We start from the raw sequence: 230,686 nt of genomic DNA on the forward strand, positions 1-230,686 counted from the left end.
AGCTGCTGGCCCTTCTCCTCGAGCAGGGTGTCGAGCTCCTGGGCCCGCTTGAGCTCGGGCTGCAAGGCGCCCCATTCGCGCTCGGCGGCTATCTTGTCCGCCAGCCGCTGCTGCTCGGTCAGCTCGGCCCGCTGCCGGGCCTGCTCCCCTTGCTCGAGCTCGGGGCCCAGCTGGCTTATCAGCAATTCCTGCTGCTGCCCCTCCAGGGTGAGGCGGGCCAGCTCGTCGTGATCGGCGCGGGCCACCTGGGCCTGTTCGGTACGGGCAAACTCCTCCCGCCCGGACGCCGCCTCGCCATGGGCCGCCTCGGCCGCGGCCAGCGCCGCCTGCCCCTCCCGGCAGGCCTGCTGCTGGGCGGCAATCCGTTCGTTGAGATCCCGCAGTGCCTGCAACAGCTGGCGCTGCTGTTGCTCCTGCTTGAGGCTGGTCGCGAGACTGACCTGCTGGGCGGCCCACTGCTCGCGGGTCTCTTCGTCCATCAAGGCCACGTCGCCGAGGCGCTGCTGGAGGGCCGACAGCGCCTGCTGCTCGGCCCGCGCCCGTTCATGGGTCTGGATCGAGATGGCGGAATAGAGCTCTGTGCCCGTCATCCGCTCGAGCAGGGCGGAGCGCTCGTCGGCGCTCGACTTGAGGAAGGCGGCGAACTCCCCCTGGGGCAGGATGACGGCGCGGCGAAACTGCTCCCAGGAGAGTCCCACCAGCTCGTCGATGCGCTCTTGCAGCTCCCGCTTGCTGCCACTGAACACCTGACCCGACGCCAGGTCGGTCAGGCTGCGCTCCTGGGCCTGAAAACGCCCCTCGGCGCGGTTACGGGCCCGGCGTACCGCCCAGCGGGCCAGCCAGATGCGGCCGTCGCAGCCGCGAAACTGCACCTCGGCACAGCCGCTGGCGTGGCCGCGGCTGAGGATGCCGCGCACATCGTTGGCCTTGAGTTTCTCCTCGTCATCCGTGCGGCCCACTTCGGCGACGTGCTTGCGATTGGCGATGAAACGGGGCATCTCGTCGTAGAGCGCCAGGCAGATGGCGTCGAGCAAGGTACTCTTGCCCGCGCCTGTGTTGCCGGTGATGGCAAACAGGCCCGCCGCTCCCAGGGCGCCACCAGCAAAATCGATGGTGAAGGGGCCGGTCAGACTGGCCAGATTTTCCCCTGACAGAGACAAGATCTTCATACGCCGGACTCCTTCACCTGCTCCAAGATCTCTTCAAACGAGGCAACCAATGCGGCCTCCGGCTCCCCCTCGAACTGGCGCTGATAGCAGAGCCGGAACACCTCGGTGGGGGAGAGTTCATCGAGCCTGCGCCGCGCGCGGCCATCGGCCAGCCCCTGGCCCGAGCCCTGATAGCTGGTGGTAATGCGGGCCAGGCGCACCGGCTTGCCCCCGATGGCGGCCAGGATCCGCTCGCGTATGCGCGCCTCGGGTTTGGGCAGCAGCAGCCGCACCTCGAGAAACGGCTGCGCCTCCTGGGGACGGTCTGGCAGTTCGAGCGCGGCGATGGCGTTGAGCGCCTCGTCGAGATCGCTTTGGGGCAGCCGGATCATATCGACGCGCCTGGGCACAGGGATCCGCGCCAGCCCCGCCAATTTGCCCCCCTCAAACGTCACCTCCAGCACCTGATGGTTGTAGTTCGCCTCGGCCAGCGAGAGCGGCAGCGGCGAACCGCTGTAGTGCACGCCCTCGGCCGGGCTCTGGGCCAGGTGCAGATGGCCCAGCGCCGTGTAATCGGCTGCCGCGAAGATGTCGGCGGGCAGGGCGTGCTGATTGCCGCCGAGTACCCGCCGCTCGGAGAGCTCGGAGAGCTGGCCCGCCGCCAGGTAGGCGTGGCCCATGGCGATAAGGGCCTGATCGGGCTGACAACGTGCTCGCCCCTCGGCCAGCACCGCCTGGTACACCTGGCGAACCCCTTCGATCAGCCTGTCCTGCCCCTCGCTGAGCCCCTCTGGCCGCAGATCGCTGCTGCGCAGAAACGGCACGGCGGCGCACCAGGCGGCCACCTCGCCATCCTTGCCCCTCAGCGGCACCAGCAGGCGATCGGTCTCGAGGCGCCCCTCGTCGTCCCGGCTGATGCTGCCCACCAGATGCAGGTCGAAGGCCCGCAGCAGCTCGTGGGGGGCATCGAGCTTGGAGGGGGAGTCGTGGTTGCCACCGAGCAGCACCATGTCGAGGGCAGGATGTTCCGCCCGCAGCCGCGCCAGGAAGCGATAGAGCTGCTGCCAGGCGCTGGCGGGAGGATTGGCGGTATCGAACAGATCCCCTGCCACCAGCAAGGCGTCTATCTGGCGCGCCTTGATGGTGTCGGTCAACCAGTCGAGGAAGGCATCGTGTTCGAAGCGGCGATCGTGGCCATGGAGTTGATGGCCCAGATGCCAGTCGGCGGTATGGAGGATTTTCATTGGATCGGGACTCGGTCGCGGGGTGCCATGGGCATATGTCGTCAACATGGTGCCTGACCCCGCGCCTTTCAAGCAAGGACGGGGGTATTCAGGCGCCGAACCAGTGCATGCGGTACTGGCCGTGACCGGTCAGGGGATCCTGCGTCTCGCCATCTATGATGAAGCCGTGCCGGCGATAGAAGCGTACCGCAGGTTCATTCTCGGTGAAGACCCTGGCATGGAGGCTGCGGGCCTCCCCTTTTGCCACCTGGAGCAGGGCATGGCCCACCCCCTGGCCCTGACGCTCGGGACGCACGAACAGGGCAGCCAGGTAATCGTCGACCAGGGCGATGAAGCCTTGCAGCTCGCCGCCCTCCTCATGGACCCAGATCCTGGCCTGCTCGAGGTAGCGGGTGCGCAGCTCCTCCTGAGCCTTCCACCAGACCGAGGCATCGACGAAATCATGGGACTGCAATGAAGCCAGCAACCAGATCTCGACGATACCATCCCTATCCTCTGCCCGACTCGCTCTGAGCATACCCTCATCCTTATCCCTGACTCGCCTGCTGGCAGTCTAGGAGACTTTTCCCCCGCTTCTGCGTCGAGCCCTCATGGCCTGTGAGCCGCATCCGATTTTTTTCCCGGGAGTGATTGGTCGATCACAAAGCGTCGCTTTGCAGTACAATGCCCGCCGGACAATTGTTACGACCGAGGACGCCATGTGGTTTAAGAACCTGCAGATTTATCGCTTTACCCGCCCCTTTGACCTGACCGTCGACCAGCTGGAACCCCAGCTCGAGGCCTGCGCCTTCACCCCGTGCGGCAGTCAGGACATCTCCCGATTCGGGTGGGTCAAGCCCCTGGGCAAATTCGGTTCGACCCTGACCCACAGCGCCGCGGGTCACATCCTCATCTGCGCCCGCAAGGAAGAGAAGATGCTGCCGGGCACAGTGGTCAAGGAGATGCTGGCGGAGAAGGTGGAAGCGATCGAATTCGAGCAGGGCCGCGCCCTCAAGAAGAAGGAGAAGGAGGCGCTGAAAGAGGAGATCATGCACACCCTGCTGCCCCGCGCCTTCAGCCGCACCAGCCAGACCTTCGCCTGGATAAACCCGGCCGACAACCTGATGGTGGTGGATGCAGGCTCCGCCAAGAAGGCGGACGATCTGCTGGCGCTCTTGCGCAAATCCATCGGCTCCCTGCCGGTGGTGCCGGTGGCCCTGAAGAACCCGCCCGAAATCACCATGACCGAGTGGCTCAACGAGGGCAACCTGCCCGCCGCCTTCACCCTGGAGGACGAGGCCGAGCTGCGCAGCGCTATGGAACACGGCGGCATCATCCGCTGCAAGCAGCAGGATCTGATGAGCGAGGAGATCAAGAATCACCTGGCCAACGACAAGCTGGTGACCAAGCTGGCCCTGAACTGGGGCGAGACCCTGAGCTTCGTGCTGGGGGATGACCTCTCCATCAAGCGCCTCAAGTTCAGCGAAGAGCTGCGCGAGCAGAACGACGACGTCACCAGCGAGGATCCCGCCGCCCGTCTGGACGCCGACTTCGCCCTGGTAACCGCCGAGCTGGCCCAGTTCATCCCGGCGCTGTTTGCCGCCCTGGGCGGGGAAGAGCAGTCCATCTGAGTTGTCCCCTGCCGGTAAAAAAACCGCCTGATGGCGGTTTTTTTATTCCAGGCGGCCCCGCAGACGCGCAGGAGCACCGGCGCTCATAGCGCACCGCGGGCCTGCAACAGCCGGTGAAGCCGCTCGGCCAGGGCGCGGTACCCCTCGCCATTGAGGTGCACCGCATCGGACTTGAGCGCCGGGCTGCGCAGCAGCTCCCCCATGGTGTCGTTGTCCAGCACCAGTCCGTACTCTTGTGCCAGCTCTCCATAGAGGGGGGCGCCATCGGCAAACAGGGACTTGCGGGGCACAGCCACCAGCAACAGCTGGGCACCGCTGCCCTGCACCGCCGCTATCATGGCGGCGAGATTGGCCTTGAGAGCCGCCTCCCCCGTGCCGCGCAAGATATCGTTCCCCCCTTCCAGCAGGATGACCAGTCCGGGCCTGTGCTCGGCCAGCAGCCCGGGCAGGCGTGCCCTGCCCGCCTGACTCAACTCCCCCGATACCCCGCCATTGATGACGGGGTGGCCGCTCAAGCTCGCCAGCACGTTGGGGTAGCTCTGGGCCGGAGGGGCGCCGCGCCCCTCCGTCAGGCTGTCACCGAACGCCAGTATGGTCTCCCCCGCCGCCAGAGGCCTGAACCCTGGCTCGCCACAGGCGACCAGCAGCAGGCAGAGTGCTCCTATCACGCCTCTTCTCATCCGTCTTCCTCCCCGCACGCGTCATGTCGTCATTGATAGTTTTGTAAGCACTTGAGTATAAAGGCAATCTTTCAATCAGGTTTCAACTGTGCCACATTCGTTATCCCCGTAGAGAAAACAGACAAGGAGAGTGTCATGTCCCTCAAACCCCTCAGCCTGCTGATCGCCTTCGGCCTGCTCGCCGGCTGCGCCCCTCAGGATGCCTTCCATTATGCTCCGCCCCCCCAGACCCTGATCGCCCCCGAGGCCGCCAGTGGCTGGACCGACAAGCAGGGCTGGCAAGGCAGTGCCTTCATGGTGGCCGCCGCCAACCCGCTGGCGGTGGATGCCGGCTATCAGGTGATCAAGGCGGGCGGCTCTGCGGTGGATGCCGCCATCGCGGTGCAGCTGGTGCTGACCCTGGTGGAGCCGCAATCCTCCGGCATCGGCGGCGGCTCCCTCATGCTGGTATGGGATGGCAAACGGGTTGCCGCCGTGGATGGTCGGGAAACGGCCCCCGCCGCCGCCACGGATCAGCTGTTCATGCGAGATGGCAAGCCGATGGCCTTCTACGACGGCGTGGTGGGCGGGCGCTCCGTGGGGGTCCCCGGCACGGTACGTGCCCTGGCCCTGGCGCACGAGCGCTATGGCAAACTGCCCTGGGCCAGCCTGTTCGCGCCCGCCATCACCCTGGCTGAGCAAGGGTTTGTGATAAGCCCACGCCTGGCCACCCTGCTGGCCAAGGATCCCTATCTCGCCAGGGACCCGGATGCCCGCGCCTATTTCTACCAGGCCGATGGCACCCCCAAGGCGGCGGGAACCCGACTCACCAACCCGGCCCTGGCCAGAGTGCTGCGTACCCTGGCAGACGAGGGCGCCGACGCCTTCTACCGCGGCCCCCTGGCCGAGGCCATGGTCACCAAGGTTCGATCCCACCCGGTCAATCCCGGGGTGCTGGCGGCGACCGACCTGGCCGGTTACAGCGCCAAGCTGCGCGATGGCCTCTGCTTTGACTATCGCCAGAGCGAGGTGTGCGGCTTCCCGACCCCCTCCTCCGGCACCCTGGCCCTCGGCCAGATCTTCGGCATGCTGGAGGGCCGCGACATGGCGGCCCTCAAACCGGTGCGGGGCGCCGATGGCAGGCTCAGCGCCAGCCCGGAAGCCATCCACCTCTACAGCGAGGCGGCACGGCTCGCCTTCGCCGATCGCAACCAGTATGTGGCGGACATGGACTTTGTCAGCGTGCCGGTGGCCGGCATGCTGGATAAAGGCTACCTGGCGCAGCGGGCACGCCTCATCGGGCAGACCTCCATGGGCACCGCCAAACCCGGCACGCCCCCCATGGCCATCGCCCGTGGCAAGGACGCCACCCCCGAGCTGCCCTCCACCAGCCATGTCTCCATCGTCGACCGCGAGGGCATGGCAGTCTCCATGACCAGCTCCATCGAGGATGGCTTCGGTTCACGGCTGATGGTCAACGGCTACCTGCTCAACAACGAGTTGACCGACTTCTCCTTCACCTCGGTGGATGCCGCCGGCTTGCCGGTGGCGAACCGGGTGGAGCCGGGCAAGCGGCCACGCTCCTCCATGTCTCCCCTGCTGGTGTTTGACAAAGAGAGCGGCGCCCTCGAGATGAGCCTGGGCTCACCGGGGGGCTCGGCCATCATCAACTATGTGGGCAAGACCCTGCTCGGCACCCAGGATTGGGGCCTGAACCTGCAAGAGGCCATCAACCTGCCCAACTTCGGCAGCCGCAATGGCCCCACCGAACTGGAGCAGGGGCGCACCCCTGCCTTGGTGGTCGATGCCTTGAAAGCCAGGGGGCACGAGGTGGTATTGAACGAACAGACCTCGGGGTTGCAGGGGGTGGAGCGCAATGCCCAGGGCTGGTTTGGCGCCGCCGATCCGCGCCGGGAAGGCATCGCTAAGGGGGAGTGATCCCGACGTCCCGCCATGGATCTCCTCGTGGCGGGGGAAGAGATGAAACAGAAGAGGATGATCAGGAACGGGGCAGGCTCACGGTCAGTTGAGCCTGCCCCGTTGCGCTGGCCTGCTGCCACTGCTGGCGCTCTATCCGCTCCAGTCGTGCGGCCTGGGTCTGGGATGTCTGGGCGGGGGCAACGGGCCAACTGGGCAGCGGCCACTCGGGCAGGGTCAGCAGCAGGGCGAACAGGGTTGCAAGATACCAGGCCATGGGGCGCTCCAGTACTGTGGGTTGTCTCACTCTCGGCGACCTATTCTCCTCCTCACCTATGACGACTGCGTGACAGCGCTCACCCTCCCCTTGCCCATCCAGTGCCGCTAATGCAGATCATGCTTGTCCAGCAGGCGATAGAGGGTCGCCCTGGAGATGGCGAGCTGACGGGCCACCTCTTCGAGCCGATCGGGAAAACGGGCCAGGGTCTGCAGCAAGGCCTGGCGCTCCGCGGCCTCGCGCACCGCCTTGAGCGAGCCGTCAAACAACAGGGATTCCGAGTGGGACAACTCCAGATCCTGCGCCTCGATGCAGGGCCCAGCACACATGACAGCGGCCCGCTGCACCCGGTTGCGCAACTCGCGCACATTGCCGGGCCAGCCATAGGCCTGCATGGCCTGACGCGCCTGGTGGGAAAAGGTCAGTGGCCTGCTGCCCCGCACCTCGGCCAGGATCTCGTTGGCGAGCAGTTGCACATCATCTCGCCTGTCCCGCAGAGCCGGGGTCCGCAGCCGCACCACATTGAGCCGGTAATAGAGATCCTCGCGAAAACGCCCCTGTGCGACCGCCTGCTCCACATCGATATTGGTCGCGGCGACCACCCTGACATCCACGCTGCGCGACGTATGACTGCCGACCATCTCGATGCACTGCTCCTGCAAGAAACGCAGCAGGGTGACCTGGTCTTCCAGCGGCAACTCGCCAATTTCATCGAGAAACAGGGTGCCGCCATCGGCCGCTTCAATCTTGCCGATCTTGTGGGTCTGGGCCCCGGTAAAGGCGCCTTTCACATGGCCAAACAGCTCTGACTGGATCAGCTGGTGCGGCATGGCCCCACAGTTGACGGCCACGAAGGGCGCTTCTTCCCCGAAAGTGCCGTAGTGCAGCTCCCGGGCAACCAGCTCCTTGCCGGTGCCGCTGGGCCCCGTCACCAGCACGGGGAGACGGCAATGTTGCAGCCGCATCATCTGCGCCCTGAGCTGGACGATGGGTTCGCTCTGCCCTTGAATGAGCCGTACCTTGCCAGACGAGGCAGAGCGGTGATCCCCTATCAGGCGCGCCATCCCCAGGGCGTGCCCCAGGCTATGGCAGAGACGCTCGGCATCGAGAGGAAAGGTGTGGAAATCATGGAAGCAGGCGGCAAGCAGATTGCGCAGCGCCTCATTGGCAAGTTGATCTCGCTCGACCAACCCTATCCAGAGCCGATTGGGGTGCTGGGCGATGAGGGCGCGCAGGGCTTCATTTTCCACTGGGTTTATCACCACCAGCACCAGAGGGTAATCCCCATGGCGCAGTTTCTCTTCTGCCACCGCCAACGTGCGCGCCTGAGATAAACGCCACTCTCCCCGGGCAAGCAGAGGTGGCAGATCTGCACAGGGATTGATGACCAGCAATGCTTCTTCCGGCATGTTGAGCTCTCCTGTCGTCCGTGCCGATTGCGCCGCAGACCAACGACTCCTTGTCATCGGCAAGCGACAGAGAATGAAACAAAATCGATATCAAACGGCACCGTATTCATGATCTGATGACGGGATAACTATAACCCATCCCAGATATAGACTAATGACACAACACCAATGAGACGCCAGATCTAATCCTGAGAAAATATAAATACATTAATAAACATGACGTTATAAAAATAAAAATAATCGCCATCTCACCCATGAGACTAATTAACAAATGGGTCATTTAAATTTACAATAAAAAACAATTGGTTAGCTATTGGCACAGCCCTTGCTCTATCTCTTTCGCCCCCCCCTTGGCATGGAGAGAGAGCGTGAAAATATATATTGCATTGGCTGCTTATACTTTGTTGCTATTCACGACACAGCCCCACGCGGAAAATCAGGTCAATTTAGGCCAGCAGGCCCTGAGTAATATTCGGGGCAGCATGGGGGTAAACATGGTGTCTGGCAGCAACAACCAGCAGGGCAACCTCGCGGCGATCGCCATCTCCGGGCCTGCTGTCATCCAGTTTAGTCAACAAACTCAAGCCATCTCGGCCCTCAATGGCAGCCAGCGCGTTGCCATCTTCGACTCGGCATTGACCAACAGCAAAGGCCTCATCGGCATCAACCAAGGCGCTGGTGAAGCCAACCAGCAGGTCAATGCCTTCGCGCTGTCTCTGGGCGACGACACCGGCATAGGTACGGTCACCGACATCAACCTCAGCACCAGTGTCGCCAAGTTGCCCAGTGGCAAGGTACCGGCAAATACCACAACCAGCATCTATCTGGATGACAACGCCCTCGCAGGGAGCAAAGGAGTCATTCAGGTTAACCAGGTCACGGGACAGGGAAATCAAGCAGTCAACATGGTTTCCCTGCCCTTGGCAGGCGCAGTAACGGCATCGCCTTGATGCCGCAGGGATAGGAGGCCCACCCTGACGCTCCAGGGATAAAAGGAGCCGAAGGTAAAGCCCCCATGGCAAGCTCAATGGAGAGACTCATTATGCGTGGACTTATTTACAGCTCATTAGCCGCCGCGGTCGTCATGGCCATGTCAGGCTCAGCACTCGCCTATGACAGAGGCGACAGAGATGAAACCGGTGCCACCCTGACCAAGAAGGTCAAAGCCGAGGTGGATGTGGAATATGAAGGCCGGGTCAACGTGGGTGGCTATATCAATGTCAACAAGCTGGGGATGGCTGTGGTGGACAACCAGCAATCCAGCTCCATGATTGGCACCTCCAATTTCCGGACCGATAACACCAGCCAGATCGACGGCTCCTTCAAGGATGTATCCGGTAACGTCGGCGCCAACGTCGCGGCGGGGGATTCCAACGTGCAAGGCAACAGCGCCTCGCTGGCTGCCTATGACGAGGTCGATGCCGAGTTCATGATGGGTCGTGGCTATCCCGGTCAAAACGGGTCTGCCGGCGGCTCTTCAGATGCGGAAATCTTCTCCGATCAGAGCGCCAGCCACAACTGGACCTCTAACAAAGGTCACCAGAACAAGGCCGGTATCGGTGATGGCGCCTTCAAGGATGCGGCAGGCAACATAGGGGTCAACGTGGCATCCGGCTCGGGTAACGTGCAGGCCAACAACATGGCAGCCTCCGTTTCGACCGGCAACATGGCGGTGGCCACCGTTGCCAACAGCCAGAACGTCTCCAATAACCTCACCACCAACGAAAGCCTGAGCTCGACCAAAACCGTGGGCTACAACAAAGTTGCCATGGGCTTCGTGGCAGGTGGTACCTACAGCGGAACCAGCAAGCAGTCCAATAACGTCTATCCGGAAATCTGGAAAGATGGCGATCACCCCGATGGCGGCAGCCTCTGGGGTCACATCGACTATGACAATCAGGATGACGATGGCAGCCATGATTCGAAATTCGAATTCAAGGAAGCAGGTAACGTGGCGCTCGCAGGGGCAGCTGTTGGCTACATCCCCGTAGTCAATACCTACACCAGTCGTGAAACCTTCAACCACGCCAAAATCAATGGCGGAGCCTTCAACGGCGCCGTGGGCAACATTGGGGTGAACGTGGCCTCTGGCACCAACAACCTGCAAGCGAACAACCTGTCGCTGGCAGCAGGTTTTGCCAAGTAATCTGTCTATACAGGGGGCTCAGGCCCCCTCTTTTATCTGCTCAAGGAGGAGAAGATGCGCTGGCTAGTTCTCTTGCTGTTCTGCCAAGGAGTCTGGGCTGCCAACCTGCCTATTGGTGAGCACCTTCCGGCTGTTGGCGGTCTTAACAAGCCAGTTCAGAGCATCATGGAGCGGCGCTTTGCCAATATTGAGCGCCAAGATACCGATTTCAGCTGCGGGGCCGCCGCCGTGGCGACCATACTGCGCTACGCCTATGGTCAAGTGACCAATGAGCGCTGGGTCATGGATGGCATGATGGCCATGGCCGATCCAGCCCTGGTACAACGTTATGGTTTTTCCATGCTCGACATGAAGCAGTATCTGCAAATGCTGGGCATGCGGGTCAGAGGCTATCGACTTGACGATGAGAAACTGCGCCAAGTGAGAGTCCCGACCATAGTCCTCCTCAATATTCGTGGCTATCAGCACTTCGCCGTGCTGCGTGCCATCGATAAACAAGACCGCGTCTATCTGGCCGATCCAGCCCTTGGTAATCGCATCATCTCGTTCAACGAATTCAAAGAGAGTTGGAACGGGATCCTGCTGGCAGTGATCGGATCCGGATACCGCCCGGATGCCCCACTGGCCAACCCTGCTCCCCCGCTCTCGGTGCGAGGGAAAGATGGCCTGTTCGCGCCAATCAATGAAACCTCCTTGCTGGAGTTTGGTTTCCAGCACAAGGAGCTGATGTGAGGCCGATATGAACAACCTACATTCTGTTTGGCTCGCCAGCCTGTTGACAGGCTTGGCTGGCCCGGCTCTGGCTCTACCGGATCCCCTGGCTCACCTCTCGGAGAGCTTTGCCCCCCAACTGGAAGACAGCGCGCTGGCGAACCTGCGTGGCCGCTATGTCAACTCACAAGGGATCCGCTATTTCGGTATCGAGTTCATCTCGACCCTGACCACGGCCCAGGCACAACAGACGGCAGCCATGAACCTGACCCTGAGCGTGATCCAAAACAACCCCAAGCTGGATATCCGCATCCAGAATGATCCCGGTTCCACGCTCAAGAGCCAGACTCAGGAGCAAGCCCCCGCCGCCAGCAACATCAATGGTTCTGGCCTGGTACAGGTGCTTCAGCTTCAAGGCAGCGGTAATAGCGCCGTCAACCAGACCGGCATCGCCTTGAACGCCCAACCCAATGTGGGTCAGAGCGTGGTCGCCGGCAATTATGAGAGCCAGGGGGCACTCGGTACCGCCAGTTATCGGATATCAGGCAATTATGCCGGACTGCAACTAAACTCGGCCGATGGACACGTCCTACTGGAACAGAGTCTGCGAGGAGACAACTTCAGCCGGGGATTGTTGCAGCTCAACCGAGTAAGAGGAGATGGCTTGCGAGCACTTAATCAGACCCGCATCTGGCTCTCCCGCTAACGTTTCTTGCTGACTTGACATCATTGGACGGCGCTAACACAAAGACAAAAATCAACAAGGATGGATCCAATGAAAAAACACGCCATTGTGTTACTGACACTGGCTCCGCTCAGCTGTCTGGCAGCCAGTGCGGAAGAGCAAGCGCTACAACAACAACTCGACCTGCTGCGACAACAGCTGATCCAGCAAAACCAGGCACTCCACCAGATACAAGCCCGTCTGGAGGCCGTCAAAGCCAGTTCAAATAACGCGGCGGCAGCCATTGGCGCCGTCGCGGGTACGGCGGGAGCGACGGCCGCCCAGGCGGATACGACACGTCGCACCCCGGAGGCCGGGCGTAGCACGGAAGACTTGATGATCGAGCAGCATAATGTGTTCGACAGAGCCTGGGTACTCGACTTCGGCCTCTCCTATCAACATTACAATCGCAAGGATCTCGCCTTGCGTGGCTTTCTTGCCCTCGATGCCATCTTCCTCGGCGAGATCAACCTCGACCGGGTTCGTTCGGATCAATGGGTTGCCGACCTTGTCACCCGCTACACCATCAATGATCGCTGGCAGCTGGAACTGGCCGTTCCCTACATGATGCGCAGCACCAATTACCAAAGCACGGGCAAGGAGAACTCCAGTCGTGACTTCGAGGAGGAGAGCGTCACAGATGGTGGTCTGGGCGATTTGAGCCTGGCCATCTATTACCGGGTGCTAGCCGAAGACGAGAACTGGCCGGATCTGGTCTGGAACCTGCGAGCCAAGGCACCGACCGGCAAGGATCCCTACGGCATAGAAGTCGATACCTCGGAATCTGGCAACCTCATCACCCCCAAGGAGCTGGCCACCGGCAACGGCCTGTGGCAACTCTCGACCGGTTTCTCTCTGGTCAAGACCCTGGATCCGGCCATCCTGTTCGCCAACCTCAACTATGGGCATAGCCTCAAAAGAAACTTTAATGATATCTCCTACCTACCGGGCAACCAGCCGGGCAGCATACAGCTTGGTGATTGGTACGAATATGGTTTGGGGGTGGCGTTTGCCCTCAACGAGCGCTTCAGTCTGTCATTCAACATCAACCAGCGCATCACGCTGGAATCGGAGCAGGGTTCCGAAGGTTTCCCCATGGAGAAGGTGACGGGCTCCGATGCCAATGCTGCCAGCTTCGGCATGGGCGCAACCTGGGCCATGACGGACAAGCTCTCCATGGCGGTCAACTGGTCGGCAGGGTTAACGACAGACGCCCCCGACTACAGCATAGGGATCCGTTTCCCCTATCGTTTCTAGCATCCTGATCACGTCTCTGGCCCCCACCCAGGCCGGTGAAGGCATGCTTTCACCGGCCGCAACAAGAGGTCGGTCCAGATCGTCATTTAACTACATCTTCCCTGTCTGCCAGATCCATGACCCATCAGCCACATATGGGCTCGATGCGAAAAGTGCCATTATTTTAGGGCCTAAAATCTCGTGGTCACGAAAACGTTATCGCGCAAAATGAGGCATTTTTGGCTCAAAACGTTGTTTCTGGATCATAAAAAGTATTCAAAAACTGGTGTATATTACTCGGCGGAAACTCCTTAACCATGAAGACTGACATGAAAAAGACCAAAATCGTCTGCACCATAGGTCCCAAGACCGAATCCAAAGAAATGCTGGCCAAGATGCTGGATGCCGGCATGAACGTCATGCGCCTTAACTTCTCTCACGGTGATTACGCCGAGCACGGCGGTCGTATCAACAACCTGCGTGAAGTCATGGCCGAGACTGGCAAGCAAGCCGCTATCCTGCTCGACACCAAGGGTCCGGAAATCCGTACCATGAAACTGGAAGGTGGCAACGATGTCTCTCTGGTCGCCGGCCAGACATTCACCTTCACCATTGATCAGACCGTGATTGGCAATCAGGACAAGGTCGCCGTGACCTACGCCGGCTTCGCCAACGATCTGCGCGTCGGCAACCGTATCCTGGTTGACGATGGCCTGATCGGCATGGACGTCATCGAAATCACCGAACGTGAAGTCATCTGCAAGGTGCTCAACAACGGCGATCTGGGTGAAAACAAGGGCGTCAACCTGCCGGGCGTTTCCATCAAGCTGCCGGCCCTGGCCGAGAAAGACAAGCGCGACCTCATCTTCGGCTGTGAGCAAGGTGTTGATTTCGTTGCTGCTTCTTTCATCCGCAAGCAGGAAGACGTGCTGGAAATCCGTGAGCACCTGAAGGCCCACGGTGGCGAGAATATCCAGATCATCTCCAAGATCGAAAACCAGGAAGGCCTGGACAACTTCGACGAGATCCTGGCTGTCTCCGACGGCATCATGGTTGCCCGTGGCGACATGGGTGTCGAGATCCCGGTGGAAGAGGTGATCTTCGCCCAGAAGATGATCATCGAGAAGTGCAACAAGGCTCGCAAAGTGGTCATCACCGCGACCCAGATGCTGGACTCCATGATCAAGAACCCGCGTCCGACTCGCGCCGAAGCGGGCGATGTGGCCAACGCCATCCTGGACGGCACCGATGCCGTCATGCTGTCCGGTGAGTCCGCCAAGGGCAAGTATCCGCTGGAAGCCGTGACCATCATGGCCACCATCTGCGAGCGTACCGATGGCGTCATGCCGTCCAACCTGTCTGCTGCCAACGACAGCAACAAGCTGCGCATCACCGAAGCCGTGTGCAAAGGCGCGGTGGAGACGTCTCAGAAGCTGGATGCCCCGCTGATCGTGGTAGCAACCGAAGGCGGCAAATCCGCCAAGGCCATCCGCAAGTACTTCCCGAAAGCCTGGATCCTGGCCATCACCACCAACAAGAAGACCGCTGCCCAGCTGGTACTGACCAAGGGTGTGATGACTCACGTGGTTGACAACATCGCCTCCACCGACGATTTCTATCGCATCGGCAAGGAAGCGGCGCTGGAAAGCGGCATGGGCCTGAAGGGCGACGTAGTCGTCATGGTTTCCGGTGCCCTGGTACCGAGCGGTACCACCAACACCGCCTCCGTCCACGTGCTGTAAGCGACAGGAAAGATGAAAACGGCGCCTTCGGGCGCCGTTTTTTTTATTGCCCCCTCTGCTTCACCAGCGAGGTGAGTGCTAGAATCTCGCGCAATTATCAGTGCGGGTCTTACCCGCTCTCAAGGTCATCAGCGGAACCTCTATGCCCTCATTCACGTTCAAACGAGTCGCCACCCTGCTGTCTCTGCTCATCATGTTGTCGGCAGGTCAGGCCCTGGCCCAGGATCTCCCCCGGCAGGACGGCGTCCAGCGTCAACTCGACGCCCTGTCAAAGTCCGACAACCTGACCGCCGGCCAGCAGGCGGACAAGGCCTTCTTGAGCGAGACCCTCGCCCTGCTCGACAGCATCGACAAGGAAAACACCAAGGCCAAGGTCCAGAGCCAGCGGATCAAGGCCCTGCCCGCCGATCTCAAGGAGATATCGACTCGCCTCGAGGCCCTGGCTCAGGGCAAGAGCGCCGAGCAGATAGCCAACGAGTACGCCGCCATGAGTCTGGACGAGCTGGAGAGCCGTCAGCCCGAGGTGATGGCCAACATGCAGAATGCCCAGGAATCACTGGGGGCCATCGCCAGCCAGATCACCAATCTGCAGACCCTGCCCGAGCGGGCACAAAGCACCATGAGCAAGGCGTACCAGCGTAGCCAGGAGCTGCGCAACCGCCTCAATGCCGGCGACGGGGTGAGCAGCGCCGAGCGCAGCAAGCTGACGGCCGAGCAGGCCCTGCTCGACCTGCAGCTCGCCTACCTGCAAAAGGAGCTGGACAACCGCACCAGCATGCAGGATCTCGCCATCAAGCAGCGGGACTATCACAATGCCCGTCTCGCCCTGGAAGAGCAGAAGCTGCAACTGCTGCAAAAGGAGATCAGTGCCAAGCGACTCGGCAATACCGAGAAGACCGCCGAGCAGACGGGGGAGCTGGTCGCCAACCAGGACAACCCCCTGGTCCAGCGGGAGCAGGAGCTCAACCACCAGCTCAGCCAGCAGCTGGTCTCGGCCACCAACAACCTCAACTCCCTGATGCAGAAGAATCTGCAGGCCAAAAGCTGGCTGGAGCGCGGCACCCAGACCGAACGCAACCTCAACGAACAGGTGCAGATGCTCAAGGGCAACCTGCTGCTGTCACGGATCCTCTATCAGCTCTACCAGCAGCTGGAAACGGCCCCCACCAGCGCGGTCAAAAACCTGGAGGAGCAGATAGCCGACCTGCATCTGGCCCAGTTCGAATTGAGCCAGCAGCGAGACCAGCTGTTTCAGAAGAACCAGTTCCTCGACAAGCTGATCGACAGCAGCGGCCTCGCCGTCAGCGAGGAGGACAGGGACAACCTCTCGCACCTGCTCGATACCCGGATTTCACTGCTCGACCAGCTCAACCGCCAGCTCGACGCCCAGCTCACCAATGCCATCAGCCTGCAGCTGACCCAGCAGCAGCTTGCCCGCGTCTATGCCTCCATCGAGCTGACCCTGCAACAGCACATCTTCTGGGTCAGCAGCAACAAGGCCATCGACGGCAAGTGGTTCCTCTCCTGGCCGAGCCAGGTCGCCAAGCAGATAAGTGACTGGACCCTGACACCCAAGGATTGGCTCAAGGTGCTGCTCGCCATCAGCCTGCTCGCCCTGCCCCTGATCATCATAGGGCTGCTGCTGCTGTGGAAGCGCCAGGCCATCAAGCAACGCCTGCAACGCATCAACAAGGAGTTGGGACGTTTTCGGCAAGACAGCCAGTGGCACACCCCCAAGGCACTGTTGATGACGGCCCTGCTCTCCCTGCCGGGGGCGCTCTTCATCTGTGCAGCCGGCTTGCTGATCGCCTACAACGGCCTGCTCAGCGTCAACCTGACCATGCAGATCACCCTCAACCTGGCCCTGGGTTACCTGGTCTTCAGCATCTACCTCGCCGTCATGCGGCCGGGGGGCATGGGCGAACTCCATTTTCGTCTGCCCAAAGAGGAACTGATCAGCAAGCACAAGCATCTGCGCGCGCTCTGGTTCACCCTGATGCCCCTCATCATGCTCTCCACCAAGGCGGTGATCGAACCCTCCACCCTGGGCAACGATGTCCTCGGTCAGACCATGACCCTGATCCTGCTGGGACTCACGGCCTGGCTGCTCTACCCCTTGTTGCGCACCAGGCTCAAGAGCGGCCTGGGCATGATGTCCTCCCTGTTCACCCTGCTGCTGGTGCTGACCCCCATCGCCCTCATCGGCCTGGTGCTGTTTGGTTACTACTACACGGCGCTCAAGCTCACCGGCCGGCTCATCGAGTCCTTCTACCTGCTGCTGCTGTGGAGCCTGGTCTATCGCACCGCCCTGCGCGGTCTGGAGCTGGCGGCCCGTCGCCTCGCCTGGCGCCGTGCCGTGGCGCGCCGCGAGCACAAGGCCCAGGAGGATGCGGAAGGGAGCGAGTCCATCGAGGAGCAACCCATGGCGCTGGAAGAGGTGAGCCAGCAATCCCTGCGGCTGACCCGCATCGTGCTGCTCGCCATCTTCGGCGTCGCCTTCTACTGGCTCTGGTCCGATCTGATTGCGGTGTTCACCTACCTCGACAGCGTGGTGCTCTGGCACAAGAGCGAGGGGACAGGTGCCAACGCCGTGCTCTACCCCATCAGCCTGAGCGATGTCATCACAGGCCTGCTGATCCTGGCGGGCGCCTTGTCGCTGGCCCGCAACCTGCCCGGTCTGCTGGAGGTGCTGGTGCTATCCAAGATGCGCCTCGCCCAGGGGTCGGCCTACGCCATCACCACCATGCTCAACTACACCCTGATAGGGGTGGGTACCCTCACCACCCTGGCCATGCTGGGCGTCCAGTGGGAGAAGCTGCAGTGGCTCGCTGCCGGTCTCTCGGTCGGCATCGGTTTTGGCATGCAGCAGATCGTCTCCAACTTCATCTCCGGCATCATCATACTGTTCGAGAGGCCGGTGCGGATCGGGGATACGGTCACCATCGGCACCATCTCGGGCACGGTCAACAAGATCCGGATCCGCTCCACCACCCTCACCGACTTCGACCGCAAGGAGGTGATCATCCCGAACCAGCAACTGATGACGGAGCGGCTGATCAACTGGTCCCTGTCCGATACCGTCACCCGGGTCATCGCCCGGGTCGGGGTGGCCTATGGCTCGGATCTCGATCTGACCCGCCAGCTGCTGATGCAGGCTGCCCAGTCCAACAGCCGGGTACTCAAGGAGCCGGAACCCCTGGTCTATTTCCTCACCTTCGGTGCCAGCACCCTGGACCACGAGCTGCGTTTCTTCGTCAACGAACTGGGGGATCGCAACCCCGCCATCGACGAACTCAACCGCACCATAGACAGGCTGTTCAAGGAGCATGGCATCGAGATCGCCTTCAACCAAATGGATGTCTACATCAAGAACATGCAGGGGGACGAGCAGAAGATAGCGTCCCACAGCCCCCAGCCAGCCCCGGGTGAGGACAAACCGGCCTGATCCCTTGCCGCCCCCCGGGGGGCGCCCCCCCTTGCTACCAGACAGGCCCGCTTCAGGGCCTGTCGCTTTTGCCCTCTGCCGGCGCCAGCCGCGAACGGACGCCACCACGAAAACAGGCCCGCGAAGGGGCCTGTCTGCTCTGTCTCTATGTGCTGCCCCCTCAGCTGCAGGGGCCTATCAGCTTCCAGGGATCCCCGGCGCTCGGCACGTTGCCGCTGCTCCACCACTTGGCCTCATAGATGTTGCCGTTGTAGGTCACCTGATTGCCCGTGGTATAGACGGAGCCGGTTGCCCAGCTCGCCGGGCAAGTGCTACTGCTGCCAGGCTCGAAGCTGACCGACAGGCTATGAGCCCCATTCAAGGCATTGAAGGTGTAGCTGCCAGTCACGGCCTGCGCCACCCCATCGACGATGAGGGACTTCACCTTGTAACCGGTATCGGGCAGCAGGGTGACGGTGAAGTTGGTGCCGCCTTTCCCTTGCAGGATGCCGTTCGCCGGTGCCGGAGAGATGGTACCACCCGCTCCTATGTCCACACTGATGTCGAAGAAGACGGGAATGTCGATGGTGGCCTCGCTGTAGCTACCGCTGAAACCGGCGAAGTTGGCGGCCGTGATGGTGTTCACCGCCGTGTTCTTCAACACTATCTTCTTGGCATCGCCCTTGGCGTAGGGTTCCACCAGGGTGATGACCACATCGCTCCCCTCCTGAGTCAGCTTGATGCCGGAGAAAGGCACCGGCTGATTGCTCGGGGTGGTGATGACCGTCTTGGCCGGATCGAAGCGATTGACCACCAGGGTCATGTTCCAGCCCCAGTTCAGAGAGCTGAGCGGCACTATGTAACCGAGGCGATCGTAACTGCCGGTCACATTGCTGAACATCTCGGGCCGCAGATCATTGAGGGTCAGCCCCACCAGCTCGAAGGAGGAGTAGATGCCGCCATCTTCCGCCTGGGGACCCATCACCACGGACGTGGCGGTTTCATAGGCTTTCAGATGCTTGAAGCCGATGCCGGCGCTGCCCGCAATCTTGTCGACCGCAGGATCGAAGCCCTGCACCACCTGCTTGCCCGAGTTCCAGGCCAGGGTGTAGATGTCGGACTTGGTGATGACGGCAGCCGGGTTGGCCTGCACCGAAGCCGCGCTGACGCCCTTGAGCAGCACCCGCTGACCGGCGAACTGCAGCTCGGCGCCCTCGGCCACCTCGCCAATCACCAGATCCGCCAGGGGGTCGGCCAGGCTCCAGCCACGCAAGACGATGAGATCGTCTCCGACGGTGAAGTCGTTGACAGTGGTCAGACCGTTTGCCTGCTCGTTGAGCAGGATCTGATCCTTGCCGCCACCTGTGATGACAGTGTCATTGCCCCAGCCCGCCGTCAGCACCTCATCATAGGGCGAGCCCTGGGTCGTGCTGTCCCCCGGGGTATCGAACAGGCTGTTGTAATCACCGAACTTGTGGACGTACTTGGTGATGCAGGTGCCGAGCTCGTCGCAGGTGATCTGATCCTTGGTGAGCAGGGATCCCACCCCCCAGGCACCACGCAGATGCGCCGCCGCCAGTATGCCGGACATGGTGGCCTGCACCTGGATGGGCTGACCGTTGTCATCGGTATCGGGCCAGCTCTTGGCCAGGGCCTGGGCCCAGGTCATGTTGGCGTCCTTGAGCAGCTTGCTGATCACCTGATAGTTGAAATGCATGGCATCGCGCATCACCAGCTCCTGCTTCTCGGGCAGGCGCAGATCCGCGAGGCTGTTGACGCCATTCTTGCCGACGAAGGTGCCCTGCCAGCGGTTCACGTCCGTTACATAGACCTTGTTGCCACCCGAGCCCTCGATCTCGGCCAGGGCCTCGGTCTTGCAACCGGCCCAGGTGGAGTCCGGCACGAACATGTAGAAGCTGTCGTACTCCTTGCCGTCCACCGTTACCTGTTTCGGGCTGTAGTAGCCGGCATCGATCAGCACCGCCTCCCCCAGCTGATAGCCGATGAAACCCCAGGCATTCAGGGAGTTGTACTGCATGGTCCTGAACATGGCCGCATCGGTCGGGGTGGCCGGGTTGTAGATATTGCCCACCCCCAGCTTGTTGAAGAAGCCGCTGATGGTGGTGGGTTCGGAGAGCATGGTGCCGGTGGAACAGTCTCGCACCAGACGACCCGGCGCCGTCACCTGGGCATAGGTATAGACGGGGTTGTCGAGGTTTTGCAGATAGAAATCGGCCAGCGCGGGATTGATGCCTGACTCGAAATCGCGCAGCGCATCCAGGAAGTCCTGGGTGCCGCCCTTCGCCGCCAAGGCGGGGGCAGCCAACGCCAGCAACACGGTTGCCGACACTATCTTCATGGTGGTTTTCAAAGCTTGAACCCTCGTATTAGTCCATTAATCACTGGGCAAACGCCCACACAAGCTCCCAACCACAGACACCTAGGAGATAACCCGCCATCCGGGATGGCAGGAAAAACCAAACCTTAACTGACCAGGCTCACCGCCCTCCCCTGCTGGGTGGCCGGCGTGCCAAGCAACACCTCGGCGGTGGCGCGGGCACTCTCGGGCCGAGCCGAGTGGCTGCACAGGTAATAGCGCACATCCGGGTAACCGAGCAGGTCATAGGGACTGCGCAGCGCCACGACGATCAGTTTCTCCACCTCGCGGCTGAGTCGGCGCACCAGGGCCTGGGCCTCCTCCTGGGCGAAATCCTCCCCAGGCAGGGGGTGGTTCTCGGTCACCACCAACAGCCAGCCGTCTCCCAGGCTCTCCAGCTGATCGACCGTGACGGCGCGCACCAGCCGCTTGCCCCGGCTCAGAGCGGCGAGGAAGTGATCGAAGGCCGGCTCCTTCTGATTGGGGCCTATGCCCCTGGGGTTGGTGAGGTTGTGATAGCTGGCCGCCGGGGTGGCGTTGAGCACATAGAAGGGAGCCTCCCCCAGCTCGGGCACCTGACGCAGCCAGGTGAGGGCCGCTCCGGCACAGCCCCTGGCCACCTGCTGGTTTCCCGCCATGTCGATAGGCTGATAGCGCGCCATGGGCACCAGTTTGGCGAGCTTGAAGGCGACGATGCGGGCCAGGGCGGCATCGATCACCGCCTCGTCCAGATCCCCCGCCGCCACCGCGGCCATGATGCCGTGGATCATGGCGAACTGCTTGTCGAGGTAGGCGTCGCTGTGATCGTAATGCTCCTCCGAGAGCATGATCATGGTGATGCCCGCCTTGAGCGCCTGCACCGCCGCCGTGGCGGGGGAGTAGTGATGGACGATGGCCCCCATGTTCATGCTGTCTGAGATGATGATGCCGTCAAAACCCATCTCGGCGCGCAGCAGATCCTGCAAGATGACTCGGGAAAGGGTCGCCGGGTGGTCGCCGTCAATCTGGGGGTAGAGGATATGGCTGGTCATGATGAGATCCACCCCGGCATCGATGGCGGCCTGGAAGGGGCGCAGATCCTGGGCACGCAACTCGTCCAGGGACTTGTCGACCCTGGGGATCTCCCTGTGAGTATCGCCATGGGTATCCCCGTGCCCCGGGAAGTGCTTGCCGCTGCCGCAGATGCCGCCCTGATGCAGACCACGCACCGCCGCCGCCGCATGGAGTGCCACCTTGGCGGGCCTGTCACCGAAGGCCCGGGTGTCTATGATGGGAGAGCCTGGGTTCAGATTGACGTCGCAGCAGGGTCCCAGGATGCAGTTGAAGCCTGCAAAGCGCATCTCTTCGGCCATGACCCGATACATGCGCTCCGTCTCCTGCCCCGTCTCGGCCACGCCGAGGGCCAGGTTGCCAGGCCCTGTGGTGGACTCTCCCACCAGCACGCCCCAGGCCCCCTCCTGATCCACCCCCAGCAGCAGGGGCAGGCGGTCCTGCTCGCCCCCTATGCTGGCCAGCTCCCGGGTCAGCTGCCGGGCTTCGGCGAAGGTATCGCCGTTGTCCTGGCTCAGATAACAGCCCCCCAGGTTGTATTCGGTGATCATGGGGCGGATCTTGTCGGCCGACTTGCCGGGGAAGGCCAGAATAAACAGCTGACCCACCTTCTCCTTGAGACTCCAGCCGGAGATGATGTTCGCCACCTTGGGATCTATCTTCATGATGTCGTCCTTAACGCTATGATAATAAAGTTATTTTTTGCGAAGCTGCTTGAGCTGCCCCATGGTGAAGGTGACGGCGACGATGACGATGATGCCGCGCAGGATCAGCTGCTGATCCACGTTGAGCCCCATCAGGATCAGGCCGTTGTTGACCATGCCCATGATGAGGGCGCCGATGACGGATCCCACCACCATGCCCTTGCCGCCAAACAGGTTGGTGCCGCCGATGATGACGGCGGCGATCACCAGCATGAGGTCGTTCTCCCCCAGGGTGTAGCGGGCGCTCTGCAGCCGTCCCGAGTAGAGGATGCCGGCGAGAGCGGCGAGAAAGCCATTGAGCATCAGCACGTAGAGCTTGATGCGGTTGATGTTGATGCCCGAGTACATGGCGGAGATCTTGTTGCCCCCCGTGGCCAGCACCTGCTTGCCAAAGCGGGTGTTGCGCAGCACCAGGGCCCCGATGACGGTCACCAGCAGAGCCCAGATGAAGAGCACAGAGACGGGCCCTATGTCTCCGGAGCCGAAGATGAACACATAGAGATCGTTGTCGATGGGAATGGACTGGAGCGAGGTAGACCAGCGGGCGATCCCTGTGATGATGCCGGTCGTCCCGAGCGTCACCAGGAAGGAGGGGATGCCCACCTGGGTCACGAACAGGCCGTTGATGGCCCCTATCATGGTGCCCACCAGCAGCGCCGCCGAGACCGCCAACAGTATGCTGTCCGTCTCCTGCAGGGTCAGGGCCGAGACGATGGCACTGAGGGCCACGGTGGCGCCGAAGGAGAGATCTATCTCGGCGGCGCTCAGCACGAAGGTCATGCCCACCGCCATGATGGCGATGGTGGCGGTCTGGCGCGCTATGTTCATCAGGTTGACGGCGCTCAGGAAGCCCTTGTCGTGGAGCACCACGGAGAAGAACACGAAGATGCCGACGAACACCAGGTAGATGATGTAGTCGCGCCAGTTGATGCGGCTCCCCTTGGGGGCCGGCAGGGTTAATTCTTTCATCCTTGACTCCTCGTTTGTCATTGAACCGCCGCCAGCAGCGTCTCTTCATTCATTCGCCGCCCTTCCAGGCAGGCGACAATGCGTCCCTTGTTCACCACGTAGATGAGATCGCAGAAGCTGGCGACCTCGGCATACTCGCTCGACACGAAGATGGCGCCGTTGCCTTCGGCGACATAGCTGTCCACTATCTTCATGATTTCGTACTTGGCATGGATATCGATGCCGAAGGTGGGATCATCGAGCAGCAGCACCTTGGCCTCGGTGGAGAGGCACTTGCCTATCACCACCTTCTGCTGGTTGCCCCCCGACAGGAATCGCACCGACTGTTCGGGGCCGCTGGTCTTGACCCCCAGGCTCCTGATCTGGGCGCGCACCATGGCGTCTCCCTTGGGCTTGTCCAGACTCAGCCCCTGGCTGAGGCGGTCGTAGGCGGCCATCAGCATGTTGTCGGCCACGGAGAAATCGAGCACCAGCCCCTGGCTGCGCCGCTCCTCGGGCACCATGTTGATGCCATGGGCGATGGCCTGTTTGGGAGAGCGGATCCGGACCGCCTTGCCCTCGATGCGGATCTCGCCGGCCTGGATGGGGGTCAGGCCATAGATGGCCTCGAGGATCTCGGTGCGGCCGCTGCCCAGCAGGCCCGCCAGCCCCACCACCTGACCCGGCATCACCTTGAGGGAGATGTCGTGCAGCTGCCCGTTGCAGACGCCGTCCAGCTCCAGCAGGGGAACGGCATCCGCGCTCGGGGCCGGGCGTGGCCAGCTCAGGCTGGTATCCCCCTTGCTGCCGAGCATGGCCTCGACCAGAGACGCCACGCTGGTGTTGCTGGTGTTGGTGGCGAGCACCGTATGGCCGTCCCGCAGCACGGTCACGGCATCGCAGACCCGCATGATGTCGCTCAAGTAGTGGGTGATGTAGATGATGGACATCCCCCGCTCCTTGAGGGTGGCTATCACCTTGAACAGCTCGTTGATCTCGTTGTTGGACAGCGAGGCGGTTGGCTCGTCGAGCACCAGGACCCGGGCATTCTGGGCCAGGGCCTTGGCTATCTCGACAAACTGCTGCTGGCCGACGCTCAGGCGCCCCACCTCGCAGGCCGGATCCAGCGTCACCCCCAGCATGGCCAGCAGGGGCCCGGCCCGGCGTATTCTGTCCCGGTTGGAGATGAGAGACCCAGGCTCCCCGCCACCGGCCAGGAAGATGTTGTCGGCCACCGACAGGGTCGGCACCAGGCTCAAGTCCTGATAGACCATGGCAATCCCCTCGGCCTGGGCCTCTTTCGGGCTGGCGAAGCGGCAGGGCTTGCCAAACAGCAGCACCTCGCCGCCATCACGGCCATGAAAACCGTTGAGCAGCTTGACCAGGGTCGACTTGCCCGCGCCGTTCTGGCCGACGATGGCATGCACCTCGCCCCGCTTGAGGCGAAACGACACATCCTTGAGCACGGGGATGCCGTCAAACCCCTTCTTGATACCGCTCGCCTCGATGGCGTACAGCTCCATGTGATGACTCCTTCCCTGTGATGGACGTGATGGCCGCCACGGCGGCGGCTCCTGGGATTACTGGCTGAGTGCCTTGGTCACGGCGGCGGGCGGATCCCGGCGCAGGGCCTGCTGCCAGGCTTCGGCCAGATTGTCCCGGGTGACCGCATCGGCGGAGACGGTGACGAAGGGCGGGGTCCGCTCCCCCAGCTTGGCCAGGGTGCCCATGGTGGCCAGGGTCTGGCCGAGATCGTAGGGCAGGTCGGTCACTATGCCGGCCACGTTGCGCCCCTTGGCCATGTCCAGGGCATTGGCGGCCCCCAGATCCATGGTGATCACCTTGATGTCGCTGCGCCCGGCGGCGCGGGTCGCGGCCACCACCCCTTCGGCGATGGAGTCCCAGGGGGCATAGATGGCCTGGATGTCCGGGTGCTGGGTGATGAGGGCCGAGGCCACCACCTCGCCGTCATTGGCGTTGGCGATGCCCTGCCTGGCGAGGATCTGGACGCCGGGGTGGCGCTTGGCCAGATGGGTCAGCACCGCCTGATCCCGCTGGTTGGTGACGTAGTAGTTCGCCTCGTGGTAGATGAAACCTATCTTGCCCTGCTCCCCCACCGTCCTGGCCAGCATGTCGGCGGCCAGTCCCCCCATTTCGAACAGATCATCGGTGACGATGCCGGCGTAATCCTTGCCGTATTCAAACCCCGTCGGCAGGTTGCTGATCAGCACCAGCTTGCTGCCCTGCTGCACCGCGGGACGAAAGGCGGCGGCGCCGGAGACGGGATCGACCACCAGGGTGAGAATGATGTCGGGAGCCATGGCCATCACGGTTTCCACGTCCGTCTTCTGCTTGTTGGCATTGAACTCGGCATCGGTGACCGCCACCACCTTGACGTTCAACTCCTGGAACTTGTCCTTGGCCCCCTTGATGAGGGCACTGGACCAGTCCGAGGTGGTGTGCATCAGGATGGCGGCCGTGTAGTCCTGGGCCCTCACCTTCTCCTCCTGGGCCGGGGTGAGTGTTACCTGGGTATAGGGGGTCGGCTGTTCACCGTTCGGCCCGAGGGTGGTGGTGATATCGGCGCCGTGGGCCGGGGTGCCCAGCAGCAGGGTGGCGATCAGTCCCGCCAGTAAACAGTGTGAGCGCATTGCCAACATGGTATTCTCCCTATATCCATTGAGTGGTCTGTAGGTATTATCTAGGTGTTTTATAGCCATTAATGAGACATACCTCACTAAAGCGCGGCTTGTTTTCGGGATCCGCCTCACAAAATGTTTATTAATTGTTAATTGCCCATAAAAATAAACCTGGCTGCCTGGGTATTTCGTGAGTGAACAGGCGGCAACACAGGGGCGGAAAACCGGACGGATCAGGAGACACGGGCGAGATGAGAGAGGCAGGACTGGATCGGACATGAGCAACAAGCTGACCCCCACAGACGAGCAGGGACTCTGCCATCGACTGTTGGCGCGCAATGACATCTATTTCATCAGCTTCGATGAGCAGGAGCAGGTGGTGGCATCCAGCTATCCGGTGGATACCCTGACCCTCAGCCGCCTCGACGACCTGGTGTTTCTGGTAGGACCCGATCACCTGAGAGCCATCCGCCAGCGGATCCGGGCCAACCTGCCCCCCCTGCAATTCGAGATCCTCAACCTCGCCTTCGAGCTGTTCGCCCACGATGGCACGGACGGTGTCCGCATCTGGTGCCTGCAGATCAAACCGAGCGAGGACCAGGATGCCTCCGCCATCGAGCAGGATCACCGTCTCATCAACGAGCTGGGCCACTCCCTGGCCGCACTCGGTGACAACCCGGCGGCCTCCGGCGAACCGCGTCTGCAACTGATCGCCCGCCACCTGCCCGAGGTCGAGCAAAAGCTCGCCCAGATCCAGGATCCGGCCCTCAAGATGTGCCTGGAGCTTATCCGCACCAGCATGGAGAACAGCCTGCAGGAGGAGGGAAACCAGCGCCTGCTGGCGGTACTGACCCCCTCGGAACTGCAGGTGGCCGAATTTATTCGCAGCGGCATGTCCAGCCAGGAGATCGCCAGCGCCCTCAATGTGGCGCGCAAGACGGTGGAGAATCACCGCAACAGCGTGCGCATCAAGCTGGGATTGGCCAATCGCGGCGTCAACCTGCGCAACTATCTGCTCAGCCTGGAGAAATAGCGCGCGGCAACAGGGTCGGGACTGGCCAGGCGCGGGGGCAAGCTGCGCAACTATCTGCTCAGTCTGGAGCTGCTCAGCCTGGTGCTGCTCAGTCTGGAGAAATAGCGCGCGCGGCAACAGGGTCGGGGCTGGCCAGGCGCGGGGGCAAGCTGCGCAACCAGAAGCTCAATGTGGACAATGGTCCGCTGCCCCACTGACTGATAGTGGTCGGCGCAAAGGAGAACTGCATGCAACAAGTCGTCTATGTCGCCAATCCGCTCAGCGGGTTGATCCATGTCTTTGCGCTGAGCGAAGAGGGGCTGACCCCCTTGCAACAGGTGCAGACCGGGGACCAGGTACAACCCCTGGTCATCAGCCCTGATCGACGCTGGCTCTATGCCGGGGTACGGCCCGACTTTCGCGTGCTGAGCTATCCCATTCTGGCCGATGGCCGACTCGGCGAACCAGCGTCGGCGCCGCTCGCAGGCAGTGCCTCCCATACCTGCACGGATGGGAGGGGGCGCCTCTTTTTCGCCGCCTCCTACGCCTTCGACCATGTCAGCGTCTCTCCCATGGACGAGGCGGGCCGGGTGCAGGCTCCTCACCAGCGTCTCGACGGCCTGATGGCCGCCCACTCGGTGACCTGGCTTGCGGGGAAAGAGGGGGCACAGGAGCTGCTGGTCGCCTGCCTCAAGGAGGATGTCATCCGCCGCTTCGCCCTGAACGATGACGATCGCCTGGCTCCCCACCCCCAGGGCGACATCCATACCGCCCCCGGCGCAGGGCCGCGTCATCTCGCCCTGCACCCGGGCAACGGCGATCTCTACTGCCTGAACGAACTCGATGGCACCCTCAACCGTTACCAGAGGGAAGCAGATGGCCGCATCCGCCCGCGGCAAAGCCTGGACATGCTGCCGGCAGGCTACCAGGGGGAGCGCTGGGGGGCCGACATTCACCTGACCCCGGATGGCCGCTTTCTCTATACCAGCGAGCGGGCCAGCAGCCTGCTCACCCTGTTCGGCGTCGACGGGAAGGACGGCGCCCTGACCCCGCTCGGCCACTTCCCGACCGAGTCCTGTCCCCGCGGCTTTGCCATCGACCACGGCGGCCGCTGGCTCATCGCCACCGGGCAGCAGTCCCGGCAGGTGGCCCTGCACCGCATCGATCCCGGGAGCGGCCAGCTCGAGCTCATCGCCCGCCATCCGGTGGGGGAAGGGGCCATGTGGGTGAGGGTGCTGATTCTCGGCAAGGGCATCCAGGCAGCCCGGGCCGCAGAAATGGACGCGGCGCCTTGACAAGCGCCGCGTGTGGAGAGGATCCGTTCAGGGTTATCGGGCCGTGTTGAGCTCATCATCCGGCCAGTATTTATAACCCTGCATGGTGGCCTGCACCGCCACCCCCTGCTCGGTGAGCTGATACATCTTCACTTTCTGGAAATCGGCGTTGGCCGCCTCGCTGACCACCACCTTGCCATCGTCCGCCGACTTGGCAGCCAGATCCGCCTGGGCGCTGGCATCGAAGCCGGTCGTGATGAAGCGATCCAGGGCGGCGACATCGTTGAAGATGATCAACGCCTGGAATTTCTTGATCCCCATGCCGATCCCCATCCCCGCCGTCGCCATCTTCATATAGGTGTCACGACCGGTGCGGTTGTCACGGAGCACACCGTAACCACTGCCCGCGCTGAGCAGCAGCAGGTTGTTGTTCACATTGGTAAAAACGGCATAGCCTCGGGATTTCGCCACTTCCTGTCTGATGTTGGGATCCTGTCCATACAAGGTGGAGAGCGCCTGCTGACGCATCTGCAAGATGCTGTTGCGCTGCTCGGCCGGGGTATCCCCCTTGGCGGCGCAGCCGACGAGCAGCAGCACGGCCAACATCTGAATCCATTGACGCATTTCATCACTCCTTTTCGTCTCACTCCCGCGATGGCCAGACCCCCTCTCCCCTGTCATCCGGGGCAAGGGGCAATCCGGCCCCTTCTCTGCCACCATTCCTAGCCCTTGGTCACCTCGCCGAGAAACTCTGTGAAGCGCAGCCAGGACTTGGCATCGGCGTCGGCACGGTAGTTGGCGCCACCCAGCACGCTGAAGGCGTGGGGGGCGCCGCTGTAGCTGGTCGCCTCATGGTTGACCCCTGCCGCCTCCAGCTCGCCGATCAGGGTCGCCAGATCGGTGAGGGAGACGGCCTCGTCGGCGCTGCCATGCTGGATCAGCAGCCGCCCCTTGGCCTGCTGGTAGTCCTGGCCCTGGGGGGTGGTCAGGCCGCCATGGACGCTGACGATCCCCTTGAGGCTGGCGCCGCTGCGGGCCAGCTCCAGCACGGCGGCGCCGCCAAAGCAGTAGCCAATCGCCACCGCATTGTCGAGCCGCCCCCCCTGTCTGCCCGCCTCGGCGAGCCCTTCTTGCAACAGCTTGCGCATCTTGGCCCTGTCCTGATACAGGGCCCCGGTGAGCCGCTTGCGCTCCTCCACCTCGGTCGGCCTGACTCCGGCACCGAACAAGTCCACCGCGAACACGCTGTAGCCGAGCCCGACCAGCATCTCGGCCCGCTTCACCTCATACTCCGTCAACCCGTCCCAGTCGTGAACCACCACCACCAGGGGGGCCTGCTTGTCGGCGGCGGCCAGGTAATAGCCCTCGAAGGGCTGACCATCGACCTGGTAGCGCACCACTCCCGCCTGGGCGGCAGCCCCCCATATGAGCCCAAGCAGGGCCAGCATCCCTCTCGTCTTCATCTTCCTCTCCTTGACTGTGAACGACGCCCCTGAGTGTAGTCGCCAGCATCCCGGCCGTGGCGATGCCCCCGGTGCCCGGCCCGGCTCCTCATGCTCGACCCCTTCTTCCGGTGTCGCATACCTTGACCACAGCACTCGGCGCCAGGGAGCGAGCAAAAGCGGAGATCAGGGCAGCGCCACTTTCTGGCTCGCCATTCAGCTGCCGTCAGCGTGCCAGGGCGAGAATGGCAAACCATGGGCCACTCTTATAAAAAAACTGCGCTATGACTCTGACCACCCTCAACTTCAATGGTCGCAAACACTACTATCTGATGATCAATGACGATCTCCATCTGCCCAGCTGGATCCTGGACAAAACCAGTCATACCCGACAGTGCGAACGACAGGGAAGCAGCCTCTTCTGGCACCATTCTCCCAGCAACAGCCTCTGCAAGCTGGTCCCCGACAAGTACCCTCGCTGGACCCTGCGCTGGCTCTGTCGAGACCTGCTCGGCAAGCGGCTGATCGGCCATATCGATGCCCTCCGGGAATGGCGCAGCAATCGCCTGCTTCGCCAGGCCGAGCTCAAGGTGGTGCCCTGCACCGCTGCCGGTCTCGCCCTCAATCCCCTCAATCCGCTCGGCTCCTTTCTCGCCGTGACCTACCTGCAGGATCACCAGTCTGGCGAAACCTATTTTCAGCACGCCGACGAGGCGGGCAGACTCGCCCTGCTGCGCCAGATGGCCAGGGACATCTTCCGGCTGGCCAGGCGCGGCTATTACCACAGGGATCTCCATCTCGGCAATCTGATGCAGGCGCCTTCCGGCACCATCGTCTGGATAGATACCCATTTACGCCGCCTTCCTCTGCTGCGCGCCCAGCGCAGGCAGGCCCTGATCGCCTCCCTTGAGCCGGGCAAGCTGTTTGGCCAGGCGTATCGCGACTACCTGCTCAGCCAGCTGGAACAGCTGGACCGTGCCCACCAGGCCACATAACCGGTCTCGCCCGGGCGAGGCAGTGCGTCATCTGCGCCTCCCGGCGGGACGTAATGCAACAAGAAGAGGCCACCCTGGGGTGGCCTCTTGTCATCCTTGTGGTGGACGAATCGTCGCTCAGTCCTTGGCGGACTCCATGGCACCCTCTTCGGAGTGCTGGGGCAGGATGAGGTTGAGCAGAAAAGAGAGAGGCCACCTAGGGGTGGCCTCTTTTCATCGTTGTTGTGGACGAATCGTCGCTCAGTCCTTGGCGGACTCCATGGCACCCTCTTCGGAGTGCTGGGGCAGGATGAGGTTGAGCAGGATGGCGGCCACCGAGGCCAGACCGACACCGGCCAGGGCGAAGTCGCCAATCTTCATCTCCAGGGCGCCGACGCCCACGGTCAGAGTCACGGCCACGATGGCGATGTTGCGCGCCAGCCCCAGATCCACCTTGGACTCCACCAGGGTCTTGAGACCGATGGCGGCGATGGATCCGAACAGCAGCAGCATGATGCCGCCCATCACCGGCATGGGGATGGAGGTGAGCAGGGCGTTGAACTTGCCGAAGAAGGCCAGAATGATGGCGAACACCGCAGCCCAGGTCATGGTGACCGGGTTGAAGTTGCGGGTGATCATCACGGCGCCGGTCACTTCCGCATAGGTGGTGACGGGGGGACCGCCGATAAAGCCGGCGAAGCAGACACCGATGCCGTCACCGGCCAGGGTGCGGTGCAGGCCGGGATCCTTGGTGTAATCCTTGCCGGTCACGCCGCCGATGGCCAGCACGCCGCCGATGTGCTCGATGCAGGGGGCGATGGCCACCGGCAGCATGAACAGCGCCGCGGCCCAGTTGATCTCCGGGGTCTCGAAGTGGGGCAGCGCCAGCCAGGGGGCGTTGACCATGCCATCGAAACTCACCTGACCCATCAGCACGGCGGCCACATAACCGGCGATGACGCCGGAGAGGATGGGGATGAGCTTGATCCAGCCCTTGCAGAACACGGCCGCGATCAGGGTCACCGCCAGGGAGATCCCCGCCAGGGTCAGCGCTGTGGCAGGCGCCACCACCTGTTCACTGCCGGCGCGGCCCATGGCCATGTTGCAGGCCACCTGGGCCACCGACAGGCCGATCACCATGATCACCGGGCCAATCACCACAGGGGGCAGCAGCTTGTGTACCAGGCCTATGCCCCGCACCCGTATGATGGCGGCCAGGATGAAGTACATGAAGCCGGCGGCAAACAGGCCAAACATGGTGGAGGGCAGGCCCCAGGTCTGGGTGGCATAGATGATGGGGGCGATGAAGGCGAAGCTGGAGCCGAGGAAGATCGGCACCTGGCGACGGGTGCAGAGCTGGAACAGCAGGGTGCCTACACCGGCGCCAAGCAGTGCCATGGAGGGGTTCAATCCGGTGAGCAGGGGCACCAGAACCATGGCACCAAAGGCAACAAACAGAATTTGCAGCCCGGCGACGCTTTGCTTGACCAAGGAAAACATGGGTATCCTTAATTTTTTGATAACTGACAGGGATAATTGACACTTTTCAGTCATCACAAGACTTTTTCAAGGCATGAGATGCGCCATCCGGCGTCATTCGTTACCTTTTACTGCTTGGGGAGGGCATGAAACTGGCTTTTTAGGCGGGATTCGTTGCTACAAGCATCGAGTATGCGATTTTACGCACTTTTGTAGCCGACGCCAATCGTTTTTCTGGCGAGATAGCATGGCAAGGGTTTCAGCGGGATGCTCCTCTATACTTGACTGCGTGAATCCAGCCAGACAAGGAGCTACCCATGTCACTGCCCTCGTTCAAACCCAGCCAGCGCCGACTGCTGGTGGGATCGGCCATCGCCCTGGCCCTGTTTGCTACCCCCTTCAGCTATGACTTCGACCACCATCAATGGCAGCCGAACCAGGCCCATGCCAAGTCCTGCTTCGTCGCCGGCACCCGCATCCTGATGGCCGATGGCAGCGAGCGCCCCATCGAAACGCTGCAGGCCGGTGAACAGGTGCTGGATCAACATGGCCAGATCAACCGGATCCTGGCGGTCGAGCGCGTCATCCTGGGCAACCGGAGACTCTACGGGCTCAATCATCTGCCCCCCTTCTTTACCGCCGAGCATCCCTTCTTGAGCACCCGCGGCTGGGTGGCCATCTCGCCCGCCATGACCCGCGCCGAGCAACCCACCCTGGCGGTGCAGCCGCTCTTTACCGGCATGCGCATCCTGTGCGGACCGGCAGCGGTCGCGCTCACTGGCAACCTGGCGCTGGCGGCCCAGCCCGCCGAGCTGCTGGTCGAGTCTCTCTACTGGGTCGACAGCCCGCCCACCACGGCGCTATTCAACCTCATTCTGGACGGCAGCCACAGCTATATCGCCAACTCGCTGATCGTTCACAACAAAGGGGGTGACGGCGGAAGCGGCGGCAATAGTGGCGGTGGAGGCGGCGGCAACAGTGGCAGCGGGGGCGGCAGCAACAGTGGCAGCGGGGGCGGCAATAGTGGTGGAGGCGGCAGCAACAGTGGCAGCGGGGGCAGCGACCACAGTGGCGGGGACAATAGTAGCAATTCTGGAAACAATAGCGGCGGTGGCGGCAATAGTAGCCACAGCGGAAACAATGGGGGTGACGACAGTGGTCAGGGCGGCGATGACCATGGCCAGGGTGAGCATGCCGGTGGCGACAAGCATGCCGGCGGGGAGCGCCATGCCGGTGGCCGGGTGGATGACAATGGTGTCGATGCCAACGGCAACAAGTTGAGAGGTGATGGCAGCATCGATGACAACGGCGTGGATGCCGTCGACGCCAATGGCAACAAGCTAAGAGGTGATGGCAGCATAGATGACAACGGCAGGGACGCCGTCGATGCCAATGGCAACAAGTTGAGAGGTGACGGCAGCATCGATGACAACGGCGTGGACGCCGTCGATGCCAAAGGCAACAAGCTAAGAGGTGACGGCAGCGTCGATGACAGCCTGCTGCCACCGCCCACTCAGCCCTGAGAGGCGAGCGGCCCAGGCCCCTGAGGGGAGCGATCGGGCCAACAAGAAGAGGGTGGCCAGGGCCACCCTCTTTCATTTTATCGCGCGGCCATCAGGCCCGGCGCGCTCCTCAGACCCTGCGATAGGGCAGATAGGTCGGCTCCCACATATGGCTGAGGATGTGCTGTTCCAGATCCTGGCCGATCAGGGGGTGACCCGGATCCCGGCGCACTATGTCCTTGAGCACGGCGGTGGCGACCCGTACCGAGATGGCCCGCAGGGAGCGGATCGGCGGGAAGACGGTGCCACGGGCCAGATCATCCGGGCTCACGCACTCCGCCAGGGCGAAGGCCGCCGTGGTGAACATGTCGGCCCCTATCTCCCTGACCTGACCGACGATGGCCGCCAGCCCCACCCCGGGGAAGATGAAGACGTTGTTGCCCTGGCCGACCCGATAGCGTTCCCCCTCGTACTCGACATCCGCGAAGGGGCTGCCGGTGGCGACCACGGCGCGGCCCTGGCTCCAGCGATAGATATCCGCCGGCAGGGCCTCGCAGTTGGCGGTCGGGTTGGAGAGGGGGAACACCATGGGGCGCTCGCAGTGGCTCAGCATCAGCTGGATATGCTCCTCCCGAAAGGCGCCCCCCACTCCGCTGGTGCCCAGCAGCACTGTCACCGGCACCTGGCGCAACACGTCCGTGAGGCTGGCACGCCCCGCCGTCTCTGTGTCCCACTGCGCGAGCAGGGTCCCCGGCTTGGCGTAGCGGCGCTTGTATTCGTCCAGCCCCTCCCGGTTGTCGCACACCAGCCCCTGGCTATCGAGGATGTAGATGCGATCCCGCGCCGCCTGGGGCTCAAGCCCCTCGCGGATGAGGCCGGCGCAGATCTGATCCGCCACCCCGACCCCGCCGGCACCGGCGCCATAGACCAGATAGGTCTGCTCCCCCAGGGTCTCCCCCTTGGCCTTGACCGTGCCGATGATCCCCGCCAGCACCACGGCCCCCGTGCCCTGGATGTCGTCATTGAACGACGGCAACGCCTGCTGGTAGCGGGCCAGGTTGTTGAAGGCGTTGGACTTGCTGAAGTCTTCCCACTGCAGCACCGCATTGGGGAAATGACGGCGGACCCCGGCCACAAACTTGTCGATGAAGTCGTCATACTCCTTGCCGCGGATACGTCTGTGGGGCTGGCCCAGGTACATGGGATCGTCCAGCAGCGCCTGGTTGTCGGTCCCCACGTCCAGCGCGATGGGCAGGCAGCAGGCGGGATGGATGCCCGCGGCCAGGGTATAGAGGGAGAGCTTGCCGATGGGAATGCCCATGCCCCCCACCCCCTGATCGCCGATGCCGAGGATCCCCTGGCTGTCGGTGACCACTATGATCCGGATCGCCTTGCTGTCGAAGTGACGCGCCTGGGCCCCCATCTCCTCGACATTGTGCGGCGTGATGTAAAGGCCGCGAGCCTTCTGGAAGCGGTGGCTGAACTCCTGGCACGCCTTGCCCACCGTGGGGGTATAGATGATGGGGGTCATCTCCTCCACATGGCGGGAGAGCAGGGCGTAGAACAGGGTCTCGTTCCTGTCCTGCAGCGCCCTCAGGTACTGATACTTCTCGATGTCGCTGCAGGCGCTCTGAAATCCCTGATAGACCCGCTCCAGCTGGGCCTCGAACGTCTGCACCTGGGGTGGCAGCAGGCCATCTAAGTCAAAGTCGGCCCGCTCCTGTTCGGTGAAGGCCGTGCTCTTGTTGAGGTAGCGGTTGTTGAGCAAGTCTGTGCCGGTGAGGGACACGGGGCGAAAGGCGTTGCCTTCTGCATCTTTCCAGAGCAGATATTGTCCAGTAGCCATAGTCATTCTCTTTGATTTACATGAAGTTGCCAGTTGGCAGGAGTGCAAGACCCATAAGAACGCGATCATATGACGTTTGACCATTCGATTTTGTGAGCTCGGCCATACCCTGCGGCCAAAACGCCCTCTCCTGCCGGAACCGGGCCGGGATGGGCTTGCCCCGGCGGGGCCCTTGGCGCAAGATCGGTGCACTTGCCATGCCGCCCGCTGCCCGGCATCCCGGGCGCGGCATGTCCCCCCTATCGACCCCATGGAGCGTCATGAAGATCAAGAGCCCGACCCGCCCGCCTTTTCCCGTGAGTGCCGTGATCCTGGCCGGCGGTCGCGCCACCCGCATGGGGGGCGATGACAAGGGCTGGGTGCCCCTGGCGGGCAAGCCCCTGATAGCCCACGTGCTGGAGCGCCTGCGCCCCCAGGTGGACGAGGTGCTGATCAATGCCAATCGCAGCGAGGAGCGTTATCGCGCCCTGGCTCCCGTCATCGCCGATCGCCAGGTCGATTTTCAGGGGCCTCTCGCGGGCATGGAGGCGGGTCTTGGCGCCGCCCGCCACGACTGGGTACTGTTCGTGCCCTGTGACGGCCCGGCCCTGCCCCGGGATCTGATGACCCGCTTTCGCGCCGCCATCACCCCGGACACCGAACTGGTGGTGGCCCACGATGGCGAACACCTCCAGCCCGTGGTCGCCCTGCTGCGCCGCGCCCTGCTCCCCTCCCTGCAACTGGCGCTGGCGTCAGGGGAGCGCAAGACAGGGGCCTGGTTTGCCCGCCATCGGATGGCGGTGGTGCCCTTTGCCGACCAGCCCGATGCCTTCGTCAACCTCAACAGCCCGGCCGAGCTTGCAGCCTGGGAGGCGAGGCTGCTGGGGGGAGAGGCCTCATGAGCCCCCTGCCCCTGCTCGGCTTCGTCGCCTGGAGCGGCACCGGCAAGACCACCCTGCTGGAGTGCCTCATCCCGCGTCTGGTGGCGCGCGGCCTGCGCCTCGGGGTGCTCAAGCACACCCACCACGCCTTTGACATCGACCAGCCCGGCAAGGACAGCCACCGCCTTCGCCAGGCGGGGGCCGCCCAGGTGATGGCGGCCTCCAGCCTGCGTCACGCCCTGATCCAGGAGACGCCCGGCGGTGAGCCCCCCTTCGAGGCGCTGCTGGCCCGCTTCGATGCCAGTGCCCTGGATCTGCTGCTGGTCGAGGGGTTCAAGTACAGGCGCTTTCCCAAGGTGGAGCTTCATCGCGCCGCCCTCGGCAGGCCCCTGCTCTTCCCCGATGACCCCGACATCATCGCCCTGGTGAGCGACGCCCCCCAGGCCACGACCCTGCCCCGGTTCGCCTTCGACGAGCTGGACGCCATCGCCGACTTCGTCTGCGCCAGGCAGTCCCGGCTGGATGCCCATGACCCGTCCCCTGTGCCGCCGCTGCGCCTGCTCGCCCGGGCCCTTGAGGCGATCCCCAATCCGGCGCGGGAGGCCTGCCTGCCCGGCTACCTCAGCCAGGATGCCGACGGGCACTTGCAGGTCCGCCCGGCAAGTGGTTTCATGCCTTCTGCCCTGCTCCCGGCCAACTGCCTGATCGAGCTCCCTGCCCGGGCGGCCATCTCCCCCGGCGAGCGGGTCCGGATCCGCCCCTTGCCGGGGGGGGGGTTGCCGTGACGGCGACTGCCCGTCGGTGCGGCGACACGAGAAGATCAACCTGACATGAGACGACGCCCTTGCGCCTGAACACACCGCTCTCCCGCTTCGATCTGCTGATCTATGGTCGCTACCGTCTGGTACACGGCCTGCGCATTGCCCTGGCCTTCACCCTCACCTTCCTGCTGACCCGGGAGCTCAAGCTGCCGGAAAGCACCTGGCCTCTCATCACCCTGGTAGTGGTGATGGGCCCCATCTCGTTCTGGGGCAACGTGCTCTCCCGCGCCCTGCAACGGGTGGTGGGCACCATCTTTGGCGCAGCCTGTGGCGTGGTGGCCCTCTATCTGGAGCTCTATGCCCTGCCCCTGATGCTGGCCTGGTGCAGTGCCATCATGTTCCTGTGCGGCTATCTGGCGCTGGGCAAACGCCCCTATGCAGGGCTGCTCATCGGTATCACTCTCGCGGTGACCATGGGGGCCAGACCGGGGGACATAGAGATGGCGCTCTGGCGCAGCGGCGACGTCATCCTGGGATCCATGCTGGCCCTGCTGTGTTGCAGCATCTATCCCCAGCGGGCCTATACCCACTGGCGCATGCAGATGCACGACAGCCTGCTGCAGGCCCAGCGCATCTATCACACCCACCTCTCCCCCAACATGCTGGAGCGTCCCAGGCTCACTCAGAGCCATGCCCGCCTGCTCGCCAGGATAGTGAGCCTGCGGCCCCTGCTGGCGCCCGCCGTCAAGGAGACCCGTCTCAACAGCACCCTGTTCGAGGCCGTCCAGACCACGATGCGCAACACCTTCTGCACCCTGGAGATGCTGGCCAACACCTACTGGCGCGATCGCCAGAGCCACTTCCTGATGCAGAGCCACCCCGGGCTGCGCGCCTGCCAGCAGGCCACGGAGGCCGTGCTCACCGAGCTCGCCCTCATGCTCCACAGCGGCGATGCCACGGCCGCCGACGAGGCCATCAGTCGCCTGCAGGAAGCGGCCGCCCAGGTACAGGCCGAAGTGCGCCCGGGGGCCGATGACGAGGCGACCATCAGCGGCTATCTCTGGCTCAATCTGCAGCTCACCGAGCAGATAGTGCATCTCCATCGTCTGCTGGGGCTGGTGCTGCAACCCTACCATGCGCCCTCGGTGCGCCCATGAGCGCCCCTGTCTCGACCATGGGGTCGTCCGAACGCCCATGAAAAGGCCCCGCCGAAGCGGGGCCTGTCTGACGAGGGCAAGTCGCACTTCCCCCTGGTTCGCCCTGGCGCGGCCCTCAACCGGTCGCGGAGCCGGCCCGGCTCATGGCGGCCAGCTGATCCTGGCTCAGGGTCGAGACCAGACGCCCCTGCTAGTAGAGATCCACCACCTCGCCACGGCGCTCGCCGCGCATGGTGCCCTGACTGCCATCCTGATAGTGGATCTCCATCTGCGCAGTATGCTCATCCGGATAGTGCACCTCCACCTCGCGTACTCCCTGGGGCAGCATGGCCAGGGGCACCTTGTTGAGTGCAGGATCAAGGTGCGGGTTGACCTTGATCACCGCATCGGCCCTGTGATCCACCAGCGCCGGGGACTTGCCGGTCACCGGGTTCTTGCCGGACCAGAACTCTATGGTGTTGACCACGAAGAGATCCGCGGTGGCCGCCAGGCCATAGACGGGAGAGAGCAGCACGAAGACACCGGCGCGACCATACCTGTTATCCACCACCTTGAGGTTGGCCTGGGTCACCATGGCGGAGAGCCCCATCTGCCCCATGCAGCCACCTAGCCCAAGAGTGCCCGTCGCCAGCAGCAGCGCCAGCGCCACCTTCTTGCCCATCAGTCGTGCCATGTCAATTACTTACACCATATTGAGAAAGGAGGGGCACAGCCTAATCAAGGGTGGGCCGGGCAACAATCGGCAAGGTCTGGCCAGTACAGCCGTGATTCAGCTTGGCGGCGCGATCGCGCAGATAATCGCCACGGGCCGTGAGATAGCCGCGGGGCATCACGCCGAGGGGGGCTCCTGCACGCGCCCCTCCCAGCCGCATGAAGGGTTCACCATGTTGACCGGGGCCCCGGCGGCGAAGGCGAGCAGGTTGTCAAACGCCTGTCCCAGATAGCACTCATAACTGTCCCGGGTGACATAGCCCAGGTGCGGGGTCGCTATCACGTTGGCCATGGCGAGCAGGGGATCCCGGCCCAGGGGCTCCTGCTCGAACACGTCAAGGGCGGCAAAGCCGGGTCGCCCGGCCGAAAGGGCCGCCAGCAAGGCGCCGGGGGCCAGCAGCTCGGCCCGGCTGATGTTGACCAGCAAGGCATCTGGCTTCATCAGCGCCAGCTCGGTCTGTCCCACGCAGTGGCGGGTCTGGTCGCACAGGCGCAGATGCAGGCTGAGCACATCGCTCTGCCCAAACAGCGCCTCCCGACAGGGGGCGGCGAGATAGCCCGCCCCCTCTGCCGCCTCCCGGGACGCCTCGCTGCCCCATACCAGTACCCTCATACCAAAGGCCTGGCCGAAGGCGGCCACCTTGCGCCCTATCTTGCCAAACCCCCAGATGCCCAGGGTCAGCCCCGACAAGGAGCGCCCCAGTCCCAGGGGGCCGCTCTGCTGCCACTGCCCCTGCCTGAGCCCATGCCAATAGGCGGGCAGGTGCCGACTCGCCGCCAGGATCAGAGCCCAGCAGAGCTCGCTCGGCGCCACGGGGGATCCGCTTCCCTCCACCACCAGCACGCCGTGACGGCTGCAGGCGGCGAGATCCAGATGCTGGCTCACCTTGCCGGTCTGGCTGACCAGTCGCAGCCGGGGCAACCGGGCGAGCAGGCGCTCATCGATCCGGGTGCGCTCGCGGATCAGCACCAGGGCCTCGAACGGGCGCAGCCGCTCCACCAGCTCGGCCCGGCTCGCGGCCGGGGTCCGAAACAGGGTCACCTCGTGACCCGCCAGCTTGTCAAAACAGGCCAGCGTCCGGCTGGCTTCCTGGTAATCGTCCAGTATGGCTATCTTCATCCCTGCTCCCCGGGGCGCCTCCCCCATAAAAATGCCGGTCAGTGACCAGCATCATATCCATCTGGCGACATTTCAGCCAGGGCGCCACGACCGCGCTCAGAGGGAGAGGGCGGACACCGTCTGGGAGACCCGGCTCGCCTCCTCGCGGATCTCTGTCATCAACCTGTCCACGCCGGCTATCTGCTGCTTGCCGAGCTCGGCGCTGCCCGCCACCCCGGCCATGTCCTCGGTCACCCTGGCGGTCAGCTCCCGGTTCTTCTGCACCACCCTGGCTATCTCGTCGGTGGAGAGGCTGGTGCGGGCTGCCAACTGGCGCACCTCGTCGGCCACCACCGCAAAGCCCCGCCCCTGCTCCCCGGCCCGGGCCGCCTCGATGGCGGCGTTGAGGGCCAGCAGGTTGGTCTGATCGGCGATGGCACTGATGGTCGAGACGATGGCCTCTATGCTCCTGGACTGCTCGTTGAGCTGAGCGATGAGGGCGCTGGTCTCATCCACCCGGGTGGCGATGAGAGAGGAGGTATCAACCACGGCGCGCAGCAACCCGGCCCCCTCCTCTGCACTGTGCAGTGTCTCCTGTGCCGTGCTGTGGGCGAGCCGGGCCGCTTCCCGGGTGGCATGGCTCTGATGAATGCGGGCCGTGATGTCGCTGGCGAATTTCACCACCCTGACCACCTTGCCGCCCTCATCCCGGATCGGGTTGTAGGTGGCCTCCAGCCAGATGGCGTCTCCCCGGCTGTTGTAGCGCATGAAGAGACCGGACTTGAACTGGCCCCGGGCCAGCTCCTCCCAGAAGTGGGGCTGTTCGCGCCAAAAGGCCTCGTCGCAGAAGATCCTGTGATGCTTGCCCACCAGCTCGCTCAACCGATAGCCCATGGTGTCCAGGAAGTTGGCATTGGCATCGAGGATCTCGCCGCCCGGGGTGAACTCGATGATCGCCTGAGAGCAGTCCAGTGCCTGGGCCAGCGCCTCCAGCCGTTGCAATTGATGATGGCGCGCCGTCACGTCGCGGGCAATCTTGAGTACCCGGGTCACCCTGCCCTGCTGCTGCACCGGGAAATAGCTTGCCTCGAGCCAGCGGGTCTCCCCTCGCTGGTTGACGCGCTCGAAGATACCGGACTGGGGCTGCCCCTGGGCGAGGCGGCGCCAGAACTGCTGCTCGTCGCCAGACTTGTCCATCCCTCTGGGACAAAGCAGGCTGTGGTGGCGCCCCGGCAGTTCGCCTGTGCCATACCCCATGAGCGCCAGGAAGGAGGGGCTCGCCTCCAGGATCTCCCCGTCCGGACTGAAGAGGATGGTCGCGGCGCCCCCCTGGATAGCCTCGACTATGCTCTGCGCCTCATCGAGTCGGGTCTGACAAGCCTGCAACTGTCCCTTGAGTTTGTGATTGAACATGACGCTTCTACCTCGTTGACGGTCCGGAGTGGCACCCAGCCCCCAGTGCTCCTGATGGCCCTGGCTCGGTGGTCAGAGCTCTTTGCAGGGTGCGGGCGCGCAGTGTATAGAAAAGCGACTGTGTCGCCAAGAGCGTCAGTACGAGGCAGGATCCCGTCGGGATCAGGGTGAAAAGCCGGCGTCGGGATCAGGGTGAAAAACCGGCGTCGGCATCAGGGGGTTAGGGAGCACTCCAGGCAGGCCGGGTTACCCGAAAAACCGAATGTTTCGTACAGTGCTCGTCCCTGGTCGCTGGCATGGAGCCACAGCTTGCCCAGCTGCTGTTCCCTGGCATGGGTCACCATGGCATGGAGCAGAGCCCTCGCCATGCCGCGCTTGCGCCAGGCCGGCCGGGTGTAGAGGTTGAGCAGATATCCCTCCCGCCCCGCCAGATTGCCCGGATAGGGTGGCCGCACGAAGAGGGCCAGGGTGGCGCACGCCACCGGTTCGCCCCCCTCTTCCACCAGCCAGGTGCGGGCGCTGCCCTCTTGCTGCGCCTGGATGAAATAGGCCTGCGTCGCCTGTCTGAGGGCGGGATCGGCATCCGGTTGCGCCAGCTCCCCCAGCTCGCAAAACAGCGCCATGCGCAGATCCGTCAGGGCTGGAATATCGGCGGCCAGGGCCTCGCGAACCATCATGCCTCTCTCCTTGGGTGCATCACCATGATGACAAGAGGGGCGCCATGGCCCCTTCATTTGGCCCCCACCTTAATGGCCGCCACGCCCCCTGGCAAGGCGCCAGCTGTCCAGCGCCAGGGGGCCTGCGCCCCACACCACCAGGGTCAGCAGCATCCAGCCCCACAGCTGGTGATCGTAAAAGCCCCCGGCCCAGAGGGTGGGATAGGAGATGACCGCCATGGCGTTGAAGCCGAACAACAGCAGGGCGGCGGGCCGGGTAAAGAGACCAGCCAGCAGGAAAAGCGGCAGCAGCAGCTCGGTCGCCGTGCCCAGATAGGCCGCCCACAACCAGGGCATCAGGGGCACCTGATACTCGAACTCGAACAGATAGAGGGTGCTGTCCCAGGCCGTGAACTTGAGCCAGCCGGCCCTCAGGAAGATGACGGCGACCCAGAGCCTGGCCAGCAGCAGCACCGCCCCCGCCAGAGTCCCTTGCCAACGTTCGGCCAGTTGCTGGCCCCGTGCGATCCATGCTCTCATCGACTCTCTCCTTGTGTGTCGGCGACCCCGGCATGACCGGGCCCAGTCTCGGCCAATGGCATGGCGGCAGATGGCCCAGCGGCGGGCTCATCCTCATCTTGTGAAAACCCCACCAGCAATCCCCGTCTCACCAGGGCTGGCAGCAGGGTTGCCAGCTCGGGCTCATCGTCGAGGGAGGCCAGGTTCGCCCCCCGCTGGCAGGCATGCAGCAGCCGATAGTGCCCCTCTTCCAGGGGCAGGGGCACCACGCTGAAATCCGGCTGTTTTTGCAGGGCGAGCCAGCAGGGGGCATCGGGATCCGCGGGGAGATCCCCTTGCGCCAGCGCCATGCGCCACAATCCGAGCACATCGGCGCGGCAATGGAGCAGGGTCAGGTTGTCGGCCAGCAGGAGTCGTACCCGCCCCCAGGCCTCAGGGGCCAGGGCCGCCAGCGCCTGTGCCGGCCAGCGCCGCGTCTCGGGCGGCAGCAGGGCGGTGCGCTCCAATTGCCACTCGAACATCGCCAACTCGGGCAACCAGGGCAGGTGCGCCGTGGTCGGCAACCCGCGAAGCCAGTCTGCAAACCCGGCGCCATAACCCATGACGTTCCCCTCCTGGAGGGGAGCGGCCAGGATGAAGCCGCGGGCGGCGGCATCGAAGAATGCCTCCCCGACCATGGCACGGGTCGCGCCATAGGTCGCGGCCAGCACCTCGGTGAGACTGAGGATGAAGTTGTTGCGATAGAGCTGCAGCAGGGCCTCGGCCGTGAAGCGGCCCGGCATCACCCGGGCAGCGACCTCATCGGAGATCCCCAGCTGGCTGGCGGCAAACGCCCGTTGCAGGCCGAGCAAATCCGGCTCATGGTCCAGGGAGTCAGACATGGCTCGGCTCCTTCCCCTCGGCCAGGGCCGCTTCCAGGATGAGGCTGGCCTTGTCCGCCTCGGCGATAAGCACGGGCAGGGCCGGGATCTCGCTGTCCCATTCGATCAGGGTCGGCCGGGGGCCCCAGGCACAGAGGGTGCGATAGAGGGCCCAGACGGGGTCGGCCACGGGGCAGCTGTGGGTGTCGATATAGAGGTGCCCTTCGGGGAGCACCTTGTCGGTAAAGCCGGCCAGATGGATCTCCTTGACCGTCGCCAGATCGATGGCGGCCAGATAGTCGGCGCAGGAGAAGCCCTGGTTGAAGGCACTGACATGAAGGTTGTTGAGGTCGAGCAGGATGCCGCAGTCACTCTCTTGTTGCAGCCGGGCCAGAAATTCCCACTCCGGCATCTCCCCCTCAAATTGCAGGTAGGAGGAGGGATTCTCGATGAGCAGCTCGCAGCCCAGCAGATCCTGCACCCGCCTCACCTTGTCGCTCATCCTGGCCAAGGCGGCCCGGGTGTAGGGCATGGGCAGGAGGTCATTGAAGTAACGGCCATCCACGCTGCCCCAGCTCAGGTGCTCCGAGACCCTTACCGGCTTGACACAGGCCACCAGGGCACGCAGCCGGGCCAGATGGCCAGGGTCGAGGGGATCACTTGACCCCAGCGACATGCCGATGCCGTGCAGACTGACGGGGTAATGTTCGGCCAGGGCCGCCAAGACGGCGAAGGCACGACCGTGGGGCTCGAAATAGTTCTCGCTGTGGACCTCAAGCCAGCCGACGGCGGGCCGGGTCGCCAGCATGACATCATAATGGGGCGGGCGCAGACCGATGCCGATGGCGCTGTGCATGGTTTCTCTCCTCATCTGACCCCTGGGGTGGCGTCATGACGGCGCCACCCCATGAGTGCTCACTTCGGCTGCAGGCTGCCACCGGCGAGTTTTTCGCACAGTCCCTTGGGCATGACCACGAAGGCGTCCCCTGCGGCATCCGTCTTGGCGGTACCGGCGCAGGAGCTGGTCTTGGTCGCGCAATCATTCTGGCCCGCCTTGACGACGCCATAGCACTTCTCTTTCTCCTCGGCCGCCTGGGCGGGTGCGGCCATAAACTGGCTACCCAGGGCCAGCAGGCCTGTCATGGCACAGGCGTGAGCGATCGATATCTTCATGTTCAGCTTCCTTATCAATAGAGAGGTCGACGGGTGGATGAACCGCGGCGCGGATCACTCTATAGAACCGGCCCCGGGCCACAACGCTTTCAGTCCGGCCCCTTCTCAAGGGCAAGCCCCTTGCTCTGCGCCCAAGGAAGTCACGCTAATCCGCTGTTTTTAAACATGAAAAAAAGAAATAAAAAAAGGCAGCCCATGCTGCCTTTTTTCGCTTTGTCGTTTGCGCGTCGCCCTCTTCTACCGGAGTCAGTAGAAGATGCGCTCGCCCCGCTCGCTCATCTTCAGCCAGACGGGTTTGGTGCTGGTCTTGCACCAGACCCGGTGCAGATAACTGTAAAAACGGGCCCGATCGCGACGAAACAGCATGACGGGAAACGCCAGCACGCCGACCAGGAGCACCAGGGTACGACGCACAAGGATGTGTATCAGGGAGAAGGGATGAAACATGATGGAACGCCTCACTGGTAAGACCACTGAACAAAGTTTACGCCAAACGTTGTTGGATTACTACACCATTTTCCCTTTCATGGTCAACCATCTCCATCCAAGGCTAAACATGAGTATAAATTACGTTTTTTAACGAAAATACAACACAACTTGTCAAGGCCGGATCCCTTGACCAGAGTTAGCATAGAGACGGCAGGGAGGTATGACGCATGAAGGTGGGCAACCTGATGATCCTGGTGCTGCTCGCCCTCCTGGCCCATGGCGAATGGCAAGAGTGGCGCGGCAATCTCGATGACAGGATAACCTTCGCTGACAAGGGGGTACCCAGCGTCAGCCTGTGGCAATGTGGCCTGCTCAAGCAGCAGATGGCCGAACTGGAGGAGAGACGGATGCCAGCGTCGTCCATGCCGCAGCAGGAGGCAGAATCATTGCAACGCTATCTGGCCGGCAAATGGCAGACGCTCGGGTGTGAATTCTTGCTGGAGCAGGGATAACGAAGGAGAGGACAAAGGGGACGTCTTGCAGAGATCGCAAGGGGATGGCAATAAACCGTCTTTGTTCTTGGAAGCACAGGGAAAAAGGAGGAAGAAGATGGAGGCACGTTCCGGAGTCGAACCGGACTAAACGGATTTGCAATCCGCTGCATAACCGCTTTGCTAACGCGCCACACGGTCAAGGGCAACCCTTGAATTGACATCTCATCCTTGGTGTCGATGAGATAATTTGGAGCGGGAAACGAGACTCGAACTCGCGACCCCGACCTTGGCAAGGTCGTGCTCTACCAACTGAGCTATTCCCGCCTGAACCATGCTGTCCGGTCTTGCCTGACAACGAGGCGCATTATACGTACCCCGAGACGCAGCACAACCCTTTTTTGCGGCTTTTCCCCCTCTCCCCCACCGTTTGCTCAGGCTTTATTCGCTTTGCGTAAAAAAAGTGCGCCCCCTGTGACCCCACAGGCGAAATTTGGATAAAGCCATTGAAATGACTACTCTTTGGCCCGAGACTGCCGTGGTTACTAACTGGCTTCTCAATTGAATGAACTGTTCACGATGAAATGGATCTTCAAGGCGCGCGGACTCAAGACCCAACTGATGCTGGCGTTTTTCATGCTGGGCATGGTGCCCTTTCTGGTGGTCGCCCTCTTCTTTCTTCATACCCATGGCAAGGACCTCACCGCCCAGACCTCCAATCACCTGGTGTCGGTGCGCAACATCAAGAAGAGTCAGCTGGAAGACTACTTCGCCAACCTCAAGGCCCAGATCCTCGCCTTCTCCCAGCAGGACTTTGCCGGCAACAGCATAGGGCGCTTCTACGGCTTCACCGGCGCCTTCGAAAAATTGGGCACCACGCCCCAGGCCGCCCGTCAGCGCGCCCAGCAACGCTATATCACGGGATCCTGGGATCAGCTGCGCAAGCCCGACAGCCAGAGCGCAGACATAGAACCCGCCATCAGCGCCCTCATACTGGCGGACGAGATGTATGGCCGGGTTCATCAGCGTTTTCACCGCGGCTATGCCGACATGGTGCGCAAGTCCAACTACAGCGACATCTTCCTCATCGACATCAACGGCGATGTGGTCTACTCGGTCACCAAGCGCGCCAACTTCGCCACCAACCTGCTGTCTGGCCCCTACCAGGGCAGCGGCCTTGGCCACACCTTCACCCGCATCAAACGCCGTCTCGACAGCGGCGAGGCGCCCCAGCAGATCTTCGAGTTCACCGACTTTGGCCGCAACGAGCTGACCGGCGAAGTGGTCGCCTACCTCGCCACCCCTGTGATGCAATATGACTATGTGCGCGGCGTGGTCATCTTCGAGCTGCGCCCGGACAAGCTCAACGAGATCATGGGGGAGCGGGAAGGACTGGGAGAGACAGGCGAAACCATCCTGATCGGCCCGGACAAGCGGATGCGCGCCGATGCCTGGCTGGCGCCGGATTTCAGCGTGGAGAAGAGCTTCTCCCCCGATTTTCGTCCCCCCGAGACCCCGCTGATCCTCAAGGCGCTCTCCGGGGAGCAGGGTGTGGGCCTGTTCGAATCTTACCAACGGGACGAGGTGCTGGCCGCCTACACCCAGGTCAAGGTATTCGACACCGAATGGGCCTTCATCGCCGAGATCTCGACCCGGGAGGCCTATGATCCCATTCGCAAGCTGGAGACCCTCTCCCTGCTGCTAGGGCTGAGCTCCCTGGTGCTGTTGATCCTCTTCTCCCGCTGGCTCTCCAACTCCATCACGGCCCCCCTGCGCTCCCTCACCGCCGCCGCCGAGCAGGTGGCCGATGGCGCCCTGGATCACCCCATCGCCATCCCCCGCACCGAGGATGACATAGACCGCCTCGCCCAGGCGTTTCGCCACATGCAGCGCTCGGTGAAGGAGAAGATAGAGCTGATCGAGCGTCAGACCCTGGAGCTGCAACAGCAGGTGAAGCTGACCCACAAGCAGAACCTCAGCCTGCAACAGGCGGACAAGCTCAAGGATGAGCTGCTGGCCAACACCTCCCACGAGCTGCGCACCCCCATCCATGGCATCAAGGGAATGGCGGAGGCCATGCTGGCAAGCCGCCAGCAGCTGACCGACGGCCAGCAGCAACAGCTCGGCCTCATCATCAAGAGTGCCGACGGCCTGGCGCGCCTGGTGGACGATCTGCTCGATTACCATCAGATGCGCTACGGCCAGCTGGAGATCCACTCCCGCCCGGTCAACCCCAAGGGGGTGGTGCGGCTGGTGCTGGATCTCTGCCAGCACCTGGTGCAGGCCAAGCCGCTGACCCTGGTGGACATCACCCCGGACGAGCTTCCCCCCGTGCTGGCGGACGAACAGCGGCTCGAACAGGTGCTCTACAACCTGGTGGGCAACGCCATCAAGTACACCCCCCAGGGCAAGGTGGTGCTGAGCGCCAGCCAGGATGCGCAGGGACTCTGGATCAAGGTGACGGATACCGGCATCGGCATAGCGCCGGACAACCTGGAGCACATCTTCGAGCCCCTGGTACAGATGAGCCACGAGGCAGGCAAGCAGGGGGCCGGCCTGGGCCTATCCATCACCCGCCAGCTGGTCGAGCTGATGGGGGGCAGGCTGACGGTGCAGAGCGAGCCCAGCGTCGGCTCCACCTTCAGCGTCTGCCTGCCCCTTTCCCATCAGGATGCCCTGCCCGCCCCCGGCGAGCCTCGCCCCAAGGAGCTGGCCCTGGTGCGCCACGTGCCCCTGAGCCTGCCCGAATGGGAGAGCGAAGATCTGCCGCCCCCCCCTCCTGGTGCCCCCCTGCTGCTGGTGGTGGATGATGAGCCCATCAATTTGCACATACTGCGCCACCTCCTGCAGCCCTGCGGCTATCGCATACTGCCGAGCAGCGACGGCCACGACGCCCTGGCCAAGCTGGCGAGCGAGCCGGTGGATCTGGTGCTGCTCGATGTCATGATGCCCACCCTGTCGGGGTTCGATGTCTGCCGGCGCCTGCGCCAGCAGAGCCCCAAGGATCAGCTGCCTGTGCTGCTGCTCACCGCCCTCAATCAACCCAAGGAGATAGAGGAGGGGTTCAATGCCGGCGCCAACGACTATCTGGTCAAACCCTTCTGCAAGGAGGAGCTGTTCGCCCGGGTACGGGCCCTGCTCGAGGCGAGACAGGGACGGGCCACCCTGGTGGAGAACCGTCTGCTCAAGCAGGAGATAGAGCACAGGCTGAGCCTGCAGGAGAGCCTGCGCCAGGATCAGCAGCGGCTGCTCGCCCTCATCAGCGAGGGAGGGGATGCCATGGCCTTCATCGACGAGCAGGGAGTAGTGCTGTTTGCCAGCCGCGCCCTGGCCACCCGCCTGGGCCAGGAGCCCGAGGCCATGGAGGGACTGCCGCTGGACGAGTGGCTCAGCCAGCCCCTGGCCGAGCAGTGGCCGGACATGGCAAGCCGCACCGAACAGAGCCTGGGATTCTGCGTGGCCGGCCAGAGCGAATCGACCCTGGTGCGGGCCCTGCCCATCCGCCTCAACGACCGTCATGCCTACGCCCTCATCTGCAATCAGATAGCGCCGGATGAATACAGGATCACCGCCCTGGAGAACGCCCTCAAGAGTCTGTCCCGTCAGGCCATCATTGAAGACGATCACCTGCTCGGTGAGCTGAGCCGGCTCGGGGGCGAGTTCCGCTCCCTGGCCGACAACCTGATCCGCCAGCAGGATGAGGATCCCCTGCGCCACGCCCTGGTCGATACCATGCGCCTCGCCCTCGATGCCTGGCAGCAGAGCACGGGCAAGGGCAAGATAGTGCTGGCCGAGAAGAGCAAGCTGTGGCGCGTCTACATGGACAGATCCAGTCCCCAGACCCGCACCCTGGACAAGTATCTGAGCCTGGATACCCTGCCCAAGGCGCCCCGCTGGAAGACGGTGATCGCCACAGCCGAGTACGTGCTCAAACAATGCCCACTCGGCGAGGCCCAGCGCCAGAGTCTGAGCCAGAGCGCCCAGCTGCTGCGCCAGCTCGCCCACCGCAAGGGGTGATCCCGAGCCGGGGCGGCTCCTGCCACGCCGCCCCGGCCCTGCCCTCCTCTCCACCAGGCTCCCTTATCCAGGCCCCTTCGGTGAGGTGCGGTGCATCAGGCCCACGGTGGTGGCCCAATTGGCCTGCCAGCCCAGCCTTCCCCTTGCCGCAGCCTCGTTGTCGCCCAGCCATGGCAATCGACGCCCCCGCCGCGCCCTGATCCTGCCCACCATCAGGACCTTGGCACCGCCGTGCTGCGCCTTGCCCACCATCAGTTTCAGCTTCCGCGTCGGCAATGGCTGTCATACCCGCTACCGCGCCATGATCCAGCCCACCATCAGGACCTTGGCGCCGCCGTGCTGCGCCTTGCCCACCATCAGCTTCGGCGTCGGCAATGACTGTCATACCCGCTACCGCGCCATGATCCAGCCCACCATCAGGACCTTGCCACCGCCGGGTTGCGCCTTGCCCACCATCAGTTTCAGCTTCAGCGTCGGCAATGGCTGTCATACCCGCTACCGCGCCATGATCCTGCTCACCATCAGGACCTTGGCACCGCCGTGCTGCGCCTTGCCCATCATCAGCTTCGGCGTCGGCAATGGCTTTCATACCCGCTGCGCCATCTGCGGCGGCGCGCTTGCCCTCACCCCCCTCCCTTTGCTGGCAAGCCCTTGACGGTCGGCGCCGCACCGGCTGGCACGCCGCCGTCATCGCCCGCCACCGGAGACGGAAGAGGAAGCGCCTCGCACGCCATCACGGCTCGCCAGAGAACAGGAACTCACAGGGTTTGTTCCCAGACAAAATGAAGATCCCGTGAACGAGGAAAAACCGTACGGATATCCGTCACATTATCGTCAAGATCCTATGCCTTCACTGCGCTTTTTACGCGAAAACAATTAACCTAATGCATTGATAATGAATGGATAAATTCATTATTTGACGATATTGACGTCGAAGGGAGGATTTTTACGATATCGACGTGACGATTGAATGTTTCTTTCTTGTTAAACCTGCTTAGCTAGAGGGGGGTCATACAGACCCCAGACTGAGGTCGGGTGCCCCTTGGCATCCCCTCACAGGGACGTTCACATAACAAGGAAACACTATGCTTGCCAACCTATCCCGGGTCGCCACCGCCTGCATGATGGGGAGCCTGATGCTCGCCGCCCCCCAGCTCCATGCCGCCGACGGCACCACAGACAACAAGACTGTGCTGACCCTGGTCGCCCAGCAGGAGACTGCCTGGGTCAAGAACTTCAACCCCTTCCTCCAGGCCGGGCTGCTGCATACCACCAAGGAGTTCATCTACGAACCCCTGGTCATCTTCAACGAGCTGCAGGGCGGTCGCCCCGAGTTTCGCCTCGCCACCCAGTACGAATTCAGCAAGGATCTCACCTCGGTCACCTTCGATCTGCGCCAGGGGGTCAAATGGTCCGATGGTGAAGGCTTCGATGCGGACGACGTGATCTTCTCCTTCAATCTGGTCAAGGCCCACAAGGCCCTGGATGAAAGGGCCATCTGGACCCAGATCTCCGGGGTCGAGAAGCTGGACCAGTACAAGGTCAAATTCGACCTGGTCCGGGTCAATACCGGGGTGGTCAACCAGATAGCCCTGGTGCCCCTGGTGCCGGAGCACCAATGGAAAACGGTGAAAGACCCGGTCGCCTTCACCAACGACCAGCCGGTCGGCACCGGCCCCTTCACCCAGGTGGACAACTTCTCCGCCCAGCTTTATACCCAGTGCCGCAACCCTCACTACTGGGACAACGCCAACCTGGCCATCGACTGCATCCGCATGCCGCAGATGGCCACCAACGACCAGGTGCTGGCCGCCGTCATGAAGGGGGATGTAGACTGGTTCGGCTCCTTCGTGCCGGATATCGAGCGTCTCTACGTCGGCAACGATCCCAAGCACAACAAATACTGGTTCCCCGCCTCCGGTACGGTCGCCTTCAACGTCAACTTCCAGACCAAGGATCCGGGCAACCACGAAGCCTTCAATGACATCAACTTCCGCCGCGCCTTCTCCATGGCCATGGACAGACAGTCCATGGTGGATATCGCCGGTTACGGCTATCCCACCATCAACGAATATCCCTCTGGCCTTGGCAAGCTGTTCGATAGCTGGAACAACCCAGAGGTGGATCAGAAGTACGGCAAGTTCAACAAGTTCGACATGGCCGCCGCCCAGGCGCTGCTCAAGCAGGCTGGCTACAAGGATTGTGACGGCGACAGCTTCCTCGATACCCCGAGCTGCAAGAAAATTGCGTTCAAGATCATAGTGCCCAACGGCTGGACCGACTGGGTCAACACAGTCCAGATCGGGGTGGAAGGACTCAAGGCCCTGGGGATAGATGCCAAGACGGCCACCCCGGAAGCCGCCGTCTGGACCGACAACCTGGTCACGGGTGACTTCGATGTGGCCCTGCAGGGTTACCTGACCGGCGCCAACCCCCAGAACTACTTCGAGACCGCCTTCCACTCCCGCAACATGGGTGAGCGCGGCAACCGCTTCGCGGCGCCCCGCTACCAGGATCCCGCCCTCGACAAGCTGATTGACGGCTTCAGCCAGACCGCGGATCTCGCCAAGCAGAAGGCCATCATGAACGAGATCCAGGAGCGGGTCGGGGCCAACCAGACCATCATCCCCGTCTACAACAACCCCACCTGGTATGAGTACAACACCAAGCGCTTCCATGGCTGGTTCAATGCCGACAACCCGGTCGCCAAGCCCCAGGTGCACAGCAACACCCCGGAGCGCCTGCTCCACGTGCTCGCCCTCAAGCCCAACGTCTGAGGCCGACTCTCCCTGCACACGGGCCCCTCACGGGGCCCGCTTTCATGGCGCCCGCCGCCATCCCGGATACGCCCGTGCCCCCCCTCCCCCTGGCGCTGCCATGGCCCCTGGTCCCGGCGTCGTGGGTCGCCGGAACCCCCGCCCTTGCTCGCAACACTCTTCCTGCCCATGGCACCTCCCTTGCCCGCGATGCTTGCCTTCCCGCCACACCCTGGTGGCGCCAGGCGCCACCAGGCCGGGACACGGCGACCGGCAAGCGGTGGCCATCGCCTACAGGCAAAAAGGCCTGGCCTGAGACGAAGGCCGAATCTGAATCTGAATCTGAATCTAAATCTGAGGCTGAGGCTGAGGCTGAGGCTGAGGCTGAGGCTGAGGCTGAGGCTGAGGCGATCAACCTGACACCCGCTTCCGGGGCAGCAAGGCCGGGCCTTGCTCTTAGGGCTCCCGACCCCAAGCTTCAACCTCACAAACCCCCTATTGCGCTCCCAGCCCTCCCCCCTCGTCAACACGCAGCGCCCCGCCCCGGCAGCCAACCGCCGCCATCAGCCCCTTTGTGTGAGCAGGAGCACAGAGTCAGAGGGTCTTTTGGCTCTTGTTTTTAGCGCCAAAAAAAGGGCGGCAAAGAGCAGAAAAAAGGGGGACGATCAGCTTCACACTATCGGCAGGCGTCGGGTTTTCCGCACCACTTGATGCTTGGCGTGAATAAATATAACTCTATAATTTAAAAGGATTTAAAAAACATTTTGACGAGAATGACGACGACTATTCAGTTTTTACGAAATCGACGAAATCAGCACTTGTTGTTCTTCTGTTAACTCTGCTTTGCTAGGGACGTTGGATGAGATAACGACAAGGGTGAAAAACCTGACCAACATCGAGGGCCGGTATCCAAGCATGGGATCCGGTGCTCCATTCCAAAACATGGAAGACCAATAAGAAAGGAAAAAATATGCTTGCCAAAGTATCCAAAATAGCCACCTCAGTCATGCTGGGAACCCTGATGATCGCTGGTGCCACCAGCAGCGCCATGGCCGCCGACAAGACTGTATTGACCCTGGTCGCCCAACAGGAGACCGCCTGGGTCAAGAACTTCAACCCCTTCCTGCAGGCGGGCCTGCTGCACACCACCCGTCACTTCATCTATGAGCCCCTGGTGATCTTCAACGACATGCAGGGCGGTAAGCCGGTGTTCCGTCTGGCCACCAACTATGCGTTCGCCGATGACCTGAAATCGGTCACCTTCGACCTGCGCGACGGGGTCAAGTGGTCCGATGGTGAAGCCTTCACCGCCGATGACGTCATCTACTCCTTCAACCTGGTCAAGGCCAACAAGGCCCTGGACGAACGCTCCATCTGGACCCAGATCAAGGGCATCGAGAAGCTGGGTGAGCACAAGATCAGGTTCGATCTGGCCGAAGTGAACACCAACGTGGTCAATGACCTGGTGCTGGTGCCCATCGTGCCCGAGCATCAGTGGAAAGCGGTGAAAGACCCGGTCGCCTTCACCAACGACAAGCCGGTCGGCACAGGTCCCTTCACCGAAGTGGACAACTTCTCCGCCCAGCTCTACACCCAGTGCCGCAACCCTCACTACTGGGACAACGCCAACCTGGCCATCGACTGTATCCGCATGCCGCAGATGGCCACCAACGACCAGGTACTGGCCGCCGTCATGAAGGGGGATGTGGACTGGTTCGGCTCCTTCGTGCCGGATATCGAGCGTCTCTACGTCGGCAACGATCCCAAGAACAACAAGTACTGGTTCCCCGCCTCCGGCACGGTCGCCTTCAACGTCAACTTCCAGAGCAAGGATCCGGGCAACAAGGAAGCCTTCAATGACGTGAACTTCCGCCGCGCCTTCTCCATGGCCATGGACAGACAGTCCATGGTGGACATCGCCGGCTACGGCTACCCCACGGTCAACGACTATCCGTCAGGTCTGGGCAAGGCATTCGCCTCCTGGGACAACCCGGACGTCGAGAAGAAATACGGCAAGTTCAGCAAGTTCGACATCGAGGGTGCCAAGGCGCTGCTCAAGCAGGCTGGCTACAAGGACTGTGACGGCGACAAGTTCCTCGATACCCCGAGCTGCAAGAAGATCGAGTTCAAGGTGCTGGTACCGAACGGCTGGACCGACTGGGTCAACACAGTCCAGATCGGCGTGGAAGGCCTGCAGGCCCTGGGTCTGAACGCCAAGACCTCCACCCCGGAAGCCACCGTCTGGACCGAAGCCCTGGTCACGGGTGACTTCGACGTCGCCCTGCAGGGCTACTTTGCCGGTGCCAACCCGCACAAGTACTTCGAGACCGCCTTCCACTCGCGCAACATGGGCGAGCGTGGCAACCGCTTCGCGGCCAACCGCTACAAGGATCCCGAGCTCGACAAGCTGATCGACGACTTCACCCAGACCGCCGATGCGGCCAAGCAGAAGGAGATCATGTTCGCCATCCAGGAAAAGGTAGGTGCTAACCAGACCATCATCCCGGTCTTCAACAACCCGACCTGGTATGAGTACAGCACCAAGCGCTTCAATGGCTGGTTCAGCGCCGACAACCCGGTCGCCAAGCCCCAGGTCCACCCGGACACCCCTGAGCGTCTGCTGCACGTGCTCTCCCTCAAGCCGAACAGCTAACCACCTCGGCCCCCTGCGGGGGGCCTTCTTCCCCGTCGCCCACCCATTGCCCGGATCTGCCGGGGTTGGGGTAGCTATGCCCGGCGCGGGGCAGGCTTGCAGTAAAAGGTATCATCATGGGATTTATACTAAGACGCTTCTCCTTCTATCTGGTCGCCTTCCTGGTGGCCGCCACCATTAACTTCCTGCTACCCAGAGCCATGCCGGGGGACCCCGTCTCCGTCATGTTTGCCCGGGCCGGCGCCATGATGGAACCCGCCGCCCTCGAGGCACTCAAGGCCACCTTCGGCTTTGTGGATGGCCCGATTGGCGCTCAATTTCTCACCTATGTGAAGAGTGTCTTCACCTGGGATCTCGGCACCTCGGTGCGTTACTACCCGCAGCAGGTTGCCGACGTGCTCGGTCGCGCCATCGGCTGGACCCTGTTCCTGGTGGGCACCTCCACCATCATCAGCTTTTCGCTCGGATCCATCGTCGGCATCTTCGCCGCCTGGTACCGGGGCGGTCGCATGGACAGCATCCTCTCCCCCCTCACCCTGGTGATGCAGGCCATCCCCCCCGTGGTGGTCTCCCTGCTCGCCCTCTTCCTGTTCGGCGTGAGCCTGGAGTGGCTGCCCATCGGCTACGCCTACAGCCCGGAGATCACTGCCGATTACGGCTGGGAGCACATCAAGAGCATCATGCTGCACGCCATCATGCCGGTGGGCACCCTGGCCATCGTCCAGATTGGCGGCTTCCTCATCACCATGCGCAACAACATGATCAACCTGCTGGGGGAGGATTACATCACCATGGCCAAGGCCAAGGGGCTCTCCAGCAACCGGGTCATCTTCAACTACGGCGCCCGCAACGCCATCCTGCCCAGCGTCACCGCCCTCTCCATGGCGCTCGGCTTCGTCATCGGCGGCTCCCTCATCACAGAGGTGATCTTCAACTACCCGGGCCTGGGCCTGACCCTCTATCAGGGCATACTGGCGCGCGACTACCCCCTCATCCAGGGGCAGCTGCTCATCATGACCATCACCATGCTCAGTTTCAACTTCCTGGCCGACATGCTCTACGTCTTCCTGGATCCCCGTCTGCGTACCGGAGGTAAATAAGATGCGTATGCCTACCATCCTCAAGATCCTGCTGGGCAACAAGAAGGCCGCCTTCGGTCTCGCCATCGTCGTCTCCTTCGTGTTGATGGCGCTGTTTGCCCCCCTGCTCGCCAGCAACGAGCCCACCAAGCGGGTCGCTCGCCCCCACCAGCCCCCCAGCGCCGAATACGTGATGGGCAGCACCCGCATGGGACACGACATCTGGGCCCAGTTCACCAACGGCGCCCGCATCTCCCTCATGGTGGGGTTCGGGGCCGGCCTGCTGGTCTGCGTCCTGGCCATCAGCATCGGCATCACCGCCGGCTACTTCGGCGGCCTCATCGACGAGTGCCTCACCTTCCTGATGAACGTCATGCTGGTGATCCCCGGGCTCCCTCTGCTGCTGGTGCTGGCCAGCTTCATCGGCGAAGCCTCCCCCCTGGTGATCGCCCTCATCATAGGGCTGACCTCCTGGGCCTATGGCGCCCGGGTCATCCGCGCCCAGACCCTGGCCCTGCGGGAGAAAGAGTTCGTCATCGCCGCCGAGGTGCTGGGGGAGCCGGCCTGGCGCATCATACTGGTGGAGATACTGCCCAACCTCATCTCTATCATCGGCGTGAGCTTCATCGGCTCCATCATCTACGCCATCGTCACCGAGGCGACCCTGGAGTTCCTGGGCCTGGGCGACCCCACAGTGGTGAGCTGGGGCATCATGCTCTACAACGCCCAGACCTCCAGCGCCATCCTGGTGGGCGCCTGGTGGGAAATTCTGGCCCCCTGCTTCGCCATCGCCACCCTGGGCGCAGGCCTGGCCATGCTCAACTTCGCCATCGACGAAATCGCCAACCCGCAACTGCGTTCCCACAAGGGTTTGAATCGCTGGAAGAAACTCTCAGCCCCGGCCCAGATCAACGTTCAGGAGAAGACAGCATGAAGCAGCAACCCCTGCTGTCGGTACGCAAGCTATGCGTCGACTACATCACGGAGAACGGCGACGTGCGCGCCGTCAATTCGGTCAGCTTTGACATCGCCCCCGGCGAAGTATTCGGCCTCGCCGGCGAGTCCGGCTGCGGCAAGTCCACGGTCGCCTTCTCGGTGGCCCGGCTGCACAAGCCGCCCGCCTACATCAGCGGCGGCGAGATCCTGTTCAAGGGAGAGAACATCCTCGCCTTCGACGACGAGCGGCTGCGCAGCTACCGCTGGCGCCAGGCGAGCGTGGTGTTCCAGTCCGCCATGAATGCCTTGAACCCGGTGCTGCGCATGGAGGAGCAGTTCTGCGACGTGCTGCAAGCCCACAATCCCGGCCTGACCCGCTACGAGGCGATCAAGCGCGCCCAGGAGCTGCTCGCCATCGTCGACATCCACCCGAGCCGGCTCAAGGATTACCCGCACCAGTTCTCCGGCGGCATGCGCCAGCGGCTGGTGATCGCCATCGCCATGGCCCTCAACCCCGAGCTGCTCATCATGGACGAGCCCACCACGGCGCTGGACGTGGTGGTGCAGCGGGAGATATTGCAGAAGGTCTATGCCCTGAAAGAGAAGTTCAACTTCTCCATCCTCTTCATCACCCATGACCTCTCCCTCATGGTCGAGTTCTGCGATCGCATCGGCATCATGTACGCAGGGGAGCTGGTGGAGGTGGCGCCGTCCAAGGCGATCCTGACCGCGCCCCTGCACCCCTACACCCGGGGGCTGGGCAACTCCTTCCCGCCCCTGCACGGCCCGAAAACCGTGCTGGAGGGGATCCCGGGCACCCCGCTCAACCTGCTGGAGGTGCCGGTGGGCTGCCGCTTCCAGGCCCGCTGCGCCAAGGTGCACGACCGTTGCCGCCAGGAGTACACCGCCCTGGCCGAGATCCGTCCCGGCCAGCAGACCGCCTGCCACCTCTATGCCGATGGCCTCGGCGACGAGCAGGCATCCGACCCTCTCATCTTCGCCAAGGCCGCTGGCTGTTAAGGAGTCTTCCATGCACATCGCCGATACCCAGGCTCCCATCATCCAGGTCGAGCACCTCTACAAGGACTTCGCGGTCAACTCCAACGCCATCAAGAGTGGCAAGATGCGGGCGCTGTCCGACATCACCTTCAACCTGCACCGGGGCCGCGCCCTGGCTGTGGTGGGGGAGTCGGGCTCGGGCAAGAGCACCATCGCCAAGATCATCGCCAAGATGTACAAGCTCTCCAGCGGCCGCATCCTCTATCGCGGCCGGGATCTGGAGGAGTTCAACAAGGGCACCGCCCTGCTGGACTACCGCCAGAGCGTGCAGATGGTGTGGCAGGATCCGTTCGGTTCGCTCAACCCGACCCACACCATCTATCACCACATCGCCCGCCCCCTGCTGCTGCACAGCAAGGTGCTGGACAAGCGGGATCTGCCGGACATGGTCCATGGTCTCCTTGAAAAGGTGGGGCTGACCCCGGCCAAGGCCACCGCCGCCAAGTACCCGCACCAGCTCTCCGGCGGCCAGCGCCAGCGGGTCAACATCGCCCGCAACCTGGCGGTGGAGGCCGAGGTGGTGCTGGCGGACGAGCCTACCTCCATGCTCGACGTCTCCATTCGCATCGGCATCCTCAACCTGATGGAGCAGATGAAGGATGAACTCGGGGTCTCCATGCTCTACATCACCCACGACATCGCCACCGCCCGCTACGTGGCCGAGGATCTGGCGGTGATGTACGTGGGCCACATGGTCGAATGGGGCGAGGTGGACGAGATACTGCACCACCCCCAGCACCCCTACACCCAGCTGCTCATCTCGGCGGTGCCCGACCCCGAGAAGAGCATCCACGCCGAGCTGGAGGGGGGGCGCAAGGGGGAGATCCCGCTCTGGACCCCGGAATCCCTCGGCTGCCCCTTCGCCGGGCGCTGCCTCCAGGCCATGGCCCGCTGCAAGGAGGCCATGCCGCCGGTCACCCGGCTCGCCGACAACCACTTCGTGCGCTGCTACCTGCACGAATAAGGGTGGCGGGCGGCCCGGCCGCCCGCGCCAGACTCCCGGGGGCTCCGTCATGCCCCCCTTTTCCCCGACGATAGAGGTATCGATGGAACTGCTTGTCAATCAGGTGGGTTACGAGTGTTCGGGCCCCAAGATAGCCCTGCTGCAGACCCGGCCCGGCCAGGTGCAGGAGGGGCTGGCCCGGCTGCTGCCCCTGACCGGTGGCCCCGCCCTGTTCGAGGCGCCGCTCACAGAGGAGATCAGGGTGCCCGGCTGGCGGGATCGCGCCTTCTGGTGCATCGACTTCGGCTCCCTGCGCCAGGAGGGAGACTACCGGCTCGAGGTGATCACCGCCCATGGCATAGTGCGCTCGGCGCGCTTTCACCTCGGCGAGCGGCTGCTGGTCCAGCGCTGCCTGTCCGATGTCATCCACTACTTCAAGGGTCAGCGTTGCAGCGGTCAGTATGACAAGGCGGACCGGGCCGCCCCCCTGTTTGGTCAGGATGGGCGCCGCGACGTGCACGGCGGCTGGTATGACGCCAGCGGCGACGTCAGCAAATACCTGAGCCACCTCTCCTACGCCAACTATCTCAATCCCCAGCAGACCCCCCTGGTGGTGTGGAGCCTGCTCAAGAGCCGGGCGCTGCTGGCCGGGGCAAGCGACATCGACAGCCTGAACCTCTGCAAGCGCCTCGAGGATGAGGGACTCCACGGCGCCGATTTCCTCTGCCGCATGCAAGATGAGAGCGGCTTCTTCTACATGACGCTGTTTGACAAGTGGAGCAAGGATCCCGCGCAGCGCGAGCTGTGCGCCTATGCCACCCAGCAGGGGATCAAGTCCGCCAGCTGGCAGGCGGGTTTTCGCCAGGGGGGCGGCATGGCCATCGCCGCCCTGGCCCGCGCCGCCCGGGCGGGCAGCTGCGGTGATTTCGACCAGCATCACTATGGCGAGGCGGCCAGGCGCGGCTACCTGCACCTGCGCGAGCACAACCTCGCCTATCTGGACGACGGGGTAGAGAACATCATCGACGACTACTGCGCCCTGCTGGCCGCGGTGGAACTGGGTCACACCTTCATGGCCAGGGGGGCAGACGACCAGCCACCCCAGGCCGCGGTCGAGCCGACCCACGGCGGCGGGGACGAGTGGCTGGCCGAGGCACGCCACTGGGCCGGGCGACTCTGCGCCCGGCTGCGCCCCCACGGGGAGCTCGGCCACTACTGGTCGGCCAACGACGACGGCTCTCGCCCCTACTACCACGCCGCCGAGGCCGGCCTGCCGGTGCTGGCCCTGCTCGAATACCTGGCCCTGGAGACGGACTCCGATCGCATCGCCGGGGTCGAACGCGTCGTGCGCCAGGCCCTGCTGGCCGAGCTGGCCCTGACCGCCCGCCCGCACAACCCCTTCGCCCTCGCCCGCCAGTATGTGAAGGGGGTCGGCGAAGAGGCGCGTATCAGCTTCTTCATGCCCCACCACAACGAGTCCGGCTACTGGTGGCAGGGGGAGAACGCCCGGCTCGCCTCCCTGGCCGCCGCCGCCTTCGCCGCCGCACAACGGCTGCCGGATATCGCCGCCCCCCTGCAGGCCCACGGCCAGCATCAGCTGGACTGGATCCTGGGGCGCAACCCCTTCGACGCCTGCATGCTGATGGGCCACGGCATCAAGAACCCCGCCTACACCGCCGGCTATCCCAATGCCCCAGGCGGCATCTGCAACGGCATCACCTCGGGATTCGAGGATGAGGCCGATGTCGCCTTCATCCCGGCAGAGTATAAGGACAGGCTGGATCAGAACTGGCGCTGGGGGGAGCAGTGGATCCCCCACGGCGCCTGGTTTGCCCTGGCCATCAGCTGGCAGGGGGTCCGTCATGGATAACCGGGATCAGGCCATCGCCTACTGGGTCGGCGTCGATGGCGGCGGCACCCATACCCGAGCCCGCATCCGGGATCGCAGTGGTGCGCTGCTCGGCGAGGGACGCGCCAGTGGCTCCAATCTGGAGCTGGGCATAGACGTGGCCCAGCGCCAGGTGCTGGCGGCGGTGCACGCCGCCATGGCGGCCGCCGGGCTGCCGGCGTCCGCCATGGGCCGGATGAGCGCTGGCCTCGCCATCGCCTCCGCCGAGCTGTACACCTGCTATCGCGACTTCCTGGCCCAGCCCCTGCCCTTCGCCGAGACCCGGCTCACATCGGATGCGTTCGGTGCCTGTCTGGGGGCCTTCGGCGGCGGCGAGGGGGCCATCCTCATCGCCGGTACCGGCTCGGTCGGGCTCCTGTTCCAGGGGGGCCTTATCCGCACCTGTTCCGGGCGCGGCTTCCCCATCTCGGATCTGGGCAGCGGCGCCTGGCTGGGGCTAAGGGCCATCCAGCAATCCCTGCTCTGCCATGACGGCATCCTGCCCCCCAGCCTGCTGGCGGTGCGCCTGCTGGATCACTTCAAGCGGGATCAGGCCGAGGTGGTGCGCTGGGCGGCCCGGGCGATCCCGGCCGATTACGGCCGCTTCGCCCCCTGGGTGTTCGAGGCGGCGAAGGACGAGGATCCCCTCGCCCTCGAGCTGCTGGCCCAGACCCAGGCCCAGCTCGACACCCTGATCCGCGGCATGCTGGCACAAGGCGCCAGTCGGGTCGCGCTGCTCGGTGGCATCGGGGAGCGGCTGCGACCGCGCCTGGGCCACCTTCCCCTTGTCACCCCGCAGGCGGACGCCCTGGAGGGCGCCATCCTCTTTGCAAAACAGAAGGAACTGCCATGTCTACACCCTTGATCACCATTGCCGTCCAGCGCCGCGATGAGGAGGATGTCTGGATCCTGTTGACCCTGGACAGGGTACCAAGCGAACCATGGCAGCTGCACTTCTGCCTCGGCCGTCACATCGATGCCAGCAGCCTGGAGGGGGGAGAGCTCATCCACCAGAGCGGCAGCTACAAGGTGATAGCGCCCCACCCGGGGAGCAGGGAGCTTGCCCTCTGCTGTCGCAAGACGGCGTTCAAGCGCCTCACCGACCTGCCCCAGGGCTTCTTTCTCAGCCTGCCCGAATCCAGGGAGGGAGCCCAGATCATGCCGGTCACCATAGCGGGCCAGGAGCTGGGTCTGGACTCCCCCGCCCCCGCCGGCAAGGAGCTGGCCGAGGTGGAGACCGAGCACGGCATAGTGCCGCAGCCCCGGCGCCTGGTGCGCCTCGAGGGCAACTTTCGCCTCGCCGAGCGGGCCCACGTCAGGGGGCCGGGCAACCTCGCGGCTCTGCTTGGCCACTTCAACGATCTGACCTCCCTCGCCCTGGAGCAGGACCATGACGCCGAGATAAGCCTGGTGCAGGGCGAGCTGCCCGCCGAAGGCTACCGGCTGCTGATCCGGCCCCAGGGCATAGAGATAGCGGCCGGGGATGTCGCCGGCTGGCGCCACGGCCTGGTGAGCCTGGCCCAGTGGTATCTGCAGCACGGGGAGAGCCTGCCCTGCATCGAGGTCGAGGATGCCCCCCGCTTTGGCCTGCGGGTCATTCACCTGGACTGCGGTCGCCACTTCCAGCCGATGGCGAGCCTCAAGCGCCTGCTCCGCCAGATGAGCCTCTACAAGTTCAACCGCTTCCACTGGCACCTGACCGATGACGAGGGCTGGCGCCTGGAGATCAAGGCCTTCCCGACCCTGACCGAGGTGGGCGCCTGGCGGGGCCATGGTCTGGCCATCGGTCCCCAGCTCAGCGGCGGCGCCGCGCGCTACGGCGGTTGCTACAGCCAGGCCGAGGCCCGCGAGCTGGTGGCATACGCCGCCAGCCTCGGCATAGAGGTGATCCCGGAGATCGACATTCCCGGCCACTGCCACGCCGCCATCAAGGCGCTGCCCGAGCTGCTCATCGAGCCTGAGGATCACTCCCGCTACCTGTCGGTGCAATATTTCGACGACAACGTGCTCAACCCGGCGCTGCCCGGCACCTATCACTTCCTCGAGCGCGTGATGGACGAGGTGTGCGAACTGTTCCCGAGCCCCTTGATCCACATGGGGGGGGACGAGGTGCCCCACGGGGTCTGGACCGACAGCCCCGCCTGCCAACGGCTGATGGTGCAGCAAGGTTACCAGGACATTCGCGAGTTGCAGGGGCACCTGCTGCGCCACTGCCAGGGCTATCTGGCCGCCAAGGGGCGCCGTATGGTGGGCTGGGAGGAGATATTGCAGGGGGACAAGGTGAGCCAGGAGGCCATCATCTGTGCCTGGACCAGCTTCCAGGCGGGGCTGGATGCCGCGGCGGCGGGCTACCCCGTGCTGATGGCCGCCGCCCAGTATCTCTACCTGGATCTGGCGTGCAGCGAAAACATAGAGGAGCCGGGACTCTACTGGGCCGGCACCCCCAACCTGGAGCAGGTCTACTCCTGCGATCCCGCTCCGGCCGATTTCCATGCCAACGATAACATCCTGGGGGTGCTGAGCCCCCTGTGGTCCGAGCTGGTACACACCCGTGACCGCCTCGACTATATGCTGTTCCCACGCATGCTGGCCACGGCGGAAGTCGCCTGGAGCCTGCCAGGTGACAAGGACTGGGGGCACTTCTGCGCCCGCCTGCCCGGTCAGCTGGCGATCCTCGACCAGCAGCAGGTGCGCTACCGCACGCCACAAAGGTAATGTTGTCACTCTCTTTGGCGGTCTGCGCGGCCGCCTTTTTTTATCCTGCCTCCAGCCTCCTGTTTACTTTTTTGCAGCAAAAGACATACACTCCGCGCGGCTTTTAACGTGCCATCTGGATACACTTTATCCGGCCCACCGTCACATCTCGTGCAAACAATCGTTAACATATTCCAATCGAAGCCGATATCCGTGACAGCGTTCGCCCCACATGAAAGGAGTTCACCCATGTCCCACCCGCAGATCCCCCAGCATGATCAGGAGGTGCTCTTCCCCGCCTCGGTCCAGCTCGTCTCCATCACGGACCTGAGTGGGGTGATCACCTACGCCAATCGCCATTTCTGCGAGGTGGCCGGGTATGGGCGCGACGAGCTCGTCGGACAGCATCACAACCTGGTGCGCCACCCCGACATGCCCAAGGCCGCCTTCGCCGATCTGTGGCGACAGCTCAAGGATGGCAAGCCGTGGCGCGGCGTGGTCAAGAACCGCTGCAAGGATGGCCGCTACTACTGGGTCGATGCCTATGTCACCCCCCTCTACCGGGACGGCAAGATCAGCGGCTACCAGTCGGTGCGCTGCAAGCCCACCCCGGCGCTGATCCAGCGGGCCAGCACCATCTACCGGACCCTGCGCCAGGCCGAGCAAGGCCAGGGATCGGCCCTTCCCGCCTTCACCACCCTGCGTCCCTGGCTCGCCGTGGCGGGGCTCGCCGCCCTGCTGGCCCTCGCCTGGCAGCTGGCCGGAGCCAAGGCCGCCCTGCTGATGCCCCTACCCCTGCTGCTGCTTGGCCTGCTCTACCGGGACGAGCTCATCGGCACTCGCCACTACCTGCAACGGCTGCACCAGGACTACGACAGCCTGACCCGCCAGGTCTACTCGGGCAGCGGGGCGGCGGCCATCGCCGATTTTCACCTCAAGATGGGCGAGGCGCGGCTCACCACTGTGCTTGGTCGGGTCAGTGATGCCACCGACCCCCTGCAACGGCTGGCCGGCGAGCTCAAGCTCGCCTCGAACCAGGCCTGCACCGCCATCGGCGAACAGGATGCCCAGACCCAGCAGATGGCGACGGCCATGACCCAGATGGCCAGCACGGCCCAGGAGATAGCCCGCAACATCCAGGAGTCCCATGGTCAGGTCGATGAAGTGCGCAGCCGCTGCCTGCAGACCGATGATCAGCTGACCCAGACCGAACGCCAGATCACCGCCCTCACCGGCCAGGCCGAGCAGGCCTATCAGACCGCGGTCAGCCTGGCCGAGGAGTCGGCGCGCATCGGCACCCTGATGAGCGAGATCCAGGGGATCGCCGATCAGACCAACCTGCTGGCCCTCAACGCCGCCATCGAGGCGGCCCGGGCCGGCGAGCAGGGCCGCGGCTTCGCCGTGGTGGCCGACGAGGTGCGCACCCTCTCCACCCGCACCCACAAGGCGACCGAGCAGATCCAGGGCAGCATAGGCCAGATCCAGCAGACCCTGAGCCAGTGGCAGACCATGATGCAGAGCAACCTGCACCAGACCCAGAGCTGCGCCGAGCTAACCCGCCAGGGTTCCTGCAGCCTGCAGCAGGTGCTCGCCCAGATGGATCAGGTCAGCGCCTACGGCGCCCAGATTGCCGCCGCCGCCGAGCAGCAGCAGGCCGGGGTGGAGGAGATGGGACGCAACATCCAGGCCATCTCGGCCCACTCGCAGCACAACAGCCACAAGATGCGCGAGGTCGATACCGTGAGTCAGGCCCTGTTCAACCAGGCCAGCCAGCTCAAGGGGCTGAGCCAGACCTTCGGCTGAATCTGCCCGCCCGCAGCAAGGGCGCTGTCGAGACAGCGCCTTTTTCGAACTTGCCCGCCCAACGACAAAGGCGCCACAATGGCGCTTTTGTCGTGACGGGATAGCAACAGCCATGAGGGAAACGCAAACCGGACAGAACAAGCAGGCCAGGATAGAAGCCATCCTGGCGCTGATACCAGAGGGCAAGGTGGTCAGCTATGGCCAGGTGGCGGATCTCGCCGGCCTGCCGGGCCGCGCCCGTCTGGTGGGCAAGGTGCTGCGCGAGACTGACAAGGTGCTGCCCTGGCACAGGGTGCTGGGGGCCGGTGGAAAGATCTCTCTGCCAAGGGGCTCAACGGGGTTTGATGAGCAGACGGGGCGCCTGCAACAGGAGGGGGTGCCGGTGATCAAGGGGCGGGTCAGGATGCAGGAGTGGCAGTGGCAGCCCGACCTGGCCGAGCTGCTGTTTCTGCTTCCCTTCTAGCCGAGGTGCTAGCCGAGGGAGAGGATCTCGTCGCTGCGCACCTGCACCGGGATGGTTTCCGCTTCGCGCTGGAGCAACACCAGCTGGTTCTGTCTGTCGACCTCCAGCACATAGGCGAGGCCCTCCCGGGTCTGGCAACTCATGCCAGGCCGGATCTCGCTGATATCCATAATCGACTCCTTGTCTTGCCTGCCGCTACCTTGCAGCGTTTGCAGTATATCCTCCGGCCATGAAAAAGGCCCTGCATTTGCAGGGCCCTGGTTACCTCGGGTTCACGCCTTCTTGGCCTTGGCCAGGCTCTCCTGCCACTTGCCATTGTCGTAATGGGCCGTCCAGCCTGTGGCCTTGCCGTTCACCTCCGTCATCACGTACTGCTCCTTGGTCTTGCGACTGAAGCGAACGATGGCGGCGTTTCCGTCAGGATCTGACGCCGGGGCGTCGGCCAGGTACTGGTGCTTGGGCGAGAGCCGCTCCTTGAAACGCTTGAGCTCCTCCACCAGAGGCGCACGGGTCTCCCGGGATTTGGGGAAGTTGCTGGCGGCCAGGAAGAGACCGGCGGCGCCATCCCGCAGCACGAAGTGGGCATCGGACTGGGTGCACTTGAGCTCGGGCAGGGGCACGGGATCTTCTTTCGGCGGCGCTATGTCGCCGTTTTTCAGGATCTTTCGGGTGTTCTTGCAGCTCTCGTTGGTGCAACCCATGTACTTGCCGAAGCGGCCGTTCTTGAGCTGCATTTCGCTGCCACAGCGATCGCACTCTATGCTGGGGCCTTCGTAGCCCTTGAGCTTGAACTGGCCCTGCTCTATCTCGTACCCCTCGCAGTCCGGGTTGCGGCCACAGACGTGGAGCTTGCGGGTCTCGTCGATGATGTAGGCGTCCATGGCGGTGCCGCAGATGCCGCAGCGATGCTTGGCTCGCAGCGCCTCGGTTTCGGCCTCTTCCCCGTCGATGGCGGAGACGAATTCATCGGCCGACACCAGGTTGATGGTCTTCTTGCAGCGCTCTTTGGGCGGCAGGGCATAGCCGGAGCAGCCGAGGAAGACCCCAGTGGTGGCGGTGCGGATCCCCATCTTGCGGCCGCAATCGGGGCAGTCGATATCGGTCAGCACCATCTGGTTGGCGCGCATGCCCCCCTCTTCCGCCGGCTTGTCGGCCTGGGCCAGCTCGGCGGTGAATTCGGCGAAGAAGGCATCGAGCACCGCCTTCCACTCCTGTTCCCCCTGCGCCACCTCATCGAGCTTGTCCTCCATCTTGGCGGTGAACTCGTAGTTCATCAGCTCGACGAAGTTTTCCACCAGGCGGTCGGTCACTATCTCCCCCATCTTCTCGGCGAAGAAGCGGCGGCTCTCGACCCGCACATAACCACGATCGACGATGGTGGAGATGATGGAGGCATAGGTGGACGGACGGCCGATGCCGCGTTTTTCCAGCTCGCGCACCAGGGCCGCTTCGGTGAAGCGGGCGGGGGGCTTGGTGAAGTGCTGACGGGGATCCAGCTTGACCAGCTTGAGGGTCTCGCCGACGCTCACCGCCGGCAGCTGGCTGTCGTCCCCCTTGCGCCCCATGGGGGGCAGCGCCTTGGTCCAACCGGCGAAGCGCAGAATGCGGCCGCGGGCCTTGAGCTCGAACTCCCCCGCCTTGACGGTGAGGGTGGTGGCATCGTACTGGGCCGGGGTCATCTGGCAGGCGACAAACTGGCGCCAGATGAGGTCATAGAGCCGCAGGGCATCCTGCTCCATCCCTTCCAGATCGGCGGTGGTCAGGGTGACGTTGGAGGGGCGGATCGCCTCGTGCGCCTCCTGGGCCCCGGCCTTGGAGCCATAGAGGTTCGGCTCGCGCGGCAGATAGGGGGCGCCATACTGGGTGGCGATGTAATCACGCACCGCCTCGACCGCCTCCTTGCTGAGGTTGGTGGAGTCGGTACGCATATAGGTGATGTAGCCCGCCTCGTACAGACGCTGGGCCATCATCATGGTCTTCTTCACCCCGAAGCCCAGCCGGGTGGAGGCCGCCTGCTGCAGGGTGGAGGTGATGAAGGGGGCGGACGGCTTGGAGCCGGTCGGCTTGTCTTCCCGGCTGACGACCCGATAGTCGACCCCGTCGAGGGCCGCCAGGGCCGCGTCGGTTTCTGCCTTGGTGACCGGCTTGAACTCGGCGCCATTGCGGCTGAGCACTTCCATGCGCAGGGACTCGTCCCCTGCCGTCATCAGATCCGCGTGCAGATCCCAGAACTCCACCGGCACGAACGCCTTGATCTCGCGCTCCTTGTCGACGATGAGGCGCACGGCCACGGATTGCACCCGGCCGGCGGAGAGACCGCGGGCCAGCTTCTTCCAGAGCAGCGGAGAGACCATGTAGCCCACCACCCGGTCGAGGAAACGACGGGCCTGCTGGGCATTGACCCTGTGCATGTTCAGCTCGGAGGGCTGGGAGAAGGCCTCCTGGATGGCGCTCTTGGTGATCTCGTTGAACACCACCCGCTTGTAGCGGCTGTCGTCACCGCCGATGATCTCCCGCAGGTGCCAGGCGATCGCCTCTCCTTCTCTATCCAAGTCGGTTGCGAGATAGATGGTGTCGGCCTTCTCGGCCAGGCTTTGCAGCTCGCTGACCACTTTTTCCTTGCCGGGCAAAATCTGGTAGTTGGCCTGCCAGCCATTGGTGGGGTTGATGCCCATGCGGGCAAACAGGGCATTGCGATCCTTGGCTGCCTTCTCGGATTCGCTGAGCTTGATGCCGCGAATGACGGGTTTCTTGGGTTCGCTGCTGGCACTGCCGCTGGTCGGCAGGTCGCGGATATGACCGACGCTGGATTTCACCACGTAGTCTTTACCCAGGTATTTATTGATGGTCTTGGCCTTGGCCGGAGACTCTACGATGACCAGTGATTTGCCCATGCTGTAACTTGTATCCTCGTTGCACCCGTCGGGGTTGGTGTGCGGTTTTGTGGGGCTGTATAAGAGATTTGACGCCAAAAAGCAATCTTGGCGACAAGTTTGCTTGTGGTTTCCAACCGCATCGCTTCTTTATTTATTAATGCGAAGCACAGGGGATGGACGCAACCGCTTTTTCATTTTTATGCCGCTCAGCCCCGTTTTTTATATCCGAAACGACATAACAAACCGCCCTCGCAACATAACAAAGCACTTTCGTTATCAGCTTGTTACAAAAGACAAAATCTCTTTATAATGGCCACATGCCGCAGCTTTGTGCGCGGAAGGAACCGCAACCCATATAAAAATCGAAAGGATGTACTCTGATGAAGCACTTCGAGGTTAACTTCGACGGCCTGGTCGGCCCCACTCACAACTATGCCGGCCTCTCCTATGGCAACGTGGCGTCCCAGAGCAACGCATCGGCGGCCTCCAATCCGAAGGAAGCGGCCAAGCAGGGGCTGCGCAAGATGAAGGCGCTGACGGATCTCGGCATGACCCAGGGGGTGCTGGCGCCCCAGGAGCGGCCCGATCTCGCCACCCTGCGCCGCCTGGGCTTCACCGGATCGGACGCCAGGGTGCTGGAGCAGGCCGCGAGACAGGCCCCCGCCGTGCTGGCCGCCTGCTATTCCGCCTCCAGCATGTGGACCGCCAACGCCGCCACCGTCTCCCCCAGTGCCGATACCCAGGATGGTCGCATCCACTTCACCCCGGCCAACCTGACCAACAAGTTTCACCGCTCCCTCGAACCCGAGGTGACCGGCCGCATCCTGCGCGCCGTCTTCCCGGGGGATCGCCACTTCTGCCACCACAGCCATCTGCCGGACAACGATCACTTCGGTGACGAAGGCGCCGCCAACCACACCCGGCTGTGCCGCGCCTATGGCGAGGCCGGGGTCGAGCTGTTCGTCTATGGCCGCAGTGCCTTCGACGTCTCCCAGCCCGCCCCCAAACGCTACCCGGCCCGTCAGACCCTGGAAGCGAGCCAGGCCATCGCCCGTCTCCATGGCCTGGGGGAAGAGAGCGCCGTCTTCATCCAGCAGAATCCGGACGTGATCGATCAGGGGGTGTTCCACAACGACGTGATCGCGGTGGGCAACCAGAACGTGCTCTTCTTCCACCAGCAGGCCTTCCTCAATACCGAAGCGGCGCTGGCCGAGGTGCGCACCAAGTTTGGCGAAGGGGAGCTGCATTTCATCGAGGTGCCGACCCATGAGGTGTCGGTGCAAGATGCGGTGAAATCCTATCTGTTCAACACCCAGATCCTGACCCTGCCCTCCGGCGAGATGGCCATCATCGCCCCCACCGAATGCCGTGACAACCCTGCGGTATCGGCCTACCTGGCTAGGCTGGTGACCCTGGGCACCCCCATCAAGGGCGTGCATTACATGGACGTGAAGCAGAGCATGCGCAATGGCGGCGGCCCCGCCTGTCTGCGGCTGCGGGTCGCCATGAACGACAGTGAGCTGGCGGCCGTCAACCCGGCCTGCCTCATCAATGACGGCCAGTTCGCCCGCCTCGACGCCTGGGTCGACAAACACTATCGCGACAGCCTGGCCCTGGACGACCTGCGCGATCCCGCCCTGGTGCAGGAGTCCCGCACCGCCCTGGACGAGCTGACCCAGATCCTCAAGCTGGGATCCGTCTACCCCTTCCAGCGCTGAGCCAAGCCCAGCCAGAAACGACAAGGCCGGACTCATGTCCGGCCTTGTGCATGGGGCGCCTCAGCGCCAGGGGCTCTGCTGCCAGAGCCGCTCCAGCCCCTGTAGCAGCCCCTGGGCCCCCTGCTGACCCAGCTTCTGGGTCAGCGACTTGGGCTTTTGGAAGCACAACCCCACCACCCGGCGCTCCTCGGCGCGGCGCAGCAGATAGTCATCGCTGGTGCAGAGCTCGTCCACCAGCCCCAGCTCCTTGGCCTGACCGGCGAGCCAGTGCTCCCCCGTGGTGACCTTGTCGATGTCCAGGGCCGGGCGATGGGCGGCCACGAAGTCCTTGAACTGCTCGTGGATGGCCCCCAGCTCCTCGCGAAACTTCTCCCGGCCCGACTCGTCATTCTCGCCGAACATGGTGATGGTGCGCTTGTACTGGCCCGCCGTGTGCATCTCGAACTCGATATCGTGCTTCTTGAGCAGCTTGTGGAAGTTCGGCAGCTGGGCGATCACCCCGATGGAGCCGACGATGGCGAAGGGGGCAGCCAGGATGCGATCCGCCACGCAGGCCATCATGTAGCCGCCACTCGCCGCCACCTTGTCGATGGCCACCGTCAGGGTGATCTGGCGATCCCGCAGACGCTGCAACTGGGACGCCGCCAGGCCATAGCCATGGACCACACCGCCACCGGACTCGAGCCGCAGCAGCACCTCGTCCCCCGGCTGGGCCACCCCGATCACCGCGCTCACCTCCTCGCGCAGGGAGGCCACCTCCCTGGCATCCATGCTGCCATGAAAGTCCATGACGAACAGGCGGCGCCGCTCATCCCCCTGCTTGCTGCGCTGCTTGTTGCGCTCCTTCTGCTGCTTCTCCAGCTGCTTGCGCTCCTGCTTGCCGGCCAGGGATTCCTGCAGCCGGGTGCGGGTCTGCTCCAGCTCGGCGGAGAGATCGCTTATCACCAGCTCTCCCTTGCGGGACTTGGGGTGACGGCTGCTGACCAGCATCAGGATCAGGGCGCCGAAGGCGAGCACCAGGGTGAGGGTCTTGGCCAGAAACAGGCCGTATTCGCTCAGAAATGCCACTGAAGACTCCGTTGAGAGTGAAAATTTTTCCCATTCTAGGGAGTTTGTTTCGGGGGCGCAAAGCCTCTGGCATCAAAGCCCACCCGGGGCAGATATGCGGCAAGCGCCTCGTTTCCTTCACATTTTTATCCGGCCGCGCTGGTCAAACGGCCGGGGGCCTCAGTACACTTGCCCCAACACGCCGGGGCAGGACCCTGGCCAATTCCATGAAATTCACAGGAGTCGTCATGCTCGATTATCAGGCCCCCGCCACCTTGCTCAGCAACAAAGTCATTCTGGTGACGGGGGCAGGTGACGGCATAGGCCGTGAAGCGGCGCTCACCTTCGCCGCCCACGGCGCCACCGTCATACTGCTGGGCCGCACCGTGGCCAAGCTGGAAGCCGTCTACGACCAGATCGAGGCCGCTGGCCACCCCCTGCCCGCCATCGCCCCGGTCGACCTGAAAGGGGCCACCGCCAGCCACTATCGCGGCATGGCCGAGACCTTCGCCGAACAGTTCGGCCGCCTCGACGGCGTCCTGTTCAACGCCGGCCTGCTGGGTTCCCTGTCGCCGTTCGAGCACATCCAGGAGAAGGAGTGGGACGAGGTGATGCAGGTCAACGTCAAGTCCGAATTCCTGCTGACCCAGGCGCTCTTGCCCCTCATCCGCCAGACCGCCAAGGCCCATGGCGAGGCCTCCATCCTCTACACCTCGTCGAGCGTGGGCCGCAAGGGGCGCGCCTACTGGGGCAGCTACGCCATCTCCAAGTTCGCGGTGGAGGGCATGATGGAGGTGCTGGCCGACGAGCTGGACAACACAGGGGTGCGGGTCAACAGCATCAATCCGGGCGGCACCCGCACCAAGATGCGCGCCAGCGCCTTCCCGGCCGAAGACCCCATGGCCCTGAAGACACCGGCGGATCTCATGCCCCTCTATCTCTACCTGATGGGGTCTGACAGCCGGGGCAAGACGGGCCAGACCTTCGTCGCCCAGCCCAGATAATCATAAAAAAACGGCTCGCGGCGGCCAGGACCATTAGAGTTATTGGAGTCCATTCACGCGAGCCCGGTGCCGAGCCAGCAGGTGAGTCATGTTTCGTCCCAAGAGTACCTTCGAGCAGTGGCGTATCTTTCAGGCGGTGGTCGACTGCGGCGGTTATGCCCAGGCGGCCGAGGCCCTGAACAAGAGCCAGTCCTCCCTCAACCATGCGGTGGCCAAGCTGCAGCAGAGTCTGGGGGTGGCACTGCTGGAGGTCCGTGGCCGCAAGGCGGTGCTGACCCCGGCCGGGGAGGCCTTCCTCAAGCGGGCCCGCCAGCTCAGCCAGCAGGTGGAGGAGCTCGAGAACCTGGCCGACAACCTGGAGCGCCAGTGGGAACCCCAGATCAACCTCTATGTCTCGGCGCTGCAACCCAGGACGCGGCTCTATCGCGCCCTGGCCCGCTTTCACCCCCGCAGCCGGGGCTGCCGCATCAATCTCCATGAGCGGATCCACTGCCACTTCAACGCGCTGCAACCGGGGGATCTGATGATCTCGGAACACCTGCCCGGGGATCGTACCGGCCTGCCCCTTGACGAGGTGAGCCTGCTGCCCCTGTGCGCCCCGAGCCACCCCCTGGCGGGGGCCCAGGCCCCCCTCTCCCTGGAGCGGCTGACCTCCCATAACCAGATTGGCCTGCATCCCCCCATCCACCGCTCGGTGGACTGGCACGATGCCGAGGACACCGGCTGGAAGGTGACCCATTACCAGGAGGTGATCGCCCTGCTGCAACAGGGGCTTGGCTACGGCTGGCTGCCGCGCCACCTGGCCAGCACGGCCCTGGCTGACGGCAGCCTGGTGCCCCTGACCCTGGAGGGGGGCAGCGAGCGCCACCTCTATACCTATCTGCTCACCCAGAGCCCGGACGCCCTGGGCCCGGCCAGCGAGCTGCTGCTGCGCTGCCTGCGGGACGAATACCAGGGCCGAAGCTAGCCCCCTGCCCACGCCCCTCTTCTTTTTCCATGACAAAAGACCCGCACCAGGCGGGTCTTTGCCTATGGCTCAAGGGGCGCCTCAGACGTTTGGCACCCGCCAGCAGGCGGCCAGGGCCAGCATGGCCAGGGTCAGGGCGACCAGGAAGACACCGTGAAAACTCCACAGCTCGGCGACGATACCGGCGATGGCCCCCGCCAGGATGGAGCCGGTGCGAATGCTGTTGGCGAACAGGGTGGTGGCGACCCCGGCGCGCCCCGGCATCAGGTCCTGAAAATAGGACATGCCGATGCCGGCGATGATGCCGATGAAGATGGCATTGAGCAGTTGCAGCGCGATGAGCGCCTGCTGGCTCGTCAGGGTCACCAGCCCGGCGTAGAAGCCGACCCCGGCCAGCACCGCCAGCAACATCATGGGTCGCTTGCCAAAGCGGCGGGTGTAGTAGCCCGCCAGCAGCATGAAGGGGATCTCGAGCGCCGCCGCCGTGCCCATCAGCACCCCGGCCAGGGTCTCATTCAATCCCAGCTCCCGGGTGACATAGAGCGGCATATTGATGAGGTACATGCTGTTGCAGGTCCACATCAGGGTGGAGGCGATGAAGAGCCCCCGCACGGCAGGGTCACGCCAGCTGCTGACCCTGGGCTGGTTCTCGTCCCTGGCCGGCAGCGGCAGGGAGGGCAGCCAGCGCCACACCACCAGGGCGCAGACCAGATAGGCGAAGGCGGACGCCAGGTACATGGCCTCGAAGCCGTAGCCGATGGCCAGGGCGAAGGCCATGGGAGGCCCCACCACCCAGGCCAGGGAGAACTGGGCCCGCATCACGGAGCTGAACATGTCGGCCCGCTTCTGCTGGCTGTCGGCATGCTCCCGGGCCAGGGCGAACAGCTGGGGGCTGGCGGTGGCCGCCAGACTCGCCAGCAAGACCCCCAGGCTCACCAGCAGCCAGTAGTTGCGGTTCCAGGCGAACAGCAGGGAGAGCACTATGCCCGCCGCGCAGCAGCGCAGGATCAGGCGTTTGCGATCGCCACTGTGGTCGGATCTGTGACCGAGCCACTGGCTGATGAGGATCCCCACCAGGGCGTTGACGGTATAGAAGAGGCCGACCAGGAAGGGGCGCACCTGCACCTCCTCGGCCAGAAACAGGCTCAAGGTGGGTACCTGCAAGGCCACCGCCACCCCGGTCATGAAGGTGACCGCCAGGAAGGACAGTGAGACGGGATCCGGACGCTTGATGACGGCGGTGAGGGATTTCATAGGGTTATCACCAGACTGGAGGAAGGGATGCGCCGGGAGGCGCAGGGACGATGGTCATCTTATGACACCATCTCGAACCAGCTCAAGGCTTGCGACGGCTCCGCCGACACCGTACATTGAAAGCCCAGATTGCCCCATGATGGCAGCAACCACCAAGATGGCCGGCCGACCGCCCTTGCCCGAGGGACGGGCAGCAGACACCAGCCCGTGGCACCCGGCTTGTCTGGCCAGTAAAAGGATTGAATATGTTTGATTTTGACAGGGAAATTGATCGCAGCGGCACCATGAGCCTGAAGTGGGACAAGTACAAGGAGCAGGACGTCCTGCCCATGTGGGTGGCCGACACCGACTTCGTTTCCCCCCCGGCCGTCATCGAGGCCCTGACCGAGCGGGTCGCCCACGGCGTCTTTGGTTACTCACGCCCCTCCCCCCGTCTCATCGAACTCATCGTTGCCCGCATGAAGGAGCGCTATGGCTGGCAGATAGAGGCCCAGTGGCTGGTGTTCCTGCCCGGCGTGGTGCCCGGTCTGAACCTCGCCTGCAAGGCCTGGAGCCAGCATGGCCGCGGCATCATTACCCCCAAGCCGGTCTACTACCCCTTCCTGCAGGCGCCGGGCTTCAATGACAGGCCCCTGCTCACCGTGCCCATGGTGGAGCAGGATGCGCGCTGGGTCCTGGACATAGCGGAGCTGGAGCGTCAGGCCCCCTCGGCGGATCTGCTGCTGCTGTGCAACCCCCACAACCCGGGCGGCACCATCTTCACCCGGGAGGAGCTGGAAGCCATCGACGCCATCGCCGAGCGCCACAACCTGGTGATCTGCTCCGACGAGATCCACTGCGATCTGCTGCTGGACCAAGGCGCCCGCCACATCCCCTACGGTGCCCTGAGCCCGGCAGCCGCCGAGCGCTCTGTCGTCATGATGGCACCGAGCAAGACCTTCAACATCGCCGGTCTGTGCTGCTCCTTCGCCGTGGTGGCCAATCCCAGGCTGCGCCTCAAGCTGCAACAGGCGATGCGCGGCATCAGCGCCGACGTCAACCTGCTGGGCTATGTGGCGGCCGAGGCGGCCTACGAGGGGGGCGATGCCTGGCTGGCGGCGCAGCTCGACTACCTGCGCGGCAACCTGGCCCTGATCGAGGCGGCCGTCGCCCGCTGGCCCGGGGTCACGCTGGCGCGCAACCAGGCCACCTATCTCGCCTGGATCGATGTCGCGGGCCTGACACTGGAAGACCCCATCGCCTTCTTCGAACAGGCCGGCGTCGGCCTCTCCCCGGGCGCCCAGTTCGGAGATGCGCAGTTCGTGCGCCTCAACTTCGGTTGCACCCGGGCGCGCCTGACCGAGGCCCTGGCTCGCATGGAGCGGGCCATCATGGCCCGGCTCAAATAAGCCATATGGGTCTCCCATCCCTGCTGACTGACTGGTTTCCTATGCGCCCACGAATACCTGCCCTGCTCGCCCCCCTGTTTGCCCTGCTCTGCTGGGGGACGAGCGCCCACGCCAGCGATTACCTCACCATCAGCACGGGGACGCTCACCGGCGTCTACTACCCGGTCGGTGGCGCCCTCTGCCGCCTGCTCAACGAACAGAGCGGGCCAGAGGGCCTGCGCTGCAGCGTGCGGAGCACCAAGGGATCCCTTGCCAACTTGCAGGATCTGCAAGAGGGCAAGAGCCAGCTCGCCCTGGTGCAATCCGATGTGCTCCACCACGCCGTCCATGGCACCGGCCCCTTCGCGGACCAGGGTCCCAACAGGGCGCTGCGCTCCCTCTATCGGCTCCATCACGAATCGGTGGCCCTGCTGGTCGGTGAACAGAGCCGGATCGGCAGCCTGGGGGATCTGCCGGGAAAACGGGTCGATCTTGGCAGCGTCAACGGCGGGGACAGGGTCACCATCATGGCGCTTGTCGAGGCCATGGGCTGGCAGGCCAAGGATTTTGCCCCCACCGCCGGGCTGGGGGCCGATCGGCTGCAAGGCCTGTGTGATGGCAGCCTGGACGCCGCCTTCGTGGTCGCGGGTCAACCCAATCAGGTGATTTCGGATCTGACCGGGCGCTGCAAGGCCCGTCTGCTCCCCATCGATGATGCCAGGATAACCGGGCTCATCGAGGGGTCGACCTATTACGAGCGAGGACGCATTCCGGCCAACCTCTACCCGGGCCAGACCATGGCGATCCCCACCCTGGGGGTGCGCGCGGACCTGGTGACCCTGGATACCCTGCCGGTCGAGACGGTCCATCGCCTGCGCCGGGTGATGGATGAACACCTCAAGCAATTTACCCGCCTGCATCCGTCCCTCATCACCCTCACCCAGGAGACCATGACGGCGCCAAGCCCGGCGCCATCCCATGCCGCCATGCAAGATGACCCCAGGGCGCCCGAGCCGCTCCCGCCCACCCTGATGCCAGAGTCCCTGCAACCCGGCAGCGCCCCCTCGGAGGCGCAGCCCACCCAGACTGTCTCTGGGGCTGAGGCCACCGAGGCGAGCGCCGCGCCAGAGGGAGAGACGGCGTCTGCCCAGGCCCCTTCTGACGCAGCCGCCACCGGCTCGGCGGCCACCCTCGAGGACGAGACGGCGCCTGCCCAGACCCCCTCTGGCGCAGCCGCCACCGGCTCGGCGGCAACCCCAGAGGCCGAGGCGGCGCCTGCCCAGACCCCCTCTGACGCAGCCGCCACCGGCTCGGCGGCAACCCTCGAGGGCGAGACGGCGTCTGCCCAGGCCCCTTCTGACGCAGCCGCCACCGGCTCGGCGGCCACCCTCGAGGAGGAGGCGGCGCCTGCCCAGACCCCCTCTGACGCAGCCGCCACCGAGCCCGCGGCCACACCCTGACTTTTTTCATCCAGACAGACAGCATCAGGGCCACCTCGCGGTGGCCCTGATGTTTTTCGTACTCGGCCCCTTGACGCCGCTACTCGCCCTCCCCGCTCTCCTTGCGCGTCTCCGGCGCCGGGTCAAGGTAGGGATGGGGGCGCTGGATCTCCTCCTCCACCCAGTGCAGCAGCTGCTTGATGGCCCGGGACAGCACCTGGTTCTGGCGCACCACGTACCCCAGACTGGTGCCGGGAAAATCATGGAGCTCGGTGACCGGCGCCGTCAGCTTGAGCCTGGGGTGGAGCGAGAAGTCCGGCACTATGGCGACCCCGAACCCCGCCTCGGCCCAGTCGAGCTGGGCGTCCACGCTGCCCACCTCCATGATGCGGCAGCTCGGCAGGGCGAGCAGGGGCAAGGAGGGGTCGATCAGCGCCCGGGTGCGGGTGTCATGACCCAGCAGGATCAGGGTGGGCTCGTCGAGGGGATCGCTCTCCCCTGCCCTGGCCCGCGCCTGCCAGCGGGTAAGCCCCTGCCCCAGGGCGCACCAGGTCACCTGTTGCAATTCGGTATAGAACAGCGGCTCGCTGCGCTTTTGCGCCATCACGAAGCCGAGATCCGCCTTGCCCCCCTTCACCAGCTCGGCCGCCTGATCCGAGGTGGTGTTGAACAGGGTGAGATCGATGCCGGGGAAGGCCTGCTTGAAGCGCTGAAACGGCTGGATCAGCAGCAGGCGCGAGATGATGTCACTGGCGGCGATGGCAAGCTTGCCCTGACTGAACTGGCCGAGGGCATTGAGATCGGCCTGGCACAGTTGCAGCTCGTTGAGGGCGCGCTCGGCGCTTTGCAGCAAGCGCTCCCCGGCCTGGGTCAGCCGGAACGGACTGCGCTCCACCAGCTTGACCCGGGTCGCCTGCTCCAGGTTCTTGAGGTGCAGGCTGACGTTGGGCTGGGTCATGTGCAATTCGGTGGCGGTCTGGCCGAAGTGCTGCAGGCGGGCCAGGGTGACGAAGGTATTGAGCCAGTGAATATCCAGCATGGAGCACTCCGAAGCGGGCCACGGGGCGCGGCCGTCGATAATATCGCCGCAATTATATGGTTTTGTTATCAGAACAATAAAGATAATTAATTTTTCTAATCCGCATCGGCCTCCTAGGATGGATGCCTAACGTCTTAGGAGAAAGTCACATGTCGTCTATCGTAGTCGTAGGTGCTAACTGGGGTGATGAAGGCAAGGGCCGCATCGTCGATTATCTGGCAGGCCAGTCCGCCGCCAGCATCCGTTTTCAGGGCGGCAACAACGCCGGCCACACCGTCGTCAACGACCTGGGCACCTTCAAGCTGCACCAGCTGCCGAGCGGCGTCTTCAACCCCGACTGCCTGGTCGTGCTCGGCCCCGGCATGGTCATCAGCCCGGAGCCGCTGACCCGCGAGCTGGCCGAAGTGAAGGCCGCCGGCGTGAATCCCAAGCTCGCCATCTCCGACAGGGCCACCTTCTGCCTGCCGATCCACGCCCTGGAGGACACCCTGGAAGAGGTGCGTCTGGGCGATGGCGCCTACGGCTCCACCCGTCAGGGCATTGCCCCGGCTTACGGTGATCGGGTCATGAAAAAGGCGATCCTGGTCGGCTGGCTGAAACAGCCGGACGTGCTGGTGGAGCGCATCCAGTTCTTCCTCGACTGGAAACTGCCCCAGCTCAAGGCCCTCTACCCCAGCTTCGAGTTCAGCCAGACCGCCCAGGAGATGGCCGACTGGCTGCTGGAAGTGTCCGAGCCGTGGCGCGATGCCATCTGCAACGTCAGCGAACCCCTCAAGGCCATCCAGGCCAAGGGCGAGACCCTGCTGTTCGAAGCCCAGCTGGGCGCCGGCCGTGACCTCATCTACGGCGAGTACCCCTGGGTGACCTCCTCCCACGTCTCTGGCGCCTACGCCGGGATCGGTGGCGGCCTGCCGGCCCTGCGTCCCGAGCGCGTGATCGCCGTGGCCAAGGCGTTCAGCACCTCGGTCGGTACCGGTACCCTGATCACCGCCATGGAGAACCAGGAAGAGTTCCGCAAGTTCGCCAACGAGTTCGGCGCCACCACAGGCCGTCCCCGTGACATCGGCTACTTCGATGCCGTCGCCACCAAGCAGGGTCTGGAAATCCAGGCCGCCAACGAAGTGGCCCTGACCAAGCTGGACTGCCTCTCCGGCATGCCGGATCTCAAGATCTGCGTCGCCTACGAGGGTGCCCACACCGAAAACCCGATCTGGCCGCAGACCGCCGGTCTCAAGGCCGTCTACGAATCCATGGAAGCCTGGAGCGAAGACATCTCCGGCTGCCGCAAGTTCGAAGAGCTGCCCCTGGCCGCCCAGCGCTACGTGCTGCGCATCGAGGAGCTGATGGGCGTTCCCGTGCCCATGGTCTCCGTCGGCCCGGGCCGCGAGCAGATGATACTGCGCTGAGTCCATCGGCCGCGATGCGGCCAGCGACACCCGCAGCAGACACCGGCGCCCCAGGGCGCCGGTGTTTTTTGTATCTGCCTCTAAACCCCTGAGCTGGTTGGCACATTCCGCCAGCAAGATAAAAAAAGGGCCTGCAATCGCAGGCCCTTTTTCGTCTCTTCACTCTTTATATCGTAGCGGCACGGCGCCGGCGCTCAGACAGGCGCTCTCAGCTTGCGGCTTCGCAGCAACAAAGGCAGCTGGTAGAGCACCAGGGCCCCCAGCACCAGGCCGGCGCCAGCCAGCTTGGCGGGGCCCAGGGGCTCGCCGTAGAAGAGGGTGCTCAAGATAAGCGTCCAGACCGGTTCCAGCAGCATCAGCAGGGCGGCGTGGGCCGTGGTCATCTTGCTCAGGGCGTGGGTGAGCAGCCAGTAACGCAGGGTGGTGGCGATGAGCACGCTGGCGGCAAACCAGCCCCAGATGCCAGAGCTGATGTCGGCGGGCCACTGCTCGGTCAGCAGGGAGAGCAGGGTGCCGAGCAGGCCGGTCACCGCCAGCTGGATGCAGGTGAGCCAGGTGGGGGGAATGGACTGGGCGAAGTGGCGGTGCACCGCAAGCTGGACCCCCAGGGTGGCGGCCGCCGCCAGAAACCAGAACAGGGAGAGGGACACGCCTGTCTGTCCGGGGTGAGACTCACCCCAGTGGGTGCTGCTGGAGAGCAGCAGCAGGCCGGCCACGGCGACGGGCAGGGTCAGCCAGTAGTGGCGGCCGGGTCTGGCCTTGAAGGCGGCCCAGGCGGCGAGCGGCGCCATCAGGGTAGCCACGCTCATGATGAAGGCGCCGCTGCCCAGGGCATCGCTCTGGCTGATGGCGGTCACCCAGCACAGCAGGCTGGTCCCGAGCAGGGTGCCGCAGCCGACGGCGCGCAACAATTGTGCGCCGCTGGGGGGCGGCTCGCGCAGCCAGGCCAGCGGCAAGAGCAGCAGGGCGGCCAGCAGGAAGCGGCTGCCGATAAAGGCGGCGGGCGGCAGTTCGCCAATGGCCTCTTTCGAGAAGAGCCAGCCGGCGGCGGCCAGCAGGGTAACCAGTATCATCAGCAACAGGGGGGCGCGGTTCATCGGGACATCACGGGGTCAGGGCAAAGGCCAGAGCATAAAGGAAAGGCGCCCCCATTGTCTGCGCCGATGTTGGCCAGCCCCTGTTCCTGCCCGCTCGACCCAGCGGCACGGGATCCGAGCCAGGAGCCGAGGTTCCATCGAGAGATAGCCCCCTCAAGGGGGCAAGGAGAGCCACGGCCTGCCTGCTCAGCGCAGCTCGCCCCGTCGGCGCGGCGCGGCTCGAAACGGCCAGGCCAGCAGGGCCCAGAGCAGATCCCCGAGCAGGGCCCCCAGCACCCCGGCCAACAGGCCGCAGACGATGGCCTCCTGTTTGAGGGGGACCACATAGCCGTAGTGGGCCAGGGTGTCCCCGACCAGATCGCGATTGGCGCCGCCCAGCAGATGCAGCGCCTGACGATACCAGGGGGCGACGGCCAGGGCTTGCTCCTGACGGAGCATGCGTTGCTGCTCGATCAGCTGGCGAATGCCCTCTGCATCGCCGCGTACCACGGGATCCTGGCTCTGCTGATAGTGGCCCAGCAGGGCGCCAAGATCCCCGGCGAAGTGGCGCTCGGCGTTGGCCCGAAACGGGGAGAGGCTGAGCTCGGCCTGTTGCAGCCGGGCATCGATCCGCTGGAAGTAGAGGTCGAGCAGACCCGGGAGCTGTACGCCGGCCAGCAGGCCAAGGGCGAACAGCACCATTCTCAGATAGCTGCGCATGGGGATCCTTGTCGAATAAGGGGCGAGGCATACTAGATCGGAACCGGCTTCTGCGCCAAGGCGGCATGTAACATCTGGAAACAGTTGACGGGTTGTTTTTCCCGGAATGGGCACTAAGATCCGTCTCCTTATGAATCTTGGGAGAGAAGACGCGAACATGAACAGACAGGCTGGACTCTACGTGGCCCCGCTCCTGGGGGCCCTGATCGCCCTGAGCTGGTCTCTGCTGCCAGGGCACGGCGCCTGGGCCCACTGGGACATGGGGATCTTCTCTGGTTTCAATGCCCTGATCGCCGAGCCCGGTCCCTGGCGACTGATCCTGGCCATCATCAACCATCGCCTGTTCGATCTCGTCTCCCTCTCCTGCATGCTGGCCATGCTGCTGACGCTGTTTGTGCGCAGCGACGCTCAGGGGCGCGCCCGCTGGGTGGCCATCGCCCTGCTGATGGTGGTCACCGCCCTGCTGCTCAACCGCATCGGCCACCTGATCCCCATCGAGCGGGCGAGCCCGACCCTCTCCATGCCTGGGGCCCTGCGTCTGACCACCCTGATCGATTTCCCGACCAAGGACGCAGCCGGTGACAGCTTCCCCGGCGATCACGGCCTGATGCTGATGATCTTCGCCGCCTTCATGCTGCGCTTCGCACCGCGCTGGATGGGGGCGCTCGCCTGTCTCATTGTGGTGATCTTTACCCTGCCCCGCATCATGGTGGGGGCCTACTGGTTCACCGACATCTATATGGGATCCCTCTCCCTGTGTCTCATCTTGCTGCCCTGGCTGCTGCTGACGCCACTCTGCGAGCGGGCCATGTCCTGGCTGACCCCGCCGATGGCCAGCCTGCTCGGACGCATCGAGCACCAAACCAGCTGACAGCAAGGCCGGGCCCCACCCAGCATCGCCTGCCGGTGACAGGCCACTGACAGGCGCTCACCCTGCGGGGGGCGACTCGCTGGCAGGGACAGGGGTCACAGCGGGGTGGCGCACTTGCGGTACTCGCTGGGGCTGACCCCCACCCGCTTTCGAAATACCCGCGAGAAGTAGAGCTGATCGTCATAGCCCACCTGCTGGCCTATGGTGGAGACCGACAGCGGCGTGGTCTGCAGCAGCAGCTTGGCCCGCATGATGCGCTGATCCTCGCGCCAGCGCACTATGCTCACCCCCACCTGCTCGCGAAACAGGTGCGCGAGGCGCGAGGGGGACAAGAACACCTGCTCCGCCAGCGCTTCCACCGAGATCTCGGCCGAGAGGGACTCGCTCAGGATCTGGCACGCCTCGTGGACCCGGTGATCGATGGCGGGATAGGCATTCTGGGACGATGCCTCGTAGCAGCGGATGAGCAACCGCTCCAAGAGGTTCATGGCCAGTTGCTCCGACATGGGCCGCAGCTGCTTGTGGGTCTCCTCGATGTCGAGGAAGAGGGCGTCGAATTCGGCGAGCAGCTGGCTGTCCGCCAGTTGCAATCGCCCCACCTGCTCCGTCACCTGGGGCCACTTGAGCCAGTCAGCCCAATAGGCCCGCGGCCTGAAGTAGACCCAGCGGTGATACCACTCCCTGGCATCCGGCGCCCGGCCGTAATGGTGCACGGCCGCGGGCGGAAACAGCAGCAGGTCCCCTGGCTCCACGGTGAAGGCCTGATCCCCCTGAAAGATCCGTCCCTTGCCCCTGATGGTCAGGTTGACGATGAAGCCTTTCATCCCCAGGGGCCGGTCGATAATGAAGTCCAGCGCGCTCCCCTGCTCGATGGGGGTCATGCCCGAGACCAGGAAGACGTCGAAGGCGTAGCCCGGCAACAGGGGATTGAGTTGTTTCGGCTTCTCTTTTTGCATCGAGGACATGGCGGAAAACAGCGCTTGGGTAAAAAAATCGGCTTGGGCCATTGTAGAGATCCGGCGTTGGAACAACATATTTTCGCAAGCGGCCTGATGTGAATTTATTGAACTGGCTCACAGCTTGCCTGAAGGGGGCACCAGGCCAGCCTGGTGCCGGAGGGGGCAACCGCTCAGACGCGCGCCTTGCGCACCTGCTTGTAGCGGTCGAACAGCACGGCGGCGAGCAGGATGAGGCCGCGCACCACGTACTGGGCAAACGGGGAGATGTTGAGCAGGTTCATGGCATTCTCCATCAACCCCAAAATCAACACCCCGGCGATGATGTAGGAGATCTTGCCGATCCCCCCCTTCATGGAGACCCCACCCAGCACGCAGGCGGAGATCACCACCAGCTCGAAGCCGATGGAGGTCATGGGCTGACCCGAGGTCATGCGGGACGCGAGTATGATGCCGGCGAGGGAGGCAATGAGCCCTGTCATGGTGAAGATGATGATCTTGGTGCGCACCACGTTGACCCCGGCCAGACGCGCTGCCTCCTCGTTGCCTCCCATGGCCAGGGTGTTGCGACCGAAGCTGGTCTTGTTGAGCAGCAGACCGAACAGCACGAAGCAGAGCGCCGTCAGCCAGATGGGCGTCGGGATGCCGAGCAGGGCGGAGTTGCCGAGCTCGAAGAAGCCCTCCTCCACTATGCCCACCGCCTTGCCGTCGGAGATGATGTAGCCCACCCCGCGCGCCATCTGCATGGTGGCCAGGGTGGTGATGAGGGCGTTGATCTTGAATTTGGCCACGACGATGCCGTTGATGAGGCCAAACAGCACCCCCACCGACATGCCGGCCAGGATGCCGAGGGGGATGCTCTCGGTGGCGTTGATGCCCACCGCGCAGGCAACCCCGGAGCAGGCCACCACCGAGCCCACCGACATGTCGAACTCGCCGGAGGCGAGGCAGAACAGCATGCCGCAGGCCACCATGCCCGACATGGAAACGGCGAGCCCGAGCCCCCGCATGTTGATCAGGCTGGCGAAGTTGGGGACCAGCACGCAGGCCAGCAGGAACAGGATGGCGAAGATCACCAGCATGCCGTACTGATCCCAGATGCGGGTCAGTTGCAGGCGGGTACCGCTCGCCACGGTGTCGTTGGCGACTTGGCCGACCGAGGTCGTTGTTGTCATGGTATTTCTCCTGAAAATTCCGGGTGCTATCTCGTTGTGGTCAGCGGGTCAACGGGCCGGCATGGCCAGATTGAGCGCCTTGACCTCGTTGGCCTCGTCGTGGGAAAGCTCGCCGGCGATCTCCCCCTCCCGCATGACCAGGATCCGATCCGCGATGCCCAGCACCTCCGGCAGCTCGCTCGAGACCACCACTACGGCGATACCCACCTTGGCCAGATCGTAAATCACGTTGTAAATCTCGTTCTTTGCCCCGACGTCTATGCCCCGGGTCGGCTCGTCGAGCAGGATCACCTTCATGTCTTCCGACAGCCAGCGCCCCAGAATGGCCTTCTGCTGGTTGCCGCCGGAGAGGTTCATGATGGCCTGCTGGGGAGACGGGGTCTTGACCCGCATGTCGCGGATCCGCAGCCTCGCGTTCTCGTCTTCCCACTTCTGGTTGATCCAGAAGCCTCCCCACGCGTGGTGGCGGCGGGCGCTGATGTTGATGTTCTCCTGCACCGAATGGATGGGGATGATGCCGAGCGCCTTCCTGTCTTCGGTGCAGAGCATGATGCCGCTGCGAATGGCGTCGATGGGGCTCTGAATGACCACCTGTTTGCCAAACACCGATATCTCGCCCCCTCGAGGTGTCTCGGCGCCGAAGATAAGCTTCATCAGCTCGCTGCGCCCGGCCCCCACCAGCCCGAAGATACCGAGGATTTCCCCTCTCTTTACCTCGAGCGACACCGGCGCCTTGAGGCCGGGCCCCATCAGGTGCTCCACCTTGAGGCCCGCCTCGCCTAGCGGCCTTGGGTTGTAGCCATAGATGTCGGTCAGCTCGCGCCCCACCATGGTCTTGACCAGCAGATCCCGGTCCACCTCGGCCATGGAAGCGAAGGTGCGCACGAACTGGCCATCCTTGAACACCGTGATGGCATCGCACAGGGCGAAGATCTCGTCCATGCGGTGGGAGACATAGAGAATGACCTTGCCCTCGTCCCGCAGCTGGCGGATGACCCGAAACAGCTGCTCAATTTCGCGCGACGACAGGCTGCTGGTCGGCTCGTCGAAGGCGATGACGCTGGCGTCCCGGGTCAGGGCCTTGGCGATCTCCACCATCTGCCATTGCCCCAGCGACAGGTACTTGAGCGGCGTCTCCGGCGACACATCCATGCCGAGGCGCGCCAGCTGCCTGGCCGCATCCTGATAGAGCTTCTCCCGATCGATGACGCCACGCCGGGTCGGCAGCTGGCCGAGGTAGATGTTCTCCGCCACGCTCATCTCGGGCACCAGATGCAGCTCCTGATAGATGATGGCGATCCCGCTCTCCAGGGCGTCGACCGTGTCTTGGAACACCTTCTCCTGGCCCGCCAGCTTCACCACCCCGCGGGTGGGCGCCTGAAAACCGCTCAGGATCTTGAGCAGGGTGGACTTGCCGGCCCCGTTCTCTCCCATCAGCGCGTGTACCGTGCCCTGCTGGCAGGCGAAGGAGACGTTCTGCAGCGCCTTGACGCCGGGAAACTCCTTGCTGATGCCGCAAAACTCCAGATATGGAACTTGATTCATGAGATGACTCCAGCCAGCCGGCACGGCGCACTCCGCCATGCCGGCATGGGTATCAAGGGAGGGGGATCACAGTCCTTTCTTTTGCAGCTCGGCCTTGAAGTTGTCGCGGGTGATGAGCACCACGTCGGTCACCTCGGTGAACTTGGCAGGCTCGGCGCCGTTGACCACCCAGTCGTGCAGCATCTGGATGCTCTTGTAGCCGTGCACGTCCGGGCTTGGCAGCAATGAGCCGAGGAAGCCGGTGGCGCTGGACTTGGAGAGCTCGTTCACCGCATCCACCCCGTTGATGCCGATGCCGATGACGTTGTCGGCCTTGAAGCCCTGCCCTTCGGTGGCGCGCACGCCGCCGAGCACAGTGTTGTCATTCATGCCGACGATGAGCCAGTTCTTCACCTCTGGGTGCTGCACCAGCATGGAGTTGGCGGCATCCAGCGCCCCCGGAATGTCGTTGCTCTTGGTGGGTGCGCGGTAGATCTGGCCCTCGGGGAAGCCGGCGGCCTTGAGCGCCCCCAGGGAGCCCTCGACCCGGCGACGGGCTGTGTCGAGCTCGTCGGCGGTGATGGCGAGCACCCCGGTACTCTTCACATCCCACTGACGTTTTTCCATCTCCTTGTAGAGCTCCTGGCCCTGACGCTCGCCAATCTTGGTGGCGGCCATCATCACCAGGGGCACCTGCTCCATGGGCTGGCCCTTGGCGTTGACGAACTGGTCATCCACCGTGATGACCTTGAGATCCATGCTGTTGGCCTTGGCCATGATGGCGGCACCGAGTTTGGGATCCGGGGTGCAGATGACGAAACCCTTGGCACCATTCGCCGCCAGACTGTCGATGGCATTGAGGGTCTTCTCCCCGTCGGGGACGGCTATCTTGATCACCTCGAAGCCCAGATCCTTGCCCGCCTTGTCGGCGAAGTTCCACTCGGTCTGGAACCAGGGCTCCTCGGGCTGCTTGACCAGGTAGCCCAGCTTCAGCGCCTCGGCCGCGAAAGCAGAATTTGCCATACCAAGGGCGAACCCCATCGCGATCATGCCTTTAACAATTTTGTTCATGCGAATGTCTCCAACGGTTCTATCAATCCATGTATCCACGCAGTTCTGCTCCTTGGGTCAATCAAGTCACAGCCATCTAAAAACATGCTTAAACAGGACGTTATTGTTGTTGCTGGTTGAGCGAACCAAGTTGTAATCGTTTTCACATGGAAAAATGGAGAGCAGGATCACGCCATGAGATTGCAGCCATTTTGTCTATATATTTAGCAAAATTGTTACATGTTGATTTTTAGAGAGCCGTCACCTTGTCGCACTGACAGCGTTAAAATCCATATTTCCAGCAGCCAATGGCTAACCGCCCCTCCTGCCCATCTCCTATGGTTCCCCCCAGTCACCCCCCATTGATGGTCAGGAGCACATATGTCTGAGCACCTCAGATCCGACCCCATAGTCATCGGACTCGATTTCGGCAGCGACTCGGTCAGGGCACTCGCCGTGCGCTGCCAGGACGGCGCCGAGCTGGCGACCCAGGTCGTCTATTACCCCCGCTGGCAGGCAGGCCACTACTGCCAGCCGGTCAACAACCAGTTCCGCCACCACCCCCTCGACTATCTGGAGTCCATGGAGCAGGCGGTGGTGGCTGTGGTGAGCCAGCTAACGCCGAGTCAGCGCACCGCCGTGCGCGGCATCGGGGTGGACAGCACAGGCTCCACACCGGCCCCCATCGACAGGGAGGGGCGCGTGCTGGCCCTGCGTCCGGAGTTTGCCGACAACCCCAACGCCATGTTCGTGCTGTGGAAGGATCACACCGCCATCGAGGAGGCGGAGGCCATCACCGCCCTGTGCCACGGCGGCCAGTTCCCCGACTACAGCCGTTACATCGGCGGCATCTACTCCTCCGAGTGGTTCTGGGCCAAGATACTGCACGTCTCCCGCGCCGATGCCGCCGTGCGCGCCGCCGCCTGCAACTGGGTCGAGCTGTGCGACTGGGTGCCCGCCATCCTGAGCGGCACCCAGGCCCCGGCCACCCTCAAGCGCGGGCGCTGCGCCGCCGGCCACAAGTCCCTCTGGCACCCGAGCTGGGGCGGCCTGCCCCCCGCCGACTTCCTCAATGCCCTGGATCCCCTGCTGACGGAGGATCTCGACTACCCGCTCTTTACCGACAGCTGGACCGCCGATCTGCCGGTCGGCACCCTGACACCGGAGTGGGCCGAGCGCCTGCACCTCTCCTGCGAGGTGGTGATAGCGGGCGGCGCCTTTGACTGCCATATGGGGGCGGTGGGAGCCGGGGCCGGCAACAATGCCCTGGTCAAGGTGATCGGCACCTCCACCTGCGACATCCTGATCGCCGACCAGGCCACCATAGGCGATCGGGCCATTGCCGGGATCTGCGGCCAGGTGGATGGCAGCGTGGTGCCGGGCATGGTGGGGCTGGAGGCGGGACAATCGGCGTTCGGCGACATCTATGCCTGGTATCAGCGCCAGCTCGGCTGGCCCCTGGAGAGCCTCGCCGCCCAGTATCCGGAGCTTCGCATCGCCATCGAGCGCCACAAGCAGGAGCTGCTGCCCAGCCTCGCCGCCGCCTGGGAGCAGCAGCGCGACCTGGCGCACCTGCCGGTGGTGCTCGACTGGTTCAACGGCCGGCGCACCCCCTATGCCAACCAGCGCCTGCAGGGCACCCTCACCGGGATCAACCTCGGCACCGATGCCCCCGATCTCTTCGGCGCCCTGGTGGCCTCCACCGCCTTCGGCGCCCGCAGCATCATGGAGTGCATGACCCAGCAGCAGGTGCCGGTGGAGCAGGTGATCGCCCTTGGCGGCATCGCCCGCAAGTCCGCCACCGTGATGCAGACCTGCAGCGATGTGATGAATCGCCCCATCCAGGTGGTGGCCTCGGATCAGTGCTGCGCCCTGGGGGCTGCCATCTTTGCCGCCGTGGCGGCCGGGATCCATCCCGATGTGGCCAAGGCCCAGCGCCACATGGCGAGCGCCGTGGAGCGCACCCACCAGCCACACCCAGAGCGGGTCGCCGAGTATGAACGCCTCTACCAGCGCTACCTCGCCTGGGGCGCCGCCGCCGAGCCGCTCTACAACCGGGGGGGGCCGGCATGAACCTCAAGATCCTCAAGGAGCAGGTGCTCGCCGCCAATCTGGATCTGCCGCGCCACGAGCTGGTGACCTTCACCTGGGGCAACGTGAGCGGCATCGACAGAGCGCGCAACCTGGTGGTGATAAAGCCAAGCGGCGTCAGCTACGAGCGGATGCGGGTCGAGGACATGGTGGTGCTGGATCTGGCGGGCACGCAGGTGGAGGGGGACCTTCGCCCCTCCTCCGACACCGCCACCCACCTGGTGCTCTATCGCGCCTATCCCGAGCTTGGCGGCGTGGTGCACACCCACTCCACCCATGCCACCGCCTGGGCCCAGGCGGGGCGCCCCATCCCCATTTTCGGCACCACCCAGGCCGACTACTTCCACGGCGAGATCCCCTGCTCCCGCCTGCTCACCCCGGGGGAGGTCGAGGAGGATTACGAGGGGCTGACCGGTCATCTCATCGTCGAGACCCTCAAGCAGACCCCCATCCTCACCATGCCGGGGGTGCTGGTGGCCAACCACGGCCCCTTCAGCTGGGGCAAGGACGCCGAGGACGCGGTACACAACGCCGTGGTGCTGGAAGAGGTGGCGCGCATGGCCTGGCTCACCGGCCAGATAAACCCCGGGGCCCGCCCCCTGCCCGATTACCTGCTGGAGAAGCACTACCAGCGCAAGCATGGCAAACACGCCTATTACGGCCAGACAAAAGCCTAAAAGAGGACAAACTCATGGAATTGATGAAACAGCTGGAAGTGTGGTTCCTGGTCGGCAGCCAGCACCTGTATGGCGCCACCACATTGAAGCAGGTGGCCGATCACGCCCACACCATCGCCAGCCAGCTCAACGAGGGGGCGAACCTGCCCCTCAAGATAGTGCTCAAACCCACCGGCACCACCCTGGATGAAATCAGTAGCGTCGCTCGCGATGCCAACCACGACCAGCGCTGCGCCGGGCTCATGGTGTGGATGCACACCTTCTCCCCCGCCAAGATGTGGATCCCGGCCCTCGGCCAGTTGCAAAAGCCCCTGCTGCAGTTCCACACCCAGTTCAACCGGGATCTCCCCTGGAGCGAGATCGACATGGACTTCATGAACCTGAACCAGACCGCCCACGGTGGGCGCGAATTCGGCTTCATGGGGGCCCGCCTGCGGCTGCCCCGCACCGTGGTGGTGGGTCACTGGCAGGATGAAGAGGCCAGACAGAAGATTGGCAACTGGATGCGCATCGCCGCCGCCATCCACGACAGCCGCCACCTCAAGATCGCCCGTTTTGGCGACAACATGCGCAACGTGGCGGTCACCGAGGGCGACAAGATTGAGGCCCAGATCCAGTTCGGCTATCAGGTGAACTACCACCCGGTCGGTGATCTGGTGAAGGTGATCGACGCCGTGCCCGAGAGCGACATCGAGGCGCTGCTGGCCGAATATGAGGCGACCTACACCCTGACCGAGGCGGTGCAGGCGGGTGGGGGGCTTCGTGCCTCCCTGTATGAGGCGGCGCGCCAGGAGCTGGGGATGAAGAAGTTCCTCACCGACGGCGGTTTCGGCGCCTTCACCACCACCTTCGAGGATCTCCACGGTCTGCACCAGCTGCCGGGCCTCGCCTGCCAGCGCCTGATGCAGCAAGGTTTTGGTTTTGGGGCGGAAGGGGACTGGAAGACGGCGGCCCTGCTGCGCACCCTGAAAGTGATGGGCTATGGCCTTACGGGGGGCGCCTCCTTCATGGAGGACTACACCTACCACCTGGAGGCGGGCAACAACCTGGTGCTGGGGGCTCACATGCTGGAGGTCTGCCCCTCCATCGCCGCAGGCAAACCCGTGCTGGACGCCCAGCACTTAGGCATAGGCAAGAAGGCCGATCCGGCCCGCCTGCTGTTTGCGGCCCCGGCGGGCAAGGCGGTCAATGCCAGCCTCATCGATCTCGGCAACCGCTTCCGGCTGGTGGTCAATCAGCTGGAGGTGGTGGACCTGCCAGAGGCCATGCCGAAACTCCCGGTGGCCAGCGCCCTGTGGAAACCCCTGCCCAGCCTGCAGACCAGCGCCGAGGCCTGGATCCTGGCGGGCGCCGCCCACCACTCGGTGTTCACCCAGGCGGTGGACATAGAGCAGCTGCGCACCTTCGCCGACATCATGGGTATCGAGTTTGTGGTCATCGACGAGCACACCCGCATCCCCGCGCTCAAGGAGACCCTGCGCTGGAACGAGGTGTATTACAAACTGTGCCACTGATTGACCGACAAGAAGGTTGAGCCTTTCGGCGACGGCCATGGGTGAACCGGTTTCAGGCCGGGTCATGCCAATGACACGGGGACTGCTTCGCCAGTCCCTGTTTCATTGATACTTTCGCAGGAGGATCGGGTGAGGCCCCTCCATCACAGTCGCCGGCTATCGGGCCACAAGGGATCAGGACGGGATGGCTCATCGCTGGCCTGACGGCTGGCCCACCACACACCGCAGACACGAAAAAGCCCAAGCGATTGAATCGCTTGGGCTATATAGATGGCGGAGGAGGTGGGATTTGAACCCACGGATGGTCGCCCATCGCCGGTTTTCAAGACCGGTGCATTCAGCCGCTCTGCCACCCCTCCGCAGCAGTGCGACGCATATTACCCATGCCCCTCTGCCTTGTAAATCCCCCCATCGACTGTTTGCTGCTTTATTGGGCTATCTGACGCAGATGGCAGACAAAAAGGCTATAAAGTGCGCTTTTTCAAGCGGATGGCTTGACTTGACTCATGAGTAAATCACTATAAGCGGCACTGTCACCCTGTCGGAAAGATGAAATGAAGACGATCAAGCATGCCCTGTTCTGCGCCCTGGCCGGCGCCGCCCTGTTCGTGGCCCCCGCCCAGGCCAGCGAGCTCACCAAGTCCGACGTCGAGCAGATAGTGCGGGACTATCTGGTCAAGAACCCGGAGATCCTGGTCGAGATGTCCAATGCCCTGCGCGCCAAGCAGGAGGGCCAGCAGGCCGAGAACGACAAGGCGATGATCAAGGCCCATGGCAAGGAGCTCTTCGCCGCCAAGGATCCCGAGGCAGGCAATCCCAAGGGCAAGCTGACCCTGGTCGAGTTCTTCGACTACAACTGCGGTTACTGCAAGCGGGCCCACCCCCTGATCCAGCAGCTGCTGGCCGCAGACAAGGATATTCGCTACATCTACAAGCAGTTCCCCATCCTGAGCCAGAGCTCCGCCTATGCCGCCCGCGCCGCCCTGGCGGTGCAACTGACCCAGCCGGAGAAGTATCAGGCGTTTCATGATGCCCTCTATGCCCACCAGGGTCCTCTGGCCGACGAGGCACAGATCAAGCAGATTGCCGAGGGCGCCGGTGTGAACTGGAGCAAGGCCGAAGCCAGGTTCAAAGATGCCAGCATCGACAAGGCTCTGGGCACCAACCGGGCACTGGCCGAGGCCATGGGTATCTCAGGCACCCCGGCCTTCATCATCGGCGACCAGATCCTGCGTGGGGCCCCCCGCGACATGGCCAGCCTGACCGGCGCCATCGAGGACGTGCGTGCCGGCAGGGCCATCCAGTAACGGCCTGCTCCCCCACATGAAAAAGCCCCGGCATCGCTACCGGGGCTTTTTTTCAGGGGCGGGTTCAGGATCAGGCCGGGTAGCCGTTCGGGTTTTCCCTCTGCCAGCGCCAGGTGTCGACCATCATCTGCTCCAGGCCGCGTTCGGCCTGCCAGCCCAGCTCCTCCCGGGCCAGGGTGGGCTCGGCCCAGCACTCGGCGATGTCGCCGGGGCGACGAGGCTTGATCTGATAGGGTATGGGGCGACCGCTGGCCGCCTCGAACGCCTTGATCATCTCCAGCACGGAATACCCCTGGCCTGTGCCCAGGTTGTAGGTGAAGACGCCGGTGTCGCCCTCGATGCGGGCCAGCGCCTTGAGGTGGCCGATGGCGAGATCCACCACATGGATGTAGTCGCGCACCCCGGTGCCGTCCGGAGTCGGGTAGTCGTTGCCAAACACCCCCAGTTCCTTGAGCTTGCCGACGCCGACCTGGCTGATGTAGGGCAGCAGGTTGTTGGGAATGCCGTTGGGATCTTCGCCGATGAGGCCGCTCTCGTGGGCACCGACCGGATTGAAGTAGCGCAGCAGCACTATGGCCCAGCGGGGATCGGACTTGGCCAGATCCCGCAAGATCTCTTCGACCATCAGCTTGGAGCGGCCGTAAGGATTGGTGGCACCTGTGGGAAAATCTTCCCGCAGGGGCACGGAGGCGGGATCCCCATAGACGGTGGCCGAGGAGCTGAATACCAGGCGGAACACCCCGGCCCTGGCCATCTCCTCGCACAGCACCAGGGTGCCAGTCACGTTGTTCTGATAGTAGGTAAGCGGGATCTGGCCGGACTCCCCCACCGCCTTGAGGCCGGCGAAGTGGATCACAGACTCGATCTTGTGGGCGGCGAACAGCCGTTGCAGGCACGCCCTGTCCAGGATGTCCCCTTCCACGAAGGTGACCGCCTTGCCGGTGATCCGCTCGACCCGCTTGAGGGACTCGGGGGAGGCGTTGGAGAGGTTGTCCAGCACCACCACCTGCTCCCCTTCGTTTAACAGCTCAACCAGGGTGTGAGAGCCGATGTAACCGGCGCCGCCCGTGACCAGTATTGTCATTTTTTTTCCCGTGTTCTGGTGAAACTGGGCAAAGTGTACTCGCCCGGCCCGCCCGGGAAAAGGCTGATATCTCAGTCATGTGAGCGCCTCCACCCATCAGCAATCCAGGCTCACATCCCCCCTGACGGTGCAGGAGCAGGCCAGCGCCACCCCGCGCTCGAGATCCTGCGCGCTGAGAGTCATCACGCTCTGGCGCTCGATATCCCCTTGTGTCGTGCAGCGGCAGCTGCCACATACCCCGGCGCGGCAGGCAGCCATCATGGTCTCCCCCGCCTCCTCGAGCGCCGCCAGCAGGGTCTGGCCCGGCAATATCTTCACCTTCTTGCCGCTCTTTGTCAGGGTCAGCCAGAAGTGATCCCCACTTGCGGGGGCGGGCGCCGCGCTCGATGCCGCCCCAGGCAGGCCGAACGACTCCTGATGCAGCTGCGCCGCCGGCAGGCCCAGCTCAACCAGCATGGCGCTCACCGCCGCCATGTAGGGGGCGGGCCCGCACAGATAGACGTGGCGGTTCAAGAGATCCGGCGCCAACTCCTGAAGCATGGCGGGGCTGAGCCGACCGACCCAGGGGTGAGTCTCGGGGGCTTGCTCCAATACCAGTCCGTGGCGCACTCCCGGATGCGCCTCGGCCAGGGCGGCCAGCTCGTCTGCGAAGATCACATCCTCAGGGGTTCTGGCGCTGTGAATGAAGCGGATATCCGCATCAGGCCGTCTGGCCAATTCGCCGCGTAGCATGGCCCACATGGGGGTGATGCCGGAGCCGGCGCTCAGCAGCAGCGGCCGCTCGCAGGGGAGCGCCGTCAGGTTGAAGTCGCCGAACGGGCCATCGACCCGGATCTCGTCCCCCACCTGCAAGCTCTGATGCAGATGGTGGGAGACCCGCCCCACATCCTTGATGGTCACCTGCCAGCCAGGATCCTGCGGGCTGGAGGAGAGGGTGTAGGCGCGGCACAAGGGTTCGCCGTCAATGTCGGTATGCAGGGTGACGCACTGGCCGGCCAGCACGGGGGGCAGGCTGCCCTTTGCGGCGGCAAACTGCCAGCTGGTCACGTCGTGGGTCTCTGCCTGGCGACCTATACAGCGCAGGCTCAAAGAGGTGGAGGTCATCGCAAGGCTCCTCTTCTTGAAAAGGGATCGTTGAACTGTGTCATGGAAAAAAGGCGAGCCATCGGGCTCGCCAAACGCTTACAACTTGCTGAGCGTGTAAGGCTGATATGGCGCCGCTCAGGCCGCCAGGATTTCGGCGAGATCCGCGTCTGCCGTGGTGGTTCCTTTCAGGCCGGACTATGTCTCCAGCACTCTGATCAGGCCGCCAGGATCTCGGCCAAGTCGGCCTCGGCCGTGGTAGTCCCTTTCAGGCCGAACTGCTCTTCCAGCACCTTGAGCAGGGCCGGGGTGAGGAAGGCCGGGGCGGTCGGGCCGGTGCGTATGTCCTTCACGCCGAGCGCAAGCAGGGTGAGCAGGATGACGATGGCTTTTTGCTCGAACCAGGAGAGCACCAGGGTCAGGGGCAGATCGTTGACGCCACATTCGAACGCGTCGGCGAGCGCCAGGGCGAGCTGGATGGCGGAGTAGGCATCGTTGCACTGGCCCACGTCCAGCAGGCGCGGAATGCCGCCTATGTCGCCGAAGTCGAGCTTGTTGAACTTGTACTTGCCGCAGCCCAGGGTGAGCAGCAGGCTGTCCTGGGGAATGGCCCTGGCAAATTCCGTGTAGTAGGCGCGCTCGGCGCGGTCACCGTCACAGCCCCCCACCAGGAAGAAGTGGCTGATTTCGCCAGCCTTCACCTTGTCGATCACCGCCGGGGCCGCCTGCATCAGGGCGTTGCGGGCAAAGCCGATGGTGATGAAGTGCTCCAGCTCAACGTGCTTGAAGCCCTCCAGCGCCTGGGCCTTCTCGATGACTGCGGAGAAATCCTCCCCTTCCAGATGGGTGACTCCGGGCCAGCCGACGATGGAGCGGGTGAAGATGCGATCGCTGTAGTTGCCCACGTTCGGGTCGATGATGCAGTTGGAGGTCATCACCACGGCGCCCGGGAAGTTGGCAAACTCTTTTTGCTGGTTCTGCCAGGCGGAGCCGTAGTTGCCCACCAGATGCGGGTACTGCTTGAAGAAGGGGTAGGCCAGGGCGGGCAGCATCTCGCCGTGGGTGTAGACATTGATGTCGGTCCCCTTGGTCTGCTCCAAAATCAGCTTGAGATCCACCATGTCGTGGCCTGAGACCAGGATGCACTTGCCCGGCACCGGGGTGACTCTTGCTTGAGTCGGCTCGGGGTGGCCGAAGGCGGTGGTTTCACCGAGATCCAGCATCTCCATGATGCGGAAGTTGAGCAGGCCGATATCCATGGCGCACTTGAACAGGGGATCCAGGTCGCTCGGATCCGTACCCAGCCAGCTCATGATGCGATGGAATTCAGCTGCCACCCCGGCATCCTGCTGATCCAGCACCCTGGCGTGCTCCATGTAGGCGGCAGCGCCCTTGAGGCCGTAGAGGCAGAGCAGGCGCAGCCCCATGATGTCTTCGTTTACCTCGTTCTTGCCGCGGTTGACCGCGGTCTGGGGCGCCTTGGCCAGCTGTGCCAGCAGCTCGCTGCCCGGCTCGAAGCGGGCGGCTGCGGGCAGCTCGTCGGCCTGCACGGCCAGGGGGGCCAGCTTGCCGGCCAGCTGCCGGCGATAGGCCAGCGCCTGGTTGACATAGGCGACGATGCGCTCGGAGTCGAAGTTGACGTTGGTGAGGGTGGCGAAGAAGGCCTTGGGCACGAAGGCATCTATCTCGTCATCGACGATGCCGTGTTCGCGGGCCGCCAGGGCCCAGGCACTGAGGCCTTGCAGGGTATAGATCAGCACATCCTGCAAATCCGAGGTTTCGGCCGTCTTGCCGCACATGCCTTGTGCATAGGCGCAGCCATTGCCTGCGGGGGTACGAATTGTCTGTTCACATTGCACACAAAACATCATGTCTCCCCTAATTGGACATTTCAGTTGTTTGTTTTGTGGCGATTCTATTCCTCCGGCGCAGAACTTAATAGGCATTCAATTTGCCAATTAATACTTCATTGATGCAGATCAAAAGAAAAAAGCCGCCCGAAGGGGCGGCAAATGGGTGGATAATCAGACAGGAACAGGAAGCTATTCAGGGTATTGGTAACTAAACACTCAATCCAGATAGGCCCGCAGCATCCAGACCAGTTTCTCCTGCTGCTGTATGTAGTCCGAGAGCTGGGAGGCCGTACCTTCGTCCCCCGCCTCGCTGGCCAGTTTCAGGATGCGGCGCTGGGCACCGAGCAGCTCACGGAATCCCTCCAGCAGGGAGCCGATGCAGCCGGGACCGTCGTGCAGGCCCTTGCTCTCCGCGATGGTGGAGACCTTGAGGTAGTCGCTGAAGCTGTGCAGGGGCACGCTATCCAGGGTCAGGATGCGCTCGGCCAGGGCATCGACTTTCAGCAGCAGGTCGTTGTAGATCTCCTCGAACTTCAGATGCAGCTCGAAGAAGTGGCTGCCGCGGATGTTCCAGTGGAAGCCGCGGACATTCATGTAGAGGATCTGGTAGCTGGCCAACAGTTGATTCAGCTCGGTTGCCAGGGCTTGAGATTGGGCGGCGTCTAGGCCGATCGGGTTCTTCATCATGCACCTCCAGATTGAAAACAGGGTCAGCTTAGCGCGTAAGAGACTCAAAAGGTAATAGTTGCTGGCTGAGTCATTGATAGCGATGGGCTATCAATCAAGGGGTGACGGCCTCAGGGGTGGCAAGGGGGGCGGTGCGTTCGATATAGAGGATCACCTCCCCCAGGTAGATGCCGAACTTGCTGATCTCGGCCCGGTTGATGAGGCGATCTTGATCCAGCAGGTACATCCAGTCATCGAAGCTGACCCGCACCACACTCTCATCCGGCAGGGCCAGATCGAGTTGATAGCGCCAGTTGAGGGCAAAGCCCGCCGTCTTGCCCACCGCCTCCCCCACCACGTCCGAGGCAGTGCCGCGCCAGTGCCCGTCCTCTCCCTTGCGCAGATACCAGGTGCGGGTCTGCTGGCGACCGTCGTCGAAATAGAACTGCTCGAACAACTCCCCCTTGCCCGCGCGCCAGCGCCCCTGCATCTCGACCCGAAAGCGACTGGTCACTTCGCCGCTACGGTCTGTCACCAGGCCATGGGCCACCAGCTTGCCGTCGAAGAAGCGGGCGAGATCCCAGGTCGGCCCCTGGTCACGATAGGCATCCAGGCTGGTGCCGCAGCCACCGAGCAGCAGCATCAGGGAAAGCATCAAGCCACGCCAGTGGCCACCAGACAAGGTCATATCAGACTCCTGATTGCAATAGGGGGAACGTCGCCCTGGCTGAGCATCAGCCCGGGCGGCTGGCCATGGTCGTCATCACCCGGTCGATACGAGGGAATTCCCCCATGGCTCAAGGCTGGCCACGCAGACGGCGGGTCAGCGCGGGATCCCGGCTGTTGTCGGCCAGCCAGATGGCGAGAAAGGCGGCGGAAAAACCGGGTTCCGCGATCCGACCAAGGGGGCGTTCTCGCAGCCAGAGCTCTCCCTGACCCTGCTCATCCACGTAAAACGTGAGCCTGTCCCCCGCCTTCACGTCGGGCAGCACCCCGGACAGCGCCGCCAGCCAGCGGGCCTGGGCCTGGCTGTCCCCTGGCGTCAGCCGCTGCCACTCCTGGGCGGTGGCCTCCAGGATATCCTGTCTGTCTATGTCCCTGGCATAGGTGAGGGAGAGGGCCTGGGGATAACGGCGCGGTGCATAGCGGCCATCCTGGCTGTAGAGGGTGGCGTCATAGAGCTTGAACCAGAGCCAGTGCATCTCCCCCTGTCCGACGGGGCGCAGCTGCTGCCAGGGGGCAGCCCAGCTCAAGGCGCTCCAGCAGAGCAGGCTAATGCCAACCCATGTGCCAACGAGTGGGATCTTCCAGTTCATGCCAATCCAGCTCCTGTTCTTGCAGGGTATTGATATCCTGCACCGTGACCCTGTCGAGCTCTCCCCTCTCGTCTTTATGGCAGGAGATCACCAGAAAATGGCGATCGGCCTGCTCGAACAGGGTCTCCCTGGTCCATTTGGAAAAAAGCAGCGTATCGGTCGAAAAGGTGTTCATCTCGGCTCACCCTCCAGCTTCACCGTTGCCCATACCAGTACGGGCAACCATCCCATCCAGATCACCGCCAGCAGCGCCGCGCTGATCCCGATGCCCCAGGGTAAGTGTACGGCCCCCATGGCCGCCCCCGCCACATAGGAGCTGGCGCCCCCCACCATGCCAAACAGCGCCTGCTGCCAGCGTGGCAAGGGCCGAAGCCAGCGCAGACCGTGGGAGAGGGTCAGGGCAAAACCGCACCAGAGCAGCAACAGCCAGAGGGGGAAGCCGGCCGGAAACTGGAACAGGCCTAGCCGCCAGAGCAGGATGTCGAGCAGACAGCCTGCCAGGGCGACGGGAATGAGGCGCCAGTCACCCAGGCGGCTCGGCGAGAAGAGGAAATGCAGCAGCAGCATCCCGAGCAGGGGGCCAGGTTGCTGCCATTTCACCGCCAGCAACCAGTAGAGGTTGAACCCCAGCAGGTGGGCCCACTGCCACATGGTCAGTGACCGCTCACTGGCAGGTCACCGCTCCAGCCGAGAGGGCCCGGCTTGGCCGCCTCCAGCTGCACCAGGCTGATGGCCCGCTCCCAGAAGCCCCCCTCGCAATAGGCAAAATAGAAGTGCCAGAGCCGGATGAAGTCCTGGCTGTAGCCGAGCCTCGGCAGCTCGGGGGCCAGCGCCAGGAAGCGCTCGCACCAGTGGGCCAGGGTGCGGGCATAGTGGTGGCCGTGATCGTGTAGCCGCACCAGCTGCATGTCGGTCTCCCGGGCGAGCAGCCCCGCCATCTGGGAGACGCTCGGCAGACAGCCGCCGGGGAAGATGTAGCGCTGGATGAAATCGACGCCACGCAGATACTGGGCGTGGCGCTGATCGGCAATGGTGATGGCCTGGATCAGCAGGCGACCGCCGGGCCTTAGCAGGCGCGACAACTGGCGGAAATAGTCCGGCAGGAAGGCGTGCCCCACCGCCTCTATCATCTCGATGGAGACCAGCTTGTCGAAGCGCCCCTCCAGCTTGCGGTAATCCTCCAGCAGCAATGTGATGCGATCCCCCAGCCCCTCCCGGGCAATCCACTCCTTGGCGTAGTCGTGCTGGGCCTGGGAGATGGTGGTGGTGGTGACCCGGCAGCCGTAATGGCGGGCGGCATAGACGGCGAGGCCGCCCCAGCCGGTGCCAATCTCCAGCAGGTGGTCGTCCGGCCCAAGCTCGAGCCGCTCGCAGATGGTGCGCAGCTTGGCCTGCTGCCCCTGCTCCAGGCTGGCCTCGGCGCTCGGGTAGAGGGCGCTCGAATACTGCATGTGGCTGTCGAGGAAGCCCTGATAGAGGGCGTTGCCGAGATCATAGTGGGCGGCGATGTTGGCCCTGGCGCCAGCCTGAGTGTTGCGGCTGCGCCAATGGCGCACCTTGTTGAACGGGAAGCTGAGCCAGCCCAGGCGCCGCTCCAATGAGTCGAGCAGCGGCAGGTTGCGGGCCAGCAGCCGCACCAGGGCCACCGGATCCGGGCTGGTCCAGAGTCCCTCCACCCAGGTCTCACCGGCGGCTATGCTGCCCCCCAGCAGCAGGCGGCGATAAAACGCCGGATCCTGCACCATCACCTCGGCGTGGAGATCCGTGCCCGCCACCCCGAAGCGGTGACGCTCGCTGCCGTCGTGCAGCAGCAGCTGGCCGTGTTCGAGACGTCCCAGCAGAGTGAGCAGCAGTTGTCTGGCCCCCTTGTCGATGAAAGAGGCAGAGAGGGTTGATTGAGCAAGTTCCATTAGCGGCTCTCCGGATGGGTAAAGATCGGGGTTCGTTTGATAAAAAGACGCAGGGCCTGCCAGTAGATACCGAGCAGCACCTTCAGGGTCATCCAGGGCCAGCGGACGAGCAAGGCCACCAGCCCCCGGCGCGACAGCGGCGCCCGGCGCAGCGCCAGGGTGGCATCGAACAGCTTGGCCTCGCCGGATGTGGGATGACTCTCGATATGGATCAGCGTCTCCTCTTCGGGCGGGCGGATGCGCCAGTGGTAGCGCATGGCCAGCCCCATGAAGGGAGAGACGTGAAAGTCCTTGTCATGGGGCGCCAGGGCCGCCAGATCCAGCAGGTAGTAGTGACGCTCGTTCCAGGGGGTGTTCGACACCTCCGCCAGCAGATAGCGCGCCTCTCCCGCCCGGTAGCAGAAGTAGAAGTTGACCGGGCTGAAGTAGAATCCCAGGCAGCGCACATTGCCAAGCAGCAGCACCCGCCCCTCGGGCTCGGCATCGCCACCCAGTTCGCTCACCTTGTCCCACGCCGCCTGCTTGAGGCTGCCCTCGCCACCGCCCAGATAGTCGTCGCGGCGAAACGAAAGCAGCCCCGCTCGCTCCAAGGCGAACCAGCGCCCCTGGCTAAGACCCGGCAGCTCGTCCAGATCCAGCCCCAGCATGAAGAGGCTGTATGAAAAGGCGTGGGGCCTGGGGGCGAAGCGGCGGTGGCGCACCGAGCCCTGCCAGATGGCGCTGATGGTGTCGCCGGCGGCCTTCACAGGCTGGCTCCGAAGCGCTTGGCCACGTCCAGGGCGCTGCGCACCCCGTCCTCGTGAAAGCCGTTGTACCAGTAGGCGCCGCAAAAGTGGGTGTGCTGCTGGCCGCAGATCTCGGCCCGGCGCTGCTGGGCGGCAATGGAAGCCTGATTGAAGACGGGATGGTGATAGACGAAGCGGCGCAGCACCTTGCTCTCGTCCACCCGCCCCTGGGGATTGAGGCTGACGCAGAAGGGCGCTGGCGAGCTTATCCCCTGCAAGATGTTCATGTTGTAGCTCACCAGGGGACGCGCCCCGTCGTCGTCCCCCAGCTGATAGTTCCAGCTGGCCCACGCCTTGCGGCGAGCGGGCAGGCAGCTCGCGTCGGTGTGCAGCCAGACGTCGTTGGCCTGATAGGCCATGGCGCCGAGAATGGCCTGCTCCCCTTCGCTTGCATCCACCAGCAGGGCCAGGGCCTGGTCGCTGTGGCAGGCGAAGATCACCTCGTCAAAGGGCTCTTCCCCGTGGCGGCTTCGGACCATCACCCCTTCGGCCGTGCGCCGAACCCCCTGTACCGGGCTGGCCAGCCGGATCCGCGCCTGCCAGCCTGCGGTGAGCGGGCCTATGTATTCCCGCGAGCCCCCCGGGATCACGTACCACTGGGGACGATTGACCACCTCGAGCAGGCCGTGGTTGGCAAAGAATCGCAGGAAGAAACCCAGGGGAAAGGCACGCATGTCCGCCAGGGTGGAGGACCAGATGGCCGCCCCCATGGGCAGGATATAGTGGCGGGCGAAGTAGTCGCTGAACCGTCCCCGTTGCAGAAAATCTCCCAGGGTCGGTTCGCTGCCATTTTCCGGGCGGGTCTTGTCCGCCAGCCAGGCGCGGGCCTCCCGGTTGAATCGCAGTATTTCGGCGACGAAGCGGTAGAAGCGCGGGCTCAGCAGGTTGCTGCGCTGGGCAAACAGGGTGTCCAGGTTGTGGCCGTTGTACTCCAGCCCCGCCGGGCTCTTGACCGAGAAGCTCATCTCGGTGGGCTGGCGCGCCACCCCGATCCGCTCCAGCAGTTTCAGGAAATTCGGATAGGTGCGATCGTTGAAGACAATGAAACCTGTGTCGATGGCATAGCTGCGACCGGCCTGAGTCACATCGACGGTGGCGGTGTGGCCCCCCAGGATGGGGGCCGCCTCGAACAGGGTGACGTCGTGCAGCTTGTGGAGCAGAAAACCGGCGCCAAGCCCCGAGATCCCGGAACCTATGATGGCAATCTTTTTCTTCATGAAGGGGATCCTTTCGAGGTGAGGGTGCGACCGAGGCGCAGCCAGAGCCCGGTCGGCAGGGCACCAAACAGGCGCAGCAACCAGATGAAGCGACGGGGGAAGTGGATCTGGTGGCGGCCGGCGGCAAGCCCGCTCATGATGGCGCGGGAAGCCGCTTCCACCGTCACCAGACAAGGCATGGGAAAATCGTTCTTCGCGGTGAGCGGCGTGCTGACAAAGCCCGGGCGGATAAGGCTCACCCCTATGCCCCGGGTCGCGAGATCCAGACGCAGGGTATGGGCCAGATAGTCGAGGCCCGCCTTGGAGGCGCCATAGGCCTCGGCCCGTGGCAGGGGCAGCCAGCTCACCGACGAGCTGACGATGGCGAGCCGAGACCCGGGCGCCAGTCGCGGCAGGAAGGCCGCCAGGGCATGGCCGGTGGCGATGAGGTTGGTTTCAATCACCCGGGCAAACAGGGCGCCGTCGAACCCCTCTGCCACATCCATGTATTCGCAGTTGCCAGCATTGAGGATCACCAGATCCAGGGCGGGCAGCGCGGCGGCAACCCGGGCCATGGCGGCGCTGTCCCTTGCATCGAACTGCAGGGGGGTGATCCCTGCATCGGCCAGCGCCTGCAAGCGCCCCTCATCGCGGCCACAGCCCCACACCTGCCAGCCGGCGCGCCTGTAATCCAGCGCCAGCTGGCGGCCGATGCCGGAGCTGGCTCCGGTGATCAGTACCCGTCCGCTCATGATCCCAGCCTCCCCTTGATGGCGCGCACCAGGGGGCCCAGCAGCGGCAACTGCTCGTAGAGCATGGCGCCCAGATCGAAGTAGTCCCGGTGCAGGCACACCTTGCCCTCTTGGTCGAACTCGAGGCGGGTGGCCCCTTCCAGCCGGATCGGCTCGCCGCCCCGCAGCCTGGGGTGGGAGAAGGTCATGGTCCAGCCGAGCCAGGCCCCCTGCCCCTGCAGCTGCTGGTCCGTTACCGCGAAGCGGCAATAGGCCAGGCGCTGATAGAGGGCGGCAAAATAGTCGGTGAGCGCCGCCAGTCCTTCGATGCGATGGGCCGGATCGATGAAGACCACCCGCTGCGCATAGACATCGGGCAGGCGGTGCAGTTGCTGCCTGTCCAGTTGCTGATAGAGGGCGATAAAGCGGGCCAGCGGGTCCTTCATCCTATTTCTCCAGGTTTCGAAACATCTCGATGGCCTTCACCCGTGCGAGGGCGTGATCCACCATGGGAGCCGGGTAATCACCTCCCCCTTTGAGTCTCAACCAGTCATGGGGTTGATGTATATAGGCAGGGGGGACATCGGCCAGTTCTTTCACCCAAGTACGGATAAAGTCTCCTTGTGGATCAAATCGTTGCCCCTGAGTTGTCGGGTTGAACACCCGAAAATAGGGGGCCGCATCGGCGCCAGTACCCGCCGCCCACTGCCAGCCGCCATTGTTGGCCGCCAGATCCCCGTCTATCAGTTTGCTCATGAAGTAATCCTCCCCCAGCCGCCAGTGGATGTGCAGATCCTTGGTGAGAAAGCTCGCCACTATCATCCGCAGCCGGTTGTGCATCCAGCCGGTGGCGTTGAGGCAGCGCATGGCGGCGTCGACCACGGGGTAGCCGGTGCGCCCTTCGCACCAGGCGGCGAAGGCATCCGGGTCCCAGCTCCACGGCAGGGCCGCGGTCTCGGGCTTGAAGGGACGGTTCATGGAGAGGCTTGGCACCCGCACCAGCAGGTGGCGATAGAACTCGCGCCAGATGAGCTCGTTGAGCCAGACGAAACCGGGCTGCGCCTTGGACTGGGGTCGGCCGCCGAGGCGCTGCTGCAGCGCGGCCACGCACTGACGCGCACTGAGGATCCCGGCCGCCAGGTAGGGGGAGAGCACGGAAGTGCCCGCCAGCGCCGGGAAGTCCCGGGTCTCGCCATAGTCCAGCACCCCCTGATCCAGAAAGGCGTGCAGCCGCCGCTGGGCCTCGGCCTCCCCCACGGGCCAGCGGGGATCCGGGGTCAGTTCACCCAGGGTCTCATCGGCAAAGGTCCTCTCGGCGAGCGGCTGCCAGGCAAGCGGCGCGGCGCGCGGCGCAGGAGCGCGATGAATGACGAAGCCCTCTTCGTCGAGAGCCTTGAGCCAGGCGCGGCCAAAGGGGGTGAACACCTTGAACATCTCCCCCGAGCCGGTCAGCACCCGCCCGGGCGGCAGCACGCAGCAGCCGTTGAACCAGTGGCAACTCACCCCCTGCGGTGCCAACGCGCGGGTGACGGCGCCATCGCGGCGCTGCTCGTCGATTTCGATGGCCTGATTGGCGTAGAGCTGGGTGACCCCAAGCTGGCGCGTCAGATCCGCCAGCGCCGCCGGCACCTCGGCAAAGGTCTCGACCCGCAGCAGATGCAGCGGGATGCCGAGGGCCGCCAGCTCGCGACCCAGCACATCCACCTGGGCCAGGATGAAGCGCTGGCGGACGGGGGCCATCTTGTGCGCCCGCCACTGGGCCGGGGAGATGACAAAGAGAGCCGCCACCGGCTCGTCAGCGGCGCTGGCATTCCCGCAGCACGAGCGCAGGGCCGGGTTGTCCGCCAGGCGCAGATCGTTTCGAAACCAGATCAGCCTCATGGTGTTTTCCTCCCGCGCCCGGCGCTCTGCTGCGCCATCCGCTCGGCCAGGCTCGCCCGCCAGTCCTGCTGGTTCAGCCAGTCGGCATCGTAGAGGCGCCCCAGCTCGCCAAAGAAGCGGGTACCGGCGGGCCAGGGGGTGGCCAGATCCTGCTTGCCAAGCCCGGCCCCCAGCAGCACCAGCCAGGGGGGAGTGGCGCGCCCCTCCAGCAGGGTGACATGGCGGGGCTCCACCGCCCCCAGCAGTTGCACCTCATAGCCCTGACCGATGAGCTCGTAGGCGGCCCAGACCAGATCGAGCGGCCCCACCTGGCCCCAGCTTGCCAGGGTGACCGGCACCCCCTTCTCCTGCTCGATGAGGTGGCGGGCGAAGCGGGTATGGAGCCAGCCCAGCCACACCTGTTGCAGCAGCTCGCCATCGGGGCGCTCGCGCCACAGCCCCAGCAGCTGCTCCACCAGGGGCTGCAACACCCGGCTGCGCACCAGCTCGAACGGATAGCTCGCCAGCAGGTCGTTAAGCTCGGCTTCCGCCTTGCGCTGGTTGAAGACGAGCAGCGCCTGGCCAAACTGATCCAGGGTCTGCTGCCAGTGATCGCTCACCGGCGCGGACTGGGGCTCGCTCAAGAGCCCCTTCACCTGGCCTATGCTCACCCCCCGCTCCAGCCAGCTCAGGATCTCGCCTATCTGGCGGATATCCTGCTCGCTGTAGAGGCGGTGCCCCTTCTCGGTACGGGCGGGTTGCACCAGGCCGTAGCGGCGCTGCCAGGCGCGCAGGGTGACGGCATTGACCCCGGTGAGGCGGGAGACCTCGCGGATGGGGTAGACGCCCTCGTCGGGGAGAGGCGCGGCTGCTTGTGGTTCATCAGACATGAGAGGGTCCATCAGACATTGGGAAAGAGGCCCCCCGGCCATCCGCCGGGGCCTGCACAGGGTGTTCAAAGCCCGTAACGCAGTTTGAGCGTATCGGGATGCGGGTTGAGATAGACCTGCTCGGACAAGTAGGCATTGGGGTACTCGCGCAGGTAATGGCGGATCAGGGTAAGGGGCACCAGCAGCGGGAAGACCCCGGTGCGGTACTTGTCGATGGTGTCACAGAGCTCCTGCTTCTGGGCCGGGGTCAGCACCCGCTTGAAGTAGCCCTGCAGGTGCATCAGCACATTGGTGTGGCTGCGACGGTTGGCACGAAGACGCAGGGCCGCCATCAGGCCCTGGATGTAACTGTCCGCCACCTGCTGCAGGTTGGCCTTGCCGAGGTTGCCCAGCAGCTTGCCGAGAGTGCGGTAGTGGCTGGTGGCGTGGGAGAGCACCAGATACTTGTAGCGGGAATGAAAGCGGATCAGGGCAGAGGCGGTGATCCCCCGGGCGCAGAGCTGCTGCCAGTCGTGATAGGCGAAGACCCGCAGCACGAAGTTCTCCCTCAGTATGGGGTCGCACAGGCGGCCGTCTTCTTCCACCGGCAGCAGGGGGTTGGCCTCCATCAGCGCCTTGGCAAACAGGCCAATCCCCTCCTTGGCGCTCCCCTCGTTGTTGGCGCCATAGATGCGCACCCGCTCCATGCCGCAGCTGGGGGATTTGGCGCAAAGAATGTAGCCGGAGAGGAAATCGAGCTGACGTACCTTCTGCTCGCTGAAGGCGATCAATTTCTCCGTGACGTCGAAGCTGCCGTTGCTCGCCTCGGCCCGCACCTCCCCCTGGCGTTTCACCAGGCGGATGGCGGCGCGGGGCGCGCCAAGGCCAATGGCCATCTCGGGGCAGACGGGGTGATAGTCGAAGTGAGCGCCGAGGTCCCGTTCGCAGAAGCTGGAGCGTTTGTGGCCCCCGTCGAACCGGACTTCCTGGCCCAGCAGACAGGCACTGATACCGACCTTGATCTTGTACATGATGGCGCTCCTTGTATAAGCATTGACTCAGTTATAGCAGTTATACAAAGAAATGGAAGTTGTATAACTATTGCCAACCGATACGATGCCGGAGCGAACACAGGATCACAGGAACATGAAAAAAGCCCATGACGGCGTCATGGGCAGGAGCAGGGGTATACAGGAAGGGGGCGGGGCTCAGAAGTTGTACTTCACCCCCAGGCTGGTGATGGAGCCTTGCTGCAGATCCCAGCGACGATAGGTGTAGTCGGCGGTCAGGGCCAGGTTCTGGGTCAGCTTGTAGGCGCCGCCCACCTTGAAGTCCTGCATGTCGTCGGTCATGTTGGCGTAGCGATAGGCGGTGGAGAGCTCGACCTGACCCAGGTCGTAACGCAGGCCCACTTCACCGTACAGGCTGCCGCTCTTCTTGCGCGCCACCGAGTCCCAGCCATCGACATCATGGCTCAGCTCGCGCTCCAGGCTGTAGCCCATCAGGCCGGTCTCACCGTACAGGTTCAGGCCGGTGCTGAGGGGCGTGAACACCCCCACCCCCAGGTTGGAGATGGCCATGCTGTCATTGCCGCTGTTGCGGGAGCTGTATTCTGAGCCGAGTCGGCCGTAGACGTTGGAGCCGAAGCTCTTGGAGAGATCCAGGCTCAGGCCACCGAAATCGCGGTTGTCGCTGTCCTTGCCACCGATGAAGTCGGACTGGGTATGGGTCCAGATAGCGGCACCCTTGGCATAGCTGAACGCATCCTGCGCCATGACGGAGGCGGAAGAGCAGGCGGCCAGGGCCATGATGGAAAGCGTGATTTTTTTCATTGTGATGACTCCTCGTTGAGATGGAGCCATTGTGCCGAGCCCCCCGAAAAATGCCGAGGGACAAGCTGTTGCCAAACCATGTCAGATGTAAGCAACTGTTTCTGTTTGCCGTAACCTACTGTTTAAATAAATAAAAAACCTCCCGTAGGAGGTTTGTCGACCCTTAGCGAAACACCACTTCCTCGATCTCGACCCGCACCAGGGGCCGCTCCTCCTGCCCGGCCGGTTTCGCCATCTCTACCTCGAGGGAGGGACGATCCTCCCCCTTGCGCAGATAGGTCTCCGGCAGGCGATTCTCTGCGACCCAGAAACGGGCCTCCTGGCGCGAGAGCTGGACTCCCTGCCGGTCGAACAGGCTGACATGACCGCGCACCCCCACCACGTTGCGGCTGCCGGTGTTGTGCACCATGAAGCGCAGCCGATAGGTGTCCCCCGTCTCCAGCCGGTCCAGACGAACCTGGACGCCATCCCGGGCGGCCTCGCTCAGCAAGGCGGGGTTGGCCAGGGCCTGCTCGGTCAAGACAGGGGCGGCCACCGTCCGTGGGGCGCTCTGCGCTTGCACGCCGACGGCCGTGCTGGCGACACTGGCCGGCTTGACCAGAAGATACTCCCAGCTGAAGTCATCATTGAGCTGCACCACCCGGCCATCGGCCAGGGTCACCTGGGTGAGCGGGGCGGCCTGGGCCAGCACGGGGCCGAGGGAGAGGAGCAGCAGCAGGGGAAGGGCTTTCATGGCATTCCTGTTGGGCAGAGACAAAAAGGGGCGTCAGTATAAACAGTCGCCCCCTCCTTGCCTATGATGCCGCTCACAGAGCCGCCCTCAACCCTTGATCTCGTGGCGCTGAGGCTGGACGAGATCCAGGGTCACATGGTCGAACGCCATCCCCTTGAGGGCGCGGTAGATATCCTGCTGACGATCGAAACCGTGGGCACGCTGATGCGCCGGCAGGCGGATGCGGGCCAGGACACCATGCTCTCCTCCCAGGGGATGGAAGAAGACCTGGGCCTCGTCAAACCCCATGTCGGCCAAAAGCTGCTCCGCCATGTCGATCATCTGCACCTGGTGGCTTTCGATCCCGCTGAGATCCTGGAAACGGCGATTGAGGTAACCGCCGCTGGTCTTGCCCCAGCGATCCAGCTCCCGGCGATGAAAACCGTAACGAAAGTCCCGGTGGGACATGCCTTGCTCGGCGAACGGCCAGAGGGTGTGGCCCGGCAGCGGCCCAAAGCGGCCGAGGTAGGCCTGCATCTCCTCGAACGAGGCCGGGATCAGCAGCGGCAGGGCGGCCCAGTCCGTCTGCTTGCCCCTGGCCTCCTCCAGCAGCTGCAGCGGATCCCGCGCCCCCGGGGGCAGCTGGCCCGCGTCGCAAAACAGCATCTCCTGGGTCTTGATGACCCTCTGTTCCAGGCCGTGGTGCAGACAGTAGCGGCGGGCCCGGGCCAGTTCCCGTCGGCTCAGCAACGGGTTGTCCAGGGTCAGGGCGCGCACGCGCACCCCGCCGGCACGGCACAGTTCCATGGCGTAGCAGGATTCCAACCGTCCCGAAAAAGAGATGACCAGCTCGCCGTGGCCGGCCAGGGTCTCGATGAGGCGCTGCTCCCTGGCCTGAAACGTCTGATCATATCCCTGATTCAGTACAACGATCTTGGTATCCATGGATGCCCCGATAGTGAATGCAGGGGCCCATCTTGCGACCAGCAAGCTGAACTGACCATAAATGAAACATGAGAAAACCAGCATTTCCATCGCCTACGGCTATTAATCATGATCCAGATCAATTCTTCCCGTTTCCCGGACAGAATGCCGGCAACCGGGAGGACCCGCCTCCCCGACTGACAACTTTTACTTGCATCAGGGCGGCAAATCCCTTAAAGCTAGGGCATTGACATTTCAGGGTTATTCCATGCTTTCACTATTCTTCTTTCGTTTCTCGTTTATCCGGCCCAGCTGAGGGAAGGCCCACTCGTCGTATAAACCGGAAACCAAAGACGAATCGAGCCTCCCTAGCGGAGGCTTTTTTACGCATATCATCAATGACATATCTGGACAGGTAAGTAACATGGCAACCCTAGACGACATCAGGCAGGACATCACCCAGTTGGATCAGGAGCTGCTGGCCCTGCTGGCCAAGCGCAAGACCCTGAGCATAGCGGTCGCCCGTGCCAAGCAGGCCAATCCCCGCCCCATCCGCGACCACCAGCGCGAGCAGGATCTGCTGGTCGCCCTGATCCAGAAAGGGCGCGCCCTGGGTCTGGATGCCCAATATGTCACCCGCCTCTATCACACCATCATCGAAGACTCCGTGCTCTCCCAGCAGGCCTACCTGCAAGGGCTGCTCAACCCGGAGCAGCAGGAGCCCATGACCAGCGTCGCCTACCTGGGACCGCGCGGCTCCTACTCGAGCCTGGCTGCCCGCAAGTATCTGGCCCGCTACAAGGATCAGGTGGTCGAGGTGAACTGCCAGAATTTTCGCGAGGTGCTCGACTCTGTCGAGTCGGGACGCGCCGCCTTCGGGGTGCTGCCCATCGAGAACACCAGCTCGGGCTCCATCAACGAGGTGTACGACGTGATGCAGCACACCAGCCTCTCCATCGTCGGTGAGCTGACTTATCCCATCGAGCACTGCGTGCTCACCGCGGTGCCGACCGACTTGTCTCGCATCAAGACCTTCTACGCCCATCCCCAGGTGTTCCAGCAGTGCTCCCATTACCTGAGCAAGCTGGAGGGGGCGCGCCACGAGATCTGCGACTCCTCTTCCAGCGCCATGATGAAGGTCAAGGAGCTGGGGAGCCCGGAGGCGGCCGCCATCGGCAGCGCGGACGGCGGCGAGCTGTACGGCCTGACGGTGCTGGCCGAGCAGCTCGCCAACCAGAAGGAGAACTACAGCCGCTTCATCGTGGTGGCGCGCAAGCCCATCGACGTGGCCCCCCAGATCCCGGCCAAGACCACTCTCATCATGTCCACCTCGCAAAAACCGGGCTCCCTGGTGGAGGCGCTGCTGGTGCTGCGCAACAACAGCATCAACATGACCAAGCTGGAATCCCGTCCGGTGCAGGGCAATCCCTGGGAGGAGATGTTCTACCTGGATGTCTCCGCCAACCTGCAGAGCGCCGAGATGCAGGCCGCCCTGGTGGAGCTGACCCAGATCACCCGCTATATCAAGGTGCTGGGCTGCTACCCGAGCGAGGATGTCAAACCCACCGCCGTGCCCCCCGTCATCCTGGGCTAGGTGGCGGGCGGCAATCCCCTGCCGCCGCTGGCGCGAGCCATCGACGCAAACAACAGCGGCGGCCCTGGGGCCGCCGCTGTTTTGCTGTATCCGGAGATCCCGGGAGCTAGAACTGCCCCGCCATCAGCTGGTTGAGGTGATAGAGGTTGCGGGTGTCGAGCTCGAGCTCGGTGGCATAGGTGTTGCCGCGAGGGTAACTCGCCACCACACGGGCGCCACGCACCATGCCGGCCACAGACACGTCCAGGGTGTTGGCGGTCTGGGTCAGATCCTTGTAGCTGCTGCGACCGCTCACCTGCTGGCCGTTGAGCTGCTCCGCCAGCTCCCGATAGGCATCCATCTTGGAGGCGCGGATGGCCTGCAGCATCTTCTCCGCCTGGGAGGGGCCGGGCTGGATGTCGATCACCCCATAGCCCACCGCCCTCAGCACGGGAAAGTCGTCCGGCTCGCTGGCACTGTTGCCATACTCCACCACGCGGTTGCCGCTGCAGCCGGTGAGCAGCAGGGCGAACAGGCATCCAAACAGGGTCTTCATCTTGTCTGCTTCCTCTCTGTGGGTCACGGGCGCCTGGGCGCTCAGGGGACCAGATTGACCAGATGGCCCTGGGGGCTGGCCCCGGAGCCGCGCTGCAACAAGCCACGGTTGACCGAGGCTCGTCCGAACGAATTATTGGCCCCCGTCAGGTACTGCTGGGGGATCAGGCTCTGGGCCGTGGTCTCCACCATCCTGGTACGCAGGTCTATGATACGGGCATTGACCAGGATCCCCTGCTTGTTGCGGCTGAAGGTGCCGGTCAGGATGCGGGAGATGGGCAGCCTGGCGGAGAGATCCTTGTAGTTGCGGCTCATCACGAAATCCCCCTGGGGGGTCACTTGGATGCTGCCCGTGGTCTTGAAGTCCACCACCACCTCGCCGCGCCGGTTCAGCTCGTAGATGAAGCTCTCCTCGATCTGCTGGCCCATCCAGTTGGTGTCTTTCAGGGTGTCGAGATCGACGAAGGAGGCGACGGCAATGGGTTCGGTCAGGGTGGAGAGGGACTTTCGCTCCATCAGCTGATCCGTCAGCCGGGCCACCAGCCAGTTCAACTCCATGCCGGGCGCGGCCTGGCGGGGATCCCCCACCTTGCGGTTGATGGGGTCGGAACCACAGGCAGACAAGGCCAGGGTAAGGGCCAATGCCGTGATCAATTTGTTCATGGATAAGGTTCCTGTCTCTGCGTCTCACCAGTTATCGGACGAGGCCGGCAAAGCTTGAGTGGGGAATAAGGCACGACTCTTGCTTTCTTCTCGGCAATATCCACACCCGAGTCGGCACGGGATCTCCCTGCCCCTGCAAGGTTCATGTTATGACACGCATCAAGATACCGCTGCTCATCGCCCTGCTGCTGGCCACCGGCGGCGCCCGGGCGGAACTGATCGAAGCCCAGGGCAGCGCCGCCATCCTGGGGGGTGACGAGGCCTATGCCCGCGAGCAGGCCACCCGGGATGCCCTGCGCCAGGCCCTGCTGGCCAGCGGCGCCGCCGTCTCCAGCGTGCAGCGCCTGGAAAACGGCAGCCTGAGATCCGAGCAGATCCAGATCCGCTCGGGCGGCGACATCCGCCAATACCGCCTCAAGCGGGAAGAGGTGCGCAACGGCCGCATGTACATCACGGTGCAGGCCGATATCCAGGCCGAGCGCCAGCTCTGCCAGAGCCAGCACTACGCCAAGGATTTGACGCTGGTACGGTTGCGGCTGCGCCACCCCGAGCAGGCCAGCTATGGCGCCCTCGACGATCTGCCGGCCAGCCTGTCACGCCGCCTGTTCGAGAAGCTGGCCGCCCTGCCCAAGGGGGTGCTGGCCCATCAATGGCTCGACGAGAACCTCGCCATCGACCCCCTGCACCTGCAGCAGGGGGATCGCAGCGCCCTCGAGGAGATCAAGGCCCTGAGCCTGCGCACCGACAGCCAGTACCTGGTGCTCGGCAGCCTGGACGATCTCTCCCTCGAGCCCCAGGGCAGCCGGCTGACCAGCTGGTATCAAGACCCGGTCCGCAGTTTTCGCATGCAGCTCTACCTGTTTGACGGCATCAACGGCACCCTGATGGGGCGCAAGGAGTATGAGGGACGGGCCGACTGGACCTTCGCCAAGCAGGAGCGGGTCGGCAGCGACAGCAGCCTGTTCTGGCACTCCAGCTACGGCCAGGAGGTGGACTATCAGCTCAAGGAGGCGGTGCAGGACATCCAGGCCCAGCTCGGCTGCGCCCCGGTCACCGCCCGCATCGTCGCCGTGGGCGAGCGCGGCCCCCACATCAACCTGGGGCGACGCAACGGGGTCAAGCTCGGGGATCAGTTCCGCATCCAGCACAGCGCCGACTTCACCGATCCCTACGGCAAGGCCCGCATGCAGCGCAATCCCGCCAGCGGCCTGTTCGAGGTGGTACAGCTGTTTGACGACGGCGCCATCATAGCGACACGGAACAAATATTCGCCATTTAACATCCAGGTGGGCGATTTTGCCCTATTGGAATAGAAATCAAGAGTTTAAAAGCGCGATTGTTTTTGTATAATGCACGCCACTCGCTCCCGTAGCTCAGCTGGATAGAGCGGTCCCCTCCTAAGGGACAGGCCACTGGTTCGAATCCAGTCGGGAGCACCATGATTATCAAGACCCCACCCTCGCAAGAGGCTGGGGTCTTGTGCTTTTGGGCTCTTACCGGGCGCCGCCATCGACCATGAAAAACGGCGCCTGATGGCGCCGTTTTATCCCTTCCCCAGAAACCGGGAGGATCAGCCGGTGTAGGCGGGCAGCAGCCCCGCCATGTTGAGCAGGTGGAAGGCTGCGGTCAGCACGCCAAACAGGATCACGCCACCAATCATGACCACGCCGCCCGGGGCACGAAAACCCTGGGGCTGGGCGTCGGCGTGGCCCTTGCCGGCACGCACCTTCCAGGCCAGCAGGGGCGGAATGATGCAGGTCCACAGGGTGGCGACTGCGCCCGCATAGCCGATGGCCACCAAAAAGCCGAACGGGAACAGCAAGGAGAGCAGCAGGGGCGGCAGGAAGGTAACCCCCCAGGACTTGGCACGGCCGGCGCGGCTGTTGTCGAACTTGAACAGGTCCGCCAGGTAGTCGAACACCCCCAGACCCACCCCGATGAAGGAGGAGAGAATGGCCGCCATGGAGAAGGCGTTGAGGGCATTGGCCACCGCCCTGGATTCGATGACAGAGCCGAGCGCCTTGAGCAGGGCATCCACATTGCCACCCTCTGCGATCACAGGGCCGAACTCGCTGCGGGGCAGGTTGCCGAACACGCTCACCAGCCAGATGAGGTAGAAGGTGAGCGCGATGACTGTGCCCCCCAGGATGGCGCGGCTGGCGCGGCGCTCCTCGCCGTAGTAGGCCCGCATGGACGAGACCGAGTGGTGATAGCCGAACGAGGTGAGCGCCACCGGCAGCATCACCAGGGCATAGGGAGCGTAGCTGACTTCACTGCCGACCCGATCGAGCAAGAGATCGAGACGAATGTTCAGCGACAGGCCCGAGATGCCGAACACGAAGCTCAGCCCCATCAGGATCACCAGCAGCACCGAGATGCGGTCCACCGCCCGGGTGGAGTGCCACACCAGCAGGGAGAAGATCAGGGTAAAGAGGATGGAGCCCAGCTGGCTGCCCATTCCCGTCATGCCGTCTATGATGAGGCCGGCCGAAGTGATGTAGGCGTAGAGCAGGATGCCGCCGACGAAATAGACGCTCAGGTTGTTGAGGGCATTGACCTTCTCCCCCAGCAGATCCCGAGTCACTGTATCGAAAGAGACCCGCAGCGGGTAGCCCTTGTAGGATTCGAGCAGCATCCAGCCCGACACCGTCATCACCACCATGGTCAGCACCACGGCGAGCACAGACCAGAGGGTCCAGGCCCCCGCCCCCGCACTCGGCAGCCCCAGCATGCCGGCCCCCACACAGACGCCGGCAATGATGCATGCCCCGCCCACCAATGATGGTTTCTGTTCCATTACTCCCCCAAACGGATTGTCGACTGGTCACGGCACACCGCCGTGCTTCTCCTGCGTTCGCCACTGCTGGCGCCGGGGGACTTTACCCTGCTCCCCTTCAGGTATCAAATCCGGAGGGAAAATGGGGGGAAACGAGCCGGATCCTGCGCCCCATCCGTGGAACATGTGCCGGACGGGGCCAGGTTCAGAGTGCCAGGATCATCCGGTGTAGACGGGCAGCAGACCGGACATGGCCATCAGGTGGAAGATGGCGGTGAGCACCCCGAAGACGATGACGGCCACCACCATGGGTTGGCCGCCGGGTGCCTTGAACCCCGCCTCCCGGGGGGCCAGCTCCCGGGACTTTTTCGCCAGCAGGGCCGGGATGATGCAGGCCCAGACGGTTGCCGCGGCCCCGGCATAGCCGATGGCCACCACGAAGCCGAACGGGAACATGAGCGACAGCGCCAACGGCGGCAGGAAGGTCACCCCCCAGGATTTGGCGCGGCCCAGGCGGCTGTTGTCGAACTTGAACAGATCCGCCAGATAGTCGAACACCCCGAGCCCCACCCCGATGAAGGAGGAGAGGATGGCCGCCATGGAGAAGAGGTTGATGGCGTTGGATACCCGCTTCGATTCGATCACCGAGGCCAGCGCCCCGAGCAGCACATCCACGTCGCCCCCCTTGGCGATGACGGGACCGAAGGCGGGGCGAGGCAGGTTGCCGAAGATGCTGAGCAGCCACAGCAGATAGAGCGCCAGGGCGATCAGGGTGCCCCCCAGGATCGCCTGCCTGGCTTTCTGCTCCTCGCCGTAATAGGCGCGCATCGACGCCACCGAGTGGTGATAGCCGAAGGAGGTGAGCGCCACCGGCAGCATGGCCAGGGCGTAGGGCGCGCGGCCCAGCTCCTCGGCAAAGGAGTGGAACAGCTTGGCGGTATCGACCTTGCTGGCAAGCCCTGAGACCCCGAACACGAAGCTCAGCACCATAAAGACGATCAGGACGACCGAAATCCGGTCCACCGCCCGGGTCGAATGCCAGACGAACCAGGAGAACACCAGCACGAACAGGACGGACGCCAGCTGGCTGTCGATGCCCAGCAGACCGCCCAGGATGAGACCCGACGAGGTGATGTAGGCATAGAGCAAAATGCCGCCCACGAAATAGACGGTGAGGTTGTTGAAAAGATTGATCCTGTGACCGAGCAGATCCCTGGTCACCGAGTTGAAGGAGGCGGTCAATGCGTAGGGTTTCAGGGCTTCCAGCAGCATCCAGCCTGAAATCGTCATGACGACCATGGTGAGAATGATGGCGAGGGTTGACCAGCTGGTCCAGGCCCCGGCTCCCGCGCTTGGCAGCCCCAGCATGCCGGCGCCGACACAGACGCTGGCAATGATACAGGCCCCTCCGATGACGGACGGTGTTGATGTCATGTGTGTTACTCCAGATCTTTCACAAAGCAGTGAAAAAAAGGGCACAGAAAAATCTGTGCCCCTGACTCGTTATGCTTCTATCAATTTTTTCTGCGTCTTGCCGGCTGACGGGTCGTTATGCTCGACCTCTTTCAGTCTGGCGGTGAAGTGGCGCAGCACCGCCGGCTCGTAGATGAAGTCCAGACCCTTCACCCGGTGGGCGTTCTTCTTCACCTCGCCGAAGGCCTCGATGACAAAGTCCATGTGGGTCTGGGTATAGGTGGCGCGCGGTATGGTCAGGCGCAGCAGCTCCGCCGGGCAGGGGTGCTGCTTGCCGGTGGCGGGGTCGCGCCCCAGCAGCAATGAGCCAATCTCCACCGCGCGGATGCCCGCCACCTTGTAGAGCTCGCAGGCCAGGGCGTGGGCCGGGAACTGATCCGCCGGGATGTGGGGCAGCAGCTTGCCCGCGTCCACGAAGGCCGCGTGGCCCCCCGCCTGCTGGCACACCACGCCGATGGCTTCCAGCCCGTCCACCAGGTACTGCACCTGGCCGATGCGATAGGCCAGCCAGTCCTGGCGCATGCCGTCGTGCAGTCCCACCGCGAGCCGCTCCATGGCGCCCCCTTCCAGACCGCCGTAGGTCGGGAAGCCCTCCTGCACCACGCACAGGGTGCGGCACTCGGTGTAGACGTCCAGCATGCTGTCGTCCTTGAAGCAGAGCAGGCCCCCCATCTGCACCATGGCATCCTTCTTCGCCGACATGGCGAGGCCGTCCGCGTACTTGTAGGACTCCTTGGTGATCTCTTCTATGGACCAGTTCGCGTAGCCGGGCTCCCGTTGCTGAATGAAGTAGGCGTTCTCGGCGAAGCGGGCGGAGTCCATGATGACGGGGATGTCGTACTTTTTGGCGATCTCGTACACCGCCTTCAGGTTGGCAATGGAGACCGGCTGCCCCCCGGCGGAGTTGCAGGTGATGGTGCTGACGATGTAGGGCACGTTGGCGGGGCCCGCCTCCAGGATGGCCTCCTCCAGCTTCACCAGATCGAAGTTGCCCTTGAAGTCGGCGGTGACCGAGGTATCGAACGCCTCCCTGGTGTAGACGTTCTTCGCCACGCAGCAGTTGATCTGGGTGTGGCCCTGGGTGGTGTCGAAGAAGTAGTTGGAGAGCGCCACCATCTTCTTGCGATCCAGCCCCTTCTCCTGCTCCCGCTTCTTGATGAGCACAGGGATGTAGATCTGCTCGGCGCCGCGCCCCTGGTGGGTGGGGATGGTCAGGGAATAGCCGAAGATCTCCTGCACCGCCTGTTGCAGGGCGTAGTAGCTGCGGCTGCCGCTGTAGGCCTCGTCACCGCGCAGCATGGCGGCCTGCATGTCCTGGGTGATGGCGCCGGTGCCGCTGTCGGTCAACAGGTCGATAAAGACGTCTTCGCTGTCCAGCAGGAAGGGGTTCATGCCCGCCCGGACAATGGCCTCTTCCCGATAGGCACGGGTGGTGCGCTTGACCGGCTCGATGACACGAATACGGAAGGGTTCGGGCAGATGCTTGAAGTTTTCCATAATATAAACACCCCAGATTTAAATATTCAGAATGAGTCTCTTCCCCCGCCGAAAATAGAATGTCCGGCAGGTGGGAAATATTGGGAAATGGGTGCACGACATCACCTCGCCGGAATAAACAGGCGAAGACGGGTGCAGCTATTTCAGTTCAGGAATGGAGGCGGGCTCGTGGCATGGCACGCATGCTGCGCCGCCGCGGGGTATTACAGCGGGAAGAAGAAAGCGATCTTGTGATCCAGGGTAAACCACTTGGGATAGCTGATCTTGATATTCATGTTGTTGCTCATCCAATTGAAATTAACAACGCCAAATAACAGCATCCATTATGGTGAGCCCTTGCATATGATCAATTCCAATATGAGCAAAGTGGGATGGCGCTAACAATTTAGCGGGGGATTTTTATACAGCTTATTATCGCCAATCCGAAAGATCCCCCCCATCACCCACCTTTTGCCCCTCAGTGGTTCAGCCAGGGCAGCCGTTGCAGCAACTCGTAGCGATCCGCCAGCGGCGTCTGGCTGACCCAGACCTCCAGCAGGCCGTAGGAGAGCAGCGGCAGCACCAGCAGCAACAGACAGAGCAGCCCCAGCAAGCGTGGAGGGCTTAGCCTTCGGCGTGTCGTGCCAAGATGCAGCGCATCGGCCCGCTTGGGGCAGGCGGCCACGCAGCTCAGGCAGCTGGTGCACTCGAGGCTCTGCACCGCGATCAGCTGATGCACCTGGATGCGGGAAGGACAGGCCCGGCTGCACTTGTCGCAGTCGTGGCCAGTACTTCGCAGGCAGCGCGCCGGATCCCGGCGAATGCGCAGCGGTGTCAGCAGGCCGAGTAAAGACAGCCAGGCGCCATAGGGGCAGAGGTAGCGGCAGAACCCCTGCCGGAAGCTGGCGGTGAGCAGCAGCACCCAGCCAAGACAGAGGCCCGAGACCAGGGTCAGGTTGAAGAAGAAGGCCCCCATCTTCATGTCCGCCGCCTGATGGTAGGGGCTGGCGAGGTAGCCGGGCAGGGCGGCGGCGGGCACCGCCAGCAGGATGATGAAGAGCAAGAAGCCGAGCACCAGAAACTTCTGGCCGCGCAACACGACATCGAGCCAGCGCGGCGGCGTCCACTCCCCCACTATCCATCGGCTGCGCAGGCCGTGCAGCCACTCACCCACCAGCCCAAGGGGGCAGAACCAGGCACAGAACCCCCGCCCCAGCAGCAGGGCCGACAGGGAGAGCACCAGCACGGTGACGGTGGCCGCCGGATGGTGGGGATCCACCAGACCCTGTCCGGGCCAGGCCCGCAGCCCGAGGCCGCCTGCGATGGGCAGAAAGCCGTCCACCACGTCAGGGCGTACCAGCCAGGGGGTCTCCCCCTGCCCCAGCTGCCAGATGTGCAGGCCGTATTGCAGCGTCACCAGCCCCCAACAGAGCAGCAGCAGCTGGCGCGTGCGTGCACGCAGCCACTGGCTGTCGAGTGCCTCGAGGGCGGGCAGCTGCCGCCGCTGGTGCCAGAGGGAAAGCGCGGCGGCCACCAGCCCCAAGCCGAGCCAGAGCAGGCTGTCTGCCGCCAGCAACCAGAACATGAGCAGCAGACCGAGGGCGAGGCGCCACGGCCAGCCGGTGCGCGCCTGCCACGCCAGCAGCACCAGATAGGCCAGGCCGGCCACCATGGTCATCGCTTCAATCAGGCTCATGCATCTCCCTCATAGCACTCATTCGGATAAGGGGGCAGGATAACGAACATCTGAATTGATTATTTTGATCTGCATGGGCAGAGGGGGACATTTGCGCCCAATGCCCCTCTCCATGGTTGAACCTTATGCCTTGCGGCTGTTGAACAGGGACTGATCGGATTCGGCCGGCTCGGCCCAGAAGTGGATGTTGAAGCGGGCATCCTCCGACAGCTCGACCCTGTGCCAGTACCGGGGCGGGCTGGTGGCAAACTCCCCGGCCCGGATCACCAGGCTCACCTCTGGTTCCTCGGCCTGTTCGTCGGCAAAGCCGTGATAGGTGACTGTGCCCTCCATCACGCAGAGCTGGCCTGCCGCTCTTCTCGGATCAGTCGCTGATCGGCGCTCTGACCATAGACGGCATGAACCCGACCCAGTTCGACGGCATCAGCGACGTGGAGCTGCGGCTGGTGGGCGCCCTGGCCGCCGTGCTGGCACGCGCCGAACAGGGCAGCCCCTCGCCGACCCTGGAACCCCACCACTTCAACCTGGGGACTACGGGCTCATCCCTGCCCGCGGGCACCGTCAGCCAGCCCGCCTCCCCGACCATTGCCGGCCTCGGCCTTCGCGCCGCCACCGATCTGTTCCAGCGCCAGCTCATCGAGCAGACCCTGGCCGCCCATGACGGCAACTGGGCCGCCAGCGCCCGGGCCGGCGGCAACCTGCACCGGCTCGCCAGACGGCTCGGCCTCAAGGCCTGACGCCCCCAGATACGAGAGGGGCCCAAAAACAAAAACCCCCTCGCTGGCGAGGGGGTTTCTTGTTCATGGCAACCGTGGCGCCGTCAGCGCCAAGGCGACAGAGTGGGGCAAACAAGAGGCCGTTTGGCACCGACGCTGTGACGAGAGAAGCGCCTCACAACACAAATAAAAACAATTATCATTTGTTGTCATGAAAAAAATCCTCGGATAGAATTCGGGCTCCTTTGCTCGAGAAGACTCTTGTGATCCCTTTTTTCCAGGGTGCCAGACCGGCGGCCGTCATACATTTAGCGCTGTTAATCAACATGTTATCCATGGGTAGCATGATGATGGTGATGCCCCTTGGCGCCGAACTGGTGCTCGCCTTCGCCATGGCCCCCGAGCAGACCGGCTACTTCAGCGGGGGCGCCACCCTGGGGGCGGCCCTGGTGGGACTCCTCGCCGCCCCCTGGCTCGATCGCTTCAACCGTCGCCCGGCCTTGCTGTTGCTGCTGACCCTGCGCTTCACCCTGCTGGTCGCCTGCGCCCTGGCCCAGAACAGCCAGCAGCTGCTCATCCTGTTTATCCTCTCCGGGTGCGTCGCCGGTCCCCTCTCCGCCATCCTGATGGCGGCCGTGCTGGATCTGGTGCCCCCGGCCGAGCGGGGCCGCAAGCTCGCCTATGTGGGCATGGCCTTCTCCCTTGCCGCCATCCTGATCGTGCCCATCGCCCTCACCCTCTCCCACTGGTTCGGCTGGCAGAGCCCCTTCCTGCTGCTCGGGGCCGCCGGACTCTTGCTGACCCTGGCCGCCGGGGTGCTCATCCCCTCCCTGCCGGTCAGGCAGGAGACGGGTCATGGCGGGATCTGGCGCCTGATGGCCTCTCCCCTGTGTCAGGGGGCCCTCGCCATTCTGGCGTTGCAGATGGCCGGTCACTTCCTGCTGATCCCGCACTTTGCCAACTACTTCCAGTTCAACCTCGGCTTCCCCCGCGAGCAGATTGCCAGCCTCTACCTGTGCGGCGGTCTGGCCAGCATGGCCACCATGCGCCTGTGCGGTGGCTGGATAGACAAGGGCCGCGCCCAGGGCGCCATCCTGATCACCAGCCTGCTGCTGGCCCTGGTCACCCTGCTCGGCTTTGCCACCCCGCTGGGGGTGCCCGTCTATCTGCTGTTTACCCTCTTCATGGCCCTGAGCTCGGCCCGCGCCAGCACCACGCTCGCGGTCACGGCGGCCATTCCGGCTCCCCAGCAGCGCGCCGCCTTCATGTCATTCCAGGGAACCGTCACCAATATTGCCGCCGGGCTCGCCAGCCTGGGGTCTGCCCGCTATCTGCAATCGGACGAACAGGCCCGTCTGCTGGGCTTTGCCGACCTGGCCTGGATCAACATCGCCTGCACCCTGCTCGCCTGTCTGGGCGTGGTGGTGCTGCTCAGGGCGCTGAGACACGTCCATAACAACAATGAGTCTGCCCCTTCGGTCAGGCAAGGAAGTTAGTGAGTCTAATTACCTGTTTTTCCTCAACAATAAACACGTTAAATGGAGTTTTGACCATGCAGTTCACCCCAGGTTTTCGCTTGAACCCGCTGCAAACCAGCCTGCTCTCCCTCGGTCTGCTGGCCATGCCGGCCCTGGCCCAGACTGACGCGCCCAAGGCCAACGAGACCATGGTGGTCACGGCCACCCAGACCAAGCACACCGAGCTGACGGCGCCGGCCAGCGTCTCCGTGGTGACCCGCGCCGATCTGGACAAGATGAACGTCAACAACATAGGCGATGCCCTCAAGCATGTGCCCGGCGTCAACATCATCGCCACCAACCCCACCGGTCGCAACGAGATCAAGATCCGCGGCATGGGTGGCGACTACACCCTGCTGCTGGTCAACGGCAAGCGGGTCAACGCCCGCGAAACCCTGGGCAGCTCCTTTGGCAACGACTTCGACCTGAGCTCCATCCCCATGGCCGCCATCGAGCGCATCGAGGTGATCCGGGGTCCCGTCTCTTCCCTGTACGGTGCCGATGCCCTGGGCGGCGTGGTCAACGTGATCCTGCGCCAGGCCAAGGATAAGACCGAAGCCGCCGTCGGTTACACCCGCACCATGCCCACCAAGGGCCAGGGTGGCGATGCCAACCAGGGCAGCGCCTTCGTCTCCGGCTCTCTCATCGACAACAAGCTGCTGGGCAGCGTGGTGGTGGAAGGCTATCAGCGTGACAACTGGAAGAGCGAGCAGTCCAACAACCCGGACGCCGACGCCCTGGAAAAACGCGAAGTGGTCAATGTGCTCTCCAGCCTGAAGTGGCTGGTGACCGACAACCAGGACATCGACTTCGATCTGGGTTACAACCAGAACGACATGGACAGCTACTTCAACAACGTGCCCCGCGCCCCGACCGCACCGGCCACCCCCCACAACGTGCAGGAGCTCGACCGCCTGAGCCTGGGGCTGACCCACAACGGTCGCTGGCAGCACTTCGACAGCCGGGTTCGCTACTACTTCGAACAGACCGACCTGATGGATGACTCCCAGCTCAATGGCGGCGCCGCCGATGTCACCCAGACCAACCACACGGTGGACGGTCAGGTCAGCGGCTACCTCGGCGATCACCTGCTCACCTCAGGGGCCGAGTTCCGCGATACCGAGCTCGAGCACAGCCGCAACATCGCCAATGGCAGCGTCAGCGCCAGCCAGAGCGCCGTCTACCTACAAGACGAGTTCAGCTTCGGCGATCTGGCCCTGACCCTCTCCGGCCGTCTGGATCACCACGAGACCTATGGCAACGAGTTCAGCCCCCGCGCCTACGCCCTCTACTCCCTGAGTGACGAATGGGTGCTCAAGGGCGGCATCGGCAAGGCATTCAAGGCGCCCACCCTGGCCCAGTCCAGCGAAGGCTTCTCCACCACCGCCTGCCGCGGCGCCTGCCAGGTGATCGGCAACCCGGATCTGAAACCGGAAACCGCCATCAGCTATGAGTTCGGTACCGCCTACGAGGCCGATCGCTTCGGCGCCGGCGTCACCGGCTTCCACAACGAGATCGAGGATCTGATCCAAAGCGATCAGTGGGGCCCGGGCTACCGTCCGAGCGTGATGACCTACCTCAACGTCAAGAAGGCCCGCATCAAGGGTCTGGAGCTGACCGGCTGGGTCGACGTGCTGGACAACGTCTCCCTGGCGGGTAACTGGACCCTGCTGGATTCCGAGGATCGCAGCACAGGCGACGATCTGGCCAAGACCCCGGATCACACCGGCAACCTCAGCCTGGACTGGAAGGCGAGCGACGTGGTCAGCGCCAATCTGGCCTGGCAGTATGTCGGCAGCCAGATCATCAAGGTCCCGGCCCGCAACGCCCAGGCGTTCAAGTCCAAGCACTACCAGACCCTGGACGTGAACACCAACTGGAGCGTGACACCGGCCCTGGACTTCAAGCTCGGCATCACCAACCTCACCAACACCCAGCGTGACGACGTCGCCACCGATGCCGACTTCATCCTGGAAGGTCGCACCGTCTACGCAGGGGTCGATTACAAGCTGTAATCCAACCTGTATGCGGGAGCCCCGGTAGCGGGGCTCCCTTTTTGCGTTTCTGCCGCCCCGTATTTAAGGAGTCATTGAGTGCTCAGATACCAAGCTCGGCTGTTCTGGCTCGGCGTGCTGCTCCTCTTCCTGCTGATTTGTCTGTCACTGGCCACCGGCGCCGGTGTCTATGGTGGCCGCGAGGTCGCCGGATTTCTGCTGGGCGATCCCGCCCTCATGGCCGATGACAAGCTCGCCATGATAGTCAATACCTTGCGTCTGCCCCGCACCCTGTGTGCCCTGGTGGTGGGCGTCTGCCTCGCGCTCGCGGCCTCCATGCTGCAAAGTGCCACCCGCAACCCTCTGGCCGAGCCCGGCCTGCTCGGGGTCAATGCCGGGGCCGTGTTCGCCCTGGTGATAGGGCTCACCTGGTTCGGGGTCGAATCCGCCTACGGTTATCTGCTCTGGTCCGGCATGGGGGCCCTGCTCGGCAACCTCATCGTGCTCGGCCTCGGCCTCATGGTGGGGCGCTCCAACCCCCTCAAGCTCATCCTGGTGGGGGTCGCCCTCTCCGCCACCTTCGGCGGCCTCTCCAACTTCCTGCTGCTCTCAAACAAGGTGGTGCTTGAGCAGTTCCGCTTCTGGAATCTGGGATCCCTTGCCGCCTCGGATCTCGATGCCGTACTCACCGTGGTCCCCTTCGCCCTGGCCGGTCTGCTGCTGACCCTGGCGCTGTCCCGCCCCCTCACCCTGATGCAGATGGGGGACACCCAGGCCCAGGCCCTCGGCATACGGCCGACCCGGGTGCGCATCGGCGTGCTCCTGGCCGCCACTCTCTTTACCGCCTGCGCCATCGCCATCGCCGGGCCCATCGGCTTCGTCGGCTTCCTGGCCGCCTACTGCGCCCGCTTGGTGGAGCCGGTGCGCCTCGCCATCCAGGTGCGCTTCTCCGCCCTGTTCGGCGTGCTGTTCCTGCTCGGCACCGACATACTGGCCCGCTGGCTGATCCAGCCGTTCGAGCTGCCCAACGGGGTGATCCTGGCGCTGGTCGGCGCCCCCGTGCTCATCCTGGTGGTGCGCGGCGGTGGCTTCCGCTCCCTGCTGGCCGTGAAATAAGGTTGCCCTGCCTGATGAGAAATTCCATGAACAAGACCCCGCTTTCCCTCCCCTCCGGCACCTTCTCCCTGCGGCTGGGGGGAGGCGCATTGCTGCTGGATCGCCGTGCCTGGCTCGTCACCCTGGCGCTGGTGCTGGCGCTGGGACTGCTCTCCCTGCTGGCCCTCACCCTGGGCTCCGGCAAGATCACCATGATGGGGGTCATACAGACACTGCTTGGCGAGGGGAGCCGGCTCGACCAGGTGACCGTCTTCAAGATCCGGCTGCCGCGCATCCTGGCGGTACTGGTGGCCGGCGCCGCCATGGGCCTCTCCGGCTGCCTGGTGCAGACCCTCATTCGCAACCGCCTCGCCACCCCGGACATGATAGGGGTCAACGAGGGGGCCTCCTTGGCCATCATCATCTTCTCCCTCTACCTGACCCTGGGCACCTGGCCCTGGTGGGCCGCGCCGCTCGGCGCCCTGTTTGCCGCCGCCGTGCTCTATGCCCTGTGCAACAAGCCGGGGGAGCAGGGTTATCTGTTCGTGGTGATCGGCATCGGCGTCTCCGAGCTGATGAGCGCCCTCGGCCAGTTCGTGATGTCCACCCAGTCCCTGGTGCACCTCACCAGCCTCTATCTCTGGAACATGGGCAACTTCGTCGGCCAGGGCTATGGCACTGTGCTGCCGGTGGGGATACTGATCCTGCTCATCTGCCCCTGGGTCGTCTACCTCTCCCGCGCCCTCGGCGTGCTGCGCCTGGGATCCGTCACCGCCCAGAGCCTGGGGATCAATGTGAACCGGGTGCAGATCGGGGTGCTGGCCCAGGCCATCATGGTCGCGGCCCTTGGCACCGCCATCGGCGGCCCCGTGGTCTTCATCGCCATGGCGGCCCCCATCCTCGCCTCCTGGCTCAGCCGGGATCGCATAGTGCCGCTCTGGATTGCGGCCCTGTGCGGCGCCCTGCTGCTGCTGGCCAGCGACACCCTGGTGCGGGTGCTGGCCAGCCCCCACGAGGTGGCCACCGGCATCATGACCCGTATTCTTGGCGGCATACTGCTGCTGTTCCTTCTCATCAAAGACAGACAGAGAACCGACTGATGACGCTCACCGTTAACCGCCTTCACTTCGGCTATCAGCAAAAGCCCGTCTTCAAGGACATCAACGTCACCATTCCCCAGGGCAAGCTGGTGGGGATCGTCGGCCCCAACGGCGGCGGCAAGTCCACCCTGCTCAAACTGCTGGCGGGCCAGGAGCTGCCCCAGGGCGGCGAGATACTGCTCAAGGGCAGGCCCCTTGGCAGCTATGACAAGAAGGCCCTGGCCCGGGAGCTCGCCTACCTGCCCCAGCGCCCCCTGGTGCCCGCCGGCATCCAGGTCGAGCAGCTGGTGCAGTATGGCCGCCACCCCCATCAGGGCTGGTTCAATCAGTGGAGCCAGGAGGACGCCCGCATGGTGCGCTGGGCCTGCGAGCGGATGCAGCTCGGGGAGATATTGCAGCAGAGCGCCAGTTCGCTGTCCGGTGGCCAGGCCCAGCGGGTCTGGCTCGCCATGGTGCTGGCCCAGGATGCGGACATCATACTGCTGGACGAACCCACCAGCGCCCTGGACATAGGCCACCAGACCGAGGTGATGGAAGCCATCCACCAGATCACCGCCGAGGGCAAGACGGTGCTGATCGTCATCCACGATCTCGCCACCGCCGCCCGCTACTGCGACGAACTGATCGCCATCGGCGAGGGGGGCATCCAGGCCATGGGGCCGGCCCGGGAGGTGGTGACCAAGCCCCTCATCGACCGCCTCTACCAGACAGACGTGGACATACTGCATGCCCCGGGCGACGGTGCCCCCATCATAGTGCCGCGCCGGCGCCAGGACAGGGCGGCGAGCAAGCAGTCGGCCTGAGATGGATAGCAAGAAACCGCCTGATGGCGGTTTCTTTGTCTGGGCAGTGGCTGGGCGCGAGAGCCCGGGCGCCGCTCACAACAACAAGGTGGTGAGCACGCCTCCCGGCAGCGGCTGCCAGTGCAGTGTGGCACGCCAACCGGCGGGCAGGGTCGGCGTCAGGGGGGCCTTCAGCTCGAGGGTGAGGGTCTGGGCCGTCATGGTGAGCCAGCGGGCATCAAGAAAATCAAAATAGCGCCCCACCCTGGGGTGGAGCGCCTTGAACAGGCTCTCCTTGGCGGAGAACACCAAGGTGAGTCCCTCCGCCCTGCTCAGACCAACGGCGCGGGCACCGGTCGCCAGTCGCCCCCACTCATCCTCATCGACGATACCGGGCCAGAGCTGACTCCCCTGCTCCGGCCCCAGCCAGGCCTCCAGATCCAGCCCCATCCCCCCCTTGGTGGGGCGCACCCCGCACAGGGCCAGCCCCTGCCCCGCCAGCACACTGTGGCTGATGCTCCCCTCCATTCCCGCGGGCCAGAGGGGCTCCCGGGCCGCTCCGATGGCCACAGTGCTCCCCGCAAGGCCGAAGGGACGCAGGGCCTCACGGGCCGCGAGGCGCCCCGCCAGAAACTCCCCCAGCCGCTTGGGGGCCGCCCGCTCTAGGCTGGCGGGCAGCGCCATGCCATGGGCCTCGACGCAACCTGGGGTAAAGGCGGCGGGATTGAAACAGACCCGGTGCAGGGACAGAGGACGGGACCCCGGCAGCGGCAGGCTGTCGACATGGAGGATGAAACCGGGGTCTGAGGGGAAAGCGGGCATAGCAGGCTCCTTGCCAGGAAGGAGCCATGGTAGCAAATCCTCCCCCCGCGAGGCGAGAAACACAAATGACAATTGTTATCACTTGGCTTTGTGGTAGCATGTTTCCGCCCGTTTGGGGCCCTGTCTCCCCCGATTTCACCAAGAAGGATGTAACAGATGAAGATCGCTTCTCCCCTGGCCGCCGTGCTGATGCTGGCCAGCCTGGTCGGCTTCCAGGCCAAGGCCGACACCGAGACCCGTCAGGTGACCGATGCCGACGGCAAGACACTGGCGGTGCCCGCCCAACCCAAGCGGGTCCTGGTGTTGAGCGAGATCGATCTCGACAGCGCCCTGACCCTGGGGGTGCAGCCGGTCGGCACCGTCAACGGTCGCGGTCAACCCACCCTGCCCCGCTATCTGCTGGACAAGGCGGGCAAGGAGATCGCCGTGGTCGGCGATCTGGACAACCCCAACCTGGAGAAGCTGATAGACCTCGAACCGGATCTCATCCTCACCGGCCAGACCAAGCCAGAGCTGCTGGCCCTGCTCAAGGAGATAGCCCCCACAGTCGTCACCGGCCACTGGGGTGAATCCTGGAAGACCATCTTCGAGCGCAGCGCCAACGCGATGAACCGTGAGGCCGAAGCCAAGGCCTTCCTCGCCCGCTATGACGCCCGCCTGGCCGAGGCCCGCAGCAAGCTCGCCAGCCACCAGGGGGAGCAGGTGAGCATAGTGCGCTGGAACCCCAAGGGACCCAGCTACATGCACGGCGGCACCTTCGCCAGCAGCGTGGTCACCGAGATGGGGCTGGCTCGCCCTGCCCATCAGATCGGCGACAAGACACCCCACTCCCCGGCCCTGAGCCTCGAGTCCCTCAACCTGCTGGACGGTGACTGGCTGGTGATCGGCACCCTGAGCACCAGCGGCGATGCGGTGGATGCCATGAAGCAGGCCGAGCAGACCCCGGCCTTCCAGCAGCTGACCGCCATCAAGGGCAAGCGCTTCGGCGCCGTGGACGGGTCTCTCTGGACCTCCACCGGCGGCCCCCAGGCGGCCCTCGAGGTGATCGACGACGTCGAGCGCCTGCTCGCCAAACCCGATGCGGCCCCCATCACCCAATAAGCCCGCCTGATTGGCGCCCACAAAGAAGCCCGCATGTGCGGGCTTCTTTTTATCTACTGCGCGGCACCTATTCCGGCAAAGGCAGCGCCTTTCTATCCAGTTTGCCGCTGCCGGTCTTGGGCAGGGCATCCAGCAGGATAAGCCGCGCCGGCACCATGTAGTGGGGCAGCGTCGCCTGCAACCCCTTGCGCAGGGCGAGCCGGTTGAGGGTCACCCCGCTTTTCGCCTCCACATAGCCCACCAGCATGGCCTCGTCCCCCTCGCCCACCAGGCGCACCGCCGCCTCCTGCACCCCGACCTGGCGGCGCAGCCCCGCCTCCACCTCGCCGAGCTCGATGCGAAAGCCCCGCAGCTTGACCTGATCATCGCGCCGCCCCAGATAGAGGAAGCGGTCCGCCCCAAGGAGGCGCACCCTATCCCCGGTGCGATAGAGGCGATGGGTGGCAAGGCGCAGGAAGGCGGCGCTGGTCAAGGCAGGCTTGCGCCAGTATCCCTCGCACAGGGCCGGGCTCTCGATACAGAGCTCGCCGCACTCCCCTTCCTGCACCGGCTGCCCCCCTTCGTCCAGCACCCAGTGCCGATAGCCGGGCAGGCTGTGGCTGATGATGATCTGGCCATCAGTCGGTGGCCAGCGCACCTCGCTCACCAGGGACCAGACGGTGGCCTCGGTGGGCCCGTAGCAGTTCCACAGTCGCCGGGTGCGGACGCAGAGCTGTTCGGCCAGCCCCATATCCAGCGCCTCGCCACCGCACAGGGCGGTGAGGGAATTGCTCCCCTGCCAGCCGGCCTTGAGCAGCATGCGCCAGCAGGCCGGGGTGGCCTGCAGGACGTTGATGGTGGGATCCGCCGCCAGCAGCGCCAGCATCCCCAGGGGGTCCTTGTTGTGCTCGCCGCCCGCCACCGTCAGCCGGCCCCCGCCCCAGAGCGGCCCCAGCATCTCCAGCAGGGAGATGTCGAAGGCCGGGGTGGTGATGAAGAGCCAGTGGCAGCTGGGTGAGAGCCCGAGCCGCTCGCGGATCCCGTCGAGGAAGCAGAGCAGGGCCCGCCGGCTGATGACCACCCCCTTGGGCTCGCCGGTGGAGCCCGAGGTGAACATCATGTAGGCGGCCAGGGCGTCATCCACCTGGGGCCAGGAAACGGGCCCTGCCGCTGCCGGCCCATCGAGGGTGCGCAGCGGACAGCCGAAGGCGGGAGCCGGCCTGTTGCCGTCGCAGATCACCGCTGACAGGCGCGCCTGACGGGCGATCCCCTGCAACCGCGCCAGGGGAAAATCCGGCTCAAGGGGCACGAAGGTGAGGCCAAGGCGCAGGCAGGCCAGCAGGCTGGCCACCAGATCCGGGCTGCGGGAGAGATAGAGGCCAACCCGCTCCCCTACCGCCAGCCCCTGCAATCGGGCGGCAATCTGGCCGACCCTTGCATTGAGGGCGCCATAGCTGAGCCACTGCGCATCTGATCCGCCCTCACCGGAGCCCGCCTCGCCCAAGCGGATGGCGGGGGCGAGCGGCGTGGCGGCCAGACAGGCGGCCAGCCGCGTGCCCAGATTGACCGCCCCCTCACGGGGGGCGGGGCGGGTCTGCACGAGTTGGACCTCATGGCTGATGGTCACCGTCATAGCGCGGCCTCCGTTTGGCGCACCAGCCAGTGCCCATAGAGCCGGCTGGGGGATGGATGGGCCTTGAGGGTCTGCAGGGTGAGCGGCGCCCGATCCTGTGCGAATGCCTCGTTGAGGGCCGCCAGCAGGGCGAGCTGCTGCACCGAATCCACCCCCAGATCCATCAAGGTCTGCTGCCAGATGCCGGGCATGCCGCACTGGCGCTCCCACAGGGCCACCAGCACGCGGGCCTCGGCCGGTGGCTGAGCCAGGCCGGGCTCAGCCCTGGTGGCGGCCACTTGTGTGACAGACGATGGTGTGGCTGCCCCTTGCGCCGGGGGCTGTGCCGCCGCCACTCTGGCTGGCTGGTTCAGATCCGCCTGCGCCAGCCAGTCGAGCTCGGCCAGCCAGGCAGCCAGCACCGCCTCGGCCCGGGCCTCGGGGATCTGATCCCCGTCGAACTCGAGGCGCAGCTGGAGCGTCTCGCCCCGGCTGCTGACCACGAGCGACAGAGGAAGCTCCACCTTCTCCACCACGGCGCCAAAGCGCGGCACCAGCTGATGGGGCTCGGGGACGGCAGGGGCCGCCGGCATGGGGTAGTTCTCGAACACGAACAGACTCTGGAACAGACGCGCCCGCCCTTTCGTCAGTGCCGCCAGCGACTGGGTGCCGTGCTCGTTGAGGGCCATCAGGTCGGTCTGCAACCGGGCGATATGCTGGGCCAGGGTCAGCTCGGTGCGCCACGCCAGCGCCAACGGCAGGCTGTTGATATAGAGCCCGACGCTCGCGGTGATCCCCTCGATGGGGTAATCCCGGCCCGGGGTCACGTTCCCCACCAGGGTGACGGCATCGCCAGAGCGGCGTGCCAGCAGACGGTGCCAGGCATATTGGGCCAACAGGCCAGCTGTCACACCAAGGTCACGGGCACGGCGCGCGAGCAAGGTCGCTACCTCGGTCGGCAGCGCCGTGGCGCACACCGCCGGTCGCTGCTGGGTATGGCGCCCGCTTGAGCGAGCGTCCAGGGTCACCCCGAACAGGCAGGCGAGATCGTTAGGTTTTGTTAGCAGCTCCTCCCGCCCCTGCCAGTAGGCGTCGGCGCTGAAGGCTTGACTGGCGATATGGCGGCCAAATTCGAGCCAGGCGGTATCCGGCTCGCCCTGGGGCAACAAACCGTTCATGAGAGATTGATAGGCGCGATGCAACGCCCCCAGCAACACTGGGCCGCTCCAACCATCCAGCACGCCGTGATGGGCGCTGAAGACAACCTTGTGGTGATCGGGGGCCAGTTTGAAGCAGGCAAGGCGCAGCAGGGGCGCCTGCTCCAGCGGGATCGGGCGGGCCAGATCCTGCTGGCGATAGGCCTGGATCCGTGCCTCTGCATTTGCCACCTCGGACAAGTCCTCATAGTGGAATGGCAGCTCGGCGCGCTTCATGATGCGCTGCAGCGCCACCCCGTCCGCCAGCACCAGTTCGCTGCGAAGGGCCGGCCAGCGGGCGATCTGCCCCTGCCAGGCCTGACGGTAAACCGCCACGTCCAGCGGCTGGTGATAGTCGATCTCGGTCTGCAGGTGATAGGCCGTGTCACCGGGCACCAGCGCCCTGTGATGGAACATGCTCTGCTGAAGCGAGGTCATGGGCAGCAGGGTCTCCACCTCGCGCCCGGCCAGCACCTGGTCCAGCGCAGACTGGGAGAGACCCAGCCCCGGGAAGTCGCTCGGGGTGTGGCGCGGAGCCTTCACGGTGCAGCAGTGCTCCACCAGCGCCGTCAGGTTGTCCACCAGCCGCGCCATCAGGGCGTCGCTCCCTTGCTGGTTGAGGGCGCCCACCTGGCGCAGGGTGAGGCGGCCATCAAACACGCCCCCGTGCAGGCTGATGAGCTCGCGCGGCAGGTTGTCCGGCGAAGAGGGAGCCCCCGGCGCCAGCGGCAGGGGCTGCCAGGGCTGAGCGGCCTCCCCCTGATGGCTGACCCCCAGATAGTTGAAGACAACCAGGGCTTGCGGTAACTCCTGCCCACGGGGATGGTGCAGCCGCAGGGCGTTGAAGCCCACCCCCTTGTCCGGCACGGCGCGCAGCTGCTCCTTGGTGGCGCAGACCAGCGAATCCCACTCCTTGGCATCCGCCAGCGCCAGCGGGTAGGTGCTGGTGAACCAACCCAGGGTACGGCTCACGTCGAGTTCCGCATCGATGACCTCACGGCCGTGTCCTTCCAGCATCACGCAGTGACGGCTGCCGTAACCCTGCTCGCTCAGGGTACGGGTCAGTGCCGCCAGCAGCAGGTCGGGCACCCGGGTGAAGTAGGCCTGGTTGGCGGTGTCGATAAGACGGGCTGTGGTCTCCTGACTCAGCTGCAGCAGGCTGGCGGCGGCGCGGCCATCGGTGGCGCGCGCAGCGATCAGCAGGTGACCCTGGCTGCCTTCCCCCTGAGCCAGCCAGAAGCCAAGCTGATCCTCTTCCCGTTTGGCGTAGGCCGCGAGCCCCTCGCCCCACTGGCGATAGCTGCTGCCCTTGGCGGGCAGCGGCTCACCCCTGCTCACCCGGGCCAGATCCTCGGCCAGGATGCGCCAGGAGACCGCATCGATGACCAGGTGATGGAAGGCGAGGAAGAGCCCCTCCACCGTCTCGCGCTCGCCCTCCCGCTCACCTTCCAGAGAGAGATTGCGCAGGCGGGCCCAGGCCAAAGTGTGGCCGCTGGCAGGGTCGAGACTTCCCTGCAGCTCGGTCAGGCGGGCTTGCAGCTCGGCCTCATCGAGATTGGCGGCATCCAGGGTCGGCAGCGGCGGCAATGGCAGTTCGGCCAGGTAGCGCTGGCCAGTCGGGGTCACCGCCAGGCGCAGGGCATCGTGGTGCTGGCGCAGGGCATTCAGCCAGCCGCGCAGGTCCTCATCGTCCACCCCGGCCGGCAGGCGCAGGATCACCCCCTGGTTCCAGTGACCGGATTTGGCAAAGCCCTGCTCGAAGAACCAGTGCTGGATGGGATGGAGCGGGAACTCGCCGGTCAGGCTGCCCTGCTCGCTCCTGTGGCTGACCGCCTGTTGCTGGCCGAGCTGGCGGCAGAGGCGGCGCACCGTCTTGGCTTCGAACACGTCCTTCACGCTGCAGTGCAGCCCTGCATCCCGCAACCGGGTGGTGAGCTGGATGCTGAGGATGGAGTCACCGCCTAAGCGGAAGAAGTCATCCTCCACCCCGAGCGGTTGCTTGAGCACCCCTTGCCAGATGGCGAGTACGGTCTGCTCCAGTTCGTTTTGCGGCTCGCCCTTGCTCTGCTGCCAGACGATGGCGGGCAGGCGGCGCAAATCCAGCTTGCCGTTGGGGGTGAGCGGCATCTCGGGCAGCCAGCAGAGGCGCGCCGGCACCATGTATTCGGGCAGGCACTCACCGGCCCGCTGCAGCAGGGCGTCGCCGTCGGGCTCCCTTGCCCCGGCCTGCAGACAGGCATACGCCAGCAGGCGCCCCTCCTGCACCACCACCTTGATCTGGCGAATGGCCGGGCACAATTCGGCAAGCCGGGTCTCTATCTCCCCCGGCTCGATACGATAGCCGCGCAGCTTGATCTGCTCGTCTATCCGGCCCAGATACTGGATGTTGCCGTCGCGGCGCAGCAGGGCCCGATCGCCGGTGCGATAGAGGCGATATGTGCGTTCCTCATTCGTTGCATCAAAGGCCAGCTCGATAAAGGCCTCCTGGGTACGCTGTGGCAGATTGAGGTAGCCGCGGGCCAGCCCCAGCCCTGCCAGGCAGAGCTCGCCTGGGACCCCCACCGGGCAGAGGTTGCCTGCCTCGTCCAGGATCAGCGCCTTCAGGTGGTTGACCGGTCGACCAATGGTGATGGGCTCCCCCGGGGTGAGCCGCGCGCAGAGCGCGGTGACGGTGCACTCGGTCGGGCCGTACATGTTGAACAGCGCCACCCGCTCTCCCCAGCGCTCCACCAGGCTGCTCGGGCACGCCTCGCCGCCAAAACCGATGGCCTTGAGGGAGCCGAGATCCGCCGGTGGCAACAGGTTCGCGAGCAGGGCGGTCGGCAAAATCATATGGCTGGCGCCACAAGCGATCGCGGCACTGATCACCCCCTCGCCCGGCTCGCCAAAGTGCAGGGCCGCGCCGCAGTACAGGGGCAGCAAGGCGGTCATGTTGCCGGCATCAAACGAGAGGGACATGCAGTTGAACATGGCCCCCCCCTTCCCAAGGGCGATGCGCTCACCGTGATCCGCCATCAGGTTGACCAGGCTGCCCTGCTCCACCATGACCCCCTTGGGCAGGCCGGTGCTGCCGGAGGTGTAGATGATCTGGGCCAGCATGGCGGCGTCCCGAGGCAGTGCGGGCGTGCTGGTTGGCATCTTGTCCAGCGCCAGCCCGTGCAGATCGTGATATTCGGCCGTCGTGCCCTTGATGGCCTCGGCAAGCCGCGGGTCCGGCTCTCCCCCAAGCACCAGTGCAATACTGGCGTCGCTCAGGATATGGGCCAGTCGCTCGGCGGGATAGGCAGGATCCAGCGGCACATAGGCCGCCCCCGCCTTCCAGCAGGCGAGCAGGGCGATGACGAAGGCGACATCGCGTCTGGCCTGGATGCCGATGGCGGCGCCCGGGGTAATGCCGCAGGATTGCAGCCAGTGGGCCAGTCGGTTGGCACGCACCTCCAGCTCGCCATAGGTCAACGATTGCGCACCGTCACTCACCGCCAGCGCGTCCGGCAACTGAATAGCCCGCCGCTCGATATGGCAGAGCAGGGTGTCACGGCTCGGGTAGTCCGGCGGCAAGTCGGCAAGCTCGGCGGCCAGCGCCGCCTGGTCGGTGCCCGCCTCCAGCGGCAGTTGCCAGATCTCGGTCTCGGGGGCCGCCACCACGGCGCGCATCAGGTGCAGCAGGCGATCGGCGTAGGCCTGGATGGTCTCTCGCTCGAACAGGGCGGTGGCGAACAGCCAGTCTACCCGGACAGAGTCCATCAGCTCGGTCACCTTGACCGAGATGTCGGTCTTGGCCGGCAGCACAGGCGAGGTCTCCTCCACCAGCTGGCAGCCGGGGATGAGATCGTTGAAGTCCACCTTGGCCTGATAGACCAGCATGATCTGGAAGATGGGGTTGATGGCGGTGGTGCGATCGGCGCCGATGGCCTCGGCCAGCGCCTCGAAACGGTAGAGCTGGTGATCGAAGGCCGCCAGATCCTCCTCCCGGCACTGCTGCAGATAGTCGACAAAGCTGGGCTTGCCGCTGAGTTGAGTGCGCAGTACCAGGGTATTGACGAAAAAGCCCACCAAGGATTCGATCTCGTGGCGCTCGCGATAGGCGAGCGGGGTGCCGATCACCACCTCCTTCTCACCGCTCTGGCGCACCATCAGCAGGGCAAACAGGGCGTGCAGGCCGATGAAGTTGGAGGTGCTGTGGCGCTGGCAGAGGCGCTTGAAGCTCTCCCACAGCGCGTTGTCGATGGTGGAGAAGACCAGCTCGCCGCCGCTGTCCTGATGGGCCGGGCGCGGCTTGTCGAGCGGCAGACCGTGCACCTCGGGGCTGCCACCGAGCCGGTCGACCCAGAACGGTTTGAACTCGGCGTGATAATCGAGAAAACGCGGCGAGTTGAACCAGCGGGCATAGTCGATGTAGGTGAGGGGCAGCTCGCTTACCTGCAGAGGCTCGCGGTTCTGATGGGCAAGAAAGGCGCGCTTGAGATCCGCGAACATGTTCTTGACCGACCAGCCGTCGGAAATGATGTGGTGCTGGGTGATCAGCAGCACGTGCTCGCGGCTGCCGAGCCGGATCAGGTGCACCCGGCTCAGATCCCCCTGGGTCAGGGAGAAGGGGCGGCCAATCTCCTCGCGCACCCGGCGGGCCACATAGGCCTCGCGCTCGGCAATGGGCTCTGCGCTCACGTCCTCAATCTGCAGTTTGAAGGGCGTGTGGGGCAGGATCTCCTGGGCCCCCCTGCCCGCCTCGTCCTTGATGAAGCGGGTACGCATGCTGGGGTGGCGGGCAAACAGGTGGTCGAAGGCAAACTCCAGCGCCGCCGTGTCCAGCTCTCCCTTGACGCGAAAATAGACCGGCATGTTGTAGAGGTGGGAGGCCTCCTCGTACTGCTCGATAAACCAGAGCCCGCTCTGGGACGAGGAGAGCGGCCCCTGCCGGGCGCCCTCGGCGGCGATAGGTTCTTCGAAGGCGGCACGGGCCGCCAGGCAGCGCACCAGCTCATCCTTGTGGGCCTTGATGGTGGCACCGATGGCCGGCGTCACCGCCTCCTTGCTCGACTGGGAGATAAGCTGGCCCTTGTCGTTCAGCGCAAGCTTCACTCCCTGCCGTTCCAGCTGTTTCAACAGCAAAATCATATTGTTCATCTGTTTCTCAAGCCTCAGGCACTCAGGGTGGCGCCGCCGTCGACGACCAGATCCTGCAGCGTGATGTGGCTGGCCAGATCCGAGGCCAGGAAGAGGACGGTATGGGCGATCTCCGCCGGGGTGGCTACCTTGCGCAGGGGGATGCCGAGCTTGAACTGCTCCGGCAACCCGGCGATGGTGCGGGCCATGGCCTCCTCGCTTGGCAGCATGCCGCGCAGCATGGGGGTATCCGTCGAGCCCGGCGACACCAGGTTGGCGCGCACGCCGAAGGGGGCCAGCTCCAGCCCCACCGTCTGGGTCAGGCTGGTGACCGCCGCCTTGGAGGCGCAATAGGCCGCCATCTGCATGCGCGGCACATGGGCGGCGTTGGAGCCGATGGTGACGATGGCACCGCGCTGCTGCTCCTTGAAGTGGGGCACCAGGGCCCGCAGCAAATAGAAGACGCCGCTGGCGTTGACCGTCATGCAGTCATGCCAGTCGTCATCGCTTAAGGTTTCGGTGGGGCCGAGGCGCAGCACCCCGGCCCCGTTCACCAGCACATCCAGCCCGCCTTCCGCCAGCAGTGCTGCGCAGCAGGCGTTGACCGCCTTCGAGTCGCCAATATCGAGCAGCCGGGTGGCATAGGGGTAGTCGGCTTCGGGAAACGCCAGATCCAGCCCCACCACGGCCGCGCCGGCCGCCACGAACTGCATTGCCACCTCGCGGCCGATGCCGCGCCCGGCCCCGGTCACCCAGACCCGCTTGCCAGTGAAATCAAACGCCATTTTTTGCTGATCCTTCGTCATCTTGCTCATCACCACACCATCTCCACGCTCTCTTCGTCTTCGGAAAGCAGGCCGTCGAGGAAACGGCAGAAGTCGTCGAGGCGCGGGTGATCGAACACGTCGGAGACCTTGACCTGCACCCCGAACTCGGCGCCGAGCCGGTTGACGATCTGGATGGTCTGCAGGGACTGGCCCCCCAGTTCGAAGAAGTTGTCGGTGGGCGCCATGGTGGCCAGCCCCAGGATCTGCTGCCAGATAGCGCCGACCCGGTTCTCGGTTTCGCTGCCCAGGGTCAGGGCTTCGCCGCCCGCCTGGTAGGCGGCCAGCAGGGCCTTGCGATCCAGCTTGTTGGAGCCGGTGCGGGGCAACTGGTCATAGTGGCGATAGTCGGTGGGGATCATGGCGGCAGGCAGCACCCTGGCCAGCTGCGCCTTGATGACCCGGCTGTCGCGCTCCGGCCCCGCCACGAAGGCCACCAGCCGGCGCACGCTGCCGATGTTCACCCCCTGCACGCAGGCCTCGTCCACCCCCGGCAGGGCCAGCAGCTGGGCTTCCACCTCGCCGGGCTGGATGCGATAGCCGCTTATCTTGAATTCGTTGTCGCGCCGGCCGAGGTAGACCAGCCGGCCAGCCACCAAGCGCACCCGATCGCCGGTGCGATAGACGGGCATCAGCTCCGCGCCAACCCGCAGGGTGCCAAAGCTCCCTTGCACGCCCCCCACATAGCCATTGGCCAGCTGCGGGCCGAGCAGCACCAGCTCCCCCTCGTTGGCGGGTTGCTCCCCTGCCCCCAGAATGAGCGCCTGCATGCCGGGCAGCGGCAGGCCGATGGGCAACTGGGCCTGGCTCGGGTCCTCCTGTTGCAGCTCCTGGGTGGTCACCACCACGGTCGTTTCGGTGGGGCCGTAGGTGTTGAACAGGCGCACATCGGAGCGGCCCTGGCGCTGCCACTGGGCCAGCTGCTCGGGGTAGACCGCCTCGCCACCGATGATGACGGTGGCCAGATTGGCAGGAATGTGGGCCTGACCCGCCGTCAGCGCCACCACCCATTCGTTCCAGAACGCGGTGGGCAGGTCGAGGTGGGTGACCCCCATCTGCGCCACCCCGGCCGCAAAGGCGGGCATGGATTCGAGCAGGGCGTCGGTGCGCAGCACCAGGGTGGCGCCGGCGCTCAAGGTAGCGAACACCTCCTCGATGCTGGCGTCGAAGTTGAAGGGGGCGAATTGCAGCATCCGCGCACTTTCATCCAGGTGATAACGGCAGCGGGCGGCGGCGGCGAAGTGATCCAGCGCGCCGTGGCTCACTGCCACCCCCTTGGGCAGACCGGTCGAGCCCGAGGTGAACATCAGATAGGCGACGGCGCGGCCGGCGGCCGGCTGGTTGAGCCGATCGCCACTCACCAGATCCCCCGCCAGCAGAGTGCGCCCCTCAAACAGGCTGGCCAGCTTGTGACGGTACTCGGCCTGGGTGATCAGGGTCTTGACCTCCCCCAGCCGCAGGATATGGCCCTGACGCTCCAGCGGCTGCTCGGGGTCGAGCGGCACGTAGACGGCACCCACCAGCAGCACCGCCAGCTGGGCGAAGATGGCCTGGGGGGTGCGGGCCAGCATGACCCCCACCTTGTCGCCGGGGGCGACGCCTTCGGCCTGCAGGGCGGCCGCCATCTGTTCGGCTCTGGCCAGCAGCGCCTCGTAGCTAAAGCGAACCTCTCCCTGCGCCGTGCTCTGAATCAAGGCAATCTTGTCCGGGGTCTGGGCGGCGAAGTGGCAGAGCGCCTCCAACACAGGACGCACCTGGAGAGCTTCATGGGCGGGGCCGGCGATCAGGGCGCTGGCTCGCTGCTCGGCCAGCCAGTCGGCCTTGAGCGTCCCCAGGGTCTGGGCAGGCTCGGCCAGCCAGCGTCCCAGCAGGGCAAACAGGGTATCGGCGATGGCCGCCAGATCCGCCTGACAGTAGCAGCCGGGGTTGGCGTCCAGATCCAGTCTGGGCTGGCCATCGACGCCGACCTGCACCTCGATGGTGAGATCCTCCACCGGGCCGGCGCTGATGTTGAGAATATGGGCAGATAGCGGCCCGAAACGGCGAGCGTGATCGAACGGCATGATGTTGACCAGCGGGCCGAACAGGCGCTTGTCGCCCCCCACCAGGCCAAGGTCGCGGCGCAGCAGCTCGTAGCGGTAGTGCTGGTGCTTGCGCACCCCGCGCTTGGCCTTGGCCACGGCGCCGGCGGCCTCCGCCAGACTCAGCCCCTCTTCGAGCTCCAGAGCAAGGGGGGTGATGTTCATCTGCATGCAGGGCACGGTCAACGATGCCGAGCCGATGCGGTTCATCATCATCAGGCCGAGCAGAGTCTGGCCCTGGCCGCTCGACAGCGACAGCTGGGCAGAGAGGCCGGCCAGCAGCAGATCGGGCCAGCCCAGCTTGTGCTCGTCGGCAAAGCCGGTCAGGGATTGCCAGAGCGCCGCCGGCAGCGGACGGCTCTCGCGGATAAATTCAGCGGCGATGGGGGCACGGGTCTCGCCAAAGGATTTAACTTCAGGCCAGCCTTGCAACTGCTCCTGCCAGAAGGCGCGGGCGGCAGCGTTCTTGCCACTCTGCTCGCGGCTCGCCTCTTCGGCCAACACCTCCGCCAACGAGCCAAAAGGCGATGGGGAGTTCATCTCACCGGCCAGCCCCTCTGCATACAGCTCGGCGATGCGCTGGAACAGCAAGGTGGTGCCAAAGCCGTCGAGGGCGATGTGGTGCACGCAGCTGTAGAGGTAATCGCGGCCGGGGCCGCGCAGCAGGGCGAAGCGACAGGGCGCCTCTTGGGTCAACTCGAACGGGCGGCGCAGATCGGCCCAAGCCCAGGCGCGAGCCAGCGTCTCGTCATCGCGCTCAAGGGAGACCTCTTCATAGGCCAGGGGCAGCTCGGCCGGGACGAAGCAGACCGTCTCCTTATCGTCTTCGAAGTGGCCCTTGAGCGCCTCGCACTCCCCCACCGCCTTGGCAAGGGCTGCGACCAGCACGGCCGCCTCGACCTTGCCATCGAAGGCGATGCACTCGGCGGTGTTGAACATCGCCTTGTCGTCGTTTAACAGATGTCCGGACCAGAGCCCCTGCTGGGGGATGGTCAAGGGGAAGCGGTTCATGGGGTCACCTCCAGCGCCTGGGCAGCCAGCTTGGCCTCGATGAGGCGCCACCAGCCGTTGAGGGTCGGCAGCTTGGCGAGATCCACGAAGCCCAGCTCCACCCCGGCGGCGCGCCACTCGGTGAGCAGGGCCATGATCCGCACCGAATCCAGACCGTAGTCGATGAGGTTCTCGTCGGGGTCAAATTCCCCCTCGTCCTCGTCGATATGGCTCAGCAGCCGCGCCTTGAGCCCCTCATACGTCAGCAACGGATTGGTCAGGAGCGGATTGCTCTGGGCGGCAGAAGCAGAAGCCGGTGCAAGGGCCAGCACCTCCTCGCAGCGGATCACCTTGCCGCAGCGGGTTGCCACGTAGTCCAGCGCCATCTGGTGATCGGCCAGGGAGAAGTCTGCCACCCCGTCCGCCAGGAAGAAGGGCTGGATGTCGCGCATGAAGGCGTCGCAGGCGGTCATCATGCAGCCGATATGGCCGTAGATCCCGCCGATGATCAGCTGATCCCGCCCCAGCGCTTTGAGCATCTGCTCGAGCTCGGAGCGCTGGAAGGCGCTGTAGCGCCACTTGACCAGCACGGTGTCGTCAGACTCCGGGCGCAGTGCTGCCACCACCTGCTGCTGCTCGGGCCGCTTGTTGAGCCCCGGGCCCCACATGTCGTTGAGCAGGGCGCGATCTTCGGGGGATTGCTCCTTGGGCTGGGCGGTGTAGAAGACCGGAATGCCGAGGGCCTTGCACTGCTTGCGCACGGCGGCCAGGCGCTCGGTGAGCGCCGCGATCAGCGGGCTGTTTTCACCATAGAAGGCGGTGAAGTACTCCTGCATGTCGTGGATCAGCAGGGCGGCGCGCTTGGGATCCAGAGACCAGTTGACCTTGTTGGCCTTCCACTGGCTGGGCATGGCGTAGTTGTTCAGGGTTGGGATAGCCATAACGTCATGATTCCTTTTTTAGTTTTATGCTGTTGTCAGGGGCTGGTTGGCGGCGATGGCGTGCGCAATGCGCGCCCGCAGCCCCTGCTTGTCAATCTTGCCCACCGCCGTCATGGGCAGGGCGTCCAGGGTTTCGAAACGGTCGGGCAGCTTGAAGTCCGCCACCCCGCGCTCGCGCAGAAACTTGCGCAAGGCCAGCGGCTTCAAGGCGGGATCCGTGCTGACGATAAAGGCGCAGCTCTTCTCACCCATGGCGCTGTCGGGCATGGAGACCAGGGCCGCATGGGTGATGGCCGGGTGGTGCAGCAGCTGGTTTTCCACCTCCTCCGCCGCGATCTTCTCGCCGCCCCGGTTGATCTGATCCTTCTGCCGCCCGACCACCGTCAGGTAACCATCGGCATCCTGTACCACCAGGTCGCCAGAGCAGTAGAAGCCCTCGGCATCGAACACCCGGGCGTTGTGGGCCGGGCTCTGGTAGTAGCCACGGAAGGTATAGGGGCCTCGGGTGTGCAGGGCGCCAGGCTCGCCGGGGGCGACCGGGTTGCCCGCCTCATCGAGGATGCGCACCTCGTCGTCCGGGCTCATGGGGCGACCCTGGGTGTGAATGATTTTCTCGTCGGGATCAGAGAGCCGGGTGTAGTTGACCAGCCCCTCCGCCATGCCGAACACCTGCTGCAACCGGCAGCCGAGCAGCGGCCCAATCTTGCTGGCCACAGCTTCCCCCAGCTTGGCGCCGCCCACTTGCAGCAAGTCGAGACTCTCGAGCTGAGTGCGCGCAGTGGGATCCGCTTCGGCGGCCTGCAGCCAGAGGGAGACCGCCGGCGGCACCAGCGAGGTGAGGTTGACCCGGTGGCGGGCGATCAGCGGGAAACAGCTGATGGGGCTGGGGTCGGGGGCGAGCACCACAGTGCCGCCCGCCTCGAATACACCGAGCGCCCCGGGGGAGCTCAGGGGGAAGTTGTGGGGCGCCGGCAGGGCGCACAGATAGCGGGTATGGGGGTCGAGGCCGCAAATTTCGTTGCTGCGGCGCACGCTGTACAGGTAATCGTCGTGGGTGCGGGGGATGAGCTTGGGGGTGCCGGTGCTGCCACCGGAGAGCTGGAAGAAGGCCACCTCGTCCGCCGGAGTCGGGCCATGGGCGGGGAGTGCCAACGCCTCGCTCCTGGCCAGATCACTCAGCCAGTGAGCCAGCCCCAGCTCTCCCGCGTCCCCATCCAGCAGCACCAGTTCGGCGCCGATGACGCGCAACAGGTCACTGTGGCGCTCCCCGCTGGCGAACAGGCCATGGGCGAGCGAGCCGATAAAGAGGCGGGGCTTGATCTGCTCGGCGTAGGACACCAACTCCAGCCGGTTGTGGCTAAAGAGCGCATTGACCGGCACTATGCCGGCTTTGAGCAGGGCGAAGAACACCAGATAGAACTCGGCCACGTTGGGGAGCTGCACCAGGGCGGTATCCCCCACCCCCAGGCCGTGGCGGGCCAGACGCCCGGCCAGCCGGCTCGAGGCGGCGTCCAGCTCCCGATAGCTGAAGCGGCGCTCGCCGCAGAGGATGGCCTCGGCATCGGGGGCCAGCTCGCACTGACGCGCCAGCATGGCGGTCAGGGGCTCGCCGCGCCAGTATCCCTTGGCACGGTATTGATTCGCCAGTTCCGCTGGCCAGCGGGTATAGGGCAGAAAACGGCGGCTATCGCTCATTGCGCCACCTCCGGACTCAGGCCAAGGGCTTTCAGATTTGGCTGCCCGCTCGGCCAGCCCAGGCATTGACGTTGGCTCATTGCGCCACCTCCAAATCCAGGCCAAGGGCCTTGAGCATGGTGCCCAGCTTGGTGCCGGTCTCGGCCCACTCCATGGCGGGATCCGAGCCCGCGACGATCCCGGCGCCAGCAAAGAGCTCCACCTGATGGCCATCGAGCACGCCGCAGCGGATCACCACGGCCCACTCGCCGTTGCCCTGGCTGTCGCACCAGCCGACGATGCCGCTGAACAGGGCTCGCCGAAAGGGCTCCTGCTCGCGGATGAACTGGCGCGCGAGATCCGTGGGATAACCGCACAGGGCCGGGGTGGGATGGAGCTGGCAGGCCAAGGAGAGCACCGATGCCTCGCTGCCGTGCAGCTGGCCGGCGATGGGGGTACCCAGATGCCAGAGGGTATCCGTGCTCATCAGGGAGGGATGGGCCGGAATGGCCAGCTCGCGGCAGTGGGGGGTCAGCACCCGGCGGATCTCGTCGATCACCAGGCGGTGCTCATGCTGATCCTTGTGGGAGGCCAGCAGATCCCGGGCCACCATTTCGTCCTGTTGAGGCTCGCTCGCCCGTCTGGCCGAGCCCGCCAGGGGGTGGGTGAACACCTCTCCCCCGCTGACCCGCAGCAGCAGCTCCGGGCTGGCGCCCAGCAGGCGACGCGTCCCATCCAGGGGCAGGGAGAAGTGGAAGGCGTGGGGGTTCTGGGTCATCAGCCGGGCCAGCACCTGCTCGGGATCGGCGGGCTTGTGCAGGGTAAGGATCAGCTTGCGCGACAGCACCACCTTGGCGAGTCGTCCCTGGGCGAACGCATCCAGGGCGGCGCTCACCGAGGCCTGAAATTCGGCGGCGGCCGGGGTGCTCTGCACCGAAATGGCCTGGTTCGCGGCCTGGGGGCCGGGTTCGCACTGGCGGCGCTCGCTGCGCTCAACCTGGCCGGGCACATAGAGGCAGGAGGGTTCGGCGGGATCGAAGGCGAAGGCGCCGATCAGCAGGGGATTGGCCTGGCCTGCGGCCCTGGCGGCCGCCATGGCCGCGTCTATCTGCCGTGCCAGCAAGGGCCATTCACTGGCTGGCGTTCGGATCGGCTGACCCAGATCATTGGCCCGGATCTCTCCCTGGTTCGACGTGAACAGGACGTCGGGGGTCGCAGCCTGACGCGGCGCGCGGGTTTCCATCACTTGAGTATCCATTTCACACCCATCGAATAAGACTATAAATGATAACTATTATCAGTCCGTTATCGTGCGGCGCTAAAATACTCGCTTTGAAATCCCCGGGTCAATGGAATTTGCATGGGACAAAACTGGAGCCTTTATGTGGGTATCACCTCGAGTGCAGGACCTTGCCACCCCATGGGGGCGGGCGTGGCCCCCGCTCCGGCCCCCGGGCTGCGACAGCCGATGACTGAGGCTTTCCCGTCACGGGAGGCCAATGGCCTGGATGATGGGCAGGTATCGGATGAATACCCATCCAGGGCTAGCAATTGATCATTACTTTCATTTGTCGGAGGAGGGGGACCGCCATCGTCAGTCAGGGCCGCAGGTGGCTGAGGCTTTCCCGTCACGGAGGCCAGTGGCCTGGATGATGGGCAGGTATCGGATGAATACCCATCCAGAGCTGGCAATTGCTCATTACTTTCATTTGTCGAAGAAGCGGGGACCGCCATCGTCAGTCAGGGCCGCAGGTGACTCAGGCTTTCCCGTCACGGAGGCCAGTGGCCTGGATGATGGGCAGGTATCGGATGAATACCCATCCAGGGCCAGCAATTGATAATTATTTGCATTTATCGGAGAATGGCCACCATCGTCAGTCAGGAGTCCTTTCATGTCCCAACCCGCCCCCGTCAATCGTCCCCGTCTGCTCAGCGTCAAGCGGGTTCAGGATCTCACCCCTCACCTGCGCCGCATCTGCCTGACCGGCCCCGATCTTGCCGACTACCCCTTCACCTGTGGCGGCGCCCACATCAAGATCATGCTGCCGCAGCCGGGCCAGGCCCATGCCGTCCTGCCCACCCCCACGCCCCAGGGGCCACGCTGGGAGGATCCGAGCCAGAGGCCCATCATGCGCACCTTCACCATTCGCGCCTTTCGCCCCGAGGCCCTGGAGCTGGATATCGACTTCGCGCTCCATGGCGAGACGGGGCCGGCCAGCCGCTTCGCCCTCAATGCCAAGCCGGGGGACAGGCTCGCCATCTCGGGTCCCGGTGGTCCCAACCCCATGCTGCAGGCGGCCGACCACTACTACATGGTGGGGGATCTCACCTCCCTGCCCGCCATCTGCGCCATGGCGGAGGTGATGGCGCCCCAGGCCAGGGGCCACATAGCCCTGCTGGTGCCCCATGAGCAAGACATACTGGACATCCCGCTGCCGGCCGGGGTCGAACTGCGCTGGTTTGTCGGCAGCCCGGAGCAGACAGAGCCCCTGATCAGCCATCTCACCAGCCAGCCCATGAGCGGCGACAACAGCTACTTCTGGTTCGGTGGCGAGGAGGGGCTGGTGGTTCCCATGCGCCGCCATGTCAGACGCACCCTGGAAGTGGATCGCAGCCGCGTCTATGCCGTCCCCTACTGGCGCCATGGCAAGGATGAAGAGGCCTATCACCACGCCCGCCACGACGTGATGGACAGCTGATCTCCCCCTGCCCCGCCCGGGCCCGTGGTCGCCATGCCCGGGCCCTTGCCGTTTGCCTCTCCCCCCTCTCCTGCCCTTCGCGTTAGTGCTTGCAAGTCACGGACAAAACAAGATAATGATAATCACTCTCAATAACTGCGATGGGAGCGTCCACCGACGGATGTCGCCACGGCATCGGCCCCATCGCCCCATTCCCTCACAAGGTAATCCAGATGGCAGTCTTGAATTCGGTCATGCGCGCCGCTACCGTGACGACGCTCCCCACCCCGGCAGACCTGCTGGCACAGCAACCCTGTCCTGCCCAGTTGCAGGCCCGGATTGCACAGCATCGACAACAGGCCAGCGACATTCTGGGCGGGGAGGATGACCGCCTGCTGGTGGTGATAGGCCCCTGCTCCCTGCACGATCCCCGGGCGGCCCTCGACTATGCCAGGCGCCTGGCCCCCCTGGCCGCCCAGTACCAGGATCGGCTGCAGATAGTGATGCGGGCCTACTTCGAGAAGCCGCGCACCACTGTGGGCTGGAAAGGGCTGGTGTTCGATCCCCATCTGGATGGCAGCCATGATCTTGCCCTGGGTCTGCGCCTGGCGCGCCAGCTGCTGATCGACATTGGCGAGCTGGGCCTGGCCACCGCCACCGAGTTTCTCGACACCACCAGCTTCCTCTATCTCGCCGACCTTATCAGCTGGGGAGCGATCGGCGCCCGCACCACAGAGTCCCAGGTTCATCGCCAGCTTGCCTCCGCCCTGCCCTGCCCGGTCGGTTTCAAGAACGGCACGGATGGCAATGTCCGGGTCGCCCTGGATGCCATCCAGGCGAGCCGGGCCCCCCACCTGTTCACGACGCCGGGCAGCGAAGGGGGCATGGTGGTGGTCCAGAGCCAGGGCAATGGGACAGGTCACATCATCCTTCGCGGCGGCACCAGCCCCAATTACCATGCGGCCGATGTGGACGCGGCGGCGCAGCGCCTGCGCGGCCAGGGGCTGGCACCCCGGCTCATGGTCGATTGCAGCCACGGCAACAGCCAGAAGCAGCACAAGAACCAACTCAGGGTCGCCGAATCCCTCGCCCACCAGCTGGCCCAGGGCAGCCAGGCCATCGCCGCCGTCATGGTCGAGAGCTTCCTGGTGGAGGGCGCTCAGGCTCCCGCCCCCCTGGGGGCCCTCACCTATGGCCAGTCGGTCACCGATGCCTGCCTCGGCTGGGATGACAGCCTGAGCCTGCTTGCCCTGCTGGCCGAGGCGGTCTCGGCGCGCCGTCGCCACCTTGCCTCGGCCCCGACGCCCTGCTGGGAGGCCCAGCTGGCCAGCTGACGCCGTCAGACGCGGCGCCAGGGCCCGGCGCGGATCCCGGCCACTATACTTGGCCGGTGTCATCCTTCACCCGGAGTGCCCCATGGTGCCGCGCCTCATCCTCTGCCTCCTGCTCTGCCTCACCCTGGCCCCCCTGCCCGGGGCCAGCCCCCTCAACGTCAGCCTACTGCACCGGGATCTGGCCCACCCCTGGGGGCTGGTGTTCCTGCCCGGTGGCGATCTGCTGGTGAGCGAGCGCCCCGGCCGCCTGCTGCGCCTGGGGGCCGACGGACGGCGCCATGCCGTGACCGGCCTGCCCGAGGTAGCGGCCCAGGGCCAGGGGGGCCTGCTCGATCTCGCCCTGGATGACGAAGGCTGGCTCTATTTCAGCTACAGCGAACCCGGGCCTGGGGGCAGCAGCACCGCCGTCGCCCGGGCCAGGCTGCAAGACGATCGCCTGGTCTCCCTGCAACCCCTGTTCAGCCAGCGCCCCAAGGTGTCGGGCGGCGCCCATTTCGGCTCCCGCCTGGTGCTGGGGGACGACGGCCTGCTCTACATCACGCTGGGGGATCGCTACCACCAGCGCGACCTGGCCCAGCGTCTGGACAACCACATCGGCAAGACGGTGCGCCTGCACCGGGATGGCAGCGTGCCGGCGGACAACCCTTTTCGCCACACCCAGGGAGCCCTGCCCGAGATCTGGAGCCTGGGCCATCGCAACATGCAGGGGGCGGCCTGGCGGCCTGCGGCCGACCAGTTCTGGGCCCACGAACACGGCCCCCAGGGCGGGGACGAGGTCAATCTCATCCAGGGAGGGCAAAATTATGGCTGGCCCAGGGTCAGCTTCGGCGAGGAGTATGTCGGCGGCAAGATTGGCGAGGGGACAGCGGCGCCAGGGCTGGTCCCTCCCCTCAAGGTCTGGGTGCCCTCCATCGCCCCCTCCGGCATGGTGTTTCACTCCGGGGCCCGCTACCCCCAGTGGCGGGACAAGCTGTTCGTCGGCGCCCTGCGCGGCCAGTCACTGCGGGAGCTGACCCTGGCCGGCGACACCATCGTCGGCGAACGCACCCTGCTCGGGGAGCGGGGGGAGCGGATCCGCACCGTCAAAGAGGGACCGGATGGCGCCCTCTATCTGCTCACCGACAGCGGGTCGGGCAAGGTGTTGCGGCTGACGCCCCAGTCCCTCGACTAGACTGAGAGGGCCCGTATCCCGGAGAGTCACAAGGAGCAACACCATGAGATCCCTCAAAACCCTGATCATTTTCCTCTGCTGCGGCCTGCTGATGGCCTGCAACACCATGAGCGGCGTGGGCAAGGATGTCGAAAAAGTCGGCGAGAGCATCCAGAAGAGCGCCGACAAGTGACCCCGGGGCCGGGTGCCCCCCGCCACCCGGCCCTGCTCCCCCCATAAAGCAGTGGCTCGCCGCGCCGCTCTGTAATAAGGTTTTTCCTGCTCTTTATTCTCGACCCTATCAGTTCGATCCCGGCCGACCCATATTGCGCAGGATCCCCACAGAGACCCGTTATGCCCCCTCAGCCCGTTCTTGACCCTCTTCCCGGCCCGGCCCCCGACCTTGTCTCCTTCGCCGCCCTCATGGGCCGCCACTTCCCGGGTGCCCGGGTGCTGATCGTCCCCGCCGCCCCCATGGCTCCTGCCGCCTTCGGCTTGACCCCGGCAGAGCAGGTCCCCCTCCTCGGCCTCGCCAGCCTGTTGGGGACCGAGGCCCATTTTTACCGGGATCGGCCGCCTGCGTCTGATCTCCCCCCCGGCGCCGACATCCCGGGGGCCTGCGCCCTGATCCCCCTGGCCGGCGGCGAGGGCCGCCCCCTCGGCTGGTTCGCAATCCTGCTGCCCGGCAGCCATGACTTCACCCCCTGGGAGCGCCAGGACCTGGACAGCTTCACCCACCAGCTCGAGTGCATGCTGCAAAGCGCTCCCGGCAGCCCGGGTTGCTACAGCCAGCTGTTCGAGCTCACCTTCAACCAGTCTTCGGTCGGCATGGCCCTCTCGGCCCCGGACGGTCGCTGGCTGCGGGCCAACCAGAGCCTGTGCCGGCTGCTGGGCTATCCCGAATCCCAGCTCATCGAGCGGGACTGGCAATCCATGACCCATGGCGCGGATCTCGCGGCCGAGGTACGGTTGTTCGAGCAGCTGCTGGCGGGGGAGCGGCAGAGCTACCGGCTGGAGAAGCGGCTGCTGCGCAGCGACGGCACACCCCACTGGGTCCAGCTCAGCGTGACCCTGTGCCGGGGTCGCGGCCCCCGGCAGACCCACCTGATCGCCGTGTTCACCGACATTGACGATCGCAAGCAGGCGGAGCAGCAGCTGCGCCAGCTGCAGTCCCGGCTGGAGCAGCAGGTGGCCGAACGCACCCAGGCCCTCTCCCGCGCCCTGGCGGAGCGGGACAGGGAGATGGCCGAGCGCGCCCAGGCGCAGGCGCGGCTGATAGAAGAGAAGAACCGTTTCCAGAACATGCTGGACAACAGCAGCGCCGCCTTCATCGAGGTGAACGAGCAGGGCCGCCTCTGCGGCTGGAACCCGGCGGCCAGCACCCTGTTTGGCTGGCAGGCAGAGGCCGTGCTGGGCCGGCCGCTCACGGCCCTGTTCGATCCTGACTCTCCCTTCTGCAAACTGCTGCTGAGCCAGGATCCCCAGCCCAGACGCCAGGAGGTGGACATTCGCGATCGGGATGCTCGCCTCGTCCAGGCGGAGGTGATGGCCGAGTCGAGCCAGCATGGGGGGCGGCCGAGCCGCTTCGCCTTCATCCATGACATCTCGGCCCGGCGCAGCGTGGCCCAGCAACTCAAGCAGAGCAAGAGCCGGCTCAAGGCCATCGCCGACAACATGCCGGCCCTGATCGCCCAGATCAACCCGCAGCAGCGTTATCTGTACGCCAACCGCGCCTATCAGGAGTGGTTCGGCGTCAGCAGCGAGCAGCTCTATACCATGTCGGTGGAGGATCTCATCGGCCCCAAGGCCTACGGGGTCGCGGCCCCTCACCTGGCCAGGGCCCTGGCCGGGGAGGAGCTCGCCTTCGACACGCCGTTTGACACCCTGCAAGGGGAGCGCATGGTGCACTCCCACTATGTGCCCAACCCGGAGCCCGGCACCGGCCTCTACATACTGGCCACCGACATCAGCGAGCTGACCGAGCTGCAACGGCGCCTCGAGCACGAGGCGGCCCACGATGCCCTCACCGGCCTGCCCAACCGGCGCGCCTTCAGCCTGCGTCTCGAACGCGAGCTGGCGCGCACCCGTCAGGGCAGCGGCCACCTGGCCCTGCTGTTTATCGATCTCGATGGTTTCAAGCAGCTCAACGACAACCTGGGTCACGACTTTGGCGACCGGGTGCTGCGTTACTTCGCCAAGCGGCTGCAGGCCTGCGTGCGACCGGGAGACATGGTGGCGCGCCTGGCGGGGGATGAATTTACCCTGCTGCTGCCGGATCTCGGGGATCCCCACAGGGAAGTGCATCAGGTGTGCGAGCGGCTGCTGGCAGATCTTGCCACCACGCGGGAGCTGGCAGGCCAGCCCCTGCGTCTGACCTGCAGCATAGGGGCGGCCCTGTGCCCGCCGGGCCGGGAGATGACCCTGGATACCCTGCTCAATCAGGCCGATGGCGCCATGTATCGCGCCAAGGCTGCGGGCAAGGGGCGTTACGCGCTGGCCTGAGCCTGGGTCAGGGGCACCAGGGAGAGCTGAACCCCGTGCTGGGCCAGCATCTCCCTGGCGTTCTGGGCGAGCCTGTCATCGCTGATCACCCTATCGATCGCCTCCCAGCCCACCACCTTGAAGGTGCCCACCTTGCCATATTTGGACGAGTCGCAGATGAGGATGCGGGTCGAGGCGGCGTCCACCACGGCCCGCTTGACCGGCACCTTCTCCTCGTTCGGGGTGGAGATGCCATGGCCATCCCAGGAGGAGGAGGAGAGAAAGGCGATATCCAGATGCAGGTTGCGCAGGAAGTGGGCGGTCGCCTCCCCGGCGCAGGACTGGTTGTCGCGGATCACCATGCCGCCGGTGTGATAGAGCCGCCCCAGGCCATGCTCGATCAGGTAGGCACACACCATGAAGTCGTTGGTCACTATCATGAGGTCATCACGCAGCGCCAGCTCCCGGGCCAGCTCCAGGGAGGTGGTGCCCGCATCCAGATAGACGGTACTGCCCGCCGTCACCTGCTCCGCGGCCAGGCGGGCGATGGCCAGCTTGGCCTCCTGCATCAGGCTGCGCTTGGCGGCGTGGGAGGGTTCGCTGGTGATGCGCTCGGCCAGACTGACCCCGCCGGAGACCGACAACACCCGCCCCTGCTGCTCCAGCTTCTGGATATCCCGGCGCACCGTCATGTGGGAAACATCGAGCCGCTCGGTGAGCTCCAGTATGCTGACCACGCCGCGCTCGGCCAGCAGGTGCAATATCTGTTGCTGTCGTTCTATGGGGATCATGGGGCCTCCTCCTGTCAGTGGCGTCGCCATTCTAGCCCAACGGCATGGTAAAAAATGATAAAAGTTCATCTCGGCCACTAAAATTAACATTAAGTCACATAGACTCCCCAGCCAACGCCCTTATGAAAGGGGCCAACTGAATCAAATCACAAAAAATAACAGCCATTTAGTTAAATTTTGTGATTTGCGCCCGATATTTCACCGCCATTAGCCCCTACTATGAGCCCATACGTCGTCGCATAGAGGAACTCAGCATGTCTCACCCTTATCAGGTTGCCGTCATCGGCCTTGGCGCCATGGGCATGGGCGCCGCCCTCTCCTGCCTGCGGGCAGGGTTGCAGACCCATGGCATAGACCTGGCCCCAGCCGCCCGCGAGCGACTCGCCGCCGCCGGCGCCGCCAGTGTCGGGGCGAATGCCCACGCCATCGCCGACCGGCTCGATGCCGTGCTGCTGCTGGTGGTCAATGCCGCCCAGGTGCGCCGCATCCTGCTCGGCGAAGAGGGGCTGGCCCGCCGCCTCAGGCCGGGCACGGCCGTGATGATCAGCGCCACCATCGCCAGCGAGGAGGCGAAAGCCATCGCCGCCGAACTCGAAGCCCAGGATCTGCTGGTGCTCGATGCCCCCGTCTCAGGCGGCGCGGTCAAGGCCGAGGCGGGAGAGATGGTGGTGATGGCCTCGGGCGCCAGGGCCGCCTTCGAGCGGCTGCAACCCGTGCTCGATGCGGTGGCGGGCCGGGTCTTCGTAATAGGCGAACAACCGGGCCAGGGCAGCACGGTCAAGATCATCCACCAGCTGCTGGCGGGGGTGCACATCGCGGTGGCCGCCGAGGCCATGGCACTGGCGAGCCGCGCCGGGGTGCCGCTCGATCTCATGTACGAGGTGGTCACCCAGGCCGCCGGCAACTCCTGGATGTTTGAAAACCGCATGCCCAGGGTCATCAGCGGCGACTACAGCCCCCGCTCCGCGGTGGACATCTTCGTCAAGGATCTCAACCTGGTGGCGGACACGGCCCGGGCCCTGAATTTCCCGCTGCCCCTGGCGAACGCCGCCCTGAACCAGTTCCTCAGCGCCAGCAACGCCGGTCACGGCCTGGAGGACGACAGCGCCGTCATCAAGGCCTATGCCGGGATCCAGCTGCCGGGAGACGCACAATGAGACTCGGGGTCATAGCGGACGATTTCACCGGCGCCACCGACATCGCCGGCTTCCTGGTGGAGAATGGTCTCTCCACCCTGCAACTGGCCGGAGTGCCGAGTGGGGGAGAACTGCCCCAAACGGATGCTCTTGTGGTGAGCCTCAAGAGCCGATCCTGCTCCGCCGAACAGGCGGTGGCGGACTCCCTCGCCGCCCTCACCTGGCTGCGGGAACAGGGTTGCGATCGCATCTATCAGAAGTACTGCTCCACCTTCGACAGCACACCCCTGGGCAACATAGGCCCGGTGGCCGATGCCCTGCTGGCGGCGCTTGACCACGACTTCACCCTGATCTGCCCCGCGCTGCCGGTCAATGGCCGCACCGTCTATCAGGGCAACCTGTTCGTCGGGCCCCAGCCCCTGGCCGAATCCGGCATGCGCCACCACCCCCTCACCCCCATGACCGACAGCAACCTGCTGCGGCTGATGGATGCCCAGGGGCGCGGACGCACCGGCCTGGTGCCACTGAATACCATTGCGGCGGGCCCAGATGCCATCGCCGCCGCCCTGGCCCGCCTCAGGGATGATGGCTATCGCTACGCCGTGGTCGACACCCTGACCGAGCAGCACCTGCTGGATATCGCCGCCGCCGTGCGCGACTGGCCCCTGGTCACCGGCGGCTCCGGCCTCGCCATCGGCCTGGCCCGCCAGCTGAGCCGGGGTCAGCCCCTGGCGGCGCGGGCCGCCGGTCGCCCGGTGCCCGGCCCCTGCGCCATCCTGTCAGGCTCCTGCTCCCAGATGACCAACCGTCAGGTCGCCCGCTATCGCACGCTGGCACCTAGCCTGGCCCTGTCGGTGGAGGCCTGCCTCACCGAACCGGACTACCCGGCCCGCCTCGCCGACTGGCTGCTGAGCCAGGGGGAGGGCCCGGCGCCCCTGCTCTATGCCACCACGGCTCCCGAGACCTTAAGTGAGATCCAGCGCCAGTACGGAGTCCAGGCCGCGAGCGAGGCGGTGGAAGCCTGCTTCGCCGCCGTGGCCCGCCTGCTGGTGGCGGCGGGGGTGAGTCGGCTCATCGTCGCCGGGGGCGAGACCTCGAGCCGGGTCACCCAGGCCCTTGCCATCCACGCCTTCCACATAGGTCCCCAGATAGCCCCCGGGGTGCCCTGGGTGCGGGCCACGGACAGGCCCCTCTCCCTGGCGCTCAAATCCGGCAATTTTGGCGACGAACACTTCTTCTCCACCGCCCAGGAGGCGTTTCATGACTGAACAGGCACTGCGCGACACCATGGTGATGCTGGGGGCCTCCCTGTTCGAGCGAGGCTATGCCACCGGCGGCGCGGGCAATCTCTCGGCCCGGCTCCCCGACGGCACCCTGATCGCCACCCCCACCGGCTCCTGCCTCGGCAGACTCGGCGCCCAGAGCCTCTCCCGCGTGAGCATGAGCGGCGAGCACCTGGGGGGGGATCGCCCCTCCAAGGAGGTGGCCTTCCACCTCGCGCTCTACCACAACAACCCGGATTGCCAGGCGGTGGTGCACCTGCACTGCACCCACCTGACCGCCCTCTCCTGCCTCGATGGGCTGGATCCGGCCAACGTGATCCGACCCTTCACCCCCTACTACGTGATGCGGGTCGGCAGCCTGCCCCTCATCCCCTACTACCGGCCGGGGGATGAGCGCATCGCCGAGGAGCTGGGTCGCCGCGCCCGAGACGCAGGCGCCTTCCTGCTCGCCAACCACGGCCCCGTGGTGATGGGCAAGAACCTGGTGGAGGCGGTCAACAACATGGAAGAGCTGGAGGAGACGGCCCGCCTAGCCCTGCTGCTCCATGGCCAGCCCATTCGCTACCTGAGCGAACCCGAGATCACCGAATTGAGGAGGATGAAGCCATGAGCCAGTCCTGGTACGCCCCTCTGACCCGACACGAGCACAACGCATTGAGGAAGATCACCCCATGAGCAAGTTTGCCGCCAACCTGACCATGCTGTTTACCGAGCTCCCCTTTATCGAGCGCTTCGCCGCGGCCCGCGCCGCCGGGTTCGAGGCGGTGGAGTGCCTGTTTCCCTACGAGTGGCCGGCTGCCGAACTGGCCCGCCAGCTGCGGGAGAATGGTCTCACCCAGGCCCTGTTCAACATGCCCCCCGGGGACTGGGCGGCCGGTGAGCGCGGCATGGCCGCCATCCCGGGGCGGGAGGCGGAGTTTCGTGCCCAGCTGCCCAAGGTGCGTGACTACGCCCTGGCGCTCGGCTGCACCAAGGTACATGCCATGAGCGGCCTGATTGACCCGGCCCACTCCCTGGCCGCCCACCGCCAGACCCTGGTGGAGAACATCCGCTTCGCCGCCGACTTCCTGGCCGCAGACGGCATCAAGGTGCTGCTCGAGCCTCTCAACAGCCGGGACGTGCCCGGCTACTTCCTGGCCCACCAGCGCGATGCCCTGGCATTGGTGGAAGAGATAGACAGGCCGAATGTAGGGGTGCAGCTCGATCTCTACCACGCCCAGATCATGGACGGGGATCTCACCCGTCTCATCGCCAAGTTGGGCCCTGCCATCGGCCATGTCCAGATAGCCTCTGTGCCGGATCGCCACGAGCCGGATCGGGGAGAGATCCACTATCCCCATCTGTTCGAGGCCCTGGCCCGGGCCGGCTACCAGGGCTGGATAGGCTGCGAATACCACCCCAGCGCCGGCACCCGGGAAGGGCTGGGCTGGCTGCGCCAATGGCAATCCACATCCCGATAACACAACAAGAACGACCTACACACGAACGAGTCTGAGGATAACAAGATGCAGATCATCATCACGGGGGGCGGCGGCTTTCTCGGCCAACGCCTGGCCCGCGCCCTGTTGCAAGGACCTCTCCCCTTCAGCGAACTGCTGCTGGTGGACATACAGATGCCGATGAGCCCGCAGCCCGACCCCAGGGTACGCTGCCTGCAAATGGATCTGACCGCCCCCGGGGTGGCCGAGACCCTGATCACCAAGGAGACGGGGATCGTCTATCACCTGGCCGCCATCGTCAGCAGCCACGCCGAGCAGGATTTCGATCTCGGCTGGCGTGTCAACCTGGACACCACCCGCACCCTGCTGGAGGCGTGCCGCCACGCCCGCCCCGGCATCCGCTTCATCTTCACCAGCTCGCTCGCGGTGTACGGCGGCCCCCTGCCCGAGCAGGTGGACGACGGCACGGCGCTCACCCCGACCTCTTCCTATGGCGCCCAGAAGGCCATGGGGGAGCTCTTGGTCAACGACTACAGCCGCAAGGGTTATGTGGATGGCCTGGTGCTGCGTCTGCCCACCATCTGCGTGCGGCCGGGCAAACCGAACCGCGCCGCCTCGTCGTTTGTCAGCAGCATCATCCGCGAGCCCCTGCAGGGGGAGACGACCTGCTGCCCGGTCGACCCGGCCCTGCGGCTCTGGCTGTCGAGCCCGGCCACCGTGGTGGCGAACTTCCTCACCGCCGCGACCCTGAGCCCGCCGACCGGCTGGCGCAGCATCAACCTGCCCGGCATCAGCGTCACGGTCGAGGAGATGCTGACCACCCTGACCCAGGCAGGCGGCCAGGCCGCCCGGGAGCGGGTCACCATGGCGCCGGATCCCGCCATCGAGCGCATCGTCGCCAGCTGGCCAGGGCGCATCGACAACATCCGGGCCTGTGAGCTTGGTTTCGTGGCGGACGGGACCTTCGCCGACATCATCGACAGCTTTATCACCCATGACATGCAGGAGGCATCATGATCGATATACCTACCCCCATCATTGGGCTCATCATCGCGGTCTTTGCCCTGGTCTTCCTGGTGCTGCGCACCCGGGTCCACGCCCTGATCGCCATGCTGGCCGCGGCCTGCATCGCCGGACTCACCGGCGGCATGACCATCGACAAGACCCTCGCCGTCATCACCCAGGGCTTTGGCTCCACCCTTGGCAGCATCGGCATCGTCATCGGCCTCGGGGTCATGATGGGCCGCCTGCTGGAGGTGTCGGGCGCGGCCGAGCAGATCGCCTACAGCTTCATCAAGTGGCTCGGCAAGCGCCGCGAGGAGTGGGCCCTGGCCATCACAGGCTATATCGTCAGCATCCCCATCTTCGTGGACTCCGCCTTCGTCATCCTGTTCCCGGTGGCCAAGGCGCTGGCAAAAAGCGGCAAACGCTCCCTGCTGACCCTGGGGGTAGCCCTGGCGGGCGGCCTGGTGGTGACCCACCATACGGTGCCGCCGACACCTGGGCCCCTGGGGGTTGCCGGTCTGTTCGGGGTCGACATCGGCGCCATGCTGCTGACCGGCATGTGCCTTGCGGTGCCCTGCGTCATCGGCATCGTGCTCTACGCCCAGTGGCTCGACAAGAAGTACCCGGAATTCGGCCAGCAGGGGATGAAGACCCCGGACGAGCTGCAAGCCAGCTATGAGCAGTACCTCAAGGAGAAGGCGGACAAGCCCCTGCCGAGCCTGACCCTCTCCCTGCTGCCCATCCTGGTGCCCATCGCCCTCATCTTCTGCAAGGCGATGCTGACCACTCTGGCCAGTTTCGAGGGGCTTGAATCCCTCGGCAGCAACCCGCTGGTGCAAGGAATCGGCTTTATCGGCACCCCCATCATAGCGCTGGCCATCAGCGTCTTGCTGGCGGTCTATACCCTGGTGCCCCACATGGACAGGCACGCCACCGCCGAGCGCCTCGAGGAGGGACTGCAATCGGCCGGCATCATACTGCTGGTGACCGGGGCCGGCGGCGCCCTGGGGGCCGTGCTGCGTGACAGCGGCGCCGGCAACCAGCTGGCCGAGCAGATTGCGGGACTGCCCATCTCCCCCATTCTGATCCCCTTCATCGTCGCGACCCTGGTGCGCCTCATTCAGGGGTCAGGCACGGTCGCCATGGTGACGGCGGCCTCCATCTCGGCCCCCATACTGGCCCAGATCCCCGGAGTCAACATGCTGCTGGCCGCCCAGGCCGCCACCATGGGTTCGCTCTTCTTCGGCTACTTCAACGACAGCCTGTTCTGGGTGGTGAACCGCATGATGGGGATCTCGGACGTCAAGCAGCAGATGGTGGTCTGGTCCATCCCCACCACCATCGCCTGGGCCATCGGCGGCACCGGGGTCGCCCTGCTCAACCTGCTGTTCGGCTCTGGCGGCACCTGGTTCGACCCCGTGCTGCCCCTGCTGGTGCTGGCCCTCATCATCTGGGGAGTACGCCGCCAGCCCCTGGGGATGACGGCCCCCGCGGCGGTGCGCCAGCCCTGAGTCGGCGCACCTGTGACATGCCCGGCGTTCGCCGCCGGGCATAGGGGCTCTCCTTGGAAAACAACACAAGGCGCCCGCCCGGGAAGGGACGGACATAGGACACAACGAGACACACCCGTCCTTGATCAGGACAGGCATAGGACACAACGAGAGGCACCCGTCCTCGATCAAGGCGGGCATAGGAAACGAGGGGACCCGTCTGCTAGACTGGCCCCCTCGTTGGCTTCTCTCACAAGGATTGGAAGATGTCTGGCTCGCCCCTGCGCGATCGCTCCACCGGTTTCGCCCTGCTCACCATCTTGCTGTGGGCCTCCCTGGCCGCTCTCACCTCCCGGGTGACCAGCGTCTCCTCCCTGGTGCTGGTAGGCTTGGTGCTCTTTTTCTGCGGTGCAGGCGCCTTGCCGTTCTGGCGCCAGTGGCGCGCCAGCCCCAAGACCTGGCTGGTCACCATCACGGCCCTGCTCTGCTATCACCTGCTGCTGTTCATGAGCTTTCGCCACGCCCCCGTGCTGGAGGCGAACCTCATCAACTACCTCTGGCCGCTGTTCATCATACTGTTCACCCCGTTGCTGCTGCCGGGCCACCCCCTGCAGGGGCGACACCTGCTGGCGGGGCTGCTCGGCCTGGCCGGCAGCGTGCTGGTGATGGTCGACGGCGAGCTGCAACTGCAATCGGCCCACCTGCCCGGCTACCTGCTGGCACTCGGGGCCGCCATCATCTGGGGCGGCTACTCTGTGCTGTCGCGCCGCCTGCCCCCCGCCCCCGCCGTGGTGACGGCGGCGGCCTGCCTGCCCGCAGGGCTCTTGGCCCTGCTGCTGGCCCGGGGGCTGGAGGGTCCCCTGCCCCTGGCGACCATCCCGAGCGGCGACTGGGGGCTCATCATGGGTCTGGCCCTCGGCCCCATGGGGGCGGCCTTCGTCACCTGGTATCTGGCGCTGCGGGACGGGGATCCGCGCCGCATCGGCGCCCTAGCCTACCTCACCCCCCTGCTCAGCACCCTGCTGCTGGTCTGGCTCAACGGGGAGACCCTGACCCTGCGCCACGTACTGGCAGGCAGCCTGATCCTGGGCGGCGCCCTGCTGGGTCTCAAGACTGGGTCGGCCAAGCTCAAGCCATCCGTCCCAAAGGCCGCAGCAAACGGCTGAGCCTGGGCGGCGCCCTGCCTGTCTCAAGGCTGGGTCGGCCAAAGCCAAGCCACCCGCCCCGGGAGCCGCGATGAAAGGCTGACCTCGGGGCCAGGGTTCCACGGCGCAGGCCGTTTTGGCCCCTGTCATGAAACTGCCATCAATCCTGCCTAAGCTGGCGCCGTTCGTCGTTCAAGCAGGACTCTTCTGGTGAATATCTCCCGTTACTCTTCCCTTGCCGCTCTGATCTTGTTGCTGCTTGCCTGCGTGCTCGCCACGGCCCTGGGCTATGGCTGGCGCCAGCTCGACCGCAGCGAATCCAGCCAGCGCCAGCACGAGCGACTGGAGCTGCGGCTCGCCACCACGTTGCAGGGGGCCCTGCGCGACTACCTCGCCAGCGGCGACCCAGTACGCCTGGCCAGTGCCGAGGGGGCGCGCCGCCTCGCCATCGGTCAGCTCGAACAGATGTCTGGCCCCTCCGTGGAGGCGCTCAAGGGGCAACTGGATCGAATGGGCAAGAAGATAGAGAGCGACTATCTGGCCGCCGGCAAGCTGTCGGGCAACAGCCAGGAGCTGCTGCAAAACGCCGAACGGGAGCTGACCGCCCAGGCCAAGGCGCTGCTGCGCTACGGCCAGGGGAGCGAGGCTCCCGCCGCCGCCGACTATCGCCAGGGGGCCGCCGACCTGCTCGCCGCCCTGCCCCACCTCATTCATCTGCGCCAGCAATACATGGCCCAGGGCAGCGCCAAGCAGCTCGAAGCCCTGCAATTCGAACTCGCCAGCCTGAGCCGTCAGGCCGATGCCCTCGCGGCCCTGCCGCTGCTGGGGCTGCTCGAACCCGCTCCCGCCCAGGATGAGTTCACCCTGGGAGAACCAGAGCGCCGGGACCTTGGCCAGCAGCCTCGCAACGAGCTGCAGAGCCTGCTGCGCCGCTATCCCCAGGAGCTGACCAACAGCCAGCAGGCCCTCACCCGCCAGCAGCAGGCCCGGGAAGCGGTCAACGGGGATCTCGAGCAGATGCTGGCGGCCATGACCCGGATGGGAGATGCCCTCGGCGCCGAGCGCCATCGGGTCAATCAGCATCTGGCGACCGTGCTCGGCAGCCTGGCCCTCGGCCTGGTGCTGACGGCGCTGCTGTTCGCCTGGTGTCAGCGCCGCTGGATAGTGCGCCCCCTGATCCGGCTGCGCGCCGCCTTCGCCCAGCTCGAGCAGACCGGCCTGGCCGAACCCCTGCCCCAGGGGCGCGAGCGCAACGAGCTGGCGGACATAGTGGCGAGCTACAACCGCCTGCTGGCCCACAAGCAGCAGGAGCAGGCCCACAAGGAGGGGCAGCTCGAGGCGGTCTCCCTCAGCCTGCAGGGCATGGTCAGCCAGGTGCAGGACATTCACCAGAGCACCCACACCACAGAGCAGGCGGTCGGAGAGGGGGAGCAGATGATGAGCGAGCTGAACCAGCTCGCCAGCGAGGTGCACCAGGTGGCCGCGGATATCGCCCTCCATGCCCAGCACAACGAGCAGTCCATGACCGACAGCGAGCGACTGGTAGGGGGCATGCTGCTGGCGACCGAGCAGACCGGCCTTGCCATCCATGAGAGCGGCGACGCCCTGGCCCAGCTGCGCCGCTCGGTGGAGGACGTCACCGCCATCGTCGACGTCATCAACCACATCGCCCAGCAGACCAACCTGCTGGCGCTCAATGCCGCCATCGAGGCGGCCCGGGCGGGGGAGCATGGCCGCGGGTTTGCCGTGGTGGCGGACGAGGTGCGTCATCTCTCCGCCGATACCCAGCGCTCCCTTGCGCAGATCACCGAGATCCTGCAGCGGCTCACCGGCTCGGGGGAGCAGATAACCTCGGTCCTCGGCCGCATTCGCAACGAATCGGCCCAGCAGCGCCAGCAGGCCGAGCAGCTGCGCCAGACCACCCAGCAGGTACGGGACATGGCGCGCAGCACGGCGGTCATCGCCTTGCAGGGGGCGGACAACGCCAAGAGCCAGGAGCACAAGCTCGCCACCTTCGCGGCGCTCATCGGCAAGATCAGCCAGCATGCCCACCAGGTCAGCCAGCTGGCGGTGCAGGTCTCGGGTCACATCCACCATCAGGCCCAGCAGATCCCCAGGATCCTCGGCCACCAGGGCTGAACCCCCGCCACCCCTGCCGTCGACAGACCGCCTCGCGCGGTCTTTTTTTGTAGCGCAAAATCAACTGTTAAATTCGCGTTAACAGAGAAAATTCGGCGCCTCCCCTCTCCCGCCGCATCCGACCACATAATTACCCATGAAAGCGTTATCAGGCCAGCGATGGCGCCCTCTCGGCGAATAACGGCTTAATGACACAATTATTTGCACTCTGTCATAGTTTTGAAATGAGCCTGGAACTTTTGATTGATATTTCGCACCGCGAACGTACTCTTGAAATCAACCGACACGCCAAGGTCGGTACACAAAAAATAAAGTTTGTATAGAGCCAAGCCTGTTCGTCATCGATGTGCCAAGTCATCGAGGCAGGACAGCGACAGAAACGTTTTTTTGCCCTTCGGGGTCTTGATTGCAATGCCAAAACCGCGCGGCGGCATCACGCCAGATCGCCGGATAAAAAAGCTAAGTCCATAAAATCAGGAGCAATTCGAAATGGAAAAAGTGATCTTCAAGCGTGCTGCCCTGAGCAGTGCGGTCATCGCCGCCCTGCTCGCCCCCGGTCTGGCATTCGCAGCCGACGAAACTGGCCCCGCCTATCAGGCCGCCGCCAGCAAATTCTATGAAGAGGGCAAACTCAACGGTGGCCTCTTCTACTTCCAGCGCGACCGTCAGCGCATCCAGGGTGGTGAAGACGGTGATGGCAAGTATCACTCCAACCTGAGCCATGCCACCACCCAGCTCGCCCTGAACTACAACTCCGGTTACGCCTGGGATGTGGTCGGTGTGGATGTCGGCGGTTTCGGCGCCTATGACCTCTCCGTCGACGAGAGCAACGGCGTCAACGAAGAGAACGAGTTCACCTTCATCGGCACCAAGTGGGGCGACAAGATGGACGGCGTGTCCGAGGGTGGCTTCAGCCTCTCCAACGCGGCCCTGAAACTCAAGTTCCTGGACGGTGCCATCACCGCCAAGGGTGGTCTGACCCAGCTCTACGTCCCGGGTATCCTGGGGGTCAACTGGTCCTATCAGCCCGGTACCTACCGCGGCGGCCAGATCGAGGGCAACTTCGGTGGCCTCTACCTGACCTACGCCATCGCCGACGAATACAAGGCGCCCTGGTTCAAGGAGACCGCAGGCTTCTCCAAGAAGACCATGTATGCCGGCAGCGATGTCGCCTTCAATGACGAGAACAAGATCGACTACATCCACGGTCTGGCTGCCCGCTATACCTTTGAGGGCGGCACCGCCATCACCGGCTCCTTCGGCCAGTCCGAAGGCTACATGGACAGCTACCACTTCAAGCTGGCCCACAAGTTTGACGTACTGGGCGGCCTGAACACCAGCTACCAGTTCTACGGCTCCACCACCGACAACGACGACTACGACGGTCTGGCATGGCAACAAGCCCTGACCGCCAGCTGGGCCATGGGTCCGTACGGTTTCCGTACCGAGGCGCTCTACACCAAGGCTGACGGTGACCTGGGCAACTACCTGCCCCGTCTGACCACAGGCTATGCCAACTCCCAGGGTGCGAACGAGATCTGGTGGGATTCCCGCTCCGACTGGAACGAGAACGGCGAGATCGCCCTGTTTGCCGGCGTGACCCGCTCCCTGGATGACCTGGTCGGCGCCCCCGGCTGGACCGTCGGTGTCTCCGGTGCCTATGGCTGGGGTGCCCAGAACGGCGACAAGAGCCTGCCCAAAGACGGTGAAGAGTGGGCCGCCAACTTCGACGTGATGTACACGGTGCAAGATGGCAAGCTCAAAGGCACCCTGTTCAAGCTCCACTACACCGACTACAACAACAAGCAGGACGAGAAGGGCAGCTGGTACTACCCGAACATGTTCACCTCAGAGCATGACGTCAAGTTCCACATCATCATGCCGTTTACCATTCTGTAAGCCGCTGACGATAAAGAAAAACCGGGCCAATTGGCCCGGTTTTGTTTTTTGGCGCTGCGCGCTACCATGTCCCCTTTCCCATCCGTTGAGGAGAGTGTCATGTCCCGTTTCGTGCTGATCACCGGCTGCTCCAGCGGCATAGGCCTTGCCGCCGCCCGGGCGCTTCAGGGCGCCGGTCTGACCGCCATCGCCTCGGCCAGACGCCCGGAGGACGTGGCCAGGCTCAAAGAGGAGGGGCTGCTCGCGGTACAGCTGGATCTCGATGACGAGGCCAGCATAGAGGCCGGCGCCCGGGCCGCCCTGACTCTGGCCGGCGGCCGCCTGTACGGCCTGTTCAACAACGGCGCCTACGGTCAGCCCGGTGCCCTGGAAGACGTGCCCACGGCCGCCCTGCGGGCCCAGTTCAATACCAATCTGTTTGGCTGGCACCATCTGATCCGCCAGATCCTGCCCGCCATGTTGGCCGCCGGCGAGGGTCGCATCGTGCAAAACAGCTCAGTGCTGGGGCTGGTCGCCATGAAGTATCGCGGCGCCTACAACGCCAGCAAGTTCGCCCTGGAGGGGTATACGGACACCCTGCGCCTGGAACTGGCCGGCAGCGGCGTCCACATCAGCCTGATAGAACCAGGCCCCATCGAAACCCAATTTCGGGCCAACGCCCGGGCCGCCTTCCTGCGCCATATCGACCCGGCCCTGAGCCGCCATCGTGCCGACTATGACCTGACCCTGGCTCGACTGGAGAAGGAGGGACCGAGCGGGCGCTTCACCCTGCCAAGCGAGGCCTGCATCCCGCCGCTGCTCCATGCGCTCACCAGCCGGCGCCCCAGGCACCGCTACCCGGTCACCTTCCCGACCCGGCTGTTTGCCTGGCTGCGTCGCCTCCTGCCAAGCCGCTGGCTGGATCTGATCCTCGGCAAGTCGGCCTGACCCGGGCTGGCACTCAGTTCCGGCATGCCGCCATCGCTGCTGCCCGGGGCTTCCCGGCTTGCACCAGCCGGATCAGATCACCCGATCAATAGTGCTCGCCATTGCTGTCGTACTAAGGGGGACCTTATCCCCTGGCCTGCCCGACATCGGCAAAGCGACGCACGGTCAATAGTGCTCGCCATTGCTGTCGTAATAAGGGGGACCTTATTACCTGGCCTGCCCGACATCGGCAAAACGACGCACGATCAATAGTGCTCGCCATTGCTGTCGTACTAAGGGGGACCTTATCCCCTGGTCCGCCCGACATCGACAAAGCGACGCACAATCAATAGTGCTCGCCATTGCTGTAGTAGGCGGACTTGTCGATGGCCATCACCTGCACCACCACATAGGTCTGCTCGCCGAGGGCCTGCTTGAGATGGCGGGTGATGAGGGCCGCCGCCTCGTCCTGCACTCCCTGGGGGCGGGCGAACCAGAGCAGCTCGACGAAGGGGTTGCCCGCCTCCGGCTGGCCGTCACGCACAAAGCGGCTCCCCAGAGATTCCAGGGTGACAAACTCCGGCTTGCCGCCGGTCAGGGCGCACAGATCCGCGACCAGGGGGGTGCTGATACGCTGCAAGACCTCGACGTCGACGGCGCGAAAACGCAGGTGGGGCATGGGAAACCTCTTGGCTGATATGGATGAGGCCTTATCATAGACCCAAGCCATTACCCGAATCATGTGCAAACTGCCATCTCCCAAGGAGTTCCATGTCCGCCTTTCGCCTGCTACTGCCCCTGCTGCTCTGGCTGCTGCTGCCGACCCGGCTGCTGGCCGAGCCCGCCTTCTATCACCTCAGTAAGGGGGATCGGCAGTTCTGGCTGCTGGGCTCCATCCATGCCGCCCAGGCGAGCATCTATCCCCTGCCGGACGCCATAGAGCGGGCCTGGGCCCAGAGCCGCGCCCTGGTGCTCGAGGTGGACATGGCGGCCATCCCGGCCGATGAATGGCAGCAGGTGGCAAGCCTGACCCGGTTGCCGCCGGGCCGGACCCTGGCCAACGAGATCCCCCCGGCGCTCTATCGACGCACCCAGGAGGCGGCGAGCCGCTTGGGCCTGCCTCCAGCCAGCCTGGACGGCCTGCAACCCTGGTTTGCCGCCATCAGTCTGACCCAGCGGGCCCTGGTGAAGAGCCCTTTTAGCGGCGAGTACGGCATCGATCAGCACTTCGCCAACCGCGCCGCCCAAGGAGGCAAACCGGTACAGGGGCTGGAGACCCTGACCGAACAGCTCGGCTACCTCGCCAGCGTGGCAGAGCATCAGGATCTGATGCTGGCCGCCACCCTGGACGAGCTGCCCGAGCTCGACACCAGCTTCGCCGCCATCCTGGCTGCCTGGCAGGACGGGGACGAGGCACGGCTCATCGCCCTGCTCAAGGAGGAGATGGCCCCCCCGGCGCTGCAACAGTGGCTGGAGCAGACCCTGCTGGCCCGGCGCAATCACGACTGGCTGCGCCGCCTGCCCGCCCTGCCCGCCGAGAGCTTCGTGGTGGTCGGCGCCCTGCACCTGTATGGGGAGCAGGGACTCCTGGCCTTGCTTGAAGGGGCAGGCTGGCGCATCGAGCCCCTGACCCGGCCCGAGTCTGTGCGCGCCGTCACAGGGTCAGCCAGCGATTAAATAAGCAGCATGGGAGTTGATCGAGATCATCTCTGCCCCATAAAGAGGTATCTATCATGCCTGTCATCGACGAACGGCAGGAGCGGATGAGATGGATTTTTGGTTGAACCTGATGTTTGGCCACCCCGTGGGGTGGATGTCCATGCTGGTCATACTGGTGACGGTGGCGCTGATCAGCTTCTACGCCGGTTACTTCATCTACAAGGTACACAAGGCGCAGCCGCCGGTGGAGGAGGGTCAGCCCTCCCCCAAGGCGCCCCATCACTGAGGCGCCAGCCCGGGGCTGCTCCCGCAGGGGCGCCCCGGCGCCCTTGGTCGGGGCCGGCCCGCGTCCCTCCTCCTCGGGGGGTGAGCTTCTCTCGCCCCACTGACCCTCTGCGTCGTCTGCGCTGACGATGTTCTCCCGGTGTTGCTGACGCTACACTGCAAGGCTCATTCCTACTCTCCGGGAGCCTGCCGTGTCCGATAACGACGAACGCTCACTCTTCCTGCAGGAAGTGGCCGATGTGAAACCCATTCGCCATGACCGCATCAGCCCCCAGCCCGGCACGGCCGGCGCGAGCGAGGCCCAGCTCGCCCGGCGTCACGCCGCCACCCATGGCACCAGCGACGAGCTGGACCTGCTCTCCCTAGATCCCGCTCCCGCCCTCGATCCCCACGCCATCGTCGGCTTCAAGCGCGACGGTGTGCAGGAGGGGGTCTACAAGAAGCTGCGCCTTGGCAAATATGTGCTGCAGGGCAGCCTGGATCTGCGCCGCCACAGTGTGCCGGAGGCGCGCCGAGCCCTGGTCGACTTCCTGCGTGACTGCGAGCGGCGCGACATCCGCTGCCTGCTGATCCTCCATGGCCGGGGCGAGGGCCCAGCGCAGTCGGCCCCCTCCTTGGAGGGCGCAAAGCGGGGGCGACTCAAGAGCCAGATCAGCGCCTGGCTGCCCTGCCTGCCGAGCGTGATGGCGGCCCACAGCGCCCAGCCGCACCACGGCGGCAGCGGCGCCCTCTATGTACTGCTGCGCAAGAGCGAGCAGAAGAAGGCCCAGAACCGGGAACGCCACCAGCAGCGCCTCGGCTGACCAGGCGGGTGCTGGCCCGTCGCCGCGGCCGGTGCTAGCATCGGGACGCCCGTCCTTGCCAGGAGCGGGCCTGCCGGACGGCAGCCAGGACCCAACCACAATAACAAGGACCCCTTATGTCATATCAACAATTGGAGCAACACCAGCAACGGCTCTACCGCCTCTCCCACCTTGGCGCCATCTGCGGCTGGGATCAGGCCGCCGTCATGCCTCAGGGGGGCAACGAAGCCCGCGCCGAGGCCATGGCTGAGCTGGATCTGCTGCTGCACACAGCGCGCACTGCGCCGCAGCTGGCCCAGTGGATCGCCGACGCCGAGGCCGAACCCCTGAGCGAGCTGCAACGGGCGAACCTGCACGAGATCAAGCGTCAGTGGCAGGATGCGACCCTGCTGCCGGGGGATCTGGTGGAGGCGCTGTCGTTGGCCGGCAGTCGCTGTGAACATGCCTGGCGTCGCCAGCGCAAGGAGAACGACTGGGCAGGCTTTGCGCCGAACCTCGAGGAGGTGGTGCGCCTGTCCCGGGAGGTGGCCACCTTGCGCGCCGAGGCGCTCTCGGTGCGCCCCTACGACGCCATGCTGGCACTGTACGAACCCGGCATGACGAGCGCGCGGCTGGACGTCATCTTCGGCGACCTCGGCCAGTGGTTGCCGGGCCTCATCCAGGACGTGACGACGCGCCAGCGCCAGACACAGCCCTTGCAGCCCAGGGGCCCCTTCCCCATCGCGAGCCAGCAGGCGCTCGGCCAGGAGGTGATGGGGCTGCTCGGCTTTGATTTTGCGCACGGCCGCCTCGACGTGAGCAGCCACCCGTTCTGCGGCGGCGTGCCGACGGACGTGCGCATCACCACGCGCTACAACGAGGACGAATTCGTCTCCAGCCTGATGGGCATAGTCCACGAGACGGGCCACGCGCGCTACGAGCAGGGGCTGCCGCGCCATCTGCTCGGCCAGCCGGTTGCCGAGGCGCGATCCATGGGCATTCACGAGAGCCAGAGCCTGTTTTGCGAGATGCAGCTCGGCCATGACCCTGCGTTCCTGAACCTGATAGCGCCGCACATAGCACGCCACTTCGGCACCCAGCCCGCCCTCGCCCCCGAGAACCTGGCGCGCCTGTATCTCGATGTGAAACCTGGCCTCATCCGGGTCGATGCCGACGAGGTGACGTACCCGGCCCACGTGATCCTGCGCTACGAGCTGGAGCGTGACCTCATCGAGGGGCGCATCGAGGTGGCGGACATCCCCGAACTGTGGGATGCGAAGATGCAGCAGTGGCTCGGATTGTCGACCAAGGGCAACTACCGGGATGGCTGCATGCAGGACATCCACTGGACGGACGGCTCGTTTGGCTACTTCCCGAGCTACACGCTCGGCGCCATGTACGCGGCGCAGCTGCGCTTCGCGCTGGAGCGTGCGCTCGGCGCGTCCCTCGGCACTTTGGTGGCACAGGGCAGACTCGCCGACGTGTTCGGCTGGTTGCAGCAAAACGTGTGGCAACACGGCAGCGCGTTCGACACGGACGAGCTGGTGCGCCGCGCGAGCGGCGAGGCGCTCAATCCCCAGTGGCTGCGTCAGCACCTCGAACAGCGCTACCTGAAATAACGGCTACCGGGCGCGCCCTTCGTCGCGCCCGCTTTCCCCCTGCCCGACTATTTTTGCTATCTCTGTCCGTTTTTGGCTAGTCACCCCTCTCGCACCCCCTTAGTCTCTGGGATATGCCCACTGAAACCCGAGCCATGCCATGACCACAGTGCCCCCACCTTCACCCCAAAGGGACGAGATCATCCCTGGCCTCACCCGGGAACAGTGCCACGCCGCCCGGCTCGCACGCGACGCGCGTTTCGATGGCCGCTTCTTCACCGGGGTGCTCTCCACCGGCATCTATTGCCGCCCCGTGTGTCCGGCGCGGGCACCGCACGAGCACAACGTGCAGTATTTTCGCTTCGCGGCGGCGGCGGAGCAGCACGGGCTGCGGCCCTGCCTGCGCTGTCGCCCCGAGCTGGCACCGGCGCAGTGCGGCGATCTGCCGCCGCTCGTCGCCCAGGTGCTGGCGCGCATCGAGCGCGGCGAGCTCGCGGAGCACAGCCTGGGCGCCCTTGCGGCCCAGGCCGGGATCACGGAGCGCACCCTGAGGCGCCAGTTCGAACAACACCTCGGCGCCTCGCCGAAACAGGTGGAGCAGACGCGCCGCCTGCTGCTCGCAAAACGGCTGCTGACGGAGACACGCCTGCCCATCACGGACGTGGCGTTTGCCGCAGGCTTTGCCAGCATTCGCCGCTTCAACGATGCCTGGCAACAGGCGTATGGCATGACGCCGGGGGCCCTGCGCAAGCAGGAAGGGGACGCACAGCAAGAGACGCCGCAATCGAGCCTGCAACTGCACCTGCCGTATCGCCCGCCGTTCGATGCCCGGGCCATGCTCGCGTTCTACCGGCTGCGCGCCATCCCCGGGCTGGAGCGGGTGGATGAGCACGGCTACGAGCGCCGTCACCGGGTCGGCGATCAGGAGGGGGTCGTTCGCATCGAGCCCGTCGAGGGGGAGAGGCTCAGGCTGACGGTGCGGGATCTGCCGCCGGGTGCGCTGCCGGACATCCTGTATCGCGTGCGCCGCATGTGGGATCTCGATGCCGACATGGGCCGCATCGGCGAGCACCTGGGGCAGGATTCACTGCTGGCGCGGATACAGGGGCGCTGGCCCGGGGTGCGGCTGCCGGGGGGCTGGGATGAATACGAGGTGATGCTGCGCGCCATCGTCGGCCAGCAGGTGTCGGTCAAGGGGGCCATCACCATCATGGGGCGCCTGGTGGCGCGCACCCTGGCGCAGTTCGGCACGGCGCAGCTGCCCACCCCGGCCCAGCTGTGCGAGCTCAATCTGGACGGCATCGGCATGCCGGGCAGCCGCATCCGCACCCTGCAAGGGCTGGCCTCGGCGCTCGCAAGCGGTGCGCTCACCCTCGCCACGGCAAGGGACGAGCAACTGCTCGCGCTGCCGGGCATAGGCCCCTGGACGGTCGCCTACTGGCGGCTGCGCTGCGGGCTGGACACGGATGCCTTCCCCGCCTCCGATCTCGTGCTGCAAAAGGCGCTGGGGGGCGGTGACAAGCTGCCGGTGAAAGAGGTGACAGTGCGCAGCGCCCCCTGGCAGCCGTGGCGCGCCTATGCCGCGAGCTGGCTATGGCATGCCATGAGCGAACAACCGGCGCTGCTCACCCAGCCCGACAACGAACAAGACGAGGAGAAAAGCCCATGATCCGCTACGATATTTTACCCACCCGCTGCGGCGATCTGCTGGTCGCCATCGATAAGCACGGTCTGGTCCACGTGGACTTCGTGGCCGGGCTGCGGCCGCTGCCCGACATGCAGGACTGGCAGCAGGACGGCGAGGCGCTCGCCCCCTTCCTTGCCGAGTTTCGGGACTACTTCGCGGGACGGTTGCAGCGCTTCACCCTGCCGCTCGCGGCGCGGGGCACGGCGTTTCAGCAAGCGGTGTGGCAGGCCCTGTGCGACATTCCCTACGGGGAGACCCGCAGCTACGGTGACATCGCCCGCGCCATCGGCAAGCCGAGCGCGGTGCGGGCGGTGGGGGCCGCGAATGGCCGCAATCCGCTCTCCATCATAGTGCCCTGCCATAGGGTGATAGGCCAGAACGGCAGCCTCACCGGCTATGCGGGGGGCCTGCCCATCAAGCAGGCGCTGCTGGCGCTGGAGGGGATCGACGGCTGAGGAAGCGACCTGCTCGCCCCGGCACTCGACTCAGGGGCGCGGCGGTTTGCGCCCCTGGATGACGCCACGGGCGGCGGCCCCCAGCAGGCGGCGAAAGGTGGGACAGCTCATATGGCTCGGCGCCGGGCAGATGGCGGCATGGCGCAGACCGTCGCGCATCGCAGTCAGCTGCACTATGGTGCGATCCAGCTCCTCGGCCTTGTGCAGCAGCTGCTCCCTGTCTATCTCGGGGCGCCCGTCGTCCCCGAACATACGTGCAATCTCGTCCAGCGAGAAACCCGCCGCCCGCCCCAGGGCGATGAGCGCCAGGCGCTCCAGCACGCTGGCCGCAAACTGGCGCCTGATGCCCTGACGGCCAAGGGCCTGGATCAGCCCCTTCTCCTCGTAGAAACGCAAGGTCGAGGCAGGCACCCCGGACCGCTTCACCACCTCGGATATATCCACACTCCCCCCTTGACCTCAAGTCGACTTGAAGTTGTACGCTAGCGTCAGTTTCAACTCAAGACAAGGAAGATGCCATGAACACTCTGCTCGCCGTGCTGCTTATCGGGGTCGGCGCAACGGCCTTGATGGATCTGTGGGGCGTGGCGCGAAAGCCGCTGCTGGGCATGCCGCTGCCGAGCTACGCCATGATGGGGCGCTGGCTCGGTCACATGCCCCGGGGCCGGTTCCGTCATGAGGCCATAGGGGCGGCCAACCCCATCCCGGGGGAAAGCCTCATCGGCTGGAGCGCTCACTACCTCATAGGTATCGCCTTCGCCGCCCTGCTGATTGCCATCCAGGGTCAAGACTGGCTGCTGGCGCCCACGCCGGGCCCGGCCCTCGCCCTGGGTCTGGTCACAGTGGCGGCCCCGTTTCTTGTGATGCAGCCCGGCATGGGGGCCGGCATCGCCGCCTCCCGCACACCGAATCCCGCCTCGGCCCGGGTTCACAGCCTGATCAACCATGCCGTGTTCGGCCTGGGGCTCTATCTCTCTGGCTGGGCGCTGCACGCCCTGTGAGGGGCGCGAGTGCCGCAGTGCCAGCCAGCCGTGAAAGCCCGGCGCCTGAAAAAACGCTGCGCCGCCGCAAAACCGGCGCCTTGCAAGAGGCGTCGGGTCTGTCCCTCGTCCAGGGAGGTGAAATCCTCCCCGAGGCGGCGCACCATCTGCTCGCAGGTGACAGCACCCCCGCTCCCCCATGCCCGCCTGCTCGGCCCGCATCCTGGCCTGGGCCAGCATGTCCGCCGAGATATCCTGGGCCACTAAGGCCCAGCGGGGGCAGAGACGGCCAAGCAGCAGCAACTCGCTGCCCGTGCCCACCCCCACCAGCAGCACCCGGGCCTGCTGGCCCAGCGCGGCCATCAGCCGGGAGGCGCAAAGCTGGTGCAGTAGTTCGTAGCCTGGCACCAGCAGGGGGATGCGACTGTCATAGGCCTTCGCCCCTTCTCCTTCGAATCGCTCCGTCATCTTTTGCTCCTTTGGTGTGAGCCCCCTTGATAGGGGCTGCCGCCGGGAGAAGGTCAAAGGCCACAGGGGCGAGCCAGTTGCCAGCCCAGCCCTTCCCATGAAGGGAGCGCCCTAGCCCCCCTTGCCCAGCGCCGCTTTCAGAGCCGGATTGAAGACGCGCTGGAGGGAGGCGGGGTTGTTCACCAGCTTGGCCGCCGGGCGGCGCGGGCGCCTGACCAGCTCGCCGCCGCAGTTGGGGCAGATCAGGTGCAGATACTGATCGTTGCACTCGGCGCAGAAGGTGCACTCGAAGGAGCAGATGTAGGCTGTCGCCGTGTCGGCGGGCAGATCCCGGTCACAGCACTCGCAGTTGGGTCTGAGTTCAAGCATGGCAAGATCCTGATGTACAAGGGGAAACGGGAAAGAGGGTGACTCAGTCGACGATAAAGAGGCGAGCGCCCAGTTCGGTGTAGGAGCGATGGGGTTCGGCATTGTCCGCCACCTGGTAGCTCATGCCCGGCGTCAGGGTGAAGACGCGGCCATCCTGCAACTCGGTGTGCAGCTCCCCTTCGAGGCAGAGCAGCACATGGCCCTTGCTGCACCAGTGATCCGCCAGATACCCGGGGGAGTACTCCACCATTCGCACCCGCAGATCCCCGAACTGCCGGGTGTGCCAGCGGGCGACGCCGTGCTCTCCCTTGTGTTCGGTCGGCGGGACCTCGGCCCAGTTCGTGGTGCAAAACGGCAGTGCATTGATGTTCATGACGGATCCTTTGTCAGAAGAAGGCTGGGGGCAGGCGCCTCACCAGGGGATATCCGTGACAAGGCCGCGCCCCATACTGCCATCAAATCCGCTCCAGCCCCATGCCCACACGGGCAATCATCCCCTCTTCAGGCTGCCCATCACCTGCATCTCGCAGCGGTGGCAGTCAAAGCGCAGGCGAAAGCTCTCCTTGCCCATCTTGAGCTCCAGGGGCTCGGCCTTGAGACCGGGCACCTCCTTGGGGCATAGCTGCTGGCTGTAGCGGATGCAGTGCTTCGTTGTCATCAGCACCACTTCCCGCTCCTCCTTGTTCGCCTCATAGGCGGGGGCGATGCTCCCCACCCCGTGTTCGCGAAAGAACTGCTCCGCCGCGCTGTTCAGCACGTTGCCGAGGTAGGAGAGCCGATGCTGGGGATAAACGGCGCCTCGCAGGGGAATGCGCCGCTCGGGTCGCCGGTAGGCAGCCAGACGGGCCGCCTCCAGGGCGGCGATCCCCTCCCGGCGCAAGCCGTTAAGCTGTGAAGCCGCAATAAACAGCGGCCTCGTTATTGCCAACTCAATCTGGCGAGCCACAAACAGGGTGTTGCCGAGTTTGCCGAGCTGATCCCTGGCCTGTTGCAGCGCCCGCGCCGGATTGTCGGCCAGCTGCTGGTCGCAGGGGAGCGTGACGGCGGCGCCGATGCCCTGCTCGTCCACAAGTTCGAGCCGCAATCCCTCGTCGCACTCCGATAGCCGCATATCGACCCGGATGCGGCGATCCGCGCTCCCCTTTTCGAGCTGCTTGCTGAAGGCCTGATCGTGGTTGCGAAAGATCTCGATGCCCACCTTGAGACCGGGCATGGGTTCCGACAGGAGTAACCGCTTGCCTTCCACCTTGTTCAGGCGCATCCCCACCAGCTCCCCACCCGGCTTGAAGAAGCCCAGACCATCGCCATTGTTGAGGGTGACGGCCTGGCCGTCGATCTCGATGCCATCGCGGGTCACTCTGGTGACGCGCCCGAGCGGCTCCCCGACGTATTTCGGGCTGCGCGGCGAGTCGATGCCAGGCTGTCGGCCATGGAGGAAGTAGTCGGTGCTGCCCCGGTTGAAACTCTTCTTGGGATCCGGCGTAAAGGTGTAACTGCAACGACCGGCGGAAGCGGCCACCAGATCGGGGCGGCTCGCCAGGATGGTGTCCAGCTTCTGGCGATACCAGGCGGTGACGTTCTTGACGTAGTCCAGACCCTTGAGGCGCCCTTCAATCTTGAAGGAGCGGATCCCAGCGGCGATCAGCGCCTCCAGGTTCGCGCTCTGATCCATGTCCTTGAGGGACAACAGGTGGCTGTTTTCCACCAGCACCTCACCCCCTGGCGTTTGCAGGGAACAGGGCAGTCGACAGAGCTGGGCGCACTCGCCGCGGTTCGCACTGCGCCCGGTGCGGGCGTGGCTGATGTTGCACTGGCCGCTGTAGGAGACGCACAGGGCGCCGTGAACAAAAAACTCCAGCTGCACGCTGGTGGCGGCGCTTATCTCGCGGATCTGCGCAAGGGAGAGCTCGCGGGCCAGCACCACCTGGGAGAAGCCCACGTCCTGCAGAAATTTCACCTTTTCCGGGGTGCGGTTGTCGGTCTGGGTGCTGGCGTGCAGCGCGATGGGGGGCAAATCGAGCGCCAGCAGCCCCATGTCCTGCACGATCAGCGCATCGGCTCCTGCCTCGTAGATCTGATGAGTCAGGCGCCGGGCCTGCTCCAGCTCGTGGTCGTGCAGCAGGGTGTTGAAGGCGACGAAGAGCTGGGCGCCGAAGCGGTGGGCATGGCGGGCCAGCGCCTCGATGTCTTCGATGCTGTTGCCCGCTGCGCTGCGGGCACCGAAGGCGGGGCCGCCCATATAGACGGCATCGGCGCCGTGGTTGATGGCTTCGATGCCATAGGCGAGGTTCCTGGCCGGGGCCAGCAGCTCGAGGCGGTGAGTCTGGGTGTGATCCTGCATGGGTCTGGTCTGAAAGCGGACGAGAAATGCCCGCCACTCTAGCCAGACTCCCCGCTCCCCGCCTTGATCCCGCTTAAGGTCACCGCAAAATGCAGGATTGACCCGGTACACGGACAAGCACATATGGTTGCCCCCTCATCCCCAACCCTTCTCCCGCCAAGGGAGAAGGGAGCAGAGAGAGGGTGCCGATCACGGTGGATTTGGCCTTGAACCAGGCCAGCCATGGACAGACCGCGGGAGAGTTCAGATCACCACCTTCAAGGCCAGCCCCAGCAGCACCAGACCGCTCACCTTGTCGATAACGGCGGATGTGGCCTTGAGCCAGGCCTGCCATGGACAGACCGCGGGAGAGCTCAGATCACCACCTTCAGCGCCAGCCCCAGCAGCACCAAGCCGCTCACCTTGTCGATAACGGTGGATTTGGCCTTGAGCCAGGCCAGCACGGGCCCCCGGGAGAGCACCAGGGCCACCAGCACATACCAGAGCGCGTCTATGCCGCCTGCGGTCAGCATCATGATGCTCCCCTCGCGCCAGCCGGTGTCGGCATGCACGAACTGGCTGAACAGGGCGATGAAGAAGATGGCGAGCTGGGGGTTCAAGAAGGCCACCATAAAGCCCTCGAACGCCCCCTGGCGGCCCCGGGGCGGATGCCCCTCTTCGCTGCCTGTCTCACCCCCTGCGGGCCTGGCCAGCAGCGCCTTGACCCCGAGCCAGGCGAGAAACGCGGCGCCGCCGTAACGGATGAGATCGAACAGCAGCGGGGTCTGGGTAAGCAGGATGGCGAGGCCGAGGGCCGTGATCAGCGCATAGATGCCGACCCCCAGACCGTGGCCCAGCGCCGTGGCCACACCGTGACCCTGCCCTCCCTGCACCGTATTGCGGATGATCAGCGCCAGGCTGGGCCCCGGGCTGATGGCCCCCATCACGCAGATGGCCACCAGGGCCAACCAGCTGCTCCACTCCATTTCATCTACTCCAGTCGATTATCTGAAAGCCAAGGTAGCGCCGGGCTGACCATGCCTGTAGTGAAAGTTATGAATAGATCCCATAACCCAGGATGATAGTGAAGCCGGGATCAGAGCCAGGCCCGGCTCGCCTTGAGGGTGCGTTGCAGATGGTCGCGCAGGAAGGGGAAGGCCAGCTCGCGAAACCAGAGATGGGCCGGATCCTGATGATGGCGCTGGTGCCACATCAGGTGGTACTGCTGGGAGCGGGTCGCAAACGGCAGGGCCACGAAGCAGAGTCCGTGTTGCTGACTCAGCTGCCAGGCGATATGGGCCGGTGTGGTCATCAGGCAGTCGGTGCGCAGCAAGACCTCGAGGGCCGCCTGGAAAAACGGCACCCGGGCAAACCAGCGCCGGGAGAGCCCCTGGGGCGCCAGTACCTGCTCCACCGGGCTGTCCTTGTCCCCGCCGCCGCTCACCTGCAGATGGGGCCAGGCCAGATAATCCGTCAGGGTCAGGGGGCGTCCGGCCAGGGGGTGGTGGCGCCCCATCAGCACCACCAGCCTGTCTTCCCCCTGGTGCAGGCCGCGGATCTGATCCGGCACCAGATCCGTGATGGTGGACACCAGATCCAGCTCGGATCGCCACAGTTCGGGCAACTGGCGCTTGTCCCACAGGCTGTACTCCAGCGCCGCCCCCGGCGCCTGACGCGCCAGCTCGGCGCAGATATCGGGCAGGATGTACTGGGCCACATAATCCGACGAGGCGAGCCGGAACACCCGTTCGCAGGTCCGGGGAACAAAGTTAACGGGGGCATAGAGCCGCTCGAGGGCGTCCAGGGCCTGTCCGAGTTCGGCGACCAGCGCCTCGGCCCTGGGTGTCAGCAGCCAGCGCTGCCCCTCCCGCACCAGCAGCTCGTCGCCAAAGGCCTCCCGCAGCTGCGCCAGCTGCTTGCTGATGGCCGGCTGGCTCAGGTGCAACTGCTCCGCCGCCCGGCTGAGGTTGCGGGTCGCCAGCAACACCTTGAGGGTGGGCAACAGATTCAGGTTCACATTCGGATTCAGGGTTGGGCTCACGGTGGACTCCTTGTCGTCGGCCCCATCTTAATCCAGCTCGTCCCCGGCCCCAACCCGAACCGGGTCCCTCCTTCATCCCCGACCCGCTCCCGACGCGCCGGATCCGGGCCTCGGGATGACAGATGGCAGCCGCTCCGTCATAATTGCGCGATTTTCCGCCCCATGCCGCACCTCGCCAGGGGCCCAGAGACAAGTGGTAACGCCATGACTTTTGCCAATATCACAGGGTGGGGCAAGTGCCTGCCCCCCGCCGTGCTGAGCAATGATCACCTCAGCACCATCATGGATACCTCGGATGAGTGGATCCACTCCCGCACCGGTATCAAGGCACGCCGGGTCTCCCACGTCAGCTGCTCGGCCCTGGCCACCCTGGCCGCCCGCCGCGCCCTGGCCTGCGCCGGCCTCGAGGCGAGCCAGCTCGACGGCATCATTCTCGCCACCGCCACCCCGGGCACGCTGGTCCCCAACGGTGCCTCCGCCGTGCAGCAGGCCCTGGGCGCCCACAAGGCGGCGGTGTTCGATCTCAATGCCGCCTGCACCGGCTTCGTCTACGGGCTCTCCGTCGGCACCGCCCTGGTGCAGACCGGCATGATGAAGAGGGTGCTGATCATTGGCGCCGAGCGACTGACCAAGCTGCTGGACTGGGCCAAGCGCGACACCGCCGTGCTGTTCGGCGATGGCGCCGGCGCCGTCATCATAGAGGCGAGCGAGCAGGAGAGCGGCCTGATAGCCAACAGGCTCGGCTGTGATGGTGAGGCGCGCGAGATCCTGCACATTCCAGACTTCGGCACAGATCGCGAGCGTTTCGCCGAAATTGACGGCCTCTTCACCTTCAACTTCGAGGGACAGGAGATCTTCAAGCGGGCGGTGAGAGGCATGGGCGAGGCCACGGGCGCCGTGCTGGCCCAGGCTGGCATCACCCCGGAGCAGATCGATCTCATCGTGCCCCATCAGGCCAATCTCAGGATCATCGAGACCCTGGCCAAGCGGATGGACGCCCCCATGGAGAAGGTGATGGTCAACATAGCCCAGTACGGCAACACCTCCGCCGCCACCGTGCCCATCGCCCTGTGCGAGGCGCTGGAACAGGGCCGGGTCAAACCGAACAGCTATCTGCTCAGCGCCGCTTTTGGCGCCGGTCTGACCTGGGGCGCCGCCCTCATCAAGTGGGGCGATCGGGTCACGCCGCTGGCTCTGTGTGACGACGAACTGCCCCCTTGCCAGCAGACGGGGCTCGAGCTCATCGCCAGCGCCGTCGCGGGCTGCCAGCAGGCCGATCGCCCCCGCTAAACAAGACCCGAAAGAGGATGGCGCAACGCCATCCTCCACTTGTCCCCCCTCGCCAGCCTCCTCCCCTCTCCCTTTATCTTGCTGATCCCTTGCCTTTTTTCTTTTTGGGCTACCATTACTGAGCGATCAGTAATTAATAACTACATAGTGCGCTAACCAGTCAGTGTCGATCGCCCACCCCGCGTTCACGGATGAGCTCATGTATGGCAAAACACAGCGCTGTATTACCCCATCGGGCCCCCCTCTTCTGGGTGCTCGCCCTGGCCGTCGCTAACGGCGTCCTGCTCTGTCTCGCAACCCAGGGCTGGCCCTATCCCTACCTGGCCATCAACCTGGTGCTGGCACTGGCGGTGGGCCTCTGGCTCGGCCGAGGCCAAAGCGCCGCCCCGCCGCCCCAGGCTCCGGAGCAGCAGGCCCAGACCAGTGGCGCCGCCCTGGCCGGCCTGGAGCAGGTCTGCGAACAGGCCGTTCCCATCTGGACCAAGCAGATAGAGAACTCCCGCCAGCAGAGCGAGGGGGCCATGATCAGCCTCACCGAACGCTTCGTCGGCATCTCCACCAAGCTGGAGGAGGCGGTGACCGCCTCCCACCATGCGGCCGGGGACCTGGCCGGGGAGAACTCGGAGGGAATGGCCGCCGTGCTGGCCGAGAGCCAGCGCCAGCTGGGCACGGTACTGGCCAGCATGCGGGCAACCCAGCAGAACAGAGACGCCATGCTGGCGGAGATCAAGGGGCTCACCGCCTACACCCAGGAGCTCAATGCCATGGCCCTGGACGTGGCCAAGATAGCATCCCAGACCAACCTGCTCGCCCTCAACGCCGCCATCGAGGCGGCCCGGGCCGGGGAGGCGGGCCGCGGTTTTGCCGTGGTGGCCGACGAGGTGCGCACTCTCTCGCGCCTCTCCAGCGAGACCGCCAAGAAGATGTCAGGCAAGGTCGATACCATCAATACCGGCATCGCCCAGGTGTTCCAGATTGCCGAATCGGCGGCGGCCCGGGATCACGAATCCGTCGCCCACTCGGAGCAGTCCATCGAGCAGGTGCTGACCCGCTTCCATGAGGCCACCGCCAGCCTGGCGGAGTCCGCCGCCCTCCTGCAGCACGAGAGCAGCGGTATTCATGCCGAGATCTCGGATCTCATCGTCTCACTCCAGTTCCAGGACAGGGTCAGCCAGATCCTGAGCCATGTCAGGCAGAACATGGAGAGCCTGTACGACCACCTCCTCCACGCCAAGAGCGCCCCCGCCCACGAGCGGCTCGCCATCGACGCCCAGCGCTGGCTGGCGGACATGGAACTCACCTACGCCACCGACGAGCAGCGGGACATTCACCACGGCAAGCAGACCCCTTCCCAAAAGACAGACACGGACATCACCTTTTTCTAGGAGAGCGTTATGGGCAAGACCATCTTAATCGTGGATGACTCGGCGACCATTCGTCAGGTCGTCGGCATGACCCTCAAGACCGCAGGCTACGATGTCATCGATGCCTGCGACGGGCGGGATGCCCTGAGCAAGCTCGATGGCAAGAAGATCAACCTCATCATCAGCGACGTCAACATGCCGAACATGGATGGCATCAGCTTCGTCAAGGAGGCCAAGAAGCTGGCCAGCTACAAGTTCACCCCCATCATCATGCTGACCACCGAATCCCAGGACAGCAAGAAGCAGGAGGGCCAGGCCGCCGGTGCCAAGGCCTGGGTGGTCAAGCCCTTCCAGCCGGAACAGATGCTGGCCGCCGTCGCCAAGCTCATCATGCCCTAGTCAGGAGGTCCTATGCCGCTGCACGCAACGTCACTGCCAGACAAGATTGCCATGAGGCTGGAAGGTGAGATGACCATCTATCACGCCGGCGAGCTCAAGGAGCAGATGAGCGAATGGCTCGAACACCCCAGGGAGATAGAGATGGATCTCTCCGGGGTCAGCGAGATCGACAGTGCCGGTCTGCAACTGCTGATCGCCGCCAAGCAGGAGGCCGGGCGCCGCGGGGGTAGCCTGCACCTGCTGTTTCACAGTCAGGTGGTGCTGGAGGCAATCGAGCTGTGCAACCTCTCGGGTTACTTCGGCGATCCCACCCTGCTGCTTTATACCCTCAATGACTAGGCGACAAGGAGCCCGAGCATGGATCTGGATCAGGCGCTACAAACCTACCTCGTCGAGGCGAGAGAGCTGCTGGTGGAGATGGAGTCCGCCCTGCTCAGCCTGGAATCGACACCAGGCGATGACGAGCTCATCGGCGCCGTGTTCCGGGCCGCTCACACCATCAAGGGATCCGCCGGCCTGTTCGGGCTGACCCCCATCATCGGCTTTACCCACATCGTCGAGGACATCCTCGATCAGGTGCGCAACCACAGGCTCGCCATCTCGGCCCCCCTCATCAAGGTGCTGCTGGAGAGCTGCGATCACATCAACCTGCTGGTCAGTACCGTGGTCGAGCAGGGGGAAGAGCCGACCCCCGGGGATCTCGCCAGGGAGGCGGCGCTGCGCGAGCGCCTGCTCGTCTGGCAGCCGCGGGAAGCCTCTCCCCTCCCCCAGACGCTCGGCGGCGAGCCGGTGCAAGTCGAGCGCGACCCCCCTCGGGGGACCAGCGGGCTCTGGCACATCTCCCTGCGCTTTGGCGCTGAGGTGTTCAAGAACGGCATGGAACCCACTTCCTTCCTGCGCTATCTCGCCACCCTGGGCAAGATAGTGACCATGGAGACCATCACGGGGGCCATTCCGCCCTGGCAGGAGTTCGATCCCGAACTCTGCCATCTCGGCTACGAGATCGACTTCGACTCCAGCGCCAGCAAGGAGAGCATCGCCGAGGTGTTCGAGTTTGTGCGCGATGACTGCCGGATAGTCATACTGCCGCCAGACAGCAAGGTTGAAGAGTACCTGGCCTTCATGGCAGCCCTGCCCGAGGAGAGCGAACTGCTTGGCCAGCTGCTGGTCAAGTCCGGGGCCCTTACCCAGGCCGAACTGGACACAGGTCTGTGTCAGCAGAGGGAAGAAGCCACCTCCCCCAGGCTCGGCGAGATCCTGGTCGCCCAGGGGGCGGTGGACGAGGTGGTGCTCGATGCCGCCCTCAAGAAACAGAACCAGGGCAAGGAACAGAAAAACAGGGAGCAGCGCTTCGTGCGTGTGCCCGCCGACAAGCTGGACGACCTCATCAACCTGGTCGGCGAGCTGGTGGTGGCCAGCTCTGGGGCCAACCTGCTGGCCCAGCGTTGCCGCGACAGCCAGTTGCAGGAGGCCACCTCCGTCATCGCCATGCTGGTCGAGGAGATCCGGGATGGCGCCCTGCACCTGCGCATGGTGCCCATCGGCGAAACCTTCAACCGCTTCCAGCGGGTGGTGCGAGACGTCAGCCAGGAGCTGGGCAAGGACATAGTGCTGCGCATCTCGGGGGCCGACACCGAGCTCGACAAGTCGGTGGTGGAGAAGATTGGCGATCCCCTGATGCACCTGGTGCGCAACGCCATGGATCACGGCATCGAATCGGCCGAGCGGCGCCGCCTGGCGGGCAAGCCGAGCCAGGGCACCCTGACCCTCAACGCCTTTCATGACTCGGGCAGCATAGTGCTCGAGATCCGGGATGATGGCGCCGGCCTCGACCGGGAGCGGATCCTGAAAAAGGCCCTGGAACGCGACATCCTGAGCCCGGGGCAACAGCTCAGCGACCAGGAGATATACCAGCTCATCTTCGAGCCTGGGTTCTCCACCGCCGAGGAGGTGACCAAGCTGTCGGGGCGCGGCGTCGGCATGGATGTGGTCAAGCGCAACATCCAGGCCCTGCGCGGCAGCGTCGAGCTGCACAGCGAGGCGGGCAAGGGCACCCTGGTGCGCATCCGCCTGCCCCTGACCCTGGCCATCATAGACGGCTTCCTGGTGCGGGTCGGCAGTGCCCACTACGTCATTCCCCTGGACATGGTCATCGAGTGCGTCGAGCTGACCGAGCTGGCGCTGCAAGACACCCAGGGCCGGGACTACATCAACCTGCGCGGCGAGGTACTGCCCTTCGTGCGGCTGCAACGCTATTTCGCGCTCTCGGGCCAGCCGGGACGCAGAGAGAACATAGTGGTGGTCAGCCACGGCGGCCAGAAGTCCGGACTGGTGGTGGACGAGCTGCTCGGCGAGCTGCAGACCGTCATCAAGCCCCTCGGCAAGCTCTACAACCAGCTGAGCGGCATCAGCGGCTCCACCATTCTGGGGGGAGGCGACATCGCCCTGATCCTGGACATCCCCGCCCTGCTCCAGTCGGCCATCCGGCGTGAGCTGCATCAGCTGAACCACACTGGCGCCGGGTCACCCCAGAGCCAACCCAGTATCAATTGAGTAGGAGCGAGCCATGTTCAAGGATGCCACCATCAAGACCCGCCTCTTCCTGCTGCTCGGCGCCCTCTGCGCCCTGCTGTTGCTGCTGAGCAGTCTGGGACTTTACGGGATGCAGCAGGGCAACCAGGGCCTGCTGCGGGTCTATCAGGACAGGGTCGTGCCCCTCAAGCAGCTCAAGGAGATAGCGGATCGCTACGCCGTCGCCATCATAGACAACGTCAACAAGGCGAATGCCGGCCTCATCAATGCCGATGTTGCCCTCAAGGAGATCCAGGCCGCCCAGCAACAGATAGCCCAGGAGTGGCAGACCTATCAGGCCACCAGCCTGACCCCGGACGAGCAGCGGCTCTCGGACCAGGCTCTGGCGCTGTTTGAGACGGCAAACCGGGAGATCAACCGGCTCACCGATCTGCTGGCCAACCGGCAGGGGCTGCTGACCGGCACCCTGAATGAGTTCGATGGCCCCCTCTATGAGGCCATCGACCCCATCAGCAGCAAGGTGACCGAGCTGGTCAACCTGCAGCTCGACGTCGCCAAGACGGAGTTCGAGCATGCCCAGTCCGCCTACCAGACCCTGCTGCCCACCGTGATGGCCGGCATCGGCATCGGGCTGATGGCGGCCATCTGGTTCGGCCTGCGTCTGATCCGCAGCATCACGGGCCCCATCAATCAGGCGCTCAAGGCCGCTCGCCAGCTGGCGGAGGGGGATCTGGACGTGCATCTGGAAGTCAGCTCCCGGGACGAAGCGGGCCAGCTGCTGGAGGCCATGCAATACATGGTCGACAAGCTGGGTGCCCTCATCAATGACATAGAGCAGCAGGTGAGCGCCGCCGTGGAGCAGGGCGACTTCAGCTACCGCATCAGTCTGGTGGAGCGCCAGGGCTATGTGAAACGGTTGAGCGAGCTGCTCAACCGCCTCTCCGAGGTGACGGACACCAGCCTGGGGGACGTGATGCGCATCGCCACCGCCCTCTCCAAGGGCGATCTGACCCAGCGCATCGAACAGCCCTACCCCGGGATCTTCGGTCGCACCAAGGATGGTCTGAACGACACCATCACCGCCCTCACCGGCATCATAGACGAGGTACGCAGCGCCACCGACAGCCTGAGCAATGCCTCCAATCAGGTGAGCGTCACCGCCCAGTCCCTGAGTCAGGCCACCAGCGAGCAGGCCGCCAGCGTCGAGCAGACCAGCACGGCGGTCGAACAGATGAGCGCCAGCATCAACCAGAACACGGACAACGCCCGCCAGACCGATGCCATGGCCAGCCAGGCGGCCCAGGAGGCCGGTGAGGGCGGCACCTCGGTGCAGCAGACGGTGAGCGCCATGCAGCAGATAGCGCGCAAGGTCAGCATCATAGATGACATCGCCTACCAGACGAACCTGCTGGCCCTCAACGCCGCCATCGAGGCGGCCAGGGCCGGGGAGCATGGCAAGGGCTTTGCCGTGGTCGCCGCCGAGGTGCGCAAGCTGGCTGAGCGCAGCCAGGTGGCGGCCCAGGAGATAGGGGAGCTCTCCAGCAGCAGCGTGGAGCAGGCGGAGCGCGCCGGCGAGCTGCTGGGGCGGATAGTCCCCTCCATTCGCAAGACCTCGGATCTGGTGCAGGAGATCAGCGCCGCCTCGGGCGAACAGGCGGGGGCCGTGACCCAGATCAGCCAGGCCATGAACCAGCTCAATCAGGTCACCCAGCAAAACGCCGCCAGCAGCGAAGAGCTGGCCGCCACCGCCGAGGAGATGAGCGGTCAGGCGGAGGAGCTGCAGCAGACCATGGACTTCTTCATCCTGGCCGCCAGAACGCCCGCGGGCCAGGGAGGCGCCAGTGTGGCGCGGGCCAAGCCGGCCCAGCCTCGCGGCCACTTCCTGACCTCATCCCAACCTGCGCAACCGGTCCACGGCGGGCCGGTTGATGACGCCGACTTTGTCCGTTTCTGACCGGAGGCCCCATGAATCCATCCACCGAACTGACCCTGGCGTCCACGCCTCTGCCCGCGGCGACCCAGGGCGATGCCCAATACCTCACCTTCCTCATCAAGGGGGAGATGTTTGCCATCAACATCCTGGGGGTCAAGGAGATCATCGAGTACGGCAACATCACCCCCATCCCCCTGATGCCTGACTTCATCAGGGGCGTCATCAACCTGAGGGGGGCCGTGGTCTCTGTGGTGGATCTCAACGCCCGCTTTGGCAATGCCGCCTCGACGGTCACCCGCCGCAGCTGCATCGTCATCATAGAGACCCAGGGTCAGGAGGGGGACCAGGAGGGAGGGTCCCAGGACATAGGGGTCGTGGTCGATGCCGTCTCCGAGGTGTTGACCATTCCCAGGCAGGAGATAGAGCCGCCCCCGAGTTTCGGAGCCAGGATCCGCGCCGATTTCATCAGCGGCATGGGCAAGGTCAATGGCAAGTTCGTCATCTTGCTCAACACCCAGAAGGTGCTCTCCATCGACGAGATGGCCCTGCTCCATGAAATCACCCATCACCCGGATGCGGCCATCGCCGTGACCCAATAGACAACAACAGACGTTTATCACTCGAGTATCAGCACAAGGATAAGGCTCATGACTCAATCATTTTTCGGCAAGTTGTTTGGCAACGACGACCACGAACGGCTGTTGTCCCAGCTCGATCACACCCTGACGGATGCCATGGCCGTCAACCTCGCCGCCGCCAGCGGCCAGTTCGAGCAAGGCATCCGCCTCGACGGGCTGGACGGCCCATTGCTGGCGCTGTGCCAGGAGTTCAACCAGCTGCTAGAGCGTCTCGGCCAGACGGTGCGCAGCAATCTGGCACAGACTCAGGCCAGCCAGCTCGCCCACACCGAGAACTTCCGGGTCCGCAAGGCCCTCGATGGCGCCACCACCAACTTGATGATCGCCGACACCGACCTCAACATCATCTACATGAACGAGGCCATCAGGGAGATGCTGACCCTGGCCGAGAGCGACATCAAGAAGGAGCTGACGGCGTTCGAGGTCAGCGGCCTCATGGGCAAGAACATCGACAGCTTTCACAAGAATCCCTCCCACCAGCGCGCCATGCTGGCCAAGCTCGACAAGACCTACCGCACCCAGATAACCCTGGGGGGACGCATCTTCTCCCTCATCGCCAGTCCAGTGGTCAATGACGAAGGGGAGCGACTCGGTACCGTGGTGGAGTGGAACGATCGCACCCGCGAGGTGGCCATCGAGAACGAGGTCAAGGCCGCCAATGCCGCCGCCAAACAGGCCTCGGATGAGAGCATGCGGGTCAAGAAGGCGCTCGACTGCGCCACCACCAACGTGATGATCGCCGACAACAACCTCGACATCATCTACATGAACGAATCGGTCAAGGCCATGCTGGTCGAGGCCGAGCATGACATCAAGAGCGAGCTGCCCCACTTCAATACCAGCCAGCTGATTGGCAGCAACATCGACAGCTTCCACAAGAATCCCGGCCATCAACGCAGCATGCTGGCCAAGCTCGCCAGCACCTACCGCACCCAGATCCTGCTCGGTGGCCGCACCTTCTCCCTGGTCGCCAACCCCGTCTTTGCCGATGACGGCGAACGCCTTGGCTCTGTGGTGGAGTGGAGCGATCGCACCAAGGAGGTCGCCATCGAGCGGGAGGTGTCCGAGATAGTCCAGGCGGTCATAGATGGCGAGCTGAGCAAGCGCATGGCCCTCGCCGACAAGGCGGGCTTCTTCAAGAACCTGGGAGAGGGGATCAACAAGATTGCCGACGTGATAGACACCAGCCTCAAGGACGTGATCCGGGTGGTGCAGGCCTTGGCCGAGGGGGATCTGACCCAGAAGATAGACGCCCACTATCCCGGGGTGTTCGGCACCACCAAGGATGCCCTGAACCAGACCATAGCGGCCCTCACCACCATAGTCACAGAGGTGCGCAGCGCCTCGGACAACCTCTCCAGCGCCTCGGAGCAGGTGAGCGCCACCGCCCAGAGCATCAGCCAGTCGAGCAGCGAGCAGGCGTCGAGCATGGAGGAGACCAGCGCCTCCATCGAGCAGATGAGCGCCAGCATCAATCAGAATACCGAGAACGCCCAGGTCACGGATGGCATGGCGAGCAAGGCGGCCAAGGAGGCCATCGAGGGGGGAGATGCGGTCAAGCAGACGGTGGATGCCATGAAGCAGATCGCCAAGCGCATCAGCATCATAGATGACATCGCCTATCAGACGAATCTGCTGGCCCTCAATGCAGCCATCGAGGCGGCCCGGGCCGGGGACCATGGCAAGGGGTTCGCCGTGGTCGCCGCCGAGGTGCGCAAGCTGGCCGAACGCAGCCAGGTGGCGGCCCAGGAGATAGGGGAGCTGGCCTCCAGCAGCGTCGACATGGCGGAGCGGGCGGGAGAGCTGCTCGATCAGATAGTGCCCTCCATCAACAAGACTTCGGATCTGGTGCAGGAGATCAGCGCCGCCTCCGCGGAACAATCCACCGGGGTCAGCCAGATCAACATGGCCATGAGCCAGCTCAGCCAGGTGACCCAGCAAAACGCCGCCAGCAGCGAGGAGCTGGCCGCCACCGCCGAGGAGATGAGCGGCCAGGCAGAGCAGCTGCAGCAATCCATGGAGTTCTTCACCCTGGTGCAGCACAAGACGGTGACCGAGCTCAGGCAACCGCCACAAAAGGGCACCAGTCGCAGCCGATACCTGGCCCAGGAGGGGGCCCCCCAGGAGCTCTCGGCCGCCCACGCCCAGGGGGAGAGCGACTTCGTGCGCTTCTGAGCCCGGAGCGGGGAGTCTCCTCCCCGCTCCCGTTCGACCAGCCCCATGAGAGAGGCGAGTGATGAACCATGGCCACCCAGCCACCACCCGCCAGCCCAGTCGACCCCGTCCCGGTGACGGGAGGAGAGCACCCGTGTTGGAACATGCCGTCCTGAGCGATCAGGAGTTCTGTCAATTTCAGCGCTGGCTGCATCAGACCGCCGGCATCGACCTCTCTCCGGCCAAGAAGACGCTGGTCAGCAGCCGTCTCGCCAAGCGGCTCTCCCATTACCAGTTGCCGAGTTTTGGCGATTACTTTCGCCTCATCATGCACGATGACGCCAAACAGGAGCTGCAGCTGGCCCTGGATCTGCTGACCACCAACGAGACCTACTTCTTTCGCGAACCCAAGCATTTCGAGTTTCTGAGCCAGCAGGTGCTGCCCGGTTTCCCCCAGGGACGACCCTTGCGCATCTGGAGCGCCGCCAGTTCCTCCGGGGAGGAGGCCTACAGCCTCGCCATGACCCTGGCCGAGCGGCGACCGTCTGCCCCCTGGGAGATCCTCGCCTCGGACATCAGCAGCCGGGTGCTGGCCCAGGCCAGGGCAGGCCTCTACGCCATGGATCGCGCCAACAACATCCCCCTCTCCTACCTGATGAAGTACTGCCTCAAGGGGATCGGCTTGCAGGAGGGCACCTTTCTCATCGATCGCACCCTCAGGGAGAGGGTGCAGTTTCGTCAGATAAACCTCAGCAAGCCGCTGCCGGAGCTGGGTCAGTTCGACCTCATCTTCATTCGCAACGTGATGATCTACTTCAACCGCGAGACCAAGGTGCAGGTGCTGGCCCGCCTGGAGCCCCTGCTGCGCCGGGGAGGCTATCTCATCATCAGCCATGCCGAGAGCCTTCATGGCATGCAGAGCGGCCTGCAGCTCGTCTCCCCGTCCATCTACCGCAAGCCCTGAACCTGGCCATGAAGACGCTGCTGCTGCAACCCGGTGAAACCCTGTTCAGCCAGGAGGCGCTGGTGATGCGCACCCAGCTGGGCTCATGCGTCAGCCTGACCCTCTGGCACCCTCATCACCACTGGGGCGGCATGTGTCACTTCATGCTGCCGGGACGCCACCCTGGCGGCCGACAACCAGCGGCGACGCCGGGCCGGGAGCCGCTGGATGGCAAGTATGCGGACGAGGCTCTGGCCCTGCTGCTGGCGGCGATAAGCGAGGCCGGGAGCGACCCCAGGGAGTATGTGACCAAGCTGTTTGGCGGCGGCAACATGTTCCCCCAGCTCTGCGATCGCCACCCCAGAGACATCGCCAGCCAGAATGTGGCGGCGGCCTGGGAGCTGGTCCGGCGCCATGGCCTGACGGTCAGCGCCCACGATCTGGGTGGCACAGGCCACAGATCCCTGATCTTCGAGCTGGATTCTGGCCATGTCTGGGTCAGACACTCTCCCCTGGCGCCGGCCCCCGGCCCCGGCGATCCGCCCTCTTACCGAACAAGGACAAGCCAATGAAACAGATCACCGTCATGCTGGTCGATGATTCCGCCGTGGTCAGGCAGGTGTTGCAGAGCGTGCTGGAGCGTGAGCCGGATATCAGCGTCATCGCCACCGCCTCGGATCCCCTGTTTGCCCTGGAGAAACTCAAGAAAGTCTGGCCGGATGTGCTGGTGCTGGATGTGGAGATGCCGCGCATGGACGGCATCACCTTCTTGCAAAAGATCATGGCCGAGCGGCCCACCCCCGTGGTGATCTGCTCCTCCCTCACCACCCGGGGAGCCGAGACCAGCCTGCAGGCCATGGCGGCCGGGGCGGTCAGCATCATCACCAAGCCCACCATGGGGCTGAAGGGCTTCCTGCAGGAGTCCGCTCACGAGCTGGCCATGGCGGTGCGCGGCGCGGCCATGGCCAATCTCAAGCGGCTGGGCAAACCGCCGCTCACCGTGCCCCCCAAGATAGACATGGATGGCTGGCTGCCCGCCCCCTCCCAGGCCATGGCCCAGACCACGGAGCGGATCGTGGCGCTGGGCACCTCCACCGGCGGCACCCAGGCCCTGGAGCGGGTGCTCACCGCCCTGCCCAGGGTCAGCCCAGGCATCGTCATCGTCCAGCACATGCCGGAAAAATTCACCGCCGCCTTCGCAGCCCGGCTCAACGGCCTGTGCCAGATAGAAGTACGCGAGGCGTGCCACAACGACAGGGTGATCCCCGGCCTCGCCCTGATAGCGCCGGGGGGCAAGCACATGCTGCTCAAGCGCAGCGGCGCCTACTATCACGTGGATGTGATGGATGGTCCCCTCATCAACCGTCATCGTCCCTCGGTCGATGTGCTGTTTCGCTCCGTCGCCAAGCACGCCGGCAAGAATGCCACCGGCATCATCATGACCGGCATGGGAGATGACGGCGCCCGCGGCCTCAAGGAGATGCTGGATGCGGGCGCCATGACCTATGCCCAGGACGAGGCCTCCTGCGTGGTGTTTGGCATGCCCAAAGAGGCGCTCAAGCTGGGGGCGGCCCGCCACACAGTGCCCCTCGACCAGATCCACCAGCTGATCGCCAGCTGATGGATATCGGGGCGGCGCCCCGGCTCAGGGCGCCATGGCGTCCAGCAGGGCGAACAGCCTGTCTATCTCCCCCAGGGTGTTGTAGTGCATGCAGCCGATGCGCAGCACCCCCCCCTCCCCGACGTCGAGCGCCGCTATCAGCCCCAGCGCATAGAAGTGACCCGCCCAGCTGCACACCTGATGCTCGCCGAGATGGACCGCCATCTCGGCCGGGGTGTGCCGCTGCGAGGTGAGGGCGAAGGTGGGGGTGCGCCCCGCCGTGCCCCGGATGCCATGCAGGGTGAACCAGGGACGCTCCGCCAGCTTGGCCAGCAGGTGCTCGGAAAGTTGCTGCTCATGGGCATGGCTGCGGGCGAAGCCGATATCAAGCCGCTCCTCCAGGGTCGCCTCCCGGGCCGTGAGGCCGGAGAGGGAGGCCAGGTACTCGATGGTGGCCTCAAGCCCCGCCAGGGCCTCCCAGCTCTGGGTTCCCGTCTCCCACTTGTAGGGGGAGACGTTCTTGGCCGGTTCCACCTTGTAGGGGGTCAGTCGCTCCAGATGGGCCAGCTTGCCATAAAGGATGCCCAGATGCGGCCCGAAGAACTTGTAGGCGGAGCAACCGAGGAAGTCGCAATCCCAGGCCTGCACGTCGATGCGCTCATGGGGGGCGAAATGCACCGCATCCACATAGAGCAGGGCGCCGACCTCGTGTACCGCGTCGGCGATGGCGGGAATGTCCACCAGGGTGCCCGTGGTATTGGAGGCCGCCGTCACCGCCACCAGCCGGGTACGCGGCCCGAGCAGACTCAGCAGGTGTGCCATGTCGAGTCCGCCTGTGCCGACATCGACCCGCGCCTGGTGGACGATGACACCGCGATCCTCTGCCGCCTGTTGCCAGCTGGAGACGTTGGAGTAGTGATCCAGGGCGGAGACGATTATCTCGTCCCCCGCCTGCCACTCCCGCGCCAGGGCGCGACTGAAGGCGAAGGTGAGGCTGGTGAAGTTGGCACCGAACACTATCTCCTGCCAATGCTCGGCCCCCAGCAGGGTCGCCGCCCCCTGACGGGCCCGCAGCGCCTGCTGCTCCGTCTCTCTGCCCGAGAAGAAGGTGCCACCCAGGTTGGCGTTGAAGCGTCCCAGGTAGTCCGTCATGGCGCCCAGCACGGCATGGGGCACCTGGGCACCACCTGGGCCGTCGAAGAAGAGGGGGGGCCTGCCATCGATCAACTGATTGAGGGCGGGAAACTGGCCGCGCAGGACGGCGACATCGAGAGGCTGCATAGGGTCACATTCCATGTTAACAGTTAGATAACATGGCGAGATTAAGATCAGGTAGCAGCAAAGTCCACACTCAAACCCATTCCCCATCACATTCACAGAAAAAAGAGCGCAATCCAGTATAAAACCCTAGCCCACACCATTCATATTGCGGGGCGCGGTCGGCCTGATCCGGGGGTGAGCCCTGGGTTCACTTGCGATCAATCCAACATGAAGCCTATGAAAAGATTGAATTTTGAACGTTAGATGTCAAAAAATAAGCGACTCGCATATTTTTCTGCATAGATTGCAAATCGGGGCTTCACAAAGCCGTGGGATCTGTTAGTATGCGCCTCGCACTTGAGGAGGGGTTCCCGAGTGGCCAAAGGGATCAGACTGTAAATCTGACGGCTCTGCCTTCGAAGGTTCGAATCCTTCTCCCTCCACCATTTCAAGTGCAAAAATCAGGAAAATACCCCGTGGAGGGGTTCCCGAGCGGCCAAAGGGATCAGACTGTAAATCTGACGGCTCTGCCTTCGAAGGTTCGAATCCTTCTCCCTCCACCATCTTCCTGATGAATATGAAAGGCCTGTAAAAGCAATGCCCCTGTGGAGGGGTTCCCGAGCGGCCAAAGGGATCAGACTGTAAATCTGACGGCTCTGCCTTCGAAGGTTCGAATCCTTCTCCCTCCACCATCCTTCAGAGAACCCGGCCCTGCGCCGGGTTTTCGCTTTTTCCGCCCCTGTCAGATCTGACAATTGCCCTGCCCCCGCTTTTTCGAAACAGTAAGCCCATAGCGTCGCATGGAGCGCCTTCATATGTTTGAAATCTGGGATGAAAGGGGACGGGAGCACGGGCTGACACTGCCCCAGCTGCAACAACGACTACGGGATTACCAGGGGGATGTGATGGTGCGTTATCTCAACCGCCTCGGTCTGCCGAGCACCCTGTTCCTGACCATACACCAGGGCCAGGTCTATCAGCGTTTCAAGGCAGATACGCCCAGACTCGACTGGTCCTGGCTGGCCCAGGCGATGCACCCGGGTCCGAGCCAGCAAGGCATCCAGGCCATGACGGCCTCCTGAGCCTCCCTCAGGGGCGAGGGAGGAGTGTCTTCAGCTCATCAGCTATCTGACCAAGCTGGGCCCTGAACTCCCCCAGTTCGACTTCGCACTCGCCCGCCCCTTGCCGGCGGATCTTCTCCTCCAGATGCCAGGCCCGCAGCGCCAGATCCTCGGCCTGCAGCATGGAAATGGTGCCCGCCTGGCGATGCACCCAGTCAGCCAGCGCCTTGTCGCTTTCCTGCACCTGTGCCAGCGATTGCACCAGCTCGTCGCGAAACTGGGTCAGCATCTGCGTGAAGGACTCACCTGTGCCGAATAATCGCTGCAGTGCGCCCAAGTCGAGCAGGCCACTGGCCGGCAGCATCTGCCATTTCGTCAGCATGGCGCTCAGCCCCTCCAGCAACACCGGCTTGCCCAGCACATCGTTCATCCCCGCCGCCAGACAACGCTGCCTCTGCTCCGGCATCACGTTGGCGGTCATGGCAATGATGAGGAGAGACTCCATGCCCCGGGTGGCGCGCACCGCACGGGTGAAGTCGTAGCCATCCATCACCGGCATCTGACAGTCGCACAGGATGAGATCATAACGACGCAGCGCCAGCATCTGCAGCGCCTGCCGACCATGCTCCGCCAGATCGCACTCTTGCTTCAGCTGCTTGAGCTGGCGCCGGATCAGGGTCTGGTTGAGGGGGTTGTCTTCCACCACCAGCACCCGGCCGGGCAACGGCAGGAGAGCCTCCGCCATAGGGGATGTGGCGGCCAGGGGGGTCGCCTCTCCCAGGCCAAGGTGGCGGTAGCAGACATCCCGCACCGCCTGCCAGGTAAGAGGGTTGCTGTTTAGCCAGTCGACGCCGTCTCGCCACTGATAGCCCAGCACGTTACCGAGGGGCGCGATGCAGATGGCGTTGTCCGGCCGATCCCGCACCTCGCCGAAGATGAGATCCGCCCCGCTCGCCTCATCGACAGTCTGCACCCCCAGGGCCAGCAGGTGCTGGCGCAGGGTATGGCGCAGCCGCTCATCGCCCAGCCCCATGAAGGCCCGCAATCCAGCCAGAAGAGGATCCCACTCCTTCTGCCGTTCGAGCCCCAGGGTGACGGAGAGGCCGATGAAGGTGCCCACCCCGGGGGCGCTTTCCAGCCTGAGTTCACCCCCCATCAGCTCGGCCAGGGTGTGGCTGATGCTGAGCCCAAGCCCGGTGCCGCCATGGTGACGGGTGGTGGCGCCGTCGGCCTGTTCGAACGCATTGAAGATGCGGGTCTGCGCCTCGGCGCTCATGCCGATGCCGGTATCCTGCACCCCAAGCAGCAGTCGCTGCTCGCCCGCCCCCTGCCACTCCAGGCCGACCGACAGCTCGACAAAACCACGTTCGGTGAACTTGACCGCGTTGCTGACCAGATTGAACAAGATCTGTTTGAGCCGCAGCGCATCCCCGTTGAAGCGCGCCCCCACCCCCTCGTCGGCACGCAGATAGATCTGCAACCCCTTGCGAGCCACCTCGCTGCTTGTCATGGTGAGCACGCTGTCGATCAGCTCCCGCAACAGGAAGGAGGTGGGGGCCAGCTGCATCTTGCCCGCATCCAGTTTGGCGTAGTCGAGCACATTGCCGATGAGTTGCAGCAACCCCTCAGCCCCCTGGTTGATGATGGCGACCATCTGGCGCTGCTCGAGATCCAGCGGGGTAAAACCCAGCTGCTCCGCCATGCCGAGGATGCCGTTCATGGGCGTGCGGATCTCGTGGCTCATGGTCGCCAGAAACTCGGCTTTCTTGCTGGCCGCCTGTTCGGCGAGCTCCTTGGCTCGGGCAAGCGCCGCCTCCACCTCGCGGCGGCGCAGGATCTCCCGATACAGGCGCCAGTAGGCGACGCTGAGGATGAGGATGCAGAGCAGGACCCCGGCCCCTATGGGGATCAGGGTGCGCAGCAATTTTTGCCACGGGATCCCTTCGCTGTAGTGCAAGGCCAGCCAGGTGTTGCGGATCTGCTGCCGTTCCTTGTCACTCATGCTTGCCAGCACCCGGTTGATCAGGGGCAGCAGGGGGGCATAGGATTCCCGCACCGCCACCACCAGCTCGTCCCGAAATGGCGTGGGCGCAACTATGTGCAGGTTGTCGTCGAAGCGCTCTTCAATGATGCGGGAGATCGCGGCCAAATTACCCACATAGGCATCCCCGCGGCCGTCTGCCACCATGGCCAGCCCGGCCTGCGGGCCCGTCACCACGGTGACGATGACATTGGGGATACGCGCCTTCAGCTCGGCCACCAGCATGCGATCGGTCACGATCAGGTGCTTGCCCGCCAGCTCGGCAAAGCCCCCGACGCTGTGGCTGCCCCGCGCCATGGCGATGACCACGGGGAAGGAGGCGATGGGCTGACTCGTCTGCCAGCCGGTGAGCCGCTGGCTGACGCGATGGGGTAGCACCACCAGATCCACCTCCTGATGGATCAGTCTCTGCAATAGGGCCGAGCGGCTTGGGTCCGTTCGATAGCGATAGGCCAGGCCCAGCCTCTCCTTGAACAGGCCGAGGTAGTCGCCGATGAGCCCGCTCACCTGGCCCTGGCTGCCCGAAAAGGAGAAGGGCGCCCACCCATCAAGCAGGCCGACTCGCAGCGGGGGCAAGTGTGCGAGCCACTCCCGCTCATCCGGCCTCAGCAGGAAGCCGCTATGCCCTTGAAAAATAAGACGACTATCTCCCAGCCAGCGCCGCTCAAGCTCGGTGCGTTCCTCCACCGTCAGGGCCTGGATGGCGGTGTCGAGCCGTACCCCCAGGCTGGGTTTACCCTTGCTGACCCCCAGGTGAAGACCCTCCATCAGAAAGGGAGACTGGGCCACCACGGCCAGTTCCGGGTGCTGCTTGATGAACTCGTTGGTGACATGCAGATTGCCAATGTAGGCATCTGCCTTCCCTTCCAGCACGGCGCGCAGGGCCGAGCCGGAATCGGGAAGCGGGATCCGGGAGACGGACGGATAGTGCAGCCGGACCAGCCTCTCGGTCAGAAAACCGGCTTCGACGGCAATCCTGGCCTGGCTCAACCCGCTGACATCTCGAAAGAGGGAGCTGTCGTGGCGCACCACCACCACGGTAGGAGACGCATAATAGGGGCGACTGTAGGAGATACACCTTCGCCCCTCGGCACGAAAGGCATCCAGTAAAATATCCACATCACCGCGGCAACTCGCCTTATATAGATGGCGCCAGTCCGGGTAGGATTGCCATTCTATTCGATAATCAAGGTTTTTGGCCAATAAGGACATCAGCTCCACACTGAAGCCACTGCCATGACGGCCATCCCATTGCTGAAACGGCCCCCAGCCCCTCTCCAGCAAACCAACCCTTATTATTTTCGAGGGCGAATCCTCTTTCGAAAAAACAGGTTGGCAGAGCATGGCGATATTTGATAATAGTAAGAGAAAACCACATCTAAATATGTACAACGGAAAGGCCATCACCTTGTCAGCAAGCTGGTAAATCACATTATTTATCACTCGAAAAAAATCGGCACACAAAGTATTATATAAATTACACCTTTAACACTAAAAATATTATCCGTTGATTTATATAGGGCTCAAACATGTCTTTCAATATCATCCTTGCCGACGACCATCCGCTGATACTGGCCGGGATCCGTAGCCTTATTACCCTCCATCAACCGGGTTGCAATATTGTTGCCGAATCCCATCAGGTCTCTGAATTATTAAAAACATTGCAGCAACATAGCTGCGACCTTCTCATCACAGATTTCAGCATGCCGGGGGATGAACGTTGCGATGGCCTGGCCATGATCCAGCAATTAAGACGGGATTATCCCGAGCTACCCATTATCGTGCTCACCCAGATACACAACGCCGGTATCTTGCAATCGCTGATCCAATCAGGGGTAAGCGGCATCATTCTCAAGAAGGCCGTCCTCAATGAATTGACCGACGCCATTCGTCAGGCAAAGACAGGCAAACACTATATCGGCAGCTCGGTCAAGGCCGTGCTGGCCGAGGCCGGGTTGTTGCATCAGCCCCCCGCGGTGCAGCTCACCCCCAGGGAGAGTGAAGTCGTACGCCTGCTGGCCAGCGGCATGTCGGTCACCCAGGTGGCGGAGTACCTCAAGCGCAGCGTCAAGACCATCAGCACCCAGAAAAAGAGCGCCATGCTGCGGCTCGGTCTGCAAAGCGACAGCGCCCTGTTTCACTACGCAAAAGAGATGGGGCTGTAATAAGGGTTAATTGATTGCCACATCGATGATGATGGTGATATCACCTCTATAGGTACTGCCAGGATATTTCATCATCTCTTTGACTGAACTGTTTTCCACGACAAATCTGAAGGGTCGATTACTGTCAGCCAATACTTTATGGTATGCGTATATATCCGTTTTTCCAGCATAGAGAGGCCATTCCTGATTTCGAATGCCGGTGCCATACACCTTGACGGGTACTTTATGGTTATTCTTGTCATTCTTTATTTGGCAACCATCCCCTCGCGCATTCAAATATTGGCAACTCAGGCTGACACGATAAGGCACCGCGACCCAGAAACGCGCCGGCAACACGGCATCGATATAGCTGGGTGCATCGTTTCTTCCCCTATATATCCAGTCGTGCCATCCCCCCGGGGGCTGCAAGACGACGCGATTCCCGCCGGCCGGAAAATCAACCTTGATCTGATGGCGCACCTTGATGGTGACATTCACCGTCAGCTGGGTATCCGTGTAGGTGCCGGCGCCGAAGTCAAAGTCTTGGTTATGCCCCATGGATAAGGTCAGCTTGCCGGTATAGGTGCCATTTTCCATGGCCAATGGATTGGGGGCTTTCAGCTTGTAGCCAAGGTAGATCGAACTGATGGTGAGATCCTTGCCCACAGCCCCTGCATTCTGCCCATAACAACGGCCACCGGATACGCTGGCGGACTCCTTGACGTTGCGATAGACGAACAGAGACGAGTTGTTCTTCCATGCACTGGCGTAAGCACAATCCCCTTTTTCCGAGATAGCGGTGTCTGCAGGCACCGAGCCCACATTCATCTCGGAGCCGACCGCCGTCACGATAAATTTGAGGGTGTAGGATGCGCCTCCGCCCTGCTTGACCAAGGTCACGTCACGGGCGCCCGGGAAACCGAGATAGTGCACTCCCTCCCGGCTGTCGCCGCCCGCTTTCACCGTTCGAGTGATGCTTGTATCGAAGCGAACGGCCTGGGGTGTATCGACTGTGGCCGTGGTACTGCACCAGAAACCCGTTGAGTTAGGGTACTGGGTACAGGGGGTGGTGTTGATAAACTTGGCCCCCTCCGCCTCATAGGTCGCCGGGTTATATTCCGCCGTCACATTCAGGGTGGCGCCCTGGGCGGCACCTGCCATCAGCAGGGCCAGCCACCAACCACCACGCATCATCTCTGCTCTCATCATCGACTCCTGTTCGAGGGCCTATTGGCTGGCCCAGACCTCGGGAATACACACCAGATCCCCCAGCAGCATCAGATCCTGCTGGCGCTCGGTTCTGGCCGTATCCAGTGCCAGATCGCACTGCTGCGCCCCCTGGTACTCCACCTGCAAGCTGGGGTTTCGCTCGCTCATCTCCACCGCAAAGAAACCATCGGCCTCGCTCACTGTCCGTCCCGCATGGTTGACCACCATGGCTCCCTTGAGCGGCGTTCCCTGCCCATCCAGCAGGCGACCTATCACTGTCACCGTCTTCATCGCCCTCACCCTGTGATAGGCCACTCCCCCCTTGTTGAGGTGATAAGGCAACAGGTTGGGGCGTATGGTCACCGACGGCGCCCCGGCACCCGCCATGTCCAGCTGCACGGCGCCGCTGCGATAGGCGGTGACCGGCACCAGGTTGCGGCCGGGCCGCAGCATCACATGCCCCCCCTGATCGTCATCCGCGCGCAGGGCCAGCTCGGGGATGTCGGACTCCAGATCCACTATCATGCCCGCCTCATACCCCTGGGATTGGCCGGTCAGGGTCAGGCTGCCCTCATCGCCAAAGGCCAGGGTGCTGTCTAGGTTGAGCCCGCCACTCAGGGCCCGGTTGTAGGAAGAAGAGAGCAGGTGAGCGTCGCCACTGGCGAGTGCCCCCTGGAAGCGGGCATGGCCCGCCACCCCGACCCCATAGCTGTCTGTGGTCAGGTTGGCCCCGACACTCTGCAAGGCGCCCCACTCCAGCCACTGCTGATAGCCGAGGGAGGCGTTGCGCTCCTGGCCGCCGGAGCGAGAGGTCCGGCTGCCAAGGCCGATGGCAAGCTGGCTGCGCTCTCCCCCGAGATTCATGCTCAGGGAGAGCATGCTGCCCCTGTCCCGCGCATGGTCGGTACTGGCGCTGCCCGGGCGGTCGAACACCGTCAGGTTCCAGCTCACCGTCTGGCCGAACAGATCACCGTTGTAACGCCAGCCCAGATCGCCCCCCAGCCCCTGCCCCTCCCGGTGCGTCAGATAGAGGTTGGCGGAATGACGCTCATCGAGGCGCTGCTGCAACGACAGGCTGCTCTGGGCATGATCGCGATCCTGAGCGTCCCCCAGTCCCCGATAACGCTGCTGCTGGTGGCTGAACACCAGGCTGCCGGCCCCATAGTGATAAAGTGCCTGCAGATCGAAGCCGGTGCCCACCCCCTGGCTCGCCATCAGGTTGCCAAACAGCCGCCACCGGTCACTCAGACTCCAGTCCGCCGAGAGACCATGCTGCCAGCGCTGGTCTATGTACTGGCTGGACGCCCCCAGGATCACAGAGGGAGTGAGCAGGTGGTTGAGCATGATGCCGCCGCTCGTGCTCTCGGGGCGCTCCTCTTCCCGGTTGCTGAGCAATCGGGTCTGCTGACCCAGAAACAGGTTGAAGCGCCAGGCCTCCTCCGGGTTTTGCCAGTTGCCCGGCTTGTAGATCATCTCCCGCCGCCGCTCGGTTACCTGGCCATCTTCCAGCACCCGCAGCGCCACCTCGTAGATGCCGGTGGGCAGCACCCGGGTATCCAGGGCCTGCAGCCCCGAGCCCACCTGCTGTGAATTGATGAGCAAGCCATCCTTGTAGATCTCCACCATGCCGGGCCGGCTCGGGGTGACATAGAGGGGCACTGTGCTGGCCTTGCCCTGCTCCACCAGCAGGGTGTCCGAATCCCCCAGCATGACCCCGAGCACGGTCGGCGTGCCGCCGCCAAACTGGGTGGGCTGGCGCACCAGCCCCTGGGTATAGGGGGAGAAATAGCCCAGCCGGTAGAAGCGCCCCTCCCCCTCATGCTCGGCGTAGAGCTGCTGCACATGGTACTGGGCAGGCTGACCGGAAGACTGGCTCAACTCCCCCTCCAGCAAGGGGGTCCACTGGCCGAAACTGCCCTGGGCCGTCAGGTTGTAACGACCGCTGCCTTGCTCCTCCTCCCCCAGAGTCAGATTCAGCTGATGGCGCATCAGGGCGCCATAGCTGCCCGCGGCAGGCAGCTGATGGTAGCGGGGTGTCTGCGACCCGCTCTCCACCCGGGAGGTCAGCACCAAGAGCTGGGAGTTCTCCAGGCTGTATTCCAGGGCCAGGATGCCATTGGCGCACTCGCCCTGGCAGGGGCCCAGCCGGTGGGGGGCTGCCAGCACCTCGACCCAACGCTGGCGCGCGCGCTCGTCCAGCTCGCTCTCCTGGGCATCCCTCAGGGTCAGCAGCTGTACGCTGGTGTCTTTGCCCAGCACTATCTCGCCCTCCCCCAGCAGTTGCCCATCCACCAGGATGCGCACCGCCAGCGGGACGTCGAAGAAGTGATCGGCAAAACCATCAGGCAGGTCCTGGGCTTGCTGCAATACATCGAGGGGCTGGGTGGCACGCCCCCCGGTTGCCCAGACAGGCTGACCCAGCACGGCCAGCGCCAGCAGAAAAGAGAAATAGGGCACGGAACATCTCACTCTTGGCATCAGCGCAAACAAAAAGGCTCCCCCGATACAGGGAGCCCATCTTCATCACCGTCATGGGTTACTGCGCCTTGGGCGCTGCCGATTCAAACACCATGTTCACCACGCCCTGATAGTTGCCGGGCTGATAGCCGGCCACGGGCGCATCGGCGGGGATCACTTCCAGCCCCAGCAATTTGCCGGTCTTGGCATCTTCCGCCTTCATCACCTCGGTGGAGGTGGTCGACAGGGCGACACCACCCACCTTGACGGTCAGGGGGATGTTGTTGTTGCCGCTGGCCATCACGGCCGGGTTGGTCAGGTAACCTGTGATGGCACCTATGGTGCTCTTGGCATCGAGCTGCTTGCTCAGCGTGTCCAGCTTCTGGGTGTAGGGGTTGTAGGCCAGCTTCTGCGGTGTGCTCATCCAGTTGTCGCCACCGGTCGGCTGCACGTAGAAGGCCTCGCTCGGGATCTGGGCGGTCACTGTGACCTGATGCTCAATGCGCTCTGCCGCCATCAGATGGGCCGATACCAGCATCGCCAGGGGGGCAACAATCCATACTTTCATTACTTTTCTCCTCTGTATAAACAAGAAACATCAGTGTCCAATCACCATGTTTCTACTCTGGTCACCCTCAATCAGCACGAAGCGATAAAGGTGATCTTTCTTTTTCATCAGTTGCTTTTTCATATTGGGCAATAGATGAATTTTCCCTGGTGTCGAACAGTTTTTTCCCCGTCCATCACACTCTTCAAAAAAGTCCAGCACTATGGTGGCATTGCCGTTATTCACCACAGTGGTCATGGTATCGGCCTCTATCATTCCGGTATCAAACCGGGTCTCTTTTGGCATGACGAAAATAATGGCGCCAAATCCGGTCAATATATTTACCCCGGCAGATATCTGTTGCTGGCCATCAATGCTCTGGTCATCCATGTCGAATCCATCCTCCTTCCTGGGCAACACGGGAATAAAACGGACCCTGAAATATCGCTCCTTGTCCCTCGCCCCCAGATAGAGCAAGCGGGTGGCCTGCATCCCTTTGGCGGGGATGATCATCCTTGACGGACTGGCGATCAGGGCCCGATTGCCCTCGGTCAGCTCAGGGGATTCGTGGGGCTGCCCCGCACCGTCATAGGTGATTTCGTGAATGGCCACCTTGACGAAGGCGGTCGCATCACCTTGATTCCTGATCCGTTTCAAATAAGTGCTCTGCTGACCAGACATATAATCATAGAGGGTGCCTATGCTGATTTCGGCCGATGCCAACACGTTGCCGCTGAGCATCAGCAACAAAATAAAAAATAGGTTTCTCATGGCTGTTCCAGGCTGACTCTTTATTTCTTTTCGTGAATTCCGTGGTTCATGGGTGAATTTACTTCTGGCTGCATTCACGCCACTCGCATATCAGTGGGGCCATTTTATTCAGCGCAAAGGGACAGGTTAATCGGAATAGTCCTATATTGGAGTGCAAGCCAATGCGAATAATCGGATTATTCCTACAGCACCTGGTCAGCCATTCTCGGTATTATGCGCGGCCATGTAGATCCATCAGGTGAGAGCCATGCTTGCGTTCAAAGAAGAGTATCCATTGAGTGCCATGGCAAGGGTGGCCATGGCGGATGTCGTCGTCCCTTTTTATCAGCCCATCATAGGGCGGGATCGTCAGGTCAGGGGGTATGAGGCGCTGGCCAGGCGCTGGGATGCGGTGACGCAATCGTATCAGGGCATCGACTTTGCCTCCCTCAGTCAGGACGAATCCCTGCATCTGGATATCGTCATGCTCAGGGCCATCATGGGGGACCTCCCTGTCCTGGCAAAGGGAGGCCCCTATGCGCTCTCCATCAACCTCAATCCGGTGCTCTCCAGTCCCATCTACCGCAACCTGCTGTTGCTGGTGCTGCTCCAGGCTCGCAAGGTGGGGATCACCATCTGGTTCGAGGTGTTGGAGCATGCCCGGCTGGAGCGCCAGTATCGGGCGCTGATAGAGGTGCTGCGCGCCCATGGCGCCCACATCGCCTGCGACGACTTCGGCTCCCTGGCGTGCAACTTCCCGCGGCTGATGGTGCAGCCCTACGACATCGTCAAGCTGGATCGCTCCCTGCTGCTTCAGGCTGAGCGCAGCACTCACGCCCTCAAGGTGCTGACGGGTCTGGTGATCTGCCTGCAAGGACTCGGCATGGCCGTGGTGTGCGAGGGGGTGGAGACCCAGACCCATGTCGAGCTGGCGAACCGGCTCGGCTGCGACTATCAGCAAGGCTACGCCTACGCCAGGCCCTCCCCCCTCTCCCGCTGGTGCTGAATGTATCCAGCTCGTCTCCCTAAGCCAAGGCCAGGCCAAATTGCATGATGGCCTGGGGACGAGTACAATCTCGCACCCTTATCGGGATGGCATTACCTCCATGGAGGACCATGCCAGCCTCATTACGGCGCCATCAGGTGGCGTCGTCCTGATTTGCAATCAGACCAGCGAGAAAATCATGTTCAGACCAGAATTGCTCTCCCCCGCCGGGACCCTCAAGAATATGCGTTACGCCTATGCCTATGGCGCCGACGCCGTCTATGCGGGCCAGCCGCGCTACAGCCTGCGGGTACGCAACAACGAATTCGATCACGCCAACCTGCAGCTCGGCATCAACGAGGCCCATGCCCTGGGCAAGCAGTTCTATGTGGTGGCCAACATCCAGCCCCACAACTCCAAGCTCAAGACCTTCGTGCGCGACATGCGCCCCGTGGTGGAGATGAAGCCGGATGCGATCATCATGTCCGACCCAGGTCTCATCATGATGATGCGCGAAGCCTTCCCGGACATGCCTATCCACCTCTCGGTGCAGGCCAATGCGGTCAACTGGGCCACGGTGAAATTCTGGCATCAGATGGGCCTGACCCGCGCCATCCTGTCCCGCGAGCTGTCGCTCGACGAGATCGAGGAGATCCGCATGCAGGTACCCGAGATGGAGCTGGAAGTGTTCGTCCACGGGGCGCTGTGCATGGCCTACTCCGGTCGCTGCCTGCTCTCCGGCTACATCAACAAGCGCGACCCCAACCAGGGCACCTGCACCAACTCCTGCCGCTGGGAGTACAAGGTGCACGAGGGCAAGGAAGACGAGGTGGGTCAGATAGTCCACCGCCAGGAGCCCATTGCCGTACAGAAGGTCGACCCCACCCTGGGCGCCGGCAAGCCGACCGATGCCCTGGTGCTGCTGGAAGAGTCCAACCGCCCGGGCGAGTACATGACGGCGTTCGAGGACGAGCACGGCACCTACATCATGAACTCCAAGGACCTGCGCGCCGTCGAGCACGTGGAGCGCCTGACCAAAATGGGTGTCCATTCCCTGAAAATCGAAGGCCGTACCAAGTCCTTCTACTACTGCGCCCGCACCGCCCAGGTCTATCGCAAGGCCATCGACGATGCGGTGGCCGGTCGTCCGTTCGATCCGACCCTGATGGGTACCCTCGAGAACCTGGCCCACCGCGGCTACACCGAGGGCTTCCTGCGCCGTCACAACCACAGCGAGTACCAGAACTACGACTACGGTTACTCCGTCTCCGACACCCAGCAGTTCGTCGGCGAGATCACCGGTCGCAACGGTGACATGGTGGAAGTGGAAGTGAAGAACAAGTTCCTGGTGGGCAACAGCCTGGAGCTGATGACACCGCAAGGCAACCTCAGCTTCAACCTGGAGCAGATGCAGAACCGCAAGGGGGAGCTTATCGATACCGCGCCGGGCAATGGTCACGTGGTCTATGTGCCGGTACCCAAAGAGGTCGACATCAACTACGGCATACTGCTGCGCAACCTGGGCGAACGTCAGGATACCCGCCAGCCCCACTCGGCGGCCTGAGATGGCGCTGCTCATCACCGACAAGTGCATCAACTGTGACATGTGCGATCCCGAGTGTCCGAACCAGGCCATCAGCCTGGGAGAGGCCATCTACGAGATCAATCCCGATCTGTGCACCGAATGCGTCGGCCACTATGAGAAGCCCACCTGCATCAGCGTCTGTCCTATCGACTGCATCATCTGGGATCCCGCGCATGTAGAGACTCAAGAGCAACTGATGGACAAGTTTGTGAAGCTGCACAGGCAGTAACACCGGCGCGTCTGTACCTTGTGGGCTGCATCCTCCGGGATCCCCGCGCATGTAGAGATGCAGGAGCCGCTGGTGGACAAGTTTATGAAGCTGCATCGCAGCTGAGCCATTCGCCATGGCATCGACAATCAGGCCGGGCTCATGCCCGGCCTGATTGTTATCTGCCGATGACCACAGATAGCTACGTCTACTTCCCCTTGGCCTCGACCAGGGCACGCAGGGCGCCATTGTGGATCAGCTCCTGCTGATACTTGGCCTGAGCCTCATCCAGCTTGCCCTGTTTCTTGGCAATCTTGTCCGGCTTGCCCGCCACCCTGGCGCTCTGCAACTCGCTGAGGCGCTCATCGACCTTGGCCTTGAGCTCAACCAGCTTCTCGTCGCTCTCCTCGAGCAGCCCGGCATCGGTGCAATGTGTCTCTATGTTGCGCAGCGCCCGCTCCAACCCAGCCACTTGCTCCCCGTTGCCGTGGGCACGGGCAGCGGCCAGTTGTTCCACTACCGCCTGTTGCCTGGCCTGACACCCCACCTCCTGGTTGCCATAAGCCTGGCCTGCCAACAGCAGCATGCTGATCCCCGCAAGCTTCCACATAACGACCTCACTCCTCTGTCATGTTTGATGGTCGCCTATCAGACCGTACTCACTCGTCAGGGTCAAGCCACGGGAAAAGTGCTACGACAGAGTTTGTGCGACATCACGTCAGGCCAAATACGGCCGGGCTACAATGGCGGTTTCCATCAAGGAGTCCCTGATGATCCAACGTATTGTCATCATTGCCAACGGCGCCCCCTACGGCAGCGAATCCCTGTTCAATGCCCTGCGCCTCGCCATCGCTCTGGGCGAGCAGGGCGGTGCCAGCCTGCAACTCTTCCTGATGTCCGACGCCGTCGGGGCCGCCCTCGCGGGCCAGGCCCCAGCCGAGGGCTACAACCTGCGCCAGATGCTGGAGATACTGCTGGCCCAGGGCTGCACCATCCGCCTGTGCAAGAGCTGCACCGATGCGCGCGGCATCACGGCCCTGCCCCTCATCGAGGACATAGAGATAGGTACGCTGCCCCTGCTGGCCCAATGGTCCCTGGCGGCGGACAAGGTTCTCACCTTCTGACGCAGCCCTTTGGCTTGTCTCAGGCAGGCAAGGCCGCCCGCTATCCCTCCCCGGGACAGGGGCTGGCCGCCTCGGGGCGAGCCACCCGGGCGCTGGCCTCGTACAGGATCAGGATGCCCAGGCAGAGCAGGGCCATGACCCCGTAGAGCCAGCCACCGCCCCAATGGGCTATCATCCAGCCCCCCAGCAAGGCCCCCATGGCCACGCCGAGCCCGGACAGGGAGGCCGCGCCGAAATAGCTGCCCTTGAGGTGCGCCGGCGCCATCTGATCGATCAGCACATTGAGCAAGGGAAAGAGGATGCACTCCCCCACGCTCAGCAGGATCACCGCCACTATCCAGTGCCACCAGATGGCGGTATTCCCGAGGGCGAACAGCAGCTGGGCACCGAGAAAGAGCGCCACCCCGAGCTGCAACCTGTGCTTGATGCGCCAGCGCGCGGTGAGATGGAGCAGCGGAAATTGCAGCAGCACTATGGTGAGCGCATTGGTGGTCACCAGCAGGCCGACCAGCCGCGCCACCTCAGGGGTGCCGGCCCGGGTCAGATACTGGATCAGTGGCGATTCGAACTGGGCGTAAACCAGCATCAGCAGGAGGTTGGCCAGGGTGAGCAGCAGGAAGGCACGATCTCGCCCCAGTACCCGCAGCACGGCGCGCATGCCGGGGCCCGAGGGGCTGATGCTCTGACAGGGGGAAAGCCTGAATCCCATGACAAAGAGTAGACCAAGCAGCAGATAGCTGGCCCCCAGCAGCAGGAAGGTCTCCTGGCGCGCGCTCAGGCCATAGCTGACCCCGATCAGAGGGCCGAGGGCCGCGCCCAGGTTGAGCAGAAAGTAGCGCAGGTGCAGGGCCAGCTCGCGGGCCTTGGGCTCGGCCAGGCTGTCGGCCATCAGCGCCTTGCCCGGCGAGTCGATGAGGCCGTAGGAGAGGCCGCTGCCGATCACCCCGAGCGCCAGCCAGCTCACCTGATGGGAGAGGCCAAGCAGGGCGAAACTCGCCGCCGACACCAGACAGCCGAACAGCAGTATGCTGCGTCGCCCCCACTTGTCCGAGAGCCAGCCACCATAGAAGCCGATCAGGGTCGAGAGCGCCGTCGTGGCCCCCAGGATGAGGCCGATCAGGGTCGCAGAGAGCCCATAGTCGCGATAGAGCAGGATGGAGAGAAAGGGCCACACCATGAAGAAGCTGGTGCGTACCATGAAGGTACCCAGAATGACGATCCAGACCAGGATGGGGAATTGCCTGAGATAGGCCCACGACATGAAGCATCTCCTTATGACGGCTGAGGGCGGTCGTCCCTTATAGCAATGAGCCTCAAAAGAAACAACCCATCCGGCAACAAGAAGACGTCAGCCATATCCGGGCAAAAAAAAGCCGACCCTGAGGTCGGCTTCTTCACCCTGGACTCGCCTTATTCGGCGGCAGGCTCTTCGGCGGCAACGGCCACGTCGGCAGCCGGTACGGCGGCCTCGGTCGGTGCATTCGCTTCCTTGATGGAGAGACGCACACGGCCCTGACGATCCACTTCCAGTACCTTCACCTTGACCAGGTCACCGATGGCCAGATGGTCGGCCACGTTCTGGACGCGGGCGTCGGTGATCTGGGAGATGTGCACCAGACCGTCTTTACCCGGCAGTATGTTGACGAAGGCGCCAAAGTCGGCCAGACGCACCACCTTGCCTTCATAGATGCGGTTCACTTCGATCTCGGCGGTGATGGCCTCGATGCGACGAATGGCTTCCATGGCGGCTTCGTTGGCCACGGCGGAGATGCGGACGGTACCGTCATCATCCAGCTCGATGTTGGTGCCGGTCTCTTCGGTCAGGGCACGGATCACGGAACCGCCCTTGCCGATGACATCCTTGATCTTCTCGGGATTGATCTTGATGGTGTGGATGCGCGGGGCGAAATCGGAGATTTCGGCACGGGGCGCCTGGATGGCTTCGTCCATCACCTTCAGGATGTGCAGGCGAGCACCACGGGCTTGCTTGAGGGCAATCTCCATGATCTCCTTGGTGATGCCTTCGATCTTGATGTCCATCTGCAGCGCGGTGATACCTTGAGTAGTACCGGCCACCTTGAAGTCCATGTCGCCCAGGTGATCTTCGTCACCCAGGATGTCGGACAGCACCACGAAACCTTCTTCTTCCTTCACCAGACCCATGGCGATACCGGCAACGGAGGCCTTGATCGGCACACCGGCATCCATCAGCGCCAGGGAGGAACCACAGACGGAAGCCATGGAGGAGGAGCCGTTGGATTCGGTGATTTCAGAGACCACACGCACCACGTACGGGAACTCGGCGGCGCTCGGCATCACGGCGGCCACGCCGCGCTTGGCCAGACGGCCGTGACCGATCTCGCGACGCTTGGGGCTGCCCATCATGCCGGTCTCGCCGACGCAGTACGGCGGGAAGTTGTAGTGCAGCATGAAGCGGTCGGCACGGTGGCCAGTCAGCTCGTCGATGTTCTGGGCGTCACGCTCGGTACCCAGGGTCGCGACTACCATGGCCTGAGTCTCGCCACGGGTGAACAGGGCGGAGCCGTGAGCGCGCGGCAGCACGCCGGTGCCCACGTGCAGGGCACGGATCATCTCGGGATCGCGACCATCGATACGCGGCTCGCCACGTACAACGCGGCCACGGACGATGCGGCTCTCCAAGCTGTGGAACTCTTCGCCGATCTTCTTGGCGTCTTCTTCCACGCCGGAGGCGATGACTTGCTCGACCACACGGGCCTTGATGGCGCCGATGGCGGCGTAACGCACGGCCTTCTCGGTGATGCGGTAGGCTTCACCCAGTTCGGTTGTGGCCAGCTCGGCAATCTTGGCTTTCAGGGCCTCGTTGACCGCAGGCGGGGTCCAATCCCACGGCTGGGTGCCCACGTCGGCGGCGAATTCGTTGATGGCGTTGATCACCACCTGCATCTGCTCGTGACCAAAGACCACGGCGCCCAGCATCACCTCTTCGGAGAGGATGGCCGCTTCGGATTCCACCATCAGCACCGCATTGGCGGTACCGGCAACCACCAGATCCAGATCGCTCTGGGGCAGTTCTGTGGTGGTCGGGTTCAGCACGTACTGGCCGTTCATGTAACCGACGCGGGCGGCGGCAATCGGGCCACCGAACGGGATGCCGGAGATGGCCAGCGCCGCGGAGGCACCGATCATGGCAACGATATCAGGGGACACGGCCGGGTTGACGGACATGACGGTGGCAACCACCTGAACCTCATTGAGGAAGCCTTCCGGGAACAGCGGGCGGATGGGGCGGTCGATCAGGCGGGAGATCAGGGTCTCGCCTTCGCTGGGACGGCCTTCACGACGGAAGAAACCACCCGGGATGCGACCAGCAGCATAGGTACGCTCCTGATAGTTGACGGTCAGCGGGAAGAAATCGCGGCCGTGGTCGGCCTCTTTCTTGCCAACAACGGTCACAAATACGCAGGTATCGTCCATGCTGACCATGACGGCCGCAGTGGCTTGACGGGCCATCACACCGGTTTCCAGTGTGACGGTGTGTTGACCGTACTGGAATGACTTTACAATAGGATTCACGTGAATTTCCTTTTGACAATTTGGCTCTTTAAATTCGCGAGCAAGTATACTTGATCCGAGCCAAAACGTAAGCGGTTACATGAATTGAGTGGCAAGACAACCACTTGGCAAGACCAAAAAAAGGGGAACCTCGCGGTTCCCCTTTTTCGCAAAATCTGATGGTCGATTAACGACGCAGACCCAGCTTGGCGATCAGAGCAGCGTAACGCTGAACGTCTTTACGCTTCAGGTAGTCCAGCAGCTTACGACGCTGGGAAACCATGCGCAGCAGACCGCGACGACCGTGGTGATCCTTGGAGTGCTCTTTGAAGTGACCTTGCAGATGGTTGATCTGGGCAGTCAGCAGGGCAACTTGCACTTCGGGGGAGCCGGTGTCGTTGGTGCCACGAGCGTTGTCAGCAACGATTTGAGCTTTGATCTCAGCATTTAGAGACATGGTATTACTCCGATAGAGTGTTTAAAGGTTCACAGCCAATCTCTAATTCAGCCGTGAAATGAGGGCGGTATCATAATCGCAGCGGGCGCGTAACGCAATGGCTAACTCGCCCGCCGCCCTGCCGCCATTACTCCTCGTCGTGATAGCGAACCAGACGCTTGGGGGCAACCCGCCCTTCGTCGTCGATCTCGCCCACGCCGATGAATTCGCGCTCGGGGCCGACCGTCATGCGGACCTGGCCGCTGGCGGGGACACCCGGCACCTGGACCGCCTGGCCCTGGTTCACATAGGCGGCGATCACCGCCATCATGTTCACCTCGGGCAGGGAGGCCACCGCCGTGTCCATCGGCAGCAGCAGGGGATCCAGCTGCTCCCGGGGCGGCACGCTCTCGGCCTTGGTCTGCTCGAAGATGCATTCGAGCTGCTCCAGGGTCAGCATCCGCTCGTAGGGATAGCTTGCCACCTGGGTGCGGCGCAGGGCGGTGACGTGGGCGCCACAGCCGAGCACTTCCCCCAGATCGTCCACCAGGGAGCGAATGTAGGTGCCCTTGCTGCAGTGCACCTCCAGTTTCACCTCGTCCCCCTCAAAGCTGATCAGCTTGAGTTCGAAGATGGTGATGGGGCGCGCTTCCCGCTCGATTTCGATGCCTTCGCGGGCATATTCGTAGAGGGGGCGACCATTGTGCTTGAGGGCCGAATACATGGACGGCACCTGCATGATGGGGCCGCGGAACTGGTCCAGGGCCTCGATCAGGGTGCCAACGGCCACATTCACCGGGCGGGTGGAGACCACTTCGCCGTCGGAATCGCTGGTATTGGTGCGCTCGCCCAGCTTGGCGGTCACCTCATAGCGCTTGTCCGCTTCCAGCAGGTACTGGGAGAACTTGGTGGCCTCGCCGAGGCAGATCGGCAACATGCCGGTCGCCAGGGGATCCAGGGCGCCGGTGTGGCCGGCCTTGGCGGCATTGTAGATGCGCTTGACCTTCTGCAACACATCGTTGGAGGTCAGCCCGGTCGGCTTGTCCAGCAGCAGGATGCCGTGTACGTCACGGCCCTTGAAACGACGTCTACGAGACATCTCAGGCGTTATCCTCTGTCTTGTCATCGGCGGCGGGCGCTTCGTCTTCACGGCCGGCTTCGGCCATGCGACGCTTGTCGTCACGCACTGTGTTGGTCACCAGGTTGGAGAGACGCATCCCCTCGACCAGGGTCTGGTCGTAGTAGAAATGCAGCTCGGGCACCACCCGCAGACGCATGGCACTGCCCAGCAGGCTGCGGATGTAACCGGCGGCCTCGGTCAGGCCCTTGAGCCCTTCCTTGATGCGATCGGCATCGCTGTCGAGCTGCAAGAAGGTGACGTAAACCTTGGCATAGTTGAGGTCCTTGGACACTTCCACGTCCGAGACGGTTACCATGCCGATACGCGGGTCTTTCACCTCGCGCTGCAGAATGAGCGCAATTTCGCGCTGGATCTGCTGGCCGACCCTGTTGGTCCGGCTGAATTCTCTGGCCATATTCTATCCTGCGATAAAAGGGGGCCTCAGCCCCCTATTCTGTCTTGCTCTCGGCTTACAGAGTCCGTTGGATTTCAACAGTCTCGTAAACTTCGATCTGGTCGCCTTCACGCACGTCATTGTAGTTCTTGACCGCAATGCCGCACTCGTAGCCGTTCTTGACTTCGTTGACGTCATCCTTGAAGCGACGCAGGGATTCCAGCTCGCCTTCATAGATGACCACGTTGTCACGCAGAACACGGATACGGTTGGAGCGCTTGACCACACCTTCGGTGACCATACAGCCTGCAACGGCGCCGAATTTCGGCGACTTGAACACGCTGCGGACCTGAGCCAGACCGATGATCTCCTGACGATACTCGGGAGCCAGCATGCCGCTCATGGCCTGCTTCACTTCGTCGATCAGGTCATAGATGACGGAGTAGTAGCGCAGATCCAGGTTCTCGGCCTCGATGACCTTGCGGGCAGAGGCGTCGGCACGGACGTTGAAGCCCACCAGGATACCGCTGGAGGCGGCAGCCAGGGTCGCGTCGGTTTCGGTGATGCCACCCACGCCGGAGCCCACGATCTTGACCTTGACCTCTTCGGTGGAGAGCTTGACCAGTGCATCGCAGATAGCTTCCACGGAGCCCTGTACGTCGGCCTTGATCACCACGTTCACTTCGGACACTTCGCCCTCGGTCATGTTGGCGAACATGTTCTCCAGCTTGGCCTTCTGCTGGCGAGCCAGCTTGACTTCGCGGAACTTGCCCTGACGATAGAGCGCCACTTCACGGGCCTTCTTCTCGTCACGCACGACAGTGGCTTCGTCACCAGCTGACGGCACCCCGGACAGACCCAGGATTTCCACCGGCAGGGACGGACCCGCTTCCTTGATCTCGCGACCCAGTTCGTCACGCATGGCGCGCACCCGGCCGTACTCGAGACCGCACAGCACGATGTCGCCCTGACGCAGGGTCCCTTCCTGTACCAGGACGGTGGCAACCGGGCCACGACCCTTGTCCAGGAAGGATTCGATCACGACGCCATTGGCCATGCCATCGACGACCGCTTTCAGCTCCAGAACTTCGGACTGGATCAGGATGGCTTCCAGCAGCTCGTCGATGCCTTCGCCGGATTTGGCGGAGACGTGGACGAACTGGCAATCGCCACCCCAGTCTTCGGACATGACGTTGTAACGGGCCAGCTCGGTCTTGACGCGATCCGGATCCGCTTCGGGCTTGTCGATCTTGTTGACCGCCACCACCAGGGGCACTTCCGCCGCCTTGGCGTGCTGGATGGCTTCGATGGTCTGCGGCATGACGCCGTCATCGGCAGCCACCACCAGAACAACGATGTCGGTCGCCTTGGCACCACGGGCACGCATGGAGGTGAACGCGGCGTGACCCGGGGTATCCAGGAAGGTGATCATGCCACTGTCGGTCTCGACGTGGTAAGCACCGATATGCTGGGTAATGCCACCGGCTTCGCCCGCGGCGACCTTGGCCTTGCGGATGTAGTCCAGCAGCGAGGTCTTGCCGTGGTCGACGTGACCCATGATGGTCACGACCGGCGCGCGCGGCTTGGCTTCGGAGGTCTCGTCACGATCGCTCAGTACCGCCTCTTCCAGCTCGTTCTCGCGGCGCAGTACCACCTTGTGGCCCATCTCCTCGGCAACCAGCTGAGCGGTTTCCTGGTCGATGACCTGGTTGATGGTGGCCATGGCGCCCATCTTCATCATCGCCTTGATGACTTCGACACCCTTGACGGCCATCTTGTTGGCGAGCTCCGCCACTGTGATGGTCTCGCCGATGACGACGTCACGGTTGACCACGGCGGCCGGCTTGTTGAAGCCGTGCTTCATGGCGTTGGGCATGGCCATCTTGCCACGCTTGCCCTTGCGGGCACGGGGATCGCGGGAGTTGCGATCGTCCTCGCGACGGCCCGGTTTCTTCGGACCCTTGGCGGCGGCGGCGGTGCGACGGCTGGTCTCTTCTTTGCGATCCAGTTCGTCTTCGGCTGCCTGAGCATGCTTGTTGGTGGTCAGGTGGTAGTCGCTGCTCTCTTTGGCGCGAGCGGCTTCTTCCTCGGCCCAGCGGGCCGCATTTTGTTCCGCCATCAGACGAGCCTCTTCGGCTTTCTGAGCGGCGAGTGCTTCAGCTTTTTGCAAAGCTGTCTGTTCCTGTTGGCGCTTCAGTTCTTCTGCTTCGCGCTTGGCCATCTTTTCTGCCTCTTGCTGAGCTGTGCTACCGGCTGCTTTGGCGGGCTGCTGAGCCTGCCTGGCCTTTGATTGTGCCTCGATGCGCGCCTTTTCCTCAGCTTCACGACGAGCCTGCTCAGCCGCCAGGCGAGCCTTCTCCTCAGCCTCACGACGAGCCTTCTCTTCGGCCTCGTGACGGGCTTTTTCTTCTGCTTCCAAACGCGCTTTTTCCTCGGCTTCCGCCTGACGCTGTTCATCTTCCAGCGCCGAACGTCTTACATAGGTGCGAGACTTGCGCACTTCTACCTGCACTTCCTTGTTCTTGCCGCCAGTGCCTTGAACACTCAGGGTGCTCTTGGTCTTGCGCTGCAAGGTCATGCGGGCAGGTGCGGTGACCTCGTCACCTCCATGCTGTTTCTTCAGATGGGCCAGCAGAGTCTGCTTCTCGGACTCGCTGACCAGATCGTCGGCCTTGTTCTTGCTGATACCGGCATCGACAAACTGCTGGAGAAGACGATCAACCGGTGTGTCGATGTCAGTGGCAAGTTGTTTGACTGATACTTCTGCCATTCATTTTCCTCCGTTTGATCTTAACTGGACTGCTCTTCCCCGAACCAACAGATATTGCGAGCAGCCATAATCAGCTCACCGGCTTTCTCAGCCGTCAGCCCTTCAATGTCTGCAAGGTCATCGATGCCTTGCTCTGCCAGATCTTCCAGGTTGCCGATACCGCGTGCAGCCAGGGCATAGGCCAGTTCGCGATCCAGGCCTTTGAGACCGAGCAGTTCTTCGGAAGGCTCGACGCCTTCGAACGATTCTTCTTTGGCCAGGGCCTTGGTGGTCAGGGCATCCTTGGCACGGGTGCGCAGCTCTTCGACCATGTCTTCATCCAGACCGTCGATGGCCAGCAGCTCGTTGACCGGGACGAAGGCGATCTCTTCCAGGGTAGAGAAGCCCTCTTCCATCAGCAGACCGGCGAAATCGTCGTCGATGTCCAGGGTGCTGGTGAACAGGTTCATGATGCGGTCGTTCTCGGCCTGGTGCTTGGCACGCATGTCCTCGACGGTCATCACGTTCAGCTCCCACCCGGTCAGCTGGGAAGCCAGACGCACGTTCTGGCCGTTGCGGCCGATGGCCTGGGCCAGGTTGGCGGCTTCCACGGCGATGTCCATGGTGTGGTTGTCTTCATCGACGATGATGGAGGCCACATCGGCCGGCGCCATGGCATTGATCACGTACTGGGCCGGGTTGTCATCGTACAGCACGATGTCGGCACGCTCACCGCTCAGCTCGGCGGAGACGGCTTGCACACGGGCGCCACGCATGCCGATGCAGGCACCGATCGGGTCGATACGACGATCGTTGGTCTTGACCGCGATCTTGGCGCGGGAACCCGGATCACGGGCGGCGCCCATGATTTCGATCATCTCTTCGCCGATCTCCGGCACTTCGATGCGAAACAGCTCTTTCAAGAAGTCCGGGCTGGAGCGGCTGACAAACAGCTGGGAGCCACGGGCTTCCGGACGCACGGCGTAGAGCAGACCACGGATGCGGTCACCCGGGCGGAAGGTCTCGCGCGGCAGCATGTCGTCACGGAAGATCACCGCCTCGGCGTTGCTGCCCAAATCCAGGATGACGTTGTCGCGGTTGCTCTTCTTGACCACACCGCTGATGATGGTGCCTTCCTTGTCCTTGAACTGGTCAACGACCTGGGAACGCTCGGCCTCGCGCACTTTCTGCACGATAACCTGCTTGGCGGTCTGGGTGGTGATGCGATCGAAGGTAACAGATTCAATCTGATCTTCTACATAGTCACCGACCTGGATCTCGGGGTCATCGATCTGAGCCGCTTCCAGGGTGATTTCACCGTAAGCGTTCTCCATGGAAGCCTGATCGGCGACCACGACCCAGCGGCGATAGGTGTCGTAATCACCGGTCTTGCGGTCGATTTCGACCCGCACTTCGATCTCGCCTTCGTATTTCTTCTTGGTCGCCGTCGCCAGCGCAGTTTCCAGCGCCTCGAAGATCTTCTCGCGGGGCACGGCTTTCTCGTTTGACACTGCGTCAACGACCAGCAAAATTTCTTTATTCATATCCGATAGCCTCGTTAACCAAAGTTCGGCACTATGTTCGCTTTTTGGATATTGGTGAAAGCGAACAGCTCGTCCTTACCGTCTACCGTCAGGGTGATGGTATCCCCCTGCACGGCTTTGATTACGCCTTTGAACTTGCGGCGGTTATTTGTTGCCATTCGAAGCTGCACCGCCGCCTCCTGGCCAACGTATTTTTCGAACTGGGCAACCTTGAACAGGGGACGATCCAGACCAGGCGAGGAGACTTCCAGGTAATACTCCTCGGTGATGGGATCTTCAACGTCCATGATGGCACCGACCTGACGGCTCACTTCGGCGCAATGCTCAACGGTCACACCCTGCTCGCTGTCGATGAAGACACGCAGGGTCGAGTGTTTACCCGCACGGATAAACTCCACACCCCAAAGTTCAAAACCCAAGGCTTTGACAGGCGCCTCGAGCAGATCGGTCAAACGCTGTTCCAACGTAGCCAAAGTTACCCTCCGAAAAAACAAAAAAAGGGCATATAGCCCAGATGAAGTACGAACTCAGAGTAAATTGCACATAACAAAAAGCCCCGATGTCAAATCGGGGCTTGGCGCTTTACCCTGATTGTCGCCTCGCAGCGACCGCTTTCCTGAGCGAAGGAAGGCGTGAAATTTGGTTGCGGGGGCCGGATTTGAACCGACGACCTTCGGGTTATGAGCCCGACGAGCTACCATGCTGCTCCACCCCGCGTCCGAAATCGTGCGAGATTATAGCCTTATCAAACTTTTCGTACAAGAATGAAGGGCCATAATATACCTGGTTACCCAGGCTCACTGCTTAATTGGTGCCGTGGGCGGGACTCGAACCCGCACACCCTAGAGCACTACCCCCTCAAGATAGCGTGTCTACCAATTCCACCACCACGGCAAAACTTACTCAGTTGGGAACGTCGGAATCTTTCTTCACCGGCGCTTCTACCTGCTCAACCTGTTGGGTTTGTTGCAGATTTTCCCACTCGCTCCCCTGTTTCACCTTGTTGCTGGACATAGAACCCAGCAGCAGGCTGATGACAAAAAACAGAGTTGCCAAAATCGCTGTTGTTCGGGTCAGGAAGTTCCCTGAACCACTGGAGCCGAATACGGTATTCGATGCCCCTGCGCCGAAGGAGGCGCCCATATCAGCCCCTTTACCTTGCTGAATCATCACCAGACCGATGAGGGTCAAGGAGACCAACAGATAAACGACTAAAAGAATCTCGTACATTTAACTTGCACCCTTTGCCGCTTCAACAATTCCTAAAAACGCCTGGTCATCGAGGCTTGCTCCACCAATCAGACCGCCGTCAACGTCGGGCTGGGCAAACAAATCTCTCGCATTGGCCGGTGTCAGGCTCCCACCATAGATGATTCTTACTTTCTCACCTATTACCGGAGTATCCTCCGCCAAGCGACCACGAATAAAGGAATGAACCTCTTGTGCCTGCTCGGGTGTGGCGCATTTACCTGTGCCTACTGCCCAAATCGGCTCGTAGGCGATGATAGCATTATCGAAAGCCATCGCGCCATTCTTCTCTATGACGATATCCAGCTCTTCGGCTATCACCTCGAAGGTGCGCCTCGCCTGCCTTGCAGCGCCTGACTCACCCAGACAAAGTATGGGTATCAGCCCTGCCGACCTGGCCGCAGCGAACTTCTCCGCCACGATGAAACTGGTCTCTCCAAAGAGACGCCTGCGCTCGGAATGCCCTACTATGACGTAACGACATCCTGCCTCAATCAACATCTCACACGAGACTTCCCCCGTATAAGCGCCAGATTGGTGCTGACTCATGTTCTGAGCCCCCAACTTCATCGCTCGCTGATCACTCAGCAGACGCGACACAAAGTCGAGATGCACATGGGACGGACACAACACAGTATCAATCTTGTCATCCAACCCCTTGAGGCAAGCGGTGGTGAACTGCTCTAACTGCGACCTGCTACCGTGTAACTTCCAGTTGGCTGCTACAAACGGCTTCCGATTTCCCATCGGCGAACTCCCTTGCGAAAGCGAGGCAGATAATATCCAGAGGACATTGAACTGACAAGCGCTATTTTTGATTTTTTGAATCGTTTGAACAAGATACAACCAGGGCGGTATAAATACCGCCCTGTTAGCTCATTAAAACGCCGACTTTACCCGTTGGGCGATACGCTCTGCCATGTCACGCACCTGGGCCTCATGTTCCCCTTCCACCATGACCCGGATCAGCGGCTCGGTTCCGGACTTGCGCAGCAAGACGCGACCACGGCCTGCCAGCTCCTGCTCCACTGCGGCCACCTCGGTCAACACGGCCTCTGATGTCAGGGGATCTTCCCCTTCTGAGAAACGCACATTGATCAGGATCTGGGGGAACTTGCTCATACCTGAACGCAGCTTGGCCAGCGGCATCTCGGCGCTGCGCATGGCGGTCAATACCTGCAGGGCGGCGACGATGCCATCCCCCGTGGTGGTCTGATCCAGGCAGATGATATGACCCGAGTTCTCGCCACCGATGCGCCAGCCTTTCTCGTTGAGCATTTCCAGCACGTAGCGATCCCCCACCTTGGCCCGGGCAAACGGAATACCGAGCGTCTGCAGTGCCAGCTCCAGGCCCATGTTGGCCATCAGGGTGCCGACAACGCCCCCCTTGAGGCGACCGTTGCGCAGGGCATCGCGGGCGATGATGTAGAGAATCTCGTCACCATCGATGATGTAGCCTGTGCTGTCCACCATCACCAGGCGATCACCGTCACCATCGAAGGCGATCCCCAGATCCGCCTTGCTCTCCAGAACCTTGGCCACCAGGGCATCGGGAGCGGTGGAGCCGACACCGTCATTGATGTTGAGACCATCAGGGCTGCAACCCATGGCGATCACCTCGGCCCCCAGCTCGCGAAAGACGGACGGGGCAATGTGATAGGTGGCGCCATGGCCGCAGTCCACCACCATTTTCAAGCCTTCCAGGCTCAAGTTGGAGGGGAAGGTGCTCTTGCAGAACTCGATGTAGCGCCCGGCGGCATCCTCGATGCGCACGGCCTTGCCAAGCTCGGCGGACTCCACGCACTTGAGCTCGTTGTCCAGCTCGGCCTCGATGGCGAGCTCCACTTCATCGGGCAGCTTGGTACCGTCGGCGGAGAAGAACTTGATGCCGTTGTCGTAATAGGGGTTATGGGAGGCGCTGATGACGATGCCGGCCTCGGCACGGAAGGTGCGCGTCAGATACGCCACCGCCGGGGTGGGCATGGGCCCCATCAGAATGGCCTTGAGCCCGGCGGCGGAGAGGCCCGCCTCCAGTGCCGACTCCAGCATGTAGCCTGAGATGCGGGTGTCCTTGCCGATCAGCACCTTCTTGGTCCCTTTCTTGGAGAGCACCTTGCCGGCGGCCCAACCCAGCTTCATCACGAAATCAGGAGTGATCGGGTATTCACCCACCTTGCCGCGGACACCATCGGTGCCAAAATACTTTCTTGCCATTGTCTGTTCTCGTTGTTATCTGGAAATGAAATCTTGTCCCGTCATGACCATCCAGCCGGCGCGCAGGGCATCCATAGTCTCTCGCACATCGTGCACCCTTATGATGCGGGCGCCATGCTGCATCCCGATGAGGGCACAGGCCAGGCTGCCGGCGAGGCGCTCATCGACACTGCGGCCGAGCAGGTGACCTATCATAGACTTTCGCGACATGCCGACCAAGAGCGGCATCCCGTAATCGAGCAACTTCTGCTGCCAGGCCAACAACTGGTAATTGTGGTTCACGGTCTTGCCAAAGCCATAACCAGGGTCCAGCAACAACCGCTCGCGGGAGATGCCGGCCGCGAGGCAGGCGGCAATCCGCTCGTCGAAGAAGGCTCTCACCTCCCCCAGCAAGTCGTCGTAGTGTGGCTCCACCTGCATGGTCCTCGGCTGCCCTTTCATGTGCATCAGGCAAACGGGGACACCCGCCGCAGCGGCGGCGTCGAGCGCCCCCGGCTCCTGCAAGGCCCGCACATCGTTGATGAGGTGGCCGCCGGCGGCGCAGGCCTCGCGCATCACCACTGCCTTGGAGGTATCGAGGGAGATCATCACCTCCAGCTCACGGGCGAGTCGCGCCACCACGGGCACCACACGATCCAGCTCCTCCTGCTCGCCAACATCCGGGGCACCGGGTCGGGTCGACTCCCCTCCCACATCGATCAGGGTGGCGCCATCGGCCACCATCTGGCGGGCATGAGCGAGCGCCTGTTCGACCTGATGGAAACGACCGCCGTCCGAGAAGGAGTCCGGGGTGACATTGAGGATCCCCATGACGTGGGGACGTTCTAGGGAGAGGCTGAGCCCCTTGCTGGTCAACTGCATGGTAGGGTCCATCTTGCATCAATGAAAAAAACCCCGGGCAAGCCCGGGGTTTGAGAGTGAATTATCTTATTTGGCCGGCACGTCGTTGGCTTTGTCGATATCGACGTTCGCCTCTTTCGGCTCCTCGACCTTCACCTCTTCAGGTTCGGTCTTGGTGGCACTGCCGCCACTTGGGGTGTCGCCGTGCTCGTCATGCCAGTTGCTCGGTGCACGCACCTCGCGACGGGCCATCAGATCGTCGATCTGCTTGGCGTCTATGGTCTCGTACTTCATCAGCGCGTCCTTCATGGAGTGCAGCACGTCCATGTTGTCCATCAGGATCTGCTTGGCACGATCATAGTTGCGGTCGATCACCAGCTTGACCTCGGCATCGATGACGCGGGCGGTATCGTCGGACATGTGCTTGGCCTTGGCCATGCTGCGACCGAGGAACACCTCGCCATCTTCTTCCGCATAGAGCATGGGACCGAGGCGCTCGGACATGCCCCACTGGGTCACCATCTTGCGGGCGATGTCGGTGGCACGCTCGATGTCATTGGAGGCACCGGTCGATACCTTCTCGGCACCGTAGATCAGCTCTTCCGCCAGACGACCGCCATACAGGCTGGAGATCATGGACTCCAGATGCTGCTTGGAGTGACTCCAGCGATCCTGCTCCGGCAGGTACATGGTCACCCCCAGAGCACGGCCACGGGGAATGATGGAGACCTTGTAGACGGGATCATGATCCGGCACCACACGACCAATGATGGCGTGACCCGCCTCATGGTACGCCGTCATCTCTTTCTCGGACTCCTGCATCACCATGGAGCGACGCTCCGACCCCATCATGATCTTGTCCTTGGCCCGTTCGAACTCGGACATGGAGACCACGCGGCGACTCTCGCGAGCGGAGAACAGGGCCGCCTCGTTGACCAGGTTGGCCAGATCGGCGCCGGAGAAACCCGGGGTACCACGGGCAATCACGGCAGCGTTGACGTCATCGGCCAAGGGAACCTTGCGCATGTGCACTTTCAGGATCTGCTCGCGACCGCGGACATCCGGCAGGCCGACCACGACCTGACGGTCGAAACGACCTGGACGCAGCAGAGCCGGATCCAGCACGTCGGGACGGTTGGTGGCGGCGATGACGATGACGCCTTCGTTGCCCTCGAAACCATCCATCTCGACCAGCATCTGGTTCAGGGTCTGCTCGCGCTCGTCATGACCACCGCCGAGACCGGCGCCACGCTGGCGACCGACCGCATCAATCTCATCGATGAAGATGATGCAGGGGGAGGACTTCTTGGCCTGCTCGAACATGTCGCGCACCCGGGAGGCACCGACACCCACGAACATCTCGACGAAGTCGGAACCCGAGATGGTGAAGAAAGGCACCTTGGCCTCGCCCGCGATGGCCTTGGCCAGCAGGGTCTTGCCTGTACCGGGCGGGCCGACCAGCAGCACGCCGGTGGGGATCCTGCCGCCCAGCTTCTGGAACTTGGTTGGATCACGCAGGTAATCCACCAGCTCTTTGACCTCTTCCTTCGCTTCGTCACAGCCTGCGACGTCACCGAACGTGGTCTTGATCTGCTCCTCGCTCATCAGACGAGCCTTGCTCTTGCCGAACGACATGGCACCCTTGCCACCGCCGCCCTGCATCTGACGCATGAAGAAGACCCAGACACCGATCAGCAGCAACATCGGGAACCAGGAGATGAAGATGGAGGTGATCAGGGAAGGCTCTTCCGGTTTGATCCCCTCAACCTTAACGTTGTGGTTGAGCATGTCGTTGAGCAGTTGAGGATCCTGCGCCGGGATGATCGTCTGGAAACGTTCACCGGTGCGTTTGACGCCATTGATGACCTTACCGTCCATCCGCACTTCGCGGATCTGCTCTTGGGTCACTTCTTTTACAAAGCTGGAGTAGTCCAGCTGGCGACTGGTGGTATCACTGGGGCTGAAGCTATTGAACACCGACATCAGCACGACGGCGATGACCAGCCACAGGATTAAGTTTTTCGCCATGTCACTCAAATCAGTAACCTCGCAGACTGACAGTTAACGCTAAAAGGTAGGGTACTACAGTTTAAAACCGGTAGCCACAATGTACACTTCGCGCGAGCGGGCTCTTGATGAGTCCGGCTTGCGTATCTTGACTGCTGTAAAAAGTTGTCTAATTTCATTGAGATAGGCATCAAAACCCTCCCCCTGAAACACCTTGGCCACGAAGCTGCCATTCGTACGCAGCACCTGGTTGCACATGTCCAGCGCCAGCTCGACCAGATACATGGCTCTCGCCTGATCCACCTGCTGGGTCCCGCTCATGTTGGGTGCCATGTCCGACATGACCACATCCACCTTGTTCGGTCCCACTCGCTCGAGCAGTGCGGCCAGAACAGTTTCCTCCCGAAAGTCCCCTTGCAGGAAATCGACCCCGGCGATGGAATCCATCGGCAGAATATCGCAGGCGATGACGCGACCGTTGTCACCGACCTGATCGATGGCAAACTGGGACCAGCCACCGGGGGCGGCACCGAGATCCACTACCGTCATGCCGGGCTTGAGCAGCTTGTCCTTGTCCTGGATTTCGTCGATCTTGAACACGGCGCGGGATCTCAGTCCAAGTTTCTGGGCTTTCTTGACATATTGATCGTCGAAATGCTCTTTCAACCAGCGAGTTGAACTGGGGGAACGTTTTTTCTGGGTCATGGTTATCGGCTTTAAAAAACCACAAGGGTTATTAGTATTAAGGGCTAAGTGGGGGTAGAATACGCCCCTTTCAACCCTGACTTATGAAGAATTTTGCCATGACGCTCAACAACAAACAGAAACAGTACCTCAAGGGCCTGGCCCACAGCCTGAAACCGGTCGTCCTGCTGGGACAACACGGCCTGACCGAAGGCGTACTGGCCGAGATCGACCTCGCTCTGGCTCATCACGAGCTGATCAAGGTGAAAGTCGCCGCCGAAGATCGCGAAATGAAGCAACTGGTCATGGATGCCATCGTCCGTGAGACCGGCGCCATCAAGGTGCAGAGCATGGGCCACGTGCTGACCATCTATCGCAAGGCCAACGAACCCAAGATCCAGCTGCCCCGCAAGTAAGAGAGAGCGCCGCTCTCTCCTTCCGTTTCCCCTCTTCCCAAGTCGCTTGCCAAAGTAGTCGTCAGGGCCTTAACCTGCGATGAATACTTGGAAATGTCGACCATGGACCATCAGCAGATACTCACCGACGAAGAACTGACCATGTTGCGGGAGCTGGGGAAAGACCAGGGCTCGGCCGCCGGGCAATCCCTGAGCGGCTACCTGGATACGCCCCTGCTCGGCCTGCTGCAACGGGCGGACATGCTCGCCCTGGAGGCACGCTTCGCCGGGCATCAGCTCAGCTTCCCCCTCTATTTCACCCAGGGGGACGATGGCTTTCTCGAACCTCGCATTGCCGCCCCCGTCATTCAGGAACTCAGCCACGATCATCCCAGAGCCTGGCGTCTGGCCACGGAGGGGACGCTGCAGCTGAAGGGGGGCGATTACCCGGTCACCAGCCTCTCCCTCAACGGCCTCATCGTCCAGTGTCTGCCCGATACCCTCAAGCGAGGAGATGTCCTCCATGCCAGCCTGCTGCTCGATGCACTGGCACCGCTCACCCTCAGCGGCATCCTCATCAGGGAAGTGCGCAAGGGGCAGACCGTCATCGGCTGGGCAATCCAGTTTCAGATGAGCGAGGCGGATCAGGAGCGGCTGCGGGGCTGGATGTTCCAGCATCATCAGAGCACCTTTACCCAGGCGTATGCTCCGCCCGAGGATTGATGCCCGAAAATGACAAGAGGGGAGCCAGGGCTCCCCTCTTCGTTGCCAGCCACCTGTTACAGGTAGTCGACGCTCAGCACTTCATATTCCACGTCACCGGCCGGGGTCTTGACGATGGCCACATCATCCACCTCCTTGCCGATCAGCGCACGGGCGATGGGGGAATTGACCGAGATAAGGTTCTGTTTGATATCGGCCTCGTCGTCACCCACGATACGATAGGTCACCTCTTCTTCCGTCTCGGACTTGAGCAGATTGACGGTGGCGCCGAAAATGACGCGGCCATTGTTGGCGATCTTGGTGACATCTATGACCTGGGCATTGGAGAGCTTGGCTTCAATCTCCTGGATGCGCCCTTCGCAAAAGCCTTGCTGCTCACGGGCGGCATGGTACTCGGCGTTCTCTTTCAGATCACCATGTTCACGGGCATCTGCAATCGCTTCGATAATCTGCGGACGCAGCTCGCTCTTCAGATAATCGAGCTCTTTGCGCAGCTTCTCGGCGCCGCGCACAGTCATCGGAGTTTGATTCATAGTCGAAACCTGGGTTGCTTTATAAAGAGAAGCTGCGGCAATCAAGGAGAGCCGCAGCTATCGGTTCGGATGGGGCATCTTAATATGAAGCCGGGGGAAAATCCATGGTACCCCCGCGATGCGGCCCCCTCCTCTGCGCCATCTATTGCGAGTCGTTCGGTACCCCTATGGGTTCGGATACGCTCGCCTTGCCCTGCATGATGGCGATCTCGACCCTGCGGTTGGCACGACGGTGCTCGGTCGAATCGTTCGGCATCAAGGGTTGGGAATCGGCCATGCCCTGTACCACGAGTCGGCTCTGGTCGAAGCCTTCCACCTTGATCATCTGATGGGCCACCGCCACCGCCCGCTGGGAGGAGAGCTCCCAGTTGGAGCGAAACAGTTCATTCTCGGTCGCGACATCATCGGTGTGGCCGGAGACGGTGATCTCCCCCGGCACATCCTTGAGCAAGCCGGCCACCTTGCGGATCACCGGCCAGAACTGGGGTTGCAAAAACGCGGATCCCGCCGGGAAGGAGGCCTTCTCGCGGATGCGGATGATGACCTGCTGGCCGAGAGATTCTATCTCGATGGCGCCGTCCTGGATCTGATCCTTGAGCTGCTCCGCCAGTTGTTTCGCCAGGGCGTTGGATTGGGCCTGCTGCTGCTGTTGCTGCTCCTCCTTCGCCTGTTCACTGGTCTTGCCCCCCGCCAGATCTCCCGCCTCCTTCTGTTGGCCTCCGGCCTGATCGGCATCCCCTGGCTGGAACTCCAGCTCGGTCTGGGTCATGTCGATGGTCTGCTGCATGATGGTGTCGATCGGCGTCGGCTCCGGCCGTCCCGGCCTGAACTCCTGGGCGATGACGGAGGTCCCCTTCGGAATATCCTTCACCTCCAGCAAATTCTGCACCCCGAAGGCGTACTTCATGGAGCCGGCAATCTGCTTGAACTTGAGCACGTCCATCTCGGCAAAGGAGAGCAAGAGCACGAAGAAGCACATCAACAGCGACATCAGGTCGGCAAAGGTTCCCATGTAAGAGGGCAGGCCCGGCGGCGGACACTTGCATTTGGACATGGCTATTCCTATTCGGCGCCGTCATTGCGCTTGGATTGGTTCAGGTAATTTTGCAGCATGGACTGGATCACGCGAGGGTTCTGACCGTCCTGAATGCCCATGATGGCATCCAGGATCAAGGCCCGGGAGAGGCGCTCCTCGCCACTGCGCAGCTCCAGCTTGTCGGCGATGGGAATGGCAAACATGTTGGCCTCGATGGCGCCATAGAGGGTAGTCAGCAAGGCGACCGCCATGGCCGGCCCGATGGACTTGGGATCGCTCATGTTCGACAGCATGGCCACCAGCCCCACGAGCGTACCTATCATCCCCATGGCGGGGCCGAGATCGCCGAGGGCGCGAAACACCTTGATCGCCATGACGTGTCGCTCCGAGGTGAGTTCCATGTCTTTTTCCATGACGGCGCGTACCACCTCGGCATCGTGACCATCCACCAGCATGTCTATTCCCTTCTTCATGAAGGTGTTGGGGATCTCCGCCGCCTCCAGGGCCAGGAAGCCCCCCTTGCGGGCCGCATCCGCCAGCTCGACGGCCTTCTGGATCAGGTCGTCGAGCTTGTCGCCCTTGTGCATGAAGGCCTTGCCTGCGATCTTGAACGCACCGAAGAACTGGCCAACGTTGAACTTCATCATGGCGATGAAGATGGAGCCCAGGATGGTGATGCAGATGGAGGGGACGTCGACAAACATGCTGAGGGAGCCCCCCAGGATCATGCCGTAGATCACCACCCCAAAACCCAACACTATGCCGATAAGACTACCTAGATCCACGCCGCTACTCCTGTCAGCCGATTCTTGAATTCATCATATTTCATTGAATTTTCTGCTATTGCATCCCGAGCGGCAAGCGCGAAAGTGCGCACTTGACCCCTGTCGGCTTATTTATCGGCCGTCACGGCCAGAGTTTGAGGCAATGACGCTTTCCCGCTCCCCCCCAAGGGGCGACGATGTTAAGATGAGCCGTTTTTTCAATCCCCGAGGATGAACATGGCCAGTAAAAAAATCGACCGACTGAGTTTTGATGCCACTCTGGAAGAGCTGGAAACCATAGTTCATCAACTCGAACAAGGCTCCCTCCCCCTCGAGGAGGCGCTCAAGCAGTTCGAACAGGGTATTCATCTGGTGCGCGCCGGCCAGCAGAAGCTGGAGCAGGCCGAGCAGAAGATCCAGATCCTGCTGACCCAGGCCGATGGCGGCGAGCAGGCCGTTCCTTTCCAACCCGAGCAAGGAGCCTGACCCGTGTCGCTGGATAGCTTCTCACGCCTGTATCGCCAGCGTATCGATGATCGGCTGTCACAACAGCTCGATGCCCTCCCCCCCATGGCGCCACGGCTGCGCGAGGCCATGAAGTATGGTCTGTTATTGGGAGGCAAGCGAGTACGTCCTTTCCTGGTCTATGCCGTCGGCGAGATGCTGGGAGTCGAGACGGACAGGCTCGATGGCCCCGCCGCCGCCGTGGAGTGCATCCACGCCTACTCCCTGCTCCATGACGACCTGCCCGCCATGGATGACGACGACCTGCGTCGTGGCCAGCCGACGGTGCACAAGGCGTTCGACGAGGGCACTGCCATCCTGGCCGGTGACGCCCTGCAGACCCTGGCATTCAGCATACTGGCCGATCACCCCATGCCCGATACCTTGATGGCCAACCGGGTGCGCATGCTGAGCACTTTGGCCCGCGCCTCGGGTTACCTTGGCATGTGCGGCGGCCAGGCGCTGGATCTGCAGGCAGAAGGTCGCCAGATCACCCTGGCAGAACTCGAACAAGTTCATCGCCACAAGACGGGGGCCCTCATCGAGTGTGCCGTCACCCTGGGCGCCCTGTGCAAGGCCGACATGGATGAGCAGACCCTGGGTGCGCTGCAGGCCTATGCGGCCGCCATCGGACTCGCCTTTCAGGTGCAGGACGACATCCTCGACATCACGGGGGATACCGCGACCCTGGGCAAGCCGCAGGGTTCGGATCTGGCGCTGGAAAAGAGCACCTACCCGGCCCTGCTCGGCCTGGATCAGGCCCGTGAGCTGGCTCGCGAACTGCACGGCAAAGCCTTAACAGCCCTGCGCCCTTTGCCCTACAATACCGATATTCTGGAAGCGTTTGCCGATTACATCATCGAGCGAACCCACTGAACGCTGGATAACAGTAACAATATGAGCGTTGATATAAGCAAGTTCCCCAACCTGGCCCTCGCTGACACCCCGGTTGAGTTGAGATCCCTGCCCAAGGAGAGACTGCCCGTCCTGTGCAACGAGTTACGTGAGTACTTGCTGCGCTCGGTGAGCCGCTCCAGCGGCCATCTCGCCTCCGGCCTCGGCACAGTCGAGCTGACGGTCGCCCTGCACTACGTCTACAACACCCCGTTCGATCGGCTGGTGTGGGACGTGGGTCATCAGGCCTATCCCCACAAGATCCTGACCGGACGGCGGGAGCGGATGCAGAGCATTCGCCAGAAGGATGGTCTGCACCCCTTCCCCTGGCGCGGCGAGAGCGAGTATGACGTGCTCTCGGTCGGCCACTCCAGCACCTCCATCGGCGCGGCGCTCGGCATGGCGGTTGCCGCCGAGCGCGAAGGGCTGGGTCGCAAGGTGGTCGCCGTCATCGGCGATGGCGCCATCACCGCCGGCATGGCATTTGAGGCCCTCAACCATGCCGGGGATGTCCACAAGGACATGCTGGTGGTGCTCAATGACAACGAGATGTCCATCTCCGAAAACGTCGGTGCGCTGAACAACCACCTGGCCCGGCTGATGTCCGGCAAGCTCTACACCACCATCCGCGAAGGCGGCAAGAAGGTGCTGGCGGGACTGCCGCCGGTCAAGGAACTGGCCAAGCGGGCCGAGGAACACCTCAAGGGCATGGTGGTCCCTGGCACCCTGTTCGAGGAGTTTGGCTTCAACTATATCGGCCCCATCGACGGCCATGACATCGAGGCCCTGGTCGAGACACTGCGCAACATGCGCAACCTCAAAGGGCCCCAGCTGCTGCACGTCAAGACCAAGAAGGGCAAGGGCTACGAGCCCGCCGAAAAGGATCCCATCGGTTATCACGGTGTGCCCAAGTTCAATCCGGACGACTGTGCCCTGCCCAAGTCTGCCGGCGGCAAGCCCACCTTCTCCGCCATCTTCGGCCAGTGGCTGTGCGACATGGCGGCCCGAGACGAGAAGCTGGTCGGCATCACCCCCGCCATGCGCGAAGGCTCTGGCCTGGTCAAGTTCAGCCAGCTGTATCCGGATCGCTACTTCGATGTGGCCATTGCCGAGCAACATGCGGTGACCTTCGCCGCCGGGCTCGCCATCTCGGGCCAAAAGCCCGTGGTCGCCATCTATTCGAGTTTCCTGCAACGGGCCTACGACCAGCTGATCCACGACGTGGCGCTGCAGGAGCTGCCCGTGCTGTTCGCCATCGACCGGGCCGGTCTGGTGGGGGCCGACGGCCCCACCCATCAGGGGGCGTTCGACATCAGCTTCCTGCGCACCGTGCCCAACATGGTGGTGATGACCCCATCCGACGAAAACGAGTGCCGCCAGATGCTCTACACCGGCTATCTGTGCGATCGGCCTGCGGCGGTGCGCTATCCTCGCGGCAGCGGCACCGGCATCCAGGTCGAGAGCGAGATGCAGGCGCTGGCCCTCGGCAAGGGGCGCATCATTCGTGAGAGAGAGGGACGCGAGGGCAAGGGCATCGCCATCCTGGCGTTCGGCACCCTGCTCCAGCAAGCCAAGGCCGCCGCCGAGGCGCTGGACGCCACCCTGGTGGACATGCGCTTCGTCAAGCCCATGGACGAGGCACTGGTGCTCGCACTTGCCGCCAACCACGATCAGTTTGTCACCCTGGAAGACAACGCCATCATGGGCGGGGCCGGCTCCGCGGTGAACGAGCTGTTGATGCGCGCCAGGCAGTGCAGGCCGGTACTCAATCTCGGCCTGCCGGATCGCTTCATCGAACAGGGCACCCAGGAAGAGATCTATGCCCTGCTGGGTCTGGATGCCGCAGGCATTCAGGCCAGCATCGAGGCCTGGCTGACAGCCTGATGCAAAAGCTGGCAGCAAGCCAGACCTGAAACCGCGAGCAATAAAGAAGGGCGCCATGATGGCGCCCTTCTTGTTTTACCGCTAACCCGAATTAACCCTTGTAGATCTTCGGGTTGAACACATCCCGCAGCCAGTCACCCAGGAGGTTGATGACCAGCACCAGCACCACCAGGCAGATGCCCGGGAAGGCGGTGATCCACCAGGAGCCGGAGAAGATGTAGTTGAAGCCCACGCTGATGAGCGAGCCCAGGGATGGCTGATCCACCGGCATGCCCAGCCCCAGGAAGGAGAGGGCCGCCTCGCTCATGATGGCGTTGGCCACCTGGACGGTGGAGATGACCAGGATGGGGGAGAGGCAGTTCGGCAGTATGTGGCGGAACATGATGCGCGGGGCACGGAACCCCATCACCTGGGCCGCCTCCACATACTCCTTCTTCTTCTCCGCCAGCACGGAGGCGCGCACAGTCCGGGCATATTGCGGCCACTCGGCGATGCCGATGATCACCACCAGCATGACGATGGCGAACTGCGAATAGAGCTCGGAGCCAAAGCTCGCCTGGAAGATGGCGGAGATGATGATGGCCACCATCATGGTGGAGAACGACAGCTGCACGTCGGCAAAGCGCATCAGCAGGCTGTCGATGCGGCCACCGTAATAACCGGCGATGAGGCCGATCACGATGCCGAGCACCAGCTGCAGGCCGACGGCGAACAGACCTATGGTGAGCGAGATACGGGCGCCATAGAGGATGGTGCTCCAGATGTCGCGACCCTGGTTGTCGGTGCCGAGCCAGAAGCGCGCCTCGCCCCCCTCGAGCCAGGAGGGCGGCAGCTCCGCATCCATCAGATCGAAGCTGGTCTGGTCATAGACGTTGTGGGGTGCAATCCAGGGGGCCAGCAGGGCCGCCAGCACGAATGCCACGAAGATGGCGAAGCTGAACATGGCTACCTTGTCCCGCAGGAAGTAGTAGACGATGTCAGAGTTCTTGAAACGAGCCCAACGGCTTGGGCTCACAGTCACAGCGTTAGTCATCTGTTACCCCTTGGCAGTCAGGTTGACGGTCGGGTTGATGAACCCGTAGAGCAGGTCGACCAGGGTGTTGGTCACCACGAAGATAAGACCCACGAAGATGACGTAAGCGGTGATGAGCGGCGTATCGACCCTGTGGATCGCCTCAAGGAACAGGAAACCCGTCCCCGGCCACTGGAACACGCTCTCGGTCAGTATGGTGTAGGCCACCATGGTGCCGATCTGCACGCCGCCGACTGTGATGACCGGCAGCATGGTGTTCTTGAGGGCGTGCTGGTAGTAGACCTTGTTGTTGTCCAGCCCCTTGGCGCGGGCGAACTTGACGTATTCGGAGGAGAGCTGCTCCAGCATCTCGGAGCGCACCAGCCGGATAAACAGCGGCAGCATGATGGAGGAGAGGGAGACCGCGGGCAGGATCAGGTGCAAGATGCCGTCCCAGGTAAAGAAGCCCGACTCCCAGCCCAGCAGGTTACGGGTCTCGCCCCGGCCATAGGCCGGCAGCCAGCCCAGCTGGATGGAGAAGAGATACATCAGCATGATGGCGGTCAGGAACACCGGGATCGAGATCCCTATGCTGCTCACGGCCATGATGATCTTGGTCAGTATGCTGCGCGGGCGAATGGCGGAATAAACCCCGAGCGGAATGGAGACCAGGACGATAATGAGGGCGGCGCCAAACACCAGTTCCAGTGTGGCGACGAGCTTGTCGAGAATGACCTCGAGGGCCGGGCGCTTGAAGAAGTAGGAAGTCCCCAGATCTCCTTGCACCGCATTCTTCAGGAAGCGACTGTACTTCACCAGGAAGGGATCGTTGAGCCCCATCTGATCGCGCAAGGCCTGACGCTGAGCCTCGGAGA

At 63.8% G+C, this 230,686-nt stretch carries 195 protein-coding genes, 9 tRNA genes, 3 pseudogenes and 1 other annotated feature (2 of these 208 cut by a window edge); of the genes and pseudogenes, 98 read left to right on the forward strand and 109 right to left on the reverse strand.

Translation table 11 applies throughout. The features are described from left to right. The 3 genes from ACEUCR_RS05190 to ACEUCR_RS05200 form a co-directional block, all read right to left on the reverse strand. Positions 1–1,169, reverse strand: the beginning of a protein-coding gene (locus ACEUCR_RS05190; protein WP_408788532.1) for an AAA family ATPase. Its footprint begins 2,584 nt before the window's first position; the window shows 1,169 of its 3,753 coding nt (coding positions 1–1,169); the start codon lies at positions 1,167–1,169; its stop codon lies off the left edge, out of view. Beyond that, positions 1,166–2,392 (reverse strand): exonuclease SbcCD subunit D C-terminal domain-containing protein, encoded by a 1,227-nt coding sequence (locus tag ACEUCR_RS05195; protein WP_408788534.1) that lies wholly within the window; start codon positions 2,390–2,392, stop codon positions 1,166–1,168. The genes ACEUCR_RS05190 and ACEUCR_RS05195 overlap by 4 nt, the downstream gene beginning before the upstream one ends. An 88-nt stretch (positions 2,393–2,480) precedes the next feature. After that, positions 2,481–2,909 carry a GNAT family N-acetyltransferase gene (locus ACEUCR_RS05200; RefSeq protein WP_041999915.1) on the reverse strand — a complete coding sequence of 143 codons (429 nt, stop codon included), beginning with the start codon at positions 2,907–2,909 and terminating at the stop codon, positions 2,481–2,483. Positions 2,910–3,090: 181 nt separating this feature from the next. Here ACEUCR_RS05200 and rdgC point away from each other — a divergent pair, with 181 nt between their 5' ends. Then, positions 3,091–4,002 (forward strand): recombination-associated protein RdgC, encoded by a 912-nt coding sequence (rdgC, locus tag ACEUCR_RS05205; protein WP_041999912.1) that lies wholly within the window; start codon positions 3,091–3,093, stop codon positions 4,000–4,002. An 83-nt stretch (positions 4,003–4,085) separates the two neighbouring features. Here rdgC and ACEUCR_RS05210 read toward each other — a convergent pair whose 3' ends face one another. Then, positions 4,086–4,682: a GDSL-type esterase/lipase family protein gene (locus tag ACEUCR_RS05210; protein ID WP_408788537.1), complete on the reverse strand. Its 597-nt coding sequence runs from the start codon at positions 4,680–4,682 to the stop codon at positions 4,086–4,088. A gap of 135 nt (positions 4,683–4,817) precedes the next feature. Between ACEUCR_RS05210 and ggt the strand changes: the two genes are divergently transcribed. Beyond that, a complete protein-coding gene (gene ggt / locus ACEUCR_RS05215; protein ID WP_408788539.1) occupies positions 4,818–6,599 on the forward strand; it encodes a gamma-glutamyltransferase in 1,782 nt (593 codons plus the stop codon). A gap of 61 nt (positions 6,600–6,660) precedes the next feature. On the opposite strand, the gene ACEUCR_RS05220 is transcribed toward ggt, so the two are convergent. Beyond that, the gene (locus ACEUCR_RS05220) at positions 6,661–6,855 is read right to left on the reverse strand and encodes a hypothetical protein (RefSeq protein ID WP_408788542.1); all 195 of its coding nucleotides are present in this window, start codon (positions 6,853–6,855) and stop codon (positions 6,661–6,663) included. A 107-nt stretch (positions 6,856–6,962) separates the two neighbouring features. Further along, positions 6,963–8,264: a sigma-54 dependent transcriptional regulator gene (locus ACEUCR_RS05225; RefSeq protein ID WP_408788545.1), complete on the reverse strand. Its 1,302-nt coding sequence runs from the start codon at positions 8,262–8,264 to the stop codon at positions 6,963–6,965. Between the two features lie 368 nt (positions 8,265–8,632). Between ACEUCR_RS05225 and ACEUCR_RS05230 the strand changes: the two genes are divergently transcribed. The 7 genes from ACEUCR_RS05230 (at position 8,633) to mscK (ending at position 18,268) form a co-directional block, all read left to right on the forward strand. Then, entirely contained in the window at positions 8,633–9,214 is a 582-nt protein-coding gene (locus tag ACEUCR_RS05230; RefSeq protein ID WP_408788547.1) for a hypothetical protein, read from the forward strand. A 92-nt stretch (positions 9,215–9,306) separates the two neighbouring features. Then, positions 9,307–10,410: a hypothetical protein gene (locus tag ACEUCR_RS05235; protein ID WP_408788550.1), complete on the forward strand. Its 1,104-nt coding sequence runs from the start codon at positions 9,307–9,309 to the stop codon at positions 10,408–10,410. A 54-nt stretch (positions 10,411–10,464) separates the two neighbouring features. Next, a complete protein-coding gene (locus tag ACEUCR_RS05240) occupies positions 10,465–11,142 on the forward strand; it encodes a C39 family peptidase (RefSeq protein ID WP_408788553.1) in 678 nt (225 codons plus the stop codon). 7 nt (positions 11,143–11,149) lie between these two features. After that, complete coding sequence (locus ACEUCR_RS05245) at positions 11,150–11,827, forward strand: hypothetical protein (protein ID WP_408788556.1); 678 nt, start codon at positions 11,150–11,152, stop codon at positions 11,825–11,827. A 69-nt stretch (positions 11,828–11,896) separates the two neighbouring features. Further along, the gene (locus ACEUCR_RS05250; RefSeq protein WP_408788559.1) at positions 11,897–13,102 is read left to right on the forward strand and encodes a transporter; all 1,206 of its coding nucleotides are present in this window, start codon (positions 11,897–11,899) and stop codon (positions 13,100–13,102) included. A 308-nt stretch (positions 13,103–13,410) separates the two neighbouring features. After that, positions 13,411–14,823 (forward strand): pyruvate kinase PykF, encoded by a 1,413-nt coding sequence (pykF, locus tag ACEUCR_RS05255; RefSeq protein WP_041999885.1) that lies wholly within the window; start codon positions 13,411–13,413, stop codon positions 14,821–14,823. A gap of 142 nt (positions 14,824–14,965) precedes the next feature. Continuing rightward, positions 14,966–18,268 (forward strand): mechanosensitive channel MscK, encoded by a 3,303-nt coding sequence (gene mscK / locus ACEUCR_RS05260; protein WP_392443188.1) that lies wholly within the window; start codon positions 14,966–14,968, stop codon positions 18,266–18,268. 160 nt (positions 18,269–18,428) lie between these two features. On the opposite strand, the gene ACEUCR_RS05265 is transcribed toward mscK, so the two are convergent. The 5 genes from ACEUCR_RS05265 to ACEUCR_RS05285 form a co-directional block, all read right to left on the reverse strand. Continuing rightward, positions 18,429–20,618 carry a carbohydrate-binding protein gene (locus ACEUCR_RS05265; protein ID WP_408788562.1) on the reverse strand — a complete coding sequence of 730 codons (2,190 nt, stop codon included), beginning with the start codon at positions 20,616–20,618 and terminating at the stop codon, positions 18,429–18,431. Between the two features lie 113 nt (positions 20,619–20,731). Then, positions 20,732–22,339, reverse strand: a complete 1,608-nt coding sequence (locus tag ACEUCR_RS05270; protein ID WP_408788565.1) for a glycoside hydrolase family 3 N-terminal domain-containing protein — start codon at positions 22,337–22,339, stop codon at positions 20,732–20,734. Between the two features lie 30 nt (positions 22,340–22,369). Further along, the gene (locus ACEUCR_RS05275) at positions 22,370–23,347 is read right to left on the reverse strand and encodes an ABC transporter permease (protein WP_408788568.1); all 978 of its coding nucleotides are present in this window, start codon (positions 23,345–23,347) and stop codon (positions 22,370–22,372) included. 17 nt (positions 23,348–23,364) lie between these two features. Next, positions 23,365–24,849 carry a sugar ABC transporter ATP-binding protein gene (locus ACEUCR_RS05280; protein ID WP_408758731.1) on the reverse strand — a complete coding sequence of 495 codons (1,485 nt, stop codon included), beginning with the start codon at positions 24,847–24,849 and terminating at the stop codon, positions 23,365–23,367. A 57-nt stretch (positions 24,850–24,906) separates the two neighbouring features. After that, entirely contained in the window at positions 24,907–25,986 is a 1,080-nt protein-coding gene (locus ACEUCR_RS05285) for a substrate-binding domain-containing protein (protein WP_408788571.1), read from the reverse strand. Positions 25,987–26,242: 256 nt separating this feature from the next. Here ACEUCR_RS05285 and ACEUCR_RS05290 point away from each other — a divergent pair, with 256 nt between their 5' ends. Both ACEUCR_RS05290 and pgl read left to right on the forward strand, forming a co-directional pair. Further along, positions 26,243–26,998 (forward strand): helix-turn-helix transcriptional regulator, encoded by a 756-nt coding sequence (locus ACEUCR_RS05290; protein ID WP_041999866.1) that lies wholly within the window; start codon positions 26,243–26,245, stop codon positions 26,996–26,998. 227 nt (positions 26,999–27,225) lie between these two features. Further along, entirely contained in the window at positions 27,226–28,272 is a 1,047-nt protein-coding gene (gene pgl / locus ACEUCR_RS05295) for a 6-phosphogluconolactonase (RefSeq protein ID WP_408788574.1), read from the forward strand. A gap of 33 nt (positions 28,273–28,305) precedes the next feature. Here the strand turns inward: pgl and ACEUCR_RS05300 are convergent, their stop codons facing one another. Beyond that, entirely contained in the window at positions 28,306–28,875 is a 570-nt protein-coding gene (locus tag ACEUCR_RS05300; RefSeq protein ID WP_408788576.1) for a lipid-binding SYLF domain-containing protein, read from the reverse strand. Positions 28,876–28,973: 98 nt separating this feature from the next. Then, entirely contained in the window at positions 28,974–29,714 is a 741-nt protein-coding gene (locus ACEUCR_RS05305; protein ID WP_041999857.1) for a dienelactone hydrolase family protein, read from the reverse strand. A 263-nt stretch (positions 29,715–29,977) separates the two neighbouring features. On the opposite strand from ACEUCR_RS05305, the gene ACEUCR_RS05310 reads away from it, so the two are divergent. Next, a complete protein-coding gene (locus ACEUCR_RS05310; RefSeq protein WP_408788579.1) occupies positions 29,978–30,688 on the forward strand; it encodes a lipopolysaccharide kinase InaA family protein in 711 nt (236 codons plus the stop codon). 240 nt (positions 30,689–30,928) lie between these two features. Here the strand turns inward: ACEUCR_RS05310 and ACEUCR_RS05315 are convergent, their stop codons facing one another. Continuing rightward, positions 30,929–32,167, reverse strand: a complete 1,239-nt coding sequence (locus tag ACEUCR_RS05315) for a uracil-xanthine permease family protein (RefSeq protein WP_408788582.1) — start codon at positions 32,165–32,167, stop codon at positions 30,929–30,931. Between the two features lie 296 nt (positions 32,168–32,463). On the opposite strand from ACEUCR_RS05315, the gene ACEUCR_RS05320 reads away from it, so the two are divergent. Beyond that, positions 32,464–33,669, forward strand: a complete 1,206-nt coding sequence (locus tag ACEUCR_RS05320) for a Hint domain-containing homing endonuclease (RefSeq protein ID WP_408788586.1) — start codon at positions 32,464–32,466, stop codon at positions 33,667–33,669. 109 nt (positions 33,670–33,778) lie between these two features. Here ACEUCR_RS05320 and ACEUCR_RS05325 read toward each other — a convergent pair whose 3' ends face one another. Continuing rightward, positions 33,779–35,494, reverse strand: coding sequence for an NAD-dependent malic enzyme (locus tag ACEUCR_RS05325; RefSeq protein ID WP_041999851.1), 1,716 nt, complete (start codon positions 35,492–35,494; stop codon positions 33,779–33,781). A gap of 260 nt (positions 35,495–35,754) precedes the next feature. On the opposite strand from ACEUCR_RS05325, the gene mobA reads away from it, so the two are divergent. Genes mobA through ACEUCR_RS05340 form a run of 3 tightly spaced genes read left to right on the forward strand, consistent with a single transcriptional unit; the run spans position 35,755 to position 38,272 of the window. Beyond that, positions 35,755–36,375 (forward strand): molybdenum cofactor guanylyltransferase MobA, encoded by a 621-nt coding sequence (gene mobA, locus ACEUCR_RS05330; protein WP_408788589.1) that lies wholly within the window; start codon positions 35,755–35,757, stop codon positions 36,373–36,375. Then, entirely contained in the window at positions 36,372–37,139 is a 768-nt protein-coding gene (gene mobB / locus ACEUCR_RS05335; protein WP_408788592.1) for a molybdopterin-guanine dinucleotide biosynthesis protein B, read from the forward strand. Before mobA ends, mobB begins: the two co-directional genes overlap by 4 nt. A 59-nt stretch (positions 37,140–37,198) precedes the next feature. Beyond that, the gene (locus tag ACEUCR_RS05340; protein WP_408788595.1) at positions 37,199–38,272 is read left to right on the forward strand and encodes an FUSC family protein; all 1,074 of its coding nucleotides are present in this window, start codon (positions 37,199–37,201) and stop codon (positions 38,270–38,272) included. 115 nt (positions 38,273–38,387) lie between these two features. Here ACEUCR_RS05340 and ACEUCR_RS05345 read toward each other — a convergent pair. From ACEUCR_RS05345 to ACEUCR_RS05385, 9 genes and pseudogenes are all read right to left on the reverse strand, one after another. Further along, positions 38,388–38,945 (reverse strand): annotated as a pseudogene (locus tag ACEUCR_RS05345) (DUF3332 domain-containing protein). A 156-nt stretch (positions 38,946–39,101) separates the two neighbouring features. Continuing rightward, entirely contained in the window at positions 39,102–40,103 is a 1,002-nt protein-coding gene (locus ACEUCR_RS05350; protein WP_408788598.1) for a D-2-hydroxyacid dehydrogenase family protein, read from the reverse strand. 96 nt (positions 40,104–40,199) lie between these two features. Continuing rightward, positions 40,200–41,495, reverse strand: coding sequence for a methyl-accepting chemotaxis protein (locus tag ACEUCR_RS05355; protein ID WP_408788601.1), 1,296 nt, complete (start codon positions 41,493–41,495; stop codon positions 40,200–40,202). Positions 41,496–41,707: 212 nt separating this feature from the next. After that, complete coding sequence (locus ACEUCR_RS05360; protein WP_392443216.1) at positions 41,708–42,172, reverse strand: GNAT family N-acetyltransferase; 465 nt, start codon at positions 42,170–42,172, stop codon at positions 41,708–41,710. 69 nt (positions 42,173–42,241) lie between these two features. After that, positions 42,242–42,691 carry a DoxX family protein gene (locus ACEUCR_RS05365; protein ID WP_408788605.1) on the reverse strand — a complete coding sequence of 150 codons (450 nt, stop codon included), beginning with the start codon at positions 42,689–42,691 and terminating at the stop codon, positions 42,242–42,244. Beyond that, a complete protein-coding gene (locus ACEUCR_RS05370; protein ID WP_111874862.1) occupies positions 42,688–43,551 on the reverse strand; it encodes an HvfC/BufC N-terminal domain-containing protein in 864 nt (287 codons plus the stop codon). The genes ACEUCR_RS05365 and ACEUCR_RS05370 overlap by 4 nt, the downstream gene beginning before the upstream one ends. Continuing rightward, a complete protein-coding gene (gene bufB, locus ACEUCR_RS05375; RefSeq protein ID WP_408788608.1) occupies positions 43,544–44,386 on the reverse strand; it encodes an MNIO family bufferin maturase in 843 nt (280 codons plus the stop codon). The genes ACEUCR_RS05370 and bufB overlap by 8 nt, the downstream gene beginning before the upstream one ends. 59 nt (positions 44,387–44,445) lie before the next feature. Continuing rightward, a complete protein-coding gene (locus ACEUCR_RS05380; RefSeq protein ID WP_041999815.1) occupies positions 44,446–44,703 on the reverse strand; it encodes a BufA1 family periplasmic bufferin-type metallophore in 258 nt (85 codons plus the stop codon). Positions 44,704–44,949: 246 nt separating this feature from the next. Further along, complete coding sequence (locus tag ACEUCR_RS05385; RefSeq protein WP_041999813.1) at positions 44,950–45,150, reverse strand: YbfA family protein; 201 nt, start codon at positions 45,148–45,150, stop codon at positions 44,950–44,952. A gap of 209 nt (positions 45,151–45,359) precedes the next feature. On the opposite strand from ACEUCR_RS05385, the gene ACEUCR_RS05390 reads away from it, so the two are divergent. Beyond that, complete coding sequence (locus ACEUCR_RS05390; protein ID WP_408788611.1) at positions 45,360–45,644, forward strand: hypothetical protein; 285 nt, start codon at positions 45,360–45,362, stop codon at positions 45,642–45,644. Between the two features lie 98 nt (positions 45,645–45,742). On the opposite strand, the gene ACEUCR_RS05395 is transcribed toward ACEUCR_RS05390, so the two are convergent. Both ACEUCR_RS05395 and ACEUCR_RS05400 read right to left on the reverse strand, forming a co-directional pair. Next, positions 45,743–45,816: transfer RNA gene (locus ACEUCR_RS05395), tRNA-Cys, on the reverse strand. A 58-nt stretch (positions 45,817–45,874) separates the two neighbouring features. Further along, positions 45,875–45,950 (reverse strand) — tRNA-Gly (locus ACEUCR_RS05400). Between the two features lie 252 nt (positions 45,951–46,202). On the opposite strand from ACEUCR_RS05400, the gene ACEUCR_RS05405 reads away from it, so the two are divergent. The 13 genes from ACEUCR_RS05405 to ACEUCR_RS05465 all read left to right on the forward strand — a co-directional run bounded on the left by ACEUCR_RS05405 (position 46,203) and on the right by ACEUCR_RS05465 (position 65,914). After that, positions 46,203–49,640 (forward strand): ATP-binding protein, encoded by a 3,438-nt coding sequence (locus ACEUCR_RS05405; protein ID WP_408788613.1) that lies wholly within the window; start codon positions 46,203–46,205, stop codon positions 49,638–49,640. Between the two features lie 157 nt (positions 49,641–49,797). After that, a complete protein-coding gene (locus tag ACEUCR_RS05410) occupies positions 49,798–50,295 on the forward strand; it encodes a hypothetical protein (RefSeq protein ID WP_408788616.1) in 498 nt (165 codons plus the stop codon). Positions 50,296–50,725: 430 nt separating this feature from the next. Continuing rightward, a complete protein-coding gene (locus ACEUCR_RS05415) occupies positions 50,726–52,417 on the forward strand; it encodes an ABC transporter substrate-binding protein (protein ID WP_408788619.1) in 1,692 nt (563 codons plus the stop codon). Positions 52,418–53,366: 949 nt separating this feature from the next. Further along, positions 53,367–55,049 carry an ABC transporter substrate-binding protein gene (locus ACEUCR_RS05420; protein WP_041999800.1) on the forward strand — a complete coding sequence of 561 codons (1,683 nt, stop codon included), beginning with the start codon at positions 53,367–53,369 and terminating at the stop codon, positions 55,047–55,049. 116 nt (positions 55,050–55,165) lie between these two features. Further along, positions 55,166–56,149, forward strand: a complete 984-nt coding sequence (locus tag ACEUCR_RS05425; protein ID WP_041999795.1) for an ABC transporter permease — start codon at positions 55,166–55,168, stop codon at positions 56,147–56,149. A 1-nt stretch (position 56,150) separates the two neighbouring features. Further along, positions 56,151–57,062 carry an ABC transporter permease gene (locus tag ACEUCR_RS05430; protein WP_041999792.1) on the forward strand — a complete coding sequence of 304 codons (912 nt, stop codon included), beginning with the start codon at positions 56,151–56,153 and terminating at the stop codon, positions 57,060–57,062. Further along, complete coding sequence (locus ACEUCR_RS05435; RefSeq protein WP_408788622.1) at positions 57,059–58,084, forward strand: ABC transporter ATP-binding protein; 1,026 nt, start codon at positions 57,059–57,061, stop codon at positions 58,082–58,084. Before ACEUCR_RS05430 ends, ACEUCR_RS05435 begins: the two co-directional genes overlap by 4 nt. A gap of 10 nt (positions 58,085–58,094) precedes the next feature. After that, positions 58,095–59,087 (forward strand): ABC transporter ATP-binding protein, encoded by a 993-nt coding sequence (locus ACEUCR_RS05440; RefSeq protein ID WP_111874871.1) that lies wholly within the window; start codon positions 58,095–58,097, stop codon positions 59,085–59,087. A gap of 82 nt (positions 59,088–59,169) precedes the next feature. Next, positions 59,170–60,936, forward strand: a complete 1,767-nt coding sequence (locus tag ACEUCR_RS05445; RefSeq protein WP_408788625.1) for a glycoside hydrolase family 9 protein — start codon at positions 59,170–59,172, stop codon at positions 60,934–60,936. Next, positions 60,929–61,819, forward strand: coding sequence for a BadF/BadG/BcrA/BcrD ATPase family protein (locus ACEUCR_RS05450; RefSeq protein ID WP_111874873.1), 891 nt, complete (start codon positions 60,929–60,931; stop codon positions 61,817–61,819). Before ACEUCR_RS05445 ends, ACEUCR_RS05450 begins: the two co-directional genes overlap by 8 nt. After that, positions 61,804–63,669, forward strand: a complete 1,866-nt coding sequence (locus ACEUCR_RS05455; RefSeq protein WP_408788628.1) for a beta-N-acetylhexosaminidase — start codon at positions 61,804–61,806, stop codon at positions 63,667–63,669. Before ACEUCR_RS05450 ends, ACEUCR_RS05455 begins: the two co-directional genes overlap by 16 nt. A 228-nt stretch (positions 63,670–63,897) precedes the next feature. Beyond that, entirely contained in the window at positions 63,898–65,451 is a 1,554-nt protein-coding gene (locus ACEUCR_RS05460) for a methyl-accepting chemotaxis protein (RefSeq protein ID WP_408788631.1), read from the forward strand. A 112-nt stretch (positions 65,452–65,563) separates the two neighbouring features. Beyond that, complete coding sequence (locus tag ACEUCR_RS05465; protein WP_392443241.1) at positions 65,564–65,914, forward strand: MGMT family protein; 351 nt, start codon at positions 65,564–65,566, stop codon at positions 65,912–65,914. A gap of 8 nt (positions 65,915–65,922) precedes the next feature. On the opposite strand, the gene ACEUCR_RS05470 is transcribed toward ACEUCR_RS05465, so the two are convergent. Together ACEUCR_RS05470 and topA are read right to left on the reverse strand one after the other, a co-directional pair. Continuing rightward, entirely contained in the window at positions 65,923–66,084 is a 162-nt protein-coding gene (locus ACEUCR_RS05470) for a hypothetical protein (RefSeq protein ID WP_167335482.1), read from the reverse strand. Positions 66,085–66,186: 102 nt separating this feature from the next. Next, the gene (gene topA, locus ACEUCR_RS05475) at positions 66,187–68,808 is read right to left on the reverse strand and encodes a type I DNA topoisomerase (RefSeq protein ID WP_408788633.1); all 2,622 of its coding nucleotides are present in this window, start codon (positions 68,806–68,808) and stop codon (positions 66,187–66,189) included. Positions 68,809–69,170: 362 nt separating this feature from the next. Here topA and astB point away from each other — a divergent pair, with 362 nt between their 5' ends. Next, positions 69,171–70,508 carry an N-succinylarginine dihydrolase gene (gene astB / locus ACEUCR_RS05480; RefSeq protein ID WP_408746967.1) on the forward strand — a complete coding sequence of 446 codons (1,338 nt, stop codon included), beginning with the start codon at positions 69,171–69,173 and terminating at the stop codon, positions 70,506–70,508. A 60-nt stretch (positions 70,509–70,568) separates the two neighbouring features. On the opposite strand, the gene sohB is transcribed toward astB, so the two are convergent. Next, complete coding sequence (sohB, locus tag ACEUCR_RS05485) at positions 70,569–71,576, reverse strand: protease SohB (protein ID WP_041999764.1); 1,008 nt, start codon at positions 71,574–71,576, stop codon at positions 70,569–70,571. Positions 71,577–71,803: 227 nt separating this feature from the next. Between sohB and ACEUCR_RS05490 the strand changes: the two genes are divergently transcribed. Then, positions 71,804–72,559 (forward strand): YciK family oxidoreductase, encoded by a 756-nt coding sequence (locus tag ACEUCR_RS05490; RefSeq protein WP_392443250.1) that lies wholly within the window; start codon positions 71,804–71,806, stop codon positions 72,557–72,559. Positions 72,560–72,647: 88 nt separating this feature from the next. Further along, positions 72,648–73,526: a LysR family transcriptional regulator gene (locus ACEUCR_RS05495; protein WP_111874879.1), complete on the forward strand. Its 879-nt coding sequence runs from the start codon at positions 72,648–72,650 to the stop codon at positions 73,524–73,526. Positions 73,527–73,607: 81 nt separating this feature from the next. Here ACEUCR_RS05495 and ACEUCR_RS05500 read toward each other — a convergent pair whose 3' ends face one another. Next, positions 73,608–74,780 carry an MFS transporter gene (locus tag ACEUCR_RS05500; RefSeq protein WP_041999755.1) on the reverse strand — a complete coding sequence of 391 codons (1,173 nt, stop codon included), beginning with the start codon at positions 74,778–74,780 and terminating at the stop codon, positions 73,608–73,610. 245 nt (positions 74,781–75,025) lie between these two features. Between ACEUCR_RS05500 and ACEUCR_RS05505 the strand changes: the two genes are divergently transcribed. Both ACEUCR_RS05505 and ACEUCR_RS05510 read left to right on the forward strand, forming a co-directional pair. Further along, positions 75,026–76,168 carry a MalY/PatB family protein gene (locus ACEUCR_RS05505; protein WP_408788636.1) on the forward strand — a complete coding sequence of 381 codons (1,143 nt, stop codon included), beginning with the start codon at positions 75,026–75,028 and terminating at the stop codon, positions 76,166–76,168. A 41-nt stretch (positions 76,169–76,209) separates the two neighbouring features. Further along, positions 76,210–77,607 (forward strand): TAXI family TRAP transporter solute-binding subunit, encoded by a 1,398-nt coding sequence (locus ACEUCR_RS05510; RefSeq protein ID WP_408788639.1) that lies wholly within the window; start codon positions 76,210–76,212, stop codon positions 77,605–77,607. Positions 77,608–77,686: 79 nt separating this feature from the next. Here ACEUCR_RS05510 and ACEUCR_RS05515 read toward each other — a convergent pair whose 3' ends face one another. Continuing rightward, positions 77,687–78,625 carry a LysR family transcriptional regulator gene (locus ACEUCR_RS05515; RefSeq protein ID WP_408788642.1) on the reverse strand — a complete coding sequence of 313 codons (939 nt, stop codon included), beginning with the start codon at positions 78,623–78,625 and terminating at the stop codon, positions 77,687–77,689. A 149-nt stretch (positions 78,626–78,774) separates the two neighbouring features. Here ACEUCR_RS05515 and ACEUCR_RS05520 point away from each other — a divergent pair, with 149 nt between their 5' ends. Continuing rightward, the gene (locus tag ACEUCR_RS05520; protein ID WP_041999747.1) at positions 78,775–80,031 is read left to right on the forward strand and encodes an adenylosuccinate synthetase; all 1,257 of its coding nucleotides are present in this window, start codon (positions 78,775–78,777) and stop codon (positions 80,029–80,031) included. Between the two features lie 194 nt (positions 80,032–80,225). Here ACEUCR_RS05520 and ACEUCR_RS05525 read toward each other — a convergent pair whose 3' ends face one another. After that, the gene (locus ACEUCR_RS05525; RefSeq protein ID WP_408788645.1) at positions 80,226–81,128 is read right to left on the reverse strand and encodes a DMT family transporter; all 903 of its coding nucleotides are present in this window, start codon (positions 81,126–81,128) and stop codon (positions 80,226–80,228) included. A gap of 186 nt (positions 81,129–81,314) precedes the next feature. Then, complete coding sequence (locus ACEUCR_RS05530) at positions 81,315–81,827, reverse strand: DUF2937 family protein (protein WP_408788649.1); 513 nt, start codon at positions 81,825–81,827, stop codon at positions 81,315–81,317. A 157-nt stretch (positions 81,828–81,984) separates the two neighbouring features. Between ACEUCR_RS05530 and ACEUCR_RS05535 the strand changes: the two genes are divergently transcribed. Then, positions 81,985–82,698, forward strand: a complete 714-nt coding sequence (locus ACEUCR_RS05535) for a phosphatase PAP2 family protein (RefSeq protein WP_408788652.1) — start codon at positions 81,985–81,987, stop codon at positions 82,696–82,698. 95 nt (positions 82,699–82,793) lie between these two features. Here ACEUCR_RS05535 and araC read toward each other — a convergent pair whose 3' ends face one another. The 4 genes from araC to ACEUCR_RS05555 form a co-directional block, all read right to left on the reverse strand. After that, positions 82,794–83,705: an arabinose operon transcriptional regulator AraC gene (gene araC, locus ACEUCR_RS05540; protein ID WP_408912488.1), complete on the reverse strand. Its 912-nt coding sequence runs from the start codon at positions 83,703–83,705 to the stop codon at positions 82,794–82,796. A gap of 122 nt (positions 83,706–83,827) precedes the next feature. Next, the gene (gene araH / locus ACEUCR_RS05545; RefSeq protein ID WP_408788654.1) at positions 83,828–84,829 is read right to left on the reverse strand and encodes an L-arabinose ABC transporter permease AraH; all 1,002 of its coding nucleotides are present in this window, start codon (positions 84,827–84,829) and stop codon (positions 83,828–83,830) included. A gap of 48 nt (positions 84,830–84,877) precedes the next feature. Further along, positions 84,878–86,374 (reverse strand): L-arabinose ABC transporter ATP-binding protein AraG, encoded by a 1,497-nt coding sequence (araG, locus tag ACEUCR_RS05550; RefSeq protein ID WP_408788656.1) that lies wholly within the window; start codon positions 86,372–86,374, stop codon positions 84,878–84,880. A gap of 66 nt (positions 86,375–86,440) precedes the next feature. Continuing rightward, positions 86,441–87,424 (reverse strand): arabinose ABC transporter substrate-binding protein, encoded by a 984-nt coding sequence (locus tag ACEUCR_RS05555; protein ID WP_041999708.1) that lies wholly within the window; start codon positions 87,422–87,424, stop codon positions 86,441–86,443. A gap of 360 nt (positions 87,425–87,784) precedes the next feature. On the opposite strand from ACEUCR_RS05555, the gene ACEUCR_RS05560 reads away from it, so the two are divergent. Genes ACEUCR_RS05560 through araA form a run of 3 tightly spaced genes read left to right on the forward strand, consistent with a single transcriptional unit; the run spans position 87,785 to position 91,685 of the window. Then, positions 87,785–89,476, forward strand: a complete 1,692-nt coding sequence (locus tag ACEUCR_RS05560) for a ribulokinase (protein ID WP_408788658.1) — start codon at positions 87,785–87,787, stop codon at positions 89,474–89,476. Next, positions 89,473–90,171, forward strand: coding sequence for an L-ribulose-5-phosphate 4-epimerase (locus ACEUCR_RS05565; RefSeq protein ID WP_408788661.1), 699 nt, complete (start codon positions 89,473–89,475; stop codon positions 90,169–90,171). Before ACEUCR_RS05560 ends, ACEUCR_RS05565 begins: the two co-directional genes overlap by 4 nt. A gap of 14 nt (positions 90,172–90,185) precedes the next feature. Continuing rightward, entirely contained in the window at positions 90,186–91,685 is a 1,500-nt protein-coding gene (araA, locus tag ACEUCR_RS05570; protein WP_408788663.1) for an L-arabinose isomerase, read from the forward strand. A 271-nt stretch (positions 91,686–91,956) separates the two neighbouring features. Here the strand turns inward: araA and ACEUCR_RS05575 are convergent. Beyond that, positions 91,957–92,044, reverse strand: a tRNA-Ser gene (locus ACEUCR_RS05575). 195 nt (positions 92,045–92,239) lie between these two features. On the opposite strand from ACEUCR_RS05575, the gene ACEUCR_RS05580 reads away from it, so the two are divergent. After that, complete coding sequence (locus tag ACEUCR_RS05580) at positions 92,240–92,992, forward strand: DsbA family protein (RefSeq protein WP_111874891.1); 753 nt, start codon at positions 92,240–92,242, stop codon at positions 92,990–92,992. 70 nt (positions 92,993–93,062) lie between these two features. On the opposite strand, the gene galE is transcribed toward ACEUCR_RS05580, so the two are convergent. From galE to ACEUCR_RS05675, 19 genes are all read right to left on the reverse strand, one after another. Continuing rightward, positions 93,063–94,076, reverse strand: coding sequence for a UDP-glucose 4-epimerase GalE (gene galE / locus ACEUCR_RS05585; protein WP_041999695.1), 1,014 nt, complete (start codon positions 94,074–94,076; stop codon positions 93,063–93,065). Between the two features lie 96 nt (positions 94,077–94,172). After that, on the reverse strand, positions 94,173–95,180 hold the full coding sequence (locus tag ACEUCR_RS05590) for an FAD-binding oxidoreductase (protein ID WP_408788666.1): 1,008 nt from the start codon (positions 95,178–95,180) through the stop codon (positions 94,173–94,175). 197 nt (positions 95,181–95,377) lie between these two features. Then, positions 95,378–97,027, reverse strand: a complete 1,650-nt coding sequence (gene hcp, locus ACEUCR_RS05595; protein WP_408789061.1) for a hydroxylamine reductase — start codon at positions 97,025–97,027, stop codon at positions 95,378–95,380. 201 nt (positions 97,028–97,228) lie between these two features. Further along, positions 97,229–97,696: a Dps family protein gene (locus tag ACEUCR_RS05600; RefSeq protein ID WP_041999689.1), complete on the reverse strand. Its 468-nt coding sequence runs from the start codon at positions 97,694–97,696 to the stop codon at positions 97,229–97,231. 97 nt (positions 97,697–97,793) lie between these two features. After that, positions 97,794–98,366 (reverse strand): DUF3833 domain-containing protein, encoded by a 573-nt coding sequence (locus ACEUCR_RS05605; RefSeq protein ID WP_408788669.1) that lies wholly within the window; start codon positions 98,364–98,366, stop codon positions 97,794–97,796. A 109-nt stretch (positions 98,367–98,475) separates the two neighbouring features. Next, on the reverse strand, positions 98,476–98,994 hold the full coding sequence (locus ACEUCR_RS05610; RefSeq protein WP_041999683.1) for a chalcone isomerase family protein: 519 nt from the start codon (positions 98,992–98,994) through the stop codon (positions 98,476–98,478). Continuing rightward, entirely contained in the window at positions 98,951–99,169 is a 219-nt protein-coding gene (locus tag ACEUCR_RS05615) for a TIGR02450 family Trp-rich protein (protein ID WP_041999680.1), read from the reverse strand. Before ACEUCR_RS05615 ends, ACEUCR_RS05610 begins: the two co-directional genes overlap by 44 nt. Then, entirely contained in the window at positions 99,166–99,645 is a 480-nt protein-coding gene (locus tag ACEUCR_RS05620) for a DUF2878 domain-containing protein (RefSeq protein WP_408746957.1), read from the reverse strand. The genes ACEUCR_RS05615 and ACEUCR_RS05620 overlap by 4 nt, the downstream gene beginning before the upstream one ends. A 2-nt stretch (positions 99,646–99,647) precedes the next feature. Beyond that, positions 99,648–100,904 carry an SAM-dependent methyltransferase gene (locus ACEUCR_RS05625; RefSeq protein WP_111874895.1) on the reverse strand — a complete coding sequence of 419 codons (1,257 nt, stop codon included), beginning with the start codon at positions 100,902–100,904 and terminating at the stop codon, positions 99,648–99,650. After that, positions 100,904–101,650: a DUF1365 domain-containing protein gene (locus ACEUCR_RS05630; protein ID WP_408788674.1), complete on the reverse strand. Its 747-nt coding sequence runs from the start codon at positions 101,648–101,650 to the stop codon at positions 100,904–100,906. Before ACEUCR_RS05630 ends, ACEUCR_RS05625 begins: the two co-directional genes overlap by 1 nt. Then, positions 101,647–102,906: an NAD(P)/FAD-dependent oxidoreductase gene (locus ACEUCR_RS05635; RefSeq protein ID WP_408788677.1), complete on the reverse strand. Its 1,260-nt coding sequence runs from the start codon at positions 102,904–102,906 to the stop codon at positions 101,647–101,649. Before ACEUCR_RS05635 ends, ACEUCR_RS05630 begins: the two co-directional genes overlap by 4 nt. Beyond that, on the reverse strand, positions 102,903–103,637 hold the full coding sequence (locus ACEUCR_RS05640; RefSeq protein ID WP_408746953.1) for an SDR family NAD(P)-dependent oxidoreductase: 735 nt from the start codon (positions 103,635–103,637) through the stop codon (positions 102,903–102,905). The genes ACEUCR_RS05635 and ACEUCR_RS05640 overlap by 4 nt, the downstream gene beginning before the upstream one ends. After that, entirely contained in the window at positions 103,634–104,062 is a 429-nt protein-coding gene (locus ACEUCR_RS05645; protein WP_408788680.1) for a nuclear transport factor 2 family protein, read from the reverse strand. The genes ACEUCR_RS05640 and ACEUCR_RS05645 overlap by 4 nt, the downstream gene beginning before the upstream one ends. 1 nt (position 104,063) lies before the next feature. Continuing rightward, complete coding sequence (gene phrB, locus ACEUCR_RS05650) at positions 104,064–105,497, reverse strand: deoxyribodipyrimidine photo-lyase (RefSeq protein WP_408788683.1); 1,434 nt, start codon at positions 105,495–105,497, stop codon at positions 104,064–104,066. Beyond that, a complete protein-coding gene (locus tag ACEUCR_RS05655) occupies positions 105,494–106,366 on the reverse strand; it encodes a MerR family transcriptional regulator (protein ID WP_408788685.1) in 873 nt (290 codons plus the stop codon). The genes phrB and ACEUCR_RS05655 overlap by 4 nt, the downstream gene beginning before the upstream one ends. 65 nt (positions 106,367–106,431) lie before the next feature. Further along, positions 106,432–107,376: a YbgA family protein gene (locus ACEUCR_RS05660; RefSeq protein ID WP_408788687.1), complete on the reverse strand. Its 945-nt coding sequence runs from the start codon at positions 107,374–107,376 to the stop codon at positions 106,432–106,434. A 177-nt stretch (positions 107,377–107,553) separates the two neighbouring features. Then, a complete protein-coding gene (locus tag ACEUCR_RS05665) occupies positions 107,554–108,177 on the reverse strand; it encodes an autotransporter outer membrane beta-barrel domain-containing protein (RefSeq protein ID WP_111874902.1) in 624 nt (207 codons plus the stop codon). Positions 108,178–108,340: 163 nt separating this feature from the next. Next, positions 108,341–108,910 carry a DUF3157 family protein gene (locus ACEUCR_RS05670; protein ID WP_408758808.1) on the reverse strand — a complete coding sequence of 190 codons (570 nt, stop codon included), beginning with the start codon at positions 108,908–108,910 and terminating at the stop codon, positions 108,341–108,343. A gap of 87 nt (positions 108,911–108,997) precedes the next feature. Then, entirely contained in the window at positions 108,998–109,834 is an 837-nt protein-coding gene (locus ACEUCR_RS05675) for an adenine nucleotide alpha-hydrolase family protein (protein WP_408788690.1), read from the reverse strand. Positions 109,835–110,077: 243 nt separating this feature from the next. Beyond that, positions 110,078–110,200 (forward strand) — a sequence feature (Phe leader region). 37 nt (positions 110,201–110,237) lie between these two features. Here ACEUCR_RS05675 and ACEUCR_RS05680 point away from each other — a divergent pair. Then, positions 110,238–111,407, forward strand: coding sequence for a chorismate mutase (locus tag ACEUCR_RS05680; RefSeq protein WP_041999641.1), 1,170 nt, complete (start codon positions 110,238–110,240; stop codon positions 111,405–111,407). 106 nt (positions 111,408–111,513) lie between these two features. Here ACEUCR_RS05680 and ACEUCR_RS05685 read toward each other — a convergent pair whose 3' ends face one another. Together ACEUCR_RS05685 and ACEUCR_RS05690 are read right to left on the reverse strand one after the other, a co-directional pair. Continuing rightward, positions 111,514–111,942: an LPP20 family lipoprotein gene (locus ACEUCR_RS05685; protein ID WP_041999638.1), complete on the reverse strand. Its 429-nt coding sequence runs from the start codon at positions 111,940–111,942 to the stop codon at positions 111,514–111,516. Between the two features lie 41 nt (positions 111,943–111,983). Further along, positions 111,984–112,604 (reverse strand): FlgO family outer membrane protein, encoded by a 621-nt coding sequence (locus ACEUCR_RS05690; protein ID WP_041999636.1) that lies wholly within the window; start codon positions 112,602–112,604, stop codon positions 111,984–111,986. Positions 112,605–112,762: 158 nt separating this feature from the next. Here ACEUCR_RS05690 and ACEUCR_RS05695 point away from each other — a divergent pair, with 158 nt between their 5' ends. Beyond that, entirely contained in the window at positions 112,763–113,917 is a 1,155-nt protein-coding gene (locus ACEUCR_RS05695; protein WP_408789064.1) for a flagellar assembly protein FlgT, read from the forward strand. 49 nt (positions 113,918–113,966) lie between these two features. After that, positions 113,967–114,043: transfer RNA gene (locus ACEUCR_RS05700), tRNA-Arg, on the forward strand. 131 nt (positions 114,044–114,174) lie between these two features. On the opposite strand, the gene ACEUCR_RS05705 is transcribed toward ACEUCR_RS05700, so the two are convergent. The 6 genes and pseudogenes from ACEUCR_RS05705 to ACEUCR_RS05730 form a co-directional block, all read right to left on the reverse strand. Continuing rightward, complete coding sequence (locus ACEUCR_RS05705; protein ID WP_111873298.1) at positions 114,175–115,401, reverse strand: aromatic amino acid transporter; 1,227 nt, start codon at positions 115,399–115,401, stop codon at positions 114,175–114,177. A 198-nt stretch (positions 115,402–115,599) separates the two neighbouring features. Beyond that, positions 115,600–116,814: an aromatic amino acid transporter gene (locus tag ACEUCR_RS05710; RefSeq protein WP_408788693.1), complete on the reverse strand. Its 1,215-nt coding sequence runs from the start codon at positions 116,812–116,814 to the stop codon at positions 115,600–115,602. 69 nt (positions 116,815–116,883) lie between these two features. Next, entirely contained in the window at positions 116,884–118,350 is a 1,467-nt protein-coding gene (gene tnaA / locus ACEUCR_RS05715) for a tryptophanase (RefSeq protein ID WP_408788696.1), read from the reverse strand. A 203-nt stretch (positions 118,351–118,553) separates the two neighbouring features. Continuing rightward, the gene (gene tnaC / locus ACEUCR_RS05720) at positions 118,554–118,670 is read right to left on the reverse strand and encodes a tryptophanase leader peptide (protein WP_084205337.1); all 117 of its coding nucleotides are present in this window, start codon (positions 118,668–118,670) and stop codon (positions 118,554–118,556) included. Between the two features lie 137 nt (positions 118,671–118,807). Further along, on the reverse strand, positions 118,808–120,025 hold the full coding sequence (locus tag ACEUCR_RS05725) for a 4Fe-4S binding protein (protein ID WP_408788699.1): 1,218 nt from the start codon (positions 120,023–120,025) through the stop codon (positions 118,808–118,810). A gap of 123 nt (positions 120,026–120,148) precedes the next feature. Beyond that, positions 120,149–120,373 (reverse strand): annotated as a pseudogene (locus tag ACEUCR_RS05730) (DUF1971 domain-containing protein); the annotation flags it as partial. 110 nt (positions 120,374–120,483) lie between these two features. On the opposite strand from ACEUCR_RS05730, the pseudogene ACEUCR_RS05735 reads away from it, so the two are divergent. From ACEUCR_RS05735 to ACEUCR_RS05760, 6 genes and pseudogenes are all read left to right on the forward strand, one after another. Further along, positions 120,484–120,762 (forward strand): annotated as a pseudogene (locus ACEUCR_RS05735) (nitric oxide reductase transcriptional regulator NorR); the annotation flags it as partial. Positions 120,763–121,067: 305 nt separating this feature from the next. Continuing rightward, positions 121,068–122,237: an MFS transporter gene (locus ACEUCR_RS05740; protein WP_408788701.1), complete on the forward strand. Its 1,170-nt coding sequence runs from the start codon at positions 121,068–121,070 to the stop codon at positions 122,235–122,237. A 56-nt stretch (positions 122,238–122,293) separates the two neighbouring features. Then, entirely contained in the window at positions 122,294–124,273 is a 1,980-nt protein-coding gene (locus ACEUCR_RS05745) for a siderophore amonabactin TonB-dependent receptor (protein WP_392443325.1), read from the forward strand. Between the two features lie 78 nt (positions 124,274–124,351). Beyond that, positions 124,352–125,368, forward strand: a complete 1,017-nt coding sequence (locus ACEUCR_RS05750; RefSeq protein ID WP_408788704.1) for an amonabactin ABC transporter permease subunit 2 — start codon at positions 124,352–124,354, stop codon at positions 125,366–125,368. Between the two features lie 26 nt (positions 125,369–125,394). Continuing rightward, positions 125,395–126,447: an amonabactin ABC transporter permease subunit 1 gene (locus ACEUCR_RS05755; RefSeq protein ID WP_408788707.1), complete on the forward strand. Its 1,053-nt coding sequence runs from the start codon at positions 125,395–125,397 to the stop codon at positions 126,445–126,447. After that, complete coding sequence (locus ACEUCR_RS05760) at positions 126,447–127,250, forward strand: amonabactin ABC transporter ATP-binding protein (RefSeq protein ID WP_408788710.1); 804 nt, start codon at positions 126,447–126,449, stop codon at positions 127,248–127,250. The genes ACEUCR_RS05755 and ACEUCR_RS05760 overlap by 1 nt, the downstream gene beginning before the upstream one ends. 75 nt (positions 127,251–127,325) lie before the next feature. Here the strand turns inward: ACEUCR_RS05760 and ACEUCR_RS05765 are convergent, their stop codons facing one another. Further along, positions 127,326–128,051: a 4'-phosphopantetheinyl transferase family protein gene (locus ACEUCR_RS05765; protein WP_408788713.1), complete on the reverse strand. Its 726-nt coding sequence runs from the start codon at positions 128,049–128,051 to the stop codon at positions 127,326–127,328. 156 nt (positions 128,052–128,207) lie between these two features. Here ACEUCR_RS05765 and ACEUCR_RS05770 point away from each other — a divergent pair, with 156 nt between their 5' ends. Continuing rightward, positions 128,208–129,152 carry an ABC transporter substrate-binding protein gene (locus ACEUCR_RS05770; protein ID WP_408788716.1) on the forward strand — a complete coding sequence of 315 codons (945 nt, stop codon included), beginning with the start codon at positions 128,208–128,210 and terminating at the stop codon, positions 129,150–129,152. 67 nt (positions 129,153–129,219) lie between these two features. On the opposite strand, the gene amoH is transcribed toward ACEUCR_RS05770, so the two are convergent. The 7 genes from amoH to ACEUCR_RS05805 all read right to left on the reverse strand — a co-directional run bounded on the left by amoH (position 129,220) and on the right by ACEUCR_RS05805 (position 144,810). Continuing rightward, the gene (amoH, locus tag ACEUCR_RS05775) at positions 129,220–130,764 is read right to left on the reverse strand and encodes an amonabactin biosynthesis glycine adenylation protein AmoH (protein WP_408788719.1); all 1,545 of its coding nucleotides are present in this window, start codon (positions 130,762–130,764) and stop codon (positions 129,220–129,222) included. After that, positions 130,761–137,063 carry an amonabactin biosynthesis non-ribosomal peptide synthetase AmoG gene (gene amoG / locus ACEUCR_RS05780; RefSeq protein WP_408788722.1) on the reverse strand — a complete coding sequence of 2,101 codons (6,303 nt, stop codon included), beginning with the start codon at positions 137,061–137,063 and terminating at the stop codon, positions 130,761–130,763. The genes amoH and amoG overlap by 4 nt, the downstream gene beginning before the upstream one ends. A gap of 14 nt (positions 137,064–137,077) precedes the next feature. Next, positions 137,078–137,827 (reverse strand): amonabactin biosynthesis protein AmoA, encoded by a 750-nt coding sequence (amoA, locus tag ACEUCR_RS05785; RefSeq protein ID WP_282464647.1) that lies wholly within the window; start codon positions 137,825–137,827, stop codon positions 137,078–137,080. A gap of 29 nt (positions 137,828–137,856) precedes the next feature. Then, positions 137,857–140,958 (reverse strand): amonabactin biosynthesis non-ribosomal peptide synthetase AmoF, encoded by a 3,102-nt coding sequence (gene amoF / locus ACEUCR_RS05790; protein WP_408788724.1) that lies wholly within the window; start codon positions 140,956–140,958, stop codon positions 137,857–137,859. Continuing rightward, positions 140,955–141,878: an amonabactin biosynthesis bifunctional protein AmoB gene (gene amoB, locus ACEUCR_RS05795; protein ID WP_408788727.1), complete on the reverse strand. Its 924-nt coding sequence runs from the start codon at positions 141,876–141,878 to the stop codon at positions 140,955–140,957. The genes amoF and amoB overlap by 4 nt, the downstream gene beginning before the upstream one ends. A 24-nt stretch (positions 141,879–141,902) precedes the next feature. Continuing rightward, positions 141,903–143,573 carry a (2,3-dihydroxybenzoyl)adenylate synthase gene (locus tag ACEUCR_RS05800; RefSeq protein ID WP_408788729.1) on the reverse strand — a complete coding sequence of 557 codons (1,671 nt, stop codon included), beginning with the start codon at positions 143,571–143,573 and terminating at the stop codon, positions 141,903–141,905. Between the two features lie 76 nt (positions 143,574–143,649). After that, complete coding sequence (locus ACEUCR_RS05805; protein WP_408788732.1) at positions 143,650–144,810, reverse strand: isochorismate synthase; 1,161 nt, start codon at positions 144,808–144,810, stop codon at positions 143,650–143,652. A 634-nt stretch (positions 144,811–145,444) separates the two neighbouring features. Here ACEUCR_RS05805 and ACEUCR_RS05810 point away from each other — a divergent pair. The 5 genes from ACEUCR_RS05810 (at position 145,445) to ACEUCR_RS05830 (ending at position 151,216) form a co-directional block, all read left to right on the forward strand. Further along, positions 145,445–146,251 (forward strand): siderophore-interacting protein, encoded by an 807-nt coding sequence (locus tag ACEUCR_RS05810; protein WP_041995857.1) that lies wholly within the window; start codon positions 145,445–145,447, stop codon positions 146,249–146,251. Between the two features lie 212 nt (positions 146,252–146,463). After that, positions 146,464–147,564, forward strand: a complete 1,101-nt coding sequence (locus tag ACEUCR_RS05815) for a 3-deoxy-7-phosphoheptulonate synthase (protein ID WP_408788734.1) — start codon at positions 146,464–146,466, stop codon at positions 147,562–147,564. 82 nt (positions 147,565–147,646) lie between these two features. After that, the gene (locus ACEUCR_RS05820; protein ID WP_408788735.1) at positions 147,647–148,735 is read left to right on the forward strand and encodes a PQQ-dependent sugar dehydrogenase; all 1,089 of its coding nucleotides are present in this window, start codon (positions 147,647–147,649) and stop codon (positions 148,733–148,735) included. Between the two features lie 43 nt (positions 148,736–148,778). Then, a complete protein-coding gene (locus ACEUCR_RS05825) occupies positions 148,779–148,907 on the forward strand; it encodes an entericidin A/B family lipoprotein (protein WP_041995849.1) in 129 nt (42 codons plus the stop codon). A gap of 161 nt (positions 148,908–149,068) precedes the next feature. Continuing rightward, on the forward strand, positions 149,069–151,216 hold the full coding sequence (locus ACEUCR_RS05830; protein ID WP_408788737.1) for a diguanylate cyclase domain-containing protein: 2,148 nt from the start codon (positions 149,069–149,071) through the stop codon (positions 151,214–151,216). On the opposite strand, the gene ACEUCR_RS05835 is transcribed toward ACEUCR_RS05830, so the two are convergent. After that, a complete protein-coding gene (locus tag ACEUCR_RS05835; protein WP_041995846.1) occupies positions 151,201–151,986 on the reverse strand; it encodes a DeoR/GlpR family DNA-binding transcription regulator in 786 nt (261 codons plus the stop codon). The two genes, ACEUCR_RS05830 and ACEUCR_RS05835, sit on opposite strands and share 16 nt — an antisense overlap. 254 nt (positions 151,987–152,240) lie before the next feature. On the opposite strand from ACEUCR_RS05835, the gene ltnD reads away from it, so the two are divergent. The 10 genes from ltnD (at position 152,241) to ACEUCR_RS05885 (ending at position 164,449) form a co-directional block, all read left to right on the forward strand. Further along, complete coding sequence (ltnD, locus tag ACEUCR_RS05840; RefSeq protein WP_111873494.1) at positions 152,241–153,143, forward strand: L-threonate dehydrogenase; 903 nt, start codon at positions 152,241–152,243, stop codon at positions 153,141–153,143. Continuing rightward, positions 153,140–154,390 (forward strand): 3-oxo-tetronate kinase, encoded by a 1,251-nt coding sequence (gene otnK, locus ACEUCR_RS05845; protein WP_408788741.1) that lies wholly within the window; start codon positions 153,140–153,142, stop codon positions 154,388–154,390. Before ltnD ends, otnK begins: the two co-directional genes overlap by 4 nt. Then, positions 154,383–155,015, forward strand: a complete 633-nt coding sequence (otnC, locus tag ACEUCR_RS05850) for a 3-oxo-tetronate 4-phosphate decarboxylase (protein WP_408788743.1) — start codon at positions 154,383–154,385, stop codon at positions 155,013–155,015. Before otnK ends, otnC begins: the two co-directional genes overlap by 8 nt. Before the next feature lie 61 nt (positions 155,016–155,076). After that, positions 155,077–155,865 carry a 2-oxo-tetronate isomerase gene (gene otnI, locus ACEUCR_RS05855; RefSeq protein WP_408788746.1) on the forward strand — a complete coding sequence of 263 codons (789 nt, stop codon included), beginning with the start codon at positions 155,077–155,079 and terminating at the stop codon, positions 155,863–155,865. A gap of 45 nt (positions 155,866–155,910) precedes the next feature. Then, positions 155,911–156,861 (forward strand): D-erythronate dehydrogenase, encoded by a 951-nt coding sequence (gene denD / locus ACEUCR_RS05860; protein ID WP_408788748.1) that lies wholly within the window; start codon positions 155,911–155,913, stop codon positions 156,859–156,861. Continuing rightward, positions 156,858–158,360, forward strand: a complete 1,503-nt coding sequence (locus ACEUCR_RS05865; protein ID WP_111873328.1) for a GntP family permease — start codon at positions 156,858–156,860, stop codon at positions 158,358–158,360. The genes denD and ACEUCR_RS05865 overlap by 4 nt, the downstream gene beginning before the upstream one ends. Positions 158,361–158,605: 245 nt before the next feature. Beyond that, complete coding sequence (locus tag ACEUCR_RS05870; protein WP_408788751.1) at positions 158,606–159,505, forward strand: DMT family transporter; 900 nt, start codon at positions 158,606–158,608, stop codon at positions 159,503–159,505. A gap of 189 nt (positions 159,506–159,694) precedes the next feature. Continuing rightward, positions 159,695–161,623 carry a methyl-accepting chemotaxis protein gene (locus tag ACEUCR_RS05875; protein WP_392443372.1) on the forward strand — a complete coding sequence of 643 codons (1,929 nt, stop codon included), beginning with the start codon at positions 159,695–159,697 and terminating at the stop codon, positions 161,621–161,623. Between the two features lie 489 nt (positions 161,624–162,112). Next, on the forward strand, positions 162,113–163,522 hold the full coding sequence (locus ACEUCR_RS05880; RefSeq protein ID WP_041995822.1) for an OprD family outer membrane porin: 1,410 nt from the start codon (positions 162,113–162,115) through the stop codon (positions 163,520–163,522). Positions 163,523–163,621: 99 nt separating this feature from the next. Further along, positions 163,622–164,449: an SDR family oxidoreductase gene (locus ACEUCR_RS05885; RefSeq protein WP_408788754.1), complete on the forward strand. Its 828-nt coding sequence runs from the start codon at positions 163,622–163,624 to the stop codon at positions 164,447–164,449. A gap of 325 nt (positions 164,450–164,774) precedes the next feature. Here the strand turns inward: ACEUCR_RS05885 and ACEUCR_RS05890 are convergent, their stop codons facing one another. Next, positions 164,775–165,107, reverse strand: a complete 333-nt coding sequence (locus tag ACEUCR_RS05890) for a DUF1904 family protein (RefSeq protein ID WP_408788757.1) — start codon at positions 165,105–165,107, stop codon at positions 164,775–164,777. 92 nt (positions 165,108–165,199) lie between these two features. On the opposite strand from ACEUCR_RS05890, the gene ACEUCR_RS05895 reads away from it, so the two are divergent. From ACEUCR_RS05895 to ACEUCR_RS05920, 6 genes are all read left to right on the forward strand, one after another. Continuing rightward, positions 165,200–166,105, forward strand: coding sequence for a TraB/GumN family protein (locus tag ACEUCR_RS05895; RefSeq protein ID WP_408788760.1), 906 nt, complete (start codon positions 165,200–165,202; stop codon positions 166,103–166,105). Positions 166,106–166,196: 91 nt separating this feature from the next. Further along, the gene (locus tag ACEUCR_RS05900) at positions 166,197–166,373 is read left to right on the forward strand and encodes a DUF3149 domain-containing protein (protein ID WP_084205335.1); all 177 of its coding nucleotides are present in this window, start codon (positions 166,197–166,199) and stop codon (positions 166,371–166,373) included. 190 nt (positions 166,374–166,563) lie between these two features. Continuing rightward, entirely contained in the window at positions 166,564–167,175 is a 612-nt protein-coding gene (gene smrA, locus ACEUCR_RS05905) for a DNA endonuclease SmrA (protein ID WP_408788763.1), read from the forward strand. Between the two features lie 116 nt (positions 167,176–167,291). Continuing rightward, positions 167,292–168,773, forward strand: a complete 1,482-nt coding sequence (locus tag ACEUCR_RS05910; RefSeq protein WP_408758867.1) for a carboxypeptidase M32 — start codon at positions 167,292–167,294, stop codon at positions 168,771–168,773. A gap of 139 nt (positions 168,774–168,912) precedes the next feature. Then, a complete protein-coding gene (locus ACEUCR_RS05915; RefSeq protein WP_408788766.1) occupies positions 168,913–170,421 on the forward strand; it encodes a DNA-3-methyladenine glycosylase 2 family protein in 1,509 nt (502 codons plus the stop codon). Then, positions 170,418–170,894: a methylated-DNA--[protein]-cysteine S-methyltransferase gene (locus ACEUCR_RS05920; RefSeq protein WP_408758872.1), complete on the forward strand. Its 477-nt coding sequence runs from the start codon at positions 170,418–170,420 to the stop codon at positions 170,892–170,894. The genes ACEUCR_RS05915 and ACEUCR_RS05920 overlap by 4 nt, the downstream gene beginning before the upstream one ends. Positions 170,895–170,924: 30 nt before the next feature. On the opposite strand, the gene ACEUCR_RS05925 is transcribed toward ACEUCR_RS05920, so the two are convergent. Beyond that, positions 170,925–171,338: a helix-turn-helix domain-containing protein gene (locus tag ACEUCR_RS05925; protein WP_041995805.1), complete on the reverse strand. Its 414-nt coding sequence runs from the start codon at positions 171,336–171,338 to the stop codon at positions 170,925–170,927. Positions 171,339–171,412: 74 nt separating this feature from the next. On the opposite strand from ACEUCR_RS05925, the gene ACEUCR_RS05930 reads away from it, so the two are divergent. Beyond that, a complete protein-coding gene (locus tag ACEUCR_RS05930) occupies positions 171,413–171,895 on the forward strand; it encodes a DUF2938 domain-containing protein (protein ID WP_408788769.1) in 483 nt (160 codons plus the stop codon). Between the two features lie 558 nt (positions 171,896–172,453). Here ACEUCR_RS05930 and ACEUCR_RS05935 read toward each other — a convergent pair. From ACEUCR_RS05935 to ACEUCR_RS05955, 5 genes are all read right to left on the reverse strand, one after another. Continuing rightward, positions 172,454–172,711, reverse strand: coding sequence for a DUF1272 domain-containing protein (locus tag ACEUCR_RS05935; RefSeq protein ID WP_279988874.1), 258 nt, complete (start codon positions 172,709–172,711; stop codon positions 172,454–172,456). 43 nt (positions 172,712–172,754) lie between these two features. Continuing rightward, on the reverse strand, positions 172,755–173,084 hold the full coding sequence (locus ACEUCR_RS05940; RefSeq protein ID WP_408788772.1) for a DHCW motif cupin fold protein: 330 nt from the start codon (positions 173,082–173,084) through the stop codon (positions 172,755–172,757). A 117-nt stretch (positions 173,085–173,201) separates the two neighbouring features. Next, positions 173,202–175,052: a peptidase U32 family protein gene (locus ACEUCR_RS05945; protein ID WP_408788775.1), complete on the reverse strand. Its 1,851-nt coding sequence runs from the start codon at positions 175,050–175,052 to the stop codon at positions 173,202–173,204. A 353-nt stretch (positions 175,053–175,405) separates the two neighbouring features. Next, positions 175,406–176,017 (reverse strand): LysE family translocator, encoded by a 612-nt coding sequence (locus ACEUCR_RS05950; RefSeq protein ID WP_111873344.1) that lies wholly within the window; start codon positions 176,015–176,017, stop codon positions 175,406–175,408. A gap of 110 nt (positions 176,018–176,127) precedes the next feature. Beyond that, the gene (locus ACEUCR_RS05955; RefSeq protein WP_244463694.1) at positions 176,128–177,072 is read right to left on the reverse strand and encodes a LysR family transcriptional regulator; all 945 of its coding nucleotides are present in this window, start codon (positions 177,070–177,072) and stop codon (positions 176,128–176,130) included. A 204-nt stretch (positions 177,073–177,276) separates the two neighbouring features. Here ACEUCR_RS05955 and ACEUCR_RS05960 point away from each other — a divergent pair, with 204 nt between their 5' ends. The 11 genes from ACEUCR_RS05960 to ACEUCR_RS06010 all read left to right on the forward strand — a co-directional run bounded on the left by ACEUCR_RS05960 (position 177,277) and on the right by ACEUCR_RS06010 (position 189,946). Next, positions 177,277–178,362 carry a ketoacyl-ACP synthase III gene (locus tag ACEUCR_RS05960; RefSeq protein ID WP_408788778.1) on the forward strand — a complete coding sequence of 362 codons (1,086 nt, stop codon included), beginning with the start codon at positions 177,277–177,279 and terminating at the stop codon, positions 178,360–178,362. Between the two features lie 203 nt (positions 178,363–178,565). Further along, complete coding sequence (locus tag ACEUCR_RS05965; RefSeq protein ID WP_408788781.1) at positions 178,566–179,747, forward strand: methyl-accepting chemotaxis protein; 1,182 nt, start codon at positions 178,566–178,568, stop codon at positions 179,745–179,747. A 9-nt stretch (positions 179,748–179,756) separates the two neighbouring features. After that, entirely contained in the window at positions 179,757–180,125 is a 369-nt protein-coding gene (locus ACEUCR_RS05970) for a response regulator (RefSeq protein ID WP_041995781.1), read from the forward strand. 12 nt (positions 180,126–180,137) lie between these two features. Continuing rightward, a complete protein-coding gene (locus ACEUCR_RS05975) occupies positions 180,138–180,464 on the forward strand; it encodes an STAS domain-containing protein (RefSeq protein WP_408746915.1) in 327 nt (108 codons plus the stop codon). An 18-nt stretch (positions 180,465–180,482) separates the two neighbouring features. Beyond that, positions 180,483–182,678 (forward strand): chemotaxis protein CheA, encoded by a 2,196-nt coding sequence (locus ACEUCR_RS05980; RefSeq protein ID WP_408788784.1) that lies wholly within the window; start codon positions 180,483–180,485, stop codon positions 182,676–182,678. Between the two features lie 13 nt (positions 182,679–182,691). After that, complete coding sequence (locus ACEUCR_RS05985; RefSeq protein ID WP_392443398.1) at positions 182,692–184,611, forward strand: HAMP domain-containing methyl-accepting chemotaxis protein; 1,920 nt, start codon at positions 182,692–182,694, stop codon at positions 184,609–184,611. 11 nt (positions 184,612–184,622) lie between these two features. Then, complete coding sequence (locus ACEUCR_RS05990; RefSeq protein WP_392443400.1) at positions 184,623–185,189, forward strand: chemotaxis protein CheW; 567 nt, start codon at positions 184,623–184,625, stop codon at positions 185,187–185,189. 135 nt (positions 185,190–185,324) lie between these two features. After that, complete coding sequence (locus ACEUCR_RS05995; RefSeq protein ID WP_408789068.1) at positions 185,325–187,403, forward strand: methyl-accepting chemotaxis protein; 2,079 nt, start codon at positions 185,325–185,327, stop codon at positions 187,401–187,403. A 133-nt stretch (positions 187,404–187,536) separates the two neighbouring features. Then, on the forward strand, positions 187,537–188,346 hold the full coding sequence (locus ACEUCR_RS06000) for a CheR family methyltransferase (RefSeq protein WP_392443401.1): 810 nt from the start codon (positions 187,537–187,539) through the stop codon (positions 188,344–188,346). An 8-nt stretch (positions 188,347–188,354) separates the two neighbouring features. Continuing rightward, complete coding sequence (locus tag ACEUCR_RS06005; protein WP_162625851.1) at positions 188,355–188,897, forward strand: chemotaxis protein CheD; 543 nt, start codon at positions 188,355–188,357, stop codon at positions 188,895–188,897. Beyond that, positions 188,894–189,946 (forward strand): protein-glutamate methylesterase/protein-glutamine glutaminase, encoded by a 1,053-nt coding sequence (locus tag ACEUCR_RS06010; protein ID WP_041995759.1) that lies wholly within the window; start codon positions 188,894–188,896, stop codon positions 189,944–189,946. Before ACEUCR_RS06005 ends, ACEUCR_RS06010 begins: the two co-directional genes overlap by 4 nt. Before the next feature lie 24 nt (positions 189,947–189,970). Here the strand turns inward: ACEUCR_RS06010 and ACEUCR_RS06015 are convergent, their stop codons facing one another. Beyond that, the gene (locus tag ACEUCR_RS06015) at positions 189,971–191,206 is read right to left on the reverse strand and encodes a cysteine desulfurase-like protein (protein WP_408758901.1); all 1,236 of its coding nucleotides are present in this window, start codon (positions 191,204–191,206) and stop codon (positions 189,971–189,973) included. A gap of 340 nt (positions 191,207–191,546) precedes the next feature. Here ACEUCR_RS06015 and ACEUCR_RS06020 point away from each other — a divergent pair. The 4 genes from ACEUCR_RS06020 (at position 191,547) to ACEUCR_RS06035 (ending at position 192,267) form a co-directional block, all read left to right on the forward strand. Continuing rightward, a tRNA-Tyr gene (locus ACEUCR_RS06020) sits at positions 191,547–191,631 on the forward strand. 32 nt (positions 191,632–191,663) lie between these two features. After that, positions 191,664–191,748: transfer RNA gene (locus tag ACEUCR_RS06025), tRNA-Tyr, on the forward strand. Between the two features lie 44 nt (positions 191,749–191,792). Further along, a tRNA-Tyr gene (locus tag ACEUCR_RS06030) sits at positions 191,793–191,877 on the forward strand. Positions 191,878–192,000: 123 nt separating this feature from the next. Next, positions 192,001–192,267 carry a hypothetical protein gene (locus tag ACEUCR_RS06035; protein ID WP_041995752.1) on the forward strand — a complete coding sequence of 89 codons (267 nt, stop codon included), beginning with the start codon at positions 192,001–192,003 and terminating at the stop codon, positions 192,265–192,267. A 7-nt stretch (positions 192,268–192,274) separates the two neighbouring features. Here ACEUCR_RS06035 and ACEUCR_RS06040 read toward each other — a convergent pair whose 3' ends face one another. Next, the gene (locus tag ACEUCR_RS06040) at positions 192,275–195,691 is read right to left on the reverse strand and encodes a transporter substrate-binding domain-containing protein (protein ID WP_408788787.1); all 3,417 of its coding nucleotides are present in this window, start codon (positions 195,689–195,691) and stop codon (positions 192,275–192,277) included. Positions 195,692–195,816: 125 nt separating this feature from the next. Between ACEUCR_RS06040 and ACEUCR_RS06045 the strand changes: the two genes are divergently transcribed. Beyond that, positions 195,817–196,452, forward strand: a complete 636-nt coding sequence (locus ACEUCR_RS06045) for a response regulator (protein WP_408788790.1) — start codon at positions 195,817–195,819, stop codon at positions 196,450–196,452. Between the two features lie 6 nt (positions 196,453–196,458). Here ACEUCR_RS06045 and ACEUCR_RS06050 read toward each other — a convergent pair whose 3' ends face one another. From ACEUCR_RS06050 to ACEUCR_RS06065, 4 genes are all read right to left on the reverse strand, one after another. Continuing rightward, a complete protein-coding gene (locus ACEUCR_RS06050; protein ID WP_408788793.1) occupies positions 196,459–197,640 on the reverse strand; it encodes a hypothetical protein in 1,182 nt (393 codons plus the stop codon). An 18-nt stretch (positions 197,641–197,658) separates the two neighbouring features. Continuing rightward, positions 197,659–200,097, reverse strand: a complete 2,439-nt coding sequence (locus tag ACEUCR_RS06055; RefSeq protein WP_408788796.1) for a CS1-pili formation C-terminal domain-containing protein — start codon at positions 200,095–200,097, stop codon at positions 197,659–197,661. Positions 200,098–200,176: 79 nt separating this feature from the next. Continuing rightward, positions 200,177–200,665 carry a CS1 type fimbrial major subunit gene (locus ACEUCR_RS06060; RefSeq protein WP_408746908.1) on the reverse strand — a complete coding sequence of 163 codons (489 nt, stop codon included), beginning with the start codon at positions 200,663–200,665 and terminating at the stop codon, positions 200,177–200,179. A 30-nt stretch (positions 200,666–200,695) separates the two neighbouring features. Beyond that, a complete protein-coding gene (locus tag ACEUCR_RS06065; protein ID WP_111873359.1) occupies positions 200,696–201,415 on the reverse strand; it encodes a hypothetical protein in 720 nt (239 codons plus the stop codon). Positions 201,416–201,662: 247 nt separating this feature from the next. On the opposite strand from ACEUCR_RS06065, the gene ACEUCR_RS06070 reads away from it, so the two are divergent. The 3 genes from ACEUCR_RS06070 to ACEUCR_RS06080 all read left to right on the forward strand — a co-directional run bounded on the left by ACEUCR_RS06070 (position 201,663) and on the right by ACEUCR_RS06080 (position 204,193). Next, positions 201,663–202,400, forward strand: a complete 738-nt coding sequence (locus ACEUCR_RS06070; protein ID WP_408788799.1) for an EAL domain-containing protein — start codon at positions 201,663–201,665, stop codon at positions 202,398–202,400. A gap of 178 nt (positions 202,401–202,578) precedes the next feature. After that, entirely contained in the window at positions 202,579–203,943 is a 1,365-nt protein-coding gene (gene trhP / locus ACEUCR_RS06075) for a prephenate-dependent tRNA uridine(34) hydroxylase TrhP (RefSeq protein WP_041995961.1), read from the forward strand. Position 203,944: 1 nt separating this feature from the next. Further along, positions 203,945–204,193 carry a YfhL family 4Fe-4S dicluster ferredoxin gene (locus tag ACEUCR_RS06080; protein ID WP_041995739.1) on the forward strand — a complete coding sequence of 83 codons (249 nt, stop codon included), beginning with the start codon at positions 203,945–203,947 and terminating at the stop codon, positions 204,191–204,193. A 187-nt stretch (positions 204,194–204,380) separates the two neighbouring features. Here ACEUCR_RS06080 and ACEUCR_RS06085 read toward each other — a convergent pair whose 3' ends face one another. Continuing rightward, positions 204,381–204,782: a DUF1090 domain-containing protein gene (locus tag ACEUCR_RS06085; protein ID WP_392443419.1), complete on the reverse strand. Its 402-nt coding sequence runs from the start codon at positions 204,780–204,782 to the stop codon at positions 204,381–204,383. A gap of 160 nt (positions 204,783–204,942) precedes the next feature. Here ACEUCR_RS06085 and ACEUCR_RS06090 point away from each other — a divergent pair, with 160 nt between their 5' ends. Beyond that, positions 204,943–205,296, forward strand: a complete 354-nt coding sequence (locus tag ACEUCR_RS06090) for a DsrE/DsrF/TusD sulfur relay family protein (RefSeq protein ID WP_408788802.1) — start codon at positions 204,943–204,945, stop codon at positions 205,294–205,296. Between the two features lie 40 nt (positions 205,297–205,336). On the opposite strand, the gene ACEUCR_RS06095 is transcribed toward ACEUCR_RS06090, so the two are convergent. The 16 genes from ACEUCR_RS06095 to rlmE form a co-directional block, all read right to left on the reverse strand. Then, entirely contained in the window at positions 205,337–206,557 is a 1,221-nt protein-coding gene (locus tag ACEUCR_RS06095; RefSeq protein ID WP_408788805.1) for an MDR family MFS transporter, read from the reverse strand. Positions 206,558–206,706: 149 nt separating this feature from the next. Beyond that, a complete protein-coding gene (pnp, locus tag ACEUCR_RS06100; RefSeq protein ID WP_408788808.1) occupies positions 206,707–208,851 on the reverse strand; it encodes a polyribonucleotide nucleotidyltransferase in 2,145 nt (714 codons plus the stop codon). A 166-nt stretch (positions 208,852–209,017) separates the two neighbouring features. Beyond that, positions 209,018–209,287, reverse strand: a complete 270-nt coding sequence (rpsO, locus tag ACEUCR_RS06105) for a 30S ribosomal protein S15 (RefSeq protein WP_041995725.1) — start codon at positions 209,285–209,287, stop codon at positions 209,018–209,020. Between the two features lie 127 nt (positions 209,288–209,414). Continuing rightward, the gene (gene truB / locus ACEUCR_RS06110) at positions 209,415–210,365 is read right to left on the reverse strand and encodes a tRNA pseudouridine(55) synthase TruB (RefSeq protein WP_392443424.1); all 951 of its coding nucleotides are present in this window, start codon (positions 210,363–210,365) and stop codon (positions 209,415–209,417) included. 1 nt (position 210,366) lies between these two features. Further along, positions 210,367–210,801 (reverse strand): 30S ribosome-binding factor RbfA, encoded by a 435-nt coding sequence (gene rbfA / locus ACEUCR_RS06115; protein ID WP_408788810.1) that lies wholly within the window; start codon positions 210,799–210,801, stop codon positions 210,367–210,369. A 55-nt stretch (positions 210,802–210,856) separates the two neighbouring features. Further along, positions 210,857–213,550 carry a translation initiation factor IF-2 gene (gene infB, locus ACEUCR_RS06120; RefSeq protein ID WP_041995716.1) on the reverse strand — a complete coding sequence of 898 codons (2,694 nt, stop codon included), beginning with the start codon at positions 213,548–213,550 and terminating at the stop codon, positions 210,857–210,859. Positions 213,551–213,570: 20 nt separating this feature from the next. Continuing rightward, positions 213,571–215,073 (reverse strand): transcription termination factor NusA, encoded by a 1,503-nt coding sequence (gene nusA / locus ACEUCR_RS06125; protein WP_041995713.1) that lies wholly within the window; start codon positions 215,071–215,073, stop codon positions 213,571–213,573. Between the two features lie 14 nt (positions 215,074–215,087). Continuing rightward, complete coding sequence (gene rimP, locus ACEUCR_RS06130) at positions 215,088–215,546, reverse strand: ribosome maturation factor RimP (RefSeq protein ID WP_041995711.1); 459 nt, start codon at positions 215,544–215,546, stop codon at positions 215,088–215,090. A 167-nt stretch (positions 215,547–215,713) separates the two neighbouring features. Then, positions 215,714–215,790: transfer RNA gene (locus ACEUCR_RS06135), tRNA-Met, on the reverse strand. A gap of 92 nt (positions 215,791–215,882) precedes the next feature. After that, positions 215,883–215,967: transfer RNA gene (locus tag ACEUCR_RS06140), tRNA-Leu, on the reverse strand. A 9-nt stretch (positions 215,968–215,976) separates the two neighbouring features. Further along, positions 215,977–216,303 (reverse strand): preprotein translocase subunit SecG, encoded by a 327-nt coding sequence (secG, locus tag ACEUCR_RS06145; protein ID WP_041995708.1) that lies wholly within the window; start codon positions 216,301–216,303, stop codon positions 215,977–215,979. Continuing rightward, the gene (gene tpiA / locus ACEUCR_RS06150; protein ID WP_408788813.1) at positions 216,304–217,068 is read right to left on the reverse strand and encodes a triose-phosphate isomerase; all 765 of its coding nucleotides are present in this window, start codon (positions 217,066–217,068) and stop codon (positions 216,304–216,306) included. It abuts the gene before it with no gap. Between the two features lie 132 nt (positions 217,069–217,200). Then, entirely contained in the window at positions 217,201–218,535 is a 1,335-nt protein-coding gene (glmM, locus tag ACEUCR_RS06155; RefSeq protein ID WP_041995702.1) for a phosphoglucosamine mutase, read from the reverse strand. A 15-nt stretch (positions 218,536–218,550) separates the two neighbouring features. Next, positions 218,551–219,396: a dihydropteroate synthase gene (folP, locus tag ACEUCR_RS06160; RefSeq protein ID WP_041995958.1), complete on the reverse strand. Its 846-nt coding sequence runs from the start codon at positions 219,394–219,396 to the stop codon at positions 218,551–218,553. A 66-nt stretch (positions 219,397–219,462) separates the two neighbouring features. Further along, positions 219,463–221,412 (reverse strand): ATP-dependent zinc metalloprotease FtsH, encoded by a 1,950-nt coding sequence (ftsH, locus tag ACEUCR_RS06165; RefSeq protein ID WP_041995699.1) that lies wholly within the window; start codon positions 221,410–221,412, stop codon positions 219,463–219,465. 45 nt (positions 221,413–221,457) lie between these two features. Continuing rightward, a complete protein-coding gene (gene rlmE, locus ACEUCR_RS06170; RefSeq protein WP_041995696.1) occupies positions 221,458–222,087 on the reverse strand; it encodes a 23S rRNA (uridine(2552)-2'-O)-methyltransferase RlmE in 630 nt (209 codons plus the stop codon). A gap of 98 nt (positions 222,088–222,185) precedes the next feature. Between rlmE and yhbY the strand changes: the two genes are divergently transcribed. After that, positions 222,186–222,482, forward strand: a complete 297-nt coding sequence (gene yhbY, locus ACEUCR_RS06175) for a ribosome assembly RNA-binding protein YhbY (protein ID WP_041995693.1) — start codon at positions 222,186–222,188, stop codon at positions 222,480–222,482. A gap of 93 nt (positions 222,483–222,575) precedes the next feature. Beyond that, the gene (locus ACEUCR_RS06180; protein ID WP_244911285.1) at positions 222,576–223,184 is read left to right on the forward strand and encodes a PilZ domain-containing protein; all 609 of its coding nucleotides are present in this window, start codon (positions 222,576–222,578) and stop codon (positions 223,182–223,184) included. A 56-nt stretch (positions 223,185–223,240) separates the two neighbouring features. Here ACEUCR_RS06180 and greA read toward each other — a convergent pair whose 3' ends face one another. From greA to pomA, 3 genes are all read right to left on the reverse strand, one after another. Next, positions 223,241–223,717 (reverse strand): transcription elongation factor GreA, encoded by a 477-nt coding sequence (gene greA, locus ACEUCR_RS06185; RefSeq protein WP_041995690.1) that lies wholly within the window; start codon positions 223,715–223,717, stop codon positions 223,241–223,243. Positions 223,718–223,859: 142 nt separating this feature from the next. After that, positions 223,860–224,771 (reverse strand): flagellar motor protein MotB, encoded by a 912-nt coding sequence (locus ACEUCR_RS06190; protein ID WP_041995688.1) that lies wholly within the window; start codon positions 224,769–224,771, stop codon positions 223,860–223,862. 8 nt (positions 224,772–224,779) lie between these two features. Then, entirely contained in the window at positions 224,780–225,538 is a 759-nt protein-coding gene (pomA, locus tag ACEUCR_RS06195; RefSeq protein WP_041995686.1) for a flagellar motor protein PomA, read from the reverse strand. A 216-nt stretch (positions 225,539–225,754) separates the two neighbouring features. Here pomA and xseB point away from each other — a divergent pair, with 216 nt between their 5' ends. Genes xseB through dxs form a run of 3 tightly spaced genes read left to right on the forward strand, consistent with a single transcriptional unit; the run spans position 225,755 to position 228,799 of the window. Further along, positions 225,755–226,003, forward strand: coding sequence for an exodeoxyribonuclease VII small subunit (xseB, locus tag ACEUCR_RS06200; protein WP_111873500.1), 249 nt, complete (start codon positions 225,755–225,757; stop codon positions 226,001–226,003). Between the two features lie 3 nt (positions 226,004–226,006). Then, positions 226,007–226,897, forward strand: coding sequence for a (2E,6E)-farnesyl diphosphate synthase (ispA, locus tag ACEUCR_RS06205; RefSeq protein ID WP_111873371.1), 891 nt, complete (start codon positions 226,007–226,009; stop codon positions 226,895–226,897). Positions 226,898–226,918: 21 nt separating this feature from the next. Then, complete coding sequence (gene dxs, locus ACEUCR_RS06210; protein ID WP_408788816.1) at positions 226,919–228,799, forward strand: 1-deoxy-D-xylulose-5-phosphate synthase; 1,881 nt, start codon at positions 226,919–226,921, stop codon at positions 228,797–228,799. 91 nt (positions 228,800–228,890) lie between these two features. Here the strand turns inward: dxs and ACEUCR_RS06215 are convergent, their stop codons facing one another. Both ACEUCR_RS06215 and ACEUCR_RS06220 read right to left on the reverse strand, forming a co-directional pair. Next, a complete protein-coding gene (locus ACEUCR_RS06215; protein WP_111873373.1) occupies positions 228,891–229,832 on the reverse strand; it encodes an ABC transporter permease in 942 nt (313 codons plus the stop codon). Positions 229,833–229,835: 3 nt separating this feature from the next. Further along, positions 229,836–230,686, reverse strand: partial view of an ABC transporter permease gene (locus ACEUCR_RS06220; protein WP_041995675.1) — the 3' portion only. The gene runs 124 nt beyond the window's last position; 851 of the gene's 975 nt are visible here — the last part of the coding sequence; its start codon lies off the right edge, out of view; the stop codon is at positions 229,836–229,838.

The organism is Aeromonas bivalvium (genome assembly GCF_046078285.1).
GTDB lineage: Bacteria > Pseudomonadota > Gammaproteobacteria > Enterobacterales > Aeromonadaceae > Aeromonas > Aeromonas bivalvium.

Coding starts and splice junctions, on each gene's coding strand:
- ACEUCR_RS05620 (WP_408746957.1), bottom strand. CDS start 99,645: ATGTGGCAGTGGGCCCACCTGCTGGGGTTCAACCTCTACTGGTTGCTG.
- ACEUCR_RS05915 (WP_408788766.1), top strand. CDS start 168,913: ATGACCACAGTGCCCCCACCTTCACCCCAAAGGGACGAGATCATCCCT.
- ACEUCR_RS06050 (WP_408788793.1), bottom strand. CDS start 197,640: ATGATGAGAGCAGAGATGATGCGTGGTGGTTGGTGGCTGGCCCTGCTG.
- ACEUCR_RS05465 (WP_392443241.1), top strand. CDS start 65,564: ATGAGGGAAACGCAAACCGGACAGAACAAGCAGGCCAGGATAGAAGCC.
- ACEUCR_RS05815 (WP_408788734.1), top strand. CDS start 146,464: ATGGCAGTCTTGAATTCGGTCATGCGCGCCGCTACCGTGACGACGCTC.
- amoG (WP_408788722.1), bottom strand. CDS start 137,063: ATGAACAATATGATTTTGCTGTTGAAACAGCTGGAACGGCAGGGAGTG.
- secG (WP_041995708.1), bottom strand. CDS start 216,303: ATGTACGAGATTCTTTTAGTCGTTTATCTGTTGGTCTCCTTGACCCTC.
- ACEUCR_RS05660 (WP_408788687.1), bottom strand. CDS start 107,376: ATGTACAAGATCAAGGTCGGTATCAGTGCCTGTCTGCTGGGCCAGGAA.
- ACEUCR_RS05755 (WP_408788707.1), top strand. CDS start 125,395: ATGAACAAGACCCCGCTTTCCCTCCCCTCCGGCACCTTCTCCCTGCGG.
- ACEUCR_RS05640 (WP_408746953.1), bottom strand. CDS start 103,637: ATGAGCGGACGGGTACTGATCACCGGAGCCAGCTCCGGCATCGGCCGC.
- ACEUCR_RS05460 (WP_408788631.1), top strand. CDS start 63,898: ATGTCCCACCCGCAGATCCCCCAGCATGATCAGGAGGTGCTCTTCCCC.
- ACEUCR_RS05365 (WP_408788605.1), bottom strand. CDS start 42,691: ATGAGAGCATGGATCGCACGGGGCCAGCAACTGGCCGAACGTTGGCAA.
- ACEUCR_RS05470 (WP_167335482.1), bottom strand. CDS start 66,084: ATGGATATCAGCGAGATCCGGCCTGGCATGAGTTGCCAGACCCGGGAG.
- nusA (WP_041995713.1), bottom strand. CDS start 215,073: ATGAATAAAGAAATTTTGCTGGTCGTTGACGCAGTGTCAAACGAGAAA.
- ACEUCR_RS05390 (WP_408788611.1), top strand. CDS start 45,360: ATGAAGGTGGGCAACCTGATGATCCTGGTGCTGCTCGCCCTCCTGGCC.
- ACEUCR_RS05210 (WP_408788537.1), bottom strand. CDS start 4,682: ATGAGAAGAGGCGTGATAGGAGCACTCTGCCTGCTGCTGGTCGCCTGT.
- ACEUCR_RS05870 (WP_408788751.1), top strand. CDS start 158,606: ATGTCTGGCTCGCCCCTGCGCGATCGCTCCACCGGTTTCGCCCTGCTC.
- ACEUCR_RS05515 (WP_408788642.1), bottom strand. CDS start 78,625: ATGCTGGATATTCACTGGCTCAATACCTTCGTCACCCTGGCCCGCCTG.
- ACEUCR_RS05305 (WP_041999857.1), bottom strand. CDS start 29,714: ATGAAGACGAGAGGGATGCTGGCCCTGCTTGGGCTCATATGGGGGGCT.
- ACEUCR_RS05975 (WP_408746915.1), top strand. CDS start 180,138: ATGCCGCTGCACGCAACGTCACTGCCAGACAAGATTGCCATGAGGCTG.
- ACEUCR_RS05770 (WP_408788716.1), top strand. CDS start 128,208: ATGAAGATCGCTTCTCCCCTGGCCGCCGTGCTGATGCTGGCCAGCCTG.
- ACEUCR_RS05325 (WP_041999851.1), bottom strand. CDS start 35,494: ATGGCTACTGGACAATATCTGCTCTGGAAAGATGCAGAAGGCAACGCC.
- ACEUCR_RS05385 (WP_041999813.1), bottom strand. CDS start 45,150: ATGTTTCATCCCTTCTCCCTGATACACATCCTTGTGCGTCGTACCCTG.
- ACEUCR_RS05635 (WP_408788677.1), bottom strand. CDS start 102,906: ATGAAGAAAAAGATTGCCATCATAGGTTCCGGGATCTCGGGGCTTGGC.
- ACEUCR_RS05380 (WP_041999815.1), bottom strand. CDS start 44,703: ATGAAGATATCGATCGCTCACGCCTGTGCCATGACAGGCCTGCTGGCC.
- ACEUCR_RS05405 (WP_408788613.1), top strand. CDS start 46,203: ATGAAATGGATCTTCAAGGCGCGCGGACTCAAGACCCAACTGATGCTG.
- astB (WP_408746967.1), top strand. CDS start 69,171: ATGAAGCACTTCGAGGTTAACTTCGACGGCCTGGTCGGCCCCACTCAC.
- ACEUCR_RS05980 (WP_408788784.1), top strand. CDS start 180,483: ATGGATCTGGATCAGGCGCTACAAACCTACCTCGTCGAGGCGAGAGAG.
- ACEUCR_RS06180 (WP_244911285.1), top strand. CDS start 222,576: ATGTCGACCATGGACCATCAGCAGATACTCACCGACGAAGAACTGACC.
- ACEUCR_RS05560 (WP_408788658.1), top strand. CDS start 87,785: ATGTCTGAGCACCTCAGATCCGACCCCATAGTCATCGGACTCGATTTC.
- ACEUCR_RS05580 (WP_111874891.1), top strand. CDS start 92,240: ATGAAGACGATCAAGCATGCCCTGTTCTGCGCCCTGGCCGGCGCCGCC.
- ACEUCR_RS05670 (WP_408758808.1), bottom strand. CDS start 108,910: ATGAAAGCCCTTCCCCTGCTGCTGCTCCTCTCCCTCGGCCCCGTGCTG.
- araA (WP_408788663.1), top strand. CDS start 90,186: ATGGAATTGATGAAACAGCTGGAAGTGTGGTTCCTGGTCGGCAGCCAG.
- ACEUCR_RS05685 (WP_041999638.1), bottom strand. CDS start 111,942: ATGAAGACCCTGTTTGGATGCCTGTTCGCCCTGCTGCTCACCGGCTGC.
- ACEUCR_RS05360 (WP_392443216.1), bottom strand. CDS start 42,172: ATGATGGTTCGCGAGGCCCTGGCCGCCGATATTCCAGCCCTGACGGAT.
- ACEUCR_RS05745 (WP_392443325.1), top strand. CDS start 122,294: ATGCAGTTCACCCCAGGTTTTCGCTTGAACCCGCTGCAAACCAGCCTG.
- ACEUCR_RS05285 (WP_408788571.1), bottom strand. CDS start 25,986: ATGTTGGCAATGCGCTCACACTGTTTACTGGCGGGACTGATCGCCACC.
- tnaA (WP_408788696.1), bottom strand. CDS start 118,350: ATGGAAAACTTCAAGCATCTGCCCGAACCCTTCCGTATTCGTGTCATC.
- ACEUCR_RS05985 (WP_392443398.1), top strand. CDS start 182,692: ATGTTCAAGGATGCCACCATCAAGACCCGCCTCTTCCTGCTGCTCGGC.
- ACEUCR_RS06040 (WP_408788787.1), bottom strand. CDS start 195,691: ATGGCCTTTCCGTTGTACATATTTAGATGTGGTTTTCTCTTACTATTA.
- araG (WP_408788656.1), bottom strand. CDS start 86,374: ATGAATCAAGTTCCATATCTGGAGTTTTGCGGCATCAGCAAGGAGTTT.
- ACEUCR_RS05565 (WP_408788661.1), top strand. CDS start 89,473: ATGAACCTCAAGATCCTCAAGGAGCAGGTGCTCGCCGCCAATCTGGAT.
- ACEUCR_RS05910 (WP_408758867.1), top strand. CDS start 167,292: ATGTCATATCAACAATTGGAGCAACACCAGCAACGGCTCTACCGCCTC.
- tpiA (WP_408788813.1), bottom strand. CDS start 217,068: ATGGGAAATCGGAAGCCGTTTGTAGCAGCCAACTGGAAGTTACACGGT.
- ACEUCR_RS06085 (WP_392443419.1), bottom strand. CDS start 204,782: ATGTGGAAGCTTGCGGGGATCAGCATGCTGCTGTTGGCAGGCCAGGCT.
- folP (WP_041995958.1), bottom strand. CDS start 219,396: ATGCAGTTGACCAGCAAGGGGCTCAGCCTCTCCCTAGAACGTCCCCAC.
- ACEUCR_RS05280 (WP_408758731.1), bottom strand. CDS start 24,849: ATGGAGCTGTACGCCATCGAGGCGAGCGGTATCAAGAAGGGGTTTGAC.
- amoA (WP_282464647.1), bottom strand. CDS start 137,827: ATGGCGTTTGATTTCACTGGCAAGCGGGTCTGGGTGACCGGGGCCGGG.
- mobA (WP_408788589.1), top strand. CDS start 35,755: ATGAAGATCAAGAGCCCGACCCGCCCGCCTTTTCCCGTGAGTGCCGTG.
- ACEUCR_RS06215 (WP_111873373.1), bottom strand. CDS start 229,832: ATGACTAACGCTGTGACTGTGAGCCCAAGCCGTTGGGCTCGTTTCAAG.
- ACEUCR_RS05510 (WP_408788639.1), top strand. CDS start 76,210: ATGCGCCCACGAATACCTGCCCTGCTCGCCCCCCTGTTTGCCCTGCTC.
- ACEUCR_RS06010 (WP_041995759.1), top strand. CDS start 188,894: ATGAAACAGATCACCGTCATGCTGGTCGATGATTCCGCCGTGGTCAGG.
- ACEUCR_RS05965 (WP_408788781.1), top strand. CDS start 178,566: ATGGCAAAACACAGCGCTGTATTACCCCATCGGGCCCCCCTCTTCTGG.
- ACEUCR_RS06015 (WP_408758901.1), bottom strand. CDS start 191,206: ATGCAGCCTCTCGATGTCGCCGTCCTGCGCGGCCAGTTTCCCGCCCTC.
- ACEUCR_RS05950 (WP_111873344.1), bottom strand. CDS start 176,017: ATGGAGTGGAGCAGCTGGTTGGCCCTGGTGGCCATCTGCGTGATGGGG.
- ACEUCR_RS05240 (WP_408788553.1), top strand. CDS start 10,465: ATGCGCTGGCTAGTTCTCTTGCTGTTCTGCCAAGGAGTCTGGGCTGCC.
- ACEUCR_RS06005 (WP_162625851.1), top strand. CDS start 188,355: ATGAAGACGCTGCTGCTGCAACCCGGTGAAACCCTGTTCAGCCAGGAG.
- ACEUCR_RS05835 (WP_041995846.1), bottom strand. CDS start 151,986: ATGATCCCCATAGAACGACAGCAACAGATATTGCACCTGCTGGCCGAG.
- amoF (WP_408788724.1), bottom strand. CDS start 140,958: ATGAACCGCTTCCCCTTGACCATCCCCCAGCAGGGGCTCTGGTCCGGA.
- ACEUCR_RS05315 (WP_408788582.1), bottom strand. CDS start 32,167: ATGTTTTCCTTGGTCAAGCAAAGCGTCGCCGGGCTGCAAATTCTGTTT.
- ACEUCR_RS05590 (WP_408788666.1), bottom strand. CDS start 95,180: ATGACCTCCACCTCTTTGAGCCTGCGCTGTATAGGTCGCCAGGCAGAG.
- ACEUCR_RS05495 (WP_111874879.1), top strand. CDS start 72,648: ATGTTTCGTCCCAAGAGTACCTTCGAGCAGTGGCGTATCTTTCAGGCG.
- ACEUCR_RS05995 (WP_408789068.1), top strand. CDS start 185,325: ATGGCCGTCAACCTCGCCGCCGCCAGCGGCCAGTTCGAGCAAGGCATC.
- tnaC (WP_084205337.1), bottom strand. CDS start 118,670: ATGCTGTTATTTGGCGTTGTTAATTTCAATTGGATGAGCAACAACATG.
- ACEUCR_RS05275 (WP_408788568.1), bottom strand. CDS start 23,347: ATGAAAGAATTAACCCTGCCGGCCCCCAAGGGGAGCCGCATCAACTGG.
- rlmE (WP_041995696.1), bottom strand. CDS start 222,087: ATGACCCAGAAAAAACGTTCCCCCAGTTCAACTCGCTGGTTGAAAGAG.
- ACEUCR_RS06035 (WP_041995752.1), top strand. CDS start 192,001: ATGTTTGAAATCTGGGATGAAAGGGGACGGGAGCACGGGCTGACACTG.
- ACEUCR_RS05425 (WP_041999795.1), top strand. CDS start 55,166: ATGGGATTTATACTAAGACGCTTCTCCTTCTATCTGGTCGCCTTCCTG.
- mscK (WP_392443188.1), top strand. CDS start 14,966: ATGCCCTCATTCACGTTCAAACGAGTCGCCACCCTGCTGTCTCTGCTC.
- ACEUCR_RS05900 (WP_084205335.1), top strand. CDS start 166,197: ATGGATTTTTGGTTGAACCTGATGTTTGGCCACCCCGTGGGGTGGATG.
- ACEUCR_RS05435 (WP_408788622.1), top strand. CDS start 57,059: ATGAAGCAGCAACCCCTGCTGTCGGTACGCAAGCTATGCGTCGACTAC.
- ACEUCR_RS05820 (WP_408788735.1), top strand. CDS start 147,647: ATGGTGCCGCGCCTCATCCTCTGCCTCCTGCTCTGCCTCACCCTGGCC.
- ACEUCR_RS05600 (WP_041999689.1), bottom strand. CDS start 97,696: ATGAAGAACCCGATCGGCCTAGACGCCGCCCAATCTCAAGCCCTGGCA.
- amoH (WP_408788719.1), bottom strand. CDS start 130,764: ATGACGGTGACCATCAGCCATGAGGTCCAACTCGTGCAGACCCGCCCC.
- rdgC (WP_041999912.1), top strand. CDS start 3,091: ATGTGGTTTAAGAACCTGCAGATTTATCGCTTTACCCGCCCCTTTGAC.
- rbfA (WP_408788810.1), bottom strand. CDS start 210,801: ATGGCCAGAGAATTCAGCCGGACCAACAGGGTCGGCCAGCAGATCCAG.
- pykF (WP_041999885.1), top strand. CDS start 13,411: ATGAAAAAGACCAAAATCGTCTGCACCATAGGTCCCAAGACCGAATCC.
- ACEUCR_RS05675 (WP_408788690.1), bottom strand. CDS start 109,834: ATGGATACCAAGATCGTTGTACTGAATCAGGGATATGATCAGACGTTT.
- ACEUCR_RS05970 (WP_041995781.1), top strand. CDS start 179,757: ATGGGCAAGACCATCTTAATCGTGGATGACTCGGCGACCATTCGTCAG.
- ACEUCR_RS05505 (WP_408788636.1), top strand. CDS start 75,026: ATGTTTGATTTTGACAGGGAAATTGATCGCAGCGGCACCATGAGCCTG.
- ACEUCR_RS05680 (WP_041999641.1), top strand. CDS start 110,238: ATGGCAACCCTAGACGACATCAGGCAGGACATCACCCAGTTGGATCAG.
- ACEUCR_RS05740 (WP_408788701.1), top strand. CDS start 121,068: ATGTTATCCATGGGTAGCATGATGATGGTGATGCCCCTTGGCGCCGAA.
- ACEUCR_RS05245 (WP_408788556.1), top strand. CDS start 11,150: ATGAACAACCTACATTCTGTTTGGCTCGCCAGCCTGTTGACAGGCTTG.
- ACEUCR_RS05225 (WP_408788545.1), bottom strand. CDS start 8,264: ATGCCGGAAGAAGCATTGCTGGTCATCAATCCCTGTGCAGATCTGCCA.
- ACEUCR_RS06095 (WP_408788805.1), bottom strand. CDS start 206,557: ATGTCGTGGGCCTATCTCAGGCAATTCCCCATCCTGGTCTGGATCGTC.
- galE (WP_041999695.1), bottom strand. CDS start 94,076: ATGACAATACTGGTCACGGGCGGCGCCGGTTACATCGGCTCTCACACC.
- ACEUCR_RS05370 (WP_111874862.1), bottom strand. CDS start 43,551: ATGTCTGACTCCCTGGACCATGAGCCGGATTTGCTCGGCCTGCAACGG.
- ACEUCR_RS05355 (WP_408788601.1), bottom strand. CDS start 41,495: ATGTTCAATCACAAACTCAAGGGACAGTTGCAGGCTTGTCAGACCCGA.
- glmM (WP_041995702.1), bottom strand. CDS start 218,535: ATGGCAAGAAAGTATTTTGGCACCGATGGTGTCCGCGGCAAGGTGGGT.
- ACEUCR_RS05555 (WP_041999708.1), bottom strand. CDS start 87,424: ATGAACAAAATTGTTAAAGGCATGATCGCGATGGGGTTCGCCCTTGGT.
- ACEUCR_RS05690 (WP_041999636.1), bottom strand. CDS start 112,604: ATGAACAAATTGATCACGGCATTGGCCCTTACCCTGGCCTTGTCTGCC.
- ACEUCR_RS05430 (WP_041999792.1), top strand. CDS start 56,151: ATGCGTATGCCTACCATCCTCAAGATCCTGCTGGGCAACAAGAAGGCC.
- ACEUCR_RS05270 (WP_408788565.1), bottom strand. CDS start 22,339: ATGAAGATAGATCCCAAGGTGGCGAACATCATCTCCGGCTGGAGTCTC.
- ACEUCR_RS05310 (WP_408788579.1), top strand. CDS start 29,978: ATGACTCTGACCACCCTCAACTTCAATGGTCGCAAACACTACTATCTG.
- ACEUCR_RS05605 (WP_408788669.1), bottom strand. CDS start 98,366: ATGACCTTGTCTGGTGGCCACTGGCGTGGCTTGATGCTTTCCCTGATG.
- araH (WP_408788654.1), bottom strand. CDS start 84,829: ATGACAACAACGACCTCGGTCGGCCAAGTCGCCAACGACACCGTGGCG.
- ACEUCR_RS05945 (WP_408788775.1), bottom strand. CDS start 175,052: ATGCAGGATCACACCCAGACTCACCGCCTCGAGCTGCTGGCCCCGGCC.
- greA (WP_041995690.1), bottom strand. CDS start 223,717: ATGAATCAAACTCCGATGACTGTGCGCGGCGCCGAGAAGCTGCGCAAA.
- rpsO (WP_041995725.1), bottom strand. CDS start 209,287: ATGTCTCTAAATGCTGAGATCAAAGCTCAAATCGTTGCTGACAACGCT.
- ACEUCR_RS05220 (WP_408788542.1), bottom strand. CDS start 6,855: ATGGCCTGGTATCTTGCAACCCTGTTCGCCCTGCTGCTGACCCTGCCC.
- topA (WP_408788633.1), bottom strand. CDS start 68,808: ATGGGCAAATCACTGGTCATCGTAGAGTCTCCGGCCAAGGCCAAGACC.
- ACEUCR_RS05440 (WP_111874871.1), top strand. CDS start 58,095: ATGCACATCGCCGATACCCAGGCTCCCATCATCCAGGTCGAGCACCTC.
- ACEUCR_RS05990 (WP_392443400.1), top strand. CDS start 184,623: ATGAATCCATCCACCGAACTGACCCTGGCGTCCACGCCTCTGCCCGCG.
- ACEUCR_RS05935 (WP_279988874.1), bottom strand. CDS start 172,711: ATGCTTGAACTCAGACCCAACTGCGAGTGCTGTGACCGGGATCTGCCC.
- ACEUCR_RS05960 (WP_408788778.1), top strand. CDS start 177,277: ATGACTTTTGCCAATATCACAGGGTGGGGCAAGTGCCTGCCCCCCGCC.
- ACEUCR_RS06065 (WP_111873359.1), bottom strand. CDS start 201,415: ATGAGAAACCTATTTTTTATTTTGTTGCTGATGCTCAGCGGCAACGTG.
- amoB (WP_408788727.1), bottom strand. CDS start 141,878: ATGGCTATCCCAACCCTGAACAACTACGCCATGCCCAGCCAGTGGAAG.
- ACEUCR_RS05625 (WP_111874895.1), bottom strand. CDS start 100,904: ATGGAACTTGCTCAATCAACCCTCTCTGCCTCTTTCATCGACAAGGGG.
- phrB (WP_408788683.1), bottom strand. CDS start 105,497: ATGAGGCTGATCTGGTTTCGAAACGATCTGCGCCTGGCGGACAACCCG.
- trhP (WP_041995961.1), top strand. CDS start 202,579: ATGTTCAGACCAGAATTGCTCTCCCCCGCCGGGACCCTCAAGAATATG.
- otnI (WP_408788746.1), top strand. CDS start 155,077: ATGAGCAAGTTTGCCGCCAACCTGACCATGCTGTTTACCGAGCTCCCC.
- ACEUCR_RS05535 (WP_408788652.1), top strand. CDS start 81,985: ATGAACAGACAGGCTGGACTCTACGTGGCCCCGCTCCTGGGGGCCCTG.
- xseB (WP_111873500.1), top strand. CDS start 225,755: ATGGCCAGTAAAAAAATCGACCGACTGAGTTTTGATGCCACTCTGGAA.
- ACEUCR_RS05765 (WP_408788713.1), bottom strand. CDS start 128,051: ATGCCCGCTTTCCCCTCAGACCCCGGTTTCATCCTCCATGTCGACAGC.
- hcp (WP_408789061.1), bottom strand. CDS start 97,027: ATGTTTTGTGTGCAATGTGAACAGACAATTCGTACCCCCGCAGGCAAT.
- ACEUCR_RS05530 (WP_408788649.1), bottom strand. CDS start 81,827: ATGCGCAGCTATCTGAGAATGGTGCTGTTCGCCCTTGGCCTGCTGGCC.
- ACEUCR_RS05235 (WP_408788550.1), top strand. CDS start 9,307: ATGCGTGGACTTATTTACAGCTCATTAGCCGCCGCGGTCGTCATGGCC.
- otnK (WP_408788741.1), top strand. CDS start 153,140: ATGAGACTCGGGGTCATAGCGGACGATTTCACCGGCGCCACCGACATC.
- ACEUCR_RS05710 (WP_408788693.1), bottom strand. CDS start 116,814: ATGACATCAACACCGTCCGTCATCGGAGGGGCCTGTATCATTGCCAGC.
- ACEUCR_RS05350 (WP_408788598.1), bottom strand. CDS start 40,103: ATGAAGATAGCCATACTGGACGATTACCAGGAAGCCAGCCGGACGCTG.
- ACEUCR_RS05810 (WP_041995857.1), top strand. CDS start 145,445: ATGTCCCAACCCGCCCCCGTCAATCGTCCCCGTCTGCTCAGCGTCAAG.
- ACEUCR_RS05610 (WP_041999683.1), bottom strand. CDS start 98,994: ATGAACTGGAAGATCCCACTCGTTGGCACATGGGTTGGCATTAGCCTG.
- denD (WP_408788748.1), top strand. CDS start 155,911: ATGCAGATCATCATCACGGGGGGCGGCGGCTTTCTCGGCCAACGCCTG.
- ACEUCR_RS05195 (WP_408788534.1), bottom strand. CDS start 2,392: ATGAAAATCCTCCATACCGCCGACTGGCATCTGGGCCATCAACTCCAT.
- ACEUCR_RS05615 (WP_041999680.1), bottom strand. CDS start 99,169: ATGAACACCTTTTCGACCGATACGCTGCTTTTTTCCAAATGGACCAGG.
- ACEUCR_RS06045 (WP_408788790.1), top strand. CDS start 195,817: ATGTCTTTCAATATCATCCTTGCCGACGACCATCCGCTGATACTGGCC.
- ACEUCR_RS05705 (WP_111873298.1), bottom strand. CDS start 115,401: ATGGAACAGAAACCATCATTGGTGGGCGGGGCATGCATCATTGCCGGC.
- ACEUCR_RS05890 (WP_408788757.1), bottom strand. CDS start 165,107: ATGCCCCACCTGCGTTTTCGCGCCGTCGACGTCGAGGTCTTGCAGCGT.
- ACEUCR_RS06080 (WP_041995739.1), top strand. CDS start 203,945: ATGGCGCTGCTCATCACCGACAAGTGCATCAACTGTGACATGTGCGAT.
- dxs (WP_408788816.1), top strand. CDS start 226,919: ATGAGCGTTGATATAAGCAAGTTCCCCAACCTGGCCCTCGCTGACACC.
- ACEUCR_RS06070 (WP_408788799.1), top strand. CDS start 201,663: ATGCTTGCGTTCAAAGAAGAGTATCCATTGAGTGCCATGGCAAGGGTG.
- pgl (WP_408788574.1), top strand. CDS start 27,226: ATGCAACAAGTCGTCTATGTCGCCAATCCGCTCAGCGGGTTGATCCAT.
- ACEUCR_RS05320 (WP_408788586.1), top strand. CDS start 32,464: ATGTCACTGCCCTCGTTCAAACCCAGCCAGCGCCGACTGCTGGTGGGA.
- ACEUCR_RS05445 (WP_408788625.1), top strand. CDS start 59,170: ATGGAACTGCTTGTCAATCAGGTGGGTTACGAGTGTTCGGGCCCCAAG.
- ACEUCR_RS05865 (WP_111873328.1), top strand. CDS start 156,858: ATGATCGATATACCTACCCCCATCATTGGGCTCATCATCGCGGTCTTT.
- ACEUCR_RS05895 (WP_408788760.1), top strand. CDS start 165,200: ATGTCCGCCTTTCGCCTGCTACTGCCCCTGCTGCTCTGGCTGCTGCTG.
- ACEUCR_RS05250 (WP_408788559.1), top strand. CDS start 11,897: ATGAAAAAACACGCCATTGTGTTACTGACACTGGCTCCGCTCAGCTGT.
- ACEUCR_RS05880 (WP_041995822.1), top strand. CDS start 162,113: ATGGAAAAAGTGATCTTCAAGCGTGCTGCCCTGAGCAGTGCGGTCATC.
- ACEUCR_RS05930 (WP_408788769.1), top strand. CDS start 171,413: ATGAACACTCTGCTCGCCGTGCTGCTTATCGGGGTCGGCGCAACGGCC.
- ACEUCR_RS05525 (WP_408788645.1), bottom strand. CDS start 81,128: ATGAACCGCGCCCCCCTGTTGCTGATGATACTGGTTACCCTGCTGGCC.
- truB (WP_392443424.1), bottom strand. CDS start 210,365: ATGTCTCGTAGACGTCGTTTCAAGGGCCGTGACGTACACGGCATCCTG.
- ACEUCR_RS05725 (WP_408788699.1), bottom strand. CDS start 120,025: ATGAGCCTGATTGAAGCGATGACCATGGTGGCCGGCCTGGCCTATCTG.
- ACEUCR_RS06060 (WP_408746908.1), bottom strand. CDS start 200,665: ATGAAAGTATGGATTGTTGCCCCCCTGGCGATGCTGGTATCGGCCCAT.
- mobB (WP_408788592.1), top strand. CDS start 36,372: ATGAGCCCCCTGCCCCTGCTCGGCTTCGTCGCCTGGAGCGGCACCGGC.
- ggt (WP_408788539.1), top strand. CDS start 4,818: ATGTCCCTCAAACCCCTCAGCCTGCTGATCGCCTTCGGCCTGCTCGCC.
- ltnD (WP_111873494.1), top strand. CDS start 152,241: ATGTCTCACCCTTATCAGGTTGCCGTCATCGGCCTTGGCGCCATGGGC.
- ACEUCR_RS05450 (WP_111874873.1), top strand. CDS start 60,929: ATGGATAACCGGGATCAGGCCATCGCCTACTGGGTCGGCGTCGATGGC.
- ACEUCR_RS05655 (WP_408788685.1), bottom strand. CDS start 106,366: ATGTCTGATGAACCACAAGCAGCCGCGCCTCTCCCCGACGAGGGCGTC.
- infB (WP_041995716.1), bottom strand. CDS start 213,550: ATGGCAGAAGTATCAGTCAAACAACTTGCCACTGACATCGACACACCG.
- ACEUCR_RS05920 (WP_408758872.1), top strand. CDS start 170,418: ATGATCCGCTACGATATTTTACCCACCCGCTGCGGCGATCTGCTGGTC.
- ACEUCR_RS05805 (WP_408788732.1), bottom strand. CDS start 144,810: ATGGATACTCAAGTGATGGAAACCCGCGCGCCGCGTCAGGCTGCGACC.
- ACEUCR_RS05665 (WP_111874902.1), bottom strand. CDS start 108,177: ATGAAAAAAATCACGCTTTCCATCATGGCCCTGGCCGCCTGCTCTTCC.
- ACEUCR_RS05825 (WP_041995849.1), top strand. CDS start 148,779: ATGAGATCCCTCAAAACCCTGATCATTTTCCTCTGCTGCGGCCTGCTG.
- ACEUCR_RS05940 (WP_408788772.1), bottom strand. CDS start 173,084: ATGAACATCAATGCACTGCCGTTTTGCACCACGAACTGGGCCGAGGTC.
- ACEUCR_RS05200 (WP_041999915.1), bottom strand. CDS start 2,909: ATGCTCAGAGCGAGTCGGGCAGAGGATAGGGATGGTATCGTCGAGATC.
- ACEUCR_RS05490 (WP_392443250.1), top strand. CDS start 71,804: ATGCTCGATTATCAGGCCCCCGCCACCTTGCTCAGCAACAAAGTCATT.
- ACEUCR_RS05300 (WP_408788576.1), bottom strand. CDS start 28,875: ATGCGTCAATGGATTCAGATGTTGGCCGTGCTGCTGCTCGTCGGCTGC.
- araC (WP_408912488.1), bottom strand. CDS start 83,705: ATGGCCCAAGCCGATTTTTTTACCCAAGCGCTGTTTTCCGCCATGTCC.
- ACEUCR_RS05420 (WP_041999800.1), top strand. CDS start 53,367: ATGCTTGCCAAAGTATCCAAAATAGCCACCTCAGTCATGCTGGGAACC.
- yhbY (WP_041995693.1), top strand. CDS start 222,186: ATGACGCTCAACAACAAACAGAAACAGTACCTCAAGGGCCTGGCCCAC.
- ACEUCR_RS06190 (WP_041995688.1), bottom strand. CDS start 224,771: ATGTCCAAATGCAAGTGTCCGCCGCCGGGCCTGCCCTCTTACATGGGA.
- ACEUCR_RS05885 (WP_408788754.1), top strand. CDS start 163,622: ATGTCCCGTTTCGTGCTGATCACCGGCTGCTCCAGCGGCATAGGCCTT.
- ACEUCR_RS05500 (WP_041999755.1), bottom strand. CDS start 74,780: ATGAAATCCCTCACCGCCGTCATCAAGCGTCCGGATCCCGTCTCACTG.
- ACEUCR_RS05415 (WP_408788619.1), top strand. CDS start 50,726: ATGCTTGCCAACCTATCCCGGGTCGCCACCGCCTGCATGATGGGGAGC.
- ACEUCR_RS05830 (WP_408788737.1), top strand. CDS start 149,069: ATGCCCCCTCAGCCCGTTCTTGACCCTCTTCCCGGCCCGGCCCCCGAC.
- ACEUCR_RS05645 (WP_408788680.1), bottom strand. CDS start 104,062: ATGAAGGACCCGCTGGCCCGCTTTATCGCCCTCTATCAGCAACTGGAC.
- ACEUCR_RS05455 (WP_408788628.1), top strand. CDS start 61,804: ATGTCTACACCCTTGATCACCATTGCCGTCCAGCGCCGCGATGAGGAG.
- ACEUCR_RS05290 (WP_041999866.1), top strand. CDS start 26,243: ATGAGCAACAAGCTGACCCCCACAGACGAGCAGGGACTCTGCCATCGA.
- ACEUCR_RS06090 (WP_408788802.1), top strand. CDS start 204,943: ATGATCCAACGTATTGTCATCATTGCCAACGGCGCCCCCTACGGCAGC.
- bufB (WP_408788608.1), bottom strand. CDS start 44,386: ATGCACAGCGCCATCGGCATCGGTCTGCGCCCGCCCCATTATGATGTC.
- otnC (WP_408788743.1), top strand. CDS start 154,383: ATGACTGAACAGGCACTGCGCGACACCATGGTGATGCTGGGGGCCTCC.
- ACEUCR_RS05760 (WP_408788710.1), top strand. CDS start 126,447: ATGACGCTCACCGTTAACCGCCTTCACTTCGGCTATCAGCAAAAGCCC.
- ACEUCR_RS05800 (WP_408788729.1), bottom strand. CDS start 143,573: ATGAGCGATAGCCGCCGTTTTCTGCCCTATACCCGCTGGCCAGCGGAA.
- ACEUCR_RS05520 (WP_041999747.1), top strand. CDS start 78,775: ATGTCGTCTATCGTAGTCGTAGGTGCTAACTGGGGTGATGAAGGCAAG.